The sequence below is a fragment of the Enterobacter sp. Li2LvB3 genome, assembly GCF_056156645.1.
In genome coordinates this window covers 1-174,275 of sequence record NZ_JBSICG010000007.1, presented here as the reverse complement: position 1 = coordinate 174,275, position 174,275 = coordinate 1, and the positions used below count along the sequence as shown (strand labels likewise).

158 protein-coding genes, 5 tRNA genes, 1 other RNA gene, 2 pseudogenes and 1 other annotated feature are annotated in these 174,275 nt (G+C 53.6%); of the genes and pseudogenes, 86 read left to right on the top strand and 80 right to left on the bottom strand.

The genetic code is table 11. The annotated features are described in order from the left end of the window. Positions 1 to 130: 130 nt before the first annotated feature. The 3 genes from clpB to rluD form a co-directional block, all read right to left on the bottom strand. On the bottom strand, positions 131 to 2,704 hold the full coding sequence (gene clpB / locus ACS603_RS08370) for an ATP-dependent chaperone ClpB (RefSeq protein ID WP_182062105.1): 2,574 nt from the start codon (positions 2,702 to 2,704) through the stop codon (positions 131 to 133). Between the two features lie 129 nt (positions 2,705 to 2,833). Then, on the bottom strand, positions 2,834 to 3,565 hold the full coding sequence (gene yfiH, locus ACS603_RS08365; protein WP_315686508.1) for a purine nucleoside phosphorylase YfiH: 732 nt from the start codon (positions 3,563 to 3,565) through the stop codon (positions 2,834 to 2,836). Continuing rightward, positions 3,562 to 4,542 (bottom strand): 23S rRNA pseudouridine(1911/1915/1917) synthase RluD, encoded by a 981-nt coding sequence (rluD, locus tag ACS603_RS08360; RefSeq protein ID WP_182062107.1) that lies wholly within the window; start codon positions 4,540 to 4,542, stop codon positions 3,562 to 3,564. Before rluD ends, yfiH begins: the two co-directional genes overlap by 4 nt. Before the next feature lie 131 nt (positions 4,543 to 4,673). On the opposite strand from rluD, the gene bamD reads away from it, so the two are divergent. From bamD to pheA, 4 genes are all read left to right on the top strand, one after another. Further along, complete coding sequence (gene bamD / locus ACS603_RS08355) at positions 4,674 to 5,411, top strand: outer membrane protein assembly factor BamD (RefSeq protein ID WP_181620428.1); 738 nt, start codon at positions 4,674 to 4,676, stop codon at positions 5,409 to 5,411. 269 nt (positions 5,412 to 5,680) lie between these two features. After that, complete coding sequence (gene raiA / locus ACS603_RS08350) at positions 5,681 to 6,022, top strand: ribosome-associated translation inhibitor RaiA (RefSeq protein WP_014071397.1); 342 nt, start codon at positions 5,681 to 5,683, stop codon at positions 6,020 to 6,022. Positions 6,023 to 6,125: 103 nt separating this feature from the next. Next, positions 6,126 to 6,251 (top strand) — a sequence feature (Phe leader region). Continuing rightward, entirely contained in the window at positions 6,127 to 6,174 is a 48-nt protein-coding gene (gene pheL / locus ACS603_RS08345; protein WP_100249759.1) for a pheA operon leader peptide PheL, read from the top strand. It overlaps the preceding feature by 48 nt. 30 nt (positions 6,252 to 6,281) lie before the next feature. Further along, on the top strand, positions 6,282 to 7,442 hold the full coding sequence (pheA, locus tag ACS603_RS08340) for a bifunctional chorismate mutase/prephenate dehydratase (RefSeq protein ID WP_474944089.1): 1,161 nt from the start codon (positions 6,282 to 6,284) through the stop codon (positions 7,440 to 7,442). On the opposite strand, the gene ACS603_RS08335 is transcribed toward pheA, so the two are convergent. Genes ACS603_RS08335 through aroF form a run of 3 tightly spaced genes read right to left on the bottom strand, consistent with a single transcriptional unit; the run spans position 7,439 to position 10,573 of the window. Further along, the gene (locus tag ACS603_RS08335) at positions 7,439 to 8,311 is read right to left on the bottom strand and encodes an SMP-30/gluconolactonase/LRE family protein (RefSeq protein WP_474944088.1); all 873 of its coding nucleotides are present in this window, start codon (positions 8,309 to 8,311) and stop codon (positions 7,439 to 7,441) included. The two genes, pheA and ACS603_RS08335, sit on opposite strands and share 4 nt — an antisense overlap. Positions 8,312 to 8,370: 59 nt before the next feature. Continuing rightward, the gene (gene tyrA / locus ACS603_RS08330) at positions 8,371 to 9,492 is read right to left on the bottom strand and encodes a bifunctional chorismate mutase/prephenate dehydrogenase (RefSeq protein WP_446493761.1); all 1,122 of its coding nucleotides are present in this window, start codon (positions 9,490 to 9,492) and stop codon (positions 8,371 to 8,373) included. A 10-nt stretch (positions 9,493 to 9,502) separates the two neighbouring features. Then, complete coding sequence (aroF, locus tag ACS603_RS08325; RefSeq protein WP_182062111.1) at positions 9,503 to 10,573, bottom strand: 3-deoxy-7-phosphoheptulonate synthase AroF; 1,071 nt, start codon at positions 10,571 to 10,573, stop codon at positions 9,503 to 9,505. A 214-nt stretch (positions 10,574 to 10,787) separates the two neighbouring features. Between aroF and ACS603_RS08320 the strand changes: the two genes are divergently transcribed. The 4 genes from ACS603_RS08320 to ACS603_RS08305 all read left to right on the top strand — a co-directional run bounded on the left by ACS603_RS08320 (position 10,788) and on the right by ACS603_RS08305 (position 13,565). Further along, positions 10,788 to 11,162, top strand: coding sequence for a DUF2799 domain-containing protein (locus ACS603_RS08320; RefSeq protein ID WP_315686513.1), 375 nt, complete (start codon positions 10,788 to 10,790; stop codon positions 11,160 to 11,162). Between the two features lie 154 nt (positions 11,163 to 11,316). Next, the gene (gene yfiR, locus ACS603_RS08315) at positions 11,317 to 11,853 is read left to right on the top strand and encodes a regulatory sequestration protein YfiR (protein WP_395677025.1); all 537 of its coding nucleotides are present in this window, start codon (positions 11,317 to 11,319) and stop codon (positions 11,851 to 11,853) included. Next, positions 11,846 to 13,066 (top strand): diguanylate cyclase DgcN/YfiN, encoded by a 1,221-nt coding sequence (gene dgcN / locus ACS603_RS08310; protein ID WP_182062113.1) that lies wholly within the window; start codon positions 11,846 to 11,848, stop codon positions 13,064 to 13,066. Before yfiR ends, dgcN begins: the two co-directional genes overlap by 8 nt. 13 nt (positions 13,067 to 13,079) lie before the next feature. Continuing rightward, positions 13,080 to 13,565, top strand: a complete 486-nt coding sequence (locus tag ACS603_RS08305) for an OmpA family protein (protein WP_182062114.1) — start codon at positions 13,080 to 13,082, stop codon at positions 13,563 to 13,565. Between the two features lie 3 nt (positions 13,566 to 13,568). On the opposite strand, the gene ACS603_RS08300 is transcribed toward ACS603_RS08305, so the two are convergent. The 7 genes from ACS603_RS08300 to ffh form a co-directional block, all read right to left on the bottom strand. Next, positions 13,569 to 14,939, bottom strand: coding sequence for a PepSY-associated TM helix domain-containing protein (locus tag ACS603_RS08300; RefSeq protein ID WP_474944087.1), 1,371 nt, complete (start codon positions 14,937 to 14,939; stop codon positions 13,569 to 13,571). 39 nt (positions 14,940 to 14,978) lie between these two features. After that, on the bottom strand, positions 14,979 to 15,383 hold the full coding sequence (locus ACS603_RS08295) for a DUF2946 domain-containing protein (RefSeq protein ID WP_182062116.1): 405 nt from the start codon (positions 15,381 to 15,383) through the stop codon (positions 14,979 to 14,981). Positions 15,384 to 15,515: 132 nt separating this feature from the next. Further along, a complete protein-coding gene (gene rplS / locus ACS603_RS08290) occupies positions 15,516 to 15,863 on the bottom strand; it encodes a 50S ribosomal protein L19 (RefSeq protein ID WP_006178051.1) in 348 nt (115 codons plus the stop codon). 43 nt (positions 15,864 to 15,906) lie between these two features. Then, entirely contained in the window at positions 15,907 to 16,674 is a 768-nt protein-coding gene (gene trmD, locus ACS603_RS08285) for a tRNA (guanosine(37)-N1)-methyltransferase TrmD (RefSeq protein ID WP_446493767.1), read from the bottom strand. Positions 16,675 to 16,705: 31 nt separating this feature from the next. Continuing rightward, positions 16,706 to 17,251: a ribosome maturation factor RimM gene (gene rimM, locus ACS603_RS08280; RefSeq protein ID WP_182062118.1), complete on the bottom strand. Its 546-nt coding sequence runs from the start codon at positions 17,249 to 17,251 to the stop codon at positions 16,706 to 16,708. A gap of 18 nt (positions 17,252 to 17,269) precedes the next feature. After that, positions 17,270 to 17,518, bottom strand: coding sequence for a 30S ribosomal protein S16 (gene rpsP, locus ACS603_RS08275; RefSeq protein WP_022649067.1), 249 nt, complete (start codon positions 17,516 to 17,518; stop codon positions 17,270 to 17,272). Positions 17,519 to 17,767: 249 nt separating this feature from the next. Beyond that, positions 17,768 to 19,129: a signal recognition particle protein gene (gene ffh / locus ACS603_RS08270; RefSeq protein WP_182062119.1), complete on the bottom strand. Its 1,362-nt coding sequence runs from the start codon at positions 19,127 to 19,129 to the stop codon at positions 17,768 to 17,770. A gap of 166 nt (positions 19,130 to 19,295) precedes the next feature. Between ffh and ACS603_RS08265 the strand changes: the two genes are divergently transcribed. Beyond that, positions 19,296 to 20,087 carry a cytochrome C assembly family protein gene (locus ACS603_RS08265; RefSeq protein WP_182062120.1) on the top strand — a complete coding sequence of 264 codons (792 nt, stop codon included), beginning with the start codon at positions 19,296 to 19,298 and terminating at the stop codon, positions 20,085 to 20,087. An 18-nt stretch (positions 20,088 to 20,105) separates the two neighbouring features. Beyond that, positions 20,106 to 21,392: an HlyC/CorC family transporter gene (locus tag ACS603_RS08260; RefSeq protein WP_182063450.1), complete on the top strand. Its 1,287-nt coding sequence runs from the start codon at positions 20,106 to 20,108 to the stop codon at positions 21,390 to 21,392. A gap of 52 nt (positions 21,393 to 21,444) precedes the next feature. Here ACS603_RS08260 and grpE read toward each other — a convergent pair whose 3' ends face one another. Continuing rightward, positions 21,445 to 22,038: a nucleotide exchange factor GrpE gene (gene grpE, locus ACS603_RS08255; protein ID WP_182062121.1), complete on the bottom strand. Its 594-nt coding sequence runs from the start codon at positions 22,036 to 22,038 to the stop codon at positions 21,445 to 21,447. Positions 22,039 to 22,160: 122 nt separating this feature from the next. Between grpE and nadK the strand changes: the two genes are divergently transcribed. From nadK to bamE, 3 genes are all read left to right on the top strand, one after another. Continuing rightward, entirely contained in the window at positions 22,161 to 23,039 is an 879-nt protein-coding gene (gene nadK / locus ACS603_RS08250) for an NAD(+) kinase (RefSeq protein WP_041162108.1), read from the top strand. 85 nt (positions 23,040 to 23,124) lie between these two features. After that, the gene (recN, locus tag ACS603_RS08245; RefSeq protein WP_446493768.1) at positions 23,125 to 24,786 is read left to right on the top strand and encodes a DNA repair protein RecN; all 1,662 of its coding nucleotides are present in this window, start codon (positions 23,125 to 23,127) and stop codon (positions 24,784 to 24,786) included. A 138-nt stretch (positions 24,787 to 24,924) separates the two neighbouring features. Then, positions 24,925 to 25,263, top strand: a complete 339-nt coding sequence (bamE, locus tag ACS603_RS08240) for an outer membrane protein assembly factor BamE (RefSeq protein WP_182062123.1) — start codon at positions 24,925 to 24,927, stop codon at positions 25,261 to 25,263. A 101-nt stretch (positions 25,264 to 25,364) separates the two neighbouring features. Here bamE and ACS603_RS08235 read toward each other — a convergent pair whose 3' ends face one another. Both ACS603_RS08235 and ACS603_RS08230 read right to left on the bottom strand, forming a co-directional pair. After that, on the bottom strand, positions 25,365 to 25,652 hold the full coding sequence (locus tag ACS603_RS08235) for an RnfH family protein (RefSeq protein ID WP_474944086.1): 288 nt from the start codon (positions 25,650 to 25,652) through the stop codon (positions 25,365 to 25,367). Beyond that, entirely contained in the window at positions 25,642 to 26,079 is a 438-nt protein-coding gene (locus tag ACS603_RS08230) for a type II toxin-antitoxin system RatA family toxin (RefSeq protein WP_041162109.1), read from the bottom strand. Before ACS603_RS08230 ends, ACS603_RS08235 begins: the two co-directional genes overlap by 11 nt. A 156-nt stretch (positions 26,080 to 26,235) precedes the next feature. Between ACS603_RS08230 and smpB the strand changes: the two genes are divergently transcribed. From smpB to ACS603_RS08205, 5 genes are all read left to right on the top strand, one after another. Further along, positions 26,236 to 26,718, top strand: coding sequence for an SsrA-binding protein SmpB (gene smpB, locus ACS603_RS08225; protein WP_014071418.1), 483 nt, complete (start codon positions 26,236 to 26,238; stop codon positions 26,716 to 26,718). A gap of 90 nt (positions 26,719 to 26,808) precedes the next feature. Further along, positions 26,809 to 27,171, top strand: a transfer-messenger RNA (tmRNA) gene (ssrA, locus tag ACS603_RS08220). Between the two features lie 166 nt (positions 27,172 to 27,337). Further along, positions 27,338 to 28,567: an integrase domain-containing protein gene (locus tag ACS603_RS08215; protein WP_058802858.1), complete on the top strand. Its 1,230-nt coding sequence runs from the start codon at positions 27,338 to 27,340 to the stop codon at positions 28,565 to 28,567. Between the two features lie 356 nt (positions 28,568 to 28,923). Further along, positions 28,924 to 29,880: a retron St85 family effector protein gene (locus ACS603_RS08210; RefSeq protein ID WP_058802857.1), complete on the top strand. Its 957-nt coding sequence runs from the start codon at positions 28,924 to 28,926 to the stop codon at positions 29,878 to 29,880. Then, positions 29,870 to 30,808 carry a retron St85 family RNA-directed DNA polymerase gene (locus tag ACS603_RS08205; RefSeq protein ID WP_058802860.1) on the top strand — a complete coding sequence of 313 codons (939 nt, stop codon included), beginning with the start codon at positions 29,870 to 29,872 and terminating at the stop codon, positions 30,806 to 30,808. The genes ACS603_RS08210 and ACS603_RS08205 overlap by 11 nt, the downstream gene beginning before the upstream one ends. Positions 30,809 to 30,860: 52 nt before the next feature. On the opposite strand, the gene ACS603_RS08200 is transcribed toward ACS603_RS08205, so the two are convergent. The 11 genes from ACS603_RS08200 to ACS603_RS08150 all read right to left on the bottom strand — a co-directional run bounded on the left by ACS603_RS08200 (position 30,861) and on the right by ACS603_RS08150 (position 41,834). Beyond that, on the bottom strand, positions 30,861 to 32,324 hold the full coding sequence (locus ACS603_RS08200; protein ID WP_474944085.1) for a relaxase/mobilization nuclease domain-containing protein: 1,464 nt from the start codon (positions 32,322 to 32,324) through the stop codon (positions 30,861 to 30,863). Next, on the bottom strand, positions 32,321 to 32,695 hold the full coding sequence (locus ACS603_RS08195; protein ID WP_058675799.1) for a plasmid mobilization protein: 375 nt from the start codon (positions 32,693 to 32,695) through the stop codon (positions 32,321 to 32,323). The genes ACS603_RS08200 and ACS603_RS08195 overlap by 4 nt, the downstream gene beginning before the upstream one ends. Before the next feature lie 6 nt (positions 32,696 to 32,701). Beyond that, positions 32,702 to 32,959, bottom strand: coding sequence for a hypothetical protein (locus ACS603_RS08190; protein ID WP_049242237.1), 258 nt, complete (start codon positions 32,957 to 32,959; stop codon positions 32,702 to 32,704). A 660-nt stretch (positions 32,960 to 33,619) separates the two neighbouring features. Next, a complete protein-coding gene (locus ACS603_RS08185; protein WP_474944084.1) occupies positions 33,620 to 33,895 on the bottom strand; it encodes a hypothetical protein in 276 nt (91 codons plus the stop codon). 3 nt (positions 33,896 to 33,898) lie between these two features. Further along, complete coding sequence (locus ACS603_RS08180) at positions 33,899 to 34,186, bottom strand: hypothetical protein (RefSeq protein WP_058675797.1); 288 nt, start codon at positions 34,184 to 34,186, stop codon at positions 33,899 to 33,901. A gap of 348 nt (positions 34,187 to 34,534) precedes the next feature. Next, the gene (locus ACS603_RS08175) at positions 34,535 to 35,584 is read right to left on the bottom strand and encodes a DUF4238 domain-containing protein (RefSeq protein ID WP_058802867.1); all 1,050 of its coding nucleotides are present in this window, start codon (positions 35,582 to 35,584) and stop codon (positions 34,535 to 34,537) included. Between the two features lie 891 nt (positions 35,585 to 36,475). Next, positions 36,476 to 36,751 (bottom strand): hypothetical protein, encoded by a 276-nt coding sequence (locus ACS603_RS08170; RefSeq protein ID WP_046687682.1) that lies wholly within the window; start codon positions 36,749 to 36,751, stop codon positions 36,476 to 36,478. Between the two features lie 137 nt (positions 36,752 to 36,888). Then, on the bottom strand, positions 36,889 to 37,092 hold the full coding sequence (locus tag ACS603_RS08165) for a helix-turn-helix transcriptional regulator (protein WP_044695395.1): 204 nt from the start codon (positions 37,090 to 37,092) through the stop codon (positions 36,889 to 36,891). A 918-nt stretch (positions 37,093 to 38,010) separates the two neighbouring features. Then, positions 38,011 to 38,553 carry a hypothetical protein gene (locus ACS603_RS08160; protein ID WP_315686532.1) on the bottom strand — a complete coding sequence of 181 codons (543 nt, stop codon included), beginning with the start codon at positions 38,551 to 38,553 and terminating at the stop codon, positions 38,011 to 38,013. A gap of 108 nt (positions 38,554 to 38,661) precedes the next feature. Then, positions 38,662 to 41,355 carry a cation-transporting P-type ATPase gene (locus ACS603_RS08155; protein ID WP_474944083.1) on the bottom strand — a complete coding sequence of 898 codons (2,694 nt, stop codon included), beginning with the start codon at positions 41,353 to 41,355 and terminating at the stop codon, positions 38,662 to 38,664. Positions 41,356 to 41,402: 47 nt separating this feature from the next. After that, positions 41,403 to 41,834 (bottom strand): universal stress protein, encoded by a 432-nt coding sequence (locus ACS603_RS08150; RefSeq protein WP_474944091.1) that lies wholly within the window; start codon positions 41,832 to 41,834, stop codon positions 41,403 to 41,405. Positions 41,835 to 42,231: 397 nt separating this feature from the next. On the opposite strand from ACS603_RS08150, the gene ACS603_RS08145 reads away from it, so the two are divergent. From ACS603_RS08145 to ACS603_RS08135, 3 genes are read left to right on the top strand one after another with little or no spacing between them, the layout of a single operon-like run. Next, positions 42,232 to 43,317, top strand: a complete 1,086-nt coding sequence (locus ACS603_RS08145; RefSeq protein WP_182062139.1) for an efflux RND transporter periplasmic adaptor subunit — start codon at positions 42,232 to 42,234, stop codon at positions 43,315 to 43,317. Further along, positions 43,317 to 46,379 (top strand): efflux RND transporter permease subunit, encoded by a 3,063-nt coding sequence (locus tag ACS603_RS08140; RefSeq protein WP_474944082.1) that lies wholly within the window; start codon positions 43,317 to 43,319, stop codon positions 46,377 to 46,379. Before ACS603_RS08145 ends, ACS603_RS08140 begins: the two co-directional genes overlap by 1 nt. Continuing rightward, positions 46,376 to 47,341 carry an acyltransferase gene (locus ACS603_RS08135; protein ID WP_182062141.1) on the top strand — a complete coding sequence of 322 codons (966 nt, stop codon included), beginning with the start codon at positions 46,376 to 46,378 and terminating at the stop codon, positions 47,339 to 47,341. Before ACS603_RS08140 ends, ACS603_RS08135 begins: the two co-directional genes overlap by 4 nt. Here ACS603_RS08135 and pagP read toward each other — a convergent pair. Further along, a complete protein-coding gene (pagP, locus tag ACS603_RS08130) occupies positions 47,338 to 47,913 on the bottom strand; it encodes a lipid IV(A) palmitoyltransferase PagP (RefSeq protein ID WP_182063453.1) in 576 nt (191 codons plus the stop codon). The genes ACS603_RS08135 and pagP overlap by 4 nt on opposite strands. 262 nt (positions 47,914 to 48,175) lie before the next feature. Here pagP and rhaD point away from each other — a divergent pair, with 262 nt between their 5' ends. The 6 genes from rhaD to ACS603_RS08100 all read left to right on the top strand — a co-directional run bounded on the left by rhaD (position 48,176) and on the right by ACS603_RS08100 (position 51,465). After that, positions 48,176 to 49,003, top strand: coding sequence for a rhamnulose-1-phosphate aldolase (rhaD, locus tag ACS603_RS08125; RefSeq protein ID WP_014071428.1), 828 nt, complete (start codon positions 48,176 to 48,178; stop codon positions 49,001 to 49,003). Between the two features lie 275 nt (positions 49,004 to 49,278). Beyond that, positions 49,279 to 49,482 (top strand): hypothetical protein, encoded by a 204-nt coding sequence (locus ACS603_RS08120; protein WP_182062142.1) that lies wholly within the window; start codon positions 49,279 to 49,281, stop codon positions 49,480 to 49,482. A gap of 4 nt (positions 49,483 to 49,486) precedes the next feature. Continuing rightward, positions 49,487 to 49,762, top strand: coding sequence for a hypothetical protein (locus ACS603_RS08115; RefSeq protein WP_182062143.1), 276 nt, complete (start codon positions 49,487 to 49,489; stop codon positions 49,760 to 49,762). 196 nt (positions 49,763 to 49,958) lie between these two features. Next, positions 49,959 to 50,315: a hypothetical protein gene (locus ACS603_RS08110; protein WP_182062144.1), complete on the top strand. Its 357-nt coding sequence runs from the start codon at positions 49,959 to 49,961 to the stop codon at positions 50,313 to 50,315. Positions 50,316 to 50,445: 130 nt separating this feature from the next. Next, positions 50,446 to 50,790: a cupin domain-containing protein gene (locus tag ACS603_RS08105; protein WP_182062145.1), complete on the top strand. Its 345-nt coding sequence runs from the start codon at positions 50,446 to 50,448 to the stop codon at positions 50,788 to 50,790. Between the two features lie 99 nt (positions 50,791 to 50,889). Then, positions 50,890 to 51,465: a YceI family protein gene (locus tag ACS603_RS08100; protein ID WP_182062146.1), complete on the top strand. Its 576-nt coding sequence runs from the start codon at positions 50,890 to 50,892 to the stop codon at positions 51,463 to 51,465. Here ACS603_RS08100 and ACS603_RS08095 read toward each other — a convergent pair. From ACS603_RS08095 to ACS603_RS08085, 3 genes are read right to left on the bottom strand one after another with little or no spacing between them, the layout of a single operon-like run. Continuing rightward, positions 51,445 to 52,233 (bottom strand): anti-sigma factor family protein, encoded by a 789-nt coding sequence (locus ACS603_RS08095; protein ID WP_474944081.1) that lies wholly within the window; start codon positions 52,231 to 52,233, stop codon positions 51,445 to 51,447. The two genes, ACS603_RS08100 and ACS603_RS08095, sit on opposite strands and share 21 nt — an antisense overlap. Next, the gene (locus tag ACS603_RS08090) at positions 52,230 to 52,706 is read right to left on the bottom strand and encodes a sigma-70 family RNA polymerase sigma factor (protein ID WP_259349699.1); all 477 of its coding nucleotides are present in this window, start codon (positions 52,704 to 52,706) and stop codon (positions 52,230 to 52,232) included. Before ACS603_RS08090 ends, ACS603_RS08095 begins: the two co-directional genes overlap by 4 nt. Positions 52,707 to 52,766: 60 nt before the next feature. Further along, positions 52,767 to 53,303, bottom strand: a complete 537-nt coding sequence (locus tag ACS603_RS08085) for a tetratricopeptide repeat protein (RefSeq protein WP_315686540.1) — start codon at positions 53,301 to 53,303, stop codon at positions 52,767 to 52,769. 685 nt (positions 53,304 to 53,988) lie between these two features. Between ACS603_RS08085 and ACS603_RS08080 the strand changes: the two genes are divergently transcribed. From ACS603_RS08080 to ACS603_RS08065, 4 genes are all read left to right on the top strand, one after another. Next, positions 53,989 to 64,029, top strand: a complete 10,041-nt coding sequence (locus ACS603_RS08080) for a BapA/Bap/LapF family large adhesin (RefSeq protein ID WP_474944080.1) — start codon at positions 53,989 to 53,991, stop codon at positions 64,027 to 64,029. A gap of 79 nt (positions 64,030 to 64,108) precedes the next feature. Beyond that, positions 64,109 to 65,509: a TolC family outer membrane protein gene (locus ACS603_RS08075; protein ID WP_474944079.1), complete on the top strand. Its 1,401-nt coding sequence runs from the start codon at positions 64,109 to 64,111 to the stop codon at positions 65,507 to 65,509. Further along, entirely contained in the window at positions 65,506 to 67,692 is a 2,187-nt protein-coding gene (locus ACS603_RS08070; RefSeq protein ID WP_474944078.1) for a type I secretion system permease/ATPase, read from the top strand. The genes ACS603_RS08075 and ACS603_RS08070 overlap by 4 nt, the downstream gene beginning before the upstream one ends. A 10-nt stretch (positions 67,693 to 67,702) precedes the next feature. After that, positions 67,703 to 68,872 (top strand): HlyD family type I secretion periplasmic adaptor subunit, encoded by a 1,170-nt coding sequence (locus ACS603_RS08065; protein ID WP_474944090.1) that lies wholly within the window; start codon positions 67,703 to 67,705, stop codon positions 68,870 to 68,872. A gap of 150 nt (positions 68,873 to 69,022) precedes the next feature. On the opposite strand, the gene ACS603_RS08060 is transcribed toward ACS603_RS08065, so the two are convergent. Next, positions 69,023 to 69,235, bottom strand: a complete 213-nt coding sequence (locus ACS603_RS08060) for a hypothetical protein (protein WP_474944077.1) — start codon at positions 69,233 to 69,235, stop codon at positions 69,023 to 69,025. Between the two features lie 275 nt (positions 69,236 to 69,510). Here ACS603_RS08060 and ACS603_RS08055 point away from each other — a divergent pair, with 275 nt between their 5' ends. The 4 genes from ACS603_RS08055 to ACS603_RS08040 all read left to right on the top strand — a co-directional run bounded on the left by ACS603_RS08055 (position 69,511) and on the right by ACS603_RS08040 (position 73,016). Continuing rightward, on the top strand, positions 69,511 to 70,059 hold the full coding sequence (locus tag ACS603_RS08055; RefSeq protein WP_474944076.1) for an Arm DNA-binding domain-containing protein: 549 nt from the start codon (positions 69,511 to 69,513) through the stop codon (positions 70,057 to 70,059). Between the two features lie 324 nt (positions 70,060 to 70,383). Continuing rightward, the gene (locus ACS603_RS08050) at positions 70,384 to 71,073 is read left to right on the top strand and encodes a hypothetical protein (protein ID WP_474944075.1); all 690 of its coding nucleotides are present in this window, start codon (positions 70,384 to 70,386) and stop codon (positions 71,071 to 71,073) included. 7 nt (positions 71,074 to 71,080) lie between these two features. Continuing rightward, entirely contained in the window at positions 71,081 to 72,619 is a 1,539-nt protein-coding gene (locus ACS603_RS08045; RefSeq protein WP_474944074.1) for a PAAR domain-containing protein, read from the top strand. Further along, the gene (locus ACS603_RS08040) at positions 72,600 to 73,016 is read left to right on the top strand and encodes a hypothetical protein (protein WP_474944073.1); all 417 of its coding nucleotides are present in this window, start codon (positions 72,600 to 72,602) and stop codon (positions 73,014 to 73,016) included. The genes ACS603_RS08045 and ACS603_RS08040 overlap by 20 nt, the downstream gene beginning before the upstream one ends. Positions 73,017 to 73,095: 79 nt before the next feature. Here the strand turns inward: ACS603_RS08040 and ACS603_RS08035 are convergent. Beyond that, positions 73,096 to 73,416 (bottom strand): annotated as a pseudogene (locus ACS603_RS08035) (serine hydrolase); the annotation flags it as partial. 689 nt (positions 73,417 to 74,105) lie between these two features. On the opposite strand from ACS603_RS08035, the gene ACS603_RS08030 reads away from it, so the two are divergent. From ACS603_RS08030 to nudI, 3 genes are all read left to right on the top strand, one after another. Continuing rightward, the gene (locus tag ACS603_RS08030) at positions 74,106 to 74,543 is read left to right on the top strand and encodes a hypothetical protein (protein ID WP_474944072.1); all 438 of its coding nucleotides are present in this window, start codon (positions 74,106 to 74,108) and stop codon (positions 74,541 to 74,543) included. 540 nt (positions 74,544 to 75,083) lie between these two features. Next, entirely contained in the window at positions 75,084 to 75,335 is a 252-nt protein-coding gene (locus tag ACS603_RS08025; RefSeq protein WP_182062158.1) for a HigA family addiction module antitoxin, read from the top strand. Positions 75,336 to 75,410: 75 nt separating this feature from the next. Further along, positions 75,411 to 75,836, top strand: a complete 426-nt coding sequence (gene nudI / locus ACS603_RS08020; RefSeq protein WP_474944071.1) for a nucleoside triphosphatase NudI — start codon at positions 75,411 to 75,413, stop codon at positions 75,834 to 75,836. A gap of 3 nt (positions 75,837 to 75,839) precedes the next feature. Here the strand turns inward: nudI and ACS603_RS08015 are convergent, their stop codons facing one another. Both ACS603_RS08015 and ACS603_RS08010 read right to left on the bottom strand, forming a co-directional pair. Next, complete coding sequence (locus ACS603_RS08015) at positions 75,840 to 76,349, bottom strand: DUF6622 family protein (RefSeq protein ID WP_182062160.1); 510 nt, start codon at positions 76,347 to 76,349, stop codon at positions 75,840 to 75,842. An 87-nt stretch (positions 76,350 to 76,436) separates the two neighbouring features. Next, a complete protein-coding gene (locus tag ACS603_RS08010; protein ID WP_182062161.1) occupies positions 76,437 to 77,618 on the bottom strand; it encodes an aminotransferase-like domain-containing protein in 1,182 nt (393 codons plus the stop codon). 488 nt (positions 77,619 to 78,106) lie between these two features. Between ACS603_RS08010 and ACS603_RS08005 the strand changes: the two genes are divergently transcribed. From ACS603_RS08005 to ACS603_RS07990, 4 genes are read left to right on the top strand one after another with little or no spacing between them, the layout of a single operon-like run. Next, positions 78,107 to 79,729, top strand: coding sequence for a ShlB/FhaC/HecB family hemolysin secretion/activation protein (locus tag ACS603_RS08005; RefSeq protein ID WP_182062162.1), 1,623 nt, complete (start codon positions 78,107 to 78,109; stop codon positions 79,727 to 79,729). Continuing rightward, positions 79,729 to 80,277: a toxin-activating lysine-acyltransferase gene (locus ACS603_RS08000; protein ID WP_182062163.1), complete on the top strand. Its 549-nt coding sequence runs from the start codon at positions 79,729 to 79,731 to the stop codon at positions 80,275 to 80,277. Before ACS603_RS08005 ends, ACS603_RS08000 begins: the two co-directional genes overlap by 1 nt. Next, complete coding sequence (locus ACS603_RS07995) at positions 80,270 to 88,201, top strand: two-partner secretion domain-containing protein (protein WP_474944070.1); 7,932 nt, start codon at positions 80,270 to 80,272, stop codon at positions 88,199 to 88,201. Before ACS603_RS08000 ends, ACS603_RS07995 begins: the two co-directional genes overlap by 8 nt. An 11-nt stretch (positions 88,202 to 88,212) precedes the next feature. Next, positions 88,213 to 88,572, top strand: coding sequence for a hypothetical protein (locus ACS603_RS07990; protein ID WP_315686554.1), 360 nt, complete (start codon positions 88,213 to 88,215; stop codon positions 88,570 to 88,572). 108 nt (positions 88,573 to 88,680) lie between these two features. Here ACS603_RS07990 and ACS603_RS07985 read toward each other — a convergent pair whose 3' ends face one another. Continuing rightward, a complete protein-coding gene (locus ACS603_RS07985; protein ID WP_474944069.1) occupies positions 88,681 to 89,589 on the bottom strand; it encodes a LysR substrate-binding domain-containing protein in 909 nt (302 codons plus the stop codon). A gap of 98 nt (positions 89,590 to 89,687) precedes the next feature. Here ACS603_RS07985 and ACS603_RS07980 point away from each other — a divergent pair, with 98 nt between their 5' ends. Beyond that, positions 89,688 to 90,290, top strand: coding sequence for a short chain dehydrogenase (locus ACS603_RS07980; RefSeq protein WP_182062167.1), 603 nt, complete (start codon positions 89,688 to 89,690; stop codon positions 90,288 to 90,290). Here ACS603_RS07980 and ACS603_RS07975 read toward each other — a convergent pair. The 7 genes and pseudogenes from ACS603_RS07975 to ACS603_RS07945 all read right to left on the bottom strand — a co-directional run. Continuing rightward, a pseudogene (locus tag ACS603_RS07975) lies at positions 90,287 to 90,736 on the bottom strand (class I SAM-dependent methyltransferase); the annotation flags it as partial. The gene ACS603_RS07980 and the pseudogene ACS603_RS07975 sit on opposite strands and share 4 nt — an antisense overlap. Before the next feature lie 116 nt (positions 90,737 to 90,852). Beyond that, positions 90,853 to 92,232: an amidohydrolase family protein gene (locus tag ACS603_RS07970; protein WP_182062169.1), complete on the bottom strand. Its 1,380-nt coding sequence runs from the start codon at positions 92,230 to 92,232 to the stop codon at positions 90,853 to 90,855. A 16-nt stretch (positions 92,233 to 92,248) separates the two neighbouring features. Then, the gene (locus ACS603_RS07965; protein WP_315686557.1) at positions 92,249 to 93,199 is read right to left on the bottom strand and encodes a carbamate kinase family protein; all 951 of its coding nucleotides are present in this window, start codon (positions 93,197 to 93,199) and stop codon (positions 92,249 to 92,251) included. Between the two features lie 80 nt (positions 93,200 to 93,279). Further along, entirely contained in the window at positions 93,280 to 94,824 is a 1,545-nt protein-coding gene (locus ACS603_RS07960; RefSeq protein ID WP_182062171.1) for a xanthine permease, read from the bottom strand. Between the two features lie 11 nt (positions 94,825 to 94,835). Continuing rightward, positions 94,836 to 96,251: a YlbE family protein gene (locus ACS603_RS07955; protein ID WP_474944068.1), complete on the bottom strand. Its 1,416-nt coding sequence runs from the start codon at positions 96,249 to 96,251 to the stop codon at positions 94,836 to 94,838. After that, entirely contained in the window at positions 96,251 to 97,792 is a 1,542-nt protein-coding gene (gene fdrA / locus ACS603_RS07950; protein ID WP_474944067.1) for an acyl-CoA synthetase FdrA, read from the bottom strand. Before fdrA ends, ACS603_RS07955 begins: the two co-directional genes overlap by 1 nt. 106 nt (positions 97,793 to 97,898) lie before the next feature. Further along, complete coding sequence (locus tag ACS603_RS07945; RefSeq protein ID WP_182062174.1) at positions 97,899 to 98,504, bottom strand: ankyrin repeat domain-containing protein; 606 nt, start codon at positions 98,502 to 98,504, stop codon at positions 97,899 to 97,901. Positions 98,505 to 98,872: 368 nt separating this feature from the next. Here ACS603_RS07945 and ACS603_RS07940 point away from each other — a divergent pair, with 368 nt between their 5' ends. Next, a complete protein-coding gene (locus tag ACS603_RS07940; RefSeq protein ID WP_182063456.1) occupies positions 98,873 to 99,802 on the top strand; it encodes a LysR substrate-binding domain-containing protein in 930 nt (309 codons plus the stop codon). On the opposite strand, the gene ACS603_RS07935 is transcribed toward ACS603_RS07940, so the two are convergent. Continuing rightward, a complete protein-coding gene (locus ACS603_RS07935) occupies positions 99,799 to 99,957 on the bottom strand; it encodes a YqaE/Pmp3 family membrane protein (protein ID WP_002903230.1) in 159 nt (52 codons plus the stop codon). The two genes, ACS603_RS07940 and ACS603_RS07935, sit on opposite strands and share 4 nt — an antisense overlap. Before the next feature lie 177 nt (positions 99,958 to 100,134). On the opposite strand from ACS603_RS07935, the gene ACS603_RS07930 reads away from it, so the two are divergent. The 3 genes from ACS603_RS07930 to ACS603_RS07920 all read left to right on the top strand — a co-directional run bounded on the left by ACS603_RS07930 (position 100,135) and on the right by ACS603_RS07920 (position 101,225). Next, a complete protein-coding gene (locus tag ACS603_RS07930; RefSeq protein ID WP_014071463.1) occupies positions 100,135 to 100,434 on the top strand; it encodes an ArsR/SmtB family transcription factor in 300 nt (99 codons plus the stop codon). Between the two features lie 10 nt (positions 100,435 to 100,444). Beyond that, positions 100,445 to 100,966 carry a rhodanese family protein gene (locus ACS603_RS07925; protein ID WP_474944066.1) on the top strand — a complete coding sequence of 174 codons (522 nt, stop codon included), beginning with the start codon at positions 100,445 to 100,447 and terminating at the stop codon, positions 100,964 to 100,966. Positions 100,967 to 101,045: 79 nt separating this feature from the next. Beyond that, a complete protein-coding gene (locus ACS603_RS07920; protein ID WP_182062176.1) occupies positions 101,046 to 101,225 on the top strand; it encodes a YodC family protein in 180 nt (59 codons plus the stop codon). Positions 101,226 to 101,264: 39 nt separating this feature from the next. Here ACS603_RS07920 and stpA read toward each other — a convergent pair whose 3' ends face one another. After that, entirely contained in the window at positions 101,265 to 101,669 is a 405-nt protein-coding gene (gene stpA, locus ACS603_RS07915; protein WP_182062177.1) for a DNA-binding protein StpA, read from the bottom strand. Between the two features lie 637 nt (positions 101,670 to 102,306). Here stpA and alaE point away from each other — a divergent pair. Beyond that, positions 102,307 to 102,756 (top strand): L-alanine exporter AlaE, encoded by a 450-nt coding sequence (gene alaE / locus ACS603_RS07910; protein ID WP_474944065.1) that lies wholly within the window; start codon positions 102,307 to 102,309, stop codon positions 102,754 to 102,756. Between the two features lie 33 nt (positions 102,757 to 102,789). Here the strand turns inward: alaE and ACS603_RS07905 are convergent, their stop codons facing one another. Continuing rightward, positions 102,790 to 103,134 (bottom strand): DUF2002 family protein, encoded by a 345-nt coding sequence (locus ACS603_RS07905; RefSeq protein WP_182062179.1) that lies wholly within the window; start codon positions 103,132 to 103,134, stop codon positions 102,790 to 102,792. A gap of 160 nt (positions 103,135 to 103,294) precedes the next feature. Between ACS603_RS07905 and ACS603_RS07900 the strand changes: the two genes are divergently transcribed. From ACS603_RS07900 to leuA, 13 genes are all read left to right on the top strand, one after another. Further along, entirely contained in the window at positions 103,295 to 103,621 is a 327-nt protein-coding gene (locus tag ACS603_RS07900; protein WP_010434339.1) for an ElaB/YgaM/YqjD family protein, read from the top strand. A gap of 251 nt (positions 103,622 to 103,872) precedes the next feature. Beyond that, the gene (gene nrdH / locus ACS603_RS07895) at positions 103,873 to 104,112 is read left to right on the top strand and encodes a glutaredoxin-like protein NrdH (RefSeq protein WP_474944064.1); all 240 of its coding nucleotides are present in this window, start codon (positions 103,873 to 103,875) and stop codon (positions 104,110 to 104,112) included. Next, positions 104,109 to 104,519 (top strand): class Ib ribonucleoside-diphosphate reductase assembly flavoprotein NrdI, encoded by a 411-nt coding sequence (gene nrdI / locus ACS603_RS07890; RefSeq protein WP_182062180.1) that lies wholly within the window; start codon positions 104,109 to 104,111, stop codon positions 104,517 to 104,519. Before nrdH ends, nrdI begins: the two co-directional genes overlap by 4 nt. Beyond that, on the top strand, positions 104,492 to 106,636 hold the full coding sequence (gene nrdE / locus ACS603_RS07885) for a class 1b ribonucleoside-diphosphate reductase subunit alpha (protein WP_474944063.1): 2,145 nt from the start codon (positions 104,492 to 104,494) through the stop codon (positions 106,634 to 106,636). Before nrdI ends, nrdE begins: the two co-directional genes overlap by 28 nt. Before the next feature lie 9 nt (positions 106,637 to 106,645). Then, positions 106,646 to 107,605: a class 1b ribonucleoside-diphosphate reductase subunit beta gene (gene nrdF / locus ACS603_RS07880; RefSeq protein WP_315686567.1), complete on the top strand. Its 960-nt coding sequence runs from the start codon at positions 106,646 to 106,648 to the stop codon at positions 107,603 to 107,605. A 365-nt stretch (positions 107,606 to 107,970) separates the two neighbouring features. Further along, positions 107,971 to 109,173 carry a glycine betaine/L-proline ABC transporter ATP-binding protein ProV gene (gene proV / locus ACS603_RS07875; RefSeq protein ID WP_315686570.1) on the top strand — a complete coding sequence of 401 codons (1,203 nt, stop codon included), beginning with the start codon at positions 107,971 to 107,973 and terminating at the stop codon, positions 109,171 to 109,173. Beyond that, positions 109,166 to 110,230 (top strand): glycine betaine/L-proline ABC transporter permease ProW, encoded by a 1,065-nt coding sequence (gene proW / locus ACS603_RS07870; protein ID WP_182062183.1) that lies wholly within the window; start codon positions 109,166 to 109,168, stop codon positions 110,228 to 110,230. Before proV ends, proW begins: the two co-directional genes overlap by 8 nt. A 9-nt stretch (positions 110,231 to 110,239) precedes the next feature. Continuing rightward, on the top strand, positions 110,240 to 111,235 hold the full coding sequence (gene proX, locus ACS603_RS07865; RefSeq protein WP_182062184.1) for a glycine betaine/L-proline ABC transporter substrate-binding protein ProX: 996 nt from the start codon (positions 110,240 to 110,242) through the stop codon (positions 111,233 to 111,235). Positions 111,236 to 111,383: 148 nt separating this feature from the next. Next, positions 111,384 to 112,568, top strand: a complete 1,185-nt coding sequence (locus ACS603_RS07860) for an MFS transporter (RefSeq protein WP_315686573.1) — start codon at positions 111,384 to 111,386, stop codon at positions 112,566 to 112,568. A gap of 327 nt (positions 112,569 to 112,895) precedes the next feature. Continuing rightward, positions 112,896 to 113,426 (top strand): transcriptional repressor MprA, encoded by a 531-nt coding sequence (gene mprA / locus ACS603_RS07855; protein WP_182062186.1) that lies wholly within the window; start codon positions 112,896 to 112,898, stop codon positions 113,424 to 113,426. 128 nt (positions 113,427 to 113,554) lie between these two features. After that, complete coding sequence (gene emrA / locus ACS603_RS07850; protein WP_182062187.1) at positions 113,555 to 114,727, top strand: multidrug efflux MFS transporter periplasmic adaptor subunit EmrA; 1,173 nt, start codon at positions 113,555 to 113,557, stop codon at positions 114,725 to 114,727. 15 nt (positions 114,728 to 114,742) lie between these two features. Then, positions 114,743 to 116,290: a multidrug efflux MFS transporter permease subunit EmrB gene (gene emrB, locus ACS603_RS07845; protein ID WP_182062188.1), complete on the top strand. Its 1,548-nt coding sequence runs from the start codon at positions 114,743 to 114,745 to the stop codon at positions 116,288 to 116,290. 185 nt (positions 116,291 to 116,475) lie between these two features. Continuing rightward, the gene (leuA, locus tag ACS603_RS07840; protein ID WP_474944062.1) at positions 116,476 to 118,125 is read left to right on the top strand and encodes a 2-isopropylmalate synthase; all 1,650 of its coding nucleotides are present in this window, start codon (positions 116,476 to 116,478) and stop codon (positions 118,123 to 118,125) included. Here the strand turns inward: leuA and ACS603_RS07835 are convergent. From ACS603_RS07835 to mltB, 19 genes are all read right to left on the bottom strand, one after another. Beyond that, complete coding sequence (locus ACS603_RS07835; protein ID WP_182062190.1) at positions 118,122 to 118,886, bottom strand: AraC family transcriptional regulator; 765 nt, start codon at positions 118,884 to 118,886, stop codon at positions 118,122 to 118,124. The genes leuA and ACS603_RS07835 overlap by 4 nt on opposite strands. A gap of 54 nt (positions 118,887 to 118,940) precedes the next feature. Beyond that, the gene (luxS, locus tag ACS603_RS07830) at positions 118,941 to 119,456 is read right to left on the bottom strand and encodes an S-ribosylhomocysteine lyase (RefSeq protein WP_014071484.1); all 516 of its coding nucleotides are present in this window, start codon (positions 119,454 to 119,456) and stop codon (positions 118,941 to 118,943) included. Positions 119,457 to 119,608: 152 nt separating this feature from the next. Next, positions 119,609 to 121,153: a glutamate--cysteine ligase gene (gene gshA / locus ACS603_RS07825; RefSeq protein WP_474944061.1), complete on the bottom strand. Its 1,545-nt coding sequence runs from the start codon at positions 121,151 to 121,153 to the stop codon at positions 119,609 to 119,611. Positions 121,154 to 121,236: 83 nt separating this feature from the next. After that, a complete protein-coding gene (locus tag ACS603_RS07820; protein ID WP_474944060.1) occupies positions 121,237 to 121,665 on the bottom strand; it encodes a YqaA family protein in 429 nt (142 codons plus the stop codon). Continuing rightward, positions 121,662 to 122,228, bottom strand: a complete 567-nt coding sequence (yqaB, locus tag ACS603_RS07815; RefSeq protein WP_014071487.1) for a fructose-1-phosphate/6-phosphogluconate phosphatase — start codon at positions 122,226 to 122,228, stop codon at positions 121,662 to 121,664. Before yqaB ends, ACS603_RS07820 begins: the two co-directional genes overlap by 4 nt. Positions 122,229 to 122,487: 259 nt before the next feature. After that, positions 122,488 to 122,564: transfer RNA gene (locus ACS603_RS07810), tRNA-Arg, on the bottom strand. A 197-nt stretch (positions 122,565 to 122,761) separates the two neighbouring features. Beyond that, positions 122,762 to 122,838: transfer RNA gene (locus ACS603_RS07805), tRNA-Arg, on the bottom strand. A gap of 29 nt (positions 122,839 to 122,867) precedes the next feature. Beyond that, a tRNA-Arg gene (locus tag ACS603_RS07800) sits at positions 122,868 to 122,944 on the bottom strand. Positions 122,945 to 123,141: 197 nt separating this feature from the next. After that, positions 123,142 to 123,218, bottom strand: a tRNA-Arg gene (locus ACS603_RS07795). Positions 123,219 to 123,222: 4 nt separating this feature from the next. Continuing rightward, a tRNA-Ser gene (locus ACS603_RS07790) sits at positions 123,223 to 123,315 on the bottom strand. A 342-nt stretch (positions 123,316 to 123,657) separates the two neighbouring features. Next, on the bottom strand, positions 123,658 to 123,843 hold the full coding sequence (csrA, locus tag ACS603_RS07785) for a carbon storage regulator CsrA (protein ID WP_000906486.1): 186 nt from the start codon (positions 123,841 to 123,843) through the stop codon (positions 123,658 to 123,660). A 241-nt stretch (positions 123,844 to 124,084) separates the two neighbouring features. Next, positions 124,085 to 126,712 (bottom strand): alanine--tRNA ligase, encoded by a 2,628-nt coding sequence (alaS, locus tag ACS603_RS07780; RefSeq protein WP_474944059.1) that lies wholly within the window; start codon positions 126,710 to 126,712, stop codon positions 124,085 to 124,087. 131 nt (positions 126,713 to 126,843) lie between these two features. Then, positions 126,844 to 127,344, bottom strand: coding sequence for a recombination regulator RecX (gene recX, locus ACS603_RS07775; RefSeq protein ID WP_315686584.1), 501 nt, complete (start codon positions 127,342 to 127,344; stop codon positions 126,844 to 126,846). Positions 127,345 to 127,412: 68 nt separating this feature from the next. Then, entirely contained in the window at positions 127,413 to 128,471 is a 1,059-nt protein-coding gene (gene recA, locus ACS603_RS07770) for a recombinase RecA (protein WP_182062193.1), read from the bottom strand. A gap of 91 nt (positions 128,472 to 128,562) precedes the next feature. After that, positions 128,563 to 129,060, bottom strand: coding sequence for a nicotinamide-nucleotide amidase (gene pncC, locus ACS603_RS07765; protein WP_014071491.1), 498 nt, complete (start codon positions 129,058 to 129,060; stop codon positions 128,563 to 128,565). 129 nt (positions 129,061 to 129,189) lie between these two features. Further along, complete coding sequence (locus tag ACS603_RS07760) at positions 129,190 to 130,068, bottom strand: metal ABC transporter substrate-binding protein (protein WP_474944058.1); 879 nt, start codon at positions 130,066 to 130,068, stop codon at positions 129,190 to 129,192. A 14-nt stretch (positions 130,069 to 130,082) separates the two neighbouring features. Then, the gene (locus ACS603_RS07755; RefSeq protein WP_315686588.1) at positions 130,083 to 130,943 is read right to left on the bottom strand and encodes a metal ABC transporter permease; all 861 of its coding nucleotides are present in this window, start codon (positions 130,941 to 130,943) and stop codon (positions 130,083 to 130,085) included. Next, positions 130,940 to 131,593 carry a metal ABC transporter ATP-binding protein gene (locus tag ACS603_RS07750; RefSeq protein WP_315686590.1) on the bottom strand — a complete coding sequence of 218 codons (654 nt, stop codon included), beginning with the start codon at positions 131,591 to 131,593 and terminating at the stop codon, positions 130,940 to 130,942. The genes ACS603_RS07755 and ACS603_RS07750 overlap by 4 nt, the downstream gene beginning before the upstream one ends. Positions 131,594 to 131,905: 312 nt before the next feature. Beyond that, entirely contained in the window at positions 131,906 to 133,006 is a 1,101-nt protein-coding gene (gene mltB, locus ACS603_RS07745; protein WP_315686593.1) for a lytic murein transglycosylase B, read from the bottom strand. Between the two features lie 273 nt (positions 133,007 to 133,279). On the opposite strand from mltB, the gene srlA reads away from it, so the two are divergent. From srlA to gutQ, 7 genes are all read left to right on the top strand, one after another. Then, on the top strand, positions 133,280 to 133,843 hold the full coding sequence (srlA, locus tag ACS603_RS07740; protein WP_182062198.1) for a PTS glucitol/sorbitol transporter subunit IIC: 564 nt from the start codon (positions 133,280 to 133,282) through the stop codon (positions 133,841 to 133,843). Then, on the top strand, positions 133,840 to 134,811 hold the full coding sequence (gene srlE, locus ACS603_RS07735) for a PTS glucitol/sorbitol transporter subunit IIB (RefSeq protein WP_182062199.1): 972 nt from the start codon (positions 133,840 to 133,842) through the stop codon (positions 134,809 to 134,811). Before srlA ends, srlE begins: the two co-directional genes overlap by 4 nt. Positions 134,812 to 134,823: 12 nt before the next feature. Beyond that, complete coding sequence (gene srlB / locus ACS603_RS07730) at positions 134,824 to 135,186, top strand: PTS glucitol/sorbitol transporter subunit IIA (protein WP_182062200.1); 363 nt, start codon at positions 134,824 to 134,826, stop codon at positions 135,184 to 135,186. Positions 135,187 to 135,201: 15 nt separating this feature from the next. Continuing rightward, complete coding sequence (gene srlD, locus ACS603_RS07725; RefSeq protein WP_182062201.1) at positions 135,202 to 135,981, top strand: sorbitol-6-phosphate dehydrogenase; 780 nt, start codon at positions 135,202 to 135,204, stop codon at positions 135,979 to 135,981. Between the two features lie 92 nt (positions 135,982 to 136,073). Continuing rightward, complete coding sequence (gene gutM, locus ACS603_RS07720) at positions 136,074 to 136,433, top strand: transcriptional regulator GutM (protein WP_474944057.1); 360 nt, start codon at positions 136,074 to 136,076, stop codon at positions 136,431 to 136,433. A gap of 63 nt (positions 136,434 to 136,496) precedes the next feature. Beyond that, positions 136,497 to 137,270, top strand: coding sequence for a glucitol operon DNA-binding transcriptional repressor SrlR (gene srlR / locus ACS603_RS07715; protein ID WP_014071501.1), 774 nt, complete (start codon positions 136,497 to 136,499; stop codon positions 137,268 to 137,270). Then, positions 137,263 to 138,228 (top strand): arabinose-5-phosphate isomerase GutQ, encoded by a 966-nt coding sequence (gene gutQ, locus ACS603_RS07710; protein ID WP_182062203.1) that lies wholly within the window; start codon positions 137,263 to 137,265, stop codon positions 138,226 to 138,228. Before srlR ends, gutQ begins: the two co-directional genes overlap by 8 nt. On the opposite strand, the gene norR is transcribed toward gutQ, so the two are convergent. Beyond that, positions 138,225 to 139,739 (bottom strand): nitric oxide reductase transcriptional regulator NorR, encoded by a 1,515-nt coding sequence (gene norR / locus ACS603_RS07705; RefSeq protein ID WP_474944056.1) that lies wholly within the window; start codon positions 139,737 to 139,739, stop codon positions 138,225 to 138,227. The two genes, gutQ and norR, sit on opposite strands and share 4 nt — an antisense overlap. 186 nt (positions 139,740 to 139,925) lie before the next feature. Between norR and norV the strand changes: the two genes are divergently transcribed. The 4 genes from norV to ACS603_RS07685 all read left to right on the top strand — a co-directional run bounded on the left by norV (position 139,926) and on the right by ACS603_RS07685 (position 144,743). After that, the gene (gene norV, locus ACS603_RS07700; RefSeq protein WP_474944055.1) at positions 139,926 to 141,374 is read left to right on the top strand and encodes an anaerobic nitric oxide reductase flavorubredoxin; all 1,449 of its coding nucleotides are present in this window, start codon (positions 139,926 to 139,928) and stop codon (positions 141,372 to 141,374) included. Further along, complete coding sequence (norW, locus tag ACS603_RS07695) at positions 141,371 to 142,504, top strand: NADH:flavorubredoxin reductase NorW (protein ID WP_474944054.1); 1,134 nt, start codon at positions 141,371 to 141,373, stop codon at positions 142,502 to 142,504. Before norV ends, norW begins: the two co-directional genes overlap by 4 nt. 244 nt (positions 142,505 to 142,748) lie before the next feature. Further along, a complete protein-coding gene (locus ACS603_RS07690; RefSeq protein ID WP_182062207.1) occupies positions 142,749 to 142,907 on the top strand; it encodes a hypothetical protein in 159 nt (52 codons plus the stop codon). A 162-nt stretch (positions 142,908 to 143,069) separates the two neighbouring features. Then, positions 143,070 to 144,743, top strand: coding sequence for an SgrR family transcriptional regulator (locus ACS603_RS07685; protein WP_474944053.1), 1,674 nt, complete (start codon positions 143,070 to 143,072; stop codon positions 144,741 to 144,743). On the opposite strand, the gene ACS603_RS07680 is transcribed toward ACS603_RS07685, so the two are convergent. The 4 genes from ACS603_RS07680 to ACS603_RS07665 form a co-directional block, all read right to left on the bottom strand. Then, positions 144,716 to 145,738, bottom strand: a complete 1,023-nt coding sequence (locus tag ACS603_RS07680; protein WP_182062209.1) for a HoxN/HupN/NixA family nickel/cobalt transporter — start codon at positions 145,736 to 145,738, stop codon at positions 144,716 to 144,718. The genes ACS603_RS07685 and ACS603_RS07680 overlap by 28 nt on opposite strands. Position 145,739: 1 nt before the next feature. Continuing rightward, positions 145,740 to 147,974: a carbamoyltransferase HypF gene (gene hypF / locus ACS603_RS07675; protein ID WP_474944052.1), complete on the bottom strand. Its 2,235-nt coding sequence runs from the start codon at positions 147,972 to 147,974 to the stop codon at positions 145,740 to 145,742. Between the two features lie 6 nt (positions 147,975 to 147,980). Next, positions 147,981 to 148,526, bottom strand: coding sequence for an electron transport protein HydN (gene hydN, locus ACS603_RS07670; protein WP_014071512.1), 546 nt, complete (start codon positions 148,524 to 148,526; stop codon positions 147,981 to 147,983). Positions 148,527 to 148,659: 133 nt separating this feature from the next. Further along, positions 148,660 to 149,697 (bottom strand): LacI family DNA-binding transcriptional regulator, encoded by a 1,038-nt coding sequence (locus ACS603_RS07665; RefSeq protein WP_409050282.1) that lies wholly within the window; start codon positions 149,695 to 149,697, stop codon positions 148,660 to 148,662. A gap of 190 nt (positions 149,698 to 149,887) precedes the next feature. Here ACS603_RS07665 and ascF point away from each other — a divergent pair, with 190 nt between their 5' ends. Together ascF and ACS603_RS07655 are read left to right on the top strand one after the other, a co-directional pair. Next, positions 149,888 to 151,339, top strand: coding sequence for a PTS cellobiose/arbutin/salicin transporter subunit IIBC (gene ascF, locus ACS603_RS07660; RefSeq protein ID WP_182062212.1), 1,452 nt, complete (start codon positions 149,888 to 149,890; stop codon positions 151,337 to 151,339). A gap of 18 nt (positions 151,340 to 151,357) precedes the next feature. Beyond that, a complete protein-coding gene (locus ACS603_RS07655; RefSeq protein ID WP_474944051.1) occupies positions 151,358 to 152,782 on the top strand; it encodes a 6-phospho-beta-glucosidase in 1,425 nt (474 codons plus the stop codon). Positions 152,783 to 152,864: 82 nt separating this feature from the next. Here ACS603_RS07655 and hycI read toward each other — a convergent pair whose 3' ends face one another. From hycI to hycA, 9 genes are all read right to left on the bottom strand, one after another. Further along, complete coding sequence (hycI, locus tag ACS603_RS07650) at positions 152,865 to 153,320, bottom strand: hydrogenase maturation peptidase HycI (RefSeq protein ID WP_315686607.1); 456 nt, start codon at positions 153,318 to 153,320, stop codon at positions 152,865 to 152,867. Continuing rightward, positions 153,313 to 153,723 (bottom strand): formate hydrogenlyase maturation HycH family protein, encoded by a 411-nt coding sequence (locus ACS603_RS07645; protein WP_182062215.1) that lies wholly within the window; start codon positions 153,721 to 153,723, stop codon positions 153,313 to 153,315. The genes hycI and ACS603_RS07645 overlap by 8 nt, the downstream gene beginning before the upstream one ends. Next, the gene (locus tag ACS603_RS07640) at positions 153,720 to 154,487 is read right to left on the bottom strand and encodes an NADH-quinone oxidoreductase subunit B family protein (protein WP_182062216.1); all 768 of its coding nucleotides are present in this window, start codon (positions 154,485 to 154,487) and stop codon (positions 153,720 to 153,722) included. Before ACS603_RS07640 ends, ACS603_RS07645 begins: the two co-directional genes overlap by 4 nt. Then, positions 154,487 to 155,029, bottom strand: coding sequence for a formate hydrogenlyase complex iron-sulfur subunit (locus tag ACS603_RS07635; RefSeq protein ID WP_182062217.1), 543 nt, complete (start codon positions 155,027 to 155,029; stop codon positions 154,487 to 154,489). Before ACS603_RS07635 ends, ACS603_RS07640 begins: the two co-directional genes overlap by 1 nt. A gap of 9 nt (positions 155,030 to 155,038) precedes the next feature. Continuing rightward, positions 155,039 to 156,748 (bottom strand): hydrogenase large subunit, encoded by a 1,710-nt coding sequence (locus ACS603_RS07630; RefSeq protein ID WP_474944050.1) that lies wholly within the window; start codon positions 156,746 to 156,748, stop codon positions 155,039 to 155,041. Between the two features lie 15 nt (positions 156,749 to 156,763). Then, positions 156,764 to 157,687: a respiratory chain complex I subunit 1 family protein gene (locus ACS603_RS07625; protein ID WP_474944049.1), complete on the bottom strand. Its 924-nt coding sequence runs from the start codon at positions 157,685 to 157,687 to the stop codon at positions 156,764 to 156,766. Position 157,688: 1 nt separating this feature from the next. Beyond that, positions 157,689 to 159,515, bottom strand: a complete 1,827-nt coding sequence (hycC, locus tag ACS603_RS07620) for a formate hydrogenlyase subunit 3 (RefSeq protein ID WP_474944048.1) — start codon at positions 159,513 to 159,515, stop codon at positions 157,689 to 157,691. Next, on the bottom strand, positions 159,512 to 160,120 hold the full coding sequence (locus tag ACS603_RS07615; protein ID WP_446493828.1) for a 4Fe-4S dicluster domain-containing protein: 609 nt from the start codon (positions 160,118 to 160,120) through the stop codon (positions 159,512 to 159,514). The genes hycC and ACS603_RS07615 overlap by 4 nt, the downstream gene beginning before the upstream one ends. 70 nt (positions 160,121 to 160,190) lie before the next feature. Beyond that, positions 160,191 to 160,655: a formate hydrogenlyase regulator HycA gene (gene hycA, locus ACS603_RS07610; RefSeq protein WP_182062222.1), complete on the bottom strand. Its 465-nt coding sequence runs from the start codon at positions 160,653 to 160,655 to the stop codon at positions 160,191 to 160,193. A 210-nt stretch (positions 160,656 to 160,865) separates the two neighbouring features. Between hycA and hypA the strand changes: the two genes are divergently transcribed. The 10 genes from hypA to ACS603_RS07560 all read left to right on the top strand — a co-directional run bounded on the left by hypA (position 160,866) and on the right by ACS603_RS07560 (position 170,828). After that, positions 160,866 to 161,216: a hydrogenase maturation nickel metallochaperone HypA gene (gene hypA, locus ACS603_RS07605; RefSeq protein WP_166717628.1), complete on the top strand. Its 351-nt coding sequence runs from the start codon at positions 160,866 to 160,868 to the stop codon at positions 161,214 to 161,216. A gap of 2 nt (positions 161,217 to 161,218) precedes the next feature. Continuing rightward, complete coding sequence (gene hypB / locus ACS603_RS07600; RefSeq protein WP_315686615.1) at positions 161,219 to 162,082, top strand: hydrogenase nickel incorporation protein HypB; 864 nt, start codon at positions 161,219 to 161,221, stop codon at positions 162,080 to 162,082. After that, entirely contained in the window at positions 162,073 to 162,345 is a 273-nt protein-coding gene (locus ACS603_RS07595) for a HypC/HybG/HupF family hydrogenase formation chaperone (protein WP_315686617.1), read from the top strand. The genes hypB and ACS603_RS07595 overlap by 10 nt, the downstream gene beginning before the upstream one ends. A gap of 2 nt (positions 162,346 to 162,347) precedes the next feature. Then, positions 162,348 to 163,469, top strand: coding sequence for a hydrogenase formation protein HypD (gene hypD / locus ACS603_RS07590; protein WP_474944047.1), 1,122 nt, complete (start codon positions 162,348 to 162,350; stop codon positions 163,467 to 163,469). Then, positions 163,466 to 164,476, top strand: coding sequence for a hydrogenase expression/formation protein HypE (hypE, locus tag ACS603_RS07585; protein WP_182062227.1), 1,011 nt, complete (start codon positions 163,466 to 163,468; stop codon positions 164,474 to 164,476). Before hypD ends, hypE begins: the two co-directional genes overlap by 4 nt. A 66-nt stretch (positions 164,477 to 164,542) precedes the next feature. Further along, complete coding sequence (gene flhA / locus ACS603_RS07580; protein WP_182063457.1) at positions 164,543 to 166,615, top strand: formate hydrogenlyase transcriptional activator FlhA; 2,073 nt, start codon at positions 164,543 to 164,545, stop codon at positions 166,613 to 166,615. A 153-nt stretch (positions 166,616 to 166,768) separates the two neighbouring features. Further along, positions 166,769 to 167,767 (top strand): siderophore ABC transporter substrate-binding protein EitA, encoded by a 999-nt coding sequence (eitA, locus tag ACS603_RS07575; RefSeq protein ID WP_182062228.1) that lies wholly within the window; start codon positions 166,769 to 166,771, stop codon positions 167,765 to 167,767. Next, positions 167,767 to 168,804 (top strand): FecCD family ABC transporter permease, encoded by a 1,038-nt coding sequence (locus tag ACS603_RS07570; RefSeq protein ID WP_182062229.1) that lies wholly within the window; start codon positions 167,767 to 167,769, stop codon positions 168,802 to 168,804. The genes eitA and ACS603_RS07570 overlap by 1 nt, the downstream gene beginning before the upstream one ends. Beyond that, complete coding sequence (eitC, locus tag ACS603_RS07565; protein WP_446493833.1) at positions 168,804 to 169,565, top strand: siderophore ABC transporter ATP-binding protein EitC; 762 nt, start codon at positions 168,804 to 168,806, stop codon at positions 169,563 to 169,565. The genes ACS603_RS07570 and eitC overlap by 1 nt, the downstream gene beginning before the upstream one ends. A 15-nt stretch (positions 169,566 to 169,580) precedes the next feature. Then, on the top strand, positions 169,581 to 170,828 hold the full coding sequence (locus ACS603_RS07560) for an MDR family MFS transporter (RefSeq protein WP_474944046.1): 1,248 nt from the start codon (positions 169,581 to 169,583) through the stop codon (positions 170,826 to 170,828). 2 nt (positions 170,829 to 170,830) lie between these two features. Here ACS603_RS07560 and ACS603_RS07555 read toward each other — a convergent pair whose 3' ends face one another. Continuing rightward, positions 170,831 to 171,178, bottom strand: a complete 348-nt coding sequence (locus ACS603_RS07555; protein ID WP_315686623.1) for a nitrous oxide-stimulated promoter family protein — start codon at positions 171,176 to 171,178, stop codon at positions 170,831 to 170,833. A 176-nt stretch (positions 171,179 to 171,354) separates the two neighbouring features. Between ACS603_RS07555 and ACS603_RS07550 the strand changes: the two genes are divergently transcribed. Both ACS603_RS07550 and mutS read left to right on the top strand, forming a co-directional pair. Beyond that, positions 171,355 to 171,585 carry a SymE family type I addiction module toxin gene (locus tag ACS603_RS07550; protein WP_182062233.1) on the top strand — a complete coding sequence of 77 codons (231 nt, stop codon included), beginning with the start codon at positions 171,355 to 171,357 and terminating at the stop codon, positions 171,583 to 171,585. A 113-nt stretch (positions 171,586 to 171,698) separates the two neighbouring features. After that, positions 171,699 to 174,260: a DNA mismatch repair protein MutS gene (mutS, locus tag ACS603_RS07545; protein WP_474944045.1), complete on the top strand. Its 2,562-nt coding sequence runs from the start codon at positions 171,699 to 171,701 to the stop codon at positions 174,258 to 174,260. The last annotated feature ends 15 nt before the right edge of the window (positions 174,261 to 174,275 follow it).

Here is a 174,275-nt window from a genome sequence, read left to right as displayed (position 1 = left end):
CTGCAAGTGCAAAGTGAAAATTATTTACTGACCGCTCACTTTCCAGGCAAAACACACTCCAGACATTCATTTTCGCCTGGTTTTTAAACAAAAACGAGCCGCAAGCGACTCGTTTTTGATGTTTTGTGACTTACTGCACTGCCACAATTCGATCTTCATTCACTTCCAGACGAATTACTTTTCCTGGAATCAACTCCCCGGAAAGGATTTGCTGAGCCAGAGGGTTTTCGATCTGCTGCTGGATAGCACGTTTCAGAGGGCGTGCACCATAAACAGGATCGTAGCCATTCTCACTGAGCAGTTTCAGCGCGTCATCAGAGATGTGAATTTCATACCCACGTTCTTCCAGACGTTTATAAAGACGCTGGAGCTGAATCTGCGCGATAGAAGCAATGTGTTTTTCACCTAATGGGTGGAATACCACGACTTCATCGATACGGTTAATGAACTCAGGGCGGAAGCTATGACTCACAACCCCCAGAACCAGTTCCTTCATATGACCGTAATCCAGCTCACCAAAACGTTCCTGAATCAAATCAGAACCCAGGTTAGACGTCATGATCACAACGGTATTACGGAAATCGACTGTTCTCCCCTGCCCATCGGTGAGTCGTCCATCATCCAGAACCTGCAACAGAATGTTGAACACATCCGGGTGCGCTTTCTCCACTTCATCCAGAAGAATGACGGAGTAAGGACGGCGGCGTACCGCTTCAGTCAGATAGCCACCTTCTTCGTAGCCAACGTATCCCGGAGGTGCACCCACCAGACGTGAAACCGAGTGTTTTTCCATAAACTCAGACATATCGATACGGATCATCGCGTCATCGCTATCAAACATAAAGTTTGCCAGCGCTTTGCAGAGTTCTGTTTTACCCACCCCCGTTGGCCCCAGGAACAGGAATGAACCAATCGGACGATTTGGGTCAGACAAGCCCGCACGGCTACGGCGAATTGCATTCGATACAGCCTCAACGGCTTCATCCTGGCCGATAACCCGGTGGTGTAAGTCCTGCTCCATCCGCAGCAGTTTTTCACGTTCACTTTCCATCATGCGAGCGACCGGGATACCCGTCCAGCGTGCCAGCACTTCAGCGATTTCCGCATCGGTCACTTTGTTACGCAGCAGACGCATGGTTTTGCCTTCTGTCTGCGTTGCAGCTTCCAGCTGTTTTTCCAGCTCTGGAATTTTACCGTACTGAAGTTCAGACATCCGCCCCAGGTCACCTACCCGGCGAGCCTGTTCAATGGCAATTTTTGCCTGCTCCAGTTCTGCCTTAATCGTCTGGGTACCCGAAAGCGACGCTTTCTCCGCTTTCCACTCTTCTTCTAACTCAGAATACTGGCGCTCTTTGTCATCCAGTTCCTCGTTAAGCATATCCAGGCGTTTCTTACTGGCTTCATCAGACTCTTTCTTCAGCGCCTGCTGTTCCAGCTTGAGCTGAATGATTCGGCGGTCGAGTCTGTCCAGCTCTTCGGGTTTTGAGTCAATCTGCATACGAATACTCGACGCAGCTTCATCAATAAGGTCGATAGCTTTATCCGGCAGCTGGCGATCGGAGATATAACGGTGCGAAAGCGTCGCCGCTGCAACAATGGCCGGGTCGGTGATCTGCACATGGTGGTGCAACTCATAACGCTCTTTCAGGCCACGTAAAATCGCAATGGTGTCTTCGACCGTTGGCTCAGCAACGAATACTTTCTGGAAACGACGCTCAAGCGCAGCATCTTTTTCAATATACTGACGATACTCATCAAGCGTTGTCGCACCGACACAGTGAAGTTCACCACGCGCCAGCGCCGGTTTCAGCATGTTCCCGGCATCCATTGCGCCATCCGCTTTACCGGCACCGACCATAGTGTGCAATTCGTCGATAAACAGAATGACGTTGCCTTCCTGTTTTGCCAGGTCGTTAAGCACGCCTTTCAGACGTTCTTCGAATTCACCGCGGTATTTCGCCCCGGCTACCAACGCACCCATATCCAGAGCCAGCACACGGCGACCTTTCAGGCCTTCCGGTACTTCTCCATTAACAATACGTTGCGCCAGCCCTTCAACGATGGCGGTTTTACCGACACCCGGCTCACCAATCAAAACGGGATTGTTTTTGGTACGACGTTGCAGCACCTGGATGGTACGGCGAATTTCTTCATCACGGCCAATTACCGGGTCAAGCTTGCCCTGCTCGGCACGCTCGGTCAGATCGACCGTAAATTTTTTCAAAGCCTGACGTTGGTCTTCGGCTCCTTGATCGTTCACGCTTTCACCTCCGCGCATTTTTTCAATCGCCTGAGTCACGTTGGCGGTTGTTGCTCCGGCAGTTTTCAGCAGGTCGGTCAAAGTACCGCGTGATTCAAGCACCGCCAGAACAAACAGTTCCGACGATATAAAGTTGTCGCCACGTTTTTGCGCCAGTTTGTCGCAAAGATTCAGTACACGTACCAGATCCTGGGACGGCTGAACATCACCGCCAGTCCCTTCTACCTGCGGCAACCGGCTCAGTGCCTGATCGATAGCCGTGCGTAACTGGCCAGCATTAATACCGGCGGACGTTAATAATGGACGTACCGATCCCCCTTCCTGATTCAGCAAGGCGCTCATTAGATGAAGAGGTTCGATAAATTGGTTGTCGTGCCCCAGTGCGAGGGACTGGGCATCGGCGAGTGCTAGCTGGAATTTATTAGTAAGACGATCCAGACGCATAACTCCTCCCATAACAGGTCAAATTTGCTACTGGAGATTAAATGAGGTCATCCCTCAATTATTCAAGGTTAATGACCTGAATTATGTGAAAAGAAAACGGCACGTACCGGATCGTCTTGATTCTTTAGGTTATATCAGCCAAATAAAACTTGCCATACGACCCGTCGTCTTGTCACGACGATAAGAGAAAAAATCACCCTTTTCGGTGAACGTACAGCGATCGCCACCGAAGATTTGCGTAATGCCCGCGCGATTCAGGCGCTGACGCGCAAGCTGATAAATATCGGCCAGATACTTTTCACCCACCGGCTGAAACGCGGTGACGGCTTGCGGGTCTTTATCCATAAAGGCTTCGCGTACCTCGGGCCCAACTTCAAATGCGCGAGGACCAATTGCCGGGCCAAGCCAGGCAATAATGTTGGCAGGGTCATCGGCAAAGCAGGCGACCGTCTCCTCCAGAACCCCTTCGCACAAGCCACGCCATCCCGCGTGCGCGGCCGCGACTTCAGTTCCAGCATGGTTACAGAAGAGAACCGGCAGGCAATCGGCGGTCATAACGGCACAAACTGTCCCGGGAGTATTACTGTAAGAGGCGTCGGCGCGTTTAGAAACATAGGGTTCACCCGTCAGTTTCAGTACGTCCTTGCCATGCACCTGCTCGAGCCAGACGGGTTTTGACGGTAAGTTACCGGCCGCAAACATACGCTTGCGGTTTTCCTCAACGTGTTCCAGAACATCACCGCAATGCGCGCCGAGATTTAATGACTCCCACGCGCCCTGGCTTACCCCGCCGATGCGGGTCGAACTACAGGCGGCCACGCCCTCAGGAAGTGGCCACTCCGGGACAATCAGTTTGGTCATAACCAGGCCACCTGGTCCTTATGCTCTTCAAAATCAGCACGTAATGCTTCGATAAGCTCCACCATATCCTGTGGGATAGGCGCGTGCCATTCCATCTGAATGCCGGTGATCGGATGGTAAAGACGCAGCATTGTTGCGTGCAGTGCCTGGCGGTCAAACTTGCGCAGGACGCTGATGAACTCATCAGATGCGCCTTTAGGTGGGCGCGGACGACCACCGTAAACCTGGTCACCCACCAGCGGATGAGTGATGTGTGCCATATGGACACGAATCTGGTGTGTACGACCCGTTTCAAGGCGCAGACGCAGACGCGTATGGATACGGAAATGCTCCATAATGCGGTAGTGCGTTACCGCCGGTTTCCCCATTGGGTGCACCGACATATGCGTGCGTTTGGTTGGGTGGCGGCTGATAGGTTCTTCTACCGTGCCCCCCGAGGTCATATGACCAATCGCGACAGCTTCATATTCACGGGTAATTTCACGCAGCTGCAACGATTCCACCAGACGTGTCTGTGCAGGAATGGTTTTCGCCACCACCATCAGACCTGTGGTGTCTTTATCCAGACGGTGAACGATACCGGCGCGCGGAACGTCCGCAATTGGCGGGTAATAATGGAGGAGCGCGTTTAATACTGTACCATCAGGATTACCGGCACCTGGATGAACAACCAGATCGCGCGGCTTGTTGATAACCAGAATGTCATCATCTTCGTAGACGATGTCCAGTGGGATATCCTGCGGTTCAAAACGCACTTCTTCTTCAATTTCAGCATTGATGGCGACAGCTTCCCCACCTAACACTTTCTCTTTTGGTTTGTCCCAGACTTTGCCGTTTACCATCACGCGTTGGTCAAGGATCCATTCTTTTATACGTGAACGCGAATAATCAGGGAACAATTCGGCCAAAGCCTGATCTAAGCGTTGACCGAGCTGATTTTCGGAGACTGTTGCGGTGAGTTCTACTCGTTGTGCCATAAACTGCTTCTTCGTTTAACGTTGGGTTTTACGGCTTTGCCGTTTAATATAGTGTGCTATTGTAGCTGGTCTTAATCGGGAGCAGGAACAGAGTTTCTCCCGGACAAACATTTGAGGAAAGTCAAAACGTCATGACGCGCATGAAATATCTGGTGGCAGCGGCCACGTTGAGCCTGGCTTTGGTGGGCTGCTCCGGTTCAAATGAACAGGTCCCTGACAATCCGCCGAATGAAATCTATGCGACTGCACAACAAAAGTTGCAGGACGGTAACTGGAAACAGGCGATAACGCAACTGGAAGCGTTGGATAATCGCTATCCATTTGGTCCGTATTCACAGCAGGTACAGTTAGATCTCATCTACGCATACTATAAAAATGCCGATCTGCCGCTGGCTCAGGCAACCATCGATCGTTTCATGCGTCTGAACCCGACTCATCCTAACATCGACTATGTGATGTACATGCGCGGCCTCACCAACATGGCGCTGGACGACAGTGCTCTGCAAGGTTTCTTTGGTGTTGATCGTTCCGACCGCGATCCTCAACATGCGCGTGACGCCTTTAACGACTTCTCCAAGCTGGTGCGCAGTTATCCAAACAGCCAGTATATTACCGATGCCACTAAACGTCTGGTTTTCCTGAAAGACCGTCTGGCTAAGTATGAATACTCCGTTGCCGAATACTACACTCGCCGTGGCGCATGGGTTGCCGTGGTTAACCGTGTAGAAGGAATGCTGCGCGATTACCCAGATACGCAAGCCACGCGTGATGGCCTGAAGCTGATGGAAAATGCATACCGTCAAATGCAGATGAACGCGCAGGCTGAAAAGGTCGCGAAAATCATCGCCGCGAACAGCAGCAATACCTGATATTCCGCTCAAAGCAAAACGGCAGCCCAATGGCTGCCGTTTTTTTATTCGTTTCTGTCGCAAGCTGAAGCGGTTTAGCTACAACACATCCTATCAACTATGGCCTCAATTTCTGACTTCGACAAGGTAAAAATCGCCTCTTCCTGTCCTGCCTCACAAAAAAGATTCCCTGACAAAAACCGACAAAATAACGTGATCTAAATCACACATTTTGACATTAGGACAGGTATGCTGGAATCACCAAGACGGAAAGACAAGAGGTAAAATTTATGACAATGAACATTACCAGTAAACAAATGGAAATTACTCCGGCAATTCGCCAGCACGTCGCAGACCGTCTCGCCAAACTGGATAAATGGCAAACTCATTTGATTAATCCACATATCATCCTGTCCAAGGAGCCACAGGGTTTCATCGCTGACGCAACTATCAATACTCCAAACGGCCATCTGGTCGCCAGCGCTAAACACGAGGATATGTACACCGCAATTAACGATTTGATCAACAAGCTGGAACGGCAGCTCAATAAAGTGCAACACAAAGGCGAAGCCCGTCGCGCCACAACATCGGTGAAAGACGCCAGCCTCGCGGAAGAAGTTGAAGAAGAGTAATCCTTTAAATTGAGTGTACCGCCAACGCGCCTTCGGGCGCGTTTTTTATTGACAGGGTGAAAACAGTGCAGGTACTTTAACGGTATCAACCACAGGATGACTCAATGAAACTAACGCCGTTTTTCTTCGCATTCTTTTTTACCTTCCCCTGAATGGGAGGCGTTTCGTCGTGTGATAAAGAATGCGAAGACGAACAACAAGGCCTCCCAAACCGGGGGGCCTTTTTTATTGATAACGATAAAATGAGACAGGCAACACTATGACACCGGAAAACCCGTTACTGGATCTGCGAGTAAAAATCAGCGCGCTGGATGAAAAATTACTGGCACTGCTGGCAGAACGCCGCTTACTCGCTGTCGAAGTGGGCAAAGCCAAGCTGGACTCCCATCGCCCCGTACGTGATATCGACCGTGAGCGTGACCTGCTGGAGCGTCTGATTCAGCTTGGAAAAGCGCACCACCTTGATGCCCATTACATCACCCGTCTGTTCCAGCTTATCATCGAAGATTCCGTTCAGACCCAACAAGCGCTGTTACAGCAGCATCTGAACAAAACTAATCCGCACTCTGCCCGTATCGCGTTTCTGGGTCCGAAAGGTTCGTATTCACACCTGGCGGCACGTCAGTATGCAGCCCGCCATTTCGAAGAGTTTATCGAAAGTGGATGCGCGAAGTTTGCCGACATTTTCAATCAGGTTGAAACCGGCCAGGCCGATTACGCCGTGGTCCCGATTGAAAATACCAGCTCCGGCGCCATCAATGATGTCTACGACCTGCTGCAACACACCAGCCTGTCGCTGGTTGGCGAGCTGACTATTCCAATTGACCACTGTGTTCTGGTCTCAGGCTCCACTGACCTGAGCAAAATCGACACGGTGTACAGCCATCCGCAGCCGTTCCAGCAATGCAGCCAGTTCCTGAACCGCTATCCGAACTGGAAGATTGAGTACACCGAAAGTACCTCTGCGGCGATGGAAAAAGTCGCGCAGGCAAACTCCCCGACCGTAGCCGCACTGGGTAGCGAAGCGGGTGGCGCACTGTACGGATTGCAGGTGCTGGAACGTAACCTCGCTAACCAGACGCAAAACATTACGCGTTTTGTGGTGCTGGCGCGCAAAGCCATTAATGTGTCCGATCAGGTCCCGGCAAAAACCACGCTGTTGATGGCCACCGGCCAGCAGGCTGGTGCGCTGGTTGAAGCCCTGCTGGTGCTGCGTAATCACAATCTGATTATGACCAAACTGGAATCGCGCCCGATCCACGGCAACCCGTGGGAAGAGATGTTCTATCTTGATGTTCAGGCCAATCTGGAATCTGCATCCATGCAGAAAGCCCTGCGTGAGCTGGGTGAAATCACCCGCTCAATGAAAGTGCTCGGTTGCTATCCGAGCGAAAACGTTGTTCCGGTCGACCCGGCTTAACGTTCGATAAAGCGGCTTTTCTTCATCCCTGCCACGCTGACAGGCAGGGTGAAGATGGCCCCGGAAAGCGGATATTTCGCTGTTTCAGCATCGTCCATATTTTCCCGGGTCGTCGTGATAAACAACGTCTTCATATCGTCACCGCCAAAGCAGACCATCGTCGGGCAACGAACCGGAAGCCGGTATTCCTCGAGCTGTTCACCCTTTGGTGAAAATCTGGCGATGCGCCAGCCATCAAACAACGCGCTCCAGTAACAGCCTTCCACGTCCATCGCGGCACCGTCAGGTATCCCCTCGCCTTCCTTAAACCGCCGGAAAACATCTCGTTTGCCAGGCTCCCCCTGTTCATCCAGCGGTGTGCGATAGATAACGCCATTCGGCGTGTCAGAGGTAAACATCCATTGCTGGTCATTACTGAATGCCAGGCCGTTATGCCCGTGGATATCGCACTGAAGTACCTTCGGGCTCAGGTCGTTGTCGATACGCATCAGCATTGCGCCGTTATAGTCCCCAGGCCCCCAAAACGTCCCCGCATAGAAGCGACCACGGTGATCGGTACCACCATCATTAAATCGTGCCAGCTGCGGGTTCGAGGGGTTGTCGCACACCTTGCGCTGAAGCAGCCCGTGCTTATCGGTCAACCAGATGGCATTTCGCATCGCGACAATAAAACCGCCACGTTCCCGCAGGGCAAAACATCCAACCTCTTCATGAAATGACAGGACAGTGTGCTCAGCCGTTGGCAGATGGTAACGATGGATCTCCCCTTCCAGAATATCAGCCCAGTAGAGTGCATTTTCATCTTCGCTCCACGTCGGGCATTCCGGTAAGTGCCCGGTGTAGTTCAATAACAGCTGCGGTTCCGTCATGTCATTTCCCCAAAAGAAAAAAGCCAGCAATGCTGGCTTTTAGTATATACATCATCACATTACTGGCGACTGTCATTTGCCTGACGCAACAGGGTGCGGCTTTCGCTCTGGAAACGCTGCGCATAATCGCCAAACCAGTGTTCAACCTTACGGAAACTGTCGATAAATGCTTGTTTGTCGCCATGCTCCAGCAAGGTGATGGCCTCGCCAAAGCGCTGGTAGTAGCGTTTAATCAGCGCCAGGTTGTTCTCTGACGACATAATAATGTCAGCATAAAGCTGCGGATCCTGCGCAAACAGACGCCCTACCATGGCCAGCTCCAGGCGATAGATTGGCGAAGAAAGCGCCAGCAACTGCTCAAGCTGCACGTTTTCTTCCGCCAGATGCAGGCCATAAGCAAAGGTTGCAAAGTGGCGCAGCGCCTGGATGAACGCCATGTTCTGATCGTGCTCAACCGCGCTAATGCGGTGCAAACGCGCACCCCATACCTGAATCTGTTCCAGGAACCACTGATAAGCTTCCGGCTGACGGCCATCACAATAGACCACCACCTGTTTGGCAAGGCTACCGCTATCCGGGCCAAACATCGGATGCAGACCCAGCACCGGGCCAGTGTGAGCGGCCAGCATCGCCTGCAACGGACCGTTTTTCACCGACGCCAAATCCACCAGAATGCAATCCTCCGGCAGCGGAGGTAGTTTCTCGATAATCTGTTCCGTCACGTGAATTGGCACGCTAACGATCACCATGCCCGCATCTTTTATCAGTTCTGGCGCGCGAGCCCAGTCCTCTTTTTCCAGAATACGAACCTGATAGCCAGAAAGCGTCAGCATTTTTTCAAACAGACGCCCCATCTGGCCCGCACCGCCCACAATCACAACCGGGCGCAGCGACGGGTAAAGGGTTTTAAAGCCTTTGTCGTTTTCGCTGGAATAGGATTCACGCATCACGCGACGCAGTACATCTTCAATTAAGTCTGGAGAAACCCCCAGCGCCTGCGCCTCTTTGCGGCGGGACGCAAGCATGGAAGCTTCACGCTCTGGTACATAAATCGGCAGGCCATATTTACTCTTAACCTCGCCCACTTCGGCAACCAGAGACATACGGCGCGCCAGCAGGTCCAGCAACGCCTTATCCACTTCATCAATTTGATCGCGCAATGCGGTCAATTCAGCAACCATAACTACCCTCTTATGCCAGACGCGTCGCCAGCTGGCCGTTCAAATCTTTGTGGATCTCACGCAGCAGTGCATCCGTAGCTTCCCAGCTGATACAGGCATCGGTTACAGACACCCCGTGCTTCATTGCGCTACGCGGTTGTTCAGATGACTGATTGCCTTCATGAATGTTGCTTTCAATCATCAGGCCGATAATAGAACGATTGCCATCTTTGATTTGCGCGACAACAGATTCAGCAACAGCAGGCTGACGACGGTAATCTTTGTTCGAGTTACCATGACTGCAATCTACCATCAGAGCCGGACGCAGTCCCGCCTGTTCCATCTCTTTTTCACACTGAGCGACATCTGCCGGGCTGTAGTTTGGCGCTTTACCGCCGCGCAGGATCACATGGCCATCCGGGTTACCCTGCGTTTGCAGCAGACAAACTTGCCCCGCCTGGTTGATGCCAACAAAGCGGTGTGGCATTGCCGCAGCACGCATTGCGTTAATCGCAGTTGCCAGGCTGCCGTCAGTCCCGTTTTTGAAACCAACAGGCATGGACAGACCAGACGCCATCTCGCGGTGGGTTTGCGACTCAGTGGTACGCGCACCGATAGCAGACCAGCTAAACAGGTCACCCAGGTATTGCGGGCTATTCGGATCCAGCGCTTCGGTTGCCAAAGGCAGCCCCATGCTGACCAGCTCAACCAGCAGGCGACGCGCAATCTTCAGGCCTGCTTCCACATCAAACGAGCCATCCATGTGCGGATCGTTAATCAACCCTTTCCAGCCAACAGTGGTACGTGGCTTTTCAAAATAGACGCGCATCACCAGATAGAGGCTATCGCTGACCTCCTCCGCTAATGTTTTAAATCGACGGGCATATTCAATGGCGGTTTCAGGATCGTGAATGGAACATGGACCACATACCACCAGCAGACGCGGATCGCGCCCGGCGATGATGTCAGAAATGGTCTGGCGAGAGTGCTCAATTTGCTCCTCTTGCGCAATGCTCAGCGGGAATTCCGCTTTCAGTTGATCCGGGGTAATTAAAATCTGTTCGTCAGTGATATGTACGTTGTTCAGCGCGTCTTTTTGCATGATTGCGATCCTGTAAAGCTCGTTTGCGATAGTTGTTTTCCTCTAAGAGGTGGGACAACGATACCACAACAAGTAAAGATTTCAATCCAAAATACGTACACATTACTTTACAACAACCAATTTATTGCAAAAATCAGCCGATAAAACCGTAAACTAAAAATTACACCCTACTTATCTTATGCCAGGCTATGCTGAAGGAAAAAGGAGAATGTCTATGCGTTCAATCGCGTTAGCGCTACTGGTCCTTTCTTTATCAGGCTGCCAGATCAATCCCTACACCTTCCAGCCCGACTGGACAAGTCCTGACTGGTTTGGCGCGGGAAAAGAAGACGCCATGAACGGCGTACCGGTTAAAGATAATCAGGCGCTGGCCGATAATTTTAACGACCCGAAAATTGATCGTAGTGAATATCTCCGCGGTTATGCGGATGGTCAGAAGAAAGTTTGTGAAGAAGGTTTTATTCATGCATGGGGTTTAGCAGGAAAATCATTTCCAGCCAGTTGCGACACCGTAGAGAATGCAGCCAAACTTCACGATGCCTGGCAACAAGGGATGGATGAAAGCATGAAGGCCAGTCGGCTTAATTGATTTTTATCTTTTACCATCGTAATAAATGAAACTGTGAGATTTAACCTAAGTCAACCCAGTTGCATTTCTGACATAATGACGGCTTTGACAAACAATGGTATTCTGCCGACAACTCTTAAGGACATCTATTTCCAGAGCGGTATGGCGGTTTCTGGTGAGAATTTCATTCTTGATCTCTTTGTACCGACTAACTCTGGCATTGATACTGCTGCTTACTGCGGGCGCAACGGTTGCCGGAACGCTAACGGAGACCGATAAATCGGTGCGTTTAATTGTATCGGGTATTGTAAGTTATACCCGATGGCCAGCACTTTCCGGCCAGCCAAAACTCTGTGTTTACGCCACATCGCACTACGCGCACACACTCAGCCACACAGATGGGCATAGTGAGTTACCTTATACTCCTGTTATCGTGCGTAACGATCAGGAAGCACTGGCAGCCATGTGCGACGCTATATATTTTGGGACTGAATCCCCTGCCCAACAGCTTGATTTAATAAGTCAGTATCAGGGCCGAGCGTTGCTATTAATCTCAGAACAGAATCCGGAATGTGTTATTGGAAGCGCATTTTGTCTCATTATAGAGGACGACCGGGTTAGGTTTTCCGTAAATCTGGATGCACTGTCTCGTAGTGGTGTGAGAGTCAGTCCAGATGTATTAATGCTTGCACGGAATTCGAAGCATGAATAAGGATTTCACTTCAGCTCCACGTCCTACGTTTAAAAGAACGTTGAGGCGTATCAGCATGATAAGCGTCATAATAACAATGACGTTTATATGGCTGTTGCTTTGTTTTGCTTCCGTCGTGACGTTAAAACAATACGCGCAAAAAAATCTCGAATTAACCGGCGCAACCATGAGCCACAGCCTTGAAGCTTCACTGGTTTTCAACGACTCACTGGCCGCGAATGAAACACTCGCCACCCTCGGCAAACAGGGGCAATTTGCGGTGGCAGAAGTCCTCAATATTCATGAAAAACGTTTTGCCTGGTGGTCATGGAACCCTGAAGACAATACGGATACGCTGGGTGCGTTAGTCAGCCGCTGGTTGTTCCCAAACCCTGTCGCGCAGCCCATTATGCATAACGGAAATAAGATTGGTGAAATTCGCCTTACGGCGCGCGACAGTCTTATCAGCCACTTTATCTGGATGTCGTTTGCCGTTCTCACAGGCTGCATTCTTTTTGCCTCTCTGGTGGCATTAACCATTACCCGCTCCCTGCATCACGGCATGGTCACAGCGATGCAAAATATTACCGATGTCGTCCACGACGTACGCACCAACCGTAATTTCTCCCGCCGGGTAAAAGAGGGCAGGATCGAAGAGTTCCATCATTTTGGTGAGGACTTCAACAGCCTGCTGGACGAAATGGAAGAGTGGCAACTGAAGCTCCAGGCCAAAAATGCACAGTTGCTGCGTACCGCAATGCACGACCCGTTAACGGGTCTGGCTAACCGGGCGGCATTTCGCAACAGTATTGCGGCATTAATGAATGACCCCTCCGCAAAAATGAACTCTGCGCTGCTTTTCCTGGATGGCGATAACTTTAAATTTATCAATGATACATGGGGACATGCCGCAGGCGACTGCGTGCTAATTGAGGTCGCCAGCAGAATGGTTGAGTTCGGGGAAAACCGCCATCAATCGTACCGTCTTGGCGGCGATGAATTTGCAATGATCCTGTACGGCGTACATTCAGAACCCGATGTCCAACACATTTGTTCTGCGCTGTCGCAGCAGTTTATCCGCCCGTTCGATTTGCATAACGGGCACACAGCGTCAATGTCACTCAGCATTGGCTTTGCTCTGGCGTGGGAAAATGCTTCGGTGGAAGCATTACTGGAGCAAGCCGACCGCAATATGTACCAGGTTAAAAATCAGCGTTCAAAAACAATATCCTAGAAAGGAATACGATATGTTAAAGCGATACCTCGCACCGCTCTTACTGGCATCAATGGTTCTGGCAGGATGTCAGACGCCGCCACAAGGAAAATTCACTGCAGAGCAAATCGCCGCCATGAAGTCATATGGCTTCAATGAACTCAATGGCGACTGGTCACTGGGACTTTCTGACACCATTCTGTTCGGCAAAAATGAAGCGCAACTGCGCCCTGAGAGCGAAAAACAGATCCAGACAATGGCAACACGTCTGGCTGCGACCGGTTTAACTCATGCGCGCATGGATGGACACACCGACAACTACGGTGAAGATAGCTATAACGAAGCGTTATCGTTAAAACGAGCCAATGTCGTTGCCGACAGCTGGGCAAAAGGTGCCAGCATCCCGCGCAGTAATCTCACCACCCAGGGGTTAGGTAAAAAATACCCGGTGTCCAGCAACAGTACATCGAAAGGTCGTGCTGAAAACCGCCGCGTAGCAGTAGTCATCAGCACGCCATAGACATTATTTAACGGATGATTCGGCGAGCAACACATTTATGGCCGCTCGCCAGCGCAGCCAGTCAAACAAAATGAACAGCAACAGACTGCCTCCCATCACCGGAAGCGCCAGTCCCAGCAGTATGCTCATAACTGCAGTGACTAACCTTGCAGGAAGCGATAACGCCAGCCAGCTCTGACAGAGTGTCTGAACCGGGTTTGCGCTTGACTGCGCAGGACGACGCATCCACCACAGGCGGTATCCCCAAATGATCAGCACGCAGAGCGCCAGACCAAAAGCGATAAGCAAAAGCTGGTTTGCCAGACCAAACAAAATCCCCATGTGGAAATCCACACCCCAGCGGGTCAACTTGGCCATGAGCGGGAAATCGTCGAACCGGGTTCTGTCCAGGACCTGCATGGAATGGGGATCAACCGACACGCTATCTACCTGTGTCGGCCAGCTACGATCGATTTCGGTTACCGTCCAGGCTTGATTAGTTGCTTTGGCCGGGCGGATCTCCAGCTTGCTGGCATCGATTCCTGCCTTTCTGGCGGCATCCAACACACCGTCAAACTGCGTCAGATCCATATCCATCTCTGGCATCATCATTCCGCCATGATGACCGTGATGCTCAGCGTGCTCATCCATCTGCTGAGGCGCACCGGAAAGCTGGGTGTTAACCTGCGGCGTGAGCCAGTTCATTTCAGCACGCAGTTTATCGACATTCCCCCCTGCCCACTGCGACCAGGTCAGCCCGGTTGCCGAGAACAGCAACATCCCGCCCAGCAAGGTCCAGCCGAGCGTGACATGCAGGCGTCGACGGTTCTGGAAGCGATTATTGATGCGTCGCTTTGGCCGGGTATAAAACCACAGAGCAATTCCCCCCAGTGCGGCAACCCACATCCATGAAGCGGCCAGCTCGCTGTAAAGCCGTCCGGTATCACCCAGCATCAGCGAGGTATGCAGATAATCAATAGTCTGACGAAGTGGCAGAATTCCGCTGGTGCCGTATACCGTCAGATCGCCACGCACTTCAAGGCTGACAGGATCGATAAAAATCGCCCGATTCTCTGATGGCCCAAGCGAAGGGTCGGCGAACATCACACGGGTCGTTTCACCTTCAGTCAGTCCAGGGCGAACGGCATGCAGTCTCAGTTCCGGGCCCACAGTTTTTTCTGCCACGGCAATTTGTTCCGCCAGCGACTGCGGTTCCCCCACAGCATCCGTGTGAAGCGCGTGCCGGTACAACACATTTTCCAGCTGCGGCGTTGCCACATACAGCGTGCCGGTCAGGGCCGCGAAGAAGATAAACGGGCCGACAAACAGCCCAATATAGAAATGGAGTCGACGCAGCAGGTTTCCCCATGCCGCGCGCGGAGTGCAGGTGGTCATACTTTTCCTTTTTAAGGCAAAAAGTTATCGAATTTATTTTTAAAGGGAAAAAGCAGACCAGCGCGGTGGCGCGCGAGTATCAGGATAAAGCCAGGGGAAAAAGTGCCAGTGACTGACCGCCTGACGAGGCGGCTTTACCTGCAGTCTTTGCATCACCACACTGAGCAGGACGATCAGCGCCAGCATCATGCCCGGGACATGGGCTAACAGTACGCAGTAACCACACGCTTCAGCATGATCGACCGGCATGGTGTGCTGCATATCGCCATGATGTTCATCCATCGACATCATGCTCATATCATGATGCATTCCCGGCATCGCGCTCATGGGATCTTTTTGCAACGAGACGGAGACAAGCGGCGCCACCACGATCAGCAGGATCGCAAACAGCGCGGTCAATGCCGCTGCGCGTTTCCAGTTGTGCTGATGCAGTGTGTTATCCACTTACCCTCCACCGAAGAGGCAAGCATTGTAAATGATTTATGACGAAAGGGTTAACGCGGGAGATGCGTTGAGATAAAAAAAGGGCCAGCCTTTCGGCCAGCCCTTTTTAACAGGATGTCGCTTAAGCGAATCTTAGTTCAGACGCTCTTTAATACGAGCTGACTTACCAGTACGCTCACGCAGGTAGTACAGTTTAGCTTTACGTACAGCACCACGACGTTTAACAGCAATGCTGTCAACTACCGGAGAGTGAGTCTGGAAGACACGCTCAACGCCTTCGCCGTTGGAAATTTTACGAACAGTGAATGCAGAGTGCAGACCGCGGTTACGAATAGCGATAACCACGCCCTCGAATGCCTGCAGACGTTTTTTGGAACCTTCAACAACCCATACTTTCACTTCCACGGTGTCACCTGGACGGAAGGAAGGTACGTCCTGCTTCATCTGCTCTTGTTCAATTTGTTTAATGATGTTGCTCATAATTTAATCTCTTATCCTGGGTAAACTGATATTCGGGAGCGTATTACGCATTCCCATCATGTTCATGCTGCTGGTGCGCGTGTTCAGTTTTGAACTCGGCCAGCAACTTTGCTTGCTCTTCAGTCAGAGCCAGGTTTTCCAGAAGTTCAGGTCTTCTAAGCCAGGTCCGGCCCAGCGACTGCTTCAAACGCCAGCGACGTATCTCGGCATGGTTTCCAGACAGCAATACTGCCGGTACTTCCATCCCTTCTAACACTTCAGGACGAGTATAGTGTGGACAGTCCAGCAATCCATCGGCAAAAGAATCTTCTGTTGCCGAAGCCTCATGGCCCAGTACCCCCGGAATGAACCGGGCGACGGAGTCAATCAGCGTCATCGCTGGTAACTCACCACCGCTGAGAACGTAATCGCCGATAGACCATTCTTCATCAATCTCGGTTTGAATTACGCGCTCATCTATCCCTTCATAGCGACCACAGACCAGAATCAGCTTTTGATTCGTCGCCAGTTCGCTCACGCCCGCTTGATCAAGCTTGCGTCCCTGAGGTGACAGATAAATCACCTTCGCGCCTTCACCTGCCGCGGCTTTTGCTGTGTGAATGGCGTCCCGTAAGGGTTGCACCATCATCAACATCCCCGGTCCGCCACCGTAAGGACGTTCGTCCACGGTACGGTGCCGGTCATGAGCAAAGTCACGAGGACTCCAGCTCTGGATGCTCAGCAGGCCATTTTTTACTGCCCGGCCAGTTACCCCGTAATCGGTAATCGCGCGGAACATTTCAGGAAACAGGCTAATTATGCCAATCCACATAGCGCCGTCTTTTACCGTTTATCCGGAGAATTTAAAAACCAGGATCCCAATCTACTTCAATGGTTTGAGTAGTGAGATCGACATTCTTGATAACCTGTCCATCGAGGAACGGAACCAACCGCTCCTTGATGCCAAATGCATCTTTCAGGTTTGCCTTGATGACGAGAACGTCATTTGATCCGGTTTCCATCATATCAATGACTTTACCAAGACCATAACCTTCAGTGGTCACTACCTGGCAGCCAATAAGGTCTTTCCAGTAGTAGCCATCATCCAGCTTCGGCAACTGCGACGAATCAACGACAATTTCACAATTAGTCAGTAGATTCGCGGCATCGCGATCGTCAACGCCTTTCAGCTTGATAACGATATCCTGATTGTGGTGACGCCAGCTTTCCAGCTCGACCTCTTCCCACTTACCGCCTTTCTGGATAAACCAGGGCTGGTAATCAAAAATGCTTTCGGCGTCTTCAGTGGAGGAAAACACTCTGAGCCAACCACGGATACCGTAAGTAGAACCCATTTTCCCCAATACGATCGGTTCAACAGGTACTGGTGCGGTGTGTTGCTTGCTCATCATGACCACCGTGACAGATTAAGCTGCTTTGTTTGCTGCTTTGATCAGCGTAGCAACGCGATCGGAAACAGTAGCGCCCTGGCCAACCCAGTGAGCGATACGATCCAGATCCAGACGAGTTTCTTCTTCTGCGCCAGAGGCCAGTGGGTTGAAGAAACCAACGCGCTCAATGAAGCGACCGTTGCGTGCATTACGGCTGTCAGTAACAACAACCTGGTAGAACGGACGCTTTTTAGCGCCGTGACGTGCTAAACGAATAGTTACCATAACATCCTCTTGTGTGAATAAAACAACCGGGCCCCATCGAGGAACGGAGCCCGGGTGTCATATTAAAAGCCCGAAAATTTTACTGATTTCTGCGGAAAATGCAATCAGCAGTTGCGAAGTCTGCCAGAAAAGGTCGTCGGCGGTGCAGTCAGTTCGGTGCCAGCGTGCGCGCAGCCACCGGAGCGTACACGCAGTACGTGAGGATGGCGAGCACACCCCGGTGCCGAAATGGCAAACAAGCCAGGCCGCTTAGCGGCCTGGGAATCCTGGGGGCATCATCCCTTTCATGCCGCGCATCATCTTCGCCATACCGCCTTTCTTCATTTTCTTCATCATGCGCTGCATGTCGTCGAACTGTTTCAGAAGACGGTTAACGTCCTGTACCTGCATCCCACATCCTGCTGCGATACGGCGTTTACGGGAACCTTTGATGATGTCCGGGTTAGCGCGCTCTTTCAGCGTCATCGAGTTGATGATGGCCTCCATTCGCACCAGCACTTTGTCATCCATCTGCGCTTTTACGTTGTCAGGGATCTGGCCCATGCCCGGCAGTTTGCCCATCAGGCTCGCCATGCCGCCCATGTTTTTCATCTGACGCAGTTGCTCAAGGAAGTCGGTCAGATCGAAACCGTCGCCTTTTTTCAGCTTGCTGGCCAGCTTCTCGGCCTGCGCACGGTCTACTTTGCTCTCGATATCTTCGATAAGCGACAGCACATCGCCCATGCCGAGAATACGGGAGGCAATACGGTCTGGGTGGAACGGCTCCAGGGCTTCGGTTTTCTCGCCAACGCCGAGGAACTTAATTGGCTTACCGGTGATATGGCGAATAGAAAGCGCCGCACCACCACGCGCATCACCGTCCACTTTCGTCAGCACCACGCCGGTTAACGGCAGTGCTTCGTTGAAGGCTTTTGCGGTATTCGCCGCATCCTGGCCGGTCATGGCATCGACAACAAACAGAGTTTCTACCGGATTGATAGAAGCATGAACCTGCTTGATTTCGTCCATCATCGCTTCGTCAACGTGCAGACGACCGGCGGTATCCACCAGCAGCACGTCGTAGAATTTCAACTTCGCTTCTTTCAGCGCAGCGTTCACGATGTCGACAGGTTTCTGGGCAACGTCAGACGGGAAGAAATCCACGCCAACCTGCTCTGCCAGGGTTTCCAGCTGTTTGATTGCCGCAGGGCGGTATACGTCCGCAGAGACAACCAGCACTTTTTTCTTGTGCTTCTCGCGCAGGAATTTACCCAGCTTACCCACGCTTGTGGTTTTACCCGCACCTTGCAGGCCGGCCATCAGCACCACTGCCGGTGGCTGAGCCGCCAGGTTAAGCACCTGGTTCTCTTCGCCCATCGCCGAAACCAGTTCGGTACGAACGATTTTGACGAACTCCTGACCCGGGGTCAGGCTCTTGTTAACTTCGTGACCAACCGCTTTTTCTTTAACGCGGCTGATAAAATCACGCACGACAGGCAACGCAACGTCTGCTTCGAGCAGCGCCATACGCACTTCGCGCAGCGTTTCCTTAATATTTTCTTCGGTGAGGCGTCCGCGGCCGCTGATGTTGCGCAGCGTGCGCGACAAACGATCGGTTAAATTATCAAACATTGTCTCTCGCCTGAGGTAGAAACGTTGGGTCGCATTAGCGACACATACACAGAATTTTGCCGGAGTATAACATGAAGGCGGCTTTGTTGTTATGCAACGGTTGGAGCACGCGTCACGTAACGTTATACTGCTTCTCTTTATTATTAAGACGACTGTCGACGCCTATATGCCTGTTTTCGCACTGATCGCCCTTGTTGCCTACTCTGTCAGCCTCGCGCTGATCATTCCTGGCCTGCTGCAAAAAAACAGCGGCTGGCGACGTATGGCCATTCTTTCAGCGGTGATCGCGCTCATATGCCACGCTTTTGCGCTGGAATCGCGCATTATTCCCGGCGATGGCAGCGTGCAAAACCTGAGCGTACTTAACGTCGGCTCGCTGGTCAGCCTGATGATCTGTACGGTAATGACCATAGTGGCATCCAAAAATCGTGGCTGGTTGCTGCTGCCGATTGTCTATTCCTTTGCGCTGATCAATCTGGCCTTAGCCACCTTTATGCCCAATGAGTTCATTACCCACCTGGAAGCTACGCCGGGAATGTTGGTGCATATTGGCTTGTCGCTGTTCGCGTATGCCACGCTGATTATTGCCGCGCTGTACGCAATGCAGCTGGCCTGGATTGACTACCAGCTGAAAAACAAAAAGCTGGCCTTCAACCATGAAATGCCGCCGCTGATGGTCATCGAACGTAAAATGTTCCACATCACCCAGGTCGGGGTTGTACTGTTGACGCTAACACTCTGTACTGGCCTGTTTTATATGAAAAACCTCTTCAGCGTGGAGAATATCGACAAAGCCGTCCTCTCCATCATTGCGTGGTTTGTCTATATTGTCCTGTTATGGGGCCATTATCATGAAGGCTGGCGCGGTCGCCGCGTAGTCTGGTTCAACGTTGCGGGTGCAGGCATACTCACTCTTGCCTATTTCGGTAGCCGCTTCATACAGCAATTTGCTGGCTAAGTAACAAAGGAGTTCCCCCTGGAACACATCTCTACCACCACGCTGATCGTCACGCTGATCATCATGGTGGTCATATCTGCCTATTTCTCGGGCTCGGAAACCGGCATGATGACGCTGAACCGCTATCGGCTGCGTCACCGCGCTAAACAAGGTAACCGCGCCGCACGTCGTGTAGAAAAGCTATTGCGTAAGCCGGACCGCCTGATTAGCCTGGTCCTTATCGGTAACAACCTGGTCAATATCCTCGCCTCAGCACTGGGGACTATCGTCGGGATGCGCCTGTACGGTAACGCCGGTGTGGCGATTGCCACCGGTGTACTGACGTTTGTGGTACTGGTGTTTGCCGAAGTGCTGCCAAAAACCATCGCGGCGCTTTACCCGGAGAAAGTCGCCTACCCGAGCAGCTTCCTGCTGGCCCCTTTACTGATCCTGATGATGCCGCTGGTCTGGCTGCTGAATATGGTGACGCGTATTCTGATGCGCATGGTCGGCATCAAAGCGGACGTCACCATTAGCAGCGCACTCAGCAAAGATGAGCTGCGCACCATCGTGAACGAATCCCGCTCGCAAATTTCCCGCCGCAACCAGGACATGCTTCTGTCGGTGCTGGATCTTGAAAAGGTCAGCGTTGACGACATTATGGTGCCGCGCAACGAAATCGTCGGTATCGATATCAATGACGACTGGAAAGCTATTGTTCGTCAGCTCACGCACTCTCCGCACGGTCGTATCGTGCTGTACCGCGATTCGCTGGACGATGCCATCAGTATGCTGCGTGTACGCGAAGCTTACCGTCTGATGACCGAAAAAAACGAGTTTACCAAAGAGATACTGCTGCGCGCTGCTGACGAGATTTACTATGTGCCAGAAGGCACGCCGCTCAGCACTCAGTTGGTGAAATTCCAGCGCAATAAGAAGAAAGTCGGGCTGGTTGTAGATGAATATGGCGATATTCAGGGGCTGGTGACGGTAGAGGATATTCTCGAAGAGATTGTCGGGGACTTTACCACCTCAATGTCACCCTCGCTGGCAGAGGAAGTTACCCCGCAGAACGACGGCTCAGTGCTAATTGATGGCAGCGCCAACATCCGTGAGATCAATAAAGCCTTTAACTGGCACCTGCCAGAAGACGAAGCCCGCACCATGAACGGAATGATTCTGGAAGCACTGGAAGAAATCCCGGCGGCAGGCACGCGGGTACGCATTGAGCAATACGATATTGATATCCTGGACGTGCAGGACAATATGATTAAGCAGGTGAAAATCCTGCCCGTGAAACCACTGCGCGAAAGTATCGCTGAGTAACGTTGTAGGCCGGGTAAGGCGAAGCCGCCACCCGGCACTACAGGGCGGCAAATTACGCTTTCGCTTTCGCCACCGTCACCATAGCAGCGCGGATGGTACGGCCGTTCAGGGTGTAACCTTTCTGCATCACGCCCAACACTTTACCGGCTTCAACGTCTTCAGATTCCACCATAGCAATTGCCTGGTGAACGTTTGGATCCAGCGGCACGTTGGTATCGGCAATCACTTCAACACCAAACTTACGTACCACATCCAGCATGGATTTCAGCGTCAGCTCGATACCTTCAATCATGGCGGTGTTATCCGGATTAGCTTTATCAGCCACTTCCAGCGCGCGATCCAGGCTATCGATAACCGGCAGCAGTTCGTTGATAAACTTCTCCAGCGCAAACTTATGCGCCTTTTCAACGTCCAGCTCGGTACGACGACGCAGGTTTTCCATTTCCGCTTTGATGCGTAACACACCATCGCGTTCGCGATTCTGTGCTTCTACAACCTGGGCTTCCAGATTCGCAATTTTTTCATCGCGCGGGTCCACCTGCTCAGCAGAAGTTGCTGACTCTACGGCCTCAACTTCATCGTGCTGTTCCGTGATAATTTCTTCCGGGGCTTGCCCCTCAGGCGTTTTCTGTTCTTTACTACTCATGAATTTCTCCGCGTTTTTCTGCATTCATCTCGCTAACTTCGCTTATTATGGGGATCAGTTTCCGGGATTCAAGGGAACAAGACAGATTGTCATCATTCATTAGGCACAAGGACCTCCAGAAAATGAATAATCATTTCAAGTGTATTGGGATCGTCGGGCATCCGCGTCACCCTACCGCGTTGACGACACATGAAATGTTGTATCGCTGGCTGTGCGCCAAAGGCTATGACGTGATGGTCGAACAGCAAATTGCGCAGGAGCTACAGCTTAAGAGCGTCAGAACCGGTACGCTGGCGGAAATTGGCCAGCAGGCGGATCTCGCCGTCGTGGTCGGCGGTGACGGCAACATGCTGGGAGCGGCCCGTACCCTGGCGCGCTACGATATCAAAGTTATCGGCATTAACCGTGGCAACCTCGGTTTTCTGACCGATCTCGACCCGGACAATGCCCAGCAACAGCTTGCCGACGTTCTGGAAGGCCACTATATCAGCGAGAAACGCTTTTTGCTTGAAGCGCAGGTGTGCCAGCAGGACTGCCAGAAACGCATCAGCACCGCCATTAACGAAGTGGTTCTCCACCCAGGAAAAGTGGCGCATATGATTGAATTCGAAGTCTATATCGATGAGATCTTTGCGTTCTCTCAGCGTTCTGACGGGCTGATTATCTCCACGCCGACGGGTTCTACCGCCTACTCGCTTTCTGCGGGCGGCCCCATTTTAACGCCGTCGCTGGATGCCATCACACTGGTGCCAATGTTCCCGCATACTCTCTCTGCTCGTCCGCTGGTTATCAACGGCAGCAGCACCATTCGCCTGCGTTTCTCACATCGCCGCAACGACCTGGAGATCAGCTGTGACAGCCAAATCGCGCTGCCTATACAGGAAGGTGAAGACGTGTTAATCCGCCGCTGCGATTACCACCTGAATCTGATCCACCCAAAAGATTACAGCTATTTCAATACATTAAGCTCTAAGCTCGGCTGGTCAAAAAAATTGTTCTGATTTTGCATCCAGCACTTTACTGTATATAAAACCAGTCTATACTGTATGAAAACACAGTCATGGTTTTTCATACAGGAAAACAATTATGCTGGCACAACTGACCATCAGCAACTTCGCCATTGTTCGTGAACTTGAAATCGACTTCCACAGTGGCATGACGGCTATCACCGGGGAAACCGGTGCTGGTAAATCCATTGCCATTGATGCTCTGGGCTTGTGCCTGGGCGGGCGTGCAGAAGGCGACATGGTGCGCGCTGGCGCTAACCGCGCCGATCTCTGCGCCCGCTTTTCATTGAAAGACACCCCCGCCGCTCAGCGCTGGCTGGAAGTGAACCAGCTTGAAGATGGACGTGAGTGTTTACTTCGCCGTGTGATCAGCAGTGATGGCCGCTCACGTGGCTTCATCAATGGCACGGCCGTACCGCTTTCCCAGCTTCGCGAGCTCGGCCAGTTACTGATTCAGATCCACGGCCAGCACGCCCACCAACAGCTTGTTAAGCCTGAGCAGCAAAAAGCCCTGCTCGATGGCTACGCGGGTGAGTATGCACTTACTCAACTGATGGCAGAACACTACCGCCAGTGGCACCAGAGCTGCCGTGAGCTTGCCCAGCACCAGCAGCTGAGCCAGGAGCGCGCCGCGCGAGCCGAGCTGCTTGAATATCAGCTGAAAGAGCTGAACGAATTTAACCCGCTGCCAGGGGAATTCGAGCAAATCGACGAAGAGTACAAGCGCCTGGCCAACAGCGGCCATTTGCTCTCAACCAGCCAAAACGCCCTGAACCTGCTGGCGGATGGCGAAGACGTTAACCTGCAAAGCCAGCTGTATAACGTACGCCAGTTAGTTACCGAGCTGGCAGGCATGGACAGCAAACTCTCCAGCGTGCTGGATATGCTGGAAGAGGCCGCCATCCAGATTTCAGAGGCGGGGGACGAACTGCGTCACTATTGTGAGCGCCTGGATCTCGACCCTAATCGTCTGTTTGAACTTGAACAACGCATCTCTCGCCAGATTTCGCTGGCGCGTAAACATCATGTGTCACCGGAAGATCTGCCAAACTTTTATCAGAGCCTGCTGGATGAACAGCAGCAGCTTGACGACCAGGCCGACTCGCAAGAAACCTTAACGCTGGCGGTGAATCTGCACCACCAACAGGCGCTGGCGACGGCAAAACAGCTGCACGACATCCGTCAGCACTATGCGCAGGAATTAAGCCAGCACATCACCGAGAGTATGCACACGCTGGCAATGCCGCACGGTGTGTTCACGATTGATGTTCGCTTTGAAGAAAATTACCTGACAGCTGAAGGCGCGGACCGCATCGAATTTCGCGTGACCACAAACCCAGGTCAGCCTTTACAGGCCATTTCTAAAGTGGCATCGGGTGGTGAGCTGTCCCGCATCGCCCTCTCCATCCAGGTGATTACGGCACGTAAAATGGAAACCCCGGCGCTCATTTTCGATGAAGTGGATGTGGGGATCAGCGGCCCAACGGCGGCCGTGGTGGGCAAACTACTGCGTCAGCTGGGCGAATCCACCCAGGTGATGTGCGTCACCCACCTGCCGCAGGTGGCTGGCTGTGGCCATCACCACTTTATCGTCAGCAAAGAAACTGATGGCGAAATGACCGAAACGCACATGACGCCTTTAGATAAGCGCTCGCGTTTACAGGAGCTGGCGCGCCTGCTGGGGGGAAGTGAAGTGACGCGCAATACCCTCGCTAACGCGAAAGAACTACTGGCTGCCTAAACTTTTTCGGGATCTCAGAGTCATAGAGAACAATAAAAACGCCGCCAGACCGGTTTCAAAGTGGGGCAAGGTCTATTATCATCGGCATATTACATATGAGCCGCGTACTGCTCGGGCCCGAAAAGGAATCAAATCACTATGCGCTGTAAAACGCTGACCGCTGCCGCAGCGGTTCTTCTGATGTTGACCGCAGGCTGTTCCACTCTGGAGAAAGTGGTTTACCGTCCTGACATCAACCAGGGGAACTACCTTACCCCTAACGATGTGTCCAAAATCCGTGTGGGGATGACACAACAGCAGGTCGCTTATGCACTGGGAACCCCGATGATGTCCGATCCATTCGGCACAAACACCTGGTTCTATGTATTCCGTCAGCAGCCTGGTCATGAAGATGTGACCCAGCAGACCCTCACGCTGACCTTCAGCAGCGGCGGCGTGTTGACTAACATCGACAACAAACCTGCGCTGACCAACTAATCTGGCGTCAGAAATGCAAAAAGGTGCTCAATGAGCACCTTTTTTGTTTTCTTTTATCCCCTCGCCCCTCTGGGGAGAGGGTTAGGGTGAGGGGAACAAAACTACTTACCCGATTTCTCCGCACGCTGGCGACGCAGCTCTTTCGGATCGGCAATCAGCGGTCGATAAATCTCTACCCTGTCGCCCTCTTTCAGCACATCCCCCAGTTTTACCGGGCGGCTGTAGATACCGACTTTGTTCTTTGCCAGATCGATATCACTGCGAAGCTCAAGCAAGCCCGAGGCACGAATGGCGTCCTCAACCGTTGCATTCGCTTCAAGCGAAACGCGTTGCAGATACTGTTTTTCCGGCAGCGCGTACACCACTTCTACAGCAATCTTATGCGACACTGTAGACCTCTTTGGCGCGAGAGGTGAACGCCTGAACCATGTTTGAAGCCAGCTCTTTAAAGATACGGCCAAACGCCAGTTCTATAAGCTTGTTGGTAAATTCAAAATCGAGATGGAATTCAATGCGGCAGGCGTCAGCGCTCAATGGCGTGAACTTCCAGCCCCCCATCAGGGTTTTAAACGGACCATCAACCAGATGCATCAAAATACTCTGATTATCGGTCAGCGTATTGCGGGTCGTGAACGTCTTACTGATCCCCGCTTTAGAGACATCCACGGCCGCCGTCATCTGCGTCGGGCCTGATTCCAGTACCCGGCTACCGGTACATCCCGGAATAAACTGCGGATAAGACTGAACATCGTTCACTAACTGATACATTTGTTCCACGCTGAAGGGGACAAGCGCAGTACGGCTAATCTGAGGCATAGCATTTTCCATGGTCACACAACGGACAAATAATAACATTTATCACCTGTTAAAAAAACGCTAAGCCTCATCTCGTGCTAATATAGCGCGTTAGACCTCACAGGACGCAATGAGGTGACTTTTTGAAATCAGATTACCGACGGCTTTACGACACCTATGACGAAGAAAAAAGCACATAAACCAGGTTCGGCGACCATTGCACTTAACAAGCGTGCTCGCCATGAGTATTTCATCGAAGAAGAATTCGAAGCAGGTCTTGCATTGCAGGGCTGGGAAGTAAAATCACTGCGCGCTGGCAAAGCCAATATTGGTGATAGCTATGTGATCTTCAAAGACGGCGAAGCCTTTTTATTTGGCGCAAACTTTACGCCGCTGACGGTCGCCTCTTCGCACTACGTGTGCGATCCAACCCGCACCCGTAAGCTGCTGCTGAACAAGCGTGAGCTGGATTCCCTTTTCGGGCGCATCAATCGCGAAGGTTATACCGTGCTGGCCCTGTCTCTGTACTGGAAGAACGCCTGGTGCAAAGTGAAAATCGGCGTCGCGAAAGGTAAGAAGCAGCACGACAAACGTAACGATGCTAAAGATCGTGAATGGCAGGTCGATAAAGCGCGTATCATGAAGCACGCAGGCCGTTAATTTTAGGATACTTATTGAGCGATTCAATAAGTTAGCGTTCCGGGCTGGTATCCAGGAAGTGAAATCTGGTATACTCAGTTCAACACTATTGGGGCTGATTCTGGATTCGACGGGATTTGCGAAACCCAAGGTGCATGCCGAGGGGCGGTTTGCCTCGTAAAAAGCCGCAAAAAAATAGTCGCAAACGACGAAAACTACGCTTTAGCAGCTTAATAACCTGCTAAGAGCCCTCTCTCCCTAGCTTCCGCTCTTAAGACGGGGATCAAGAGAGGTCAAACCCAAAAGAGATCGCGCGGATGCCCTGCCTGGGGTTGAAGTGCTAAAACTAATCAGGCTAGTTCGTTAGTGGCGTGTCTGTCCGCAGCTGGCGTGCGAATGTAAAGACAAACTAAGCATGTAGTACCGAGGATGTAGAAATTTCGGACGCGGGTTCAACTCCCGCCAGCTCCACCACTTTTTAGTTGTTTGAAGTATACTGAAGTCTACTAAGCCCGCATGGAACCAGCCTTGCGGGCTTTTTTACGTCTACAGAAGTCTACTGAAATTTGCTAGAAGCTACTCCTTATGGCACCCTTTTTGGGACCCAACGCAAAGGGTCCCAAAATCGAGGGTCCTAAAAATGGCAAAAATCGCTAAGAAACTCACTGACACTGAAATCAAAAATACCAAGCCAGCAGAAAAGGAGATCAACCTTTTTGATGGTGACGGCCTGATGCTACGAATCGCTCCCCTATCAAAGGGTGGTAAGAAAAATTGGTATTTCAGGTATGCAGTGCCAGTAAGTAAGAAGCGAACAAAGATGAGCTTAGGAACCTACCCTCATCTCACACTTGCCAAAGCTCGGGCTTTACGTGATGAATACTTATCGTTGCTTGCAAATGGTATCGATCCGCAGATTCACAACAACGATAAAGCCAATGCCCTTAAGGATGCCACTGAGCACACGCTACAAGCGGTTGCTAGGAAATGGTTAGATGAAAAGGTTAAGACCTCTGGTATCTCTCCAGACCACGCAGAAGACATCTGGCGAAGCCTTGAACGAAATATTTTCCCCGGTTTAGGCAACGTTCCTATCAAAGAGATCCGTCCCAAGCTCTTAAAACAACACCTTGATCCCATAGAACAACGAGGCGTATTGGAAACCCTACGCCGTATCATTTCACGTCTAAATGAAATTTTTCGTTGGGCTGCGACAGAAGAACTTATTGAGTTTAATCCTGCTGATAACCTCGGTCAGCGATTCAGTAAGCCCAAGAAGCAAAACATGCCTGCTTTACCACCAGATGATTTACCCCGATTCTTAATTGCTCTATCTAACGCTTCTATACGACTCGAAACACGTCTTCTAATTGAGTGGCAACTCCTTACGTGGGTTCGTCCGGGAGAAGCTGTCCGTGCTCGGTGGAGTGATATAGACGAAGATAATCGATTCTGGAACATCCCCGGTGAGTTTATGAAGATGAAACGCCCTCACAAGATTCCGCTGAGTAAAGAGGCTATGCGTATACTTGAGTTAATCAGACCAATCAGTGGTCATAGAGAGTGGGTTTTCCCAAGCATTAAGGCCCCGCTTAACCACATGCATGAGCAAACAGCTAATGCTGCAATCATCCGTATGGGATTCGGTGGTGAACTGGTAGCACACGGAATGCGTTCTATAGCAAGAACGGCTGCTGAAGAAAGCGGTAAATTTAGAACAGAAGTGCTTGAATCCGCCTTAGCTCATACTAAGAACAACGAAATCATAGCCGCTTACAATCGTGCTGAGTATCTTGCTGAAAGAACAGAGCTGATGCAGTGGTGGGGAGATTACGTTCAAGCGCAAAAACTTAAGGCCATTGCTGCATGACGGATTACACCTCTTGGTATGACATCCTAAACATCTAAGGCTAAGGTCTTTACAGACAAAGGGGCTAGTTAGGAAGGGGATGCCTGTCACTTAGTCGTTCTGTTAGGCAAAAAAGTTTGAACATCGCCACTCATCATGCTATAAAAAAAGAACTCTTTAGCGTATGGGCTTTAGTTTAATAGCCTTGTCGGGCGTTTCGCCAGACACTAACTTATTGTTTAGATTTAGGGTTGCGTCAGATGCAAATCGGCCGATCCTGCTCGCTCACTCACACGATCGGCCGATTTGCATCCGCCGCATCCTTTAGTAAAGAGTTAAAAAGAGACTTAGGTCTCTTTTTTTATTTGGACAATTAGATGTACGAACAAATTATAAAAGATACATTTAAAAATCTTGAAGTTGAAAATTTTACTGTCATTAATAACAGCCTAAATTTGATATTTGTTTGTGGTGGGCTTGTAGATGTAAAACAACCCATTCCTACAAGTATGCGCGGACAGCTATACGCTTATACAGCTACTGAACATGAAGAGTTTCATAATTGCCTAAGAATGGCTGAATCTTTCAAAGACTATATTGAGTCAGGTCAGTATGATGATTTGCTTCATTTCGAGCACGACATCGCAAAAATATCATCACAAGTTCTTCTATTTCTCGAAAGCCCCGGATCATTAGTTGAGTTAGGGATATTTTCTTCTTTCGAAAACTTATATGATAAAATTTGTGTTATTGCACCAGAAGATCATGTTGAGAGCGAAGACTCATTTATTTTTTTAGGGCCACTAAAAAGAATATCCACTTATGTAAATGAAGCAGTACTCACATACCCATATGATGCCGAAAAGGGAAAGTTTGACAAATCAGTGTGGGGCGAAATTTGCGAAGATATTCTTTCAAGAGTTAACAGTAAAAATAAGATTGAAAAATTCAGGAAAAATGATGACGGTCATTTATGTATGCTTATACTTGAGATAATAAATATCTGCTTTCCTGTTCAAATCTCTGAAATTGAATCAGTTCTTTTGTCTTTTCAAATTAAGATTCCGCAAAAACGTCTTTCTCAATTAATCTACCTACTACTCACATTAGAGCTAATACAAAAAAAGAAAAGAAGTTCAAATGCATATTTCTTCCCCCCAAAGAAACTGGCTAATGATAACTATATAAAATTTGGCTCTTATTCAGATAAAAAACAATTCGACAAAACAAAAAATAAAATAAATTTAAAGCAAGAACTCGCCTTTAATTTAAAGGATAAAGAACAACGGCGCCTTAGTGTATTAGCCAAGTATGGTGAAGAAAATGACCAATAATCTAAAATCATTACGCAAGCTTTTACAAAGCACACTTTTTTTAAGTGATGATCTCATTAATATTTTTATTGCCACAGCTCCTTATAGATACAAGATTTATGAAATAAACAAAAGAAACTCTGATGAAAAGCGTAAAATTGCGCATCCTTCAAAGGAACTGAAATTCATTCAACGGATTATTATTAAAGAACTATCTGATATACTGCCTGTACATGATTGCGCTTATGCTTATAGATCTGGGCGAGGAATTAAAGAAAATGCGCTCATTCACTCAAAAAATAGTTATTTGTTAAAACTGGATTTATCCAACTTTTTTAACTCGTTAACACCTGAAATATTTTTTGCTGAATGTAAAAGAAACCACATTGATTTTGATAAAGACAATGCTTCTATTATATCAAACTGTTTGTTCTATCGTGAGCATAGGAAATCAAGTTTAAAATTGAGTGTTGGAGCACCCAGCTCACCGTTTATCTCCAATGTAATAATGTACTCATTTGACAAAATTATTGAAACAGAGTGTCTGAAAAGAGAGATAACATTCACAAGATATGCTGATGATATGACATTTTCGACCAATATAAAGAATACACTTATTGGGTTTGATAATTTAATAAGACAAGTTTTAATCGATCTTTTCAAAGACTCTATCTCTTTAAATAATGATAAAACTATTTTTTCTTCGAAAGCTCATAATCGACATATTACGGGTATAACAATCTCGAACAATGATAACATATCACTTGGGCGAGAAAGAAAAAGATTAATATCATCAGCAATACATCGTTTTTCTTATGATAAATTAGATCAGGAAGCCGTGGACAAATTGAAGGGCTTGTTAGCTTTTGCACATTACATTGAACCTTCATTTGTAGCTGCAATGGAAAAAAAATACGGAAGGGAAACAATAAATAAATTAAAGAAGTAGAACAAAAATTACACTACCAATGCGACATTATAAAAGAGGTTTGACGCCTCTTTTATTTTGTCTTAAATCGGTTGTTCTCTATTTTACTTACCTCTTCAACATATAATTTCATCTGTTCTTTTTTAAGGCTTTCTTTTAACTTATGTTTAAATCTATTTTCATAATCAACCATAGAAGATGGCTTTTTCTTTATATCTTCTTCAATTGGTTTTTCTTTATTTTTTGCCTGTATCAAAGGTTTTTTTATATTGAACCTTTCTCTTATCTCTTCGATCTTAGTTGCTCTGCTATTGAAACGGCTACCGCTCTTGCGTCTAAATTTATTTGTGGCTGCGTTGGCTGTTTCTGCATGATCAAGTATCCTACTGATAGAACCGCTGCTAAATTTAGGACTCCAACTATTGAGGCTACTTTTAGTATAAGTTTTGATTGATTCTTTATTGTATTGTTTTTTAACTCTGTTGAGTATTTGTGCAGCTTTTTGTGTTGTTCTTCTAACTTTAGGGCTTGTTGGTCTAATATATTTTTCGCTGAGTTTAAAGCTGTTGTTGTTGTTTCTAACGAGTTGTTCAGCCTTGTTAGTGTCTGCTGTGTCTGATTCAATGCTGTGCTGACTGATTCTGATAATATCATCATCGATTCGGTCAGTGGCTCTACTGTCATTGATATTTGGTTCAATAAGTGATCGTTCAATACTATTTGGTTCATCATCTTTTCTTGCTGAGAAACTTCTAACGAGTTCATCATCTCTATTTTTGTCATATTTCACCTTTTTTTTAATAGTGTTCCAGCTAAATTTTTTGCCTAAAGAAGATCCCTTAAACGCTATGTCATTTACACTGAATGAAACCCCCGCCACGTTGCCAGTTCTGGCAACATTGAACCTTGGTTCAATGCCTACGGCCTGCAGACGTTCTACGAACGTCTCTAAGTGAGGTTTTCCTGTCATAGCCGCCTGTAAGGCGTTCTGTAGCACGATACGAGCTGGTTTTTCACCTGTACGAAGAGCTTGCTCGATCTCGTTCTTGGTTGGTGCTGACACGTCTGATTTTTGACCTTTAAGCCCCTGTGTAATGGTTAAGCCGTGCTTTACTTCTAAACGTTCACAAGCTGCTATTGTATTAAATGCTGAGTGCTGACCGTGCCATACAGAACCATCAAGGCCGACGCGATTCGCTACTATATGGATATGGTCTTTATCAGTATCTTTATGACGCACACAAATATATTGATGTTTGTCTATATCGATATTCATTTCTCTCAAATAGTCTTTTGCTATCTCTTGCCATTGTTCATCTGTGAGCATCTCATCTTTTGGAAGAGATAAAAACGCATGAAAAGTTGGTTTATTTATATCAGGTCTAAAACTGCTTACAGCTTTAAACTCATCAGTTAAATCACTAACGTTATTTTTATCTGCTGACATATTGCTACAAATAAAGCTGTGATCATCTTTTAATATATAATCAACCCTATTTTTAAAAGACTTGCCCGTCTTGGCTACGTTTCCTTTCATATATAATCCAAATCCTTATTCACTTCTATTATTCTTCTGCTGACTTGTTTTATATTAAAGTTAAGCTTATCAACTTCATTTTTATCAAAATACTCATTGCCATTTAACTTTTTAACAGCCTGATTTATATTATTACCTATCGCTGAAAGCTGCATATATGTTTTTTGATTAACTTTTGGCATCTTTCTTTTAACAACGGGTTCAGAGTTTAAAATCTCTTTTCTAATGTAATAACCTCTTTCAAGCCCTGATGCTTCCACTAATGATTTTAAATATTCAAACTCTGCTTTGTTTACTCTGAACTGTATAGATATATCTCTGCGTTCTTCGTGATTTAATTCTATACGACCTCTTTTTCTGTCTGTATCCATATTTTATTATCCACCTGTAAACATATAATCTCTTATTGCTTTTATATAGTCTTCATCATTTTCATCAATCAACGATTTTAGAAGGTCATCAGCTTTATTTTCTTGTATATATCTATGAGACACGAAATAACATAGCCTTCTTTCATCACTATTTATTTCACTAAAAGGTATGTCTTTGTCTTGTTCTATGTAATAAAAAAACCTTGCTAATAACTCAAACTTCATTTTTAAACTCATTTGTTTTTCTATGTCATCTTCAGTCATATCTTATTACTCCTCTTATATTTGATCAGTGCTTTTTTATCTATTATTTTTTTAACATCTGATATTGCTTGTTTTGCTTCGCTTGAAGAGTTAGTTTTTCCTGTACAGCTTCTAATCATAAAACCGCCTAACATAATACAAAGTATTACCATTACTACAGACATAAACATCATATTTATTTCTCCTATATTTATAATATCCAATGTAAAACTAACTATGGTTTATCGCCAACCCTTGATAGGGTGATCAGGCGGAAGGGTAGATCTTTTTCAACCTTGCGAGTGAAACGAGACAAGGCAATCCGATAGGATTGGGTAAAATAGCGGATACGCTATTACACCTTGCCTCAGTTTCCGAAAAAACGAAAGAACAAAGCTGAACTACACCTATATTTAAATAAATAACCGATAATAATATCTAGTCAATAGCGGCTACATAAATAAATACACTGCACGACGAATAAAATGCAAGTAAAATATAGGGTAAATAATATATTGTCTTGATCGGTAGCTGTGCGTAAGGGTCAAATCGTCAAGTGCTAAATCGTGGGGTCCCACAAAGTGGGTTCCGATTTAGTGCTTGATGACATAGGGGAGGAGATAAAATTTATATGGGTGATGTTTCACGTAGTGGAGCATCACCCTGACAGACAAGACTGACTTACATTCTTCTTCTGAATATAATGTTATCTGAGAAAATAGCTTTACCCACGACAAAACCGACAATAGCTATTATTGGTAAGCTTATAGTAGCTCCTGCCATACCTGCAGACATTCCAATGAGCGCTGACAGACCAAAAGCTATCAGGATGATCACCGCCGCATACCAACCGGGATATGTTCCATATAGCACGGATGCCTGACATCCGGTGCATACATGAACACCTTTTTGACTTTCTTTATAACAAAAAGGACACTGAATAATATTTTGTTCCATCACTTAATCCTTCTTAAAAACCGCACCTTGGTAAACGACGCCATCTTTGACCTTTTCGATTTTAAAAGTCCAAGAGCCAAGATCTTTGTTTTGCGTTTTGGCTATATAGATGGGTTTCTTGCTTTCATCCCAGCTTTTAACAGTAAAAACGCCATTTCTGAACTTGATCACATCTTTCTGAACATCAAGCCTGACACCGTATTGCTGATTAACGTAGCTGCCATAGATGCCATCATCACCACAACCAGACAATAGCGTCACCAAACCTGCCACCATCATAAGTTTACGCATACCTTTTCCTTCACTGATGAGACACAGACCACCGCTTGGCCTGTAAACATCTTAGAATTCAATTATTTTCATAGTTCGTCATATCGTTTGTACCGATCGAAAAAAAACATACAATAGATTAAAACTATCATAATCAATTAATCGATCGTCAAAACCAATTAAATGCCGATCGATAAGGCCACATCAATAGATAAAAACTATCAATATCTATATATTGATCTTTTTTATCGATCATTATTTTGAAGTAAAATTTAGAATGACGTATTTTTAATTTTATGATAAATATCGCTTTTTATATTTATATGGCTCTATGGATACATTATAAATTAAACATCAATTTTATACTTTTTAATGACTTAACAAAATATCATCACCAATTAAATCACTCAACATTTCATCAATAAATTCATCAGACAAAAGATAAGAATTAACACCAATCATTTTTTGAAGTTCATTCATATTATGAATAGGCTCCTTGCAAATAAAAAAATCAGTTGAACATTGTGCTATTATATCGTTTATATTTTCAATATTTGGGTTGTCATCAAGATATTTTGCGCCATACAATATAGAATGTGAATTAATTGGCATATATACTGCTTTTAAATCATCATCTTTTTCATGGAATGGTTTAAATCTACGATCCCCATCAACTTCAAAAATCACGAGACAATCCCCTAATATCAATGATTGCTCAACACTTATTACTTTATAAGTTAGCTTCTTATACTCTTCAATTTTCAAACTTTCATCCAACTCAAGTCCTTTTAAATGTCCTTTTTTAGCGGCCTCAGGAATACCGGATAAAACCATATTTTCGAATAAAGGAATAAGTTGCAATGAAAGTTTATTTGCTATGTCGGGAAGCCAAGCATGAACGTTATTAATCAAAACACCCTTAATATGTGGGTGCAAAACTTGTGGAACATTTAACTCATTAAGCTGTCTATTAATCAACCTATCAAATTTTGATGGATCAGAAATGACATTTTTATTTAAATATCTAGACAAAGCATCTTTGCTTAAAAGCCTTATTCGCATCTGGTCTATTAGATGAGATGCAGTACTGGTAAAGTTAGAACGTAAATTTTTAGTTCTGATTTCCATATGAAAGACAAAGTCAGACAAACTTCCTATATCATCCATGTTAAATGTACCATTAACTAACTCACGGACGATTTTTGAATAAATATAAGTTTCCTTTTCAGTTATTTTGTCATCAATTGACGAATCGCCATCGAGAGTATAAAATTTATTTTCCAAACCAATATTTTCAATTACTATATTTTCTTTTATAAACTCTTTTTTACATAAGCAAGAAAAAAACTTTCCTTCTTTCTCTAATGAAAATCCACGCTGTAAGAATCTAGGGATAAAATGCTGTCTTTTTCCTGCCATCTTTGAATCCTTAAAAAATAACTTTAATTAACTTTATCATATAAGAAATAACATTTTAATATTTTTCGTACAGTAGTACTAGAAATTTAAATTTTAAAGTTTTCGGGTTTTAGATGGCGACTTTCAGTCGTAGTAGTTTTCCGTTAGGAAAACTTAGTTTTTCTTGGAGCATTCCCCCCCCTCCCCCCGTGCGAAAAATGAAAATCGCTAAAGAGATAGAGAAAGGAAAAAAGAATGCTCATTGCGCTTTGATTACTCAAAAAGTATTCAGACCGTTTCCAATCTGATACTCCCCCCCGCGACCCGCGCAAACCCTACCATGATCTTTTAAGCACTTCTCGTTTTACTAAAGAAGCTATAACGCTTTATAAATTTTAGGTAAGGCGATTCAGGCTGACAACATCGCTCCCGGTTAACCGCTGTCGCAATAACTATAAGATTCACCATCACTTGAGGGACCTTCGTATTCTTATACCTGATACAACAGGTTTTAACGTTATTGCTTTTGAGGATTAAAAAGGATTCTGGAAAGGGTATTTAAAAGACTTGTAAAAAGCTGGGATTTAGATTTGACAAATATAAGTTGATTAGATAATACTTTATTTATATTTGTAATCACGTTCTCGTATAACTGATTACAAGACTTAAAAAAGTCAGCGAAAACTTTTTAAGTCCTTTAAAAGTCAGATTTAACATCTGGCTTTTTTTGTATCTTTTCTTTTTATAGATCTTCTATCTAATTAGTCAATAGAAATATAAAAATATTTTACACAATCATTATTGATTCTGAAATAAATGAAGGCCAGATATATATCTGACCTTTAGTTTGATATGAACTCATTTTTCATAAATGGCCCTAAACGCCCACAAATCAAATCGAGCTGCCTTATTTTACATATAGGAAATCATAATAACTTGTGTGTGCATGCACATTATATCCATTCTAACTTTTTCAAAATCAATATACTTATGTTGGCTTTTATCAATACTCTTCTTTGTTTTTTTAAGAATGTCATCATAAACTGTTTCCATATAATATTTATCAGTAAATAAATCAAAAACTTCGCTGGAAGGCTTTGTTAGAGTTCTCTTCGTAAAACGAGAATATTCCAGTAATGCAGCTAAATCCGCTGAAGTTTGACTTGCATGTTTATTTTCTTTTTTCATCTTTTTTTCCTTATTTATTTTTTAAGTAAATATCCCCCTACACTTTCATGTATTATTATTAAAGGGATCGTTATTTTTAAACACAGGTCTATATTTTTATTACTTATAGCCTCCTAACTTCATTTATAAAAACATTATCATGCTGCTTTATTACGAGATGCGTAAATCATTTGGTCGATCCATTCATCGACTTCGCTTTCTACGAACCTTATTGCTCGATCACCTAGTTTTATAGGTGCAGGGAATTGACCACGACTAATCAATCGATAAATCCAAGCTTTACAAAATCCGGTTCTTTCCAACACTTCAGGCATACGGATAAATCTTTTTCTTTCTGTCATACATTTCTCCATTGTTGTTTTGATGGATGCAGTATCCTCAGATCGCTTATGGCGATCAACTATCAAAAAGCACGAATTGTTCAAGAGATGGTGCTTTTTTAGTCAGATTTATGAAGGGTGTTTTGAAAGCAAGCCAGCATAGGCTTAGGAGGACTTTTGCAAAAAATGCTATTTTTTTGGCCCATGTAAGATTTTTTAATAAATACTTAATTATCAATTAGATAAGTTATTTATGATTTAATTCCGTACCATCCCCCTTTATAATTCTTGTTTAGCACTTTGAGAGGACTAAGTTAGAGGTAAGATCTTGCATATGGGAAATAGCCTCCGGAACAGAAAGGCTATGTTTCGTGAGTTCAACTCCTCAACGTTAGTAGTATCTAAGATTTTGGCTCTGGAATAAGTAAAATCTGTGCTGACGTTTCTTAGGACCCTTTATTGAACCCTTAATGAATCAAGGCACAAAAATAACAATAAAAATCATATTATTAAGATATAAAGCACAGGGACGCCAGCCCAAAATTCTCCATCGGTGATTACCAGAGTCATCCGATGAAGTCCTAAGAGCCCGCATGGCGCAAGCCCTGCGGGCTTTTTTGTGCCCTCAATTTGTCCCGCAAAGTCTGAAGTCAACGCATTAAATCCGAACCTTTCAGCCATTCAGAGGAAAATTTCTTCGTCGAAATAGATCAATTAATCTGACATTTAGCATGGCATAAAGTAACGAAATTACTACGCGGTAGTCCTACAGGCATATGTAATGATCAGAACAGTATCAGAACGAATTCCGCTAAGATGAATCAGTAGGTTATCTCCCTTCGGAACCGAGGGGGAGCTATGCGGGGGAATTGGCGCTTTTAGAAGACAACATAACTTTATGCCAAATAAGCATACTGCTGAGAGCATTTTCTAAAAATTTTATCTAAAGCTCCACTGTACAGTAATAACAAACACCGAAGGTATTATTAAACCAACATCCATACCAAAATATGATGTGAAATTATACTGAAACCCATGATAAATATAAGGTGAAAAACCAACTCCAGTCACTTTTTTAAAATCATGATAAGAACCATGGTCACCACAATCGCTAAAGGCATCAAAGAAAAACTCACCTACATACCCATATATCCCCTTAAAAACCAGTCCATCGCCAAGATACGCCCAATCTTTTCTGACGCCAGCCGCTAAGCATCTGTCATTAAAGCTATTATTCATCGTACCGAGAATATAACTATATTCTGATTGTTCTGAAAATTTTCGTTCTACCGATATAAATTTGTTGTCAAAATGCTCTGTATATTGCCCATGATTATGCGTTAAATGGTAAACATAAGACCCTGTATTTAACGAATAAAGATTTATGTCATCTGCCTGACAAGTGAATGTCGCGATACATGCCGCCCCGCATAAATAATGACGTATATCTGGTTTGATTTTATTCTCATATTTAGCATTCATGATTAGGCTCTTAAAGAGAAAACGTTTTACATTTCAAAGAACTTTAAAGTCGTTTGTGATAGCAGGTGGATGTAATGTTTTACATCCACCTGCGTGGTGATATACGTTTTAGCGTTCTACAACTCTCCATCGTTTCGTTAATTGTTTTTCCATTTCAACAATCAAAAACAGAACGAATCCAATACTGAACGTTATAACCCAATACCGGAACGGCAGCGCTTCAGTGCCAAACAGCATCTGCATGAACGGTGCGTAAATGATAAGAAGCTGTAGCGCTAACAGTACGCCGCTCACGATCCAAATCCCTTTATTCTCCAGCAGGCCTTTACTCAGTGAGAAGCCGTCATTCACGCGGCAGTTAAGCATGTAGAACCACTGCGCGGTCACCAGGGTTTGCAGCAGCACGGTACGGATAAACTCAGCTGAGTAACCGCGGGGCTGTAGCCAGGCTTCCAGCACGAAGGCGCTGATGGCAATCAGCAGACCGACAAACACCACGCGCCAGATGGCATAGCCGTCCATGACGTGGAGATTCGCCTTGCGCGGTGGGCGGGTCATGATGTCCTTCTCGCCTGCTTCAAACGCCAGGCCAAACGACAGTGTTGCCGACGTCGCCATGTTCATCCACAGGATCAGGACCGGCGTCAGCGGGATCAGGTTCCCCGCCAGCAGCGCAATAATGATCAGCAGAGCCTGTGCGATGTTACTGGGGATAACGAACAGAATGGTCTTTTTCAGGTTATCGTAAACCCGCCGTCCCTCATGTACCGCACGGGCAATGGTGGCAAAGTTGTCATCCGTTAACACCATGTCGGCGGCTTCCTTGGTGACTTCCGTCCCCTTAATCCCCATGGCGATACCCACGTCCGCCCGCTTGAGCGCCGGGGCATCATTGACGCCATCCCCGGTCATGCCCACCACTTCCTGTTTACTTTGCAGGGCCTGCACAAGGCGGAATTTATCCTCCGGGCTGGTTCGGGCAAAAATATCGTACCGCTGCGCGGCGTCGCTCAGCTGACGATCGTCCATCGCCTCCAGCTCACGTCCGGTGATGGCGCTAGCGGCGTTACCAATCCCCAACATTTGCCCAATGCTCATTGCCGTTTGCGGGTGGTCGCCGGTGATCATCTTCACGCGGATCCCCGCCTGCAGGCAGTCGGCAATGGCGGTAATGGCCTCCGGACGCGGCGGATCCATCATTCCGGCAACCCCAAGCAGGATCACCCCATCCTGCAAATCCGGATGATCCAGCTCTCGTTGACCGTCGCGGGCGGGTTTCCAGGCCGCAGCCACCATGCGCAGCCCCTCACGGGCATACTCTTCAATCTTCCCTTCCCAGTAAGGAAGATCAAACGGCTGCAGTCCGTCATTCGTCTGCTGGAACTGACAGAGGCGGAACAGGACGTCCGGCGCGCCGGTAATCAGAATCACCTCTTCATCGCCAAGACGGTACAACGTGGACATGTATTTATACTGCGAATCAAACGGGATTTTACTGCGCATTTCGGTATCGAGCGGTGGAATCGGGATTTTCGCCGCCAGCACCTTCAGCGCGCCCTCGGTCGGCCCCCCGGTGATTTTCCACAGCCCCTGCTCGTCTTTGATCAACTGACTGTCGTTACAGAGGTCAATGGTGCGCAGATAGCGTTCCAGTAACGACCCCTGCGTTACGCTGACGGGCGTCGGGTCATCAACGGGGTGAATATTCCCCACCGGTTCGTAACTGTCGCCCTCCACGCGATAAGTTGTGTCAGCGGTAATCACCGCTTTGACCGTCATTTCATTCATGGTCAGGGTGCCGGTTTTATCCGAGCAGATGACCGTCATCGCGCCCAGCGTTTCCACCGTAGGCAGCTTACGAATGATGGCCTTGCGACGCGCCATGGCCTGTACGCCGAGAGAAAGAATGATGGAAATGATGGCCGGCAGGCCTTCCGGCACCGCGGCAACGGCGAGGCTGATGAGCGACAGCACCAGCTCGGAAACCGGCATATCCCGGAACAGAAGACTGAAGACAAACAGCGCCACCATCATCACCAGGATAGTGATGAAGATGGTCTTACCGAGCTTATCCATCTGCACCATCAGCGGCGTACGGTGTTTTTCGATATCGGACATCATCTGGTTGATATGGCCAAGCTCGGTTTCGCCCCCGGTCGCCACCACCACGCCTTTCCCGCCGCCGGAGCTTACGGTGGTGCCGGAATAGAGCAAGTTATACCGGTCACCTAAAGGCAGTTCCCCGCTTAACGCATCGCTGTTTTTCTCAACAACGGTGGATTCGCCGGTCAGAATGGCCTCCTCCACGCGAAGGTTATGCGCTTCAATCACACGCAAATCCGCAGGAATACGATCCCCGGCGCGGATCACTACGATGTCGCCCGGGACCAACGCCGTGGTGGGGATCGTTTCATGATTACCTTGTCGCACCACCACGGCTTCGCTGGAGAGCATATTGCGAATACTTTGCAGCGATTTTTCTGCATTGCTCTCCTGAATATGGCCAATCAGCGCGTTAATGATGGCCACCCCGAGGATGACAAACATATCTACCCACTGGCCCATAAAGAGCTTGAGTAGCGCAGCCACCAGCAGAACGTAAATCAGCACATCGTTAAAATGGGCCAGGAAGCGCAGCCATGCGGGCTTGCCCTTTTTCTGCGGTAACGCATTCTCACCATACTGCTGGAGTCGGGCCGATGCCTCAGTGCTGCTCAGCCCCTCCGCGGTGGAGTTGATATTCGCCAGGGTGTCGTCAACAGTTTGTTGATAATAAGGTCGTTCAGGTTTTCCTGTTTTCATCGTTCCTTCCTCAGGTTCTTTTCAGAAATCACCTTGCTTTCATGTCATTAACGAATAACGAAAACAGGAACATGTGCGTAACGCACAATACTTGCCGCCTCTGACCCTAACAGATGGGTTTGAATATTGGGGTTTCGAGAACCGATAATAATTGCCCCGGCAGCAAGTTCATCCGCAAGCTTAATAACCTCATCGCGAACATTCCCGCTACGGACATGGAGATGAATACGTTCTTCTGGCAGATTCAGTTTTTTGACCAGGTCAGACAGTTTTTCTTTCGAATTATTAATCATATATTCATCCATCTTGCGCGCATCTGAAATAAAACCACGCGTCAGTTCGGCTGAAAACCTGGGCATGACGTGCAGCAAATGAATGTCACCCGACGCGCTTTGCGCCAGAAACTGTGCATGGTGCAACGCTTTATCCGCCAGGCCAGTCTCGTAAACATCCACCGGAACCAGAATATTTTTATACATATCGAGCATCCTTTTTATAACCAACACGGTAGTGAGAGAAGCAATAAAACGCATTAAATGCAGGGGGTTACCCTTAATGCCAGCAACGGGAAAAAGAGATGAATGATATTAAACGTAGCACAGGAATATCAGGTTAAACGCTTACCCACTGATATTGGTTAATTAACATTTGTCTTTTCTCCAACTATGCTCATAGAAAGACGCTCCTTACGGCGCATGGAGGAATGAATGTACGGTTTAAGCCTTTTCCGTCTTGGTTTGTTTATCGCACTTGCCATTATTGCCAGCACGGCAATTGGCCTATTTACCTATATGGTTGTCACTGTTCTGGCAGAATAGTGTCACCCCCTGCCCTTGCTACGGAATAAATAAAACAGTTATTTATTAGGGGAATACAGTGAACCGCTACCTCTCTCTTTTACCATTCATTATGTTAACGCTCACGGCGTGCGACCCGAAACACGAGCAAGCTTCTCCCCTGCCGCGAATGGTAAAAGTGGCGGAGGTGACCGTCCCCGGTCATGCCCAGCAGCGTGTTTTCCCCGCCCGCATAGAATCGGGTGATGCAACAGACCTTTCCTTCAAGCGCGCAGGTCAAATTGAAGCGCTCGATATACGTCAGGGCGCAACCATCAAACAGGGGCAACAGCTTGCCAGACTGAATGCCCGTGAAGCCCAGCAGCGTGTTAACGACAGACAAACGGCCGCGACGCTGGCCCAGAGGCAATTCGATCGCTTCCAGACGCTGGCAGGTCGCCAGGCGATTTCGAAAGCCGAAATGGACGTGCAGCGCGCGAACCGCGATTCGGCGAATGCGTCGTTGCAGATTGCCCGTGAAGAGCTGAATCAGATGACGCTCGTCGCCCCCTTCAGCGGAACGGCGGCCAGCGTGCATGTGCGAAACCATCAGGTGGTGTCTGCCGGTCAGCCCATTGCGACCCTGACCCGCACCGACCTGCTGGACGTGGTGTTTAGTATTCCTGAGAACCTGTTCAAAACCTTTGATATCCGTAACGCGCAGTATCGTCCCGTGGTGAGAATTAACGCCTTCCCGGATCGGGAGTTTACCGCTGTCTACAAAGAGCATTCGGGCAGCAGCGACAGCAACACCCTGACCTGGCAGGTGATACTCACCATGCCGCGCCCGGATGATTTTCCCGCCGTGGGAGGCGTAAGCGGTACGGTGACTATCAATTTAACCAACCTCCCGGCTGGCGCGGGCGCTCAGGCGCTGGTCATACCGGTTGAAGCGGTCTTTAACCCGGACAACAGCCCACGCAATGAACCGCACGTCTGGGTGGTGGCCGGGGAAGGTGACGCACTCCATCTTGAAGACCGCAAGGTCAGCGTGGGGCAAGTGACCGCAGAAGGTGTGGTGATCACCAGCGGGCTTAAGGCCGGTGAGCGCGTGGTGGCTGCAGGTGTTGGTGAGCTTCATGCTAACCAGCCGGTGCGTATCTGGACGCGTGAACGGGGACTGTAATGGATATCTCTCGTCAGTTTATCAATAACCCCATTCGCGTCTGGCTGACGATCCTGCTGCTGGGTGTGGGGGGCATTTTCGCCCTGCTCAACATCGGCAGACTGGAAGATCCCGCCTTTACCATCAAAACTGCCGTGGTCATCACCCACTATCCCGGCGCCTCTGCTCAGCAGGTTGAAGAGGAGGTTACGCTGCCGCTGGAGAATGCCCTTCAGCAGTTGCCTTATCTGGACAATGTCAGCTCCATCTCTTCAAACGGTCTGTCGCAAATCACCGTGAACATTGCCTCACGCTATCATTCGAACGAACTGCCGCAAATCTGGGACGAACTGCGCCGTCGCGTGGGCGATGCTTCGCGTCAGTTCCCGCCCGGCGTCGTTACGCCCTTCGTGAATGATGATTTCGGCGACGTGTTCGGCTTTTTCTTCGCGATTTCCGGGGATGAATTCAGTAATCCTGAACTGGTGAGATATGCCGAACAGCTGCGTCGCGAACTGATTCTGGTCCCCGGCGTCGGTAAGGTTGCCATCGGTGGGGCCATCAGCCAGCAGGTCAACATCGATATCTCCCTGACTAAAATGGCCGCGCGCGGCATTACGCTGAACCAGCTTTCCGCCCTGCTCAGCAGGCTTAACGTCGTTTCCAGCGCCGGAGAAATCAGCTCCGGAACAGAATCCATTCGCCTGCATCCGACCGGTGAGTTCGAAAATCTTGACGAGCTGGCGGATCTCATCATCACCCCTTCCGGCACCGGGGCGGCGACGCGGCTGCGGGATATCGCCACGCTATCGCGCGGGCTGAACGAATCGCCCGCCAGTATCTATCATGCCAACGGCAGAAAAGCCGTCACCATGGGCGTCTCGTTTATTCCCGGCGTGAACGTGATCGACGTGGGCCACGCACTGGAGGCGAAGCTAAACCAGATGTCGGCGGAAAAACCGGCAGGGATACACATCGACCTGTTCTACGATCAGGCCGCCGAAGTGGGCCACTCTGTTAACGGTTTTATCATTAACTTCCTGATGGCGCTGGCGATTGTCATCGGCGTGCTGCTGATCTTTATGGGCGTGCGCAGCGGGATCATCATCGCCTTTTCCCTCGCGCTTAACGTGCTCGGCACGCTGCTTATCATGTATCTGTGGGGCATTGAACTGCAGCGCATCTCGCTCGGCGCCCTGATTATCGCCCTCAGTATGCTGGTGGATAACGCCATCGTGATTGTTGAAGGGGTGCTGATTGCGCGTCAGCAGGGCTCCCCGCTGTTGACCGCCATTAACTACATCATCCGTCGCTCCGCCCTGCCGCTGCTGGGGGCGACGGTGATCGCCATCCTGGCGTTTGCGCCTATCGGGCTGTCACAGGATTCTACCGGGGAATACTGTAAATCCCTGTTCCAGGTACTGCTGATTTCCCTGATGCTGAGCTGGTTCTCGGCGCTCACCATCACGCCAGTGCTAATCAAGTGGTGGCTGTTTAAAACCGACAGCACACCAGAAAAAAGTAACGAGTCAGACCCTTACGACAAACGCCTCTACCGCCTTTACCAGCGCCTGCTTAATACGCTGCTGCACTGGAAAGCACCGACGCTCATCGTGATGGCGGCGTTGCTGGCCGCGTCAGTCTGGGGTTTCGGCGCCGTGCGGCAAAACTTTTTCCCGTCGTCAAATACGCCGATTTTCTTTGTCGACCTCTGGTTACCCTACGGTACCGATATCAAGTGGACTGAGAAAATGACCAGCGATATCGAGAAAACCATTAACGGCCAGCCGGGCGTAGAAACCACCGTCTCAACCATTGGCCAGGGCAGTATGCGGTTTATTTTGACCTACAGCGGACAGCGGCAGTACAGCAACTACGCGCAGATCATGGTGCGCATGGATGACCAGCGCAACATCTCCGCACTGACACGCCACGTCGATGAGTACATCGCCCGAAACTACCCGCAGGTCAACGCCAGTACCAAACGTGTGATGTTTGGCCCCTCCGGCGACAGCGCCATTGAGGTGCGCATCAAGGGCCCCGATCCTGACCGACTACGCCTGATTGCCAGCCAGGTGGACGATATTCTGGCGCGCGACCCGGCCACAGCAAGCGTAAGAAACGACTGGCAAAACCGCAGCAAGGTGATTCGCCCGCAGTATGTCGCCGCGCTGGGGCGCGAGCTTGGCGTGGATAAGCAGGACGTCGACAACGCGCTGGAGATGAATTTTTCCGGCAGTCGTGCGGGGCTGTATCGGGAAGGCAGCGACCTGCTCCCGGTCGTGGTACGCCCGCCGGAAAGCGAACGACTGGACGCCAATCACCTGAACAACGTGCTGGTCTGGAGCCAGACCCGACAGCAGTATATCCCGCTGAGTAACGTCGTCAGCCGCTTTTCACTGGAGTGGGAAGATCCGCTTATTCTGCGCCGCGACCGCTCGCGGGTGCTGACGGTTATGACCGACCCCGATCCGCTTAGCCAGCAAACATCAGGCGACATTCTCGCCCGGGTGAAACCACAGATTGACGCCCTCACCCTGCCCCACGGCTACAGCATCGAGTGGGGAGGTGATGCAGAAAACTCCAGCGAAGCACAGCAGGGGCTCTTCACCACGCTGCCGATCGGGTTCCTGGTGATGTTTGTCATCACCGTTTTGATGTTCAGCTCGGTGAAAAACGCCGTCGCCATCTGGCTGACCGTGCCGCTGGCGCTGATTGGCGTCACGCCGGGATTCTTGGTAACCGGTATTCCGTTTGGCTTTATGGCGTTGATTGGTCTGCTAAGCCTGAGCGGGATGCTGATCCGCAACGGCATTGTACTGGTGGAAGAGATCGAGCAGCAGAAAGCGCATAAAGATCAGCACGAAGCGATCGTTTATGCCGCCACCTCGCGCCTGCGCCCCATCTTGCTCACCGCATTTACCACCGTTCTGGGGCTGGCGCCGCTGCTGCTGGATGTTTTCTTCCAGAGCATGGCCGTTGTGATTATGTTCGGACTTGGGTTTGCTACAATCCTGACGCTGCTGGTACTTCCCGTGATTTATGCGTGCTTCCATCGTAAGGACAAAGCGGAACAACAATGAATGCGACAGGCCTGAACATTATCAAGACGCTGGGCTGTATGACGGCAGTCACCTTCTTCACCATCTACAATACCTGGGATCATTATGATTATGACTATCACTGGATCCTGGGGTTTTTAACCTTTATCTCGACCATCGCCACGCCGCTGTTTTTTGTGGTCGCGGGCTATCTCGACGGCCAGTCCCGGCACGGCACCCGCTGGCAGTTGGGCAAGATTAAAAGCCTGGTGATTGTCTTTCTGTTCTGGATAACGATCTACTACCTGTGGGAACCGTATCAGCGCGGGTATTTAATCCAGCCGTGGTTCGTGTTTGCGTTTGTCGTGATTTACACCTTCCATCCGGCGGTGGAGTGGCTCAGCCAGCGGCGCGCGCTGTTCTGCGGCGTGATTGCCAGCCTGCTTCTCTTCTCCTACGGGTATGATTTGCTTTCAGCGCTCTATCCGAACGTCCACGTCTTTTCCCTTTCGCCACAGTACCGCCTGTGGACGTGGTTACTGTTTTACCTGACGGGGCAGCTTTTCTGCGATCCCAACATCGCCGAGTGGATAAGCCGCAGGAATGTGGTCAGGGCCGCGGTTATCGCCATCCCGTTTATTTATCTCTTCACCTGGTTTTACGAGCGCCACTTCTTTTTTGCTCTGTTCAAGGCTGACAGAAACGCCTTTATTCTCACCGGCTCGCAAATCTACATTCTGATCATTGCGCTGGTTATCGCGGCGAACGGCGTGCACTTTCGCCGCAATGCAGAATTGAAAGAATCCATTCTGGCCGCCATCAGCAAAACGATGACCGGCGTGTACATTGTGCACTACTCGGTGTTTCACCTGCTGACGGCGCTGTTCCCGGTGACATCTCTCGGTATGAAGCTGACCCTGATCGTGCTCACTTTCGTCACCTCGGTGCTGTTCTCCATGCTGGTGCTTTCTAACGCCGTAGCAAAAAAGGTGATCACCCTTTAAAAGCCTAAGCGCAACCAGGCAAAGAGCACGTTACCGTTGTTATAGGTCCCGGGAATATAGGTGAACTGGACGGTAACGCGCTTATATCCGGCAGAGAACAGCGGGAAGATAAACGGCAGAGGCACATAGTTCGCAAAATCATCGCGCGCCGTGATCCCCGCAGCGGCACCGAGTCCAAGCCGGAAGTCTTTGGCATTATCCAGATACCAGCCCTTCTCCCAGCCATAGCCCATCGCGGGCTGCCATTCGTTGTGCGAGTCTTTGAACATCATCGCGAAAAGCGCGCTCCAGTTGCCCTCTTCGTTATAGCGGGAGACGCCCAGCCCGCCGCCCCACGGCATTTCATTGTATTTGTCCGTTTTTTCTTTGTCGTACATAAAGCGGGCGTGCCAGCTCAAAAATGGCAGGTAGAGATCGTAACGTTGAGGCTGCTCCCAGGTTTGCGAAATATCATCCGTCAGCGCATTCCACCAGCCGCTGATGCGCTGTTCACCATAGACGCCAGGCTCCGCATGAAGCGGCGCGATGAATAAAAACAGGGCCATCCAGAATGCCGAAAAGGTGCGTTGCATCATTATTCCCTCAGCTTAACTCACGCAGCGGTCACTATTACTGTAAACCATTCAACACTTAATTATATCGCCGCTGGTGTAGATGAAATTTATCTCTTCAACATCTTCGCAGGTATCCCACGCACCTGCCCCCCCAACGTCTTTAAATTTCTGCCAACCCTCCGCCATTTATGGCAAACAGCCAAAGGCGGCATGACGACCATCTCTATATAGTTGTCCATAACACAACACTAACACCCTCTCGGGTGCAGTAGAGGTAGTCATGCGTAACGTTGAATTGAACGCGGCCGTTCGTGCTGAAATAGAAAAAGTGATCGAAGTCTCCGCCTACCTGTGGCAACGAGAATGGGCAGAGCGTAATGGTGGCAACATCTCGGTAGATTTGACGGATATCTTCGGTGAAGTACCCTTCAATCTTGACCAGTTCCCGCACTGCCCACTGTCAATGGTTGGGGGCAGCAGCGCCTTCCCGGCCGACAGTGCAGGCCATATTTTCTTCGTGAAGGGAACCGGGGAACGTATTCGCGAACTGCGCGACCCTACGCTCGCGGGTTGTGTGCTGCGTATTGATGACAAAGCACAAGGTTATCACCTGCTGTGGGGCGGTCGCGGTCAGTCTGATTACAAACCCACCAGCGAATTTATCTCTCATGTCGAAATTATCATGGATAAACAGCGCGCTGGTCGCCCTGACCGCTGCGTGGTGCACACGCATCCACTTGAGCTTATCGCCCTTTCTCACCATCCAAAATATGCCCATGACAGCAAAGCCTACACCCAGGCCTGCTGGCAGATGCTCCCTGAAGTTCGCGCCTTCGTTCCGCGCGGTATCGGCATCGTCCCTTACTGTATGCCAGGCAGTCAGGTAATGGCGGATGGCACAACCACGCAGCTGCGTCATCACGATGTGGCCATCTGGGAAAAACACGGCGCTGTTGCCACCGGTATTGATGCGTTGCAGGCCTTTGATTTTGTCGATGTCGCCAACAAAGGCGCCAAGCTGCACTTAATGTGTCTTGCAAGCGGCTTCGAGCCGGAAGGCGTAAGCATGAACGACATGCGAGAGCTGGAAGAGACGTTCGGGCTTTAATCCGCCAGCAAGAAGTAAGGCTGTTCCCCGCAGGCAGTGTCAGAAATACACTGCCTGTGTCGTATTGCCCACTCCCTCGCCATACCTGTACCACAACACAAATCACTCAACGAAATAATCACCAGCTGAAATAACAGCATATTTTAATTAATAAATAATAAAAACCTGAAAAGCTATGTTGATTTATATCAAGGTTCTTTAGCGCGGCAAGTGGAAAATCACTGATGTTGGGAAAATTCTTATCTGATAAATAATGGAACCGGGTAGAGAATAAAATGGAAATTACACTTCAAAGCCTTGATTTTATAGCGCAATCGTTTGCAATGATGGATGCAACCACCCACACACATTCAGTAGACGCTCTGACGGGGAATATGCCGGCAGAGGTAAGAGAGGAATTTAATACCTTATACAACAAGTATCTGGATGAGATAACGCTCGATACGCATCCTGCTACCGGCGGCGAAAAAAGAGGCTAACACGATGCTGAAAACGTACGCGGTATCGACCTCTGCGGCCATGAAACGGCTGAACAACGTGTTCCTCAAAAAGGGGCAAAAAGTTCACAAAATACGGGATAAACGCGCCCAGGTTGTACTGGGTAAATATTGTATAAAAGATGTCGAGACCGGCGATATTATTTCATTCTCCAGCCAACTGACCGACTGGTTAAAAGAGGAGTGGCTGCTGGGGCATGAGGAGTTCGTCACAGACGAAAATATCAATATGGACGGATATCAACAATGTACAGGCCAATAGTTGTTGTACTGTTCATTCTCCTGACGCTCTCAGCGCTGGTCGAAATGGGTTATTTAACACTCGGGTAATCAGACCCTGAAATATAATGCGCGGGAAGTCGCTGACCATTTACAGTTTTTTCCTAAAGCCTTCCCCGCATTCATCATGCCATTCTTAATCACGCTCATAATACGAAAATGTTAATTGAGGATGAATGATGAAAAAAACAATTATTGCATTATCTGCCGTTCTGCTGGCTTCTCCTGTTTTTGCCGCGACCACACATGCCACCGACGATACCGTTGCTGCCGCTACGGCTAATGCCAACGACGCGAAGCAAAAGCTGCACGAAGAGCAGAACAAAGGCGAAGAGCTTAAGCTGAAAAAGCAACATGCCGCTGAAGGTAAGAGCGAGAACTTCTCCAGTAAGGTGAGTGAAGACTCCCAGAAAGCCTGGCATAAAACCAAAGAAGGCACCGAAAAAGGTTGGGATGCAACCAAAGAAGGGGCTGAAAAAGGCTGGAACAAAACCAAAGAAGGCGCAGCCGAGCTGGAAAAGAAAGTCACTGAATAATGTCCGAAAAGGTCGCGAGAGCGGCCTTTTTTATTTCCCCACCCTTTTCCCCTTTCATTCCACCTGAAACCGCTAATATTGAAGCGTAAAGACCGCACATTCTTCATCCCCTGAAGAGAGGTACACGCACATGAATATTGAAGAAGTGGCACCAGAAACCTGCGGTGTCACGGTCGAGCTGTTGACGAGTGTTGATCTGGGTCCTGAAATTGCTGGCATGGAAGGTCGTCAGTTACGTATGCGCAGGGTCACCATCGCGCCGGGCGGCGTTTTCGGGCCTGTGCATAACCATATCGACCGTCCAGGCACGGTCTACATTTTACAGGGCACCATCACCGATCACCGAAACGGTATTGCCACCGATTACGGCCCCGGCGTGGGATGGCCGGAAGATCACGACACAACGCACTGGCTCGAGAATCGCGGAACACTTCCTGCGATCGAAATCTCCGTCGATATCGTCCACATCGCCTGACAGAAAACCCGGCCTCTTTGTGCCGGGTTTGTTGTTGCGGGCCGAATAAAATCTCTGCTCCAGGCGTTAACACTATACCGGAATGATGGAGAGCCTTGTATGACGCGTTTTGCCACCCTGTTGATTGTTATTTTATTCAGCCCAATGCTGCTTGCGGCACCCGTTCGTTATGACATCGACCAGCAGAAAACAGGCATTGTGCTGTCGTGGCGCGCATTTGGTGGGATCCTTTCCCAGGCGTGGCTGAAAGACGTCACCGGCAGAGTCACTCTCGATCCTGATAACGAATTTAATGACCAGATCCAGGTGACGATCCCGGTTGCGACGCTGATGGCGTCCAACAGCCTTCTCACCTGGCAGCTCAAAAGTAATATGTTTTTCGACGCCGAGCGCTATCCGACAATCGCGTTTATCAGCGACCGGGTCGTTATCCTCCAGAAGGGGCATTTTCGGGTGTTTGGCGTTCTGGACGTGCGGGAGATACGTCGTCCGGTCATTCTGGACGTCACACTTGAAGAGCAATCGCCATCATCGCTGACTCTCCATGCCACTACCGCTATCTCGCGTTCGGCATTCGGTCTGGATCGCTTCGCGATGGTTGTGGACGACCGCATTGCTATCGATATTAATATTGGGGCGCATCCACTGTCCGGGTCAGCCAATCACCCGCAGTAGCGCCTGCGCCGTTGCCTGGAGTTCTGAGGCCGGGTTTCGGCCAATCAGCACATACTGATGCCCGCGATGATTCCACCATGCCAGGTTCATGCTGTGCCGTTTTTCCTGTTTAACCGGCGTTGTCTCCCCCGTGTCCGTGGCGGAAATACACAGCGCCATCGGGCCATAGTCGTGATGAAGCCAGGCAATCTGCGCAATCGAGGTGCGTTCGTAACGTAAAATACGCACCATCTTCAGCTCTGCCCCCGGCAGCATCAGCTGCTGTTCATCCAGCTGTAGCCCCAGATCCTGTGCGGTGCGGGCCAGACCACGTTGAAGCACCGGCGCGGCACTGTCGGCGTCCACCAGCGTTTCGGTACTGTAAAGCGACATATATTGTGCTTCCAGATCGCGGATCTGCGCACTCTCGTCGCGCTCTCCCGACGATGTTCGCACCAGATACCCCACGCCAGTTCCCAGCACCAAAAAGCTCAGCGATGCTGCAATTAATGCGCGGCGGCTGACATTTACCTGCGGCGGCGAATTGGCGGCCAGATGTGCCTCCAGCCGTTCCTGCATTCGGGCCAGCGGCGCTTCGTTAAGTAACGGGGCAAACGCGCTTTGATAATCCTGATGGCTTTTACGCAATTCAGCCGTGCGCCCGGCAAGCTGTTCATCACGTTGCAGATACTGTTCAAACTGGCGCGCATCCTCGCTCTGCATCTCGCCATCCAGCCAGGTGACAATGGCATCGTCGTGATACGGGGGAGTAAAACGGGTAGTTTTCAAGAGCGTTTCTCCTTTGCAGTGGGCGGCAGGTCAAACGACTTCACCAGCGTCGCGCGCGCGGTGGCTAAACGACTCATGATCGTGCCAACAGGAACCGCTAACGTGTCCGCCGCCTCCTGATAGGTAAACCCTTCAACATAAACTAAAAACACGGTATTCCGTTGCGCCTCAGGCAGCGCATTCACCCGCTGCATAATTTGCCGGTAACGCAGGCTGTCATCATTGCTTTCGCGGGTATCTGGCGCTTCCAGTTCGTCGCTTTCCACAAAGCCCTGCCCCTGCCGGACACGACGCGCACGCAGATCGGAAACCCATATTGAATGCAGAATCGAAAACAGCCACCTGTCGATGCGCGTACCCGGCGTAAACTGCGCGCTCTTTTCGAGCGCACGCACGCAGGTGGACTGAACCAACTCTTCGGCAATATCACGATTTCGCGACAACACCAGCCCGTAGCGCCACAGGCGCGTCAGGTGTGCTGCAAGCTGCTGGCGAACGTCACTGGTTGTGATTTTTAGCTCCTCCCACGGGGCTCAGGACTCAGAATGTCCGTTAATGGCGGCCTGCAAATCGCGATACTCTTCGCAGTTCTGGCCACAAATACCGGCAATAACTTTCAGCTGTTCTTTTGCCAGATCGGGGCGACCTTTTACCATCCAGGCTTCGCCCAGGTATTCACGGGCTTTGGCGTAGTTAGGCTCCAGGGCAAGCGAACGCTGGTAATAGCCAATCCCTTCATCCGTGCGGCCAAGCTTACGCGTCGCGTAGCCCCGGTAGTTCCAGGCTTCTGCCGTATTGCTGTTTTTCAGGGTATCGAGCAGGTTCAATGCTGCCTGATACTCCCCTTTTTTTGCCAGATGATAGGCATAGTTGGTCTTGTCCTGATCGCTCAGACTGCTGGTTTTATCCGGTACACATTTCTGGCTTACGCTGTCGTATACCTGCCCGGACGGGCAATCAGGTGTTTTACTCTCAGTACTATTATTACCCATTGCCAGCGCAAGTGGGGATTGCAGGAAAAGCACCAGTGCTGAAACGGCCAGGTAACGAGTCGTGGTCAACGTTTTCATGTTCTGCTCCAGGATAAATGCACAGTGGGTGTTCATGCAGTTAACGCGTGACCTGGATTTTTTATTCATCACCTGGTGCACTTTTTTCAGCGAAAAGGGGTGGTGATACCCACAACAGATAATGCGTATTTTTAATACATATTCATGCCAATTATGATTATAAAAATAGTGCTAGCAGATTATATTTTTCACGCCACTACGCCATTAAATCATTTAATGGATAATATATCATATTCTTCAATTAATATAATGAAGCTTAAACATCTGTTAAGCTACCGTTAAGTTACTATATAAATAAAATAAGCCAGCATCAAAAAATCAATACCCCTAACGCAAATTAATCACTTTACCTCAGAGTAGAATCGTCAAAAAACAACAATAATCGATTGATAATTAACACAAAAGCCATCACACACCATCATCACTGTCATTCTGCGTTTATTCGCTGGCGCTACATTTGCGCAATCGCCTGTTTATAGCTATATCCTTTTTACAGGCAATTAAATAATAACAACATTAATAAAAGGGTTTTATCGAAAATAAACACTGAGAATATCGCCATCGACATCAAATAATACGTTTCACGCGCGTAGCCACTCTTCAAACTGGCGGGTCTCGCTCGCTCTGAAGAAACCAAAAGAGAGTTGCTAATCCAAATAGTATCGCTGCCGGGAGCCGTTACCCTATGAGCAAAATATCTGTCATCTCAAAACTGACTGGTGTGGAGTCAACCACAGAAGGCACTCAGGTCACTCTGACCCACTCTTCTGTCATTAAGCTTCACCTTGAGCGCTCCGATATCGACCACTTTGCCCGCAGTAGCAACGATCTGGTTATCACCCTGCACTCGGGTGAAACCATCACCATTAAGAACTTCTACGTTGCGGATGCGCAAGGACTTAGCCAGCTGGTACTTGAAGAGGATGGCGGCCTGCTGTGGTGGGTTGATGATCCGGCGGTGGTGCACTTCGAGTCCATTGCTTCCACGGATGTACTGCTTGCCGCAGCGGGGACAGAGTCCGCAACCGGTGGCGCCGTGTGGCCCTGGGTACTTGGCGGTGTTGCCGCGGCAGGGGGCATTGCCCTTGCCGCAGGTGGCGGTGGTGGCGGCGGTGGTGGTGGTGGTGGTCACAGTAGTGGCGGCAATGGCGGGCAAAACCCTGGTACCGATCCAACAGACCCCACTACACCGGTAGACCCGGCCGATCCTGATACCACCGCCCCGGCGGCCCCGACGATCACCGGTGCCAGTGATGATGTTGGCTCAATTCAGGGGGCGCTCTCTCGCGGTCAAAGTACCGATGATACGCGCCCTACCTTCAGCGGCGTGGCGGAAGCTGGCGCGAAGGTGACAATTTACGACAACGGTAAAGCCATCGGCACCGTGACTGCGGGCAGTGACGGCAAATGGCAATTCACTCCCTCTTCAGATTTGAGCGAAGGCGCGCACAGCATTACCTCAAAAGCCACCGATAGCGCAGGTAACACGGGCCCTGCATCCCCATCGTTTACCGTGATAATAGATACCACTCCACCCGCAACACCCGGCGTGCTGAGCGCCAGCGATCGCACGGGCTCCAGCGCCATTCCGATCCTGAGCGGCCAGTACACCCATGCCGGCAAGCCCGTGTTGAGCGGAAAAGGTGACCCGGGCGATACCATCACCCTGTATGACAAAGGGGTGAAAATTGGCGAAACGACGGTAGATGCGAAAGGTAACTGGAGCTTTACGCCAGGTAAGACGCTTTCAGAAGGTGCGCACTCCCTGACGCTCACCGAAACCGATCCCGCCGGGAACACCAGCGGGATGTCCAGGCCTCTGAACTTTATTATCGACACTCAGCCGCCTGCTACCCCGGTTGCACAGATTAACGGCACGGGGGATCAGGTCACCGGCACGGCCGAAGCCGGCAGTATTATTACCATCAAAAACAGCACCGGAACGGTGATTGGGACCACCACCACAGACGGGACTGGCCACTTCACCCTTACGCTCTCGCCTGCCCTCACCAACGGTGAAAAAATATCGATAATCGCCACTGACGAAGCCGGTAACCCGAGTGCCCCGGCAAACCTGAATGCCCCGGATACCACACCGCCGGCCATTCCTGATGGCGTGGCGGTATCTCAGGATGGCGACCACGTTACCGGCACAGCCGAGCCGGGCAGTACCATTATCGTGAAGGGGGAAAACGGCCAGCAAATTGGTACGGGAACCACCGACAATAACGGTCATTTCGACGTCACCATCTCCCCGGCGCAAAAAAACGGTGAGCTGCTGGACGTCACGGCAACCGATGGCGCAAACAATACCAGCCAGCCGGCCCATGCCACCGCCCCGGATACCACTCCACCGGCCGCACCGACCGACCTGGATGTCTCAGCAGATGGCACGGAGCTAACCGGTAAAGCTGAAGCGGGCAGCACCGTCACCGTGACCAACAGCACGGGCACTGTGGGAACGGCGCTGGTGGACGATCAGGGTAACTTTACAATCACACTCAACCCGGCACAAAACAACGGTGAAACCTTAACCGCACGGGCAACCGACCCGGCAGGCAATACCGGCGATCCGGCCAGCACCGTTGCGCCAGACACGACACCAGCGCAAACGCCAGAGATAATCGGCGTGACGGATAACCAGGCTGACTTCACCGGCAGCGTGGCTAATGGCGGCATCACAAACGACAACCACCCTACCATCTACGGTAAAGGCGAAGCGGGCACTACGCTGGACCTGTACACCAACGGCAATAAAATTGGCTCGACGGTGATTTTGTCTGACGGCACCTGGAGCTTCCCGGCGGATGTGCATCTGGTAGAAGGCGGGAACGTCATTACGGCAAAAGCGGTAGACAGCAAAGGCCAGGAGAGCGGCTGGTCCGCCACCTGGAGCATTACCGTCGATACCAGCGCCCCGAACGCCCCTGTTATCAGCCAGGTGATTGACGATGCTGCGGCCAGTACAGGGAATATCACCAGCGGGCAGCTCACCAACGACACCACCCCAACCTTTAACGGCACCGGGGAGGCTGGCGCAACCATTAACGTAATGGAAAACGGCAATATCATAGGTACTGCGCTGGTCGCGCCAAACGGGTCATGGACATGGACACCGTCCAGTGCCTCCGCCTTTGTCACCGGGACACACAACCTGAGTTTTGTGGCCGTTGATGCTGCGGGTAACCACAGCACCACCGCCACCAGTTTTGTGCTTAACCTTTCAACGGTAGCCCCTGGGAAACCAACCATTGATAACGTAACCGATGATGTGGGCAGCGTGAAAGGCCCGGTCACCAGTGGTCAACCGACCGATGACACCCAGCCCCTTTTCGAAGGGAAAACGGATGTGGGTAGCACCGTTGCCATTTACGACGGCAGCAAGTTCCTGGGCAACGCAACGGTAGATGCCTCCGGCAACTGGAGTTTTACGCCGCCTCTGCCGCTTGGCGAAGGGTCGCACAGCATTACGGCGGTCGCCATCAATGCCGCCGGGAACACCACCACTTCCAGCACGTTTAACGTGGTGGTGGATACCATTGCGCCAGATGCCCCGTCCACCCCGGTTGTCACCGTGAACCCGGACGGCACGGACGTCATACTCGCACCAGGGCAGCCAACCCGCGATACCACGCCGACCCTGAGCGGAACCGGCACAAAAGGGGATGTGATCACCATCTACAACGGCAACGCAGTGCTGGGCACCGCCGAGGTTGATGATACCGGCCACTGGAGCTGGACGCCTACAACGCCATTGCCGAACGGAACTTACAACATCACCCTGACCGCCACCGACAAAGACGGCGCGGGCAATGAGAGCGCCGCCTCGCACGGGGCGACCATTATTATTGATACCGATCCACCAGCCACGCCGTCGGCTCCGACCATTACCGATAACGTGGATGCATTCACCGGGGTTATCGCCAATAACGGCACCACCAACGATCCGCGCCCGGTGCTGAGCGGAACAGGTTCAGCGGGTGATGTGATCACCATTTACGACGACTATAACGGCACCAAAAGTCCGATTGGTACGGCGACGGTTGATATCAACGGCAACTGGAACTTCCAGCCATCGACGCTGGGCCAGGGCGATCACACCTTCAGCACTACAGCAAAAGACGAAGCCGGGAACGTCAGCGCGAGCGGTGCGCCGATTACCGTGACGGTAGATACCTTAGTGCCTGCGCAGCCTTCAGATATCAGCATTAACGTGCAGGGCACCATGCTGTCCGGTACGGCTGAAGCAGGCTCTACGGTGGAAATTCGCGATGCCAACAACAACCTGATTGGTACCGGCACCGCCGATTCCAACAACCACTTCAGCATTACTCTGACCAGCCCCCAGACGTCAGGGAATAACCTGACCGTGACCGCCGAAGACAAAGCCGGGAACACCAGCGATCCTGCCAGCTACCAGGTCACCGGCACCGTTCAGCCCCCCACCATCGACACCATTATCGATGATGTTGGCACCCTGGTAGGGAACGTGAAAGGCAGTACTTCAGACGATACGCTGCCGGTGCTGAACGGTACGGCTGCCGCAGGCAGCACCGTGAACCTGTACCAGGACGGGCTGCTCCTGACCACCTTCACACTGGGTGCCAGCCAGACAAGCTGGAGCTATCAGCTGACCACACCGCTTGTCCCGGGCACACACAGCTTTACCGCCACGGCCACGGTGGGTTCTGCCACCAGCGATCTCTCCGCCGCCGCCAGCGTGACTATCGATCTGATTTCTGTGGGCGTTCCGGTTATCGATGCAGTCACTGACAATGTTCCGCCTTACACCGGGCCGCTGACCAACGGGCAATCCACTAACGATAACACCCCAACCCTGAGCGGCACCGCAGGCGTGGGCGATATCATCACCATCTTTGATAACGGGCTGCCGATTGGCGTCGCGACGGCGGTGGCAAATGGGGCATGGTCCTTCACTCCCGTCCCTCAGCTGGATGGGCTTCACACCTATACCATTACCGTGACTCACCTGGGCATTACCAGCCTGCCTTCCATGCCATTTATGGTGGTCATCGACACCACAGCACCAGATAAACCGACGATCACAACCATTACTGACGACGTTCCGCTGTACATGGGCGGCATCGACAAGAACGCGTCCACCAACGACACCACACCAACCCTGAACGGCAAAGCCGAAGCGGGCAGTACGGTGACCATCAGCGATAACGGCACGGTGCTGGGTACGGCACTGGCCGACGTCAACGGCAACTGGACCTTTACGCCTTCAAAAGCGCTGGCAGACGGTCAGCACAGCTTCACGGTGGTGGCAACCGATCCGCTGGGCAACCAGAGTACGGTGTCGGACAGCTACGGTATTACTATCTCTACCACACCGCCCGCACAGCCAACGCTGGATACGGTCTATGACGATGTGCAGGGAAGCGTGGGCAATCTCACCAACGGTCAGTTGACCAACGACAACCTGCCGACCCTGAGCGGTACGGGCAGCGAAGGCAATATCATTCACATTCTGGATAACGGCGTGCAGATAGGCACGGCGATTGTGAGCGGCGGCGTCTGGAGTTTCACCCCAACCACGGCCCTGACTGATGGCGTACATAACCTGCGCATTTATGCCAACGACGATGCGGGCAACGTGTCCACTACCACGCCTGTTTTCGCCATCACCGTCGATGCCACCGCTCCGGCCACACCTGCCGTCACCGGCGTCCTGGACGATGTGGGTTCGATTACCGGGCAAATAGCAGCTAACGGTCGCACCGATGACAATCGTCCGACCCTGAGCGGCACCGGGGATGCCGGCACCACCATCCACATCAAAGATGGCGCAAACGAAATTGGTACCGCAGTGGTCACTGCGGGGGGCACCTGGACATTTACCCCTACCGCGAATCTGGCCGACGGGTTGCACAGCCTGGTCATCACCGCCACCGACCCGGCCGGGAATACCAGCACCGGCAGCACAACCGTGACCTTCACGGTAGATACCAGCGCGCCAGTTGCCCCGATAGTCGCAAGCGTAATCGACAACGTGGGTACGACGGTGACCCTGGCCAATGGCGATTCCACCAACGACACCACACCAGCCTTTAACGGCACCACGGAAGGCAATGCCCTGATCACCGTCTACGACAATGGCAAGCAAATTGGCCAGGTCACGGCAGACGGCTCAGGATTGTGGGCTTACACCCCCGCCGCACTCACAGAGGGCAGCCACAGCTTCACCTTTACCGCCACCGATGTGGTCGGCAACGTAGGCCCGGCCTCCCCGCCGTATGTGCTGGTGGTTGACCTGACGCCGCCTGCCGCACCGGCCATCACGCAGGCAGTGGATGATTTCGGCACCATTCAGGGGCCACTGGGCACCGGGCAGCTCACCGATGATGCTCAGCCGCTGCTGAAAGGCACCAGCGAGCCGCTCGCCACGGTCAACGTCTATGACGGAGGCACGCTCATCGGCACGACTAACGCCGATATCAACGGCAACTGGTCGTTGCAGCTGAGCGCCAACCTGAGTGAAACCACCCACAGCTTCACGGCACGGGCGGTAGATGCAGCCGGTAACATCAGCAACCCGTCTGCACCGTTCCAGCTGACCGTCGATACCACGCCGCCAGCTCCGCCGGTTATCCTTACCGTGGCTGATGACGCAGGACCGAACATTGGCAATCTCACCAGTGGCCAACTGACGGACGACAACAAACCGACCCTGAGCGGCACGGCGGTAGCGGGTTCACTGGTTCGTATTTACGATGGCAGCACCCTGCTTGGCAGCGTTGTCGCCACCAACGGCAACTGGAGCTTTACTCCAACCAGCCCGCTTACCGATGGCTCGCACACGCTCAGGGCCACGGCCAGCGATCCGGCAGGCAACGTCAGCGGTGATTCAAACACCTTCACCCTGGTGGTGGATGCGACCGCACCGAACGCGCCAGCCATTACCTCCATCGTGGACGATGTGGGCAGCATCACCGGGCCAGTGACCAGCTCAACCCCCACCAACGACACGCGGCCTGCGCTGAACGGCACCGCAGAAGCCAACAGCGTGGTGAAAATTTATGATGGCACTACGCTTGTCGGCCAGGTTACCGCAGATGCCAACGGCAACTGGAGCCTGCCACAGACCACCACCATCCTCAGCGACGGGCAGCATAACTTTACCGTTACCGCCACGGATGCTGCGGGTAACACCAGTGCCGCATCCCCTGTCACCTCTATTGTGGTGGATACCCTTGCGCCAGTGGCGCCGGGCGGGCTGGCGGTGGTTAACGTTGGTACGCGCGTAACGGGTACAGCAGAAGCGGGCAGCACCGTGACCATCACCACCAGCGGCGGTACGGTGCTCGGCACCGCCACGGCGGACGGTAACGGCAACTTTACCGCCACCATCAACCCGGCGCAGACCAGCGGTGAAACGCTGCTGGCCTTTGCCACCGATAAAGCGGGCAACGTCGGGCTTTCTTCCCCGGTCATCGCACCGTTTACCACCCTGCCGGGTGCGCCAGTCATCAACACCGTGACAGATGATTTCGGTACGGTGAAAGGCACGCTGAGTAACGGGCAGAGTACCGACGACGCCACTCCGACGCTTGCGGGGACCGCGCAGCCAGGCTCAACGGTGACCCTGTTTAACAACGGGGTGTCGATGGGCACAGTCACCGCTGACGTAAACGGCAACTGGAGCTTTACCGCGCCCGCTCTGAGCGAAGGTGCGCATACGTTCACAGCAACCGCCTCCAACGGCACGGGTACCGGCCCGGTTTCGGGCAGCATTGCCGTGGTTGTGGATACCACCGCACCAGGCATCCCGACAGGCACCTTTAACGCCGATGGCAGCGTGCTGACCGGTCAGGCCGAAGCGGGCAGCACGGTCACCATTCGCCTGCCGGATGGCACCACCTACACCACGACGGCCAACGCCAGCGGTGTCTTCTCTCTGACCTTTGCCAACAAGCAAACCGAAGGGGGAACACTGACACTGAACGCGACCGATGCCGCAGGTAACACTTCACTGCCGGGGCAGGCTATCGCCCCTAACCTGCCGCTGTCTGCAGCGAATAACCTCGACGAGCTGAACTTCACCACCACGGCGACAGTGACCGATGCCCAGTACAGCGATTACGGTCTGCTGCTGGTGGGCGCGGTAGGTAACGTGCTCTCGCTGCTGGGGAACAACAGCGCGCAGGTCACCTTCACCATTGACCCGGGAGCATCGGCCAATATCAGTATTAACGCCTACGGGACGGGCGCGGTGCTCAGCTTGCTCAACACCATGCAGATTGTGGTGCAGCACTGGGATGCCACCAACAACGTCTGGACTACGGTGGTGGACTCCGGGGATGGCAGCACGCTGAACCTGTTGACCCTCGGGGCGAACGGCGTATCCCTGAACCTGACCGGGCTGCCTCAGGGGCAGTATCGGGTGCTGACCTACAATACCAGCCTGCTGGCAACAGGGGCTTACAGCAGCCTCGATGTGGACGTCACGCAAACCAGTGCGGGCACCATTGTTGGCAGCAACCTGAACGTTGCGGGTAACGTGATAACCGACAACGATGCCGTCTCCGGCAGCGACAACGCGCCGTCTGGCACGCTGGTCACCCAGGTGACGAACGCGCAGGGCCAGACCATCGCGATCAATGCCAGCGGCACCACCGTGGTTCACGGTCTGTACGGCGACTTGACCATCAGCGCCAACGGGACCTACACCTACACGCTGACCACCACCAGCGCCAGCGCCAACGGCCGCACGGAGAACTTCACCTACACCATTGCGCACAACGGCTCAACCGCCAGCGCCCAGTTGGTTATCTCACTCGGCACCAGTTCCGGGGCAACGGTCGCCCACGCGACGGCTGTAGATGACGCGACAAGCTTCACTTTCGATACCAGCGTTCATGCCATCGACAACGGGACATCATCCCAGGGCGGGTTCACGGTGGTGGGCGTCAGTCTGGGCAACGTGCTGAGTCTTGACGTGCTAAGTAACCTCAGCAACCCGATTATCTATAACGTCGATCAGGGCACCACCCGCACCATGACGTTGCAGGCAAGCGTTGGCGGGGTAGCCATCGGCTCGGTGTTTGACCTTTACGTCTATAAGTTCAACGCCGCGACCCAGACCTACCAGCAGTATCGTTACGATAAAAGCTGGCTGACCGCGCCGCTGCTGGGCGGCACGTCCGGCAAGCTAACGCTGGATCTCCCGGCCGGGCAGTATCTGTTCCTGCTGAATACCGCATCGGGGATCACCGCCCTGACTGGCTACACCCTGAACGTGCTTGAGGATCACGTTTACACCGTATCCAGCACCGACGGTTCGACCACCGGTAACGTGATGGCGGACGACATCCTGCCAACCGGCGTGACCGCCACGGTGACCGAAGTGAACGGCGTGCAGGTTAACGCAACCGGCACCACAACCATTCAGGGGCTGTACGGCACACTGACCATTGATGCTCAGGGTCACTACAGCTACACCCTGAAAGCCGGTACCGGGGCAGACAAAATCCGCACCCCGGATACCTTTGTCTACACCATTACCGACTCGACCGGGCACAAGGACAGCGCATCGCTCAACATCACCCCAACGCCGCACGCGCTGGATGCCATCGACGATGTCAGCAAACTGGTGACCTTTGATGCCACACAGCACATCGCAGCCTGGAGCGATACCTCCGTCGGCAGCGCAAGCTGGCAGGCCGCCCTGCTGAGTACCACCCGCGCCTCCGGTAGCGGCACCTTTACCGTCGACCCGAACACCGCGCTGCACAATGTGGTGCTGCACTTTGACATTGCATCCGTGCTGCCGCTGGGCGGGCTAGGCGTCACCTGGTCGATTACCCTGCAAGGGGCTTCAACGCCGATTGCCTCCAGCTCGTTTAGCGGTGGCTCCACCACCATCAACCTGAGCGGGCTGGATCTGGATGCAGGGACATACACCCTGAGCTTTACCGGTACTGCGGGGCCACTGGGTGTGGGCGGCATTACGATCACCCCATCCGTAACAGGCACCTCGGTGTTCCTCAATAACTTCGAAACCACCGCCGGGCATCTGGTGACGGGCAATATCTACGACGGTACGGATTCGCAGGGGGCGCTGGATCAGCTGGCATCGGTGAACACCCGTCTGAGCATCACCGGGTATGACGGCCATGTCACCACGCTTGATCCGTACACCACCAGCAACGCCAGCGCGTCGATTGTCGGGCATTACGGCACGCTCTCTATTGGCGTGGACGGCAGCTACACCTACACGCTGAACAGCGGGATCTCGCTTTCCACCATGACCAGCAAGGAGGTCTTCAACTACACCCTGACCGCTGCCAACGGCCAGACCGATACCGCCTCGCTGACCATCAATCTGTCACCGCAGATGACCAGCACCAACCACAACGACATCATGACCGGCAGTGCCTATGGCGACACGCTGATTTATCACGTGCTCGATACCACCACAGGTGCCGGTACCGGGGGCAACGGCACCGGCGATCACTGGACCAACTTCTCTGTTTCGCAGGGGGATAAGATCGATATCGGCGATTTGCTGGTGGGCTGGAACGGCCAGACATCGTCGCTCGGTAACTATGTGTCCGTCTCCACTAACGGAAGTAACACCGTGATTTCCATCGACCGCGACGGCACAGGAAGTGCTTACGCCAAAACCACACTGGTCACTCTGGATAATGTTCAGACCACCTTCGACGAGCTTGTAAATCAGCACCACAACATCATTACCTGACAGCCGAAAATAATGACCCGGGCGCTTGCCGCCCGGGCATAGACAACATAAAGCGGTACTCTTTTATTAGGGACAAGACATGAGAAAAAGAATGCCTCGCTGGTGGCTCTCGTGCTGCCTGTTTTCTGTACCCGTGTTGCCTGCTCAGGCGGTTGTGATCAATGCCGAACAGCTGAGTGCTGAGCAGGAACTTCCCTCTCTTGAAGGCCGCGTTGCGCTTCCGGCCAGCAAAACACCGCCAGGCGTATTAAACCTGGATGACGCCGTCGTCCGCGCCGTGAGCTGGCATCCGGCCATCAGCGAAGCGGTGGGAAAACTCTTCCAGCAATCAGAACAGGTCGATGTCGCCAAATCGAAATACTATCCGCAGGTTAACGCCGGGATGGATAGCGGCTACACGCATAATGGCGGCGACTCCGGTTTTACCCCTTCACTGGTGCTCTCGCTTTCGCAAATGCTGTATGACTTCGGCAAAGTGGCAAGCCAGGTGCGCGCCGAAAACGCTGGCGTCGCGCAACAGCAGGCCAATGTGCTGGTCAGTATCGATACCATTGCCCACGACACGGCCACAGCCATGGTGCAGGTTCAGACCTGGCAACAGATGGTTGAAACCGCCAGAGAGCAGCTTGATGCCCTGAACGCAATCGGCAAGCTCACCCGCCAGCGTAACGACGAAGGGGCGACGTCGCTCTCAGACGTAGTACAAACCGATGCCCGTGTTGAAGGCGCACGCGCACAATTAATGCAGTATCAGGCCAACCTGGACAGCTCGCGCGCCACGCTGATGAGCAACCTCGGCTGGAATACACTGGGCGCAATCAGCAATGATTTCCCGGACCGAATGAAACGCAGCTGCGACATCGCTGAGCCAGACGACCGGCTGGTGCCGGCGGTGCTTGCGGCCTGGGCGCAGGCTAATATCGCGCAGGCCAACCTGGACTACGCCAACGCCCAGATGACCCCGACCGTCTCGCTGGAGCCGGAAGTTCGCCACTATCTGAATGACAACTATGCGGGACACGGTTCACTGGATCGCACCCAGTATTCCGCGTGGGTGAAAGTGGAGATGCCGCTCTATCAGGGCGGCGGGTTAACCGCGCGGCGCAATGCAGCCGGACACGCGGTTGAAGCGGCGCAGTCCACCATTCAACGCACGCGGCTGGACGTCAGACAAAAACTGCTGGAATCGCGCAGCCAGGTGATGAGCCTGCTCAGCACATTGCAGATCCAGTCCCGCCAGGAATCGCTCAGCGTGCGCACCCGCGAGCTCTACCAGCAACAGTATCTTGAGCTTGGCTCACGCCCGCTGCTGGACGTGCTAAACGCTGAACAAGAGGTCTACCAGGCGCGTTTTACTCAGCAGCAAACGCTCGGCCAGTTGCATCAACTCCAGCTGAACTGCCTGTACAACACGGGCCGTATGCGCCACGCCTTTAGCCTGGATAACCGCACGATCCAGTCTGTGGAGATCCAGCCATGAAACACACCGACCCATCGCAAAACGAACCGATTTCGGATCAGGCCCTGGCGCACTGGGCCCAGGCATTTGGTCATGTTGCCGATCACTACCGGGTGGCCTGTTCCCCCGGCGCGCTGGTTGCGGACGCCCCGTGGCTCAGCGGCAAACCGATGATCAACGCCCTCACCCTGCTGGCGCGTGAGGCCGGGCTTTCGTTCCAGCTTTTGCACTCCACGCAGGACGCCATCAACAGCTGGCGTTTGCCGCTGGTGGTTGAGCTGAAAGAGGGCAAGATTGGCGTCATTGAATACTTTGACGGCGAAGACACGCTGGAGATCTGTTTTATCGACAGCACGCCGCAAACTAACCGTCTATCCCTTCAGGCGCTGCTGCCCGCCATTCATCATGTGGCCGCCCTGCGCCCGCTGGCGGCCTTAAAAGACAGCCGCGTGGATGCCTATATTTCGAAGTATCGTCCGGACTGGCTCTACCGACTGGTAATGCGCGACCTGCGCCCCTACACCTGGGTGATGCTGGCTGCTCTCTTTATCAACCTGTTATCCCTTTCGGGCGTGGTCTTTTCGATGCAGGTATATGACCGGGTGATCCCCGCCCAGTCGTACCCCACCCTGTATGTGCTGACGAGTGGCGTGCTGATTGCCACCCTGTTTGGCTTTGTGCTGCGTATCGCCCGGGGTCACATTATGGATCTGCTGGGTAAACGCGCCGATTTACGCGTCTCTGACCGGGTCTTCGGCCATGCCCTGCGCCTGCGTAACAGCGCGGTGCCTCGCTCCACCGGCAGCTTTATCTCGCAGCTGCGCGAGCTGGAGCAGATCCGCGAAATGGTCACCTCGTCGACCATTTCCACCATTGTCGACCTGCCCTTCTTTCTGCTGTTTGTGGTGGTGCTGGCAATCATTGCCCCACCGCTGGCGTGGATTGCGCCGGTAGCCGCCGTGCTGATGGTGCTGCCCGGTATTCTGTTGCAGAAAAAGCTGGCGGAGCTGGCGAAACAATCGGCCCATGAATCCACCCTGCGCAATGCGGTGCTGGTCGAGAGCGTTCAGGGGCTGGAAGACATCAAGCTGATGCAGGCGGAAAACCGCTTCCTGCAACAGTGGAACAGCTACATCCAGATCACCGCAGAATCTGGCCTGCGCACCCGCGAGCTGAGCCAGGGGCTGATCAACTGGGGAATGACGATCCAGAGCCTGGTCTACGCAGGGGTGATCGTTTTCGGCGCACCGATGGTTATCGAAGGCTCCTTAACCACGGGCTCCGTGGTTGCCGCCTCGATGCTGGCCTCGCGCATGATTGCCCCGATGGCCACCCTGTGCGGCGTGCTGGCGCGCTGGCAGCAGGTGAAAGCCGCCAAAGAGGGCCTGGACAGCATCATGCAGTTGCCCACCGAAAACCTGAGAGAAGACACCCCGATTCGCCAGGATGTGCTGCGCGGGCACTATCTCTTCGATCAGGCACAGTTTCGCTACCACCCGGAAGACCCGCGCATGGCGCTGCGCATCAACCGGCTGGAGATCAAACCCGGTGAGAGCATCGCGATCCTCGGGCGCAACGGCGCGGGCAAATCGACGCTGCTTCAGGCGCTGGCGGGCGGTATGGAGCTGGCCAGCGGCGAGCTGCGTCTGGACAACCTCAGCCTGCCGCATCTGGACGTGGCCGACCTGCGGCGTAACGTGGGCTTTATGACCCAGAATGCGCGGTTATTCCACGGCACGCTGCGCGAGAACATCACGCTCGGGATGCCACGTGCCACTGACGAAGAGATCGTTAATGTGCTGGAGATGTGCGGCGCGGCAAGCTTTGTACAGAAGCTACCAAAGGGGCTGGACTACCCGATCATGGAAAATGGTGTGGGATTGTCCGGCGGCCAGCGGCAGTCCATTTTGCTGGCGCGAATGCTCCTGCGCGATCCCAATATCGTTCTGCTCGACGAACCCACTGCCTCTCTTGATGAACATACCGAACGCGAGTTTATTCAGCGCCTGAGTCAGTGGCTGGGCAACCGCACGCTGGTTGTCGCCACGCACCGCGTGCCCGTACTGGAACTGGTTGAGCGCGTGGTGGTGCTGAAAGAAGGGATGCTGGTCATGGATGCGCCGAAAGCGCAGGCCCTCAACAACAGCCGAATGCAGCAACAGGCGAACGGACGGGAGTGGAAAAATGAAAACCAGTCAGCATGATGCCGCAACGATGGACGATCTGGACAATACGCTTGATTCGGAAAGCGGCTATTCCGGCGCGCGGCGCATTGTACTGTGGACGCTTCTGCTGTTTATCGTCACCGGCGTGTGGGCATGGTTCGGAATGCTGGATGAAGTCTCTACGGGAACCGGCAAAGTGATCCCAAGCTCTCGCGAACAGGTATTGCAGTCGCTCGATGGCGGAATACTGGCCGGGCTGAACGTGCATGAAGGGGATCAGGTTCAGGCAGGCCAGGTACTGGCAAGGCTCGACCCGACCCGTTCTGAGTCCAACGTGGGGGAAAGTGCCGCCCGCTACCGCGCATCGCTGGCGTCCAGCGTGCGTTTAACCGCAGAAGTTAACGACCTTCCGCTGGTTTTTCCTGAATCATTAAAAGCCTGGCCTGACCTTCTCGCCACCGAAACCCATCTCTACAAATCCCGCCGCGCACAGCTTGAAGACACCGTGCGTGAACTGAACTCGGCCCTGAGTCTGGCGAATAAAGAGCTGGCGATAACGGAGCGTCTGGTCAAAACCGGTGCCGCCAGCCATGTTGAAGTGCTGCGCCTTCAGCGGCAGAAAAGCGACCTGGAACTCAAGCTGACAGACGTACGTTCGCAGTATTACGTGCAGGCGCGCGAGGCGCTGTCAAAAGCCAATGCCGAAGTGGATATGCTCTCCGCTATTCTTAAAGGACGTGAGGATTCCGTTACCCGCCTGACGGTACGCTCCCCTGTTCGCGGCATTGTGAAAAATATCAAAGTCACGACCATCGGCGGTGTGATCCCGCCAAACGGCGAGCTGATGGAGATTGTCCCGGTGGACGATCATCTGCTGATCGAAACCCGCCTTTCGCCGCGCGACATCGCCTTTATTCATCCCGGGCAAAAAGCACTGGTGAAGATAACCGCCTATGACTACGCCATTTATGGCGGTTTGCACGGGGTGGTGGAAACCATCTCCCCGGACACCATTCAGGACGAAGCCAAACCGGAAGTGTTTTATTACCGGGTGTTTATCCGCACCAGCCAGGATTTTCTGGTGAATAAAGTGGGAAGGCATTTTTCGATTGTGCCAGGGATGATTGCCACGGTGGATATCAAAACCGGTGAAAAAACCGTGCTGGATTATATGATTAAGCCGTTTAACCGGGCGAAAGAGGCGCTGAGAGAGCGGTGATTTTTGGTTTTCTCCCTCTCCCTGTGGGAGAGGTCATACGAGCACGGACGGCCCCCTCTCCTCTTTGGGGAGAGGGTTAGGGTGAAGGGGAACATACAGCTCAGGTGGTCATTCCGTTCACTTTATGTTCCTTGCTACTCTGTCACCACATTACCGGTGAACGTGCCAGGGTGGCTCACCGCCACCACCCTGGCGACCCGGGCTCCCGGCAAGAAAACCGTCGCTTCGCGATGCCCTCAGCGTTTGCTCCAGGCTAATCGGGGACGGGCGGATGAAACGTCCCTGTAAAGCCGCCCTCGCCGCGCATCCATGCGCGTCGCCCCGGCCTTCCGTAAACGCTTCGGCGATTTTCAGCCGGACCATGACACCGCTGTAAGTCCCTTAATTCAATGGCGTAATATCATCGCTGAATTAAAGACAAAAATTACTGGGGAACTCTCAGCCCTGTGGGAGAGGAACATTCAAAATCATTGACTATAACCCAATCACAAACTTGTTATAACCAACTGATTAACAAGCCAATTTAATAGTTGTGCAATCTCAAGTGAATGCATACGGTTTCAACGTAATAGCACCCACAACGACACCCGCTGTTATGCAAATTGTATGCACCGCTTATGCAAAAGGAGATAGCAACAATGCGGTTAAATGATAGTGTGATCGGCGGACTACGCACAAAAGAATCTGCTTACTATGTTTTCCGGGATGATGGTACAAGAGGCACCGGACGTTTAGGTATCAAAATTTTCCCTTCAGGACGTAAGTCTTTCGTCTATCGTTTCCAGGTCGGGAGAAAGCGCCAGTTTAAAACGCTGGGAGACTGGCCTCACTTCACGCTCGAACAGGCAACGCAACGTTATGCTGAACTGGCAGGTATGGCGCACCAGGCACGTTCCGATGCGATGGGTAAAAAAATGCGCACCGGAACACTGCGCGAGCTGTTTGGAGCATTTCAGGCGTTTAAATCGCTCTCTGGCCATCGCAGTACAATCGGTCAATACGGCGCACACCTGGAACAGCTAATCAAGCTGGAGCTTTTTACAGGTGATGAATCAGCTAACGAGATCACCTCTGTACAGATCACCCGCAAACATTTTGATAAGTCATTTACGATGAGGGATATACGCCGTACATTTAAAACTTTGGCGGATATGCTGCATTTTCTGAAAACGAACGTGATATTGTAAACCAACATGTAAACAAGACAATCAGTAAAAAGCACTATGATAAATATGATTATTTCATTGAAAAACGTGAAACAACTGAAAAATGGGGAAAGGCTTTAAACTTACTGCTTTCCGTCGACGGACTTAAAGGAATTGAAATGATAGTTGAGAACCAAAAAACCCTCTAAATTATTCGCGCGATGATTATTAATTGAATATCAATTTACAGCCTGAATTTTAAAGAAAAAAATTCAGGCTTTTTTATTACTAGTGTGATCATGACCTCATTATCTAATTATAAAAACGTGTGATGTTCAGCCTTTAATAAAAGGAGGTGAATGACGCATGTATTTTTTTCAGGAAGAAAAAAACATCAATCAGTATATATGTCAGCATGAATTATGGGTTCTTGTCCGTGTTGTTGATTTATATAACAGCAATACAAACAAAGAAGAAAAAATGTTAGAGCCACTCTGGAGGAAATACCGTGAAGGATTAGAAGGGATCATGGTATTTTTTTCGAGAATAGAAGCAGCAATATACAGCATTCATCTGGAGAAAAATTTCCGGCAAAAATGGGCGGTTTATTCTTTGAATGAATTAAATATTAAAGAAATGATAATACATAATCAGAGTGTTAAAAACACTGATGATTATAATTTATTACTTAGTGCAGGTTTTTGGGCAAATAAAGATAATCAATTAATGTATTCAGGTTATCATCTGGTACAGGTTACGATTCCTGTAACCTATAATTCCAATGCTGTAGCAAATAAAGAAGGTCATGCAATATTAAGAATACCTTCGAGCGTTGTTGAGCGCTTTGAAAAATACTGGAGAGGAAGATTTTCAGATTTTAAAGAGTATACCGGATTTATGACAGGTTCTGATAATGAAATTATGGCGCAAACCTTACTCGCATACAATCATATAAATTTAACTGAATCTAACAGTATAGAAGACTGTAAATATATTGTTACCTGGAAAAACAACTGGATTTTTAATAATCCGGATAATCTAACTTTGATTAAATGAGGTCGTAATGGGTACTGGATATTTTTTAGTGCGTGGTGATAAAACTACTTGTGGTGGCAGTATTATAGAAGGATGTGATTCTCATTCGATACATGGTCAGGCTACAGCACGGATGGGTGATAAGTATATTTGCGGTGCTGATAAAAAAACATATCGTATAGCAGGAGGTATCCCCAATTATTCTATACATGGCGTTCAGGCAGCCGGGACTGCACATAGCAGGGGAACGTGTGCCTGCAAATGCTATTTTATAAATTCTTTTACTGATTGCATTTACGGATATGAATCTGAAGCTGTCAAAAGCACTGTGAAAACTACCCTGTCCACTTTACCGTTGCACTCGCAACCATTACCAAAATCATCACCAGCACCAAAGCCTGTAGCACCAACTGTAAAACCTGCTGAAGCGCCTACAGAGCCAAAGAAAGAACGGGAACCTGTAGATGCAGGATTTTGTGTCCTGCCCTATGGTGCAACACCTTCATCATATGAGCCTTATCTTTTCACTACGCCGCCAGCCGGAACCAAAGAACTGTATTATCAACTGAATCCAGAAATGAAGAAAAAGCCTGGCTCAATATTAATCGTGGTCGATCCTGAAAAGCAGGAACCAGAACAGGTTGAGGCACTACAGCGAGCCAGAGACAGAATTGATACAGCATTGGAACCACTGACAGTTCAGGAGGCCAAATTACTGCATGATAACAGAGGGGCAGTAGGTGCATTTTCATATCAGCTTTTTGGAAGCCATTTAGGAAAAGCTGGCGATGCATTAGGTTTTATCAGTGAAATAGGAAATAGCTATTATGAAGAAATAAATAAGATTTTGATTGATATTGAATATTTATATAAAAATACTTACACCCGCAACAACGGCATTATTTCAGGTCAAGAATTTTTTGGTCAACGCGCAAGACTATTCAAACAACTTGATCTAATTTTAACAAAGTTTTCAAAATCTCAACTAAATTTAGATGAGTATCAAAGTATTAAAAGATCTTTAGGTTTATCTACGAGTTCCATTATGCAACGTTGGGATAGAACTGGTGTGAATAATATAGAAGGATATGCTTCATATATAGAAAAATCAGCTAAGCTTATGAAGCTTATGAAAACAGTAGGATTCGTAGGTATAGGATTCGATTTTGCAGGTTACACTTCAAATGTCTATGAAGCTTGTGTAACTGGCAGAGAAAGTGAATGCCGGAAAGCAACAATCAATGAATATAGCAAATTTGGTTTGAAGCAGACATCTGGTATTGTAGCGGGTAAAATAGCAGGTACATTAACAAGAAGCACCTGTATGTGGGCTTTGGGTTTCATCACAGCAGAAGTTGGAGCCATTGGTTCAGGATTATGTCTGGTGACAGGAATTGGCACTGGTATAATGGCTGAGAAAGAAGCTGAAAAAATTGGCGAGTCAGTGGGAGAAGCAGTAGGAAATTTAATTAATTATGGAATAAATAATTCAAAAGAAATTTTTAGCACCCCTGATTCATATAATGAAGAAGCAGGAATATTAATATATGATAAGTTTTTTAAATGAAAACAAAGAAACATTAACAGGCATATTTGGGATTATGCTTTTTTTGATTTTTTTATTATTACTTTTTGTATCATATGTATTTAACAAAGATGCCTATAAAGAAATAGTTGTTTTATATGAAAAGAAATTTGGTCGATTACCATTAAGTGCTGGTATGGCTAAACATGCTAGTTTAATAGCAACACCATCTAGCTATGGTGCAAAAATTGGTTTTATAATGGGAAGTCTTATATTTCCATATAATCGAGTTACAAACCATGATATGAGCATTGAAGCTTATCATTTCATAAGGAGCTTGCCTTCTAACTTGACTTTAGGATTCAGAATAGAAGCAGCACTATGGGTTGTTTCTGTATTAATTTTTATTTTTTTGGTTTATTTGCAAAAATTCATCTAAAATAAAGGAACTCTTTAGAGTTCCTTTTTATAATAATAAAAAAGGACTCCATTGGAGTCCTTTTTTTAGGATTTAAATTTTATTTAAGTGCACCATATATCTGATCAACAATCCATCCGTATGTTGCCGCTGGCAATAAACCACTGACAAACACATTAGGATTCACGGAAGGATTCGCCACTGGCGAATGCGGCCTGTTACCGAGGATAACGATAGCCATATTGTTAGCCGGGTCGATGGCCGTCAGAGTACCTGTCCATCCGGTGTGGCCATATGTCAGAGAACTTGCCAGCACACCGAAAGTTGGTGTCATCGAAGCATTACCATTTACACGCCAGCCCAGGCCAAACGTAGCGTCTTCTGGCGAGCTTTGAGTGAACTGCTCTACCGTAGCCCTGTCATTTCCTGTAGGCCGGGGCGAGGCGCATGGATGCGCCGAGAGGGCGCGACTTGCATGGACGCTGCATCGCGCCCGACCCGAAAGCCGAAAGGAATAAGCTGAAGTGGTCTACTTAATTTGGACAGCGCTTGCGCTGGCCCCGAAGGGGTGAGCCCCAGGGATGGGTCGAACAATCCGCGAAGCGGCGATTTTCTTGCCGGGAGCCCGGGTCGCCAGGGTGGTGGCGGTGAGCCACCCTGGCACGTTCACCGGTAATGTAGTAACAAAGTAGCAAGGAACATAAAGTGAACGGAATAACCACCACAGCCGTATGTCCCCCCCCCCCAACCCACTTCCTGAAGAGGAAAGGGCAACAGACCGCAAATAATTGCAACGCCATACATCTTTCCTGAAGCCGTCTCGCAGGTTTCAACTTCTCCTTTCTCACCCTCTTTTTCATAAGGTTATTCGAGCGTATGTTTCTTCCACACCAGCAAAATCTGGCGTCGGGATTGGCATCCTGGTTATTATTGGAGACGGCGTAAGTTCTTGTTGCGCCGCGCGTCTGGCTACATCTCAATGGTGGGCTGGACGGGGGCGTCGCAAGACGCGCCGGTACACTCCAAGCCGGTAATGCCAACTCCGTTCAGACCTGCCACCAGGGAAATTGGCATTTCCCTGGTCGGTTTATCAACTGATTGGAGAAGAATATGAATACCAGCAACGCACTTTTCACTACCCCATTCGATCACAACACCGACTTCATCGACCTTGCCGACAACTGCGAACGTTTTTGTGAGGCTCTGGTAGAAGAAACCGATCCCGCAAGAAAAATGGCTCTTTGTGGCCGTCTTGCCACCAGCCTCGCCCTGCTCCGCCCCATGCTGCTGGAGCCGGTTCCTGAATATTTACAGGAGCGTCTTACCGTGGATGTTTTTCCCGATCATGCCCCCGCATTTACCACAGAATCCGATCAGCTCAACCGTTACTGCGAGGAGATCACGCAGTTACTTATCAGTGGTGCACTTGCCCCTGAGTCAGCCCGCGTGATGGGTGATTTACTGTTTGAACTGACCCGTTATTTTGCCGACCTGTTAAAAGCTCCGCGCTGGCTGAGAACAGAGGCTGGCGTCGCGTTACTGGGTTAAATGTAAAAGCCGGGTGGCGGCTACGCCTTACCCGGCCTACTCGATAAGCGATTAAATAACTTCATTAAAATAAAATGCTTACAGCGACTCCATGGTCCGGCTGAAAATCGCCGAAGCGTTTCCTGTAGGCCGGGGCGAGGCGCATGGATGCGCCGAGAGGGCGCGACTTGCATGGACGCTGCATCGCGCCCGACCCGAAAGCCGAAAGGAATAAGCTGAAGTGGTCTACTTAATTTGGACAGCGCCTGCGCTGGCCCCGAAGGGGTGAGCCCCAGGGATGGGGCGAACAATTCGCGTAGCGACGATTTTCTTGCCGGGAGCCCGGGTTGCCAGGGTGGTGGCGGTGAGACACCCTGGCACGTTCACCGGTAATGTAGTAACAGAGTAGCAAGGAACATAAAGTGAACGGAATGACCACCACAGCCGTATGTTCCCCCTCACCCTAACCCTCTCCCAAAAGGAGAGGGGACAGTCCGTGATCGCATTCCCTCTCCCACAGGATGCGTGCGTCAGACCACACACATAAACAAGGTATTAATCATGAATAACCATAAAGACCTACGTATACCCACCGGACCAGGCGATGTGTTGCTATACGAGTATCTTAAACCGCTTAATATGGAAATCTCCGATCTGGCCGATATGCTGAACGTAGACCCCAATACAGCCAGCGCGCTGATCAACAATAAAATCATTCTTACCGCAGATATGGCTTCCCGTCTCGCAAAGACATTCGACACCAGTGTCGAATTCTGGCTGAACCTACAACAAAATCCTGATAACCCACGGTGAAAATCAGCCACCAGTAACACACCTGGCACCACGTACCTGCTACCATAAACCACTCTCATTTTTCAGGAAGAAACCATGCGTCAACGTACGATTGTCTGTCCGATTATTCAGAACAACGGGGCTTATCTGCTGTGCAAAATGGCCGATGACCGTGGGGTATTCCCCGGCCAGTGGGCGCTTTCCGGTGGCGGGATGGAGCCAGGAGAAACCATGGAGCAGGCGCTGCGCCGTGAAATTCGCGAAGAGCTGGGCGAAGCGCTGGAGATAACCGACGTGAAACCCTGGGCCTTTCGCGATGATATCCGTGTGAAAACCTACGCCGATGGCACCACGGAAGAGATTTACATGATTTACCTGATCTTCGACTGCTTCAGCGCCAACCGTGAGGTGACGTTTAACGAAGAGTTTCAGGAGATAGCCTGGGTACAGCCAGAGTCGCTTAAAACCCTGGATCTGAACGAAGCCACGCGCATCACCTTTGCACAGAAAGGGTTGCTGTAATCCTCACGCGGGTACGCGGGCGAGAAAAACGCTCGTGTACCGGATAAATTTGCCGATAAACACCCCCGCAAACACCCCACCAGAGACAATGGCGAATGCGCTCATGGCAGGCTGTTGCAGTGTTTGCGGCGAAATGGCGCTCATCACACCCAGCACATATTTCACCAGAAACGCCAGCATCATAAACGGTAGTGCCGAATAATCCGCCTGTCGGGAAATACTGCGCGGTGCGGCAGCGCGCGTAATGGCAGCCGACTTTATCAGCATGAAGCCGAGCGCTGCGCCCGCCACTATTCCTGCAATCCACAGAGCAACGGTGGTAAGAGTAAGCTGACGGTAAATCACCAGGTCGTAAATATCCCAGACCAGAAAAATGGCAGGAATAATGGCGAGTTTTTCGAGCGTCACAATGGCGGGTTTACGGGCTTTAATCCCGCGAGATATCAGAAAAATAAACAGCACCCACACCCAGACGGGTGTATGGGTCAGGATACCGATAATCAATTCAGACATGTTGCTCACCGTGGCGGAATAACAAAACGTTAAGACCCGGATCAGTATTGCCCATTGCGGCGCAAACGCCACAATGGGCAGGGAAAATTACAGTGATATTTTCAGGCGGCGTACGGCCTCTTTCAACTGCTCATCCGTTGGCGTAACGAACGACATTCGCAGCGTCGTATGATCCGGCTCGTTGCAATAGAAAAACTCACCCGGTACAAATACTACGCCGTTACTGAGCGTTTTTTCCAGCCAGCGGGTCGTATTAATGCCGTTATTCATTTTCGCCCACAGGAACATGCCGCCTTTTGGCTTATGGAATGACATCACATCACCCAGCTCCGCTTCCAGCTCGCTGGCGAAGGTCTGATATTTCTGGCGATAGGCTTCACGGATCATTTTAATTTGATCCGCCAGACGGCCAGTCTTCAGATATTCATAGGTCATCAGCTGCGACAGGGTACTGGTGTGCAAATCGGTAGTCTGTTTCAGATTCACCACCGCGCGTTTCAGCCACTCTGGCACCAGCACCCAGCCCACACGGGTTCCCGGGGCGAGAATTTTAGAGAAGGTGGAGGTATAAACCACGTTCTCTTCATTGCCAATATCTTTGGCATGAGCAATCAGCGGGCGGAAGACTTCGTCGGTGTAATTAATTTCGCTGTACGGGTCATCTTCAATAATCACGAAGTCATAACGCAGAGATAATTCCACCAGCTGTTTACGACGAGCTTCAGACAGCGTTACGCCGCCAGGATTACCAAAGGTCGGGACAATATAAACCGCTTTGATGGTCTTTTTAGCGACCAGCGCTTCAAGCTCATCAACAATCATGCCGTCGCCGTCAGTGCCCACCGATTCAAATTGCGCCTGCGCCAGTCCAAATACCTGCAAAGCAGCCAGATAAGTAGGACGTTCCACCACGACGATATCGCCTGGGTTAATTAATGCGCGGGCCAGCACATCAAGGGATTGTTGCGAACCGGACGTAATAACCACATCATCAGCTTTACAGGTAATTCCACGGCCAATACAAATCTGTTGAACTGCCTCGCGCAGGCCCGGAACACCCTCTGTCAGACCATACTGAAAGGCCTCACCAAAATGCTGTGATAAAACGGCATCTGCGGCAATTTTAAGGCCTTCGTGATCGAAAAGCGCCGGATTAGGAATACCACCGCCCAGCGAAATTACTCCCGCCATTTTGCTATGTTTTAATAATTCACGGATGGCAGATGATTGCAGGCCTTGTGCACTGCTGGCGAGTTTATTAACAGACATTCTCTTGTAACCTTATTTTTTATGATGTGCTCAATCTTAGTATCATATGCAGATCGCTTTGATAACCCTTTTCAACGCTGACCGCAGGAATGTTCTGCCTGCAAGTGCGTCAACACCCGCCACGAGACAGCACAACAAACCAGAACAATGAAAATTACCCACATTAACCACCAGGCGCAACCACGCCATTCGCGCTCAGGGAATTTGGTGAATAAATAACACCACGTATCGGGCAAGGATATATTTTTTCTCACTGCGCCAAACGCAAATATATTCCTCAATTTCACCTGACCTACCAGATTTAAGGATATTCAGGCTCGGAATCTTCCGAGCTTTAGGATTAATCCCCCTTTAATTACCTCGCCATTATTTAAACAATCTTACACAAATTCACATTGCATCCATTTTCCTTACATTGCGCGGAACGTTTGATGATAGCCCGACAAAATATAGCGATAATAATATCCACAGCCACTGGCCTGACTTTAATGCTCTCTGCCCATGCTGCTGAGCCGAATAACCAGTTTATTATTCAGCAGCAACGTCAGAAAGCACTTGAGCAGCAACTGACGCCGCCCGTCCCGGATGTGCGTCTTTCGGAGCCATCATCAAGCTTTGGCAGGATTGATTTCCCCACCGAAACGCCCTGCTTCCCTATTCAGCGCGTAGAGCTGAGCGGCCAGGATGCCCTTCCCCACTGGCTGCCGTTGCAGCGCCTTGCCGATCAGGCTCAGGGCCGTTGTCTTGGCGGCAAAGGCATTAACCTGCTGATGAGTACGATGCAAAACCGCATTGTCGATCACGGCTGGATAACCACCCGCGTTCTCGCACCCTCTCAGGATTTAAAAAGCGGCACACTGAAGCTGGCGATTGTCCCGGGCTATGTTCGCCACGTGACGCTCACCAAAGAGAGCGACGATTACATCCAGCTTTACAGCGCCTTCCCTGCTCACGAGGGAAATCTGCTGGATCTGCGAGACATTGAGCAGGGGCTGGAGAATTTACAGCGCTTGCCCACCGTGGAAGCCAGCATGGAGATCCTGCCCGGTGAAAAACCCGGCGAGAGCGATGTGGTGATCACCCGTAAGCAGAGCAAGATGTGGCGTCTTGGGCTGTCGCTGGACGACGCAGGAACCGAAACCACCGGGCGCTACCAGGGCGGTGTAACCTTGTCCCTGGATAACCCCTTCTCCCTGAGCGATCTGCTGTATGTCTCCGCCAGCCACGACCTTAACGACAAAAGCGGCAAGGGCAGCAAAAACTACACCGCGCACTACTCGGTGCCGTTTGGCTACTGGATGCTGGGGGTTACCGGCAGTGACTACGACTACCACCAGACCATCGCCGGGCTGAACGGGGATTACCGCTACAGCGGCAAAAGCAAAAACCTCGACGTGCAGCTAAGCCGCGTTCTGCATCGCAGCGGCTCGCAAAAAACCACCTTCACGTACGACGTGCTGGCGCGCGAAACACGCAACTACATCGACGACACCGAAGTGGGCGTGCAGCGACGTCAAACGGCGGGCTGGCGCGTGGGGCTGGAACATCGCCACTACATCGGCCAGGCCACGCTGGACGCGGGCATCAGCTACCAGCGTGGTACGCGCTGGTTTGGCGCCCAGCCTGCCCCGGAAGAATTTACCGGCGATGCCACCGCCCTGAGCAAAATTACCCAGTTGAGCGCCCAGCTCGATCTGCCGTTTGAAATTGGCTCACAGAACTTCCGCTACAACGTGCAGTACCAGCGCCAAATCAGCAACACGCCGCTGACGCCGCAGGATCAGTTTGCCATCGGTAACCGCTGGACGGTGCGCGGCTTTGACGGGGAACGCACCCTGAATGCCAGCCACGGCTGGTACGTGCGTAACGACCTGGCCTGGAGCACACCGCTGCCAAACCAGGAGCTTTATCTCGGCGCGGATTACGGTGAAGTGGGTGGTTACAGCTCGGACTACCTGATAGGCAAACATCTGGCGGGCGGCGTGGTGGGGCTGCGCGGCAGCGCCTTCAACACCGGGTATGACCTGTTTGCCGGCACGCCGTTCTCGAAGCCGGATGGGTTCACCACCAGCAACCTTACCCTCGGTTTTAACCTCAACTGGAGCTGGTGATGCGCATCGGAAATCTGGATATCAAAGCCCCGCTGATCCTCGGCGGCGAAGAGAGCGAAGCGGAAGTGCTGGGTGCCACCGTCTGGCTGTGGATGCACTCGCCCATGCACCGGGATGCACCCCTGCACGCGTTGCCAACGCTACTGCTGCCCATTATCAAACGCCGCCAGTACGTTCTGATCAGCGAAAACGAACGCCCGGTGTTTTTCCTGAGCTGGGCCTGGCTTAACGAAGAATCTGAAGCGCGCTACCTCACCCGCCCGTCGATTGAGATGAAAGAAGAGGACTGGGACAGTGGGGACAGGATGTGGTTTTGCGACTGGATAGCCCCCTTTGGCCACACCCGCGCCATCAAAAAACTGATCTGCAACGACATCTTCCCTGACCACTGCTGGCGCGCGCTCTATCACCGTGGCGCAGAGCGCGGCAAACGTGTCGTGATGTTCCACGGCGGACACATCAGCCGTACCACCGCACGCGAATGGCAACTGAAACACCCGCTCACCGTTAATCTGCCGGAAGCGCTGAAAGGAACGAACCATGAATAAGAACCTGTACCGGATTGTCTTTAACAAAGCGCGCGGCATGTTGATGGTCGTGGCGGATATCGCCCGCTCGGGCCGCGCCGGTTCGTCCCGCTCTTCCGGCATCGGTCACACCCATAGTCGTCTTGTCGGCAAGGTGAGCGCCCTGAGCTTTAGCCTGTGGATGGCAATGGGAGCCATACACAGCGCCGACGCGGCCATTGTCGCTAACAATGGCGCACCGAAAAACCAGCAGCCGACGGTCATCAAAAGCGCCAACGGCACACCGCAAGTGAACATTCAGACGCCGTCCAAAGCCGGGGTATCACGCAACAACTACACCCAGTTCGACGTGGATAAAAACGGCGCGATACTCAATAACTCCCACAAAAATGTGCAGACCAACCTCGGCGGCATGGTGGCGGGTAACCCCTGGCTTGCCAGAGGGGAAGCCAAAGTCATTCTTAACGAAGTGAGCTCGCGCGACCCCAGTAAACTCAACGGCATGATTGAAGTGGCAGGGAAAAAAGCGCAGGTGGTGATCGCCAACCCGGCGGGCATCACCTGTAGCGGCTGCGGTTTTATTAATGCCAACCGCGCCACGCTCACCACCGGCCAGGCGCAGATGAAAGACGGCAACCTCACCGGTTTTAACGTCGAGCGCGGTGAAGTCGTGGTGGATGGTAACGGGATGGATACTTCCGGCGCAGATTACACCGATATCATCGCCCGCTCGGTGAAGGTCAACGCCGGGCTGTGGGCGAAAGATCTGAAAATCACCACCGGGCGCAACAAGGTCGATGCCGCCCATGAGAAAATCGAAAAAGGCAGCGATGATGACGCCACGCGTCCTCAGCTGGCGGTGGATGTGTCCAGTCTTGGCGGCATGTACGCCGGTAAAATTCGTATGGTCGGCACCGAGCGTGGCGTGGGCGTGCGCAATGCCGGTGCCATTGGCGCGCAGGCTGGCAGCGTAACCCTCACTGCCGATGGCCGTATCGAAAACAGCGGAACCCTTCGCGCCAGCGACAGCGCAGCCCTGCGCGCCGCTGGCGAGGTATCCAACACCGGCGTGCTGACGGCGGCAAACAACGTGCAGGTTAATGCAGCAAGCCTGACCAGTAGCAAAGAGAGCGTGCTGGCCGCCGGGGTGAACACCGACGGCAAGCTGGCGGATGCCGGTGATTTACAGCTGACGACCAGCGGGCAGCTCAGCGCCCACGGCCAGACGCTGGCCGGGGGTAACCTCAGCGCCAGCGGTCAGGGCGTGGATGTGAGCGGCAGTCAGACTCAGGGTAAACGTGTCACCCTTGACGGTGGCGCGCAGGATGTAACAACCGCCAGCGCCAACGTCCGCGCCAGCGAGCTGACGGTCCGTACCGGTAAAACGCTCAATAACACCGGCGGTACGCTGAGCGCTGAGACGGTGAACGTCAGCGCTCACGATCTGGCAAACCAGAAAGGCAAGCTGCTCCAGAGCGGCAGCGGCGCACTTGCGGTGACACTGCCGGGCAATATTGATAACCAGCAGGGGCAGATTGGCGCGGCGAATGGCGTGCAGCTTCGCGCGGATGCGCTGAACAACACCGAAGGCCAAATCGTTGCCGTGGCGGGGAAAACCGGGCTTGATACCGGCAGCCTGAATAACGAGCAAGGGCTGATTTCCGCAGCCGCAGGCGACGGCGAAATTCGCAGCCAGCAAAGCGTAAACAACACCAAAGGGCGTATCGAAGCGGCAAAAACCCAGCACATCACTGCGGGTGACGTGAACAACCAGCAAGGGGTGATTGTCGCCAGTGGCACTACCCTCACGCTGGGCAGCGGCACGCTTGATAACCGCTCCGGCTCCCTGCTTTCTCAGGGCGCACTCAATGTTGACAGCGGCGCTATCAATAACCAGGATGGCTTCCTTGCCAGCGACGGTAATTTTGCGCTTAACAGCGGAGATGTGGATAACACCCGCGGCCAGATTGGCGCGAACCAGAGCCTGAACGCCACCTTTGCCGCGCTGCACAATACCGGCGGTGCCGTGAAATCGGTCGGCGCGATGACGCTTGCAGGCGGTGAGCTTGATAACACCAGCGGCACCACCTTCTCCGGTGCCAGCCTCGCGTTCACAGGCGATACGCTGAATAACACCAGTGGGCAACTGGCGGCAGCCGATGGTCTGTCGCTCAACGCGGCGAGCCAGCTGCTTAACACTTCGGGCGTGCTTCAGGGCAATGGCATTAACCTGACCACTGGCGCGCTCGATAACAGCGCAGGCACGCTCAACAGCCTGGATGCACTGAACCTCTCGGCAGGCGGCCTGAACAACCAGGCAGGTACACTTGCCGCCACGGGTGCAGCCGATATCGCGGCAAACAACGTAGATAACCGCAGCGGCGGGCGCATTATTGGCAAGTCGGATGCCGCACTGCACACCGACAGCCTGCAAAATGGCGGCGGGCAGATCCAGACCGTTGGCGACCTGTTGCTCGACAGCGCCAGAGGCCTGGTCGATAACGCGTCCGGGCTTATCCGCAGTGGTAAACAGCTGACGGTCACGGCGCTTAACGTCGTCAATCAGAACACCCAGGGCGAAAATCAGGGGCTGGAGGGGCAAAATGTTGCCCTCAATTCAGAGACGCTCGACAACCAGAGCGGCAGCATTCTGGCGAACAACGCGCTGGCGATCCGCAACAACGGCGTGCTGAACAACACCGCCGGTGTCCTCTCTTCAGCGGGCACGCTTGATACCCGCGGTAGCGGGCTGAACCTCATCAACGGCGGCGGTACGCTAAAAGCCGGTGAAAACCTCAACGTACAGGCTGATAGCCTCGATGGCAGCGGCCAGCTGTTATCGCTCGGGAATATGACCCTGAGCAGCGCAAACGGCGTCGCCCTCAGCGGCAGCACCCTTGCCAACGGCAATCTCACCTTCACCACGCCTGGGGATATCACCAACAGCGGTAAGCTGATGGCAGGCAGCGCGCTGAACGTGCAAAGCGCCAGTCTCACCAACGTTGCCAGCGGTGAAATTAATGCCGGAAGCACCACCCTGAATGCCTCCGGCGCGGTGCTGAACTATGGCCTGATCGACGGTATTGCCACGCGTATCAACGCCGACACGCTGACCAACATTGGCACCGGGCGTCTTTATGGCGATACGGTAGGCGTCAACGCCATCACCTTCAACAACCTGGCAGAAAACGGCACGGCGGCCACGCTTGCCGGGCGCGAGCGTGTGGATCTGGGCGTGCAGACCCTGAACAACAGCGGCCACGGGCTGATTTACAGTGCCGGGTCAATGCACATTGGCGGCGCGCTGGATGAGAACGGTACGCCTGTTGGCCAGACTCAGGCCATCAACAACCACAGCTCAACCATTGAATCAGCGGGGGATATGGCCATCGCCGCCTCGCAGATCAATAACATCAACGATAACTTCTCAACTGAAGTGGCGCTGGTTTCACAAGAACAGCTGACCGAATACCAGCACACCGGCTCCACCAGCCGCTGGAAAGCGGGCGATGAAGGCGTCTGGGTTGACGGTAACTCTTCCGATGGCCTGCGTAATCTCAACACCCCGGAAAAGAGTGGCCACGGTAACGACAACTTCAACCAGTACGACTACACCCGTACCGTTGAAGAGACACGCATCAAAGAGAGCGACCCGGCGAAGATCCTCGCGGGCGGCAATATGACCCTGACGGGCGACCGCCTGTTTAACGACAAAAGTCAGGTTGTCGCAGGCGGTACACTGCTGATTGACCAGTTGGGCAGCGTGCAAAACGACGATGTAACCGGCGAGCGCTATACCACCGATAACGGCACCGTGACCCACTACTACCGTATTCGCCACAAGGGCGATGACGAACAGGGGCGCAGCAGCACCGTGTACACCCCGCCAACGGCAATTCAGAGCATTTCCCTGAAACCGGGCCAGCTTGTGAGCAACGGCAGCGTAGAGGGCAGCAATCTCAGCATTACCCCGCTGGTGTTGCAGGGAACCAATGTGGCGATTGGTCAGGCGGCAGGCGTCAACGCCACGCCTGAGCAGACCGTCTCGCCGGGCGAACCGGTCACGCCGCCTGCCGGACAGCAGTTTGAGGTGACGCCAGCCGACGGTGCAATCCGCATTATCGGCCCGAACACCACCCTGCCGGACAACAGCCTGTTCAGGGTCAACCCGAACGCCGACGTGCCGTATCTGGTGGAAACCGATCCGCGCTTTACCAACGAGCGGCAGTGGCTTGGCAGTGACTACATGCAAAATGCCTTCACCGACGATGGCGATAACACTCTGAAGCGCCTGGGTGATGGTTATTACGAGCAGCGTCTGGTGCGCGAACAGGTGGTTGGCATTACCGGGCAGCGTTATCTGGATGGCTTCACCAATGACGAAGATCAGTTCAAATCGCTGATGGACAAAGGTATCACCTTCGGCAAGCAGTATTCCCTGAAGCTGGGTGTGGCGCTCACACCAGAGCAAATGGCGTTGCTGACCGGCGATATCGTCTGGCTGGTCAATACCCGGGTCAAAATGCCGGACGGCTCAATGCAGACCGTGCTGGTGCCACAGGTTTACGCCAAAGTGAAACAGGGTGATATCGACGGCTCCGGGGCGCTGATTGCCGGGAATAACGTGTCGATGAAGCTCAACGGCGATCTGTTTAACAGCGGAACCATTGCCGGGCGTAAGGTGCTGCAACTGGATGCGGACAACATCACCAACCAGTCCGGCACGCTTCAGGCCACAGACGTGAACCTCAACGCACGTACCGATATCAACAACATCGGCGCGGCGATTGTCGGCGACAACAGCGTGCTGGCTAACGCCGGGCGCGATATTAACGTCACGACCACCACTACCAGCGGGCAGAGCGTTAACGGCGAAAACAGCTTTACCCGTACCACCATCGACAGCGTTTCCGGCATTTACGTGCAGGGCGACGACGGCAAGCTGGCGCTGCAATCCGGGCGCGACATTACGCTCACCGGGGCGCAGGTGATCGCCAGCGGTGAAAACGGCAAAGCACAGCTGGTGGCCGGGCGCGACCTGAACCTGAACACCGTCACTACCGCCAGCAGCGACAATCTGGTCTGGGATGCGGATAACACCCTCAAACAGAGCAGCACAGACCACAACGCCAGCACCGTACAGGGCGTGGGCGGCGTCGCACTGGCGGCCAATAACGACATCAACGTGCGCGGGGCGCAAATTACCTCTGACGGTGCGCTGACCGCTGCCGCGAAACATGACGTGAATATCGAAGGCGTGCTCAACGACAGCCAGCTTGATGAGAAACATAAAGTGGTGGGCGGCAACGGCTTCTTATCCAAAACCACCACCAAAACCCGCGACACGGTAGACCGACAAACCGTTCAGGGCAGCGAACTGAGCGCAGACTCGGTGAACATCGCTGCCGGAAACGATCTCAGCGTGGCGGGCAGCAGCGTGGTTGGCTCGGGCGATGTGGCGCTGCGGGCAGGCAACGATTTAACCCTTACCAGCATGGGCGGGCGCAATAACGAAACCCATCTGAAAGAGGAGAAAAAATCCGGCCTGATGGCCTCCGGCGGCATTGGCTTTACCGTGGGCTCGCGCAAAGAAACCACCGACCAGGCAAGTCAGGCGCTGGCGGGACAAGGTTCGACGATCGGCAGTCTGAATGGCGATACCGTCCTGCTGGCGGGTAACAACTACCGCCAGACCGGCAGCACGGTTGCCTCACCAAACGGCAACGTGGCGATCCAGGGTAAAAACGTCACCATCGAGGCGGCGCAAAACACCTATGCCTCACAGTACAAACGCACCGTTGAACAGAAAGGCTTTACCCTCGCGGTGAACGTCCCCGTGGTGCAGGCGCTCCAGAGCGTGATTGCGTCGACCGAGAAGGTCGGGCAAAGCAAAGACGATCGCATTAACATGATGGCCGCCGCAAACGCCGCGTGGGATAGCGCGCGGGCGGCTAACACCATGATGAATGCCGCTCAGGGCGTGATGGCGAACGGTGCACAGGCGGCTGCGCAGAACGTCAGCGTCTCGCTGACCTACGGCGAGAGCAAGCAGACCCACACCCAGACCAACGACAGCACCACGGCGCTGGCCAGTAAAGTGAATGCCGGGAAGCAGGCCGTGGTGGTCGCCACCGGCGGCGGTGAGCAGTCTGACATCAATATCATCGGCTCGGACGTGAGCGGCAAACAGGGCACCACGCTGTTTGCTGATAACGACATCAATATTCTGGCGGCGCAGCAGGAGAGCCACGACCGCAGCACCGACAACTCCAGCGGCTGGAACGCCGGGATAGCGGTGAGCTACGGCCAGGGCGGCGCATCCTTTGGCGTAACCGCAGGCGCCAACAAAGGCACAGGTTACGGCAACGGGGATGAAGTCTCCTGGCGCAACAGCCACGTGGGTGATATGGACGGGCAAACCCACATCATCAGCGGCGGCGACACCACCCTGCGCGGCGGGCAGTTGCTGGGCAAAGGCGTGGATATTACCGCCGATAACCTGTACATCGAAAGCCTTCAGGACACCATGACCTACAAAGGCGAGCAGAAAAGCATGGGCGGCCAGGTCACCGTGGGCTACGGCTTTGCGGCATCGGGCAACTACGGCCAGTCGAAAGTGGATGCGAACTACGCCTCGGTGCAGGAGCAGTCCGGCGTCTTCGCGGGTAACGATGGCTATAACATCAACGTGAAAGGCACTACCGACCTGACAGGCGGGCTGATTACCTCCAGTGAAAGCGCCGAGCTTGCCGGGAAAAACCAGTTCAGCACCGGCACGCTGAGCTGGCGCGACGTTCACAATACCTCGGAATTCGAAGGCAACGGCTTTGGTATTGGTGCCTCGGTCAGCAACAACCCTGACACCGGAAAAGATAAAAACGTCACCTTCGGTATCGGTCACGACAGCGGGAACGACAGCGGCACTACCCGCAGCGGGATTAACACCGGTAATATCACCATCACCAACCCGGACGCGCAGCAGCAGGCTGTCGATGGTGTGAAAACGGATATCACCACCGAAACCGCCGCGGCGAACTCAGGGGCGATTAAGAACAACTTCGACAGAGACGAGGTGTTTAAAGAGCTGAACCTGCAAGTCAGCGTGACGCGTGATTTCAAAGAGAATGCGAATCGCCAGATTGGCGAATATCTCGATGACAAGCAGGCCGCTGCGCGTAAAGATCTTCAGGACGCCATCAAAACCGGCGATAAAGCGAAGCAAGACGCGGCGATAGAGGATATCTACAAGCTGCAATATCAGCGCCGCTTCCTGCAAACGCTGGTCGGCGTGGTGGCCGGATCGCCGGATGCCGCGATTACTCAAGGCACCCTGTCGCTGGCGGCGACCAAAATGCGTGAAGAGACGCTGAAAAACTCCCTGCTCTTCCCGGGGGTTGTCGACAAAGACGGCAATGAAATCAGCAACGTTTCCGGGCCAAGCGACGGGCTTTACGACGGCGTTAAGCTCGGTGGCGTCCGCGTTGGCCTCGACTTCATCTGCGGCGATAACAACGTCCGCTGCGTAAATGATGAGAATAACAATCACGCCCTTATTCTCGACGACAAAGGCAGGGTTCAGTACAAAGGGGATGAACGTCATAAGACATTCGGCGCCCTGCTGGAAGACCGGACGTTATCTGGCGGGCTGTACGGCCCGACCGGCGGGTTCCAGGGCGGCGTGGGGATGATGAACTCGTGGACCTATTCGCCTGGCTCCTTCCTCGACGATCTGGTGGAAAGCTACGCCGGTACCCATGATTTGGTGGGCGGTCAGCTGCCCGGTTTTTATGATGGTGAAGGGAATACCGCCCGAGGTCGCGGCCCACTGGCTAACGTGGCGGCCAATACCTGGACCGTCGCAGCTATTCCGATTGCCACACCGTTTGCCATGAGCGAGCTGGTGTCGCCAGAGCTGCTGCAATTTATCTTCTCAACCTCTCAGTGAGTGAGCGAACCATGAAAAAAAGTCTGCTTGTTCTTTTGCCCTTCCTGCTCACCGGCTGCGTGGTGGGCAATATGGACTCAACCGATTACCAGTATGTGAAATACGCCCAGACCTTCCAGAAGCTGGATAAAACCGGGCGTACCGACACCGCTCAGCGCAAAGAAGACCTCTATAACTGCGGCGTAGAGAGAACGGCCAATCTGGACGACGGCAGCTATAACGGCGGCAGCGCCCGTCAGGGCCAAACGCTTCAGGAAGTGGTTGCCAGAGAAGAGAAAATCTCAAGCTGCATGAAAGCGAAAGGCTATACGGTCTACGGCTACGATGAGTGCGGGCCGCTTAAAGCCCCGACCGGGCTGTGCCCGAATTAACATGACCGATTCACCTGACATGGAGTATCCATATGAGCGGCGATCGGGATGAGCATTATTATGTGGATTAACGGCTTTAACGTGGCCGTGGGTTATCGTTTCTGACAGTTATGTAGACCCAGTAAGCGCAGCATCAACAGGCAATGCCTGCATAATATGCGCAATAAACTGCGTAAGCTTTGGCAGCGGGCGTAAATCCTGCCGCCAAAGCAGATGTACCGGCCTCGGCTCCGGGGTGTAATCCTCAAGCACCCGCACCAGCCTGCCGCTCGCCAGCTCTTCCGCCACCAGCACTTCCGGTTGCAGCAGTAACCCCGCCCCCGCTCTTGCCGCCATGCGCAGTCCGTAGCCGTCGTTACATCTTAAGATAGCATCGCGCTTCCAGCGCACTTCCCCTTCCACGCCCGGCAGCCGCCACTCGTTGCGTGCGGTCCAGACCGTGTGCGACAGACACAGATGATCTACCAGGTCGGCGGGCGTTTGCGGTGTGCCGTGACGGGCCAGATACTCCGGCGCGGCGCAAATCACCATCCGGTACGGGCAGAGATATTTCGCCACCAGATCGTCGTGATGGATGTCGCCAATACGAATGGCCAGATCAACGCCTTCATCCACCAGATCCACCATCCGGTTAGTCAGATCCAGCTCGACCCGCACTTCCGGGTAGCGCTGTAAAAACGTGGCGGTGAGCTGGGCAATCACGCAGCCACCGAACGACGTGGGCGCGGATACCCGCAAGGTTCCGGCAGGCGTCGCGCGCAGCCGTTCAACGGCGCGTTCAGCCACCGACACCTGCTCCAGCACCCGCCTGGCTTCGTCGAAATAGACTCGTCCGGCGTCAGTCAGGCTCTGGCGGCGCGTGTTTCGCTCCAGCAGGCGAGTACCCAGCTGAGACTCCAGCAACGCAATGTACTTCCCGACCATCACCGCCGACATCTCAAGCCGCGATGCGGCAAGGGTGAAACTGCCGCTCTCTACCACGGCGATAAACGTCTCCATGCCGCGAAGCTTATCCATATTGCAAACCTCTGGTTAGTAATCATCTAACTTTATCCCAGTTTATCTGACTTTTTATTTATTAAAGAATGAGGGCTCACAACATAAAGGAGTCTGCTATGAAAATCGTCATTATTGGTGCCAGCGGTACGGTTGGCCGTGCAGTAACGGAAGAGTTAAGTCGTCGCCATGAGGTTATCCGCGTGGGGCGTACGCAGGGTGATTATCAGGTGGATATCACCTCACAGGAGAGCGTGCAGGCGCTGTTTGAAAAAATCGGCCCGGTGGATGCCATTGTCTCGGCCAGCGGCGGCCTGTTCTTTGGCCCGCTCGCCACGATGAAAGACAGCGATTTCAACCAGGGCTTGCAGGACAAGCTTCTGGGGCAGGTGCGCCTGGCGCTGACCGGCCAGCACTACCTGAACGAGGGCGGCTCGATCACCCTGATTAGCGGCATTGTGGCGCACGAACCGATTGCTCAGGGGGTAAATGCCACCACGGTGAATGCTGCGCTGGAAGGGTTTGTCCGCGCGGCGGCCTGTGAACTGCCGCGCGGTATTCGTATCAACCTGATTAGCCCGACGGTGCTTACCGAATCCGCCGAAGCGTACGATGGTTTCTTCCCCGGCTTTGAAAGTGTGCCAGCGGCGACCGTGGCCCAGGCCTATCGCCGCAGTGTGGAAGGCGTGCAGAGTGGGCGGGTGTATAAGGTGGGTTATTAAGCCTTACGGGCTGAAATCAACACCAGCATCGGGCGTTCAGCCTCTTCGGCCAGCGCAGGCCAGGCATCAATCTGTGCCTGTGTTGGCTCCCATTCATTGACTTCGTTTATCGTTAAACCCGCCCTGATAAGCTGCCGAGCGGGCGGTGGTATTTAATCACCCCTTCTGCCAGCCAGTTGCTTACGCGCTGCCCCTCTTCCTGATAGTGATTCACGCCCCAGAAACGCTGGCCGTTGTCGTCGGTCAGCCAGCCCTGGCAGGTAGTGTAGCGCCAGCGAGCTGTAAACCAGGTCGAGGCTATTCTCCTGGAGCGCCAGAGACTCCAGATCGCTGCGTTGATAGTGGATCCGGGTATCATTTGTGAGCTCTGTCGCGCGAACGAGCATCTTTTCGGAGATATCAACCCCGGTGACCTCAGAAGCGCCCATCTCGCGCGCCACGCGGCACATCCCTCTTTAAGAATGTGCATAGCAGTATACTGCATTGTCGGGTGGCGGCTTCGCCTTACCCGACCTATAAAATCTCCGAACCGTAGGCCGGGTAAGCGCCACCCGGCACCACATTAGCCCACTGATCCCCAGACCAGATTACCGTTATGGAACGTTGCGGTACGCGGAGAAATGCGCGCTACGGCTTCGGCGGAACAGGAGGCATCCACCAGCACAAAACTGGCATCGTCCTGCGCTTTTGGCCACACGCGCTCGCCTTTGTCGTTGAGCGGCAGCACGTCACCTGTGGCGATACCCAGTGCGCGGGAAAGGGTTTGCTCGTTCGGGCGAATATACAGCTGGGCATAAAGGTTAGCTTTTTCCAGCATATCGCCCAGGCCGTACGGCGACCAGTGGTCGATCACGCTGTCGGTGCCCGTCATCACAAACACGCCCTTATCACGCAGCTGCTTCAGCGGCATGTGCAGGGTGCCAATCGGCACGGTAGAGGCAATGGTCACCTGCTGCGCCGCCATGCGGGTGGCAATCTCATCCACCTGCTGCTCGTTGAGCGTGGCCAGCGCGAAGGCGTGGCTGATGGTCAGCTTGCCCTTCAGCTCAGGCGTTTTCTCCACGGTTTCGACCATGTAATTCACCGCCGCCACGCCCGCCGGGCTGGTTTCGTGCAGGTGAATATCCACCCCTTTGTTGTAGTCCAGTGCAATCTGGAACATGGTGTCGAGGGATTTTTCCATCGCCCCATCCACATTGGTAGGATCAAGCCCGCCGACGTAGTGCGCCCCGGCTTGCATCGCTTCGCGCATCAGCTTTTCGGAATGGGATAACAGCAAACCATGCTGCGGGAAGGCGACAATTTCGCAGTCGAAACCGGGCTTGCGCCGGGATAATACGGCTTGCAGGTTTTCCAGATTTTTCAGGCCGGACACCGGCTCAATATTGCAGTGGCTGCGGGCAATGGTGGAGCCTTTCGACTGGATCAGGTCGATCAGTTTTTCCGCTCGCTCCTGGGTATAGGGTTGCAGCTCCGGCAACAGCTTCTGCTCCAGGCGGATCATGTCCTGGATGGTTGTCCCGGCCGGGCGATTCAGCGAACGCCACGGACCGCCGTAAAAGGTTTTATCCAGATGGATGTGCATGTCCCGCATCGCCGGAAGCATCAGCTTGCTGCCCGCATCGTAGTGCGGCAGCGTGGCATCGGCGTGGCTTTTGTTATCCCGCAGGGCGACTATCTTCCCGTCTTTGATTTCCAGCGTTTTCAGCTCGGTGCGGGTGCTGGTCGCGACGCTGCCGTCGAAATTGAACCCGGCTTCCAGCAGGACGTTATCCAGATAGTAATGTTTTGCGGTGATGCTCATGGGTTTGCCTGTCTCACAGATTTGCTTCGCGGGATCCGCAGCATACGCGACAGAGCCGGTAGCACCAAACAGCGCGCAGGCAGTGACCATTTTGCCGCTCTGGCTGATAAATTCACGGCGGCTTTTATTCTCACTCATCTTTTCTTCCTTTTGCTTATGCATTCACAATGTGGGTGCCGGTTTCACCGCGCAACGCCGCTGGCAGGCAGTCCGGCGAGGTGATCACCACCCGCTTGCCGCCGTGGTGCAGGAATTCCAGTGAGGCGACGATTTTTGGCAGCATGCTGCCCGCCGGGAAGTGCCCCTCCTGCATAAAGCGTGTCATCTGCGCCACGTTCACCGTATCCAGCGCCTGCTGAGTCGGCTTACCGAAGTTCACGCACACTTTTTCCACCCCAGTGGTGATAACCAGCACATCCGCGCCGATCTCGCGCGCCAGCAGCGCGGTGGAGAGATCTTTATCGATCACCGCATCCACGCTCTGGTAATCCCCCTGCTCAGTACGGACAACCGGAATACCGCCACCACCGGCGCCGATCACCACAAATCCCTTTTGCGTCAGCGTTTTGATGGCATCGGCTTCAACAATACTTAATGGCTGCGGTGAGGCCACTACGCGACGATAGCCCCGGCCAGAGTCCTCCACAAAATGCCAGTCCGGGTGCGCAAGCTGTAACGCATCGCGTTGTGCTTCGCTGAAGAACGCACCGATTGGCTTTGTAGGATGGGTAAAGCCTGCATCGTTTTTATCCACCTCCACCTGCGTCACCACGGTCACCGCCTTTTTCTCGCCGCGTGCGGCAAGGCGGTTGTTTAACGCCTGCTGGATCAGGTAGCCGATCCCGCCCTGGGTATCCGCCACGCAATTCGCCAGCGGGGTCAGCGGTAACCCTTCGCGCTCGTGGGCGATTTCCGCCCGGCGCAGATCCAGCCCCACCTGCGGGCCATTACCGTGGGTGAGCACAATGTCATAATCGGATGCCAGCATCTCCAGCACCGACTCCGCAACGGCTTTAACCGCCTGCGCCTGATGTTCAATCGACTGGCTGGCGTTATCTTTGATAATGCTGTTGCCGCCAATGGCAACGACCATGAGCTCTTTCATTTTTGTTCCTTTGAGAAGGTGCGATCTGGTGCCCTCACCCCGGCCCTCTCCCACAGGGAGAGGGGGAAGGTACGGCATTATCAGGATTCAGAAACCGGTGCCGCAGCGCTCGCCACTTCACGGCTATCAAGCACATGCTTCACCACAAACATGCCACCCATCATCAGATACGCAGTGACGAACATCAGCGAACTGCCTTCGGCAAAGCCGACCACCGGCGCGTGGATCACACCAAACAGTGCCAGCAACGCCCCGACAGCGGCAGCAATTGCACCACGCAGCGGTTTATTGATGATGGAGAAGATGGCGATACAGCCCCACAACATACTGGCGAGCGGAGCGCCATTGCCCAGATGCATCAGCCCTTCGTAGTAGATGCCCTTGCTGTGCAGCACATCGGTACCGATTTTCGCCGCATTAGTACCCGCAGCCCCCATCACGCTGTTCATCATGGTCAGCGCCCAGTTGGCGATCCACGGGAACAGGCAGATGAAGATAACGGGCACCTCCACTTTGGGCGTTTCCCTCACCACCTGGTTGGCAGTCACCACGCCGATAAACACCAGAATCGGCACGATGGCAGTCATCGGAATGATGGCGAGCATAAACGCCCCCAGCCCGAACAGCGGTACGATGAACATGGTCACACCGGACGCCAGCGTGTAGCCGATGCTTGCCCCCATGGCTTTCCAGCCCGCATGGCCCACGTAGACCGTCACCGGGAATGGGTTGCCCATCAGGCAGCCCAGCATCGACGCCAGACCGTTCGCCAGCATCACCTTACGGGTCGGGTATTCATCCCCCGCCGCGTGGGCGCTTTCGATGTTCTCAAGGTCAAAGATGTAGTTCGCCAGCCCAAGAGGAACCGCTGATGCCAGGTACGGCAGCGCGTGCGGCAGCCCTTGCAGGAAGCCTTCCACATGCACTTGTGGCGGGTTAAAGCCAAACGACGACATAGATGCTTTAATCGCCTCCGGGCTTTGCAGGCCGGAGATCCACGCCAGAGCCGTACCGGCAATCAACAGCAGCAGGCCGGTCGGGATTTTGGCGAAGATCGGCTTTTTGCCAAACCAGTTAATGAAGATCAGCAGCAGCACGATGAACGATACGGTCGGCGCTTCGAAGGCCTGAAGCATCGGGTTCATCGCCAGCAGCAGCAGACCCAGCCCGGACAGGCACGACAGCAGCACGGTGCGCGGGATCATCTTGCGGATGGTTTCCCCTAAAAACGAACCGCCCGCCAGGATCATCGCTTCCACGAAGCACCACACCAGACCAATCTGGATGGCAAAATCCGCATCGCCGGTTTGCTGGTAGACCGGCATCAGCACCAGGAAGGTCACGGTAAAAATAGAAGGTGCACTCGGGCCGGACGGCAGCGCGGTAACGTCGTTACGCCCGGTCTGGCGCGCCATTTGCAGGCCAAACCACGCATAGCAAATGCTCGCGACCAGTACCGCCAGCCCGAAGGCTGGCGCGATGCGTCCATAAACAATCTCTTTCGGGATGCCAACGACAAAAATGAGCAACCCCATCATGGTCAACAAATTGGTCAGGTTGTTAGTCATCAGCCCGAAATATGCCGCCCAGTCACCTCTTTTCCACTCCAGTTTCATGTTTTTCATGGATGCATGCCTTATAAAAAGTAGCGATCGCGGAAGGTCAACAGCGCCTTTTCAAAACAGCTAAATGGCGGGTGAACGATACCCGCCCCAATCATGCCGATGCCCGCATCTTTGTGGGCGATGGCGGTATTGATCACCGGCAAAATGCCGCTGCCCGCGACTTTGGTGATGTCGATGGCGGTCGGGATGCCCATAAACGAGAGCAGCGGAATGGTGACGTTCGGGTTTTCGCCGAGCGTGATTTCACGCATCTGGCGGGAGAAATCGATGGCTTCATCCACTGTGCCGCCCACCAGCGCCACAATCGCCGGGGCCGTTGCCATCGCAAAACCGCCGATACCGTAGGTTTCAGTGATGGCGCTGTCGCCGATATCCAGACCGGAGTCTTCCGGTTTATAGCCCGCAAACATTGGGCCAATTACCTGCTGCGACGGGCCGGTGAACCACTGCCCCGGCAGGCCGGAAATGCGCAGGCCGAACTCATAACCGTTACGCGCCATGGTGGTCACCACGGTGCTGTACTCAATGCCGTAGGCGGCATCCAGCGCGGCTTTACACATCGCCATCCACGTTGGGCCAGAGAAGTAGTCACTGCTGGCGACAAACTCGAACACTTCGCGCTGTTGTTCCACCGGATAACCCGCCTGAATAAGGCCCGGCGTCAGCGCCTGGATAAGCAACGTGGTGCCCGCGTTGTTACGGTTGTGGCACTCATCGCCCATGTGCAGGGCCTGCGCCAGCATTAAGCGCAGGTCAATTTCGCCGATGATTTTCATGGCATCGCGCAGCATCGGGCCCAGCACGTCACGCATCCAGTTCAGGCGGTCAATCACGCTCTGGTCATTGGCACCCATACGCAGAATTTTCGCCATCTGCTCGCTTAAGTTGGTGAACGCGCGGTTGCCGTAGGTTTTGTTTTCGACGATGTGCATGAACATCGAGGCAGATGTGACACCCGCCATGGAGCCAACGCAGTCATGTTCGTGGCACGGCGAGAAGGTGATATCGCCGGATGCCGCCAGCCTGGCCGCGTCTTCCAGGTTTTTCGCCAGCCCTTCAAACACCAGCGCGCCGGTAACCGCCCCTTTCATCGCCCCACACATGTTCTCCCACGCCACCGGCGGGCCTGCGTGCAGGATGGTGGTGCGGGTCATGCCCGGCACCACGTTAATCGCCTGGTCGTAGCCCACCAGCACTGGATGTGACTGAATAATGCGCTCAAGGGCTATTTTGTTGGCGGCGGCAATTTTGTCGGCCAGCGGTTTGCCCGCCAGCTGATCAAGCGCTTCCACCACCTGCATATTGCCCTGCCCTGGCGGTGTCCAGTCCAGCTGAGTCACGGGAATATGCTGCTTTTTGAGGTCGTCACTGAACATCGCAATGCCGACGTTAATTACGTTCAGCGGCTGATTAAATAAAGTCGTCATTATGCTTTCTCCCCTTTGCAGACAAATTCACGTGCCAGTAATCCGGTATTGGTGCTGCTGCTGGCCCAGATAACGCCGGCATCGGTCAGAAGCTGGCACTGCTGAGCCAGTGACGGTGCATCCTGGTCAGTACCCAGCACGTAGCCGAGGAGCTCCAGCGGACGGTTGTCGGCCTTCGCAATCGCCTGTGCCTCTTTAATGGCGTCGATCATCACTCCTACCGGATCTTCGTGCGAGCCAAATCCCAGCACAAAGTCCATCACGATCACTCCCACTTCCGGGTCGCGCGCTTCCTGCAACAGGCGGCTGATCCGGTTGGTCGGGTCGATCATCGGGTGCGGTTTGCCGTTGGTGAAATCGTCATCGCCAAAGTCGAGGAAGGTATGGGCTTTACTGACGTTAATGTCGCTGAGACGTTTCGCTGGATCGGGCTGAATGTTGCTGTAGACGTCGTCGAATTTATCGAGCGCGGCGAACATCGCTTCATCGCACAGCGTGCCGCCACAGAACAGACCGCGAATGTATTTTTGCTGTGGGGTCAGACGGGCGCGCACCTCTTCGATCAGCGGCCAGTTGAGCGGGTGCAGATCAAGAGACTCTTTTTTGATGCCGGTCAGCAGCACCGCTTTCAGCGCAGCTTCCTTGGTGCCACGGGCAAACTGCAATCCGTCTTCATCAGCAGGCGGCGCGTTGCGACCGAGGAAGCACGCGATCACAGGTTTACGGCAGGCGCGCGCACGGGCCAGCACTTTTTCAGCCACCGCAGGCGCAGGCGGCTTGGAAATCAGCGCAATCACCTGCGTGGCGTCGTCGGCTTCCAGCATGTCGATGGCATCGAGCATCATCAGCCCGCCGATTTTTTCACTCAGATCGCGGCCACCGGTCCCAATCAGCTGCGACACACCGCCGCCAAACTCATGAATGCGCACGCTCAGCTCCTGGCTGCCGGTGCCGGACGCCCCGACGATACCAATCGGCCCACGGCGTACCGCGTTGCCAAAGCACAGCGCCGCGCCGTTAATAATGGCGGTGCCGCAATCTGGCCCCATCATTAACAGCCCTTTCTGGTGAGCCAGCTGCTTCAGTGCCAGCTCGTCGTCGAGGCTCACGTTGTCGGAGAAAAGCATTACGTTGAGGTCGTTCTCCAGCGCCTGACGCGCTTCGCGGGCGGCAAAGGTGCCGTTCACCGAGATCACCGCAAGATTTGCATCGGGACGATGGGTTTTGGCGCTGGCCATGGTGGCGTAGCGTGCTTCATGGCTTCCGCCGCTCTCTTTGCGGGTGAACAGCGCTTCAATGGCCGCCAGCGTTTCGTCATTCGCCGTATCGCCTTTAATGACAATCATCAGGTCGCCGTTTTTAGCGTCGGCTAATTCTGGCGTTAACAGCCCAAGGTTTTTCAATACGCCTTTATTCATTTCCGTTGCCATAGCCACAAATGCCTGCTCAACGCCCGGCAATTTATTGGCTTTGGTGGAAACCGACATTAATGAGACGGAATCAAAATAGGTGTTCTTTTTTATCACGATTTTCGTTGGCATTATTTTCACCTGTTTGAGGATAAAAGGGGGCCGCCATCGTGCAAAAAGCACGACGGTAAAATGCTGTGTTTATTCGTAGCCAGCCCGGTCAGGCTGGCCGAGTTATTTACGCGCCAGCTGCCAGCAGCAATTCGGCGATTTCATGGAAACCTTTTTCCCGCGCCAGCTCGAGCGGGGATTTACCGTATTTGTCGGTCATGTGCGGATTGGCGCCGTTATCCAGCAGCAGCGTTACAATCTCCTGCTGCTTCGCGCCGCCATCATTGAGGACAATGGCTTCCAGCAACGGCGTCCAGCCCACGAAGTTGGTGTGATTGACGTTGATATCGGTTTTTTCCAGCAGCTCGCGTACGATCTCTACGTGTCCTTTTTCACTGGCAGGCGTGATGCCCACGCCGCCAAAGCGGGTCAGCCTTTCGAGGTCAGGGTTTGCCGGAAGCACAATCCGCAACAGGGTTATATCGTTGGTCAGGCAGCTAATCAGGAAGGGGTTAAAGCAGGTTTGGTCCTGTTTATCGATATCTGCACCGGCGGCAATTAAATGCTCCACACAGGCGTAATGTTTATTCAGGCTGGCAATAATAACGGCGGTTCTTTTCTGTCGGTTGCTGGCATTAATATCCACACCTTTATCCAGACAGGCTTTTAGTGCATCGATATTCCCTTGTTCTGCCGCCAGCAGAAATTCAGTAACGAGTTCATTTGCAGACATATTCAGACTCCGGTGTTTTCATTTCTGATGCTCTGAGAATAGCAACAGCCCCTTCAGAAAAGAATCCGCTTAAATATCATTCACCGGAATGTGACGGATTGTTGAATAAAAATTAATAATTGAGCCAAAACGTGCGCCGGTACAATGTTTTTCTTATGTTTGCCTGCATTTGATGACGGAAAACAGCATTCTGCTTATGTCTCGCAATCCCTTGCCGGGCGCGGCTCTCAACAAATTACAGGAAGTGTGATGCTGTTCAAATCAGTTGTAACGTCAGTGTTAAAATTCGTTCAAAACTGGTTGCTCCCGCAGGGGATTACAAATAGATTCAACAATGCCGCGATGGCCTGTTTGCCTGGAGCCTGATGATGAATTCCATTTTTACCGAAGAGAACCTGCTGGCCTTCACCACGGCGGCGCGCTACAGCAGCTTTAGCAAGGCGGCAGAAGAACTAGGCCTGACGACATCGGCCATCAGCTACACCATCAAACGCATGGAAACCGGGCTGGACGTGGTGCTGTTTGTGCGTAACACGCGAAGCATTGAGCTTACCGAATCCGGCTTTTATTTTTACCGCAAAGCCACCGACCTGCTGAACGACTTTCACGCCATTAAGCGCGGGATAGATACCATTTCCCAGGGTATCGAGGCGCGGGTGCGCATCTGCATTAACCAACTTTTATATACGCCGCGCCATACCGCCAGGCTGTTACAGGTGCTGAAAAAACAGTTCCCGACCTGCCAGATAACCGTCACTACCGAGGTGTACAACGGCGTCTGGGATTCCATCATTAATAACCAGGTCAACATCGCGATTGGCGCGCCGGATACGCTGCTCGATGGCGGCGGCATTGATTACACCGAAATTGGCGCGATCCGCTGGGTCTTTGCGATTGCCCCGGAGCATCCGCTGGCGTTCACGCCTGAGCCGATAGCCGAAAGCCAGTTGCGCCTGTATCCGAATATCATGGTAGAAGACACCGCGCACACCATTAACAAAAAAGTCGGCTGGTTGCTGCACGGGCAAGAGGCGATTCTGGTGCCGGACTTCAACACCAAATGTCAGTGTCAGATCCTGGGCGAAGGGATTGGTTTTTTACCGGAATATATGGCGCGGGATGCGGTAGAAGATGGGTTGCTGGTGACGCGGCGTATCAATAACCCACGCCAGGATTCGCGCATGTTGCTTGCCACACAACATGCAGCGACCGGCCAGGTCACACGCTGGATCAAACAGCAGTTTGGCCCCCAGGGTGTACTGACCGGGATATACAGTGATTTGCTCTGGCGCGCTTAATCGCGGGTTTGTACCCAGAACGCGTGAATAAGACCCGGAATGTAACCCAGTAGCGTCAGAATGATGTTCAGAATAAACGCCCAGCCGAAGCCTTTACCCAGCAGCACGCCCAGTGGCGGCAGGATGATCGTGAAAACGATACGCCAAAAACCCATACAAACTCCGTGCAAGCTAATTCATTAAAGATAAAAAGAGGACACCCTCTAAGCGTAGTCAGTTTAGCGGGCGGGACTTCTCTGCGTTGGCCTTTTACCCTCTTTTACGCTTTTGACACTGGCTTAATCCTCTCCTTTAGTTTAGCATTTACTTAATTAAGTAAACTCTAAAGTAAAATGACTGAACTCGAACAACTCCAGGCCAGCGCTGAGCAGGCCGCAGCACTCCTGAAAGCGATGAGCAACGCCCGCCGGCTGCTGATCCTGTGCACGCTGTGCGGTGCACCGGGCACCAGTGCCGGCGAACTGGCGCGTGCCACGGGGCTTAGCGCATCGGCCACCTCGCAACATCTGGCGCGAATGCGTGAAGAAGGGCTGATCGACAGCACCCGCGATGCCCAGCGCATTCTTTACTTCATTAAAAACGATGCGGTGAATCAGCTCATCAGCACCCTAAAAACCCTTTATTGCCCGTAAGGAGCCGCTAATGTCCCTTCCTCTTATCTCCCCCCAGCAGGCGAATGCGCTGATTGCTGAAGGCGCAAAACTGATTGATATTCGTGATACCGATGAATATGCCCGGGAGCATATTCCAGCTGCCCGCTCCGTTCCGCTGGATACGCTCCCTGCCGGGCTTCAGACCCAGCCGGGTGAAACGGTTATCTTCCACTGCCAGTCGGGCGCACGCACCTCTGGCAATGCAGCCCGTCTTGCGCAGGCGGCCTTACCCGCGCAGGCGTATGTTGTTGAAGGCGGAATTCAGGGCTGGAAACAGGCCGGGCTGCTGACCATTGAAGATAAATCACAGCCACTCCCGCTGATGCGCCAGGTGCAAATTGCCGCCGGGCTGTTGATTTTGTGCGGTGTGGTGTTGGGTTATAGCGTCTCCAGCGGCTTTTTCCTGCTCAGCGGTTTTGTCGGCGCAGGGTTGCTGTTTGCCGGGCTGAGCGGTTTTTGCGGAATGGCGCGTCTGCTGAAAATAATGCCGTGGAACAGACGTACCTCATAAGCAGTAATCCGTTGAATACACTGTACCCTGCGCAAGACGTGGGCTAAGGTGAAGAACACAACAATGATGAGGAGGTACTATGTTTTCAGTCGGCGATTTTGTGCAACCACGTATGGGCGGCCCAAAACTAAAAGTTACCGAAGTGAATGGCGAGAGCATCGTGGCGGTACAAGCCAGCAATGAGCAAGGCGAGAAATTTACGCTGAAGGCGGCTGATGTCACCCTTTATACTGAAGACGGTGATTTCGGCGTCTGCTAAAAAACGCAGCCGGGCGGAGCCTTCCGCCCGGCACACGGGTTAAATCAGGAAATCATCCAGTGATTTACCGTTTGCCAGTGCGCTCGCAATAGGTTTTGGCGTGCGGCCCTGACCGGTCCAGGTTTTTTCTTCACCGTTAACGTCGATGTAGCGATATTTTGCTTCACGCGCTTTACGTTTTTTCGCCTGTTGACCCACGTTGCTCGCTTCAGAGCCCAGCAGATCGGCTGGAGAAATACCGTCAGCTTTCATTCGTTCCAGCAGAGCATTAATTTTATCCTGCTGTTCAGCGCGCTGTTGTTCGAATTCAGCCTGCTCGTTACGTTTTTCTTCAGTAACGATCCTGACTTTTTCCAGCATCTCTTCTAGCGCTTCAATAGAGAATTCACGCGCCATTGCACGAAGCGTGCGGATATTATTAAGATTCTGTAACGTCAAAGACATATTAATTGAAAACCTTTTCTTTGTGATAAATCGAAAAATCAACAGACAGAATAATTCATTTCCCCTGCGATATCCACCCATCGAAACTTAAAACCATTTATTTTAAATATTTAAAAATATAATTTTGGATACCGGTTATGTTTCCAGGGAGAGACGGCTTATATCTCAGGGACACAATCTGCCTGCGTTACCGTAGAGATCTCATCGCGTTGCCCCCCTGCAAACAAAAAAGAATAACTATGCACTTAACGTGAATAAAACAGGGCATTAATCAACAGAGTTTTTATCTACCAAAATGAATAATTAAGAACAATCATCATGGAATGGGTGGTTTTCACACAAACTAAAGAATGCCATGCTGAACCACGCGTCGGGGGCAAAAACCAACCCATGCAAAATTAACATAACACACTGATTTTACATCAAATAAAACAACAAAAGAGAGAAAACAGCGAGGCGATTAACAAATACACAATTACAGAGAATTTTGTGGACAAAAAGGCAATAAATAAAAATTAATCACTAATTGTTAGTTTTAAACCAGAGATATACGCTATACACGTCAAACAAACCAACCTAAAGCACTAAAGCTGAAGGGTAAAGCCTCATTATCGTGTTCTTCTCAAGGAGTTCAGACATGTTCTCACCGCAGTCTCGCCTGCGCCATGCGGTAGCGGATACCTTCGCGATGGTTGTCTACTGTTCCGTCGTGAACATGCTGATCGAAATATTCCTCTCCGGAATGTCCTTCGAGCAATCACTTTCCTCTCGCCTGGTGGCTATCCCGGTGAACATTATTATTGCATGGCCCTACGGATTGTACCGTGATGCCGTCATGCGCGTTGCCCGCCGCATCAGCCCGGCTGGTTGGGTGAAAAACCTGGCCGACGTGCTGGCCTATGTCACTTTCCAGTCACCGGTATATGTCGCGATTTTGCTGACCGTGGGCGCAGACTGGCATCAAATCGCCGCTGCGGTAAGTTCAAACATCGTGGTGTCGATGTTGATGGGTGTGGTGTACGGCTATTTTCTCGACTATTGCCGTCGACTGTTTAAAGTCAGCCAGTACAGCCAGGCTAAGGCGTGATGTATCGCGACTGGCGCATTGCCAGTCGCACGCTTACTGCTGTTCGCCGAACAGTCCTTTCAGAAAACGCTCCAGCGCCATGCGAGAGCTGAAACCATGCGGAATACCATAATGTTGATGCGTTTCACCGCCTAAATAGAGCGGGAATTGCTGGTAGTGATCGCAGGTTTTTATATCCGAGGCAGGCTCAGCAAATGAGAGACTTCTGTCTTTCAGCGTCGGGTGAATAATGAGAGCGGTGCGCCCCATTCTGGCTTCACGGTTGACGTAAACATAATTCTCGCCGCGGCGATATCCATAGGCTTTTGATGTCACTTCGTCCATGGTAAATCCCGCTTTTTCAAGAACGCGCGCCACCTCATCGGGTCGTAAATACATATTTAATCCTCGTTATCTTTTCCTGCCCGGCAACCTTACAGTATTCAGCATTAGCAGCGCTTTCAGAATATTCCATAAACCGCCGGATAAGTCGTGACTCGCTTCAGATAATAAAATCCTGGGCTAAACTCAATGGGAATGCAAAATGACGGAGGATCGTATGTTTAACAGACCGAACCGAAACGATATAAACGACGACGCCCAGGATATTCGTAATGATGTCAGCCAATTAGCGGACACGCTGGAGGAAGTGCTGAAATCCTGGGGTTCAGATGCAAAGGACGAAGCAGATGCCGCAAAACGTAAGGCTCAGTCTCTGCTGCGTGAAACCCGCGCCAGAATGCATGGCCGTTCTCGTGCCACGCAAGCCGCCTGTGACGCAGTCAGCTGCGCCAATACCTTCGTCCGTGAAAAACCGCTCTGCGCGCTTGGCACGGTGGCGGCGGTCGGGATTTTTGTCGGCGCCCTGCTCAGCCTGCGTAAGTAACCCACCATGAGATGTACGTCAGCCCCGGCTTGTCACTGGCACCGGGGTTTTTCTTTATCCATCGGCTGAAAATCCCGTACAGCCTGCCCTGCCCCGCTGTGCTCATCATCGTGGCGATACTCATCGAAATTTCCCATATATTGTATGGTTGAAACTTTTCATAACTACATCTAGTATTCCTTTTAGCAGGACACACACAACCTGACGCGACAATTCGCGCCGCCTCTCTATTTTAAGTGGAAATACGAATCATGAGCATTATTATTTACACTCGTAACGATTGTGTTCAGTGCCACGCCACAAAACGCGCAATGGAAAGCCGCGGCGTCCAGTTTGAGATGGTGAATGTCGACCTGATCCCGGATGCTGCCGACACTCTGCGCGCGCAGGGCTTCCGCCAGCTACCGGTGGTGGTCGCCGGGGAAACCAGCTGGTCTGGCTTTCGCCCGGACATGATTAACCGGATCGCTGCTCAGGCCGCCAGTGCATGAGTGGGCTGGTCTACTTCTCCAGCAGCTCGGAAAACACGCTCAGATTTATCGAGCGTCTCGGGCTGCCTGCGATACGTATTCCGCTCAATGAGCGGGAGCGTATTCAGGTAGACGAACCTTACATCCTGGTGGTACCGAGCTATGGCGGTGGTGGGACGGCTGGGGCTGTTCCTCGCCAGGTGATCCGCTTTCTTAATGATCCACGGAACCGGCAGCTTATTCGCGGTGTGATTGCCGCAGGCAATCGTAATTTTGGCGATGCGTATGGCCGCGCCGGTGATGTCATCTCTCAAAAATGCGGCGTGCCGTATCTCTATCGTTTCGAACTGATGGGGACACAGCAGGACGTAGAGAACGTGCGTAAAGGAGTGAACGAATTTTGGCAACGACAACCGCAGAACGTGTAATTCAGGCCACGCCGGATTACCACGCATTAAACGCCATGCTTAACCTCTACGACAGCGAGGGGCGCATTCAGTTTGCTAAAGACCATGAGGCGGTAGACGCCTTTTTTAGTGCCCACGTTCGCCCGAACAGCGTCCACTTTTCCAGCCAGCACGAGCGTCTCGACTATCTGGTTAAAGAGGGTTATTACGAAGAGCGCGTTCTTATCCGTTACGCCCGGGGCTTTGTGGTGACGCTGTTTGAACGCGCCCACGCCAGCGGCTTTCGTTTCCAGACCTTCCTTGGCGCGTGGAAGTACTACACCAGCTATACCCTGAAAACGTTCGACGGCAAACGCTACCTGGAAAGCTTTGAAGATCGCGCCGTCATGGTGGCGCTGACGCTGGCGCAGGGGGATGAAAAACTGGCAGAACAGCTGACGGATGAAATCCTGTCGGGCCGTTTCCAGCCCGCCACCCCGACATTCCTGACCTGCGGCAAAGCCCAGCGCGGTGAGCTGGTGTCGTGCTTCCTGCTGCGCATTGAAGACAATATGGAGTCCATTGGCCGTGCAGTGAACTCGGCATTACAGCTTTCAAAGCGCGGCGGCGGTGTGGCGTTTCTGCTCTCTAACCTGCGTGAAGCAGGGGCCCCGATTAAACGCATTGAAAACCAGTCCTCCGGCGTGATCCCGGTAATGAAAATGCTGGAAGATGCCTTCTCTTATGCGAACCAGCTTGGCGCTCGTCAGGGTGCCGGGGCGGTGTATCTGCACGCGCACCACCCGGATATTTTGCGGTTTCTGGATACCAAACGGGAAAACGCTGACGAAAAAATCCGTATCAAAACCCTCTCGCTGGGGGTCGTTATCCCGGATATTACCTTTACGCTCGCCAAAGAGAATGCAGAGATGGCGCTGTTCTCGCCCTACGACATTGAGCGTATTTACGGCAAGCCCTTTGGCGATGTGGCCATTAGCGAGCTGTATCACGAGCTGGTCGCCGACGATCGCATCCGCAAAAACTATATCAATGCCCGCGACTTCTTCCAGCGGCTTGCAGAGATCCAGTTTGAGTCTGGTTATCCGTACATCATGTACGAGGACACGGTGAACCGCGCCAACCCGATTGCCGGGCGCATTAATATGAGCAACCTGTGTTCGGAGATCCTGCAGGTTAACAGCGCCTCCACCTATGACGAAAACCTGGACTACGACCAGACCGGAAAAGATATTTCCTGCAACCTGGGCTCGCTGAATATCGCGCACACGATGGATTCCCCGGACTTTGGCCGCACGGTGGAAACCGCCATTCGTGGCCTGACGGCGGTATCAGACATGAGCCACATCCGCAGCGTGCCATCCATTGAGGTGGGGAATGCTGCATCGCACGCCATTGGCCTGGGGCAGATGAACCTGCACGGTTATCTGGCACGCGAAGGGATTGCCTATGGCAGCCCGGAAGGGCTGGATTTCACCAACCTCTATTTTTACACCATTACCTGGCACGCGCTGCATACCTCTATGCTGCTGGCGCGCGAACGTAACCAGCGTTTTGCAGGCTTTGAGCAGTCCCGCTATGCCAGCGGCGAGTATTTCCGTCAGTATCTGGAAGGGGACTGGCAACCCAAAACTGAAAAGGTCCGCGCGCTATTTGAGCGCGCCAGTATCACCCTGCCCACGCGTGAAATGTGGCACCAGCTGCGCGATGAGGTGATGCACCATGGCATCTATAACCAGAATTTACAGGCCGTACCGCCAACCGGGTCTATCTCGTATATCAATCACGCCACCTCGAGCATCCACCCGATTGTGTCAAAAATTGAGATCCGCAAGGAAGGGAAAACCGGGCGCGTTTACTACCCTGCCCCGTTTATGACGAACGAGAACCTGGCGTTGTATCAGGATGCCTATGAAATTGGCCCGGAAAAAATTATCGATACCTACGCCGAGGCCACAAAGCACGTGGATCAGGGGCTGTCACTGACGCTGTTCTTCCCGGATACCGCCACCACGCGTGATATCAACAAGGCGCAAATTTACGCCTGGAAGAAAGGCATCAAGACGCTGTACTACATTCGCCTGCGCCAGCTGGCGCTGGAAGGCACCGAAATCGAAGGCTGCGTGTCCTGCGCGCTGTAAGGAGAAAGGATGAAACTGTCGCGAGTTAGCGCCGTTAACTGGAACAAAATCCAGGACGACAAAGACCTGGAGGTCTGGAACCGCCTGACCAGCAACTTCTGGCTGCCGGAGAAAGTGCCTCTTTCTAACGATATTCCCGCCTGGCAGACGCTAAGCCACGCAGAGCAGCAGCTGACGATCCGCGTCTTTACCGGCCTGACGCTGCTGGACACTATTCAGAACACCACTGGCGCACCCGCGCTGATGGCCGATGCGCTGACGCCACATGAAGAGGCTGTGATGTCGAACATCAGCTTTATGGAGGCGGTTCATGCCCGCTCCTACAGCTCGATTTTTTCAACATTGTGTCAGACCAAAGATGTGGATGAGGCCTACAGCTGGAGTGAAGCGAGCGAGTCGCTACAGCATAAAGCCCGGCTGGTGCTGGAGTATTACCGTGCCGACGAACCGCTGAAGAAGAAAATCGCCAGCGTATTTCTGGAATCGTTCCTGTTCTATTCCGGCTTCTGGCTGCCGATGTACTGGTCAAGCCGGGGCAAACTCACCAACACAGCAGATTTGATTCGCCTGATCATTCGCGACGAAGCCGTTCACGGATATTACATTGGCTATAAATATCAGAAAGGGCTGGAGAGAATTAGCGAGGCTAAGCGCGAGGAATTAAAAGGATTCGCGCTTGATTTGCTGATGGATCTCTATGATAACGAGCTACGTTATACCGAAGAGTTGTACGCCGGAACCGGCTGGGAAGAGGATGTAAAAGCCTTCCTCTGTTACAACGCCAACAAGGCGCTGATGAACCTCGGTTATGAAGCGTTGTTCCCGCCAGATATGGCCGGCGTGAACCCGGCAATCCTTGCAGCGCTTTCACCCAATGCCGATGAAAACCACGATTTCTTCTCCGGGTCGGGTTCGTCGTATGTGATGGGCAAAGCGGTGGAAACCGAAGACGAGGATTGGGATTTTTAACGGTTATTGCCCCTCTTCCCACAGGAGAGAGGGGCGTGAAAATAACGATCATTAATAAAATATAAATCCCATTATTCTCCCCGTAATATTTCCCTGACATCTATACTGTAATTCCACCGTCATATTCGTCTGAATCATTCCGATTCAGACGAAATTTCCCGACCGCGCGACAAAAATCTCAGAAAAATTCAACACCCGCTCAGCCCTTTACTCATGGGAAATTCAGCGATTTAGTCTTCGGCAAAATTCGTGCCATAAGCGGACTGAGGGTTGTCTCAGATTCTGAGTATGTTAGGGTATTGTCAGGTAATTATTCCAACTGGAAACCATATCGACACAATAAATAACAGGAAATACTCTATTGCATGGCAATTAAATTAGAAGTTAAAAATCTCTATAAAGTATTTGGCGAGCATCCACAGCGTGCATTCAAATATATTGAAAAAGGACTTTCAAAAGAGCAAATTCTGGAAAAAACAGGGCTATCGCTTGGCGTTAAAGACGCCAGTCTGGCCATTGAAGAAGGCGAGATTTTCGTCATCATGGGGTTATCCGGTTCGGGTAAATCCACTATGGTTCGCCTTCTCAATCGCCTGATTGAACCCACCCGCGGGCAGGTACTGATTGATGGTGAGGATATTGCCAAAATATCAGATGCTGAGCTCCGCGAGGTGCGCAGAAAAAAGATTGCGATGGTGTTTCAGTCATTCGCTTTAATGCCACATATGACGGTGTCAGATAATACCGCATTCGGCATGGAATTAGCAGGAATTCCGGCCCAGGAACGGCAGGAAAAAGCGCTGGATGCATTACGCCAGGTTGGGCTGGAAAATTATGCTCATGCTTATCCTGATGAACTATCGGGCGGTATGCGGCAACGCGTCGGATTAGCCCGCGCATTAGCGATAAATCCCGATATATTATTAATGGATGAAGCCTTCTCCGCGCTCGATCCTTTAATTCGTACTGAGATGCAGGATGAACTGGTAAAACTGCAAGCTAAACACCAGCGTACGATCGTATTTATTTCCCATGACCTTGATGAAGCGATGCGTATTGGCGACCGTATTGCCATTATGCAAAACGGCGAAGTGGTACAGGTGGGAACACCGGATGAGATCCTCAATAACCCGGCCAACGATTATGTGCGCACCTTCTTCCGTGGCGTGGATATTAGCCAGGTATTTAGCGCAAAAGATATTGCCCGCAGAGCGCCAAACGGCATTATTCGCAAAACCCCAGGTTTCGGCCCGCGTTCGGCACTGAAGGTCTTACAGGATGAAGACCGTGAATTTGGCTATGTGATTGAACGTGGTAATAAATTTGTAGGCATTGTCTCCATCGACTCCCTGAAAAAAGCGCTTGGCGAAAATCAGGGACTCGATGCGGCGCTTATCGCGTCCCCGCTTGCGGTCGACGCCGAAACGCCGCTCAGCGAGTTGCTCTCCCATGTCGGTCAGGCACCCTGCGCCGTTCCGGTGATTGGGGAAGAACAACAGTATGTCGGCATCATCTCCAAAGGGATGTTGCTTCAGGCTTTAGATCGCGAGGGAGCAAACAATGGCTGATCAATCCAATCCATGGGGAACCACAGAAGCCGCAGACAGCGCAGCGCAATCTGCCGATGCCTGGGGCTCATCAACGCCTGCGCCAGCTAATGGCGGTTCGGCAGACTGGCTCAGCAGCGCGCCTGCACCGGCGCCAGAACACTTCAATATTATGGACCCGTTCCACAAGACGCTGATCCCGCTGGATAGCTGGGTAACGGAAGGGATTGATTGGGTGGTGACTCACTTCCGCCCGGTGTTCCAGGGGATCCGCGTCCCGGTGGATTACATTCTGAACGGTTTCCAGCAGTTGCTGTTGGGAATGCCGGCACCTGTCGCCATCGTGATATTTGCCCTGATTGCCTGGCAGTTTGGTAGCGCGGGCATGGGGATCGCCACGCTGGTCTCCCTGATTGCCATCGGTGCCATTGGCGCATGGTCACAGGCTATGATCACCCTGGCGCTGGTGCTGACCGCCCTGCTCTTCTGCGTGGTGATTGGGTTACCGCTGGGGATATGGCTGGCGCGTAGCCCGCGGGCAGCGAAGATAATCCGTCCGTTGCTGGATGCGATGCAAACCACCCCGGCGTTTGTCTACCTGGTGCCTATCGTGATGCTGTTCGGGATCGGGAATGTGCCGGGCGTGGTGGTCACCATTATTTTTGCCCTGCCGCCGATTGTTCGTCTGACGATACTTGGGATCAACCAGGTGCCAGCGGATCTTATTGAGGCGTCACGCTCGTTCGGTGCCAGCCCGCGTCAGATGTTGTTTAAAGTTCAGCTCCCGCTGGCGATGCCAACCATTATGGCGGGCGTCAACCAGACGCTGATGCTGGCGCTCTCTATGGTGGTTATCGCCTCGATGATCGCCGTTGGCGGTCTTGGCCAGATGGTACTGCGCGGTATTGGCCGCCTCGATATGGGGCTTGCCACCGTAGGCGGCGTGGGCATTGTGATCCTCGCTATTATTCTTGACCGCCTGACCCAGGCTGTCGGTCGCGATTCACGCAGTCGCGGCAACCGTCGCTGGTACACCACCGGCCCTGTCGGGTTAATCACCCGCCCATTCGTAAAATAAGGAACAACGATGCGACATAGCGTACTTTTTGCCACAGCGTTTGCCACCCTTGTCTCCACCAGCACATATGCGGCTGACCTGCCTGGCAAAGGCATTACCGTGCAACCGATTCAGAGCACCATTTCGGAAGAGACCTTCCAGACCCTGATTGTCAGCCGTGCGCTGGAAAAACTGGGTTATACGGTCAAGACGCCAAGTGAAGTGGATTACAACGTGGGCTATACCTCTATTGCCTCCGGTGATGCCACCTTTACCGCCGTAAACTGGCAGCCGCTGCACGACGATATGTATGCAGCAGCGGGCGGTGATAAGAAATTCTACCGTGAAGGCACCTTCGTGACCGGTGCGGCACAGGGTTATCTGATCGACAAAAAAACCGCTGACCAGTACCACATCACCAACATTGAGCAGCTTAAAGATCCGAAGATTGCCAAACTGTTCGATACCAATGGTGACGGCAAAGCCGACATGATGGGCTGTTCACCGGGCTGGGGTTGCGAAGCGGTCATTAACCACCAGAACAAAGCGTTCGACCTGGCCAAAACCGTCGACGTGAGCCACGGTAACTACTCCGCGATGATGGCCGACACCATTGCCCGCTTTAAAGAAGGCAAACCGGTTATCTATTACACCTGGACACCGTACTGGGTCAGCGACGTGCTGAAGCCGGGTAAAGATGTGGTGTGGTTGCAGGTTCCGTTCTCTTCTCTGCCAGGTGAACAGAAAGATATCGACACCAAACTGCCAAACGGTATGAACTATGGCTTCCCGGTGAACACCATGCATATTGTGGCTAACAAAGCCTGGGCTGAGAAAAACCCGGCGGCCGCGAAGCTGTTCTCAGTGATGAAACTACCGCTGGCGGACATCAACGCGCAGAACGCCATGATGCACGAAGGTAAATCCTCTGAAGCGGACATCAACGGCCACGTTGATGGCTGGATCAAAGCCCACCAGCAGCAGTTTGATGGCTGGGTGAAAGAAGCGCTTGAGGCGCAGAAGTAACAACCTTTCTCCTCACCCTACCCCTCTCCCCTTTGGGCAGAGGGGGTTAACCGCACAAACCCACACATAACAATCCCCCAACATTCACAATCATTGGTTATCATGGTTTCTGGAAAAATAATCACTTAACTTACGATCCTAGAACCTGATGACAAAAAATCCACAAGGGCTTAGCCCGGCACTGATCCTGTTAATGTCCATGGCGACCGGCCTTGCCGTCGCCAGTAACTACTACGCGCAGCCTCTGCTCGACACCATCGCCCGCGCTTTCAGCCTTTCTGCCAGCTCCGCAGGTTTTATTGTGACAGCGGCCCAGCTTGGCTATGCCGCAGGCCTGCTGTTCCTGGTGCCACTGGGCGATATGTTTGAACGCCGGATGCTGATTGTCTCCATGACGTTACTCGCCGCGGGCGGGATGCTGATCACCGCCAGTAGCCAGTCGTTAACCATGATGATTGTCGGCACTGCCCTGACCGGGCTGTTCTCCGTTGTGGCGCAGATCCTGGTGCCGCTGGCGGCAACGCTCGCCTCGCCGGAAAAACGCGGCAAAGTGGTGGGCACCATTATGAGCGGCCTGCTGCTTGGGATTTTGCTGGCGCGTACCGTGGCCGGGCTACTGGCAAGCCTTGGAGGCTGGCGTACCGTTTACTGGGTGGCCAGCGTGTTGATGGTTATCATGGCGCTCGCGCTGTGGCGCGGACTGCCGAAAGTGAAGCAGGAAAACCACCTGAACTACCCGCAGTTGCTTGGCTCCGTATTTGCGCTTTTCACACAAGATAAACTGCTACGAACGCGCGCACTTCTTGGTTGTTTCACCTTTGCCAACTTCAGCATTCTGTGGACATCTATGGCCTTCCTGCTGGCCTCGCCGCCCTTTAACTATTCCGAAGGGGTAATTGGTCTGTTTGGTCTGGCGGGCGCAGCCGGTGCGCTGGGTGCGCGTCCGGCTGGCGGCATGGCGGATAAAGGCAAATCTCACCTGACGACAACCTCCGGGCTGATTTTGCTGCTGCTCTCCTGGGGGGCTATCTGGCTTGGGCACTCTTCCGTGCTGGCGCTGATAGTCGGTATCCTGGTGCTCGACCTCACCGTGCAGGGCGTGCATATCACTAACCAGACCGTGATTTATCGCGTCAAGCCGGATGCGCGTAACCGCCTTACCGCAGGTTACATGACCAGCTATTTCATCGGCGGTGCGGCAGGTTCATTAATTTCAGCTTCGGCATGGCAACACGCTGGCTGGGCGGGTGTTTGCAGCATCGGGGCAATTGTTGCAGCACTCAATCTGCTGGTCTGGTGGCGCGGATTCCATCGCCAGGAGGCAATTTCTTAAGCTTTACATTGCATTGGGACGTCTTAGGGTGTTAAGGCGTCCCTATGTCTGTTAAGGTTAGCGTAATCATATATCCCAGAAATTTTAATGTGGGTGACATATTAACAAGCAGCATGAATAGCTCATACCTGTTGGCTTTTCCCGGTTCTCACATCCCGTCTTCCTGGGGCACACGCCCACCCTTTTTTGTGCTCACCGGGTCATGGATTTACCCGGCGCTTTCTGATGGTGACATTCGCTTGGCGGATATAACCGCACAAATAATTCATTTACATTATTTGTCACTATCGTTACTATATCGGCTGTAATTAATGAGGTTATGCCCAAATGGATAGTTCGTTTACGCCCATTGAACAAATGCTTAAATTCCGCGCCAGTCGTCATGAGGAGTTTCCGTATCAGGAAATTCTGCTGACCCGCCTGTGTATGCACATGCAGGGGAAACTGCTGGATAACCGTAATAAGATGCTGAAAGCTCAGGGGATTAACGAGACGTTATTTATGGCGTTGATTACGCTGGAGTCTCAGGAAAACCACAGCATTCAGCCGTCTGAGCTGAGTTGCGCGCTGGGTTCGTCCCGTACTAATGCCACCCGTATCGCTGATGAGCTGGAAAAACGCGGCTGGATTGAGCGCCGTGAAAGCGACAACGACCGCCGTTGTCTGCATCTGCAACTGACCGACAAAGGTCACGAATTCCTGCGTGAGGTGCTGCCACCTCAGCACAATTGTCTGCATCAACTCTGGTCTGTCCTTAGTACTGCCGAGCGCGATCAGCTTGAGCACATCACTCGCAAACTGCTCACCCGTCTGGATCAGATGGATGAAGACGGTGCCATCCTTGAGGCGCTGCGCTAACGCGACGACACGCTCGAACATCCAGATTTAAAAAAGAAAACTGACAGGCCAGCACGTAACACTGCTGGCCTTTCTGACAACAGGTCGGCTCAGCCGATGTGAAAATAAAAAGATCGTGGAGAACAACAATGAGCGCAAATGCGGAGAACACAACCCCGCAGCAACCGGCCAACAAGAAAGGCAAACGTAAGAGCGCCCTTCTTCTGCTGACCTTGCTCTTTATCATTATTGCTGTGGCATATGGGATCTATTGGTTTTTAGTATTGCGTCATGCTGAAGAAACAGACGATGCATACGTGGCAGGAAACCAGGTACAAATTATGGCGCAGGTGTCGGGCAGCGTGACGAAAGTCTGGGCTGACAATACCGACTTTGTGCAACAAGGGGATGTGCTGGTCACGCTTGACCCGACCGATGCCCAACAGGCATTTGAAAAAGCGCAGACAGAGCTGGCATCCAGCGTCCGTCAAACCCGCCAGTTGATGATCAACAGTAAGCAACTCCAGGCCAGCATCGATGTGCAGAAAACTGCACTGGCGCAGGCACAAAGCGACCTGAATCGTCGTGTACCTCTCGGTACTGCCAACCTGATTGGTCGTGAAGAGCTGCAACACGCCCGCGATGCCGTTGCCAGCGCCCAGGCGCAGCTGGATGTTGCTATTCAGCAGTACAACGCCAATCAGGCGATGGTTCTGGGGACTAACCTGGAAAACCAGCCGGCGGTAAAACAGGCCGCGACCGAAGTGCGTAACGCCTGGCTTGCGCTGGAACGTACGAAGATTGTCAGTCCGATGACCGGCTATGTCTCGCGTCGTTCCGTACAGCCTGGCGCGCAGATTAGCCCAACCACTCCGCTGATGGCGGTAGTACCGGCTAACAATCTGTGGGTGGATGCTAACTTCAAAGAGACGCAGCTTGCGCATATGCGTATTGGCCAGACGGCGACCGTCATCAGCGACATCTACGGTGACGACGTGAAGTACACCGGTAAAGTGGTCGGTCTTGATATGGGTACGGGTAGCGCATTTTCCCTGCTGCCTGCGCAGAACGCCACCGGCAACTGGATCAAAGTGGTTCAGCGCTTACCTGTACGTATCGAGCTGGATCCTAAACAGCTGGCAGACCATCCGCTGCGTATCGGCCTGTCTACGCTGGTAACGGTTGATACCGAAAACCGCGAAGGTCAGATCCTGGCAAGCCAGGTGCGAAGCAGTCCGGCTTATGAAAGTAACGCCCGTGAAATTAGCCTCGATCCGGTCAACAAGCTGATCGATGACATCGTGAAAGCAAACGCCGGTTAATCCGAGGTGAGCGCTATGCAACGGCAACAACCGCAAAAACCGCTGGAAGGCGCACAACTGGTCATTATGACCATTGCGCTGTCACTGGCGACATTCATGCAGGTGCTGGACTCCACCATCGCGAACGTGGCAATTCCGACGATTGCCGGGAACCTGGGCTCGTCACTGAGCCAGGGGACGTGGGTTATTACCTCATTCGGGGTGGCAAACGCCATCTCGATCCCCATTACCGGCTGGCTGGCAAAGCGTGTTGGTGAGGTGAAGCTGTTCCTCTGGTCTACCATCGCCTTCGTCATCGCATCCTGGGCGTGTGGCATGTCCACCAGCCTGACGATGCTGATTTTCTTCCGCGTCATTCAGGGTATTGTGGCCGGGCCGTTGATTCCGCTGTCGCAGAGTTTACTGCTGAACAACTACCCACCTGCCAAACGCTCAATCGCGCTGGCGCTGTGGTCGATGACGGTGATCGTCGCGCCGATTTGCGGCCCTATCCTGGGCGGCTATATCAGCGATAACTATCACTGGGGCTGGATCTTCTTTATCAACGTACCGATTGGCGCCATCGTGGTCATGATGACGTTGCAGTCGCTACGTGGCAGAGAAACGCGAACCGAACAGCGGCGTATTGACAGTGTAGGCCTGGCGTTATTGATCCTCGGTATCGGTAGTCTTCAGGTTATGCTCGACCAGGGGAAAGAGCTGGACTGGTTCAACTCCCGGGAGATAATCATCCTGACGGTTGTTGCGGTGGTATCGCTAAGCTTCCTGATTGTCTGGGAGTTGACCGACGATAACCCGATAGTCGACCTGTCGCTGTTTAAGTCGCGAAACTTCACCATAGGCTGTCTGTGTATTAGCCTTGCCTACATGCTCTACTTCGGTGCCATTGTTCTGCTGCCGCAGTTGTTGCAGGAGGTATATGGCTACACCGCCACCTGGGCGGGTCTGGCCTCTGCGCCAGTTGGGTTGATTCCGGTCCTGCTGTCGCCGATTATCGGCCGTTTCGCCCACAAGCTCGACATGCGCAGGCTGGTGACATTCAGCTTTATCATGTACGCCGTATGCTTCTACTGGCGTGCGTATACGTTCGAACCGGGAATGGACTTTGGCGCTTCTGCGTGGCCGCAGTTTATTCAGGGCTTTGCGGTAGCATGCTTCTTTATGCCACTGACCACCATCACGCTTTCCGGCTTACCGCCTGAGCGTATGGCGGCGGCATCGAGCCTGTCGAACTTTACCCGTACGCTGGCAGGCTCCATCGGGACGTCGATCACCACGACGCTGTGGACTAACCGTGAATCGATGCACCATGCGCAATTGACCGAAGCGGTGAACCCGTTCAACCCTAATGCTCAACAGATGTATAGCCAACTTGAGGGCATGGGGATGACGGAGCAGCAGGCTTCCGGCTGGATAGCCCAGCAGATAACCAACCAGGGTCTGATAATCTCGGCAAACGAGATTTTCTGGATATCGGCGGGGATCTTTATTGTTCTGCTGGGGCTGGTGTGGTTTGCCAAACCACCGTTTGGTGCCGGTAGCGGCGGCGGTGGGGCGCACTAACCCTGCGCGCTGGTCGCCGGGTGGCGGCTACGCCTTACCCGGCCTACAAAACCCGTAGGCCCGGTAAGCGCAGCGCCACCGGGCAACTTTCACGGTTGTCCAAAACGCGACAGCGATTGTCAGTTCCGATAAAGCAGCGCTCCTGAAATCGATTCACGATAGTGAAAAGACAACAGGAGCGCATCATGCTGAATACACCCGCCGACAAATACCGACCCTATCCCGCTATTTCCCTTCCCGACCGTCGCTGGCCGGAGCAACGTATCACCCATGCCCCACGCTGGCTTTCCACCGATTTACGTGACGGCAACCAGGCGCTTGCCGAGCCAATGGACAGCGCACGTAAGCTGCAATTCTGGGATCTGCTGCTGAGCTGTGGATTTAAAGAGATTGAAGTGGCCTTCCCGTCGGCCTCGCAGACCGACTTTAACTTTGTCCGCCAGCTGATTGACGAAAACCGCATCCCGGATGATGTCACCATTCAGGTATTAACCCAGGCGCGGGAAGACTTGATCTTTCGCACCTTCGAATCCCTGAAAGGCGCGCGTCAGGCTACGGTGCATCTTTATAACGCCACCGCCCCGCTGTTCCGCCGCCTGGTGTTTGGCATGGAAAAAGCGCAAATCGTTGAGCTGGCAACACGCTCCACGCGCCTTATCCGTAAGCTGTGTGAAGAAAACCCTGAAACCCGCTGGCAGTACGAATACTCCCCGGAAACCTTCTGCTTTACCGAGCCGGAATTTGCACTGGAAATTTGTGAAGCCGTAGCGGAGATCTGGCAGCCCTGCGCCGAACGCCCGATGGTTATCAACTTACCGGCTACCGTCGAAGTCAGCACCCCAAACGTGTATGCCGACCAGATTGAGTATTTCTGCCGTCACTTTAGCCGACGCAGCGACGTTTGCATCAGCGTTCACCCGCACAACGATCGCGGTACCGGTGTCGCCAGTGCGGAACTGGCGGTGATGGCAGGTGCCGACCGCGTGGAAGGCTGCCTGTTTGGCAATGGCGAACGCACGGGAAATGTCTGCCTGGTCACGCTGGCAATGAACCTCTACAGCCAGGGTGTTAGCCCCAATCTGGACTTCAGCGACATGAATCGCGTGGTTGAAGTGGTGGAGAACTGTAACCAGCTGCCAGTACATCCACGGCATCCGTGGGCGGGCCGTCTGGCCTATACCGCGTTTTCCGGTTCACATCAGGATGCCATCAAGAAAGGGTTTGATGCCCGTAAACCTGACGAGCGCTGGGAGATGCCCTACCTGCCTGTCGATCCGCAGGACATCGGCTGTACTTATGAAGCGGTTATCCGCGTGAACAGTCAGTCGGGTAAAAGCGGCAGCGCGTGGCTTATCGAACAGAATCACGGCCTGAAACTGCCCCGCGCGCTGCAGCAGGATTTTAGCCAGCACGTTCAGCAAGAAACGGACAACCACGGGAAAGAGATGACGCAAAACGCGCTGTGGCAGCTTTTCCGCAGCCGTTACGGGCTGGTTGCTACTCCACGTTTCACGCTGCAAACCTATCGCAGTGAAAGCCAGCATGATGGGCTGTTACGCTTAACCGCCACGGTTGCCACCGGCGGTGGGACACGTCAGCTGGAGGGACAAGGAAATGGTCAGTTGTCGGCGGCCGCCAATGGGCTCAGCCGCTGGCTTAACACCCCGTTTGTGATTAAGGATTACCACGAGCATTCGTTGGGTGAACGCAGCGATAGCCGCTCGGTGGCGTATATCCGCTGCCTGTTCCAGGACGGCAGCAGCCGCTGGGGCGTAGGGATAGACAGTGACGTGGCGCGCGCATCCATTCAGGCGCTGTTCAATGCTGTGGGTTAGTCGTTCCTGAAATAATCGCTGGGTGATATCCCCATCACCCGGCGAAACATCGCCGTAAATGCGCTGTGGCTGCCGTATCCCAGGTCCAGCGCAACGCGCAACACCGGCTGGCCTTGTGCCAGACGCAGCAACGCCTCCATGAGACGCGCCCTTCTCACCCATTCGCTATAGCTTAACCCGGTCTGCTGCTGGAAATGGCGGTTAAGGGTGCGCTCGCTCATCCCCAGAATGCTCGCAGCCTGGCTGCTGCTCCAGCTTTCTCCCGGCGTTTGCCGGATTTTCTGGCACAGGTTGCGTAAAGCTTCACTTTCCGGCTCCGGCAGGTGAAACGGCAGCACCGGCATAATGCGAATTTCATCCAGGATCAGTTCATATACCCGCTCATCCCGGCTGCCGGGCGCGTAGGATTCGGGAAGCGTAAGGGAGGTGAGGATCAGTTCACGTAATAGCGCAGAGATCTGCACGATCTGACACGACGCAGGGAGATCGGCTCGCGCCAGCGGATCGATAAACAGCGTTCGCGCCGCGACATTGCCCGTAATGCGAATCGCGTGCGGTGTGCCGGCCGGTAGCCAGACGCCACGCCCGGGAGGTACGACCCAACAACCCGATGCGGTATCTACCCTCACCACACCACTCAGGCTGTGCAACAGCTGGGCGCAGTCGTGCTGATGCCACGGCTCGCTGGCGCCATGAACATAGTCATGCGCAAAGGGAACAAGTGGACGATGGGTAAAAGAGAAGGTTGTGGTGGTGGTCATGGGGGCAAATAACCCTCACCCTACCCTCTCCCACAGGGAGAGGGAAAAGGTGCACTAGATGTGCAGTTCCTGCAATTTGTCTTTCGGCAGGGCCAGCTCTTCGTTGCTGTTTACGCGAACATCACGTTCGATAATATGACGCGCGATCTCTTGTGCTTCTTCCAGAGAGTGCATCTGGTAGGTGCCACACTGGTAGACGTTCAGCTCAGGGATCTGGTTCTGCTCTTTAACTTTCAGCACGTCCTGCATTGCCGCTTTCCACGCATCTGCAACGCGGGTTTCTTCCGGCACACCAATCAGGCTCATGTAGAAACCGGTACGGCAACCCATTGGGGAGATGTCGATAATCTCAACACCGTTGCCATTCAGGTGATCACGCATAAAACCAGCAAACAGGTGCTCCAGAGTGTGAATACCTTTCTCAGGCATCACTTCTTTGTTTGGCACGCAGAAGCGCAGATCGAATACGGTGATCGTGTCGCCGTGCGGGGTATGCATGGTCTTCGCCACACGTACAGCAGGTGCTTCCATACGGGTATGGTCGACAGTAAAGCTATCTAATAACGGCATACGTCACCTCCGATAGTGATTTTTTTTAAAATAAACTGAACTCTTCTACAGAATGCGCGTCTGAGTATATGAAAGACGCGCATTTGTTATCATCATCCCTGAATTCAGAGATGTATATTTTGGCCACAGCGATGTGGCCTTTTTCTTTTGTGTCAGGCGTTCTTCGCCAGAAATGCATCAAACGACTCAGTATCTGCCGCTTCCACCTCTTTCTGACGCACCAGTGATGCTTCCCGCTCAGCAACAAATTCCGCTTCGCTCAGGATCTCTAACGGTTCCTGCCGCAACATTTCACGGTATTCTGCGCCCAGCGCGCGCCCTGTACCACCAATACCCTGATCAATCATAGAACGCAGAATACGCGCAGAGAACGTCAGTTCTGGGTTATCAAAGCTTTCAACCAGCTGATCGCACACTTTCAGATACTCATCACCGCCGTAAACGCTATCCATCGTCTGCGCGACGCGCTTCAGGTCGCGGAACAGATCTTTACCCACTTTAGCCAGCGGGAATTGCGCCGTTTCACAGCCGATACCCAGCGTCAGACCCGGCTTGCGCCCTTCCAGAATCACGCGATTCCAGTTAGTACGGGTACAAAGCAGTTCGTCAGAACTCATTTCCGGCGCATCCGCCAGCACGCACCAGACCATAAACAGATCGAGGAAGCGAACCTGCTGCTCATCCACGCCAATTGGCGAGAACGGGTTGATGTCCAGTGAACGCACTTCGATGTATTCGATCCCGCCACGCTGCAATGCATCAGACGGCGTTTCACCGCTTCGCGTCACGCGCTTAGGACGAATTGGCGCATACAGTTCGTTCTCAATCTGTAGAACATTACTGTTGATTTGCAGGCGTTTACCGTCTTTTTCGAGGCCGATTTTTTCGTACTCTTCGGACGGCGTTTTGATCGCCCGCTTCAATCCTGCCACATATTCATGCAATTCGTTAAACGTAATACCGAGATTGCTTTGCGATTTATTGGTATAGCCAAGATCGCTCAGGCGCAGGGACGTTGCGTACGGTAAGTAGTACATACCGCATTCGGTCTTCTCGAACGGCAATGTGGTCGGCTTCCCTTGCAGGAACGACGAGCAAATAGCCGGCGAAGCACCGAACAGATAAGGAATGACCCAGCCAAAACGGTAATAGTTGCGGATCAGGCGGAAATAACCCGCTGAAATCGCTTCTTTATCCGTTTCACCACACTTTGCCTGCCAGAAAGCCATCGGCAGAGAGAAATTGTAGTGTACGCCGGAGATGGTCTGCATCAGCGCACCGTAGCGGTTTTTCAGCCCTTCACGATACAGCGTTTTCAGACGGCCAATATTTGAGGTGCCGTACTGAGCAAGCTCAATCTCCTGCCCCTGCTCGATATAGCACGGCATACTGAGCGGCCACATACGCTCATCACCCAGGTTACGGGCGGTATAACGATGAACGTCACGCAACAGCTTCAGCATATGATCGATATCGTCATCTACTGGAGTAATAAATTCCAGCAGCGCTTCGGCGAAATCAGTTGTGATCCATTTATGTGTCAGCGCCGAGCCCAACACCTGAGGGTGGCCCGTTGTCGCTAAGCTGCCATCTGCGTTTACGCGCAGCGTTTCTCGCTCAAGACCACGCTGAATACCCTTCAGAGCCTGAGGGTGGTTTTCCAGCCAGGCCAGCGCCTGTGATACGTCCGGGATCAAATTGACCTCCCGCCTGTCAAAGTAATGTTACTCAGCATAATTGTAATGGTTGACGATTGAAGGTCGCGTATTCATTCCACCAATTAGTGCCACCACGTCATACCCTGTAGTGTTACCCATGCCACGAGAACATAGCGTAACGCCTTGCCAAGGCACAAAAAAAAGAGCACCGGCCCCCAGGAGATGCGCATCCATCCCGCCAGCAGGCACAGCAAATCACCTATTACAGGCATCCAGCTTAATAACAGCGTGGCAGCGCCATAGCGTTTTAGCCAGCCAACTGCCTTTTCCTGCCAGCGCGATTTTTCACGCAGCGGAAAGAAACGCCCAAGAATAACGTTAGTCAGCCCTCCAAGGCTATTACCCATTGTTGCTATTAATACCAGCAACCACGGCTGACTCACTCCCGATAACAGCATGGCGACCAGCACAACCTCGGAATTACCCGGTAGAAGTGTGGCGCTTAAAAAACTGCTGGCGAATAGTGACGAAAGTGACAGCACGTCACTCACAGAAGACGGACATCCACTGCATCCATGCCCGCATCGCGTGCGGCTTGCAGACCAAAATCTGCATCTTCAAAAACCACGCATTTAGCCGCAGGCACACCCATTAGCTCTGCACACAGTAGAAAGGTGTCCGGTGCGGGTTTGTGGTTTTTAACATGATCGGCGGCAACCACAGCAGAAAAATAGTGACGCAAGCCAAGATGGCTCAGCAGCGCCTCTGCGATTGCACTTTCACTGCCCGTCCCGACCGACATAGGACGACGCCCATGCCACTCTTTCACCACATCAATTAATGGCAAAGGACGAACCGTGTCTAAAAGCATGGCTTTTACTGCATCTGTTTTTTCGCGCGCGAGCTGGTGCGGGTCGAGATCGGCCTGATTCAGTTCAATCACCGCCTCGGCAATGCGCCAGGTGGGGGAACCATTGAGGGCAACCATAGACTGCAAGTCGAAACGCATCCCGTATCGGCCCAGGACTTCAGTCCAGGCTTTGCGGTGTGTGGGTTCGGTATCCAGGATGGTGCCATCCATATCGAAGATCAAACCGTCATACTGTGCGTACATCGTGCTCTCGCTAAACGATTAACAAGGCATTACTTTATCGTAAACGGTGGTTTTTGTCGCTGATTGCGAAGTGATAACAATAAGTGTGATTAAGAACTGAACGTTGGGGGGAATAACAAGAAGAGATGGTGCATCCGGGAGGATTACCCGGCTTACGCCTCGCCCTGCGGGCCGTTGCTGAAGCAACGTTATCCTCCCTGGTGCTGGCGATTAACTCGCAGACCTTAAAACAACAGTGTTGCTGTTATCTCGGAGAATATGGTGCATCCGGGAGGATTCGAACCTCCGACCGCTCGGTTCGTAGCCGAGTACTCTATCCAGCTGAGCTACGGATGCATCGGGATTTACTACTGTTACTGCTGATACTCGGTATCACTTCAAAAGCAACACGAAGTAAAAGATGGTGCATCCGGGAGGATTACTCGGCTGCGCCTCGCCCTTCGGGCCGTTGCTGAAGCAACGTTATCCTCCCTGGTGCTGGCGATTAACTCGCAGACCTTGAAACAACAGTATCGCTGTTATCTCGGAGAATATGGTGCATCCGGGAGGATTCGAACCTCCGACCGCTCGGTTCGTAGCCGAGTACTCTATCCAGCTGAGCTACGGATGCATCAGGGAACTGCTTTCAGAAATAGTAAATGGTGCATCCGGGAGGATTCGAACCTCCGACCGCTCGGTTCGTAGCCGAGTACTCTATCCAGCTGAGCTACGGATGCATCAGGATTTACTACTGTACTGCTCGATACTCATATCACTTCGAAAGCAATATGAAGTAATAGATGGTGCATCCGGGAGGATTACCCGGCTTACGCCTCGCCCTGCGGGCCGTTGCTGAAGCAACGTTATCCTCCCTGGTGCTGGCGATTAACTCGCAGACCTTAAAACAACAGTGTTGCTGTTATCTCGGAGAATATGGTGCATCCGGGAGGATTCGAACCTCCGACCGCTCGGTTCGTAGCCGAGTACTCTATCCAGCTGAGCTACGGATGCAAAATGGCGGTGAGGCGGGGATTCGAACCCCGGATGCAGCTTTTGACCGCATACTCCCTTAGCAGGGGAGCGCCTTCAGCCTCTCGGCCACCTCACCACACAACGCCTCTTTCGAGTGCTTCGAGTAACTCGTTAAGAGCTTCTCGTCGCTGCGTGGCGCATATATTACTTTCTGGGACTTATAAGTCAAACAATTTTCCACATGCTTTTATCGTTTGCACAAATCACACGCAATTCGCATGTAAAAGCCGCAAAGAGGGTGTTTTATAAGCGGATTTTGCAGGGTTCTGAGCAGTATTCATGAGGCATAGTGCTGCTATTGGTAAGAGATAAGGCAAAGAGAAAGGCGAAAAAGCGAGCTGTTGAAATCGAATGGTAACTTTAAGCGGGAAAAATGTCTGGAAGGTTGCGTCTCGCCAGACAGCGAGACGCGATAATATCAGTAACTGGACTGCTGGGATTTTTCAGCCTGGATACGCTGGTAGATCTCTTCACGGTGGACAGATACTTCTTTAGGGGCGTTTACGCCGATGCGTACCTGGTTGCCCTTAACCCCTAAAACTGTCACGGTGACCTCATCCCCAATCATGAGGGTCTCACCAACTCGACGAGTCAGAATCAGCATTCTTTGCTCCTTGAAAGATTAAAAGAGTCGGGTCTCTTGTATCCCGGCATTATCCATCATATAACGCCAAAAAGTAAGCGATGACAAACACGTAAAGTGTAAGCAGTCACGGCATCACATTCTGTTAAACGTAAGTTTAGCCGATATACACAAACTCAACCTGACTTTATCGTTATCGATAGCGTAGTGAACAAGACGCCATAACGTTGCCGCCATGACGTCTGCTTACGCTTTGTAATTATTACAGTTTTGCGCTTACCCAGCTTTCAACACTGGCCAATGCCGCAGGAAGTGCCGCCGCATCCGTACCACCGGCTTGCGCCATGTCCGGACGACCGCCACCCTTGCCACCCACCTGCTGGGCGACCATACCAACCAGTTCCCCTGCTTTAACGCGGTCAGTCACATCCTTAGAGACGCCCGCAATCAGAGAAACCTTACCTTCTGCCACTGTCGCCAGTACGATAACCGTTGAACCCAGCTGGTTCTTCAGATCGTCGACCATAGTGCGAAGCATTTTAGGCTCAACGCCTGCCAGATCACTGACCAGCAGTTTAACGCCTTTAATCTCTACCGCTTTACTGGAGAGGTTTGCACTTTCCTGCGCAGCCGCTTGTTCTTTCAGCTGTTGCAGTTCTTTTTCCAGCTGACGAGTACGATCCAGTGCAACACGCACTTTCTCGCCCAGGTTCTGGCTATCGCCTTTCAGCAACTGTGCAATATCATGCAGCTGGTCGCTCTGCGCGTGCAGGCTGGCAATTGCACCTTCGCCGGTTACCGCTTCGATACGACGAACACCCGCAGCAGTACCAGACTCAGAGACGATACGGAACAGACCGATATCACCGGTGCGCGCTGCGTGAGTACCACCGCACAGTTCGGTAGAGAAATCGCCCATGCTCAGTACGCGAACACGTTCGTCATATTTCTCGCCAAACAGCGCCATCGCACCTTTTTTCTTCGCCGCTTCGAGATCCATGATGTTGGTTTCGATGGCCAGGTTACGACGGATCTGCGCGTTCACCAGATCTTCAACCGCGCGGATTTCAGACGGTTTCATCGCTTCAAAATGCGAGAAGTCGAAACGCAGCACTTTGTCGTTAACCAGAGAACCTTTCTGCGCCACGTGCGTACCCAGAACATCGCGCAGTGCTGCGTGCATCAGGTGCGTTGCGGAGTGGTTCAGACGAATGCGCGCACGGCGTGCTTCGTCAACGTTCGCCTGAACGCCCTCGCCCACTTTCAGTGAACCGGAAACCAGTTTGCCCTGGTGACCAATTGCCTGACCGTATTTCTGGGTGTCAGCAACGCTGAAGCTAAAGCCGTCGCCTTTCAGTTCGCCTTTATCGCCAACCTGGCCGCCGGATTCAGCATAGAACGGCGTTTTGTCCAGAATAACCACAGCATCCTGACCCGCGCTGATGCTGTCTACGGATTTACCGTCAACAAACAGGGCAGTCACTTTGCCGGTCAGTTCCAGATTTTCGTAGCCTTTGAACTCGGACGCGCCATCAACGCGGATCATCGCGTTGTAGTCAGCGCCAAAACCGCTGGACTCGCGCGCACGACGGCGCTGCTCTTCCATAGCGGATTCGAAGCCAGCTTCGTCAACTTTGATGTTGCGCTCGCGGCAAACGTCAGCCGTCAGGTCAACCGGGAAGCCGTAGGTGTCATACAGACGGAAAGCGGTTTCGCCATCCAGCGTGTCGCCCTTAAGCTTCGCCAACTCTTCATCCAGCAGCGCCAGGCCGCGTTCCAGAGTACGCGCAAACTGCTCTTCTTCGGTTTTCAGAACATGCTCAACCTGCGACTGCTGGCGTTTCAGTTCATCACCCGCCGCACCCATCACACTAACCAGTGGGCCAACAAGTTTATAGAAGAAGGTGTCCTTCGCGCCCAGCATGTTGCCGTGACGAATAGCACGACGAATGATACGGCGCAGCACGTAGCCACGGTTTTCATTCGACGGGATAACGCCATCAGCAATCAGGAACGCACAGGAACGAATATGGTCTGCAATAACGCGCAGCGATTTATTGCTCAGATCGGTCGCACCGGTCACTTCCGCCACGGACTTAATCAGCGTGTGGAACAGGTCGATGTCATAGTTGGAGTTAACGTGTTGCAGAACCGCAGCAATACGCTCCAGACCCATACCGGTATCAACGGACGGTTTCGGCAGTGGTTCCATCGTGCCATCGGCCTGACGGTTGAACTGCATGAAGACGATGTTCCAGATCTCAATGTAGCGATCGCCATCTTCTTCCGGGCTTCCTGGAGGGCCGCCCCAGATGTGATCACCGTGATCGTAGAAGATTTCGGTGCACGGGCCGCAAGGACCGGTATCACCCATCTGCCAGAAGTTGTCAGACGCATATGGAGCGCCTTTGTTATCACCGATGCGGATAATACGTTCGCGCGGGATACCTACTTCTTTTTCCCAGATTTCGTAGGCTTCGTCATCGGTTTCATAGACGGTAACCCACAGACGCTCTTTCGGCAGCTTGAACCAGTTTTCACCGGTCAGCAGTTCCCACGCGTACTGGATAGCATCGTGTTTGAAGTAGTCGCCGAAGCTGAAGTTACCCAGCATTTCGAAGAAGGTGTGGTGACGTGCAGTGTAACCGACGTTTTCCAGGTCATTATGTTTACCGCCCGCACGCACACAACGCTGTGAGGTTGTTGCACGGGAATAATTACGCTTATCGAGACCAAGGAACACATCCTTGAACTGGTTCATCCCGGCGTTGGTAAACAGTAAAGTCGGGTCGTTATTCGGTACCAGGGAGCTGCTGGCAACAACCTGGTGTCCTTTACTATGGAAAAAATCGAGAAACGCCTGACGGATCTCAGCGGTGCTCTTGCTCATAATTATCCTGAAATCAAGCTAACGAAATGTCGCAGCCAGTCTGTACCTGTAATCAGTTGGACAGACCAGCTACTGGAAAAAGTGGGAATAAGATAAGTTTTCTTGGGAGGGAAGTAAAATCCCTCATGCGTTCAATCGGCAAAATTACGCCATATATCCTGAATATCTTCCATCAGGAAGCCACGATAGAGCAAAAAGCGCTGGATTTTAACTTTTTCTGCAAACTCACGCGGCAGCGGCTCGCCGTATTTGCGAATTGCCTGATCTCTCGCAAGTTCTCCCCACGCGATATCGCATTCGCGCATGGCCTTTTCGGTTAATTCACGCGCGATCCCTTTTTGGTTAAGCTCCTGGCGAATACGCGCAGGGCCATAGCCTTTACGACTGCGGCTGGCGATAAACCGTGAGACAAAGCGCTCATCATCCAGATAATGATGCTCATAGCACCAGGCGATAACCCGGTCGTAATCTTCCGCCGTGGCATCAATCTCTTCCGGCCCATTTTTGCCCATCACCGGGGCCGCGAGTTTACGCCGTAACTCTTGCTCGCTGTGGTCGCGCACGGCCAGAATACGCACCGCGCGGTCCAGTAAGCGGGCATAGGCAGGGCGACGAGTTGTGGGTTCGGTCATACAAAACCTGCTGGTTCAGAAATGCAAAAAGGGCCGCATTCGCAGCCCTTCATTTTTAAACGAGAGAATTAAAAGTCTTCGTTAGTTTCTTCAACGTTCGCGCCATCAACCGCGAAATCAGGTGTTGAATCCTGGTTGTTCAGCAGCAGTTCACGAACTTTCTTCTCAATTTCTTTCGCCGCAGCCGGGTTCTCTTTCAGCCAGGAGATGGCATTCGCTTTACCCTGACCAATCTTGTCGCCGTTGTAGCTGTACCAGGCGCCCGCTTTTTCAATCAGCTTCTCTTTTACGCCCAGGTCAACCAGTTCGCCGAAGAAGTTGATACCTTCGCCGTAGAGGATCTGGAATTCAGCTTGTTTGAACGGTGCAGCGATTTTGTTCTTCACAACCTTCACGCGGGTTTCGCTACCGACCACGTTCTCGCCCTCTTTCACCGCGCCGATACGGCGGATATCAAGACGGACAGACGCGTAGAATTTCAGTGCGTTACCACCGGTAGTGGTTTCCGGGTTCCCGAACATCACACCAATTTTCATACGGATCTGGTTGATGAAGATAAGCAGCGTGTTGGACTGCTTCAGGTTACCCGCCAGCTTACGCATTGCCTGGCTCATCATACGTGCCGCGAGGCCCATGTGAGAGTCACCGATTTCGCCTTCGATTTCCGCTTTTGGCGTTAGTGCAGCAACGGAGTCGACTACGATAACGTCAACAGCACCGGAACGCGCCAGCGCGTCACAAATTTCCAGCGCCTGCTCACCTGTGTCTGGCTGAGAACACAGCAGGTTGTCGATATCAACACCCAGCTTACGGGCATAGACCGGGTCCAGCGCGTGTTCGGCATCGATAAACGCACAGGTTTTACCTTCGCGCTGCGCAGCTGCAATAACCTGTAAGGTCAGGGTCGTTTTGCCGGAGGATTCTGGCCCGTAGATTTCTACGATACGGCCCATTGGCAAACCGCCAGCGCCCAGTGCGATATCCAGAGAAAGCGAACCGGTGGAGATAGTTTCCACATCCATGGAACGGTCTTCACCCAGGCGCATGATGGAGCCTTTACCGAATTGCTTTTCGATCTGGCCCAGTGCTGCCGCCAACGCTTTCTGTTTGTTCTCGTCGATAGCCATTATTACTCCTGTCATACAGTAAATACGTTTACGTATTTACCGGGGTGAATTCTGTTCTGTTGGTGCAATTATACTGTATGGTCATACAGTATCAAGTATTTTGTAGAAATTGTTGCCAGAGCGTTTTTAACGCATATTCCGTTGCCTGACGACGCACGCTTTCGCGATCGCCGCTAAAGCATTCACGGCGGGTAATCCCCTCGCCTTTCGACGTTGCAAAACCAAACCATACGGTACCAACGGGTTTCACATCGCTACCGCCGTCCGGCCCGGCAATGCCACTTATCGAAATGGCATAATCCGCGCGCGCTGCTTTAAGGGCACCAATGGCCATTTCAATCACCACCGGCTCACTGACCGCGCCATGCTGTTCGAGCGTGGATTCACGCACGCCAATCATCTGTGCCTTAGCTTCATTACTGTAGGTCACAAAGCTACGCTCAAACCAGGCGGAACTGCCCGCAATATCCGTAATCACTTTCGCTACCCAGCCGCCAGTACAGGACTCTGCCGTTGTTACTGTCGCACCGCGCTGCTTTAACGCCAGCCCTACCACTTCGCTAAGCTGCATCAATTCATGGTCAGTCATTATCGCTCCAGGCCTTTGAAAAACGTGCAGCACAAGATAACACTTTCTCGTCAGATATGGGGATGAGGTTCAGGTTTTACGAGGGGGCTTCAGAAAAAGCCGATGCGGGCGCATCGGCTGCCGGGGTTCTTATTTCATGCTGTCGGCGATGGTATCTACATTGTGGCGAAATGCTTTAACGTAGGTATCCGCCACACCACCTTTTGCCGAAAGCGCTTCAGGGTAGAGTTCGCCTCCTGGCTGTGCGCCTGTCGCACTGGCAATCTGTTTCACCAGACGCGGATCAAGCTGGTTTTCCATAAACCAGGTTTTCACACCATCGGCTTTAATCTGGTTGATAATCTCAGCCACCTGCGCCGCACTGGCTTCGCTCTCGGACGACAACCCTTGTGGTGCCATAAAAGTCACACTGTAGGCGCGGCTGAAATAACCAAAGGCATCATGGCTAGTCAGCACTTTGCGTTTTTCCTGCGGGATCGGGCTAAAGCGTGATTTGGCCCAGTTATCCAGCTGGATGAGTTGTGCGATATACGCTTTGCCGGTGCCTTCCAGCGCAGCTTTATCTTCCGGGTCGGCCTTCACCAGCCCATTCAGGATATTTTGCGCATACAGGGCACCGTTTGCCGCGCTGTTCCAGGCATGTGGGTCAGTCACGGTTTTTCCGTCTTCTTCCAGAGTGTGTGTTTTCACACCGGCCGATGCCACCACCAGTTGGCCTTTAAAACCGGACGCTTTCACCAGACGGTCAAGCCATCCCTCCAGCCCAAGGCCGTTCACCACCACCACATCAGCCTTACTCAGCGCGGCGCTGTCTTTGGGTGACGGTTCGAAGGTGTGTGGGTCGCCATCCGGCCCCACCAGCGTTGTCACGTTTACGTTTTTACCGCCGACTTCCTGGGTAATATCTCCCAGGATCGAAAAGCTGGTCACCACATTAAGCGTTTTTGCCATCACAGTGTGCGACATCATTCCGAGCGCGAGCGCAACGACTAACCCTGTACGTTTCATTTTTTCCCCTTGCGTTAAAAAAGCGCGCGCAGACTGCCAGCCAGCCTGCTGCGCGTGCCAAATAAAACCGAAATAAAGAACAACGCGCTGGCGGTCAGCACAATGGACGGCCCGGCAGGTAAACTCACCGCCCAGGAGAGGCTTAACCCCAGCCATGCGCAAAAAATACCGCTAATACCGGCCATCAGGAGCAACCCAGGCAGCGTACGTACCCAGCAGCGCGCGGCTACCGCAGGTAGCATCATCAGCCCGACTGCCATCAGCGTGCCGAGCACCTGGAAACCGGCCACCAGATTGAGTACCAGCAGAGCGAGAAACAGGCCGTGCAACAGGCCTGGCAACCCGCGGGCGTTAACCTGCAACCAGGCGGTATCGAATGCCTCCGTTACCAGGCCACGATAAAAAATAGCCAGCGTAATCAGGGTGAAGATACACACACCAGCCACGAACATCGCCGCGTCGTTATCCACCGCCAGAATGGAGCCAAACAGCAAATGCAGCAGGTCAACGTTTGAACCGCGCAGCGACACCAGCGTGACGCCCAGCGCCAGCGAGCCAAGATATAAACCGGCAAAACTGGCATCCTCTTTAAGCGGTGTGCGACGGCTAACCAGACCGGCCACCAGCGCTACCACAATCCCGGCGATAAAACCGCCGAGACTCATCGCCAGCAGTGACATCCCGCTCAGTAAGTATCCCACTGCCACACCAGGCAAAATCGCGTGTGACAAGGCATCGCCCATCAGGCTCATGCGGCGTAACAGAAGAAAGACCCCCAGCGCAGTGGTGCTGACAGACAGCGCCAGGCACACCACCAGTGCGCGACGCATAAAGCCGTAGTCGATGAACGGCTGGAAAAAGAGATGCCAGATCATGCCACCCTCACCCGTTCGGTTTGCAAGAAAGGGATATCGGAATCCAGTCGTAATGTTTGCGGGAAGTGGCGCGCCACGCGCTCGCTGTCATGCAGCACCGCCAGCAGCGTTTGCCCCTGCTGGTACATCTCCAGCATCAGCGCCATCAGCACGTTGCAGGTTGCTTCATCAACGCCTGTAAAGGGTTCATCGAGCATCACCAGCGGGGCCTGTTGCACTAATACGCGGGCAAATAACATGCGCTGAAACTGGCCGCCAGAGAGTTCATCAATAGTGGAAAGCGCCATCGACTCCAGCCCCACGCGCTCAAGAGCGCTGCCGATACGCAGCCGCGCTCCCCGTCGTAATCCGGCAAGCAGCGAAATTCCCGGCCAGCATCCCATGCTGACAACATCCAGCACGGTCAGCGGAAATTGAGTTTCCAGGGCATGGCGCTGCGCGAGCCAGCCGATCACCGGGCGTTTTCCCTGCCAGCGAAAGCTGCCGCTTACGGGCGGGATAAACCCGGCGAGCGTTTTCAGCAATGTCGATTTCCCGCAGCCGTTGGCACCGATGATGGCGGTCATACTCCCGTGTTCAATAACACCGGTAATAGCACCGGTGACGGGCTGGCGTTCATAGCCTGCGGTCAGTTGATTCATGACGATCATGGCAAGGCCACCGCCCAGCGCACGGCCAGCCCGATAAAGACAATAAGCACCAACGCCAGTAGAAATCGCGTCAGTGCGGAAAGGGAGAAAAAGGACGTTGACATCTCAGCACCACATCAAATGTTATAACATAACAATAATGAAAGATAATTAAGATGTAAATGAGAGAGGTAAAAGGGAGTGTGGCGAAATGTTTCTGCGGGATGACCCTCTCCCGTGGGAGAGGGTCAGGGTGAGGGCATCAGGCCGCATCGTGCATGCAACCATGCCGGGTGGCGGCGTTGCCTTACCCGGCCTACCCGTCAGAATGAGTTACTGACTAAACGGAGACGCTGCCGGGACACGCGCCTGTGACACCGCCAGTCCCAATTGCCACACTGCCATCGCATAATGGGTACTGTGGTTGTAGCGGGTAATGGTGAAGAAGTTCGGCAGCCCGTACCAGTACTGATAACCCGTACCAATATCCAGACGCAGCAGGCTCGCCTGCTGTGCATTACCCAGCGATTGCGTTGGTGTTAAGCCCGCTGCTGCCAGTTGCGAAATGCTGTAGTTGGTTTTGAAGCCATTTTCCAGGCCCGGAGCCTGACCATTGGCCTGCACGGCAACCTGGTCGCCCGGTACCCAGCCATGCGCTTTGAAGTAGTTCGCCACGCTGCCGATAGCATCCACCGGATCCCACAGGTTGATGTGGCCATCACCGTTAAAGTCAACGGCGTACTGCTTATAGGAAGACGGCATAAACTGGCCATAGCCCATTGCCCCGGCAAACGACCCTTTCAGATCCAGCGGATCGTCCTGTTCGTTACGCGCCATCAGCAGGAAGGTTTCCAGCTCAGAAGAGAAGTATTCAGCACGACGCGGATAGTTAAAGGAGAGCGTTGCCAGCGCATCCAGGATGCGGGTCTTACCCATCACACGGCCCCAGCGGGTTTCAACGCCAATGATCCCGACGATAATTTCAGGCGGTACGCCGTACACCTGCCACGCGCGGTTCAGGGCATCTTCATACTGGTTCCAGAACACCACGCCATTTTGCACGTTGTCCGGGGTAATAAACTGTTTGCGGTAACGCAACCATGCGCCATTTGGCCCGGTCGGCGCCTGTGCGGTCGGGGCTTGTCTGTCCATCAGACGCAGCACGTAATCCAGACGTTTCGCCTGGGAGAGGATCTCATGCAGCTGTTGTCTGTCAAAACCGTGTTTGCTCACCATATTATCGATGAACTGCTCGGCTGCCGGGTTATTCGCGAAGTCGCCGCCCATCTGCATCGTATTGTGCTGAGGCTCAAGCAAGAATCCCCCTGAAGGCGCACCAGCAGTGGGCTGAGCGGTTTCAGTTTTAGGTTTGCTACTACAGGCAGAAAGCAGGATAAGCGCAGGTAACAACGCTGCATAACGACGCTTGAACATGGGACATCCATTTAACGAGTTCGACAAGAAGCCAGTATGGTAAAACATCCCCGACACCTCAAGGAAGCGGTACTCGCGCCCACTACCAAATCTTTACGCTCCCCAACGCAAATCTGCACTTTTTTCAACCAAAGCACTTTTCCCTCGCTCATAAACTTTCAAAATAATACATTTTTCTTTCATTGTGAGATCTAATTAACACTTTAAAACCTTTCAAAGTGATTATTATTAGCCGCAGTTATACAAAAACAAGAAGCCCCACAGGAGAGAAGAATGATAGATATCATCACCCACGGCGCCGAGTGGTTCATCGGGCTATTTCAGAAAGGCGGAGAAGTGTTTACCGGCATGGTGACCGGGATCCTGCCGCTGCTGATAAGCCTGCTGGTTATCATGAACGCGCTGATTAACTTTATCGGCCAAAAACGCATTGAACGCTTTGCCCAGCGCTGCGCCGGGAATCCGTTATCCCGTTACCTTGTCCTGCCCTTCATCGGCACTTTCGTGTTCTGCAACCCAATGACCTTAAGCCTCGGCCGCTTTATGCCAGAGAAATACAAGCCGAGTTATTACGCCGCTGCATCTTATAGCTGCCACTCGATGAATGGCCTGTTCCCGCACATCAACCCCGGCGAATTGTTTGTTTACCTCGGTATTGCCAGCGGCCTGACGACGCTTGGCCTGCCGCTCGGCCCGCTGGCGGTGAGCTATTTGCTGGTCGGCCTGGTCACTAACTTCTTCCGTGGCTGGGTGACCGACCTCACCACGGCGATTTTCGAGAAAAAAATGGGCATTCAGCTTGAACAAAACGTCCAGCTTTCAGGAGCCACAGCATGAGCCGAATTCGTATTGAAAAAGGAACGGGCGGCTGGGGTGGCCCGCTGGAACTCGACGCCACACCGGGTAAAAAGATTGTTTACATCACCGCAGGCACACGCCCGGCGATTGTCGACAAGCTGCGCGAATTGACCGGCTGGGAAGCGGTAGACGGCTTCAAAGAAGGCGAGCCGCCAGAGTCCGAAATCGGCGTTGCCGTAATCGACTGCGGCGGCACGTTGCGCTGCGGCATTTATCCAAAGCGCCGTATCCCGACCGTGAATATCCATTCAACCGGGAAATCTGGCCCGCTGGCTCAGTACATCATTGAAGACATTTATGTTTCCGGCGTGAAAGAAGACAACATTCGTCTGGCTGATGGTGCTGCTGCCCCACAGAAAACTGAGGCGAAAGCGGCGCCGCGCGATTACGACACCAGCAAGAAAATCACCGAGCAGAGCGACGGACTGCTGGCGAAAGTCGGGATGGGGATGGGCTCGGCGGTGGCGGTGCTGTTCCAGTCCGGGCGCGACACCATCGACACCGTGTTGAAAACCATTCTGCCGTTTATGGCATTCGTTTCGGCGCTTATCGGCATCATCATGGCGTCGGGCCTGGGCGACTGGATTGCCCACGGTCTTGCCCCGCTTGCCAGCCATCCGCTTGGGCTGGTGACGCTGGCGCTGATCTGCTCCTTCCCACTGCTGTCGCCGTTCCTCGGCCCGGGCGCGGTGATTGCGCAGGTGATCGGCGTGCTGATTGGCGTGCAAATTGGTCTGGGCAATATTCCCCCGCACCTTGCCCTGCCCGCTCTGTTTGCCATTAACGCCCAGGCGGCGTGCGACTTTATCCCGGTTGGGCTTTCGCTTGCCGAAGCGCGTCAGGACACCGTACGCGTTGGCGTGCCATCGGTTCTGGTGAGCCGCTTCCTGACGGGCGCGCCAACGGTGCTGATTGCCTGGTTTGTCTCTGGATTTATTTATCAATAAGAGGTTCCTGTGATGACCGTGATTTACCAAACCACCATTACCCGCATCGGCCAGAGCGCGGCCGATGCGCTCAGCGACCAGATGCTGATTACCTTTCGCGAAGGCGCGCCAGCGGATATCGAAGAGTTCTGTTTTATTCATTGCCATGGCGAGCTAAACGGTGAACTCAAGCCCGGCAGCCAGCTGGAGCTGGGTGAAATGCGTTATGCCGTGACCGCCGTGGGCGATGTGGCTGAACAAAATCTGCGTGAACTGGGGCATATCACCCTGCGGTTTGACGGCCAGCCGCAGGCGGAATATCCCGGCACCGTTCATGTGGATGGCCCTGTTCCGCAGGCTGTTACCCCGGGCTGCACATTAAAGTTTGTTGCGTAATTTAAGGAGAGAAATATGAGTCAGGTTGCCGTTGTCATTGGTGGGGGACAAACCTTAGGAGAGTTCCTCTGCCGTGGGCTTGCCGCAGAAGGTTACCGCGTGGCGGTTGTCGATATTCAGAGTGAAAAAGCCGCCCGCGTGGCGGACACCATCAATACCGAATTTGGTGAAGGGATGGCGTACGGGTTTGGCGCCGATGCCACCAGCGAGCATAGCGTAATGGCGCTTGCCCGCGGAGTGGACGAAATTTTTGGCCGTACCGACCTGCTGGTTTACAGCGCCGGGATTGCGAAAGCGGCGTTTATCAGCGACTTTGCGCTGGGGGATTTTGACCGCTCCTTACAGGTGAATCTGGTGGGCTATTTCCTCTGCGCTCGCGAGTTTTCGCGTCTGATGATCCGCGACGGTGTTCAGGGACGCATCATCCAGATCAACTCGAAATCCGGCAAAGTGGGCAGTAAACACAACTCGGGTTACAGTGCGGCCAAATTTGGGGGCGTAGGGCTGACGCAATCCCTGGCGCTGGATCTCGCCGAGTACGGGATCACCGTGCACTCGTTGATGCTGGGCAACCTGCTGAAATCACCGATGTTCCAGTCCCTGCTGCCACAGTACGCCACCAAGCTTGGGATAAACGCCGATGAAGTAGAACAGTATTACATCGACAAAGTACCGCTGAAGCGCGGCTGCGATTATCAGGACGTGCTGAATATGCTGCTGTTCTACGCCAGCCCGAAAGCCTCTTATTGCACCGGACAGTCGATTAATGTGACCGGTGGGCAGGTGATGTTCTGAGTTCATTCCCCGGTGGCGCTGCGCTTACCGGGGCTACAAAACCCCGTAGGCCGGGTAAGGTGCAACCGCCACCCGGCAGTTAAGGAGCCAACATGGTAACAGCACTCATCACCGTCGCCACTATCGCCTGGATCTGCCAGATGGCGTTTGGCGGCTGGCAAATCCATCAGTTCAACCGCGCGTTTGATGCATTGTGTCAGAAAGGCCGCGTGGGCGTCGGGCGCTCTGGCGGGCGCTTCAAACCGCGTGTGGTCGTGGCGGTTGCGCTGGATGAACATGACAATGTCTGCGATTCACTCATCATGCGCGGGATGACGGTTTTTGCCCGACCGGCGAAAATCCAGGCAATTAACGGCAAATCGTTGCAGGAATTGCAGCCTGATGTGATCTTTCCCCATGATTCACTCTGTCAGAATGCACTATCATTAGCGCTTAATCTGAAACATAGATAATTTCGTTGTGAACGCTATAAGCTTGCGAAATTATCATTTTGCAACTTAAGGAACAGAGCGCCTATGAAACCACGTCAGCGGCAGGCGGCCATTCTGGAGCATCTGCAAAAGCAGGGGAAATGCTCGGTAGAGGAACTGGCGCACTACTTTGACACCACCGGCACGACGATACGCAAAGACCTGGTGTTGCTCGAAAATTCCGGTGCCGTCATCCGCACCTATGGCGGAGTGATGCTCAATAAAGACGAAGCCGATCCCCCTATCGACCACAAAACGCTGATCAATACCCACCAGAAAGCGCTGATTGCCGAAGCTGCCGTGAAGTTTATCCACGATGGCGACTCCATCATTCTGGATGCCGGCAGCACGGTATTGCAGATGATCCCTATGCTCAGCCGCTTTAACAACATCACCGTGATGACCAACAGCCTGCACATCGTTAACGCCCTGTCGGAGAACGACTGCGAGCAAACCATCCTGATGCCAGGCGGGACGTTCCGTAAAAAATCAGCCTCGTTCCACGGCCAGCTGGCCGAGAATGCCTTCGACCACTTCAGCTTTGATAAACTGTTTATGGGGACGGACGGCATCGACCTGAACGCCGGGGTGACCACGTTTAATGAAGTGTTCAGCGTCAGCAAAGCCATGTGTAACGCCGCGCGGGAAGTCATTTTGATGGCAGACTCGTCGAAGTTTGGCCGTAAAAGCCCCAATATTGTGTGCAGCCTTGAAAGTGTCGATAAGCTGATTACCGATGCGGGCATCGATCCGGCGTTTAAAAAAGCGCTGGAAGAGAAAGGAATCGACGTTATCGTAACCGGAGACAAAGATGAGTGATTTTCTGTTAAACGCAGGCCGCCAGACCCTGATGCTCGAATTGCAGGAAGCGAGCCGCCTGCCGGATCGCCTGGGCGATGATTTTGTCCGTGCGGCGAACACCATCATTCAGTGTGAAGGCAAAGTGATCGTCTCAGGTATGGGTAAATCCGGCCATATCGGTAAGAAGATTGCCGCCACGCTTGCAAGTACCGGAACGCCTGCGTTCTTTGTTCATCCGGCAGAAGCGCTGCATGGCGATCTGGGGATGATTGAAAGCCGCGACGTGATGCTGTTTATCTCCTACTCCGGCTCGGCAAAAGAGCTGGATCTCATCATTCCGCGCTTGCAGGAAAAAGCCGTTGCCCTGCTGGCGATGACCGGAAAATCCCGCTCGCCGCTGGCGCTGGCGGCAAAAGCGGTGCTGGATGTTTCCGTAGAGCGTGAAGCCTGCCCGATGCACCTGGCCCCCACCTCCAGCACCGTAAACACCCTGATGCTGGGTGACGCGCTGGCGATGGCGGTTATGCAGGCGCGCGGCTTTAATGAAGAAGATTTTGCCCGTTCTCACCCTGCAGGCGCGCTGGGCGCACGGCTACTCAATAAAGTGCACCACCTGATGCGCACCGACGATGCCATTCCACAGGTAACACTGGATACCAGCGTGATGGATGCGATGCTGGAGCTGAGCCGTACCGGGCTTGGGCTGGTTGCCGTCTGCGATAACAACGGTTTTGTGAAAGGCGTCTTTACCGACGGCGACCTGCGTCGCTGGCTGGTCGGCGGAGGCAAGCTGGAATCTCAGGTTTCAGAAGCAATGACCCAGGGCGGGCTGACGCTGAATGCAGAAAGCCGCGCCATCGAAGCCAAAGAGGTGCTGATGAAGCGCAAAATAACTGCCGCCCCGGTGGTCGATGAGAGCGGCAAGCTTTGCGGTGCAATCAACCTGCAAGATTTCTATCAGGCCGGGATCATCTAACCTTTCAGACCCAGACGTTTCGCCAGCCGGTGCAGGTTGGCGACGTCCGTTTCCAGCGCCCGCGCGCACGCCGCCCAGCTGCGGTTATTTTGCTCAAGCACGCGGGTGATCATCTGCCGTTGAAACTCTTCTGTTGCTTCGCGCAGGTTCTCGTTGCTGATTTCCGGGATGTCCTGCGTCACAACATGCGCGGTTTCATCATGCAGCGCAAAATGACGCGCGTGGATCAGCACTTCATCACCTGAACGTGCGGCCCGTGCCAGCACGACGGCACGGTGGATGGCATGTTCCAGTTCACGCACGTTGCCCGGCCAGCCGTAACTTAACAGATGTGTTCTCGCCCCGGGGCTTAACACCACGCGGGAAAGCCCCATCCGCAGACGACACTGTTCGCAGAAGTAACCCGCCAGCAGAACCACATCTTCACCGCGCTCACGCAGCGCAGGCACGGAAAGCGGGAAGACGCTCAGGCGGTGGAACAGGTCAGCACGGAAATTCCCGGCCAGCACCTCTTCACGCAGGTCGCGGTTGGTCGCCGCCAGCACGCGTACATCCACTCTTAAGCTGCGATCGTCCCCCACGCGCTGAATATCACCGTACTGCAACACGCGCAGCAGTTTGGCCTGTAACGACAAAGACAGCTCGCCAATCTCGTCGAGGAATAACGTGCCGTTATCCGCCATTTCAAACTTACCGCTGCGGTTGCTGATGGCCCCGGTAAACGCCCCTTTAACGTGACCAAACAACTCACTTTCTGCCACGCTTTCCGGCAACGCAGCACAGTTGAGGTACACCAGCGGGTTGACCACACGTGGAGAGGCTTCGTGAATCGACTTTGCCACCAGCTCTTTACCGGTGCCGGTTTCACCGAAAATCAGCACGTTCAAATCAGAAGCCGCCACAATGTCGATCTCTTTTTTGAGCTGCACCATGCCCGGCGAAAGGCCAATCATCTCGGTGTGGGTGACCTGTTCAAATGCCGCCGGGCTACCCGGCAGAATGTTCTGGCTCTCCAGCTGTTCAATCAGCAGTGCGTTGTTAAGCGCGCCGGAAGCCAGGGCCGCAATCAGCCGCAGCTCTTCGTCACTGAAGGTATCGAACTGATCCGGTGACATACCATCAAGCGTCAGGGCGCCAATCAGGTTCTGCCCGGCAAACAGCGGCAGGCCAATACAGGCGTGAACTTTGAGGCTCTCCTGCCCCGGGATCAGCCCATCATAGGGATCAGGCAAGTCGCTGTCGGCAGGGAAACGCACCACATCACCCGCACGGGCGATAGTTTCCAGCCGTGGATGGCCTTCCAGCGTAAAGCGCCGCCCCAGCACATCCTGCGCCAGGCCGTCGATGGCCAGCGGAATAAACTGCCGACCTTCGTAACGCAGCAGCGCCGAGGCATCACACTCCAGCACGTCGCGAAGCGTGGAGATCAGCCGTTGAAATCGGTCCTGATGGCCAATACCGGTTTGCAGTTCAATGGCGATCTTCGCCAGTACGTTTACAGAAAAGCTCATCTCAACCTCGCTGTCATTTTGACAATACATATTGTCATATTGACAGTTTTTAAGATAGTCATAATGACTACCCATTACGAGCAATAAACAATTAAATACATTTAAATCAATCAGATAAAAAACTGGCACGCAACTTGATTTAGCTAAAACATCTTATTTGAAAACGCCGTATTAATTGAGGTTGCTATGTCTATTCTGGTTAAAAATAACATTCATTGGGTTGGCCAACGTGACTGGGAAGTGCGTGATTTCCACGGAACTGAATACAAAACGCTGCGCGGCAGCAGCTACAACAGCTACCTCATCCGTGAAGGTAAAAATGTTCTGATCGATACCGTCGATCACAAATTCAGCCGCGAGTTCGTGCAGAACCTGCGTAGCGAAATCGATCTGAACGCTATCGACTACATCATTATCAACCATGCAGAAGAAGACCACGCCGGCGCGCTGACCGAGCTGATGTCTTATATCCCAAATACCCCAATTTACTGCACCACCAATGCTATCGACTCAATCAACGGCCACCACCACCACCCGGAGTGGAACTTCCACACCGTGAAAACCGGTGACTCACTGGATATCGGCAACGGCAAACAGCTGATCTTCGTTGAAACGCCAATGCTGCACTGGCCTGACAGCATGATGACTTACATGACCGGCGACGCGATGCTGTTCAGTAACGATGCATTCGGCCAGCACTACTGCGACGAACGTCTGTTCAACGACGAAGTGGATCAGGCCGAGCTGTTTGAGCAGTGCCAGCGCTACTATGCCAATATCCTGACGCCATTCAGCCGTCTGGTGACGCCGAAAATCACCGAGATCCTCGGCTTCAATCTGCCGGTTGATATGATTGCGACCTCTCACGGCGTCGTGTGGCGTGAAAACCCAACCCAGATCGTTGAGATGTATCTGAAATGGGCAGCGGATTATCAGGAAGACCGCATCACGATTTTCTACGACACCATGTCCAACAACACCCGCATGATGGCGGATGCGATTGCCCAGGGCATCAACGAAGTTGACCCGAACGTGGCGGTGAAAATCTTTAACGTGGCGCGCAGCGATAAAAACGACATTCTGACCAACGTGTTCCGTTCCAAAGGTGTGCTGGTGGGGACGTCCACCATGAACAACGTGATGATGCCGAAAATCGCTGGTCTGGTGGAAGAGATGACAGGTCTGCGTTTCCGTAACAAACGCGCCAGCGCTTTTGGTTCACACGGCTGGAGCGGCGGCGCGGTTGACCGTCTGTCTACCCGCTTGCAGGACGCCGGTTTTGAGATGTCTATGAGTCTGAAAGCCAAATGGCGACCGGATATCGATGCCCTGGAAATCTGCCGCCAGCATGGTCGCGAGATTGCACGTCAGTGGGCGCTTGCTCCACTGCCAGAATCCACGGTGAAAACCCCTGAACAGCAGGAAGCCTGCGCCTGTGCGGCTGCCGCGGCGGCAAATCTCGGCCCGCGTATGCAGTGCAGCGTGTGCCAGTGGATTTACGACCCGGAACTGGGCGAACCGTTGCAGGACGTAGCACCAGGCACACCGTGGAGCAATGTCCCGGACAACTTCCTGTGCCCTGAATGTTCATTGGGTAAAGACGTCTTTGACGAACTGGGTACGGAGGCAAAATGAACAACGGGATCATGATCATCGGCTCGGGCTTTGCCGCCCGCCAGCTGGTGAAAAATATCCGCAAACAGGACGCGAACGTGCCGCTGACGCTTATTGCCGCCGACAGCATGGACGAGTACAACAAGCCAGATTTAAGCCATGTCATTAGCCAGAATCAGCGCGCAGAAGATCTCACCCGCCAGACGGCGGGAGAGTTCGCAGAACAATTTAACCTGCGTCTGTTTCCCTACACCTGGGTTACGGATATCGATGCCGCCGCGCATGTCGTGAAGAGCCAGGATAAAACCTGGCAGTACGACAAGCTGGTGCTGGCAACAGGTGCGGCCGCTTTTGTCCCACCGGTTGAAGGTCGCGAGCTGATGGTGACACTGAACAGCCAGCAGGAATATCAGGCCAGCGAAACCAGGCTGCGGGACGCACAGCGGGTAATGATTGTCGGCGGCGGTCTGATTGGCACCGAGCTGGCGATGGATTTTTGCCGCGCGGGAAAAGCAGTCACCCTGGTTGACCATGCCGCGAGTATTCTTTCCGCACTGATGCCAGCAGAAGTAAGCAGTCGCTTACAACACCGGCTGACCGATATGGGCGTACATCTGCTGCTGAAATCTCAGCTGCAAGGTCTGAGCAAAACCGAAACCGGCATTCGCGCCACGCTTGATCGCCAGCGCAGCGTAGAGGTTGACGTGGTGATTGCCGCAACCGGCCTGCGCCCGGAAACAGCGCTTGCCCACCGTGCGGGCGCAGAAACGAATCGCGGTGTGAAGGTCGACAGTTACCTGCAAACCACGCAGCCGGATATTTATGCCCTGGGTGATTGTGCGGAAATTAACGGACAGGTATTGCCCTTTCTGCAACCTATTCAGCTCAGTGCCATGTATCTGGCAAAAAACCTGCTCGGGACAAGCGCGCCGCTGAAATTACCCGCCATGCTGGTGAAGGTGAAAACGCCGGAGTTACCGCTGCATCTTGCAGGCGAAACGCAGCGACAGGATTTGAACTGGCAGTTAGCCATTGAGCCGCAGGGCATGGTGGCCCGCGGCGCTGATAATGACGGTCAGCTACGCGCCTTTGTGGTTAGTGAAGATCGGATGAAGGAGGCTTTCACACTGTTGAAATCGCTGCCCGCTTAGTTTTCAGTCTGTTACCACGCTTACTTAACCTTAGGATTTTATTATCCGCCGCCCCGATGTCCCGGGGCTTTTTTTTGCGCATCCTGTTGGCCATATAAGTACAAAAAAGATAAATCATCGCTATCAATCCCTAATTTATTATTTCCATTAATTTATAAATGCGGAACAGCTGAAAAACATCACCCTGTTTTATTATTTTCATCCGGCTTACGCTGAAAAGGTATTAATCAGCCGGAGACAAATCGTGGCAACCTTTAATAAAGAACTCAATTATCTTTCTCGTTATTTCCAGCAGACGAAAAATGCGGAATACATTTTATTCCGCTGGCTTTATCTGAGTCCGGAAGCCCGTATTGCCCGCTTGCGTGAGCTGATGATGCCGGTCAGTAAACATGAGCGGTAATTGCCGGGTGGCGCTGCGCTTACCCAGCCTACATACCCCGTAGGCCCGTGCAAGCGTAGCGCCGCCGGGCAAAAAAACCGGAACACTTTACTTAACCAGACCTTATTTATTCCGCAAAACACCCTACACTCTCAGTATCCCTTTTTGTCAGCGGAATGCCCCATGCGCCAGCTTCAGAAAATCCGGCAGTATCAACGGCTTTATCAGCATTACGGAGCAGACCCGAAGCCAACAACCATCGCCGAGGTTGCCGAAACTGCCCTGTGCAGCGAGCGCCATGCGCGCACCCTGTTGCGCCAGCTCGCCCAGAGCGGATGGTTAAGCTGGAGCGCACAGCCTGGGCGCGGGCACCGCGCCATCCTGCACTGCCTGGCAACCACCAGCGAGCTCAGCGCGCCGCTGATGCATGCCTGCCTGGAAAAGGGAGACTATCAAAGCGCATTGCAACTTGCAGACGGTGACCCTGCCAGCCTGCATCACATCATCACCCCTTTTCTCGGGGGAAAATGGCTTAAGCACCAGCCGACCCTGCGTATTCCCTGGTATCGCCCGCTCACCTCGCTTTACCCGGCGTTGCAGCGCCGCCGCGCCGAACAGCACATTATCTGCGCGGTACATGCAGGACTGACGCGCTACACACCCGGCCAGCCATACCCTGTGCCAGATCTGGCGCACCACTGGGAAACCCGTGATAACAACCTCTGCTGGCGGTTTTACCTGCGCAGTGGCGCACACTGGCATAACGGCCAGGCCATCAGTGACGAAGATATCTTTGCAGGAGTACAACAGCTGCTGGCCGATCCGGCGCGCAACGCGGGGCTTAAGCATGTTCATCAGGTTTCGCTTGCTGCCCCCTGGTGTATTGATATCACCCTGCACGCGCCGGATGCCATGCTGGCGCATCGTCTGGCGCACCACGTCTGCCGCCTGCCTCATCCGCAACAGCCGGATATCGGCGCCGGGCCGTTTGCCATCGCCCGTCATCACTCCCACTTTTTACGACTGGAGCGTCAGCCCTGGTACTTTGCCGCCCACCCGCTTTTGCACGCGATAGAGTTCTGGCGAACCCGCGCCGGGGCGCAAAAACCGGCCTGGATAACCGTCGGAAAAGGGAAAAGCGCTCAGGAAGCCGTCACCTCCACCAGCGGCGGATTCGCGTGGTTAATGGTTAACATCGCACTGGCGCAGCCGCTTGCCGCCTGGCTGCGCCAGGAAATCGTCCTTTTGAGCCAGCACAACTTCGCACAGCGTGACGATCTGCAAACCCGTACCGAACTCCTTCCCCGCCTGCAAACACCGCCGCTCCCGACAGCACCAGACGTCCCGTTACCGCCCGCCTTAACCCTGGTCTGCTACCACACACCGGAGCTGCTCGAGCTGGCCGATACGCTTCATGCCGCCCTGAAAAAACGCCAATGCGAGCTGACTATCGTCCGGAAAGACCGCGATGAGTGGCACGCTCCCGGTGCGCTAGAGCAGGCCGACCTGGTGCTGGGGGATTATCTGGCGGGCGAGTTGCCAGGCTTTTCCCTGGCTGAATGGTTTACCGACGAGCCCGCGTGGGCCACCGCACTTGGCGACGCCCGCTGGCAGGAAGAGAAACAGCAGTTGATGGGGTTTTGCGAAAGCGAAGAGCGCCTGAACTCGCAGCTCATCCCCTTTTTCCGGCGGCTGCTGGAGAGCGGTGCCTGTACGCCGCTGTTCCACTATCGCTATCGCATTAACACCATGGAAAACGTGCAGGATATTGTCCTGACCGCAGGCGGCTGGCTGGATTTCACGCGAGCCTGGCTGCCCCCGGCAATGCCTCAGGAGCGTACGACCAGCGCATCGTAACCACGCCAGCGGTAGTTGATCATCGAGACGAGCCAGCAGACGACAAACAGCCCAACCACCACAAACCCGGCATTACCGAGATTGTCATTAACCGCACCAATGGCATCCCAGATACCACCGCTCAGGGCAAATTTATCCATCAGTAAACCGAGCGCTTCCAGCCCGCCAATAAACAGGGCAACCACAACGGAAGTGCCGGTGATGGTCATGTTGTAATAGATCTTACGCTGCGGTTTGTTGAACGCCCAGCCGTAGGCTCCCACCATCAGCAGGTTATCCAGGGTATCGACAAGCGCCATCCCGCTGGCGAACAGCGCCGGGAAGATCATGATCGACCAGACCGACATACCGTTAGAGGCGCTGGCGGCGGAGATCCCCAGCACACCGATTTCGGTTGCGGTATCAAACCCGAGCCCAAACAGGAAACCGACCAGATACATCTGCCAGCTTTTGTTCACCAGGCGGAATGTAGTGCCAAACAGCCAGTTCATCACCCCACCCGCAGCCGGAAGCGTGACATCGCCATTCATTGCCTGACCGTTTTTCAGCGCCTGAAAATTGCGCCAGACACCGTGCAAAATCACCATATTGACTAGCGCCATCGCCAGCAGAAACGTCGCGGATACCGCTGTACCGATCAGGCTGCCCGTCTCATGAAACCAGGCCATGTTCTTCTGAAACGCCGTGGCGGTGGCAGCAATCGCCACCGAGGCCAGCACCACGATAGTTGAGTGGCCCAGCGAAAACCACGCCCCCACGCCAGAGGGCCGCTGGCCCTGCTGCATCATCTTACGCGTCACGGTATCAATTGCCGCGATGTGGTCGGCATCCACTGCGTGACGCAACCCGTAACACCAGGCCAGCAGGCTTGCCGCCATCAGCGCCGTACTGCCGCTGAAGGTTCGCCACGCCCAGCCCCAGGCGAGCAGATTGGCCATGACCAGAGCCAGCAGCAAAAAAGCTGCACGCGGTTCGTTGCGTAAGAGTCGTAACATTTTAAGTCCTTTGTGAACATGACCGGGCCGCAGCAACCACTGCCTGCCCGAAGGAGATAGCCCCGTCACCTGCGGGCAGGCGACACGGCAAAAGAAGAGTAAAGTCAGAAAGATAATGGCGCAGGCGCGCGCGCAGCAGGCGGTTATGTAACACCCCGCCGCTACAGCACACCGTAGAGAGGGACGCGCGCCGGGCGTGGAAAGCGGCGAGTTCTGCCAGCCCGCTTGCCAGCGCATCATGAAATGCCCACGCGCGTTCGCTCGGCTCCGCCTGCCAGTCCAGCCACTGTTGCCAGAATACGCTCAGCGCCAGGTTGCCGTTTATCACCTGCAGCGTGACCGGATGTGCAACGCCACTGCAGCAGGCAGCCAGCGCTTCCAGCCGACATGCTGCCTCACCTTCATAGCCCTGCTTATCCGGCGTGATATCCAGCGCGCAGGCAACTGCGTCGAACAACCGCCCGCACGACGATGCCAGCGGTGTATTGATGCCACGTGAAATCGCCGTTGCCAGCAATGGCCAGTTTTGCGCCTGTACCGCGTGAGTTTCCCTGCGCTGCTGCCAGCCAGGCACAAATGCCAGGCAGTGTGCGAGTAAATTACGCCACGGCTGAACGGCCGCCAGATCGCCGCCCGGTAATGCCACCGCAGGTAGCCCTCCGAGATGCTCACAGTCACGGTAGTTCACCCGCAAACATTCCCCGCCCCACAGCGCGCCGTTCTCGCCCATGCCGATACCGTCCAGCGTCAGGGCAATAACATCGCCGCCGTCGAGCGGCCAGCTGTTTTCCGCCAGGCAAGCCGCTGCGTGGGCATGATGATGCAATACCGTTTCGGTGCTCAGTGCCTGCTCATCAGCCCAGCGCCGGGCGCGGTATCCCGGATGCGCGTCACACACCACGCGCACAGGTTGAAACGCATACATCTGCTGCATCACCGCCAGCGCGGTACGCCACTGGTGCTCCACGCCGTCATCACTGAGATCGCCAAAGTGCTGGCTCATTACGGCCTGACTGCCGCGCACAAGACAGAAGGTGTTTTTCATCTCGGCCCCCAGACACAACATGGCGGGAATATTGTGAAATCCGGCAGGCAACGTGATGGCATCCGGTACAAAACCCCGGGCGCGACGCAGCATAGTGCCATCCGCATCCACCACGGAATCATCCATCCGTTGCAGGATGTCACGGTTATGCAGCAGAAAACCGTCGGCAATATCCCTGAGGTCGTCCAGCGCTTGCGCATTGGTGGTGGCCGGAGGTTTGCCGCTGAGATTTCCGGAGGTCATCACCAGCAGGCGCTGCACATCCGCCATCAGCAGATGCTGGAGCGGGTTAGCCGGCAGCATGATGCCCGCACAGTCCAGGCCTGGTGCTACCGCCTCAGGCAGTTCAGGTAGCCAGGCTTTTGGCGTGAGCACAATGGGTGCTGCGGGTGAACTCAGCAGTTTACTGACAGACTCCGGCAGGCCATCAGCATGGGGGATCATCACCGCCAGGGGTTTTGTCGGGCGCTGTTTTCGCTCCCGCAGCCGCGCCACTGCCCGCGGATTTTGCGCGTCACAGGCCAGGTGGAAACCACCCAGGCCTTTGATGGCCACAATCCCGCCCTCTCTCAGCATCACAACGGCCGCTGCCAGCGCCTGTTCGCGCGTAGCGTGCATGTTTTCGCCGCACCATTCAAGCTGTGGCCCGCAGTCCGGGCAGGCGACAGGCTGAGCGTGAAAGCGCCGGTCAGCGGGGTTGCGATAATCTGATTCGCACGGCGTACAGAGCGGGAATCCGGCCATCGCCGTGGCAGGACGGTCGTAAGGCATGGCGCGGATAATGGTAAAACGCGGGCCACAGTGGGTGCAGTTAATAAACGGGTAGCGGTAACGGCGTTCGCGCGGATCGCGCATTTCTGCCAGACACGCCGGGCAGGTGGCGGCATCCGGCACAATCTGCGTATCCATCGCCCCACTCGCGCTGTGGCGGATGGTGAAGCCGTCAGGCGGGTCTGGCCACTCGAACGGCTGGGTCTGGATCGCATCGATACGGGCCAGCGGTGGGCAGTCCTGGCGCAACCTCGCGGTAAAGGCCCCCCCATTACCCGCGAGGCGCACCAGTACTCCCTCCCCGTCATTGCAGACATCACCGGTCAACTGAAGCGCCTGCGCCAGTTGCCAGACGAAGGGACGAAACCCGACGCCCTGCACTTTTCCGCGCACCCGCACCTGTATGCCGTTACAGCTCATGGCGGATCAGAACAGCATGGACGACGAGGTATCGAACGCCGCACGACGACGTTTTTCAGCGCTCATCTGTTCGAGCTTGTTACGATCGACACACACCAGCGCGTGCGTTGGGCAGGCTTCCATACAGGCCGGGCCCGTTTCACGGTGATGGCACAAATCGCATTTGTTGGCTTCGGCTTTGTCTGCCCGCACGCTCAGCCCCATGCCGCTGTTGCGCACAACCGGGCGAACCACCACTTCCATCGCGCCATAAGGGCACGCCACCACGCAGGTTTTGCAGCCAATGCAGCGCTCCTGCATCACATGGACAAACCCTTTTTCACGTTTGATAGCCCCGTTAGGGCAGACATTGGCGCACGGCGCGTCTTCACACTGGCGGCAAATGGCGGCAGTAGAAATATTCACGCCCTTGATAACGTGAATACGCGGCAGGAAAGATTCAGGGGTGAGTGATGCACAATCCTGATCCGCCTGATGCGATACCACGCACGCCACTTCACAGGTACGGCAACCAATGCATTTACTGGCATCGGCCATAATAAAACGGTTCATCTGCTTCTCCAGCATAACAGTCATGCGCGGAGACATTCATAAACCGTGCCAGTTTTTAACTTGCTGATTTATATTGATTTAGAAATTACACGGAGACTGTCATCGTCACTTCTGACGATGACAGATGTCGATGTCAACGATGCGGGCCGTCGATAACCGAGTCGCGTAACACCAGTTCCCCGGAGAAGGTTTGCTGCCAGGTGAACTCACCGCCATCCAGCATAAAGATCAGGCGACTGATGGTTTCTTTGATCATCTCTGTGACCGGCACACGTACGCTGGAAAGAGACGGCACCATGTAAGGCGCAATGGCCACATCATCAAACCCAATCACCGACACCTTCTCAGGCGTGGCGATGCCGCTGTCGTGCAGCTGCTTCATGGCGCCGATGGCCATATCGTCATTACTTGCCACCAGCGCCGAAAATGTTTCGCCCCGGGACAGCAGCTCCGCCACTGCCGCCGCGCCGCTGGCGGGGTTCCACTTCCCTTGCGCAATCAGCGCCTCGCGTAGCGGAATACCGTGCTGCGCCAGCGCGTCCCTGTAGCCGGAGAGACGCTCAACCCCGGTCGGCGAATCCAGCGAGCCGGTAATAAACGCGATTTCCCGGTGACCTTTCGCAATCAGCCGCGCCACCGCGTCCTGGCTGGAGGCCTTATGATCGGACCAGACGCTGTGGCTGCTGTTTTTCCGCAGGCGGCGGTTGAGCACCATAATGGGCTGCTCGCACTTCTCGACGATCTCATCCATCTCTTCCACGCTCAGGAAACGCGGATAAATAATGACCGCATCGCAGCGCATATCCAGCAGATACTGAATCGCCTCACGCTCTTCATCCGCGCTGTGCTTACCGTCCGCCAGGATCAGCTGCCGCCCCTTCTCTTCGGTCATCCGGGCGGCATGGAACAGTAACTCGCTGAAGTAAACGCCGTGATACAGGGTGTTGGTCACCACCAGCCCCAGGGTTTGCGTGCGTTTGGTTGCCAGATTGCGCGCCAGCAAATTGGGGCGATACCCACTCTCTTCAATCGCCTGGAACACCCGGTCTTTGGTCTCCTGGCTCACGTAGCCATTTCCCGACAACACCCGGGAAACCGTCGCTTTCGAGACACCTGCGCGCTTCGCCACTTCCAGCATCGTGGTCATGTTTTTATTCCGTCTGAAACTGATGGGGCGCAGTGTACTGCACCGCAGGAAAATTGTCGCAGCGGCAATATCACGCTTTCAACACCTCAAAGTGATCGTCATCACGAATATAAAAAATGTACAAAATGTGATCTTGTTTCATTCAAAGAAACTCATGATGATTGTGTGGAACCGGTTTCCTACATTTCACACAACGATAACAGGATCTCATCCGATGGCCAAAAATTACGCTGCGCTGGCGAACGACGTTGTCAGCGCGCTGGGCGGCAAAGACAACATCGTCGCCGTCACCCACTGCATGACGCGACTGCGTTTTGTCCTGAAAGAGGAAGCCCTCACCGACACCGCTCGCCTGAAAAGCATCAGCGGTGTACTTGGCGTGGTGCGCAACGATAACCAGTGCCAGGTGATCATTGGCAACACCGTATCCCAGGCTTACCGTGAAGTCGTGAGCCTGCTGCCGACAGAACTGCAACCCGCCGTGCCTGAAGGGCCGCAAAAGCTCACCTTCCGCCGGGTTGGCGCGGGGATCCTCGATGCGCTGATCGGCACCATGTCCCCGCTGATCCCGGCGATCATCGGCGGCTCGATGGTCAAACTGCTGGCGATGATCCTGGAGATGACCGGCGTGCTGCCAAAAGGTGCGCCGACGCTCACCATTCTGACCGTGATCGGCGACGGGGCGTTCTTCTTCCTGCCGCTGATGGTGGCGGCCTCTGCGGCGGTGAAATTCAAAACCAACATGTCGCTGGCGATTGCCATTGCGGGCGTACTGGTCCACCCAAGCTTTATCGAACTGATGGCGAAAGCGGCGCAGGGTGAACACGTCGAGTTCGCTTTTATTCCGGTCACGGCGGTGAAATACACCTACACCGTGATCCCGGCGCTGGTGATGACCTGGTGTCTGTCGTATATCGAACGCTGGGTTGACCGTATTACCCCTGCCGTCACCAAAAACTTCCTCAAACCGATGCTGATTGTGCTGATTGCCGCTCCGCTCGCCATCGTGCTGATTGGGCCACTTGGGATCTGGATCGGTAGTGCCATCTCTGCGCTGGTTTACACCATTCACGGTTACCTCGGCTGGTTGTCCGTGGCGATTATGGGCGCGCTCTGGCCGCTGCTGGTGATGACCGGGATGCACCGCGTGTTTACGCCGACTATCATTCAGACCATTGCCGAAACGGGCAAAGAAGGGATGGTGATGCCGTCAGAAATTGGCGCCAACCTGTCGCTCGGCGGCTCGTCGCTGGCGGTGGCGTGGAAAACCAAAAACCCGGAACTGCGTCAGACGGCGCTGGCGGCAGCAGCCTCTGCCATCATGGCGGGTATCTCTGAACCGGCTCTCTACGGCGTGGCGGTCCGTCTGAAACGTCCGTTAATTGCGAGTCTTATCAGCGGCTTTATCTGCGGCGCGGTCGCCGGGATTGCCGGTCTTGCCAGCCATTCAATGGCCGCTCCGGGGTTGTTTACCAGCGTACAGTTCTTCGACCCGGCGAATCCGATGACCATCGTTTGGGTGTTTGGCGTCATGGCGCTGGCAGTTGTTCTGTCGTTTGTCCTGACGTTAATACTCGGCTTTGAAGACATCCCGGTTGAGGACGAAGCAGAAAAAGCGCGCGCCCTGCAAACCGCACCGGCTCAGGCCAAAGCCGCACAAGCATAATTTTATAGCGAGGTAAAAATGTCTGTTTTTCCACAAGGATTTTTATGGGGTGGCGCACTGGCCGCCAACCAGAGTGAAGGTGCTTACCGTGAAGGCGGTAAAGGGCTGACCACCGTCGATATGATCCCCCACGGCGCAAACCGTCTGGCGGTGAAGGTCGGTAAGGAAAAACGTTTTTCGTTGCGTGACGACGAATTTTACCCAAGCCACGAGGCGATTGATTTTTACCATCGCTATAAAGAAGACATCGCCCTGATGGCGGAAATGGGTTTCACGGTGTTCCGTACCTCCATTGCCTGGAGCCGTCTCTATCCGAATGGCGATGAGCCGCTGCCAAATAAAGAGGGTATTGCCTTCTACCGCGCGGTGTTTGAAGAGTGCAAAAAGTACAATATCGAACCGCTGGTGACGCTGTGCCACTTCGACGTGCCAATGCATCTGGTGACGGAGTACGGCTCCTGGCGTAACCGCAAGATGGTTGATCTCTTCGCCCGCTACGCCCGCACCTGCTTTGAAGAATTTAACGGTCTGGTGAAATACTGGCTGACTTTCAACGAAATCAACATCATGCTGCACAGCCCGTTCTCGGGTGCGGGGCTGGTGTTCGAAGACGGTGAAAACGAAGATCAGGTGAAATATCAGGCCGCGCATCACGAGCTGGTGGCAAGCGCGCTGGCGACCAAAATCGCCCACGAGGTGAACCCGGAAAACCAGGTCGGCTGTATGCTGGCGGGCGGCAATTTCTACCCGTATTCCTGCAAGCCGGAAGACGTGTGGATGGCGCTGGAAAAAGACCGCGAGAACCTGTTCTTTATCGACGTGCAGGCGCGCGGCAGTTACCCGGCCTACTCTGCCCGCGTGTTCCGCGAAAAAGGGGTGGTGATTGTTAAAGAGCCTGGCGACGAGCAACTGCTGAAAAACACCGTCGATTTTGTGTCGTTCAGCTATTACGCCTCCCGCTGCGCATCTGCGGATATGAATGCGCAGAACACCAATGCAGCGAACATCGTGAAATCTCTGCGTAACCCGCACATCGAGGTGAGCGAATGGGGCTGGGGTATCGACCCGCTGGGCCTGCGCATCACCATGAACATGATGTATGACCGTTACCAGAAACCGCTGTTCCTGGTGGAGAACGGCCTCGGTGCGAAGGATGTGATTGAGGCAAACGGCGAGATTAACGATGACTACCGCATCAGCTACCTGCGCGAACATATCCGCGCGATGGGCGATGCCATTGCAGACGGCGTGCCGCTGATGGGTTACACCACATGGGGCTGTATTGACCTGGTGGCCGCCTCTACAGGTGAAATGAGCAAGCGCTACGGGTTTGTGTATGTTGATCGCGACGATGCCGGGAACGGCACGCTGGACAGAAAGCGCAAAAAATCGTTCTGGTGGTACAAGAAGGTGATTGCGAGTAACGGGGCGGATCTGGTGTAGTCTGTTTTGCCGGGTGGCGGCTTCGCCTTACCCGGCCTACAAAACCGTAGGCCCGGTAAGCGTAGCGCCACCGGGTACCGGCTCAAAGCCTGGCAAATCCCCCATCCCCAACCCACGCACCCAGCCGGGAATACACCACGTCCACCGCCTCTTTTACCGGCGGCGTCATCGGGTAATAAAAGCCCACGATATCCGGCTGAATGCCTAAAAACAGCACCTCACCCACGTCGTCCTTAATCTGATCGACCAGGTAATTGAGCGGCATATTGTGGGTCGTCATCATGAACATCTCTGCAATATCGTCGGGGTCGATAAGGCGCGTTTCGCCGGGGTTGAGCCCCATATCGGTGGCATCGACAATCAACAGTCTGTTCGGGTGCAATTCGCGGATTGCCACTACGTCGTTTTCCGGCGCGCTGCCACCGTCAATGACCACCCAGTTACCCTGGGGATGGGCCGCGCACATTTCTGCAAGCAGCGGGCCTGCGCCATCATCGCCCATCATGCTGTTGCCCACACACAGTAAAACGTCAGTCACGTAATCTCCTCACCATCAGGTAGATGGCGCTCTCCTGATGAATATCATGGAGCATCCCGAGCAGGGTTTTGCTCCACACCTGCTGTTCAGGGGTTTGTCGGCTTAGGGCCGCGTCGAACGCATTGGCAAGCATGGCAATATGGTTAGCATCGATAACAATCTCACCGTATTTCGGGACACCTTCCATCTTGCGCCGCGCTGTACTGCCCTCTTCCAGCGTGGCAATCCACGCCAGATACGCTGACCACGGGCAACTTAACGCCGCCTCCAGGCAGTCGATCACCCCCAGGTGGTGGCCAATCGCCAGGCTGTAATAGACCACCTGCTGCGCCGCATCCGGCGTGGCATCGTTCTCATCAATAAACTTACGGCTCAGCTGACTGAACACCACCGTTTCACTCATCGGATACGCGCCTCTTCCACCACCTGATTCAGGTTTGCGACAATCTCATTCAGACGCGGATCGTTTTCCGCCTCCAGCCAGCGTGCTACCTGATGATCGCCCTGACTGAGCAGACGCAGATAATCATCGGCAATCTGGCGGCCATAGCGATAGCCCGCCAGCTTGCGCGCCATGCGGTCGACTTTCACGCGCAATGGCTGCACCATATCCGGGTGCAATATTGTCGCGGGCTGGCTGTCGAGCTCACCCGGTGCACGGGCGTGGATCTTCTGCTCCAGCAGACCGAGCGCCATCGCAAACCCATACAGCGTCGCGGCAGGCGTTGGCGGGCAACCCGGAATATAAACGTCCACCGGGACAATTTTGTCAGTGCCGCCCCACACGCAGTAAAGGTCATGGAAGATACCGCCGCTGTTGCCGCACGCGCCGTAAGAGATACAGATTTTCGGATCAGGCGCTGACTGCCAGGCACGCAGCGCAGGCGATCGCATGGCGCGGGTTACCGCCCCGGTAAAAAGCAAAATGTCGGCATGACGCGGGGACGGCACCACTTTGATGCCAAAGCGTTCGGCATCAAACAGCGGCGACAGCGTGGCAAAAATTTCAATCTCGCAGCCGTTGCAGCCGCCGCAATCCACGCGGTAGACGTAGGCCGAGCGTTTGATTTTTTTCAGCAGCGACGCCTTCATGCTGGCGATGGATTCGTCCACCGTCATGGGCACCGGAATGCCGTTATCGTCGCGTGGGCCGAGTAAGTTTTCCATCAGCTGGCCTCTCTCATATGGCGGGTTAAATCGATGCGGTCGGACGGCAGCAGGCATTTCTGGCGTTTGCATTCCGGGCAGGTTTCAAAGCTTTCCCGGTGGTGCTCAGCGCGGACGTCACCGTTGTGCTTTAACAGCGCAATGGCGTAGTCGATCTCTTTTTGCACGGCAAACGGGCGGTTGCAAACGCGGCAGTTGCACAGTTCAAAGCGCGACTGCTGGAGGAAATCCTCCTTCTTCCAGACCGCCAGCTCGTATTCCTGAGAAAGACGGATAGCCACCGTCGGGCACACCTCTTCGCAGCGGCCACAAAAAATGCAGCGCCCGAGGTTAAACTGCCAGGCAAGCTCGCCGGTTTTCAGGTCCGTCTCCACCGTCAGGGCGTTAGACGGACAGGCATTCACGCAGGCGGCACAACCGATGCACTGCTGCGGATTGTGCTCTGGCTTACCACGAAAGTTTTTATCCACCGGCATTGGCTCCAGCGGATAACTGCTGGTCTGGGTGCCGGTTTTGATGACTTTTTTGATAAAGGTAAACATGACGAGTCCTTATTTCAGCGGCGAGTTTTTACGCTCGATGCTGTAGCGCTCAAGCTCTTTGTACGGCACCACCTGGCTTTTCTTCTTACGTACATCCACCACCGTCATACGGTCGGTGCAGGAGTAGCACGGGTCGAGACTGCCGATGATCAGCGGCGCATCAGACACGGTGTTGCCGCGCAGCATATAGCGCAGGGTTGGCCAGTTAGCGTAGGTTGCCGCACGGCAGCGCCAGCGGTAGAGCTTCTGGTTGTCGCCGGTCATGCTCCAGTGGATGTCGTCACCACGTGGCGCTTCGGCAAAACCAAGGGCAAAGCGGTTTGGAATATAGGTGAAGCCTTCCACCATCAGCGGGCCGCCAGGCAGGTTATCCAGGCCGAAATCGATCATATTCAGCGCGGTGAACACCTCGTTGATACGCACCTTCAGGCGAGAAATCACGTCGCAGCCCTGTTCGCTGTGTACCGTCATCGGCAGCAGACCGTAGCCCACAAACGGGTGATCGGCACGGGTGTCACGGGCGTGACCGCTGGCGCGTACCATCGGGCCAACGTTGCTGAAGTCGCGGGCAATCTCAGGATCCAGACGGCCAATACCGACGGTACGCTGCTCGATATTTGGCGTGCTGAGCAGCATATCCACCAGATCCTGCACATCGCGGCGCATCTGCTGCGCAAGCAGGCGGGTCTGGATCATGTCGTCTTTCAGCAGGTCGCGGCGGATCCCGCCGATCAGGTTCAGGCCGTAGGTTTTACGCGCCCCGGTGAGGATCTCCGCCATCTTCATTGACGCTTCACGCACGCGGAAGAACTGCATAAACCCGGAATCGAAGCCGACAAAGTGACAGGCCAGGCCGAGATTCAGCAGGTGCGAGTGCAGGCGTTCCACTTCCAGCAGAATGGCGCGAATCATCTGCGCGCGCTCTGGCACCACAATTCCCATGCCGTTTTCCACCGAGGTGGTGTAGGCAGTGCTGTGGGCAAAGCCACAAATACCGCACACGCGATCGGAGAGGAAGGTCACTTCGTTGTAACCCATGCGGGTTTCCGCCAGCTTTTCCATGCCGCGATGGACGTAGAACAGACGGTAGTCGGCGTCGATAATGTTCTCGCCGTCAACGAACAGACGGAAGTGCCCCGGCTCATCAGAGGTAACGTGCAGCGGGCCAATCGGCACCACATTGTTCTTTTTACTGCCGAGTTCGTTGATGAACTCGTAAGTTTCGCTGTCGGTGGTCGGTGCCGGACGCTGACGATAATCCATGCTGTCTTTACGCAGCGGATAAAGTTCGTCCGGCCAGTCGTCCGGCAGCACCAGGCGGCGTTCATCCGGCAGACCGACAGGCACCAGGCCGTACATATCGCGCACTTCACGCTCGCCCCAGACCGCAGCAGGCACGCGCGGCGTAACGGACGGATACTCTGGTTTGTTCGGGTCCACTTCGACGCGCACGGTTACCCAGCACTTCTCGAACTGCTCCATCGACATCACGTAGTAAACCGCATAGTTCCCGCACAGCTGACGTTCGTCGTTGCCGAACAGCACGGAGAGCCAGCCACCCTGCTGGTAATACAGGAACTCCACCACCTCTGGCAGGTAGTTCACCTTCACGGTGAGGGTTATCTGGTCTTTGGTCTGCCAGGACTCTTCCAGCACCACGCCGGGAAACGCCTGATGCAATGCGGCGAGATACTGCTGACCTTTTTTCTCTTCAGACATAAAAATTCTCTTTAATCACGCCACCAGCAAGGAGACGAATGCTAAAAATGCAAAGCCAAAACCGGCCCAGGTGATACGGGACGTCGCTACAAAACGCAGACGCGCCATGCTGTTTTCAAACAGCGCAATTACCAGCACGCCAATAAGCAGCTTGAGGACGGCAACCACCACTGCCAGCACCAGGCCGCCAGCGGAAAAGTGCGTCATCTGTCCCCACGGGAAGAAAACGCCTACAAACATTTGCAGCACCACCAGCTGTTTGAGGCTGATGCCCCACTTCAGCACCGCAAAGCCGTAGCCGCTGTACTCGGTCAGTGGCCCTTCCTGTAACTCCTGCTCCGCTTCTGCAAGGTCAAACGGCAGTTTGCCCATCTCAATAAAGGTGGCGAACGCGCAGGCGCACAGCGCCAGAACCAGCGGAATGGAACGTGCAACAGGCCAGTGGTAGACGGTGTCGGTGATAAAACTGATATGAGTCGAACCCGCCACCTGCGCGGCAACCCACAATCCCAGCAGCAGGATCGGCTCAACCAGCACCCCCAGCATTGCCTCGCGGCTGGCGCCAATGCCGGTGAACGGGCTACCGGTGTCCAGGCCCGCAATGGCAAAGAAGAAACGCGCGATGGCAAACAGATAGATAAGGGTGATCAAATCGCCCAGTACCGGCAGCGGAGAGCCAACGGTAACCACCGGCAGCGCGGTGGCGATGGTCAGCATGACGCCCACCATCACAAACGGCGTCAGGCGAAACACCCAACCTGCGGCATCGGGTGCAACGCTCTGGCGGGTGAATAATTTGAACAGGTCGCGGTATTCCTGAAGGACCCCCGGCCCGCGACGGTTATGCATCCGGGCGCGCAGCACGCGGCTCACCCCGGAAAGCAGTGGCGCAATGGCGAATAACACCAGCGCCTGAAGTAATGCCAGTAACAGACTCATGTCAGGCTCCTCGTGAAATCACAATCACCACCAGCACCGCCAGCTCGATAACCGCCAGACGGCGGAACAGCACAGGCACGGCAGCACTCTGCCAGCCAGGGACCCAGGCCACTGGGTTCAGCCAGTGACGCAGCTTCAGCACGGCAGCGAAGTTCTCTTTCACCGGCATGGCAAAGCCGTGGGCGGTGATCACCATTGATTGCTCATGTTCATAGCCGCAGGCCCACGCCGCACCGCGTGAGCGGGAAGAGAGACGGTCGCGTTTGAAGAACAGCATCAGAATGAATGGCAGCAACGGCGCGGCAATCAGCAGCAGCGCAATCATCGGCTGTGAAACGGTGGTGTGCGCCGTCGTGAGCGGCAGCGGTATCGCGCTACCCAGCATCGGCAGCAGCCACGGCGCAGCCACACCGCCGATAACGCAGCACAGCGCCAGTGCGACAACGCTTGCCGCCATCAGCACCGGCGCGCAGCAGGCCTGTTCCGCCTCTTTCGTGCGCGGTGCGCCGAGGAAGGTCACGCCATAGACTTTCGCCATACACATCACCGCCAGCGCGCCGGTGATAGCCAGCCCCACCGCCAGCAGCGGACCGAGCAGACGCGCAATAAACGCATCACTCTGACCGAGCGCGAAGAAGGACTGGTAAATCACCCACTCACCGGCAAAGCCGTTCAGCGGCGGCAGCGCGGCCATCGCCATCAACCCCACCAACATGGCAAGAGAGATAACCGGCATCTTTTTGCCGATGCCGCCCAGTTTTTCGATATCGCGATGGCCGGTACGGAACCAGACGCTACCCGCGCCGAGGAACAGCGTGCTTTTAAACAGGCTATGGTTGACGAGGTGATACAGGCCGCCGATAAACCCGGCAGCAATCAGCGCAGGTTGATTGAGCGCCAGCCCGGTCACACCCGCGCCAAGCCCCAGCAGAATGATGCCGATATTCTCCAGGGTGTGATACGCCAGCAAACGCTGAATGTTGTGCTCCATCAGCGCGTACAGCCCGCCGACAAATGCAGTTACCATACCCGCCAGCAGCAACACCACGCCCCACCAGAGCGGCGGCTGCCCACCCGTAAGCGACAGCGTAAGAATGCCGAACAGCCCAACCTTCATCACCACGGTGGAGAACAGTGCCGCCGCCGGAGCAGAGGCATTGGCATGTGCCTGTGGCACCCAGCCGTGCAGCGGGATGATCCCAGCCAGCAGGCCAAAGCCCACCACGCCCGACAACCAGATGTCAGCGCCAAACGGCAGCTGCTGTGCCCGCTCGTTCAGCAGGGCTAAATCCAGGGTGCCGTAGCGTTGCCACACCAGCCAGCAGGTTAACGCCAGCAGCAGCGTGCCGAGCCGCCCAAGCGCAAACCACAGCTTGCCGGAAGCACTGCACCCGGTCAGGAACACGCCGCACAGGGCCATGATTTCGGCCATCACCACCAGCGCACCCAGGTTGCTGGCGGTCACGGTGCAGAGCGCCGCAGCCATCAGCACATTCACCAGCAACCCGTTCGCTTTGGTGCTGTGATGGCGGTGCCAGTCAATATTAAACAGGCTGATAAACAGCCCGCACAAACCAAACGTCACCAGCCAGATGGCATTCAGCGGGGTCACCTGAACCGCGTGATGCACCACCGGAATGGTGGCTTCAACGGATTGCCCGCCGAGCAGAACCACCCCACCCGCGGCCAGGGTCATCAGGCTCCCTATCGCCCCACCTATCCCGGCAATCCAGCCGCTCAGGGTTTTATGGAACGAAAAAATCAGCGCCAGAACGGCCGCGGCGGCGAACCAGGCCACAGCGCTGTTCATCATCGTCACCGCGTTCATTTTGCCCCCTCGTTAAGTTCCTGAAGCAGCGAAAGATCGCCAAAATCGGTGTTGATCGTCAGCTCGCGCTTGCGCTTGCTGGTACGGGCGATATCGCGAATGTTGACCAGAATGAGCGCTTTAGTCGGGCAGGTGCGCACGCAGGCCGGGCCTTGTTCATCAAAGCTGCACAGATCGCACTTCACCGCGACGGCTCGCACGCCGGGAACCCAGTCCAGCAGCGTACTGACGCGTGCCGGAGCCGGTGGCGCTGGCGGCGCTTTCGGGGTATTGGCATTCGCCGGAATATGCAGCGGGCGGCTGCCGGAAAACTCAATTGCGCCAAACGGGCAGGCAATACCGCACAGCTTGCAGCTTACGCACAGGCTTTCATTGAGCTGTACCGCACCATCAACACGGGTGATGGCATTAACAGGGCAGACACCCGCGCACGGGGCATCCTCACAGTGGTGGCAGAGCTGCGGCGCAGACTCTTTTTCATTTCGCATGACGCGCAGGCGCGGCATTGACTGCAATCCGTGCAGGCGGTGTGTTTCCGAACACGCCGCTTCACAGGTTCGACAGCCGATACAGACCGTCGAGTCGGCAATTACAAAACGGTTCACCGGGTAATCCTCTGGTGATGGTCATTTTTGACGAAAATCTGTCTTATCGACACTTCTCGACACGCAATACTCAGGCAACGTTTGCCGATGGGTTTCCGTTCATCAGCTGTTGCAGGTTGACCGGTAAATCGTGCTCAACCGCGGTGTAAAGGCCGTTGTAGACCGGCGCAATTTTTTCCAGGTAATGTTCCAGTACCTGCTGGCGATCGCGGTTGCTGACGTGGCCATCAACCATGCCATCAGTCATCAGTTGCGCCTGAGCAATGCGTTGTTTATCCCCGTCTTTTGTCTCGACGTAATACTCGATGGTGTGGCTGTTGAAGCTGTCTGCCAGGGTGACGTAAATCGTAAAGTGCCCGAACAACACAAAGCGCATATCGCCCTGTGCCGCGCAGCTCATGGCATGGTGTAGCCGGGCTTTCGACAGGGTTATCCCCTGAACCAGAGAATTGCAGTAAAGATGCCACTGCTCCTGTAACTGCTGATGTCGCTGTGCGATGTAATCCGCTTTTTCGCTGATTTCCCAAATAGTCATGTCAGATATCCGGTTAATGGAGATTGCGGCTATTAAGCAGATTCCATGCCAATTTTTAATTTATTGATTTTTAATGCTTTAAATACAAAACACACTGCTGTAACGGCAGTGTCGACGTGTCATTTCGACAGCGTTGACATCGTCACGCCTTAACAAAAATCAAGATGGCATCGTTATTGCATTACAGGCGCAATTCATTGAGGAGGCGTCATGCACGAAATCACCCTCTGCCAACGGGCTCTGGAGTTAATCGAACAACAGGCAGCACAACACCACGCAAAACGTGTGACCGGTGTCTGGCTGAAACTCGGCGCGTTTTCCTGCGTCGAAACCAGCGCCCTCACCTTTTGCTTTGAGCTGGTGTGCCGCGACACGCTGGCGGAAGGCTGCCAGCTTCATATTGAAGAACAGCAGGCGGAGTGCTGGTGCGAACAGTGCCAGCAGTACGTCACGTTGCTGTCGTCGAAAGTACGAAGCTGCCCGCAGTGTCAGAGCACCGGGCTTCGCATCGTGGCCGATGACGGAATGCAGATCCAACGCCTCGAAATCGAGAGGGAATAATTATGTGTAGTACCTGCGGTTGTGCCGAAGGCAACCTCTATATAGAAGGGGATGAGCATCGTCCTCACTCTGCGTTTCGCTCCGCACCCTTCTCTCCTGCGCCTCGTCCATCAGGAGTCTTTACCGGCCTGGCATTTACGCCAACCCAATCCGCTGACGGCGACCTGCATTACGGCCACGGCGAAGCCGGTACGCACGCGCCAGGCATCAGCCAGCGGCAGATGCTGGACGTCGAAATCAACGTGCTTGATAAAAATAACCAGTTGGCTGCGCGTAATCGCGCCCGCTTTGCCGCCCGCAAACTGCTGGTGCTGAACCTGGTCTCCAGCCCGGGCTCTGGCAAAACAACACTGCTAACTGAAACGCTCAAACGCCTGAACGGACGCGTTTCTTGCGCAGTTATCGAAGGCGATCAGCAGACGGTAAACGATGCTGCGCGTATTCGTGAAACCGGCACACCAGCCATTCAGGTGAATACCGGTAAGGGTTGCCATCTTGATGCGCAGATGATTGCTGATGCCGCGCCGCGTCTGCCCGTAGCGGATAACGGCATTCTGTTTATTGAGAACGTGGGTAACCTGGTCTGCCCGGCGAGTTTTGATCTGGGCGAGCGGCATAAAGTAGCCGTGCTGTCGGTGACCGAAGGGGAAGACAAGCCGCTGAAATACCCGCATATGTTTGCGGCGGCATCGGTGATGATCCTCAACAAAGTCGACCTGCTGCCGTACCTGAATTTCGACGTCGATAAGTGTCTGGCGTATGCCCGTGAAGTGAACCCGGATATTGAAATCCTGCTGGTGTCTGCCACCGGCGGGCAAGGTATGGATAACTGGCTGAACTGGCTGGAGAGCGAACGATGTGCATAGGCGTCCCGGGGCAAATCCATGCGATTGACGGCAATCAGGCCAAAGTAGACGTGTGCGGCGTGCTGCGCGATGTCGATCTGACGCTGGTTGGCAGTGTGGATGAAAACGGTGCGCCCCGCATCGGCCAGTGGGTGCTGGTACACGTTGGCTTTGCCATGAGCGTGATTAACGAAGCAGAAGCGCGCGACACGCTGGATGCCCTGCAAAACATGTTTGATGTGGAGCCTGATGTCGGGGCGCTGCTGTACGGCGAGGAGCGATAACCATGCGCTATGTTGATGAATATCGAGCGCCCGAACAGGTGATGCAGCTTATTGAACACCTGAAAATGCGGGCAAAACATCTGCGCTATACCGCCGAAAAACCGCTGCGCATCATGGAGGTGTGCGGCGGGCATACCCACGCCATCTTTAAATTTGGCCTCGACCAGCTGTTGCCGGACAACATCGAGTTTATCCACGGCCCGGGCTGCCCGGTGTGCGTGCTGCCAATGGGACGCATCGACAGCTGTATTGAGATTGCCAGCCAGCCTGACGTGATTTTCTGTACCTTTGGTGACGCCATGCGCGTGCCGGGGAAAAATGGCTCGTTGCTCCAGGCCAGAGCGCGGGGAGCGGACGTACGTATCGTCTACTCGCCGGTAGATGCCTTAACGCTGGCCGCCGACAATCCTACGCGGAAAGTCGTCTTTTTCGGCCTGGGTTTTGAAACCACCATGCCAGCAACGGCCATCACCTTACAGCAGGCCAAAGCGCGCAACATCAGCAACTTTTTCTTTTTTTGCCAGCATATTACGCTTATCCCGACCCTGCGCAGCCTGCTGGAAGAGCCGGGCAACGGCATTGACGCGTTTCTGGCGCCAGGGCACGTCAGTATGGTCATCGGCACCGGGGCTTACGGTTTCATCGCCAGCGACTTTGATCGTCCTTTAGTGGTCGCTGGTTTCGAACCTCTTGATCTACTGCAAGGCGTGACCATGCTTGTTGAGCAGAAAATAGCAGCCCTGAGTAAAGTGGAAAATCAGTATCGCCGCGTGGTCCCGGATGCCGGGAATGTGCTTGCCCAAAAAGCCATTGCTGAGGTTTTCAGTGTGGAGGGCGACAGCGAGTGGCGTGGCCTGGGATTGATTGCCGAATCAGGTGTGCGCCTGACGTCTGCATACCGTGCGTTCGACGCCGAAGCCCATTTCCACCCGCAACCGCAACAGGTTTATGACGATCCCCGCGCCCGCTGTGGCAACGTACTCACCGGTAAATGCAAACCACATCAATGCCCGTTATTTGGCAACACCTGTAACCCGCAAACTGCATTTGGCGCACTGATGGTTTCATCAGAAGGCGCATGCGCTGCGTGGTATCAGTATCGCAATCAGGAGTGTGAAGTATGAACAGGGTAGAAATGGCGCACGGTAGCGGCGGACAAGCCATGCAGCAGCTCATTAATCAGCTGTTTATGGACGCCTTTAACAATCCCTGGCTGGCCGAACAGGAAGACCAGGCGCGCATTGATCTCTCTACTCTCACCGCTCAGGGCGACAGGCTGGCGTTTTCGACCGACAGCTACGTTATCGATCCACTGTTCTTCCCGGGCGGTGATATCGGCAAGCTGGCCATCTGCGGTACAGCAAACGATGTGGCAGTCAGCGGCGCAATTCCACGCTATCTCTCCTGCGGCTTTATCCTTGAAGAAGGGCTGCCAATGGACACCCTGAAGGCCGTTGTCGCCAGCATGGCATCCACTGCACATGAAGCAGGGATCGCCATCGTGACCGGGGACACCAAAGTGGTACAACGCGGCGCGGCTGACAAACTGTTTATCAACACCGCCGGGATGGGGGCAATTCCTGCCGATATTCACTGGGGTGCGGGGCAACTGACCCCCGGCGACGTGTTGCTGGTCAGCGGAACGCTGGGCTGCCACGGCGCGACTATACTCAACCTGCGTGAAGGATTGGGGCTGGATGGCGAGTTACGCAGCGACTGCGCCGTACTGACACCGCTTATTCAGACTCTGCGTTCATGCCAGGGCGTAAAAGCCCTGCGCGATGCCACACGTGGTGGCGTTAATGCAGTGGTACATGAATTCGCGGCAAGCAGCGGATGCGGTATTGAACTGACCGAACGCGGATTACCGGTCAAACCTGCAGTACGGGGGCTTTGTGAACTGCTTGGGCTGGACCCGCTAAACTTTGCCAATGAAGGCAAGCTGGTTATCGGGGTGGAACGCCAGGCCGCCGAAGCCGTACTGGCGCAGCTGCGTGCTCATCCCTCAGGGAAAGAGGCCGCGATTATCGGCGAAGTGGTTGAGCGCAAAGGGGTGCGCCTGACCGGGCTTTACGGCGTTAAACGTACGCTGGATCTGCCGCACGCCGAACCTTTACCCCGAATTTGCTAGAACCGCGCCAAAAGCGGGCAGCACAGGATTTTCTCTTTTTTTGCCAGTTTCAATTGGAAAGCAATGATGCCGTATACACCGATGAGCGATCTTGGACAGCAGGGCCTGTTCGACATTACGCGCACTCTTTTACAGCAGCCGGACCTCGGCTCGCTGAGCGATGCCCTGACGCGGCTGGTCAGACAGTCTGCACTGGCGGACAGCGCTGCCATTGTGCTTTGGCATAGCGGGAGTCATCGCGCGAGCTATTTTTCCGCGCACGACAACGGCAAACCCTTTCAGTACGAAGATGAAACAGTCCTGGCTCATGGCCCGGTGCGGCGGATCCTCTCCCGCCCTGAAGCCCTGCACTGCAGCTTTGAAGAGTTTCGCCAGGCCTGGCCGGTGCTTGCAGAGAGCAACCTGTATCGTCCTTTCGGACACTACTGCCTGCTGCCGCTGGCGGCTGAAGGGCATATTTTTGGTGGTTGCGAATTTATCCGCAAGACTAACCAGCCGTGGAGCGAGGCGGAGTATGAGCGCCTGCATACCTTTACCCAGATTGTGGGCGTGGTGGCAGAGCAAATCCAGAACCGCGTGACCAACAATGTCGACTACGACCTGCTTAGCCGTGAACGCGACAACTTCCGCATTCTGGTGGCAATTACTAACGCCGTGCTCTCGCGCCTGGATATGGACGAGCTGGTCAGTGAAGTCTCTAAAGAGATCCACCACTATTTCAAAATTGATGCGATCAGCATCGCGCTGCGGGGCCACCGCAAGGGCAAACTCAACATCTACTCAACACACTATCTCGACGAAGCCAATCCGGCTCACGAGCAGAGCGAAGTGGATGAAGCGGGAACCCTTTCTGAACGCGTGTTTAAGAGCAAAGAGATCCTGTTGCTCAATCTGAACGAACACGATGCACTGGCACCCTACGAACGATTACTGTTTAACACCTGGGGCAATAAGATCCAGACACTGTGCCTGCTCCCGCTGATGTCCGGCAATACCATGCTGGGCGTGCTGAAGCTGGCACAGTGTGAAGAAGGCGTGTTCAACACCGCCAACCTGAAGCTGCTGCGCCAGATTGCCGAACGTATTTCCATTGCGCTGGATAACGCGCTGGCTTATCAGGAAATTCATCGCCTGAAAGAGCGGCTGGTGGATGAAAACCTGGCCCTGACGGAACAGCTCAACAATGTCGACAGCGAGTTTGGTGAAATCATCGGCCGCAGCGATGCAATGTACAGCGTGCTCAAGCAGGTCGAGATGGTGGCGCAAAGCGACAGCACGGTGCTTATCCTTGGGGAAACCGGGACAGGCAAAGAATTAATTGCCCGTGCCATTCATAATCTCAGCAACCGCAACAGCCGCCGGATGGTGAAGATGAACTGCGCCGCCATGCCTGCGGGCCTGCTGGAAAGCGATCTCTTCGGTCATGAACGCGGTGCCTTTACCGGCGCCAGCAGCCAGCGGCTGGGTCGTTTTGAGCTGGCGGATAAAAGCTCGCTGTTCCTGGACGAAGTGGGCGATATGCCGCTGGAGCTCCAGCCCAAGCTGCTGCGTGTGTTGCAGGAGCAGGAATTTGAACGCCTGGGCAGCAATAAGCTTATCCAGACGGACGTGCGGTTGATTGCCGCCACCAACCGCGATCTGAAAAAAATGGTCACAGACCGCGAGTTTCGCAGCGACCTCTATTATCGCCTGAACGTCTTCCCGATTTATCTGCCGCCGCTGCGGGAACGCCCTGAGGATATTCCGCTGCTGGTTAAAGCCTTTACCGCGAAAATTGCCCGCCGGATGGGGCGCAGTATCGACAGCATTCCTGCCGAAACGCTACGAACGCTCTCGTCCATGGAGTGGCCTGGCAACGTGCGCGAACTGGAAAACGTCATTGAACGTGCCGTATTACTGACACGCGGCAGCGTGCTGCAACTCTCCCTGCCCGAAGTGACGATGTCAGAAGAACCGCTGGTCGCGGCAGAGGTGGCACAGGCGGGCGAAGATGAATTCCAGCTGATTATGCGCGTGCTGAAAGAAACCAACGGCGTCGTCGCCGGGCCGAAAGGCGCCGCGCAGCGTCTGGGCCTGAAACGCACCACGTTGCTTTCGCGAATGAAGCGGCTGGGCATTGATAAAGAGAGCCTGGTGTAACCTGTCTTGCCGGGCGGTGTTTCCTGACGCCGCCCCTTGTCAGTCCGCGAAATTGCCCCTCATTGACACAATATATTTTCCTCTGTATAAAATTCCGCCTTAATAATGAGTTTCATTTGCATCAAAAATACAATAAATGAAGGGTAGCGTTTCATGAAAAAGGTCATCTGCGCGCTGGGAATGGCGTTCGCATCGGTCGGTTCTGCTCTGGCAACAACATATCCTCTCACTCTTGAAAACTGCGGATATAAAGAAACATTCACCAAAGCGCCCGAGCGCGTTGTTGCCCTGGGGCAAAATACCGTCGAGATCCTCTTACTGTTAGGCCTGCAAAATAACGTAGCCGCCAGTGCATTCTGGCCCACAAAAGTGTTACCGGCGCTGGCTGAGCAAAATGCAAAAATTAAAACGCTGACGGTAGAAATCCCGACCCTTGAATCCATTCTCGCCCAGAACCCTGATTTCGTGCCTGCACAACTTCCCTTGCTGCTGGGGCCTGAAAGTAAGGTCGCAAAACGCGAAGACCTGGCCACCGTGGGGGTGAACAGTTATTTATCCCCAGGCATGTGCGCCACCAAAAAAGCCGCAGGTGATATGTACGGCAGCCGTCAGAAGCTGTGGGATATGACCTATCTCTATAAAGAGATTGAAGATTTCGCCACCATTTTTAATGTGCAGCCTCGCGGTGAAGCATTAATTGCCGACTTTAAAAAACGTGAAAACGATTTGCGCGCTGAGTTTGGCAAGAATAAAAAAGACCTCTCTTTCGTCTTCTGGTTCTCCAGCGCCTCACCTTCTGCTGATGCCTACGTCGGCGGTAAAAACAGTGCATCTGGTTTTATTGCCAACGTTCTGGGTGGGCACAATGCCATTACCTCTGAAACAGAGTGGCCAACGGTGAGCTGGGAAAGCATTATCGCCGCCAACCCGGATGTGATTGTCGTTTCCAGCCTGGATCGCAACCGCTGGGCGCTCGATAACGCACAGGAAAAAATCAAATTTCTGAAAAGCGATCCTGCCGTCAGCCAGCTGGATGCCGTTAAAAAAGGTCACATCGTGGTGATGGACGGCCAGGCGATGAACCCGACCATTCGTACCCTCTACGGTGCTGAACAGGTGGGCGAGCAGCTCAGAAAACTGGGGCTTAACTGATGACCGCTGTTGTTCATCAAGCGCGACAGGGATTCATCCTGACGACCTCGTGTTTGCTTTCCGTCGTGCTGTTGTTCCTGGTGATCGCCGTTGGCGTCAGCGTGGGTGAGCTTTCTATTCCACTGCAAAACGTCTTTTACACCATCAGCAATAAAATGGGGCTGACCGCAGTCCCGCTAAACCGCATTTATGAAAGCGTGATTTGGGATTTTCGCCTGAGTCGTGCGCTGGTGGCCGCGTGCTGCGGCGCGGGCCTGGCAATTTGCGGGGCGGTGCTGCAAAGCTTGTTGAAGAACGCGCTGGCTGAACCTTATGTGCTGGGCGTGTCTGCGGGGGCATCAACGGGCGCGGTATCGGTGGTGGTATTAGGCATCGGCACCGGTGCGGTGTCGCTCTCGGCAGGCGCATTTGCCGGGGCGTTTGCCGCCTTTGTCTTTGTGGCTTTCCTGACAAACGGCGCGCGTGGCGGCAACGAACGCACCATTCTGGCGGGCGTTGCCGCCTCTCAACTTTTCAACGCCATTACCGCATATACCATCAGCACCTCGGCAAGCGCGCAGCAGGCCCGCGACGTGATGTTCTGGCTACTGGGCAGTTTCAGTGGCGTGAGGTGGCCTGAGTTTCAGCTGGCGCTGGTGGTCGTTCTGGCCGGGCTGGCGGTTTGCCTTTATTACTCGCGCGCGCTGGATGCCTTTACCTTTGGCGATGACGCCGCCGCGTCACTGGGTATTGCCGTGCCCTGGGTACGCCTGATCCTGTTCACCACGACTGCGCTCATCACTGCCACCATTGTCAGCATGGCAGGCTCCATCGGCTTTGTCGGGCTGGTTGTGCCGCATGTGATGCGCTTCTTCTTTGGGCCGTTGCATCGCATTCTGCTGATCGCCAGCGCGCTGGCCGGGGCCATTCTGATGGTGCTGGCAGACATTGCTTCGCGTTTACTGATTGCCCCCCAAAGCCTGCCTGTGGGCGTTGTCACCGCCCTGGTTGGCGTGCCTTTCTTTGCCGTTATCATCTACCGTTCAAGGAATAAGTGATGAGTATCACCGCTGAAAATATTACCTGGAAGGTAGGCAATAAAGTCATCGTCAACGATGTCTCGCTGAACATCGCGCGCGGGGAAACCGTTGGGCTACTTGGCCCTAACGGCTGTGGTAAATCGTCACTTTTACGTGTGCTGGCGGGGCTACGCCGCCCGGATGCCGGGTGCGTGAAGCTTGACGGGCATAACATCGCCCGGATGCCCAAAAAGCAGCTTGCCCGCCGCGTGGCATTCGTTGAACAACACGGCATGACCGATGCCAACATGCGTGTACGTGATGTGGTGAAGCTGGGGCGTATTCCGCACCATTCGCCCTTCTCCAACTGGAGCGCGCAAGATGATGAAACCGTCACCTCCGCCCTGCAACGTGTAGATATGCTGGATCGCAGCGAACAAGGCTGGCTGAGCTTATCCGGCGGGGAGCGCCAGCGCGTGCATATCGCCCGTGCCCTGGCGCAATCCCCCACTGAAATTCTGCTGGATGAACCGACCAACCACCTGGATATTCATCACCAGATCCAGCTGATGCATTTGATAAGCGAGCTGCCGGTAACCAGCATCGTGGCTATCCACGACCTCAACCACGCAGCGATGTTTTGTGATTCGCTGATTGTGATGCAAAAAGGCCAAATCGTCGCTACCGGGACACCGCAGGAGATCCTGAGCGAAGAACTGCTCTGGGATGTATTCCGGGTCAAAACCAAAATTGAGATCTCTGCGTACCATGGCAAAAAGCATATCCACTTCATTGTTTAACGCCGGGTAATGCGCATGTCACTGTTTTCTCTACGCCCTGCGACAACACTCTGGCCGCCCGTGTTACTGGGCAGCCAGTTCGTATTTAACATTGGCTTTTACGCGGTTGTCCCCTTTCTGGCGATTTTCCTGCGTGACGATTTGATGCTCTCCGGCGGGCTTATCGGGCTGGTTCTGGGGCTGCGCACGTTCTCGCAGCAGGGTATGTTTATCGTCGGGGGCGCGCTTTCAGACCGGTTTGGTGCCCGGGTGATTATCCTGTGCGGCTGTCTTGTCCGCATCGCGGGGTATCTTCTGCTGGCGTTTGGTCAGTCCCTGTGGCCCATCATTCTGGGGGCATGTCTGACGGGCATTGGCGGTGCGCTTTTTTCTCCATCCATTGAAGCGCTGCTGGCAAAAGCGGGAACACAGAGTGAAGCAAAGGGCAAGCGCAGCCGCGCGGAGTGGTTTGCGCTATTTGCCGTATGCGGTGAACTGGGCGCCGTACTCGGCCCGGTGGCTGGCGCCCTGCTTACCGGGCTTGGCTTTCGCCAGGTTGCTCTGGCGGGTGCAGGCGTCTTTGTGGTTGCGCTGATCGTGCTGTTTTTTTGCCTTCCTCCTGCTCAGCGCAGTAAGCAAACGCTGGAGATCCACCCGTGGTGGAGCACGTTCCGCCAGCCGCGATTTGTCGCTTTTATTATCGCCTACAGTTCGTGGTTGCTGAGTTACAACCAGCTTTATCTGGCGCTGCCGGTAGAAATAGAGCGCGCTGGCGGCAGTGAGAAAGATCTTGGCCCGCTCTTTATGCTGGCTTCAGTGCTGATAATCCTGTTTCAGTTACCGCTTGCGCGTTTCGCCCGTCGGGTGGGGGCTGTCAGAATCTTACCGGCGGGGTTTCTGCTGCTTTCGGCATCGTTTGCGAGCGTGGCCCTGTTTGCCGCCCACCCGCCACCGGAAGGCTGGCTGAGGCTTCTGCCTGCGGGGTGTTTTGTTACGCTACTGACGTGCGGGCAAATGCTGCTGGTACCGTCCGCGAAAGATCTCATCCCGTGGTTTGCGAAAGAGTCTACGCTTGGCGCACACTACGGCGCGCTCTCTACCGCCGGGGGGTGTGCGGTGCTGGCGGGGAATTTACTGTTCGGCAGCCAGCTGGATCACGCGCTAACACCGTCACCACAGGCCGTTTTCCCCTGGCTACAGCTGGCGCTTTTCCCTTTATGCAGCGCGGTGGCCCTGGTGTTCATCTGCCGCCCAATGCGCGCAGCACGGGTTTCCCGGGCGTAGGTTTACTGTTTTTTTGGCCGGTATTTTTCCGGTAATTCAGGAACCGGGCGGCGATCGTCAATCAGATGGCGGATAGTCAGGATGGGGTGTCGCCATAGCATTCGCGGCCCGGCCCAACGCATCACCTGCTTCATCTCTTCACGTTTTGCCGGCTGATAGCAGTGGACGGGGCACTGCTTGCAGGCGGGCTTCTCTTCGCCAAAGACACATTTATCCAGGCGTTTATCTGCATAATCATTAAGCGCCTGATAATGCCCCTCTTCTTTCAAAGCCTGCGGGCACTTGTTTTCATACAACGCGATCATTTTACCGATCGTCTCTTTTTCTCGTGCGATGCGTTTTCCAGACATGGCGGATCACCCAACAATAACGTGCATTTATAATACCTTTTTATGTGCCCGATTTCAGCCGTTGCATTCCATTTGCTGAAGACGCCTTCCAGTTTTGCCCCTTCCCGCCGTGATATTTACTGGTATTTTATACAGTAAATATCATCGTCACGTTGTGCTTAACTACCGGAGCGCGTATGCAAGAGATCGCTATCACCAAACCCTATCGCCACCTGAAGGTCGGTTACTTCAGAAAGCGTCACGAAGACCGTAAAACTAAAATCCCGACCCGCTATAGCGTCCACGCAGCGCTAAGCCTGAAAGGAGACTGGCTGGAAAAAGCCGGATTTACCACAAACTCACAGGTAAGAGTGGGTGTTGAACATGGAAAAATCGTCATTGAGTTAATGGCGGAAGACGTCTCGTAAACACGCGACATTTTTCTGCGCCGCGCCATTTTTTCATGCGACAATAGAGGGAACTAACGGCCAATGAGCCGCTCAAAGCTCAATATTATCAAAGAAATGGATATCATAACTCCATGACCACAATCGACAATTTCGACGCACATACGCCGATGATGCAGCAGTACCTGAAGCTTAAAGCTCAGCATCCGGAAATCCTGCTGTTTTATCGTATGGGCGATTTTTACGAGCTTTTTTATGACGATGCGAAACGCGCATCGCAGCTGCTCGATATCTCCCTGACCAAGCGTGGCGCATCGGCGGGTGAACCTATCCCGATGGCGGGTATTCCGCATCACGCGGTAGAAAACTACCTGGCGAAGCTGGTGAACCAGGGCGAATCCGTCGCCATTTGCGAACAAATTGGCGACCCGGCCACCTCGAAAGGCCCGGTAGAGCGTAAAGTCGTGCGCATCGTCACGCCCGGGACCATCAGTGATGAAGCGCTGTTGCAGGAGCGCCAGGATAACCTTCTGGCCGCCATCTGGCAGGACAGCAAAGGTTTTGGCTACGCCACGCTGGATATCAGCTCCGGGCGTTTTCGCCTGAGCGAACCGGCAGACCGCGAAACGATGGCTGCCGAATTGCAGCGCACGAACCCGGCTGAGTTGCTTTATGCCGAAGATTTTGCGGAAACGTCGCTGATTGAAGGCCGTCGCGGATTACGCCGTCGTCCTTTGTGGGAATTCGAGATTGATACCGCACGTCAGCAGTTGAACCTGCAATTTGGTACGCGTGATCTGATCGGTTTTGGCGTTGAAAACGCGCCGCGCGGCCTGTGCGCTGCGGGTTGCCTGCTGCAATATGTGAAAGATACCCAGCGTACTGCCCTGCCGCATATCCGCTCCATCACCATGGAACGTCAGCAGGACAGCATCATCATGGATGCCGCAACGCGTCGTAACCTGGAGATCACCCAGAATCTGGCGGGTGGTGTGGAAAACACCCTTGCTTCGGTACTCGACAGCACGGTGACCCCGATGGGCAGCCGAATGCTCAAGCGCTGGCTGCACATGCCTATCCGCAATACTGAAACGCTGATCGGCCGCCAGCAAACCATCGCCGCCTTGCAGGACCGCTTTAGCGAATTACAGCCGGTGCTGCGTCAGGTTGGCGATCTGGAACGTATTCTGGCGCGTCTGGCCTTGCGCACAGCACGCCCGCGTGATTTGGCGCGGATGCGCCACGCCTTCCAGCAATTGCCTGAGCTGCGTGCTCAGCTTGCCGAAGTGAACAGCACCCCGGTGCAAAAACTGCGGGAAACCATGGGCGAGTTTACAGAGCTACGTGAACTGCTCGAACGTGCCATCATTGACGCGCCACCGGTTCTGGTGCGCGACGGCGGTGTTATCGCCCCGGGTTACAACGAAGAGCTGGACGAATGGCGCGCGCTGGCAGACGGCGCGACGGATTACCTCGATAAACTGGAAATCCGCGAGCGTGAGCGTCTGGGCCTCGACACCCTGAAAGTGGGCTATAACGCGATTCATGGGTACTACATTCAGATAAGCCGTGGGCAGAGCCATATGGCACCTATCCACTACGTGCGCCGCCAGACGCTGAAAAACGCCGAGCGCTACATCATTCCTGAACTGAAAGAGTATGAGGACAAAGTTCTCACCTCGAAAGGCAAAGCACTGGCGCTGGAAAAACAGCTGTATGACGAGCTGTTCGACATGCTAATGCCACACCTTGCCGACCTGCAATTAAGTGCTGGCGCGCTGGCAGAACTGGATGTGCTGGTAAACCTCGCAGAGCGTGCCGATGCACTTAATTACACCTGCCCAACCTTTACCGACAAGCCCGGTATTCGCATTACTGAAGGGCGCCACCCGGTGGTGGAACAGGTGCTGAACGAGCCATTCATCGCCAACCCACTGAGCCTGTCGCCGCAGCGAAGAATGTTGATCATTACCGGTCCGAACATGGGCGGTAAAAGTACTTATATGCGCCAGACTGCGCTGATTGCGCTTCTGGCCCATATCGGCAGCTACGTTCCTGCGCAAAAAGTAGAGATTGGCCCGATTGACCGCATATTTACCCGCGTGGGTGCGGCGGACGATCTGGCAAGCGGGCGCTCAACCTTTATGGTGGAGATGACCGAAACGGCCAACATCCTGCATAACGCAACGGAACACAGCCTGGTATTGATGGATGAAGTAGGACGAGGCACCTCAACCTATGACGGCCTGTCACTGGCGTGGGCATGTGCTGAAAGCCTGGCGAACAAAATCAAGGCGATGACGCTGTTTGCGACCCACTACTTCGAACTGACTCAGCTACCAGAGAAAATGGAAGGCGTGGCAAACGTCCATCTCGATGCGCTGGAGCATGGCGATACCATCGCCTTTATGCACACCGTGCAGGATGGCGCAGCAAGCAAGAGCTATGGTCTGGCCGTTGCGGCGCTGGCTGGTGTACCGAAAGAGGTCATCAAACGAGCACGCCAGAAACTGCGTGAGCTGGAGAGCTTGTCGCCCAATGCTGCGGCGACGCAGGTTGACGGTACGCAGATGTCACTGCTGATGCCTGCAGAAGAGACGTCACCAGCCGTAGAAGCACTGGAGAATCTCGACCCGGATTCTCTGACGCCGCGTCAGGCGCTGGAGTGGATATACCGCCTGAAGAGTTTGGTCTAAGACTTCTGCGGATTA

Excerpts from the sequence above, each read along its gene's own strand:
- clpB (WP_182062105.1), bottom strand. The coding sequence starts at position 2,704 with ATGCGTCTGGATCGTCTTACTAATAAATTCCAGCTAGCACTCGCCGAT.
- yfiH (WP_315686508.1), bottom strand. The coding sequence starts at position 3,565 with ATGACCAAACTGATTGTCCCGGAGTGGCCACTTCCTGAGGGCGTGGCC.
- rluD (WP_182062107.1), bottom strand. The coding sequence starts at position 4,542 with ATGGCACAACGAGTAGAACTCACCGCAACAGTCTCCGAAAATCAGCTC.
- bamD (WP_181620428.1), top strand. The coding sequence starts at position 4,674 with ATGACGCGCATGAAATATCTGGTGGCAGCGGCCACGTTGAGCCTGGCT.
- raiA (WP_014071397.1), top strand. The coding sequence starts at position 5,681 with ATGACAATGAACATTACCAGTAAACAAATGGAAATTACTCCGGCAATT.
- pheA (WP_474944089.1), top strand. The coding sequence starts at position 6,282 with ATGACACCGGAAAACCCGTTACTGGATCTGCGAGTAAAAATCAGCGCG.
- ACS603_RS08335 (WP_474944088.1), bottom strand. The coding sequence starts at position 8,311 with ATGACGGAACCGCAGCTGTTATTGAACTACACCGGGCACTTACCGGAA.
- tyrA (WP_446493761.1), bottom strand. The coding sequence starts at position 9,492 with ATGGTTGCTGAATTGACCGCATTGCGCGATCAAATTGATGAAGTGGAT.
- aroF (WP_182062111.1), bottom strand. The coding sequence starts at position 10,573 with ATGCAAAAAGACGCGCTGAACAACGTACATATCACTGACGAACAGATT.
- ACS603_RS08320 (WP_315686513.1), top strand. The coding sequence starts at position 10,788 with ATGCGTTCAATCGCGTTAGCGCTACTGGTCCTTTCTTTATCAGGCTGC.
- dgcN (WP_182062113.1), top strand. The coding sequence starts at position 11,846 with ATGAATAAGGATTTCACTTCAGCTCCACGTCCTACGTTTAAAAGAACG.
- ACS603_RS08305 (WP_182062114.1), top strand. The coding sequence starts at position 13,080 with ATGTTAAAGCGATACCTCGCACCGCTCTTACTGGCATCAATGGTTCTG.
- ACS603_RS08300 (WP_474944087.1), bottom strand. The coding sequence starts at position 14,939 with ATGACCACCTGCACTCCGCGCGCGGCATGGGGAAACCTGCTGCGTCGA.
- rplS (WP_006178051.1), bottom strand. The coding sequence starts at position 15,863 with ATGAGCAACATCATTAAACAAATTGAACAAGAGCAGATGAAGCAGGAC.
- trmD (WP_446493767.1), bottom strand. The coding sequence starts at position 16,674 with ATGTGGATTGGCATAATTAGCCTGTTTCCTGAAATGTTCCGCGCGATT.
- rimM (WP_182062118.1), bottom strand. The coding sequence starts at position 17,251 with ATGAGCAAGCAACACACCGCACCAGTACCTGTTGAACCGATCGTATTG.
- rpsP (WP_022649067.1), bottom strand. The coding sequence starts at position 17,518 with ATGGTAACTATTCGTTTAGCACGTCACGGCGCTAAAAAGCGTCCGTTC.
- ffh (WP_182062119.1), bottom strand. The coding sequence starts at position 19,129 with ATGTTTGATAATTTAACCGATCGTTTGTCGCGCACGCTGCGCAACATC.
- ACS603_RS08265 (WP_182062120.1), top strand. The coding sequence starts at position 19,296 with ATGCCTGTTTTCGCACTGATCGCCCTTGTTGCCTACTCTGTCAGCCTC.
- grpE (WP_182062121.1), bottom strand. The coding sequence starts at position 22,038 with ATGAGTAGTAAAGAACAGAAAACGCCTGAGGGGCAAGCCCCGGAAGAA.
- nadK (WP_041162108.1), top strand. The coding sequence starts at position 22,161 with ATGAATAATCATTTCAAGTGTATTGGGATCGTCGGGCATCCGCGTCAC.
- recN (WP_446493768.1), top strand. The coding sequence starts at position 23,125 with ATGCTGGCACAACTGACCATCAGCAACTTCGCCATTGTTCGTGAACTT.
- bamE (WP_182062123.1), top strand. The coding sequence starts at position 24,925 with ATGCGCTGTAAAACGCTGACCGCTGCCGCAGCGGTTCTTCTGATGTTG.
- ACS603_RS08230 (WP_041162109.1), bottom strand. The coding sequence starts at position 26,079 with ATGCCTCAGATTAGCCGTACTGCGCTTGTCCCCTTCAGCGTGGAACAA.
- smpB (WP_014071418.1), top strand. The coding sequence starts at position 26,236 with ATGACGAAGAAAAAAGCACATAAACCAGGTTCGGCGACCATTGCACTT.
- ACS603_RS08215 (WP_058802858.1), top strand. The coding sequence starts at position 27,338 with ATGGCAAAAATCGCTAAGAAACTCACTGACACTGAAATCAAAAATACC.
- ACS603_RS08210 (WP_058802857.1), top strand. The coding sequence starts at position 28,924 with ATGTACGAACAAATTATAAAAGATACATTTAAAAATCTTGAAGTTGAA.
- ACS603_RS08205 (WP_058802860.1), top strand. The coding sequence starts at position 29,870 with ATGACCAATAATCTAAAATCATTACGCAAGCTTTTACAAAGCACACTT.
- ACS603_RS08200 (WP_474944085.1), bottom strand. The coding sequence starts at position 32,324 with ATGAAAGGAAACGTAGCCAAGACGGGCAAGTCTTTTAAAAATAGGGTT.
- ACS603_RS08195 (WP_058675799.1), bottom strand. The coding sequence starts at position 32,695 with ATGGATACAGACAGAAAAAGAGGTCGTATAGAATTAAATCACGAAGAA.
- ACS603_RS08190 (WP_049242237.1), bottom strand. The coding sequence starts at position 32,959 with ATGACTGAAGATGACATAGAAAAACAAATGAGTTTAAAAATGAAGTTT.
- ACS603_RS08185 (WP_474944084.1), bottom strand. The coding sequence starts at position 33,895 with ATGGAACAAAATATTATTCAGTGTCCTTTTTGTTATAAAGAAAGTCAA.
- ACS603_RS08180 (WP_058675797.1), bottom strand. The coding sequence starts at position 34,186 with ATGCGTAAACTTATGATGGTGGCAGGTTTGGTGACGCTATTGTCTGGT.
- ACS603_RS08175 (WP_058802867.1), bottom strand. The coding sequence starts at position 35,584 with ATGGCAGGAAAAAGACAGCATTTTATCCCTAGATTCTTACAGCGTGGA.
- ACS603_RS08170 (WP_046687682.1), bottom strand. The coding sequence starts at position 36,751 with ATGAAAAAAGAAAATAAACATGCAAGTCAAACTTCAGCGGATTTAGCT.
- ACS603_RS08165 (WP_044695395.1), bottom strand. The coding sequence starts at position 37,092 with ATGACAGAAAGAAAAAGATTTATCCGTATGCCTGAAGTGTTGGAAAGA.
- ACS603_RS08160 (WP_315686532.1), bottom strand. The coding sequence starts at position 38,553 with ATGAATGCTAAATATGAGAATAAAATCAAACCAGATATACGTCATTAT.
- ACS603_RS08155 (WP_474944083.1), bottom strand. The coding sequence starts at position 41,355 with ATGAAAACAGGAAAACCTGAACGACCTTATTATCAACAAACTGTTGAC.
- ACS603_RS08150 (WP_474944091.1), bottom strand. The coding sequence starts at position 41,834 with ATGTATAAAAATATTCTGGTTCCGGTGGATGTTTACGAGACTGGCCTG.
- ACS603_RS08140 (WP_474944082.1), top strand. The coding sequence starts at position 43,317 with ATGGATATCTCTCGTCAGTTTATCAATAACCCCATTCGCGTCTGGCTG.
- ACS603_RS08135 (WP_182062141.1), top strand. The coding sequence starts at position 46,376 with ATGAATGCGACAGGCCTGAACATTATCAAGACGCTGGGCTGTATGACG.
- pagP (WP_182063453.1), bottom strand. The coding sequence starts at position 47,913 with ATGCAACGCACCTTTTCGGCATTCTGGATGGCCCTGTTTTTATTCATC.
- rhaD (WP_014071428.1), top strand. The coding sequence starts at position 48,176 with ATGCGTAACGTTGAATTGAACGCGGCCGTTCGTGCTGAAATAGAAAAA.
- ACS603_RS08120 (WP_182062142.1), top strand. The coding sequence starts at position 49,279 with ATGGAAATTACACTTCAAAGCCTTGATTTTATAGCGCAATCGTTTGCA.
- ACS603_RS08115 (WP_182062143.1), top strand. The coding sequence starts at position 49,487 with ATGCTGAAAACGTACGCGGTATCGACCTCTGCGGCCATGAAACGGCTG.
- ACS603_RS08110 (WP_182062144.1), top strand. The coding sequence starts at position 49,959 with ATGAAAAAAACAATTATTGCATTATCTGCCGTTCTGCTGGCTTCTCCT.
- ACS603_RS08105 (WP_182062145.1), top strand. The coding sequence starts at position 50,446 with ATGAATATTGAAGAAGTGGCACCAGAAACCTGCGGTGTCACGGTCGAG.
- ACS603_RS08100 (WP_182062146.1), top strand. The coding sequence starts at position 50,890 with ATGACGCGTTTTGCCACCCTGTTGATTGTTATTTTATTCAGCCCAATG.
- ACS603_RS08085 (WP_315686540.1), bottom strand. The coding sequence starts at position 53,303 with ATGAAAACGTTGACCACGACTCGTTACCTGGCCGTTTCAGCACTGGTG.
- ACS603_RS08080 (WP_474944080.1), top strand. The coding sequence starts at position 53,989 with ATGAGCAAAATATCTGTCATCTCAAAACTGACTGGTGTGGAGTCAACC.
- ACS603_RS08075 (WP_474944079.1), top strand. The coding sequence starts at position 64,109 with ATGAGAAAAAGAATGCCTCGCTGGTGGCTCTCGTGCTGCCTGTTTTCT.
- ACS603_RS08070 (WP_474944078.1), top strand. The coding sequence starts at position 65,506 with ATGAAACACACCGACCCATCGCAAAACGAACCGATTTCGGATCAGGCC.
- ACS603_RS08065 (WP_474944090.1), top strand. The coding sequence starts at position 67,703 with ATGGACGATCTGGACAATACGCTTGATTCGGAAAGCGGCTATTCCGGC.
- ACS603_RS08060 (WP_474944077.1), bottom strand. The coding sequence starts at position 69,235 with ATGGTCCGGCTGAAAATCGCCGAAGCGTTTACGGAAGGCCGGGGCGAC.
- ACS603_RS08055 (WP_474944076.1), top strand. The coding sequence starts at position 69,511 with ATGCGGTTAAATGATAGTGTGATCGGCGGACTACGCACAAAAGAATCT.
- ACS603_RS08050 (WP_474944075.1), top strand. The coding sequence starts at position 70,384 with ATGTATTTTTTTCAGGAAGAAAAAAACATCAATCAGTATATATGTCAG.
- ACS603_RS08045 (WP_474944074.1), top strand. The coding sequence starts at position 71,081 with ATGGGTACTGGATATTTTTTAGTGCGTGGTGATAAAACTACTTGTGGT.
- ACS603_RS08040 (WP_474944073.1), top strand. The coding sequence starts at position 72,600 with ATGATAAGTTTTTTAAATGAAAACAAAGAAACATTAACAGGCATATTT.
- ACS603_RS08030 (WP_474944072.1), top strand. The coding sequence starts at position 74,106 with ATGAATACCAGCAACGCACTTTTCACTACCCCATTCGATCACAACACC.
- ACS603_RS08025 (WP_182062158.1), top strand. The coding sequence starts at position 75,084 with ATGAATAACCATAAAGACCTACGTATACCCACCGGACCAGGCGATGTG.
- nudI (WP_474944071.1), top strand. The coding sequence starts at position 75,411 with ATGCGTCAACGTACGATTGTCTGTCCGATTATTCAGAACAACGGGGCT.
- ACS603_RS08015 (WP_182062160.1), bottom strand. The coding sequence starts at position 76,349 with ATGTCTGAATTGATTATCGGTATCCTGACCCATACACCCGTCTGGGTG.
- ACS603_RS08010 (WP_182062161.1), bottom strand. The coding sequence starts at position 77,618 with ATGTCTGTTAATAAACTCGCCAGCAGTGCACAAGGCCTGCAATCATCT.
- ACS603_RS08005 (WP_182062162.1), top strand. The coding sequence starts at position 78,107 with ATGCTCTCTGCCCATGCTGCTGAGCCGAATAACCAGTTTATTATTCAG.
- ACS603_RS08000 (WP_182062163.1), top strand. The coding sequence starts at position 79,729 with ATGCGCATCGGAAATCTGGATATCAAAGCCCCGCTGATCCTCGGCGGC.
- ACS603_RS07995 (WP_474944070.1), top strand. The coding sequence starts at position 80,270 with ATGAATAAGAACCTGTACCGGATTGTCTTTAACAAAGCGCGCGGCATG.
- ACS603_RS07990 (WP_315686554.1), top strand. The coding sequence starts at position 88,213 with ATGAAAAAAAGTCTGCTTGTTCTTTTGCCCTTCCTGCTCACCGGCTGC.
- ACS603_RS07985 (WP_474944069.1), bottom strand. The coding sequence starts at position 89,589 with ATGGATAAGCTTCGCGGCATGGAGACGTTTATCGCCGTGGTAGAGAGC.
- ACS603_RS07980 (WP_182062167.1), top strand. The coding sequence starts at position 89,688 with ATGAAAATCGTCATTATTGGTGCCAGCGGTACGGTTGGCCGTGCAGTA.
- ACS603_RS07970 (WP_182062169.1), bottom strand. The coding sequence starts at position 92,232 with ATGAGTGAGAATAAAAGCCGCCGTGAATTTATCAGCCAGAGCGGCAAA.
- ACS603_RS07965 (WP_315686557.1), bottom strand. The coding sequence starts at position 93,199 with ATGAAAGAGCTCATGGTCGTTGCCATTGGCGGCAACAGCATTATCAAA.
- ACS603_RS07960 (WP_182062171.1), bottom strand. The coding sequence starts at position 94,824 with ATGAAAAACATGAAACTGGAGTGGAAAAGAGGTGACTGGGCGGCATAT.
- ACS603_RS07955 (WP_474944068.1), bottom strand. The coding sequence starts at position 96,251 with ATGACGACTTTATTTAATCAGCCGCTGAACGTAATTAACGTCGGCATT.
- fdrA (WP_474944067.1), bottom strand. The coding sequence starts at position 97,792 with ATGCCAACGAAAATCGTGATAAAAAAGAACACCTATTTTGATTCCGTC.
- ACS603_RS07945 (WP_182062174.1), bottom strand. The coding sequence starts at position 98,504 with ATGTCTGCAAATGAACTCGTTACTGAATTTCTGCTGGCGGCAGAACAA.
- ACS603_RS07940 (WP_182063456.1), top strand. The coding sequence starts at position 98,873 with ATGAATTCCATTTTTACCGAAGAGAACCTGCTGGCCTTCACCACGGCG.
- ACS603_RS07935 (WP_002903230.1), bottom strand. The coding sequence starts at position 99,957 with ATGGGTTTTTGGCGTATCGTTTTCACGATCATCCTGCCGCCACTGGGC.
- ACS603_RS07930 (WP_014071463.1), top strand. The coding sequence starts at position 100,135 with ATGACTGAACTCGAACAACTCCAGGCCAGCGCTGAGCAGGCCGCAGCA.
- ACS603_RS07925 (WP_474944066.1), top strand. The coding sequence starts at position 100,445 with ATGTCCCTTCCTCTTATCTCCCCCCAGCAGGCGAATGCGCTGATTGCT.
- ACS603_RS07920 (WP_182062176.1), top strand. The coding sequence starts at position 101,046 with ATGTTTTCAGTCGGCGATTTTGTGCAACCACGTATGGGCGGCCCAAAA.
- stpA (WP_182062177.1), bottom strand. The coding sequence starts at position 101,669 with ATGTCTTTGACGTTACAGAATCTTAATAATATCCGCACGCTTCGTGCA.
- alaE (WP_474944065.1), top strand. The coding sequence starts at position 102,307 with ATGTTCTCACCGCAGTCTCGCCTGCGCCATGCGGTAGCGGATACCTTC.
- ACS603_RS07905 (WP_182062179.1), bottom strand. The coding sequence starts at position 103,134 with ATGTATTTACGACCCGATGAGGTGGCGCGCGTTCTTGAAAAAGCGGGA.
- ACS603_RS07900 (WP_010434339.1), top strand. The coding sequence starts at position 103,295 with ATGTTTAACAGACCGAACCGAAACGATATAAACGACGACGCCCAGGAT.
- nrdH (WP_474944064.1), top strand. The coding sequence starts at position 103,873 with ATGAGCATTATTATTTACACTCGTAACGATTGTGTTCAGTGCCACGCC.
- nrdI (WP_182062180.1), top strand. The coding sequence starts at position 104,109 with ATGAGTGGGCTGGTCTACTTCTCCAGCAGCTCGGAAAACACGCTCAGA.
- nrdF (WP_315686567.1), top strand. The coding sequence starts at position 106,646 with ATGAAACTGTCGCGAGTTAGCGCCGTTAACTGGAACAAAATCCAGGAC.
- proV (WP_315686570.1), top strand. The coding sequence starts at position 107,971 with ATGGCAATTAAATTAGAAGTTAAAAATCTCTATAAAGTATTTGGCGAG.
- proW (WP_182062183.1), top strand. The coding sequence starts at position 109,166 with ATGGCTGATCAATCCAATCCATGGGGAACCACAGAAGCCGCAGACAGC.
- proX (WP_182062184.1), top strand. The coding sequence starts at position 110,240 with ATGCGACATAGCGTACTTTTTGCCACAGCGTTTGCCACCCTTGTCTCC.
- ACS603_RS07860 (WP_315686573.1), top strand. The coding sequence starts at position 111,384 with ATGACAAAAAATCCACAAGGGCTTAGCCCGGCACTGATCCTGTTAATG.
- mprA (WP_182062186.1), top strand. The coding sequence starts at position 112,896 with ATGGATAGTTCGTTTACGCCCATTGAACAAATGCTTAAATTCCGCGCC.
- emrA (WP_182062187.1), top strand. The coding sequence starts at position 113,555 with ATGAGCGCAAATGCGGAGAACACAACCCCGCAGCAACCGGCCAACAAG.
- emrB (WP_182062188.1), top strand. The coding sequence starts at position 114,743 with ATGCAACGGCAACAACCGCAAAAACCGCTGGAAGGCGCACAACTGGTC.
- leuA (WP_474944062.1), top strand. The coding sequence starts at position 116,476 with ATGCTGAATACACCCGCCGACAAATACCGACCCTATCCCGCTATTTCC.
- ACS603_RS07835 (WP_182062190.1), bottom strand. The coding sequence starts at position 118,886 with ATGACCACCACCACAACCTTCTCTTTTACCCATCGTCCACTTGTTCCC.
- luxS (WP_014071484.1), bottom strand. The coding sequence starts at position 119,456 with ATGCCGTTATTAGATAGCTTTACTGTCGACCATACCCGTATGGAAGCA.
- yqaB (WP_014071487.1), bottom strand. The coding sequence starts at position 122,228 with ATGTACGCACAGTATGACGGTTTGATCTTCGATATGGATGGCACCATC.
- csrA (WP_000906486.1), bottom strand. The coding sequence starts at position 123,843 with ATGCTGATTCTGACTCGTCGAGTTGGTGAGACCCTCATGATTGGGGAT.
- alaS (WP_474944059.1), bottom strand. The coding sequence starts at position 126,712 with ATGAGCAAGAGCACCGCTGAGATCCGTCAGGCGTTTCTCGATTTTTTC.
- recX (WP_315686584.1), bottom strand. The coding sequence starts at position 127,344 with ATGACCGAACCCACAACTCGTCGCCCTGCCTATGCCCGCTTACTGGAC.
- recA (WP_182062193.1), bottom strand. The coding sequence starts at position 128,471 with ATGGCTATCGACGAGAACAAACAGAAAGCGTTGGCGGCAGCACTGGGC.
- pncC (WP_014071491.1), bottom strand. The coding sequence starts at position 129,060 with ATGACTGACCATGAATTGATGCAGCTTAGCGAAGTGGTAGGGCTGGCG.
- ACS603_RS07760 (WP_474944058.1), bottom strand. The coding sequence starts at position 130,068 with ATGAAACGTACAGGGTTAGTCGTTGCGCTCGCGCTCGGAATGATGTCG.
- ACS603_RS07755 (WP_315686588.1), bottom strand. The coding sequence starts at position 130,943 with ATGATCTGGCATCTCTTTTTCCAGCCGTTCATCGACTACGGCTTTATG.
- ACS603_RS07750 (WP_315686590.1), bottom strand. The coding sequence starts at position 131,593 with ATGATCGTCATGAATCAACTGACCGCAGGCTATGAACGCCAGCCCGTC.
- mltB (WP_315686593.1), bottom strand. The coding sequence starts at position 133,006 with ATGTTCAAGCGTCGTTATGCAGCGTTGTTACCTGCGCTTATCCTGCTT.
- srlA (WP_182062198.1), top strand. The coding sequence starts at position 133,280 with ATGATAGATATCATCACCCACGGCGCCGAGTGGTTCATCGGGCTATTT.
- srlE (WP_182062199.1), top strand. The coding sequence starts at position 133,840 with ATGAGCCGAATTCGTATTGAAAAAGGAACGGGCGGCTGGGGTGGCCCG.
- srlB (WP_182062200.1), top strand. The coding sequence starts at position 134,824 with ATGACCGTGATTTACCAAACCACCATTACCCGCATCGGCCAGAGCGCG.
- srlD (WP_182062201.1), top strand. The coding sequence starts at position 135,202 with ATGAGTCAGGTTGCCGTTGTCATTGGTGGGGGACAAACCTTAGGAGAG.
- gutM (WP_474944057.1), top strand. The coding sequence starts at position 136,074 with ATGGTAACAGCACTCATCACCGTCGCCACTATCGCCTGGATCTGCCAG.
- srlR (WP_014071501.1), top strand. The coding sequence starts at position 136,497 with ATGAAACCACGTCAGCGGCAGGCGGCCATTCTGGAGCATCTGCAAAAG.
- gutQ (WP_182062203.1), top strand. The coding sequence starts at position 137,263 with ATGAGTGATTTTCTGTTAAACGCAGGCCGCCAGACCCTGATGCTCGAA.
- norR (WP_474944056.1), bottom strand. The coding sequence starts at position 139,739 with ATGAGCTTTTCTGTAAACGTACTGGCGAAGATCGCCATTGAACTGCAA.
- norV (WP_474944055.1), top strand. The coding sequence starts at position 139,926 with ATGTCTATTCTGGTTAAAAATAACATTCATTGGGTTGGCCAACGTGAC.
- norW (WP_474944054.1), top strand. The coding sequence starts at position 141,371 with ATGAACAACGGGATCATGATCATCGGCTCGGGCTTTGCCGCCCGCCAG.
- ACS603_RS07685 (WP_474944053.1), top strand. The coding sequence starts at position 143,070 with ATGCGCCAGCTTCAGAAAATCCGGCAGTATCAACGGCTTTATCAGCAT.
- ACS603_RS07680 (WP_182062209.1), bottom strand. The coding sequence starts at position 145,738 with ATGTTACGACTCTTACGCAACGAACCGCGTGCAGCTTTTTTGCTGCTG.
- hypF (WP_474944052.1), bottom strand. The coding sequence starts at position 147,974 with ATGAGCTGTAACGGCATACAGGTGCGGGTGCGCGGAAAAGTGCAGGGC.
- hydN (WP_014071512.1), bottom strand. The coding sequence starts at position 148,526 with ATGAACCGTTTTATTATGGCCGATGCCAGTAAATGCATTGGTTGCCGT.
- ascF (WP_182062212.1), top strand. The coding sequence starts at position 149,888 with ATGGCCAAAAATTACGCTGCGCTGGCGAACGACGTTGTCAGCGCGCTG.
- ACS603_RS07655 (WP_474944051.1), top strand. The coding sequence starts at position 151,358 with ATGTCTGTTTTTCCACAAGGATTTTTATGGGGTGGCGCACTGGCCGCC.
- ACS603_RS07645 (WP_182062215.1), bottom strand. The coding sequence starts at position 153,723 with ATGAGTGAAACGGTGGTGTTCAGTCAGCTGAGCCGTAAGTTTATTGAT.
- ACS603_RS07640 (WP_182062216.1), bottom strand. The coding sequence starts at position 154,487 with ATGGAAAACTTACTCGGCCCACGCGACGATAACGGCATTCCGGTGCCC.
- ACS603_RS07635 (WP_182062217.1), bottom strand. The coding sequence starts at position 155,029 with ATGTTTACCTTTATCAAAAAAGTCATCAAAACCGGCACCCAGACCAGC.
- ACS603_RS07630 (WP_474944050.1), bottom strand. The coding sequence starts at position 156,748 with ATGTCTGAAGAGAAAAAAGGTCAGCAGTATCTCGCCGCATTGCATCAG.
- ACS603_RS07625 (WP_474944049.1), bottom strand. The coding sequence starts at position 157,687 with ATGAGTCTGTTACTGGCATTACTTCAGGCGCTGGTGTTATTCGCCATT.
- hycC (WP_474944048.1), bottom strand. The coding sequence starts at position 159,515 with ATGAACGCGGTGACGATGATGAACAGCGCTGTGGCCTGGTTCGCCGCC.
- hycA (WP_182062222.1), bottom strand. The coding sequence starts at position 160,655 with ATGACTATTTGGGAAATCAGCGAAAAAGCGGATTACATCGCACAGCGA.
- hypA (WP_166717628.1), top strand. The coding sequence starts at position 160,866 with ATGCACGAAATCACCCTCTGCCAACGGGCTCTGGAGTTAATCGAACAA.
- hypB (WP_315686615.1), top strand. The coding sequence starts at position 161,219 with ATGTGTAGTACCTGCGGTTGTGCCGAAGGCAACCTCTATATAGAAGGG.
- ACS603_RS07595 (WP_315686617.1), top strand. The coding sequence starts at position 162,073 with ATGTGCATAGGCGTCCCGGGGCAAATCCATGCGATTGACGGCAATCAG.
- hypD (WP_474944047.1), top strand. The coding sequence starts at position 162,348 with ATGCGCTATGTTGATGAATATCGAGCGCCCGAACAGGTGATGCAGCTT.
- hypE (WP_182062227.1), top strand. The coding sequence starts at position 163,466 with ATGAACAGGGTAGAAATGGCGCACGGTAGCGGCGGACAAGCCATGCAG.
- flhA (WP_182063457.1), top strand. The coding sequence starts at position 164,543 with ATGCCGTATACACCGATGAGCGATCTTGGACAGCAGGGCCTGTTCGAC.
- eitA (WP_182062228.1), top strand. The coding sequence starts at position 166,769 with ATGAAAAAGGTCATCTGCGCGCTGGGAATGGCGTTCGCATCGGTCGGT.
- ACS603_RS07570 (WP_182062229.1), top strand. The coding sequence starts at position 167,767 with ATGACCGCTGTTGTTCATCAAGCGCGACAGGGATTCATCCTGACGACC.
- eitC (WP_446493833.1), top strand. The coding sequence starts at position 168,804 with ATGAGTATCACCGCTGAAAATATTACCTGGAAGGTAGGCAATAAAGTC.
- ACS603_RS07560 (WP_474944046.1), top strand. The coding sequence starts at position 169,581 with ATGTCACTGTTTTCTCTACGCCCTGCGACAACACTCTGGCCGCCCGTG.
- ACS603_RS07555 (WP_315686623.1), bottom strand. The coding sequence starts at position 171,178 with ATGTCTGGAAAACGCATCGCACGAGAAAAAGAGACGATCGGTAAAATG.
- ACS603_RS07550 (WP_182062233.1), top strand. The coding sequence starts at position 171,355 with ATGCAAGAGATCGCTATCACCAAACCCTATCGCCACCTGAAGGTCGGT.
- mutS (WP_474944045.1), top strand. The coding sequence starts at position 171,699 with ATGACCACAATCGACAATTTCGACGCACATACGCCGATGATGCAGCAG.